The sequence below is a fragment of the Streptomyces kronopolitis genome (assembly GCF_050953795.1).
GTDB classification, from domain to species: Bacteria; Actinomycetota; Actinomycetes; order Streptomycetales; family Streptomycetaceae; genus Streptomyces; species Streptomyces kronopolitis_A.
Window position 1 is genome coordinate 57,672 of the sequence record NZ_CP191850.1, and the last position, 230,686, is coordinate 288,357.

Consider the following 230,686-nt stretch of genomic DNA (forward strand, 5'->3'; position numbering starts at 1 on the left):
CAGCGCCTGGTACGACGGGTGGTCAGCGTGCGGGGCGGTGCCCGCATGCGGACCGTCATCGCGCCGCGGATGAACTACGGCCGCGACGCGCACCGGGCCGCACCGCAGCCGCACGGTGTGCGTTTCACCAGTGCGGCGCTCACCCTCTCCGTGCAGGCCAGCGCGACGCTGCGGGTCGAGGGCCGGGACGCGGTCGGCGAGTTCGACCTGGCCGAGGGGCAGTCGGTGCTCTTCGTGCTGGAGTCCGCGGAGACGGCCGGGGGCGATCCCTCGGCCGATCTGGTGGACGCGCAGGCGGCGGAGGAGCTGTTCCGGTCCACCGTGGGGTTCTGGCGTCGGTGGCTGTCCCAGTGCACCTACACGGGGCGCTGGCGCGAGCGGGTCCACCGGTCGGCGCTGACCCTGAAGCTGCTCACCCACGAGCCCACGGGCGCCATCGTGGCGGCGCCCACGCTCGGCCTGCCCGAACAGCTCGGGGGCGAACGCAACTGGGACTACCGCTACGTGTGGATCCGCGACGCGGCCTTCTCGCTGCACGCGCTGCTGCGCCTCGGCTTCACCCGCGAGGCTCAGGCCTTCATCGGCTGGCTGACGGACTGTCTGCGCGGCGCCCAGGACGGTGACCACGGCCCCTTGCGGGTGCTGTACTCGATAGACGGCCGCGCCGACCTGCCCGAGCACGTCCTCGACCACTGGGAGGGCTACCGCGGATCCGCCCCGGTGCGGGTCGGCAACGGCGCGGCCGGCCAGCTCCAGCTGGACATCTACGGCGAACTCTTCGACTCGGTCTATCTCTTCGACAAGTACGGTGCGGGCATCTCCCACGAGAGTTGGACGGACCTGTGCGCGATCCTGGACTGGCTCCTGGAGCACTGGGACGCCCCGGACGCGGGGATATGGGAGACCCGGGCCGGGCAGCAGCGCCACACCTACTCGCGGCTGATGTGCTGGGTGGCCGTCGAGCGCATGATCAGAATCGCCCGGCGGCGGGGGCTGCCCGGTGACCTCGGGCGCTGGATGTCCGTACGCGATGCGATGTACCACCAAATCATGGACCGTGGCTGGAGCGAGCAGGAGCAGACGTTCGTGCAGCGGCTCAGTGACGAGGCGGGGCAGCCGCCGGAGAGCATCCTGGACGCCTCGCTGCTGGTGATGCCGATGGTCAAGTTCCTGTCGCCGGACGATCCGCGGTTCCGCTCCACGGTGCGGGCGATCGGCGCGAATCTCGTCACGGACAGTCTGGTGTTCCGCTATGACCCGAAGCAGTCGCCCGACGGCCTGGACGGCACCGAGGGGACCTTCTCCATCTGCTCGTTCTGGTGGGTGGAGGCGCTGGCCCGCACCGGTCAGGTTGAGGAGGCGCGGCTGGCGCTGGAGAAGATGTTCACCTACGCCAACCACCTCGGGCTGTACGCGGAGCAGATCGGGACGACGGGTGAGCACCTGGGCAACTTCCCGCAGGCGCTCACCCATCTCGCGTTGATCAGCGCGGCCACGAGCCTGGACGGGTTCATGGGCTGAGGCGCCCCGCGCCCGCCGGGCGGGGCACCCCGGCGGGCGGGCACCCCGGCGGGCGGGCACCCCGGCGGGCCGGCCTACACGCCGTCCGCCTGCCGGCGCCGTTCCACCACGTCGTCCAGCCGCTGCCGGGCCCGCACGGCGCGTGCCCGGTCGGCGGTGGACGCGTCCGTGACATCGAGGAACATCTGGTCGAGCTGCGGAAAGCGGGTGCGGAGTTCCTTCTTCGTCCGCACCAGCGCCTCTTCGACCAGTTCGCTGTCGAGCCCGGCCACCAGGTCGATGCGCGCCGCCAGCATCACCGATTCCGGCCCGAGTTGCATGGTCATGGCCGTGGTGACGGTGTCGATCTCCGGCCGGTCGTGCAGGAAGGTGATGACCTGCTGCTGGAGTTCGGGGGCTGCGGCCTCGCCGATCAGCTGGGCCCGGGCGCTCTTGCCGAGCATGAAGGCGACGTGCACCAGCAGGGCGCCGATCAGCAGCGAGGCCCAGGCCTCGTAGGCGCCGTTGCCGGTGGCCATGTGGAGTGCCATGCCGGCGAGGGCGAGCAGGACGCCGAGGCATGCGGTGCTGTCCTCCGCCAGGACGGTGCGCAGGGCCGGGTCCTCGGTGTTCTTGATCTCGCCCAGCATGCTGCGGTGGTGGGCCCTGGCCTGCGTCCGCACCTGGGACAGGGCCCGGATCAGCGACGTTCCCTCGGCGAGCATCGCGACGGCCAGGACGATGAGGCCGATGAGGTATCCCTGGTGGGATTCCGCCTCTTGGGCGTGGAAGGCCTCGATGCCCTGGAAGAAGGAGAAGCAGCCGCCCGTCACGAAGATGCCGACGGCCGCGAGCAGGGACCAGAAGAAGCGCTCCTTGCCGTAGCCGAAGGGGTGCAGATGGTCCGCGGGGCGTTCGCTGCGCTTCAGCGCGGCCAGCAGGAAGATCTCATTGAGGCTGTCCGCCACCGAGTGCGCCGCCTCGGAGAGCAGGGCGGGCGAGCCGGCCACCGCTCCCCCGACGGTTTTGGCGACCGCGATCCCGAGGTTGGCCGCGAGGGCGACCCACACGGTCTTTTTGGTCTCCCCGTCGCGCCCGCCGGGCGTCGGTTCGGACGGCTCCCGTGCCGCGTCCTCGCTCATCTGTGGCCTTTCTCCTCCCCGGCCGGAACTCCGGCCCCCAGCACGGATGCCCCTCGTTGCCTGCGCCATTCCTCCTGCGTGGCGGGCATCCGCGGTCCGGCGAGTGGGTGGCGCCGGTCGTCCGTCCGCGGCGTCCGGTGCCGCTCCTGCGTCCGGCGGGGTGGTGCGCCGGGGCACGACAGCGCGCCTGCTCCGGCCACCGGACGGCGGCCGGGGACAGTGCCTTGGTGCAACCCGGCCGAACCGAAACGGAAGAGAGCCATGGCTGAATTCCTGACCGACGTCGAAACCCTCAGAGAACGGGCCCGCCGCGAGATCGAGAAGGGGCCGGTCACCGATGCCTACGGGGCCGACCTGGAGCGCGTCCTGCAGGTGCTGAACGAGGCGCTGGCCACCGAGATCGTGTGCACGCTGCGCTACCGGCGGCACTACTACACGGCGTCCGGACTCTACTCGGAGCCGGTCGCGGCCGAGTTCCTGGAGCACGCCGCGGAGGAGCAGCAGCACGCCGACAAGGTGGCGCAGCGCATCGTCCAGCTCGGCGGGGAGCCCGACTTCAACCCGGACACGCTGACGCGGCGGGCGCATGCGGGGTACGACGCCAGCGCGGACCTGGTCGAGATGATCAAGGAGGATCTGATCGCCGAGCGGGTGGCGATCGCCTCGTACACGGAGATCGCGAAGTGGCTGGGTGACGGCGATCCGACGACCCGGCGGGTGTTCGAGGACCTGCTCGCCAAGGAGGAGGAGCACGCCGATGACCTGCGGGGGCTGCTGGAGCGGATGCCCCGGCACACGAAGGACTGAGGGGGCGGCGCGGGGTGCGGCGCCGCCCACGGCCGCGGGGCGCCGCCCCCCCCCGCAGCCGTGGCGGCTCCTACGGCCGGGGCGTCGCGCCGCCCGCGCGGGTCGCCCCGCCGCCGGTCAGCGGTTCCAGCTGAGCACGAGGACGGCCAGGTCGTCGGTGTGCCGGCCGGCGTCGAGGGAGCGGGCGGTGCCGGTGAGGTGGTCGATCAGGTCCGGTGGCGGCAGATGCCGGCCGGCCTCGATGATCCGGAGCAGGCCATCGGTGCCCAGGCGGTGGCGGCCGCTGCCGATGGTGTGGCCCTCGACCAGCCCGTCGGTGTGCATGAGCAGGGTGGCGCGCGGGGGCAGGGTGCAGTGGGTGGGGTGCCAGGAGTCGTGGCCGGGGAGCATGCCCAGGGCGATGCCGTGGCGGGCCTCGACGGGACGGGCGGCTCCGGTGGGTGGGATCAGCAGCGGTTCGTCGTGGCCGGCGAGGGTCACCGTGGCGCGGTGATGTGGGGGGTCGAGGGTGAGGATCGCGCAGGTCGCGAACATCTCCGGGGTGCTGCGCTCGGCGACCAGCACCTGCTCCATGATCCCCAGCAGCTCGGTGTCGCGGTGTCCGCCGAGGATGAGGGAGCGCCAGGTGATGCGCAGGCAGACGCCGAGCGCGGCGGCGTCCGGGCCGTGTCCGCTGACGTCCCCTATGACGGCGTGCAGCAGTCCGTCCGGGGTCTGGACGATGTCCAGGAAGTCGCCGCCGAGCAGGGCGTTCTTGCGGCCGGGCAGGTAGCAGGTGCTGGTGAGCACGTCGGTGGAGCGCAACAGCGGGGCGGGCAGCAGGCCGCGTTCCAGGCGGGCGTTCTCCTGGGCGCGCAGTTCGTTCTCCCGCAGCCGCGCGGTGGCGCGTTCGGTGTTCTTGCGGTGCAGGGCGTAGCGGATGGCGCGTTCGAGGAGTTCGGGGGTGACGCGGCCCTTGGGCAGGTAGTCCTGGGCGCCCGCGGCGACGGCTTCGATACCGGCGCGGGTCTCGTCGAGGCCGGTGAGGACGATGACGGCCGCGTCGGGGCACAGGCTCTGCATGCTCTGGACGGCGGCGGTTCCCGAGGCGTCCGGGAGGTGGAGGTCGAGCAGGACGCAGTCCGGGGTGCGGCCGGCCAGGTAGCCGCGTGCCTCGCCGAAGGTCTGCACCCAGGTGAGACTGACGGTCAGTGCGGTGTCCTGGAGGTACTCCTCCACCAGCAGGGCGTCGCCGGCGTCGTCCTCGACCAGGAGGACGACGCCGGCGCCGTCCGCGTTCTGCGTCGGGATGGCGGGGAGCGGCGCGGCGGCGGGTGTGGTCATGGCGCGGTCACTTCCCTCTGGAGGGTGGGCTCGGTGGTTTCCGGGGCCGGGATCACGGGGGCGTGCTCGGCCAGGGTGAAGGTGATGCGGGTACCGGGAGTGTGGTCGTGGTCGACGGCGATGGTGCCGCCGTGGTACTCGACGACCTTCTTGCACAGGGCCAGGCCGATGCCGGTGCCCGGGTAGGTCTCCCGGGTGTGGAGGCGCTGGAAGATGACGAAGATCTTGTCGCTGTAGGCGGGGTCGATGCCGATGCCGTTGTCGTCGACCGCGAAGTGCCAGGAGCCGTCCGAGCGGCGGGCCGAGAGGTGGATGGCGGGGGGCCGGTCGGGTGAGCGGAACTTGAGGGCGTTGCTCAGGAGGTTCTGCAGCAGCATCCCGAGCTGCGTGGTGTCGCCGGGGACCGTGGGCAGCGGGTCGTGGGTGACGGTGGCGGCCGACTCCTCGATGGCGATGCTCAGGGACTCGTGTACCTGGCCGAAGAGCTGCTCCAGGTCGACGTCGGTGTGCTCGGCGTGCACCCGTCCGACCCGGGAGAAGGCGAGCAGGTCGTTGATGAGTGCCTGCATGCGGTTGGCGCCGTCCACCGCGAAGGCGATGTACTGCTGGGCCCGGTCGTCGAGTTGGGTCGCGTTGCGGCGCTGGAGCAGTTGGCAGAAGCTGGCCACCTTGCGCAGCGGTTCCTGGAGGTCATGCGAGGCGACGTAGGCGAACTGTTCCAGTTCGCTGTTGGAGCGCTGCAACTCGGTTGCCTGGGCGTCCAGTTGTGCCCGGGCCTCGTCGCTGAAGGCCAGCTCGTCGACGAGGCGCCGGCGCATGCCCTCGATGTCGGAGGCGAGGGCGCGCAGGTCGGCCGGTCCGCTGCCCTGCACCGGCCTGCGGAAGTCGCCGCGGGCCGCGGCACGGACGTCGGCGGACAGCTTGCCGAGCGGTGCGGTCACACCGCGCCGCAGGCCGAGCACGGCGAGCACCAGCATCACGAACACCACGGCGGCGAGGCCCGTGAAGATCCAGTTCTGGAGCACCGCCACATCGTGCAGTTCGGCCCGTGCCTGGGCGCGTTCGTGCTCCAGATGACGCTGCTGGGTCCCGAGCGCGGCGCGGACGGCGTCGAAGCTTTGCAGCCCGGCCCCCGCGTCCCGGAGAGCGAGGCGGACGGGGCCGCCGCTCGGGGCGGCGGCGACGGGCCGGGCGAACTCCCGCTGCCAGACCTCGGTGCGGTCCAGGACGCGCGCGAGGTCCTGCGCGGCCGGCCCGTCGTGCCCGAGGAGGGTGCGCAGGCGGCCGGTGGTGGCCTGCTGCTGGGTGAGCCCGTCGTGGTACGGGTCCAGGAACTGCCGCCGGCCGGTGAGCCCGTAGCCGCGGATGCCGGTCTCCTGGTTGACCAGCGCGTTCTCCAGGCCGGCCGCGGCGATCAGGGCCGGGCTGGAGCGGTCGACGAGTCGGCCGGTGGCGTCCGTGGCACGCGCGTGGACCCAGGCGCCTCCGCCGCCGAGGAGCACCAGCGCCACCATCACCACGGCCACGCTGACGTTCAGCGCACGGCGGGTGGTCCACCGCGAGCCCGCGCGGGCCGGCCGCCGCGGCGGACCGGCGGCGGCCGCGTGGCCGGGCTCGTCGGTCTGCCCGGGGCCTTCACCGTGCGGGAGTTGCTGACTCATCACGCCTGCTCTCTGCGCTCCCGCCCCGAATGAGGCGAAGATGTGTGGGCACAAGCAGCCATAGAGTACAGAGCGTCGACAACAAAGGTTGTCGAGATGGCAAGAGCCGCCGTAGGGTCGCGCCATGGACCGCGAGCAGCTCCCCGTCCCCGCTGAACACGAACGGATGACAGAGCTCGCCGAACGGGCGGTGCATCAGCTCGCGGACGAGCTCGCCCGGCACGGCCTCCACCCCGCTCCCGGGGCGGAGCACGACGACGCAACCGCGGAGCCCGGACCGTCGGCGGACGGCAATCCGGCCCTGGCCCGGCTGCACGCCCTCGCCTGCCTGGACCGTGCCGTCGGCCGCTGCGCCCGGCAACTGGCGCAGGAGGCCGCCGAGAACGGCGCCAACTACCCCCAGCTGGGGCAGGCGTGGGGCATCAGCCGCCAGGGCGCCCGGCGCCGCTGGCCCGGTCTGGTCTTCACCTCCCGCCCCGCTTCACGCCCTCTTCCCACCCCCGATCACGGGAGCTCCACCATGAACGCGTTGACGTCCGACCGCCCCTACAGCGTCCTGCTCGTGGAGGACGACCCCGCCGACGCCATGCTCATCGAGGACGCGCTGGTCGAACGCGGCATGGCCCGTTCCCTCAACCAGGCCGTGGACGGGGTGGCCGCGCTGGAGTACCTGCGGGATCCGGCCAATGAACGCCCCGACCTGATCGTGCTCGACCTCAACATGCCGCGCATGAACGGCCGGGAACTCCTCGCCGTGCTCAAGGACGACACCGACCTGGGCAGCATCCCCGTCGTCGTGCTGACGACCTCGGCGGCTCCCGACGACATCAACGATGCCTATCGGCAGCACGCCAACGCCTATGTGACCAAGCCCGTCAACCTCGACGACTTCGTCCGCGCCGTGCACAGCATCGATGCCTTTTTCCTCGACACCGCCGCGAAGATCACCCGGCCCTGACGCCCGGGAGGGCCCCCTGGCATCCCGCCGACGGGCCCTCCCCTGCTCCCCGTAGGGGCTCAGGCGCGGCGGACCCGGGCGGCGAGAAAGTGCCCGATGAGGACGTAGACGACGGCCGGCAGCCCGAAGTTCAGTACGGTCCGCAGCCAGGCCGTGTCCATGGTGAACAGGTCGTGGGACCATCCGGCCAGCCAGAGGGACGCGTCGTGCACCGCGCTGACCAGGTCGTTGGCGCGATTGGCGCCGAGCAGCGCGAAGAGGATCCACAGCCCCAGAATCACCGCGGTGCAGTCCGCGATGACCACGATCACCTTCGCGGCCCCGTTGCTTCTGTCATGTATGCGTCTGGACATGCCCCACAGGTTGCCGCTTTCGGCCGGTCGAAACCCGTCCCCTCCCCCGGCGGCGTCCGGGCGATGTCCCCCCAGGGGCTCGTCCGGGTACCTCTCAGGTCGCACACCGGGTCGCATACCGGGTCGCTCGGCGGGCGCGCGCCACTTCGCGGCCTTCACCGCGATCGCGTTCATCGGCGCGACGGTCCTGGTCAACCGGCGCGACGCCTGAGCGCCCCGGCCGGTGCGCCCGCCGCACGGCCGGCCCGCGCCGGAACACACGAAGGGGCCGGGGGCCGTCACGGACGTGACGGCCCCCGGCCCTCCGGCAGACCGGCCGCAACCGGCCGGCACCGCACTTAACCGAAGAACTCAAGGAAACAAGGGCATCCCCAGCGGCCCGGTCGGCGCACCCGCGGCCGGACGAGCGGGGTCAGGGCGTCGTCGACGCGGCATCACCTCCCGGTGCGGTCCGTCGTGTCACGCCAGCGCCTGTCGCAGGGCGTTCCAGCAAAGCAGTGCGCATTTGATCCGCGCCGGGTGCCGGGCGACGTCGCGGAACGCCGCGGCGTCCCCCAGATGGGACGGCCAGGCTCCGGACTCCGGCACCGGCGCCCGCAGCAGCGTGACGATCTCCGTGTGCAGCTCCTCGGCCTCACCGGCGGTACGGCCGAGGACCAGGTCGGTCATCACCGAAACGGACGCCTGGCTGATCGAGCAGCCCTGCACCTGGTACGAGAGGTCCGCGAGGGTCGCCCGCGCCCCTTCTCCTTCCCGGCGTACGCGCAGGGTCAGTTCGTCCCCGCAGGTGGGATTGAACCGGTGGATCTCGGCGTCGTACGGCTCCCGGAGGCCGCTGTGGTGCGGGGCCCGGTAGTGGGCAAGGATGATCTCCTGGTGTTCTGCCGTCAGGCGCACGCCGCGCTCCCCCCGTCCCGCTCCGGTCCCGGCGCCGTGGCACCGAACATCGCCTGTGCCTCCCGGATCCCCGCGGCCAGCGGCTCGATGTCCGCGAGCGTGTTGTAGAGGTAGAAGCTGGCGCGCACGCTGGCCGGCACGCCCAGCCGCCGGTGGAGGGGCCAGGCACAGTGGTGCCCGACCCGGACCGCCACACCGTGGGCGTCCAGGACCTGGCTGACATCGTGCGGATGCACCCCGTCGACGACGAAGGACACGGCACTGCCACGATCGTCGCCGGTGGTCGGGCCGAGGATCCGTACCCCGTCGATCGCGGACAGGGTGCCGAGCGCCGCCTCGGTCAGCAGCCGCTCGTGCGCGGTGATGCGCGGCATGCCGACGGAAGTCAGATAGCGCACGGCCGCGGCCAGTCCGACCGCTTGGGAGACCATGGGCACGCCGGCCTCGAACCGCTGGGGCGGCGGGGCGAAGGTCGACTCCGTCATCCTGACGACCTCGATCATCGAACCGCCGGTGAGGAAGGGCGGCATGACCTCCAGGAGTGCGCGCCGTCCGTAGAGGACGCCCACGCCGGAGGGGCCGAGCATCTTGTGGCCGCTGAAGACCGCGAAGTCCACTCCGCAGGCGTGGAAGTCGACCGCGGCGTGCGGCACGGACTGGCAGGCGTCCAGCAGGGTGAGCGCGCCGACCTCGGCCGCTCGGTCCACGATCTGCCGGACCGGGTTGACGGTGCCGAGCACGTTGGACTGATGGGCGAAGGCCACCAGCCGGGCGCGCGGCGTGATCACCTCGTCCAGCCGCGAGAGATCGAGCCGCCCTTCGTCGGTCACCCCGAGCCAGCGCAGAGTGGCGCCGGTGCGCCGGCACAGCTCCTGCCAGGGCACGAGGTTGGCGTGGTGCTCCATCTCGGTGACCACGATCTCGTCGCCGGGGCCGAGGCGGAAACGCGCGGCCGCGCCCCCGGAGGTGGCGGCGTTGCTCAGGGCGTAGGCGACGAGGTTGACGCCTTCGGTGGCGTTCTTGGTGAAGACCACCTCTCCGGGGTGGACGCCGATGAAGGCCGCGAGCTGCTCACGGGCCTGTTCGTAGGCCTCGGTGGCCTCTTCGGCCAGCTGGTGCGCTCCCCGGTGCACCGCGGCGTTCGAGGTCTCGGCGAAGGCCCGTTCCGCGTCGAGGACCTGCACGGGCTTCTGGGACGTCGCACCGGAATCCAGATAGACGAGCCGCTGTCCGCCGCCGACCGTGCGGCGCAGGATCGGGAAGTCGGCGCGGAAATGTACGGGGTCGAGGGCGTGGGTCATGGCGGTCACCGCGGGGCGCCGGTGGCGGGGTCGGGGGTGACGGCGCCGGGCGCGAGGTCGGTGAGCACCTTGTGGGTGGTCTGCAGGCACAGTCCGCGGGCGCAGACGGTCACCGAGTCGCTGTCCGCCTCGTCCGCGCGGTCGAGGAACTTGGGGTTGAAGCTCTCGATGCGCTTGGTGCGGACGCCCTCGGCGTAGTCCTCGGGTGAGGTCCAGCAGAGGTCCTTGTACGACGCAGTGTGTTCCGGGATGACCGCGGGATCGTCGAGTTCGAGGATCGCGCCGAACATCAACAGGGGTTCGAAGAGCGGCTCGGGGTTCTCGGGGTCGTCGGTGGGCCGGTCGGCGACATAGCTGAAGCCGGCCCCCACCATGGAGAACCGGCAGCTGCCCAGGGGCTTTTCGCGGGAGGCGGCCTCCATGGCGGACTCGCCGCCGAGCTTGCGGGCGAGCAGGTCTCCCGCCAAAAACGGGAGCGCGGAGGACGGGTCGGGTATCACGCCGCGTGCCGCGGTCTCGGGTAACCGGAGCACGGTCCGCAGGTCGTCGGCGCGCAGTTCCGTCAGATGGACGGGCACCGTCTCGGCGGCCGACGCGGTGAGGTCCTCTGCGTAACATCGCGCGAATTCCAGGGGCAGCATGCTGGTGGGCGTGCTGATGACATTCGGGTGGGTCGGGTTACTGTCGGCGCGACGCGTACCTGTCAATACGCTGCGGCCCTTCTTCGTGTGCGTCATAACCGTCATCTGAAACACCGGCTGCCACAGCGTTCCCGGCGCCAGGCATTCCGCCAGGGTCGCCGGACCGCGTGAACGAAAACCAGTCAACTTTCCGTCGAGTTCGGACTCCGCATAGAACTTCGCCATGGGCTTTCCTCTTGTTGACGGGGTGTTGCGTGCAGAAGGAATCTAGGACCGGGCCGGAGCGCCGGTCAACGCTCGCTTTGAGACAGCCGCGGCAGGTCAGACGCGCCTCGCAGGCACACGGCCGAGCCGCCCACTGGCCTGAACCAACGGGCCCCGGCACCACCGGTGTTACGTTCCGCAGAGGCTCCCCCTGGCGCAACGGCGGAAACAACAAGAGAACGGACATACGGCATGGAAAACAACCTTCGCGAAGTATTCGACTTCATTTCTTTCACCGCCCGACTACGAGACGTTGAACGGCACAACAATGCCACGCCCAATCGAAAGGAGAGCGTGGCCGAACACTCCTGGCATCTGGCGCTCATCAGCTGGATCCTGCATCGCGAGTTCGAGCGGGAGAGCGGCCGGAAGCTCGACCTGGAAAAGATGCTCAAGATGTGCCTGATGCACGACCTCGTGGAAATCGAGGCGGGCGACCCCTCGGCCTGGAGTGCCCGGAACGGCGACGAGAAGGCCCGCATCGAGGAGGAGGTCGCCCAGCGCCGCTTCGCCTCCCTGCCCGACGGCCTCGGCACCGAGTTCCTGAGCCTCTGGCACGAGCACGAGGAGGCTGCCACCCCCGAAGCCCGCCTCGTCCGTGGCGTGGACCGCCTCAACCCGGCCCTCATGCGCCTGCTGACCGGCCAGGGGTGGCAGGACGTGGGCGCGGACGCGGCCGCCCTCGACCGCCTGCAACTGCCGCGCGTCCAGGTGAGCGACACCCTCACCGCCCTCTACGAGGAGGTCCGGGACGCAGCGGTGGCCCGGGACCTGCTCGCCCCCGCACCCTGATACCGACGCCCCACCCCGCCCGGCAGGGGGCGGGGCAATTGCAGACGGGCCGGCCCGGCGCTTTCCAGGGACCGGTGCCGGCAAAGCAACCGGTCCCACGCCGACCGGCTCCGCCTCGCGACGGCACGGAAGACCACCCACCGATGGTCCGCCCCGCAATGGCATCAGCACGGAGAAACGCACTGGGATCACGCCGACGCCATGGTCTCCTTGAGCCGGTCGATCTGCACATCGGAGTTCACCTGATCAGGAGCCCGTACACCATGCGAGAGCAGTCACGACGCCAAGCCCCGCGGCCGAGTTCGGGCCCGCTGCCGGTACGGAGATACCCGGTCAGCCGGTCGGCGGCCGCATCATCTTCCTGAACGGCACATCGAGTTCCGGTAAGTCCAGCATTGCGAAGGAACTACTCCGCCTCCTCGGTGAGACGTACTTCCACATGCCCGTCGATGCCTTCCACGCCATGCGGTCCGGCCCGGAGCTTCCCCCGACGAAATCGCCGCCATGCTCAGACGCACATGGAGCGGATATCACCGTGCGGTGGCCGGAATGGCCGAGGCGGGCAACAACGTCATCGTGGACCACCTGTTCAGCGAACCGTGGCGCCTTCACGACTGCCTCGCTCTGTTCCGCCCCGAGGATGTCGTCCTCGTCGGCGTCCGCTGTCCGTTGGCGGAGCTGGAACGACGGGAGCGAGCCCGCGGGGACCGTCCGCCGGGGCTCGCCGCCCGTCAGTTCCACCGTGTGCATGCGCACGGCGTCTACGACATCGAGTGCGACACCGGGAGTACCAGCGCGCTCGACTGCGCTCGGCAGATCACGGAGTTTCTCGGCCGGCGGCAGTCCCCCACCGCGTTCGCGCAGATGAAGGCGAGGCTTTCCGTGCTGCCCGCGGAGGGGTGAGGGGAGGGCGGTTCGGCACCGGCCGGGGGCATCCCGGCCGGTGCCGGCTAGAGCAGCCCGGCGATGCTGGGCGGGGCGAAGACGTGCCGGGCGCGGTGTTCCAGCACGAGGACGACGGGCATCTCCCGCGTCATGTCGGACTTGCACCTGTCGCAGCCCTGGTCCATCGCGGGGACCTCCGCGGTGTGCTGGGTGGCGATATGGCGGGCGAGGTGAATCTGCGAGGAAACCACGGTGTCGAAGGGGTCACAGTCCACCCCCGGTTCGCTCTCCGCCCGGGCGGCGTCCACCACTTCGGGAGCCTGTTTCATCGCCTTGTAGAGATCGGTGCACTCCTGGCAACTCCACATCCAAGGCGGAGGTAGTGGCCACTTCTCAGCGTGATCCGCGGGGTCCGAGTCCCTGGCATCCATGCGCAGCAGCGTAGCCACATCCGGGCAGCGCCGACAGCGGACCGGTCGAATCCCTCACGGCGTTCGCGTTCTTGTGACTGTCATTCCCGGCGGGGGGTCCGTGGGAGGGTGCGCGGGACGCTTGTGTGCGTGTGGGCAAGGCCAGTTGGCCCGGCGGTATGTTCCGCCGGGCCACTGGTCTTGTACGTCCTCGGAGCGGTCCGGGCGTCGTCTTACAATCCCTGTGAGGCGAGCCTGCCGCGTCTCCGGGAGGCTGCTCGGCTCCTCATCGGCTCACCCCCACGCCCCACCCCCTCGAAGGAACACACCCCACCGTGAAGAAGAGTGCGATAGCCGCCGGATCCCTCCTCGGCGTCCTCGTCATCGCCGGCGCCTATCAAGGGTTCGCCGTGGCCAGTGACCCGCTGACGCTCGCCGAGTACCGGAAGATCAGAGCAGGCAGCACCGAGAAGCTCCTCCGCACCTACGCCAGCACCTGCCAGCAGGACGGCGAAACCGAACCCGGCGGCCGCTACCCCGTGACCTGGACGTGCTACGGCGCCGACGGGAGCAGCAACGCGGTGTTCTTCTACTCCGAGGGAGTCCTGTTCAGCAAGGCGGAGACCGGGCTCACCTAGGGGATGTCGTAGGTGCCGCCGGGAGTGCCTCGACATCGAGGCACTCCCGGACCGTCACTCCCATGCGCGCTCCGCGATCCCTCGCCGAGTCGTCGTCGAGTCGTCGTCGAGCGGCATGGCCGAGTGGGTTCCCTGTTACTGCGCCATCGCCGGGCGAGGGCCCTGGGCACACGTTTCGGCGGACCTGAGCCATCCGGCGAGGTCCGCGCGGGCGCGGGAGACACGGGAGCGGACGGTGCCGACCGGGCAGCCGACGACGGCCGCGGCGTCGGCGTAGGGCAGGCCGACCAGTTGGGTGAGGACGAAGGCCTCCCGGCGTTCGCGGTCGAGGGTGTCGAGGAGTTCGCCGAGGGCCAGGCCGTCGTCGAAGCCGGGCAGGCCGCTCGGCTGGCGGTGTTCCGCCACCGCCTGCCAGTCGTTGACGTCGGCGATGCGGGGGCGGGCCGCGGCGGAGCGGTAGCGGTCGATCACCACCCGGCGGGCGATGGACAACAGCCAGGTCCGCGCGCAGGAACGGCCGGCGAACTTCGGCAGGCCGGTGAGGGCACGCAGAAAGGTCTCCTGCGCCAGGTCGTCGGCCGCGTGGGTGTCCCCGCTCAGGTGGGCCACGAACCGCCATATGTCCCGGTGGGTGGCGCGGACGAAGCGTTCGACGGCGTCGGGGTTGCCGTTCCTGGCGGCCAGGGCCAGGCCGGTCACCTGCTCGTCGTGCACGGCGGTCCGCTTGTAGGGGGACGGCCCGGTCGGGGCAGCAATCATGCGAGACATCCTTCGGAGGCTGCGGGACCGCATCAGGGCATGGCGGAGCGGAGCCCTGGGGTCCCTGTCGGTGTGCGGCGCACTCCGGTGGCCCGCGCCGAGGCCGGGGGCGACGGCTGGCGTGCGGGGCGGACGCGGTGGGGTCGCGTCGTACGGGCACGCCGTGGGCGGGTCGGAGGGCCGGCGGGCAGGGGCCGGCATGTCGCGGGCGGGGCAGGCCGGGAAGGCGGCCGTGCGGGTGTGCCGGCGCTTCACACGTCACCGGTCGCCGGGTCAACGCGGCTGTGGAGTCAAGGGGGTTGGGGGTTCCACGGAGCGGCGCGCGGCGGGGTGGTGGCGTGCGGTCAGCAGCAGACCGGGAGCGCGGGTGGGCCTCTGCGGGAGACGACGTGGTGCAGGAGGGTGCCGCTGGGGCCCAGGGCGGGCGCGTCGGTGGTGGCCCGGCGAGCGGGCGGCTTCCGGCCGGTGCGGGCCGGGGTCCACAGGACCAGCAGCAAGGGGGCGAAGAGCGCCGCGGCGAAGCTGCGGGCGAGTTGGAACGCGGCTGCTTCGCCGCGCCAGAGCCACAGCCCGCAGAGGACCGCGGCCAGCGTATGGGCGAGCAGCATGCCGAGGGAGCCGTGGACGGACGGCGTCATGTCCAGGTGCGCCGGGTGGGTCAGGGCCCCGGCCGCCGTGGGGTCGACGTGTCCCGCGCCCGGCACGGTGACCGAGCCGGGCATGGTGACCATGCCGGGCATCGTCGCCCTCCCGGCCGTCTCCGCCATCTCGGTCATCCCGCGCACGGCGTCGAGGCCCTGGGCACCCGGGACGTGGTGGGAGAGGCCGGATTGCGACAGGTCGAAGAGTGCGTGCAGGCCGAGTTGGGCGAGGACCGTGATTCCGGTGAGGAGGGAACCGCCGCGTTCGCGTCCGGTCAGCCACCATCCGACCGGGCCCGTCGCGCCGAACGCGGCGAGCACGGCCCACCACGGCAGCGGTGCCGCGGCCATCAGCGCGTGCCCGAGGGCCGTTGTCGTCACGCAGACGGCCGCGAATGCCGCGGCGCGTACGGCGCGTGGGAACGGCCCGGTTGTCATGGCGGCCATGGTGCCATTCCGGCCTGTTGTCCGGGCAGGGTTGCTCACGTGCGTACAACATCTGTCGCAGCGGCTCGACAGACCGGATCTCCGTCCTGACCTGCGCCGAGGCTCCCTGGGCGGGGTGCGCGTCTGATATCGGCCGGATCTGCTCGCTTCCGGCCGGGGCGTTGCGGCTGGGTCCGGTGTGGTGCGTGTACAAGCCGCGGGTGCGGCAAGGCCGGTCGGTGAACCGGTGAGGGAAGGGGAGTTGGCGGGCCGAGGACGGCGGCGCTCGCCTCGTCGGGGAACTGGCCGCCCGGCCCGTACGACTGACTGGGCCGGGTCCCGTGGTGGGGCCGGAGGGTCGGGAGGCGTGTGGTGCAGGTGCGGCGGAACAGGGAGTGGGCGGACGTCGGGCCGGGAGGAGGCATGACCGAACCGACGGGCGCGGGCCGCGGCCCCAGTTCCGGCCCCGGCCTGACGGTGTTGTTGACGTCCGCGATGGCCTTCTCCATGGTGCAGCTGTTTCTGATCGGCGCGCTCGGGCCGCGGCTGGTCGGCGAGTTGGGCATCTCCCGTACGGTGCTGGGTCTGACCACGACGGCGGGGTTCGGTACGGCGGCGCTGCTGTCGCCGGTGGCGGGGCGTCTGGTGGACCGGGTCGGGCCGCGGCGGTGTCTGGTCGCGCTGTTGCTGCTCGCCGCGGTGTCGCTGGCGCTGATCGGGGCCGCTCCGGGGGCCGTGGTGCTGCTCGCGGCGGTGGCGCTGGGCGGGCTGGCGCAGGCGCTGGCCAATCCGGCGACCAACAAGGTGATCCTGGCGGCTTTTCCGGCCGAACGGCGCGGGGCGGTCACCGGGCTCAAGCAGTCGGGTGTCCAGGTCGGTGCCTTCGTGGCGGGGCTGCCGTTGTCGCTGCTGGCCGCGGGGGTGGGCTGGCGCGGTGCGGTGTGGACGGCGGCCGGTGCGGCGGCGCTGGCCTCGGGGTGGGCGGCGCTCGTCCTGCCGCCGGATCCGCCGCGGGCCGGCGACGGCCCGCGCCCCGCGTCGCTCACCCGTGGCGCGGTCGGGCGGCTGGCGGGGTTCTCGATGCTGCTCGGGTGCGGCATCGCGTCCGTCAACACCTATCTGGCGCTGTTCGGTGCACAGCGGCTGGGCCTGGCGCCGACGGCGGCCGCCGCGTTGGTGGCGGTCCTGGGGGTGGCGGGCATCGTGGGCCGGGTGGGGTGGTCGCGCACCGCGGGACGGCCGGGGCGGGCGGGGGCACTGCCCGGTCTGCTGGCCGCCGGGGCGGTGGGTGCGGCACTGCTGCTGGGGCTTGCGCTGGTGCTGCCGTTGCTGGTGTGGCCGGGCGCGGTCGCGGTCGGGGCGTTCGCGGTGTCGGCGAACGCGGTGTCGATGGTGCTGGTGTTGCAGAGCGCGCCGCCGGGGCGTGCGGGGCAGGACTCGGCGCTGGTGTCGGCGGGGTTCTTCGCCGGGTTCGCGGTCGGTCCGCCGCTGTTCGGTGCGCTGGTGTCGGCGTGTGGGTACGGGCCGGGCTGGCTGCTGGTGGCGGCGGAGTTCGCGGCGGCCGCGGCGGTGGCCGTACCGCTGAGGTCGCGCTGTCAGGGGGAGGCGTGATGGGGGCGGCGGGCGCCGCGCGGGGTGAAGCCGACTGGGCCGGGCGGGCGTTGGCGGCCGTACTGGAGCGGGTGGCCGTGACGGCGCACGAGGTCGGGGCGCGCTTCCCGCTGTACGCGGATCCTCGTTCCGGGGTGTGGAAGACGACGGCGCGGGGTTCGTGGACGGGCGGCTGCTGGGCCGGGCTGTTGTGGTTGCGGGCGCTGTCCTCGGGTGCCCCCAAGGACCGGGCGGCGGCGGCACGCTGTACCGGGCGGCTCGGTCACTGGGCCGAACAGGACACCGCCACCCGCGGGTTGGTGCTCTGGTACGGCACGGCAGCGGCCGCCGGGCCGGGCGGCGACGAGGCGGCGGCCGCGCTGCGGGACCGGGCGGCGCGGGCCTGCCTCGCCGCGTACGAGCCGGAATGGGGCGTGGTGCCGTGGGGTGGCGCGTTCGGGGGGCCGCGACTGCTGGCCCGAGCGGACGGGGTGCCGGGGCTGGTGCCGCTGCTGGCCGGGGCGCCGGGTGGTGGCCGGGAGGCCGCCCACGGGCATCTGACCCGGCATCTGGCGCTGTGTCTGGCCGAGGATCCGCCCCGTCCGGCCTGGCAGGCGCTGCCGGACGGGACCTGGGCGGCATACGCCGAGCCCGCGCCCGGCTGGAGCCGTACGGCGGGGTGGCTGTTGCTGGGGATCGCGGACGGGCTCTCGCACGTCCCGGCGAGCGGGCTGTGGGAGGCGGCCGGGCGGCTGGTGGCGCTGCGTACGGCGCCCGGTGCGGCGCTCGTCCCGCCGGCCCAGGACGGCCCGCCGGGTGCGGGGCCGTCGCCGGGGCCGCCGGACACCTCCGCCGCCGCGATCGAGGCGGTGGCGGCGCTGAAGCTGGCCGCGCTCGCCCGGGCGGCGGACCGCGGGGCCGAGGCCGGGCGGCTGGCGGACCGGGGCCGGCGGATCCTGCACCGGCTGACCGTGGCGCACCTGTCCCCCTCGGGCGCGCTGCGCGACGGCTGCTACGACGCCTCCCGCGCTCTCGCCACGAGCCACGAGCTGGTCTGGGGCGACTTCTTCTTCGCGTGGGGGCTGGCGCTGCTCACCGGGCTGGTGGCGCCGGACACGATGTGACGGCGGGGTCCGCCGGGTGGTCGCGCAGCACCCGGCGGGCCACCGCGGCGATGTGCAGCTCGTCGGGGCCGTCCAGCAGCCGGGCCGTGCGGCCGGTGCGGAAGAGCGCGGGCAGTGCGGTGTCCGGCCCGAGGCCGGCCGCGCCGTGTACCTGAATCGCGGCGTCGGTGACCTGTTGCAGCATCCGGGCCGCGGCGACCTTGGCGAGTCCGGTCTCCAGCCGGGCGGAGCCGCCCGCCGCCAGTTCGGCCACCGCCTCGTGGACCAGCGGCCGGGTGGTGCGGAGGGCCAGCAGGGAGTCGAACACCAGCTGCTGGACGAGTTGGCGGTCGGCCAGCGGGCCGGAGCGCTGGGTGCGGGTGCGGGCCCGGGCGCACATCAGGCCGAAGGCCCGCTCGGCCTGTCCCAGCCAGCGCAGACAGCGCAGGGTGCGGCCCAGGCCCAGTCGCTCCCCGGCGATCCGCAGGGCCTGGCCGCGGGCGCCGATCAGATGGTCCCCCGGGACGGTGACGCCGTCGAGGGCGATCTCCCACTGGCCGCCCGCGCCGAGGACCGGCAGTTCGCGCAGCACCCGGAAGCCGGGCGCGGTGGTGGGCACCAGCAGCAGGGACAGCTCCTCGTCGCCGTCCGTGCCGCCGGTGCGGGCCAGTACGGTGACCAGGTCGGCGTCGCCGGCGCCCGAGATGAACCACTTGCGGCCGTGCAGGGTCCAGGTGCCGTCGGGGCCGGCCTCGGCGCGGGTCGCGGTCTGCGCGGGGTCGGTGCCGGGGGTTTCGGGTTCGGTCATCGCGTAACAGGTGCGCAGGTCACCGGACACGAGGCGCCGCACAAGTCCTTTGCGGACCGGGTCACTTGCGTGGCGGGCGAGCATCAGCACGTCGAGCAGCGGCGCCGAGCCGAGAGCGGCGGGGCCGTGGTCGCTGGCGCCCTCGGCCTCGGCGAGGTGTGCGTAGTGGTCCAACGGCATGCCCTGGCCACCGAATTCGGCGGGGAGCGGCAGCGCCCACAATCCGGCTGCCTTCGCCTCCTGTTGGAGGGTGCGCAGCGCTCTGCGGGCGTCCGGGCCGCCGCCGTCGAGGACCGCCTCGCAGGGCATCACCCGTTCCCTGACGAACCGTTCGACCCGGTCGCGCAGCGGGATCAGCTCGGACGGGCAGTGCGGCGGCCCGGATGCGGCGCGCGGGGGCCGGTCCTCCTGCGCGGGGGCCTTCGTGCGCGTCGTGCCCTGCTCGGAATTCATGGGGTTCACGGCTTTCCTCCGCATTCACCGGGAACTCGGTGAACCGACAGTCCGACTTACTGGCCGTGGAGTTGGTCGGCCCGAGGAGTCGTCCGGTTCCCGCCCGTCCACATCCGTCCGTCCCCGTCCGTTCAGGTCCGTGCGAGACGTGCGGCGCGCTGCCGCCGCCGGAGAGGAATGCCGTGGGACACCCCACTGTCATCGGTGCGATGCGACCGCTGGAGGAGGTGGACCTCCACGTCTCGGGACCGGCCGCGCTGACCGCGCCGTCGCTGCGCACGCTGCGGGCGCTCGGCGCCGGCGTCGAGGCGGCACCGGACGCCGGGAACGCACCTCCGCCGTCCGGCCCCGCGCGCTTCACGGCCACCGGCCGGCTGGGCCGGGTCACCGCGCACTCCTATTGGGCCGATGTGCTGCCGGCTGCGGACGCCGCCGACGAGGCGACCGTGCAGGCCGCCACCGGGATGATGCATGTGCACGGAAGGCGCGACGGGGCTCCGCGGGGGCTCGCCGTGGACTACGCCGCCACCTGTGCGTCGGTGCTCTCGGTGCAGGGGCTGCTGGCCGGGCTGCTGGGCCGGGCCCGTGGGGTCGGCGGCGCCGTGGAGCTGTGCACCGGGGTTGACCGGGCCGCGCTGCTGACGCTGTCCCAGTACCTCGCCGCGGCGAACGCCCCGGAGGCGGAGGCCGTGCCCGCGGCTCCCGGCGGCCCGCCGTTCACCGCGTCCTGCGGCACGGTCTTCGAGCTGGAGGCACTGGAGCCGGGCCCCTGGGCACGGTTCTGGCGGGCGCTGGGCGCACCCGAGGACGCGATACGCAGCGGCTGGCGCCCCTTCCAGTTCCGTTACGCCACCGCCCGCGCGCCGCTGCCCGAAGCGCTGCAGGAGACCGCGCGGGCCGTCTCCTGGGCGCGGGTGCGGCAGGCCGCCGGCGATGCGGGCGCCGAGGTGTGTGCTCTGCATCCGCCGGCGCACCCTGCGTCGTGGGCCGGCGGGCCGTGGACCGTCACGCCGCGCGACCAGCCGGGCGGCGCGCCGGTCCGCCGCACCCCTCCCCCGGCGGCACTCCCCCTCGCCGGTCTGACGGTGCTGGAGGCCGGCCGCCGGGTCCAGGCGCCGCTCGCCGCTCATCTGCTCGGTGTGCTCGGCGCCGATGTGCTGCGTATCGAGCCGCCGGGTGGGGATCCGCTGCGCGGCATGCCGCCCTGCTGTACGGATGTCTCGGCCCGCTGGCTCGCCCTCAACCGGGGCAAACGGGCCGTGGAGATCGACATCAAGTCCCGTGCCGGGCAGGAGGAGTTGCGGGAGCTGGCCGCCGGTGCGTCGGTGTTCCTGCACAACTGGGCGCCGGGCAAGGCGGAGCAGTTCGGGCTGGACGCCGAGCGCCTCGCGGCGGTCAACCCGGGGCTGGTGTACGCCTACACCAGTGGGTGGGCGGACCGTCCGCCGCCCGGCGCCCCGATGGGCACCGACTTCATGGTGCAGGCCCGGACCGGTGTCGGGGAGGTGGCCCGCCCCGAGGGCGAGCCGCCCGCGCCCTCGCTGATGACCCTGCTCGATGTGCTCGGCGGACTGCTCGGCGCGGGGGCGGTGCTGGCCGGTCTGCTGTTGCGCGAGCGCACCAGCTGCGGAGTGCGGGTGGAGTCCTCGCTGCTGGGCGCCGCGGAGCTGCTCACCGGGCCGGCCCTGGACCGTGCCGCGGCCGGCGGAACGCTGCGCCGTCCGGCCGGTTTCCGCCGTCCGCTGCCGGCCGCCGACGGCTGGCTCGCCCCGTCCGATGACGCCGCCCGCGCCGCTGCCGCCACTCTCCCCGGGCTGCGGGACGTGTCCGCGCAGCAGGCGGTGGCCGCCCTGCGTGCGCGGGGCCTCGCGGCCACCACCGTCACCACCGATCTGGCCGCGCTGCCGTCCGACCCGCGGGTGGCCGCGGCCCTGACCCGCGACGCCCACGGCTCCCTGGCCGTCCCTTCGCCCTGGAGGTTCCTGTGACACCCCGGTTCCACGACCTCGTCCCGGCTGCGCTGCGCCGCACCTGGGCCGCCGAAGGACACTGCCCCGACCTGGATCTTTACAGCCTGTTCCGGGCCCGGCGGATCGCCCGCCCCGACGACATCGCCGTGATCGACGCCCGAGGCGGGATCAGTTACGCGGACCTCGACCGCCGGGCACGCGGTCTGGCCGCGGGACTGGCCCGCACCGGCATCGGCCCGGGCGACACGGTGGGCGTCCAACTCCCCCACAGCAGAGAGGCGGTGGCGGCCGATCTGGCCCTGGCCGCCCTGGGCGCCGTCGTCCTGCCGTTCCCCGTCGGGCGCGGCGGGCGGGAGGCGGCGTCGCTGCTCGGCCGCTCCGGTGCGCGGGCCGTGCTCGCGGCCACCACGCACCGCGGCGTCGCGCACGCATCGGAGCTGGCCGCGCTCGGCCGCCGGTCCGTTGCCGACGCCGAACTCCCGGCGCTGCAGACGGTGATCGCGGCCGGCCCAGGGCCCGTACCCGAGGGTTGTCTGTCGCTGGCGGAGCTGCTGGACACCGAGGCGGACGGCTTCCGTCCGGCGCGTCCCGACCCGGACGCGGCCGCCCGCATCCTGGTGTCCTCCGGCTCCGAGGCCGAGCCCAAGATGGTGGCGTACTCCCACAACGCGCTCGCGGGCGGCCGCGGCAACTCGCTGGCCTCGCTGCTGCGGGCGGACACTCCCCCGCGCTGCCTGTTCCTGGTGCCGCTGGCCTCGGCCTTCGGCAGCAGCGGTACGGCGGTGACCCTCGCCCGGCACGGCGGCTGCCTGGTCCTCCTCGACCACTTCACCCCGGACGCGGCGCTGGAGGCGATCCGCGTCCACCGGCCCAGCCATGTGATGGCCGTGCCCACCATGGTGCGGATGATGCTCGACCGGCCGGCGGTGGAACACGAACGGCCCGCCGCCCCCACCGCGTTGGTGCTCGGCGGTTCCGCCCTCGACGCGGCCACCCGCGAGGAGGCCCGGCGGGCCTTCGGCTGCGCCGTCGTCAACCTCTACGGTTCCGCCGACGGCGTCCACTGCCACGGCGGTCTGGCCGGTCCCGGCGGGCCGGAGACCGGTCCGGGGATCGTGGTGGGCCGGCCCGACCCCGGTGTCTGCGAGATCCGGATCGCTCCCCTCCAGGGCGGCGCGGCGGGCGAGGCGGGAGAGATCCTCGCCCGTGGCCCGATGACCCCGTTGTGCTACGTCGGCGCGCCCGAGCTGAACATGCGCTACCGCACGGCCGACGGCTGGGTCCGCACCGGGGATCTCGGGCGCTTCACCGCGGACGGCAGCCTGCGGGTGGTCGGCCGCCTCAAGGACATCGTGATCCGCGGCGGCGCGAACGTCAGCCCCGCCGAGGTCGAGGGCGCGCTCTCCGGCCACCCGGACGTGCGGGACGTGCTGTGCGTCGGCGTCCCGGATCCGTTGATGGGGGAACGTCTCGCGGCCTGCGTCGTACCCCGTCCCGGCCGGACGCCGGCGCTGGAGAGCCTGTGCGCGCACCTGGACGGGCGCGGGCTGGAGCCCCGGAAGCACCCGGAGCATCTGCTGCTGCTCACCGGCGACCTGCCGCTCACCCCGGCCGGCAAGCCCGACCGTGCGGCGCTGCGGGCCCGCGCCGCCGAGGCGTTCCCCGCCGACGGCCCCGGGCCGGCCGACACCGCCCGGGTCGGGTGAAGCAGGGAGGAACGCGAGGGGGCAGGACCGCGCCGGGCGGTCCTGCCCCCTTCACCTTTCGGCCCCTCAGCCGCGCGCGAACGCCTTCTCCATCTGCGTGGCGGCCTTGCGGTACACGCCCAGCAGGTCGAGGTCCTTGCCCGGGTAGTTGGCGATGTCCAACTGCTCGGCGCCCGAGCCGGGCAGCACGGTGCCGGTGGACATGTTCTCGTTCTCCAGCACGTACGCGGGCTTCTTGGCCGTCAGGGAGGACAGCTGGTCGGGGGTGACCGCCTCCGGTCCGTACGTGCCGACCACCCGCGCGCCGGCCAGTTCGGCCGCCCACGTGGTGAACTTCTGCGCCGCCACCACGGGCGGTTTCCCGCCGGGCCGGCTCGCCTTCACCTGCCGGCTCAGGGAGTTCCACCGTGCGGTGAAGGTGTCGTTCCAGGTGGCGGCGGCCTTCTCGGTGCCGAACTTCCTGCCCAGCTTGGTGACCTCGCCCTTCGTCGTGTCGGGCGCGTTGTCCAGGGTGAGTTCGACCAGTTTCGCGTGGGAGCCGGCGGCCTCCTTGATGCGTCCCGCGAACGGCTCGAAGGAGGCGTACAGGACGTAGTCGGCGTCGGCGACCGCCGCCAGGTCGGACGGCTTGAGGTCGTAGTCGGGCGCGTGCCGGACCGACGGCGGGACGAGGGACCTGACGTTCTTCGCCCCGGCGGCCTTGGCCAGCGCCGCCTCCCAGCTGGAGGTGGCGACGACGACGGGTCCGGACGCCCCCTTCGCGGACGACGCGTCCTTGTCGGAGCCGGTGCCGCAGCCGGTCAGGCCGGTCAGCAGGAGCAGCCCCGCACTCAGTGCGGTGAGGGGGCGGACGACGTGGCGGGCAGGCGCCATGAGCGGGTTCTCCGTTCGGGGAAGAGGTGGGCGACGAGAGCGACGGCCCCCGCGGCGAGGACGAGTACCGGGCCGGGCGGCAGGTCCCAGGCCAGTGACAGCAGGAATCCGAGGACGTTGACGACGACGCCGATGCCGACCGCCCACACCGTGATCGACACCAGTGAGCGGCCCAGGCGGCGGGCGGCGAGCGCCGGGAGCAGGGTCAGGGCGTCGACCAGGAGCGCGCCGGTCAGCCGGATGGCACCGGCCACCGCGACGGCCACCAGGACCAGCAGCAGCACGGTCAGCCGCTGCACCGCCACCCCGGAGCACTGCGCCAGTTCGCGGTCGTGCAGCAGCAGGGCCAGGTCACGGCGGCGCCAGACGAAGAGCGCGGGGACGGCCACCGCCAGTGCGCCCAGTACGGCGAGATCGGCCGGGCGCACGGCCAGGATCGAGCCCCACAGCAGCGCGAAGGCACCGTTGGCGTTGACCCCGGACAGCGCGAGCAGCAACAGCGCGGCGGCGATGGCCAGGCTCATCAGCAGCCCCATCGCCCCCGACAGCCCCTCGGCGGTCCGCGCCAGCGGTGCCACTCCCGCGCCGGCCAGCGCGCAGGCCACCAGCGCGCACAGCATCGGGTCGAGTCCCAGCAGCTGCCCCACGGCGATGCCCAGCAGCGCGACGTGCATCATGGCGAAGCGCACCGGCATGATGTCGAGGCCGACGATCACCACGCCGACGATCGGCAGGCCGAAGGCCGCGAGCAGCAGTCCGCCGCCGGCCCGCTGCACCGGGACCAGTTGCCACAGCTCGGCGATCTGCGCGAGGGCGCTCATGACACCTCCCGCAGACGTCCGGCGGCCATCTCCCAGGTGCGGTCGCAGCGCGCGGCCATCGCCCGGTCGTGGGTGACCACCAGCAGCGTCACCGGCAGCGTGGTGAGGACCTCGGCGGCCTCCTCCTGCCCCGCGAAGTCCAGCGCGGCGGTCGGCTCGTCGGCGAGCAGCACCCCGGCCCCGGCGGCGACACAGCCCACCGCGCGCGCCAGGTGCATGCGCTGCAACTGGCCGCCGGACAGGCTGCTCAGCGGCCGGTCCGCCATCATCCCGACGCCCAGCCGCCCGGCCGCCTCCGCGGCCTCGGCCGGTGCCCCGCTGCTCGCCAGCAGCTCACCGGCGAGGAGCGGGAACCGTCCGGCCGCCGGGCGCTGCGGAATCCAGGCGCAGGCCCGCCGGCGCCATGCCCACTCGGCGGCGGTGCGGCTGCCCCGCCCGCCGACCAGGATCTGTCCGTCGACCCGCCGGTGCAGCCCGAGCACGGCGCGCAACAGGGTGGTCTTCCCGGAGCCGTTGGTGCCGGTCAGCGCGACCCGTTCACCGGCCGCCACATCGAGATCGACGCCGTGCACGGCTTCCAGGCGGCCGTGCCGGCACACCACGCCGCGCAGCCGCACCTCCAGTCCGGTCTGCTCGCTCCCGTGCCGCGCCACAGCGGGCCCCGGCCTCTTCTCGCTCCATTCCACAGCCCACTAGTCGGACCGCGGGGCTGCCGGGTTCCCGCCGCCGGGGAGCCGTCCCGGGGAGCCCGGACCGGTGAGGCGGGGACGCGACGCGGGCACGTGGTCCGGGGGCTCGGTCCGGGGACGTGGTGCGGGGATGTGGTGCGGGACACCCCGTGGCCGGCGCTCCGGCCACGCTCCGCGGCGGGTCCCCGGACACCGCCGCGACGACCTTCACAGCTCCCCGCCCCGCAGCCCGCCGCGGCGCCCCGAACCCCTCCCGACCAGGTGATTCGCCCCACGCCGAGGCTCGGCGGGCCCCCTCTGCCCTGGATGGCCACACCGCGTTCACCCCTGCGTTCCGCCGGGATTTGCTCCGGGCCGGGGGCGGTGTGCAACAGTGGGCCGTCCCGATCGGCCGGGCGCGCGCGTGCGCAGCCGCTGCCGGGATCCCCACACTTCAGAACAGACGGTTCCGGCCGCGTCCTGCGCGCGTCCGGGCCAAGCCCCTCCCCTACGGCCATCCCCAGAGAGCGATGCAGGCAACGACTCTTGTTCCCCCGACCGCGGACCTGTTCACCCAGGGCCTGGAACTCAGGACCGGTGCCGCCCTGCTGCGTTTCGGCGCCGCGCGGCAGCACCCGTCCGACCGGATCAGCTGGACCGGCCACGGCGCCGTCGCCTGGCTCGACGGTGGCCGCGGACACATGTGGAGCGTCGGCGAACCGGACGCCGCCGCCGGGCTCGTGCTGCGCGCCGCGCTGGGCCGTCCCGACCAGGTACGGGAGTTCACCGGCCCGCGCGGCACCGAGGCCCTGGCCCGCCGGCTGCTGCCGGTGACCGATGTCGTCGAGTGGGTCTTCCGCTGGACGCTGGAGGAACCGCCGGTGCAGCGGGCCGAGGAGCGGGTGATCGTCCTCGACGAGTCCCACCACGACGAGCTGCTGGCCTTCCTCAACGTGCACAGCCCGGCCCACTCCACCGGTCCGGGTTCCTCCGACGTCAGCGTGTGGGCGGGCATCCGTGATCCGGCAGGACGGCTGGTGGCCTGCGGTGCCATGAGCAGTCTGCGGGACAGCGGCGCGCCGCTGATGGCGTCCGTCGCGACCGACGCCTCCCAGCGCGGCCAGGGCCTGGGCGCCGCCCTGACCTCCTGGCTGACCCGCTACGCGGTGCGCCGCTACGGGTACTGCACGCTGTGGCAGCTCGCCGACAACGCCCCCGCCGAGCGGCTCTACACCCGCCTCGGCTACCGCAACGAGGACCCCTGCGTGTCCGCGCGGCTCGCCGCGTCCTGACCGTACGGGCCGGCCTGCCACCCTCGACTCCCGCCTGCGCCATGTCCCGTGCGCACGGCGGGAGTTGACGTTCCCAGCTTGATCGACAACGGCGCGGCGACGGTACGATGCCGTGGACGAGGGCGCCGTCGCACCACGGTCACCGCCCCTACCCGGCGCAGCCGGCCGCGACCGGCCCCGCAGGTGACGAAGGGGAGGGCACAGTGGTGGCTGCGGAGGAGTTCGACTACATCGTGGTCGGGGCGGGGTCGGCGGGCTGCGTGCTGGCCGCGCGGCTGTCCGAGGACGCGGACCGCACGGTCCTGCTGCTGGAGACCGGGCCCGCGCAGACCGTGGCGGACCTCGCCACACCGCCCGCGTGGCCGGCGCTGCTCGGCAGCGAGGTCGACCACGCCTACACCACCGTGCCCCAGCACGGCACCGGCGGACTGTCCCACGCCTACCCGCGGGGCCGCACGCTGGGCGGATGCAGCGCGACCAACGCGATGGTGTTCCTGCGCGGACACCGCAACGACTTCGACCGCTGGGCCGCCGCCGGGTGCACGGGATGGGACTTCGACGCGCTCCTGCCCTACTTCCGGCGGATGGAGACGGTCACCGGAGGAGACCCCGGGTTCCGTGGCGACAGCGGCCCGATGCGCCCCGCTCCCGCGCCGCCGGAGCTGGCGAACCCGCTCTCCGAGGTCTTCGTCGACGCGGCCGTCGCGGCGGGCCACCCGGCCACCGACGACTTCAACGGCCGCCACCAGGAAGGCGCGGGCCGGCACGATCTGAGCATCGCCGACGGCAGGCGGCAGAGCACCGCGGACGCCTATCTGCACCCGGTCCGCGGCCGGCGGCCGAATCTGACCGTCTCGACCGGCTCCCGCGCACACCGGCTGCTGTTCGACGGCGCGCGGTGCACGGGAGTGGAATTCCGCCGGGGAACCGGGACGGTCACCGCGCACGCCCGTGCCGAGGTGATCGTCAGCGCCGGCTCCGTCGACACCCCGCGGCTGCTCCTGCTGTCGGGCATCGGCCCCGCCGACGAGCTGCGCCGCACCGGCGTCGAGGTCCGCCACGACCTGCCCGGCGTGGGACGCAATCTGCACGACCACCCGCTGTGCCCGCTCGTCCACGAGGCGAGCCGCCCGATTCCCGCCGGACGCACCAATCTCTCCGAGACGTCACTGCTCTGGCGCAGCGACACCGCCCTCTCCGGTCCGGACATGCAGCTGATGTTCATTCACATCCCCTACCACCCGCCGACGATGCGGGCCCCGGCGAACAGCTTCACCCTCGGACTGGCCACCGTGCCGCAGAGCCGGGGCTCGGTGCGCCTGGCCACCACCGCCCCGGACACCCCGCCGCTGATCGACCCGAACTACCTCGGCACGGAGTCGGACGTGCGGCGCATGCTGCACGGCATCGAGGTGGCGCGGGAGATCGCGGCGGCGCCGCCGTTCCGGGAGTGGCGCACGCGTGAGGTCCTGCCCGGCGACGGCGTCACGGAGGAGGCGGAGCTGCGGGCGTACCTGGCGCGTGCCACCGGCACGTACTTCCACCCCGTGGGCACCTGCGCGATGGGCACCGGCGCGGAGGCGGTGGTCGCTCCGGACCTGACCGTGCACGGGCTGACGGGCCTGCGGGTGGCGGACGCGTCGGTGATGCCCACGATCGTCTCGGTCAACACGAACCCCGCGACGATCATGATCGCGGAGAAGGCCGCCGACCTCATCCGCCAGTCGGCATAGACCGGCGCCGGCGCGTCCGTTCAGTTCTCCGAGATCTCGGACAGCCGGAAGGGCCCCGCCGCGCCGGGCCCGAACATCACGGGCAGGCTGCGCCCCATCGGCACGACGACGACCGGCTCCTCGCGGTATTCCCGGAGAAATCTCTCCAGGGGCTCCCAGATCAGGCTGCGGTATCCGGACTCGGACTTCTGGCGTTCGAAGGAGAGGGTCAGCGCGGACTCCATGACGGAGACGCTCACGGCATCCACTTCCAGCCACTCTCCGCCGATCCAGGCTTCGAGTCTCACGTGCGACATGACGCAAGGGTGCCTTGTCCGACAGGCCGCTGGCAATCAGGGCCGGCCGGACCCGCCCGCCCGTACCTCAGATACCGGGCGACGACAGCCGGGTGTAGGTCTGCGGGGCACTGGTGCCGCCGGGGCCGACCACGGTGACATCCACCGGTCCGGCGGCTCCCGCGGGGACATCGGCCACGAGGTGGGTGTCGGAGACGAGAGTGAAGCCCACCGGCTGGCTGCCGAGGAACACCTTGGTGGCCTGGGAGAAGTTGCTGCCGGTGAGGGTGACCGTGCTGCCGCCGGAGGTGGACCCCTGCGTCGGTGCCAACGAAATGATGACCGGAGGTGTGAGGTAGGTGTAGGTCACCGGATTGCTGGTGCCGCCGACGGTGGTGACGGTCACCTGAACGGGCCCGGCGACTCCCGCGGGGGCCACGGCGGTGACCTCGGAATCCGAGACCACCGTGAACGACGTGGCGGCGGTGCTCCCGAAGCGGACCGCCGTGGCCTCGACGAGGGAGCTGCCGACGAGGGTGACGGTGTTGCCGCCGGCCAGCGGCCCCGAGAGCGGCTGCACCGCCGTGAGAACGGGCGCGTTGACGAAGAAGTAGGAGTTCGGAAGCGTGCTGGACCCTCCCGGCGCGGTCACGGTGATGCCCACCACCCCCGCCACCGAGGGCGGAGCCACGGCCGTGATCTGAGTCGGGGAGACAACGGTGAAGGACGCCGCCGGGGTGGTACCGAACGCGACCGCGGTGGTTCCGGTGAGATTGATGCCGGTGAGCGTGACGGTGTTCCCGCCCGAAGTGGGCCCCTGGTTGGGGCTCACGGCGGTCAGACCGGGCGCCAGCACGTAGGTGTAGGAGATCCCGTTGCTGGTGCCGCCGGGCGTCGTCACCGTCACCTGCACCGTGCCGGTCCCCGCCGGAGCAACCGCGGTGATGAGCGTGGCCGAAACCACGGTGAACGAACTCGCCGCGGTACTGCCGAAACGCACCGCACTCGCATTCGTCAGCCCGGACCCCGTCAGCGTGACGACCGTCCCACCCGCCGACGAACCCGACGTCGGACTCACCGACGACAACACCGGAGCAACCACCGACGTGTACGTGAAGGGCACCCCGTTGCTGGTACCGCCGGGAGTCGTCACCGTCACCTGCACCGTGCCGGTCCCCGCCGGAGCAACCGCGGTGATGAGCGTGGCCGAAACGACAGTGAACGAACTCGCCGCCGTACTGCCGAAACGCACCGCACTCGCATTGCTCAGCCCCGAACCCGTCAGCGTCACCGCAGTCCCACCCGCCGCAGACCCTGAGTTCGGACTCACCGACGACAACACGGGAGCGGACACCGACGTGTACGCGAAGGCCACCCCGTTGCTGGTACCGCCAGCGGTCGTCACCGTCACCTGCACCGTACCGGTCCCCGCCGGAGCAACCGCAGTGATGACGGTGTCCGAGACCACGGTGAACGAACTCGCCGCCGTACTGCCGAAACGCACCGCACTCGCATTGCTCAGCCCCGAACCCGTCAGCGTCACCGCAGTCCCACCCGCCGCAGACCCTGAGTTCGGACTCACCGACGACAACACGGGAGCGGACACCGAGATGTAGGTGAACGGCACGCCGTTGCTGGTGCCGCCGGGGGTCGTCACCGTGACCTGGGCGGTGCCGGAGCCTGCCGGTGCGGTGGCGGTGATCTGGGTCGAGGACACCACGGTGAACGTCGCCGACACCGAGCCGAAGCGCACCGCCGTCGCGCCCGTCAGGCCCGTCCCGGACAGGGTCACCACCGTTCCGCCCGCCGCGGGGCCGGTGTTGGGGCTCACCGACGACAGCACGGGAGTCGGCACCGCGGTGTAGGTGTAGGGCAGGGCGTTGCTGGTACCCCCAGGAGTCACCACCGTCACCTGCGCGGTGCCGGAACCCGCCGGCGCCGTCGCGGCGATCTGCGTCGACGACACCACCGTGAACAAGGCCGACACCGAGCCGAACCGCACCGCCGTGGCACCCGTGAAGCCCGTCCCCGACAGCGTCACCACCGTCCCGCCGGCCGCCGGACCCGTGTTCGGGCTCAGTGCGCTGAGCACGGGCGCGGGGGTGGCGGTGTAGCCGAAGGTGACGAACTGGTTGCTGGTGCCGGCCGGGGTGGTGACGGTGACCTGCACGGTGCCGGTGCCCGGCGGGGAGACGACGGTGATCTGGGTGTCGGAGACGACGGTGACCGCGGTGCCCTGCGTGGCGCCGAAGCGCACGGCGGTGGCGCCGGTGAATCCGGTGCCGTTCACCGTCACGACGGTTCCGCCCCCGGTGGCACCCGAGGTGGGTGACACCGAGAGGACCGCGGGCGGGGCAGCGGCCAGCGACCGCGGGGCGGAGTCGGACGGCAGGTTCTCTGAGGGTTTCACAGCCATGGTCCTTCGAGGGCGGGCGCCCAGCCGGGCACTGGGATGAGCGCGCCGGACGAGGCGCGTCAAGGAAGATGTGCTGTGCCCGGGCAGAGCACAAGACGCCCTGCCCGGGCGGTCAGCGGACCGGACGGGAGATCAGATCCCCGGCCCGTCCACATAAGTGAACGCGTCGGTGTCGGTCGCGGTACCACCAGTGGTGGTCACCGCGACATCGACGGGCCCGGACGTGCCACCCGGCGCGGGCGGGCTGACCACCGAAAGATTGGTGTCACTGATCACCGAGAAAGGCGCGGCCGCGCCGTCGAAGGTGACGGACTGGGTCGTGTTGAGGTTGGTGCCGGTGAGGGTCACCACCGTGCCGCCGCTGACCCCACCCGAATCGGGGTTGAGGGTGCCGATGGTGGGCCCGTCGACATAGGTGTAGCTCAGTCCGTTGTTCGTCCCGCCGGCGGTGGTGACGCTGACACTCACCGGCCCGGGGCCCACGCCGGCCGGTACGTCGACGGTCAACTGCCCGTCATTGACCACGATCGGGGTCGCGGTGGCGCTCCCGAAGTGCACCGCGGTGGCCGTGGTTAGCCCGGTGCCGTTGATGGTGACGGTGTTGCCGCCTGCGGTAACGCCCGTGATGGGGCTGAGGTTCGACTTGAACGGCGGGCCGATGTAGTAGAACGAAAGCGGGTTGCTGGTGCCGGCAGCGGTGGTCACCGTAACCGGAACCGTGCCGGTGCCGGACGGGGAGGTCACGGAGACCGAGGTGGGGGTGTTGGCCGTGATGGTGCCTGTCTTGGAACCGAAGTGCACGGATGTCGCGTTGGCGAGGTTCGTGCCGGTAATGGTGACCGCGGTCCCGCCCGCGGTCGATCCCTGACTCGGGTTGATGGCCATGGCATTGCCTCCTTGATGGGTGTGTGGAGCGATGTGTGAAGGGAGTGACGAACCGCGGCCGGGAGGCCGCGGGTGCGGCAGGCTGTGTGTGGATCGCCTGACGGGCACGGGCCGATGGTTCGGCCGGTCCCTCAGACGCAGCCGCCGACGCTTCCGGTCGGAGCGCAGTTGTCCGGGGTGTTGTCCCGCACGTAGGTGAGGTAGTCGGTCAACAGCACGCTGCCGGAGTTGAGGTAGATCCCGCCGCCGGTGGTCGGGACCGAGTTGTGGTGCACGTGGGTGTTGGACAGGACCATGACGCCGTTGTCGTTGTAGAGGCCGCCCCCGGCGACGGCGGTGTTGCCGGTGACGTCACTGAGGCTCAGGGAGACCGTGCCGCCCAGGTTGGAGATGCCGCCTCCCGGATAGGGGGACACGGCACTGCCGCCGCGGACGGTGATCCCCTGCGCGGTCAACTGCCCTCTCGTTCCGGGCACGTTGGCGGATCCCTCGACCTGAAGGACACGGAACTGCGGAGCGCCCGGGTCACGCTCGATGACGTTGCCGATGCCGTTCATCGTGATGGGGGTGGTGATGGCCGGCAGCCCCACCGGCCCCCTGGCGCTCGGGTAGTGAGCGCTGGTGATCCGGTAGGTGCAGAAGGGGAACAGCGCCAAGGTGTCCCCGCCTTTGGCGTTCGCCGCCGTGATCGCGTTCACCAGAGCGGACTCGCTGCACAGCACGGAGGTCGGGGCCTGCGCGTGGGCCGGGGCCGGCGCCAGGGCCGGTCCCGCGGCAAGAACACAGACACCGAGAAGGGATCGCAGAGTACGGACAATTGGCATGTACGCCCCCGGAATGAGATGGCGTGAACCGCCGGGCACCCCGATGCCGCGAACCGCACGGGTCGAGGAGGCACCTCCCCACGCGAAGCGTGCATGTGACGGTGTCAGGGCCGCACCGTTGCCCGCACTCAAGTAGTCATCGAGGGCAGGCAAGTTGCCGCTCCCCGGAGAGGAACGGGCGGCCCACCGGATTGGATGAGGCCAGTAATCCATCGGCGTTCACGCACCAGCAAGAGTCCTGACGGCACGTCACCCGATCGGCAGAGCGCGCATCGGCCGCCTTCCCGCACACAGCGGCGCTCCCGGCTCCCCCGTGACATCCCGTGCGCGGCACCACCGACTGTCGGCCCCTGAGCAGCTGGGCCGTACGGGTGAAATCGGCTCGACCCCCTGTTGCCCGGGTGTCCGGCAATGGGTCAATCGTGCCAGCCGCGCGACGGGCCGCCCATTCCTTTGCCCGGGCAAGGATCAGTCATGCCGTCCGATCCCCGACGGGCCCCGCCCCCTGCGCCCCGCTTCCCTGTACGTGGTGGTCGCGGGCTCGGGCGTGCTCTCGCAGGAGGCCTCCCATGCGCCATCTCTCCAGGCTGTCTTCGCGGTCCGCCACCCGGGCCGGCGGCGTCCCGGCCGCCCGTACGGAAGCGGGTTCGCCGGCGGGGGGCGGCAGGAGACCCGGCGGGCAGCTGCCCTCGCTGACCGGCCTGCGTTTCACCGCCGCGGCCGGGGTCGTCTTCACGCACTGCGCCCTGCTGACCAGCCCCCGACTCGCCAGGACGCTGGGGCCCGAGGTCTGGGTGGGTGCGAGCGCGGTCTCGCTGTTCTTCATCCTCAGCGGATACGTCCTGACCCATTCGGCCCGCCCGACGGACACCGCACGGTCCTTCTGGCGCCGGCGGGCCGCCAAGATCCTGCCCAATCACGTACTGACCTGGTGTGTGGTCGTGGGCGCCCTGGCGCTCGCCGGGACCGCCGCCACCACCGGCGGTCCGGGGCTGGTGGCCCACTTCGCCGGCCTCTTCCTGGTGAACACCTGGGTGCCCAGCCAGCGTTTCCTCTCCGCGGGCAATCCCGTCTCCTGGTCGCTGGCCGCCCAGGCGTTCTTCTACCTGCTCTTCCCGCTGCTGCTGCCGTGGATCAGGCGGCTGTCGCGGCGAGGTCTGCTGATCGGTGCTGTGTCGGCCATCGCCCTCGTCTGGGCCTGGCCGGTGTTCTGCGCCCTGGTCCTCAACCCCGAGGGGCGGTTCTTCCCCGGCTACTGGTTCCTCTACATGCTCCCGGTCACGCGACTGCCGGAGTTCGTGCTCGGGATGATCGTGGCCCGGATCGCCGCCGAGGGCATCCGGCTTCCGCGCGTCGGTGTGCTGCCGGCCGCGCTGGGCGTCATCAGCGCCATCATCGTGAACAGTTCGTTCCTGCCGCACGAGTTCATGTACGCGGCCTCGACCGTGGCGCCGCTGGCCGTGCTGGTCCATGCCACCGCCGAGCTGGATCTGCGCGGCGGAACCTCACTGCTGCGCACCGCGCCCCTGGTGTTCCTCGGGGAGATCTCCTACGCCATGTACCTGGTCCACCTCATGGTGCTGGGGCTGATGTACGTGGGGCTGACACATGTGGGCTGGAGCGCTCTCGCGGCGATCCTGACCGCCCTTCCGGTGATCTTCCTGCTCTCCTGGCTGGTGTACGCGGGGGTGGAACGCCCGTGCATGCGCCGCTTCGCCACTCCCCGCACCCACCGCCGTGACCGTCACCGGCCGGTGGCGGCCCCGTAACGAATGCCGGTCCCGTCGTCCGGCCGGCCGGAGGGGGACCGCCGTCAACCACCGCCCTCGCGTGTCGCCCGCGCCTCCACCGCCCGCGGCACGCTTCCCCCGCAGGACGACAGTTGAAAGAGGCTCCCGATGAAGTCGCGAAGCGAGCAAGTCGCCGCCCACCGGCCGCATTACCAGGACGAGCTGGCGCACGGGCTGGCACGGTTCTTCGAGCCACCGCGCCGTACCTGCCCCTGGTGCGCCTCCCCCCGTCTGCGCGAGCGCCTGCGCACCACCAATCACCCCCAGCGCAAGCCGGGCAGCTTCGTGCTCGACACCTGCCACAACTGCGGCCACGTCTTCCAGAACCCCCGACTGAGCGCGGAGGGCCTGGACTTCTACTACCGCGACTGTTACGACGGCCTCGGGGAGGCCACGATGGCGCGGATGGCGTCCTCCCCCCTGGCCGTCAAGCTCTACCGGACCCGCGCCCGCGCGATGCTCCCCTACGGCCGCCCCGGACGCTGGCTGGACGTCGGCACCGGCCACGGTCACTTCTGCGCCGAGGCCCGGCGCCTGCACCCGGGCACCGAGTTCCACGGCCTGGACTGGGGCGAGGGCGTCGAGCTGGCCGCCCGCAACGGCCGTATCGCGCGGGCCTTCCGGGGTTCGTTCCCGGGGCTGGCCGGTCAGCTCGCCGGCCAGTACGACGTGGTGAGCATGTACCACTACCTGGAGCACACCCTGGCGCCACGGCACGAACTGACCGCCGCCCGGACGGTGCTGCGGACCGGCGGTCACCTCCTGGTCGAGGTGCCCGACCCGCAGTCCGCCGCCGCCCGGCTGCTGGGCCGCTGGTGGGGTCCCTGGCTGCAGCCCCAGCACCTGCACCTCCTGCCGCTGGACAACCTCCGTGGCGAACTGACCGCGCAGGGCTTCACCGTCGTGGCCGTCGACCGCAAGGAACCGCACATCCCCACCGATCTGACCTCCGCGGCGGTCAACGTGCTCAACTCCGTGCTGCCGGGCGAGGATCTGCCGTGGCTGCCGAGGAAGCCCGGCCCGCTCGGCCGGGGTATCCGCGCGCTGGCCCTGCTGGCCGCCACGCCCGCACTGCTCGTCCTGCTCGGGGTGGACCTGCTGCTGGCGCCGCTGACCCGGCGCACCCGGCTGTCCAACGCCTACCGGGTGATCGCCCGGCGGGACTGACCACACATGACCGGAGTGCGGGGAAGGTGCGGAGTGCGCGGGAAGCGCACATCAGTCCGCCCGGGTGACGCGGTGCGCACTCGCCCTCCCCGCCTCTCACGAGACGGGACACTTCCGACCATGCACATCCTGATCGCCACCGCAGGCTCACACGGGGACGTCGCTCCCTACACCGGCCTCGGGAGCAGACTCCAGGAAGCCGGCCACACGGTGGTGATGGCCACGCACTCCCGCTCGGCCGTCCATGTCCGCCGCAGTGGGCTGGGATTCCATCCCCTGCCGCTCGACCGGTACGCCACCGTGGGCGGCGGACCCGGGACGAGCGACGGACAGGGCGGCAGCGGTCACGGGGCGATGCCCTCCAAGACCGAACAGCTCAAGCTGGCCAGGGAGTTGGCGCCCAAGATGGCCGACGCGCTGGTCGAGGCCTGTACCTCCGGCGCCGATGTCGTGCTGTTCTCCAGCAGCCTGGCGCCGTTGGGAGTGGTGGCGGCGGAGGGGCTGCGCCTGCCCAGCGCCGGGGTCTTCCTGCAACCCCTGGCCCCCACCCGGGAGTTCCCGCCGGTCATCTTCGACCTGCCGTCGCTGGGAGCGTTCGGCAACCGGGCCGCGGGACGTTGCGCCCTGTCCCTGCTGGACCGGGCGTTCGCTCCCGGCATCAAGCACCTCCAGCGGCAGTTGAGTGTGACGCCCGGCGCGCTGGCCCGGCGCAAGGCGACCTGGCCGGTGCACCACGGGTTCAGCCCGGTGGTCGTCCCCCGGCCCCTGGACTGGCGGCCGGGGATGGAGGTGGCGGGCTACTGGTGGCCGTGGGAGGCCCCGGACTGGACCCCGGACCCCCCGCTGGCGGACTTCCTCGACGCCGGTCCGCCGCCGGTCTATGTGGGCTTCGGCAGCATGGCCCTCGGCGACCCGGAGCGCTACGGACGCCTGGTGGGCCGGGCCCTGCGGCTCGCCGGGGTGCGCGGCGTGGTGCAGACGGCGTGGGCGGGGCTGTCGGTCGACGGCGATGACGTATTGACCGTGGGCGAGATCCCGCACGCGCGGCTGTTCCCGCGGATGGCGGCCGTCGTCCACCACGCGGGCGCGGGCACCACGGCGGCCGGCATGCGCGCGGGGGTACCGGCGGTCCCGGTGCCGTTGATGCTGGACCAGTCGTTCTGGGCGTCGCGCCTGACCGCGCTCGGGGTCAGCCCCGGACGGATCCCGTTCCGGCAGCTGTCCGCGGAGCGGCTCGCCGCGGCTCTCCGCAAGGCCGTGGAGGAGCCCCGCTACCGCCATCGCGCCCGGCAGCTCGCGGCGCTGCTCGACGCCGAGGACGGCGCCGGCCGGGTCCTGAACGCGGTGGAACGGCTGGCGGAGCGGGGCGGCGGCGCACGCTGAGGCGCCGCCCGGCTACCCCTGCGCCGCGGCCGGCCCGGGCCGGCCGGCGCCCCGCAGCTCCCGCCACTGCGGCGCCAGCACCGACCAGACCTCCATGTCGTGGCGCACGCCCCGGTAGAGATGGCTCTCGCGCAGCACACCGTCGCGGACCATGCCGAGCCGCTTGGCGACGTTGATGCTGGCGGTGTTGGCGGAGGCCGCGACCCACTCCACGCGGTGGATGCCGCGCTCGTCCACCGCCCAGTCGATCAGCAGCCGCATCGCGCGGGTGACCAGGCCGCGTCCGGCGGCCCCCTCCTCCAGCCAGCAGCCGGCCTCGCAGGTGCCCGACGCGGCGTCGAAGGTCCGGAACAGCACGCCCCCGACGAGCTCCCGGTCCTGCCAGATGCCGTACAGGCGGCCACTGTCGGTTGCCGCCTTGTCGGCGTACGACCGCAGGTACGCCGTGGCGGACGGGAGGTCGGTGGCGACGTCGGGCATCGCGATGTACCGGCCGATGTAGGCACGGCTCCGGTCGATGTGCGCGAGGAATTCCCCGGCGTGCCGGGGCTCCAGCGGCCGCAGCTCGGCACCGTCGTCACCCAGCGGTATCGCAAACACCTGAAGTCTCCCGCGTTACGCCCGTAGGCCGTTGTCCCTGGATTCCGTGCGGCACGGATCGTTCCTGCTCACCGCCGTGCGCACCGGCCGGAATCGTCCCACAGGCCCGGACGGGTACGTTCCGCGGCCTCCTGGCCCCTGTCGCCGGGGGCAGCGGTGGGTATCCGACCCGGACGGCCGGGCGCGGTCAGCCGCCCTCGGGCAGGGCGGGCGGTGGTACGCGCAGCACGCCGTAGACCGACCAGACCACCGAGACCAGCGGGACGGCGACCACCGCCCCGGCCACCCCCGCCGCGACGCTGCCGCAGATGACGGAGAGCGCGACCACCATCGGATGCAGCCGCACGGCCCGGCTCATGACCAGCGGGTGCAGCACATGGCCTTCGAGCTGCCCGATGACCACGATCAGCAGCACCACGACGATGGCCACCAGCGGGCCCCGGGTGGCCAGCGCCACCACGGCGGCGACGGCCAGCGCGACGGGCGAGCCCACCAGCGGGACGAAGGCGGCGAAGAACTCCAGGACGGCCAGCGGCACGGCGAGCGGGACCCGCAGCGCGAACAGGGCCACGCCCACCAGCACCGCGTTGGTCGCGGCCACCACCACGATCCCGCGGGTGTAGCCGGTGAAGGTGACCCACGCGGCGCGCCCCGCCAGCCGTACGGGGCGGCGGGTGCGGATCGGCAGCTGGCCGCCGAACCACGTCCACATCCGGTCGCCCGAGTACAGGAAGAAGACCGAGCAGAAGACCGCCAGCACCCCGACCGTCAGCACCGCCACCAGCCGGCCGACCCCGCTGAGCGCCGTGTTGATCAAGGTGGCCCGGTGGCTCGTCACGAACCGCGACACCTGCGCCTGGACGTCCGCGAGCGTCCCCGGCCGCAGATGGAAGGGCGGGCCTTCGAGCCACCGTCCGATCCGGTCCACTCCGCCGTCGAACTCCCGGCGCAGCCCCTCCCACTCACCGGCGACGTTCGCCCCGATCAGGCTCAGGACGGCGAACAGGAGCAGGACGGCCAGCAGCAGGCCGACGACGACGGCCGCCCAGCGCGGCATCCAGCGGTGCAGCAGGGTGACCAGCGGCTCCAGCAGAGCCGTGACCACCAGGGCCAGGAACACCGCCAGGGTCACGAGATGGAACCGTCCCAGCGCGGCGAAGATCAGGTAGACCGCGACGCCGACGACGATCAGGCGCCAGCCGTAGGCGGCCGCCAGGCGCAGCGTCGGGGAGATCCCCACCGCTTCCCGCGAGCCGGCACCCGAGACCCCGGCGGGCGCTCGCCGGCCGCCCGCCGCCCGCAAACCGCGGGCCGTACGGGGCGCGCCGGTCCCGCGCCGCCCCGCCCTGGTGCGGCGGGCGGAGGAGCGTGCGGGCTCGCTGCCGGATGGGTGCTGCACCTGGTCGCCACCACCTCCCACCCCGCTGCCGGGGACCGGACGGGGGACGACTGCCCGCGGGAGGCAGGCGTCCGCACTCCGCGCGTACACCAGACGGGTATCACCTCGCGGCGGCTTTCGAACGTGTGCGGGCGCGCATTCCCCCGAAGGCAGGCGGCAGGGGCGGCCGCCGGGCGGGGCGGAGGCGCGAGGCGGCGCGGGGACGGCGGAATTTTCTTCCGGCCGGTCGCGTCCTGCTGTCGATCCGGGGCGCAGCCGTTCGTATAGAGGGTGAGAGGCCGGCAAGGCGCCGGCACCGAGAACGGCCGAGGAGCACACCATGACGCAGTACCTGCTCAGCATCTACCAGCCCGACGGGCCCGCGCCGTCCCCGGAATTCCTGGAGCCGATCATGCGGGACGTGGTGGCCGTGAACGACGAGCTGCGGGCGGCCGGCGCCTGGGTCTTCGCCGGGGGCCTGCACCCGCCGAGCACGGCGACGGTCGTGCGGCAGAAGGAGGACGAGGTGCTGATGACGGACGGTCCGTTCGTCGAGGGCAAGGAGCACATCGGCGGATTCACCGTCATCGAGGCGCCCGACCTCGACGCCGCGCTCGAATGGGGGCGCAAGCTCGCCCGCGCCACCACCCTCCCCATCGAGGTCAGGCCGTTGCAGTACGGGTCCTGCGGGTGACATCCGGCGGGCCGGCGGTGACCGCGGCGGACGTGGGGCGGGTGTTCCGCGCGGAGTACGGCCGTGCGGTCGCCGTCCTGGTCCGCGCCTTCGGCGACATCGACCTCGCCGAGGAGGCGGTCCAGGACGCCTTCGCCACGGCGCTCGAACGATGGCCGTCCGCCGGGCTGCCGCCGAGCCCGGCGGGCTGGCTCCTCACCACGGCCCGCAACCGGGCCATCGACCGGCTACGCCGGGAGCGGTCCCGCGAGGACCGGCAGGCGCAGGCCGCCGTGCTGCACGCCGGCGGGGAGCCGGCCGAGGAGGGACCCGTGCGTGACGACCGGCTCCGTCTGATCTTCACCTGCTGCCATCCGTCGCTCGCTCCCGCCGCGCGGGTCGCCCTGACGCTGCGGCTCCTGGGCGGGCTGACCACGGCGGAGATCGCCCGTGCCTTCCTGGTGGCCGAGCCCACCATGGCGCAGCGGCTGGTCCGGGCCAAGGGCAAGATCCGCGACGCGGGGATTCCCTACCGGATTCCGAACGAGACCGATCTGCCGGACCGTCTGCGGGCCGTTCTGGCCGTGGTGTACCTCATCTTCAACGAGGGGTACGCGGCCAGCTCGGGTGCGGCGCTGGTGCGCGCGGATCTCTGCCGGGAGGCGATCCGCCTCGGACGGCTCCTGGCCGACCTGATGCCCGACGAGCCCGAGGCGCTGGGCCTGCTCGCGCTGATGCTGCTGACCGAGTCACGGCGGGCCGCCCGCACCGGGCCGCAGGGTGAGCTGGTGCTGCTGGCCGACCAGGACCGCGACCGCTGGGACCGGGCTCTCGTCGACGAAGGGCAGGAACTGGTCCGGCGGTGCCTGCGGCGCAACCGCCCCGGGCCCTATCAGCTCCAGGCGGCCATCAACGCCGTGCACAGTGACGCGCCGACCGCGGCGGCCACCGACTGGGGCCAGATCCTCCGGCTCTACGACCAGCTGCTGGCGCTGTCCCCCGGCCCGGTCGTCGCCCTGCACCGCGCGGTCGCGGTCGCGGAGGTCGAGGGGCCGGCGGCGGCGCTCGACCGTGTCGAAGGCCTGGGACTCGACCGCTATCACCTCTTCCACGCCGTCCGCGCCGATCTGCTGCGGCGGCTGGGCCGTACCGCCGAGGCGGCCGAGGCCTACGGGCGGGCGCTCGACCACACCGACAACGAGGCCGAGCGCCGGTTCCTGCGGCAGCGTCGGGACGATCTCCCTCCGGCGCGCGGGGATTGACCCGTCTCGCGTGAAGCCCTCCGCTCAGCTCAGTGCGCGTCCGCGGGTCTCCGGCAGTGCCGGCACACGCAGCGGCGAGAGCACCGCCATGGCGCTGACGTACCAGCCGACCGACGCGGAGCCGAACGCCGGCCGGAGCCGGGTGGCGAGCAGCGGAGCGAGGGCGCCGCCGGCGCTGAGGTCTGTGCCGATGATTCTGCTGGTGCCTGTGCTGATGTCGCGTCACTCGTCATCGGCGCACCGTCACGTCGGGTGCCGGGGCCGGTCGAGAGCGGGCGGGACCCGTCCCGGCTGCTGAGATCGCGTCAGGTGCGGCCGGTGCGCGGGCACCCCGGCGCCCGGGGGCGCAGGAACGGGCCGTGGCGCTCTTGCAGGACGGGCAGCTGATGGCCACTGTGGACGGGCACGGCCCTCGGTCGTCGGCGCGTTCCGCAACACCTCTGGAGTGAGCGTGACTTCTTTCGTTCTGCCGCATGCCCTGCACGGCACGGGGGCGCACAAGGTCATCGCCGTGCACGGCTGGTTCAGCGACCGGTCGGCCTTCGACCCGGTCCTGCCGGATCTCGACCGGGAGGCGTTCCAGTACGCCGTGGTCGATCTGCGGGGCTACGGCGAGGCGAAGGGCGCGGACGGCGCGTACACCACCGGCGAGGGGGCGGGCGATGTGCTGGCGCTGGCCGACCGGCTGGGCTGGGAGCGGTTCTCGGTGATCGGGCACTCCATGGGTGCCAGCGTCGCCCAACGGGTGCTGGCCGCGGCCCCGCACCGGATGCGGCGGCTGGTCGGCATCTCCCCCGTCCCGGCCTCCGGGCTGCCCCTGCCGCCGGAGCAGTGGGACCTGTTCTCCTCCGCCGTCCACGTTCCGCGCAACCGCAGGGCCATCATCGACCTCACCTCCGGCGGGCGCCGTCCGGATGCCTGGCTGGACCGGATGGTGCGGCACTCGGTGGCGTGCAGCGCTCCCGCGGCGTTCCGGGCCTGGCTGGATTCGTGGTCCGGGGAGGGGTTCGCCGCCGAGGTCGAGGGTTCGGCGGTGCCGGCGCTGGCGGTGACCGGGTCCCTGGATCCGGCGCTGACCGCCGAACTGACGCGCCGGACCTGGATGCGGTGGTACGCCCACAGTGAGCTGATCGAGCTGGCCTCGGCCGGGCACTATGCGATGGACGAGACGCCGCTGGAGCTGATCCGGGCCGTGGAGGACTTCCTGCGGGCCGACGGCGACGGCCCGCGGGCGCGATGACGGCGCCCGCGGCGGGGGCCGCGGTACCGCAGGTGCCGGACGTCTTCGACCCGCGCGGCTATGCGGACGGTCTGCCGCACGCGGCGTACCGGCTGCTGCGCGACCGGCACCCGGTGGCCTGGCAGGAGGAGCACGAAGTGCTCGGGTGGCCCGCCGGGCCCGGCTTCTGGGCGGTGACCCGCCACGAGGACGTCGTTCGGGTCCTGAAGGACGCCCGCACCTTCTCGTCCGGTCTGGGCGCCACCCAGATCCGGGACCCGGACCCGGCGGATCTGCCGTTCATCCGGCGCATGATGCTCAATCAGGATCCCCCGGACCACGGTCGGCTGCGGCGTGCGGTGAGCCGGGCGTTCACCCGGGGCCGGGTCGAGCGGTTCGCGGCGGTGGTGCGCGAGCGGGCCCGTGCGCTGCTGGCCGCGGCGGTCGACACGGCGCGCGCCGGGGACGGGGTGTGCGACCTCGTCGGTGCCGTCACCGATGACTACGCGCTGCTCAACCTCGCCGATCTGCTGGGGGTGCCGGCCGACGAGCGGGGGCTGCTGCTGGACTGGACCCGGCGCGTCATCGGCTACCAGGACCCGGACGAGGCGGCCCCTGCCCAGGCCGGTCCGGACGGGCGGCCCGCCGACCCCCGCTCCCCCGCGATGCTGGGGGACATGTTCGCCTTCGCGCGGGAACTGGCCGCCCACAAGCGGCGGCATCCGGCCGACGACGTGATGACCACGCTGGCCACGGACGGGGAACTGGCCGTGCCCGAGCTGGAGATGTTCTTCTTCCTGCTGACCGTCGCGGGCAATGACACCGTCCGCAGCGCGGCTCCCGGCGGGCTGCTGGCCCTGGCCGGGCACCCGGAGGCGTACCGCGGGCTGCGCACCGGGGCCCTGGGGATGCCGGCGGCGGTGGAGGAGCTGCTGCGGTGGCATCCGCCGGTGCTCAGCTTCCGCCGGACCGCGGCGTACGACACCGAGGTGGCGGGGCGCGCCGTGCGCGCCGGGGACAAGGTGGTGGTCTTTCACGGTGCGGCGAACTTCGACGAGCGGGTCTTCACCGCCCCGCACCGGCTGGACCTGAGCCGCTCCCCCAATCCGCATGTCTCCTTCGGCGACGGCCCGCACGTCTGCCTGGGCGCGCACCTCGCCCGCCTGCAGCTGCGGGTCCTGTACGAGGAGACCTGCCGTCTGGTGCCCGCGCTGGCGGTGGCGGGGCCGCCGCGGCGGCTGGTGTCGAACTTCATCCACGGGCTGAAGTCGCTGCCGTTGCGGATCGTGGACGTGGCACCGGCGTAGGGGGCAGTGCCCGGGCGCGCGGGTGCGCTACCGGTGCGGGTGGGGGCCGTCCGAGGACGGCTGCGGGGCGGGTCCGGGCACCTGCAGCAGTCCGGCGGTGAGGGCGTGCCGGGGTGCGGTGCGCAGCCGGGCGGCCGGGCCCTGTTCGACGACCCGGCCGGCGTCGAGCACGGCGAGGGTGGTGGCGAGGGCGGCGGTGTCGCGTTCGTGGGTGATGAGGACAAGGCACAGGTCCGGGTCGGCGCGCAGCAGACCTTCCAGGAGGGTGAGCAGGCTGCGCCGGGTGACGGGGTCCAGGCCGGAGGTGATCTCGTCGCAGATCAGGACCCGGGGGCGGGCCAGCAGCGCGCGGGCCAGGGCGGCGCGTTGCAGCTCGCCACCGGACAGCTGGTCCGGGGTGCGGCATACGAGGTCGTCGGTGAGGCCGAGGGAGCGCAGGGTGCGGACGGCTTCGGCCGTGGCCTCGGCGCGGGGGATGCGGCGCAGTCGGACGGCGCCGCGGGACACCTGGTCGAGGATCGCGCGGTGGGCGTCGAAGGAGGCGCGGGCGTCCTGGAAGACGTACTGGACCGCGGCGAGTTGGGCGCGGGTGCGATCGCGCAGGCTGCGCGGCAGGGCGGTGCCGTCGAGCCGGAGCTGTCCGTCGTGGGTCCGGTGGAGTCCGGCCAGGCAGCGGCCGAGGGTGGTCTTGCCGCTGCCGGAGCGGCCCACGACGGCCAGGCAGCCGGGGGTGAGCCGGAGTTCGGGGACATGCAGGACGCGGGTCGTGCCGTGGCGGGCGGACAGGCCCCGCACGTGCAGGGTCGGGTCCGGGGCGGGAAGGGCAGGGAAGATGTCGGCTGCGGCGGGGGCGAACGGGGTGTGGAGGGCGCGGGTGCGGGGGTGCTGCGGGGCGTGTCGGAGCAGCTCGGGCGGGCCGGATTCGACGAGGCGTCCGGCGTGCAGGACATGGACCTCGTCGGCCAGCGTGCGGACGAGGTCCAGGTCGTGGCTCAGCAGCAGGACGGCGATGCCCTGCCGGGCCACGGCGGCCAGTTGGCCGGCGATCTCCCGTTTCGTCAGCGCGTCCTGACCGGTGGTCGGTTCGTCCGCGACGATCGTCGTGGCACCGGCCAACAGGGCCTGGGCGAGGACCACCCGCTGCTGCTGGCCGCCGGAGAGCTGGTGGGGATAGCGGCGCAACAGGGCTGCGCCGTCGGGCAGTTGGGCGCGGTCGAGTGCGTGCAGCACCCGCCGGCGGACGGCGGCGCGGCGGTCGCGGCGCGGCAGGTGAGGTACCTGGGCGCGGGCGAGGTCCCGGAGGAGCGCGGCCACCGGCCGGGCGGGGTTGAGGGCGGTGGCGGGGTGCTGGGGGACGTAGCCGACGGGGGTGTCGGGGACGGAGACCTCGCCGGTGACCGTGGCGCCGGGCGGGTACGCGTGGAGCAGTGCGCGTCCGGTGGTGGTCTTGCCGCTGCCGGAGGCGCCGATGAGTGCGGTGATCCGGCCGGGTGCCAGCCGCAGGCTCACCCCGTCGACGAGGGCGCGGCCGCCGACCTCGACCCGCAGATCCCGGATGCGGGCGGTCTCGTGGGCGGTGTGCACGGTCACGGCTTGTCCTTCTCGTGGTGTCTCGGGGCGGCGGAGGTGGCGTCGGCGGGCGGGTGTGCGGGGGCGGGCGGTTGCTTCCGGCCCGGTCCGGGGCGGGGCGGGCGCCCGGTGAGGGCGGCGTCGCAGAGCAGGTTGGTGCCCATGGTCAGCGCGACGATCAGCAGGGCGGGCAGGGCGACGGCCCAGGGCTGCACGAACATGCCGGTGCGGTTGCGGTCGACCATCACCGCCCAGTCGGCGGCGTCCGGTGCGGCGCCGACGCCGAGGAAGGCGGCCGTGGCGACCAGGTAGAGCACCCCGGTCAGCCGCATCCCGGCGTCGGCCGCCAGGGTGCGCAGTGCCGCGCGGCCCACGCAGTCCAGGGCCGTGCGTGCCCAGGATTCCCCCTGCATGCGCAGCGCCTCGACCACGGGACGGGAGGCCGCCTCGGCGGCGGCGGCCCGGACGGCCCGGGTGGCATCGGGGACGGTGACCAGGGCCACCAGCAGCGTGATGCCCGCGGCGCCGGGCCGGACGACCGCCGCCACCAGCAGGACGAGCAGCAGCGACGGCACCGCGAGCAGCACGTCCAGCGGCCGCGTCAACAGCTCGTCCAGCCACCGGCGGTGGGTCAGCGCGCCGCACAGGCCCAGCGGCAGAGCCACCGCGTAGGCCAGCGCCGTCGCCGCGAGCGCGGCCAGGACCACCGGGCGGCCGCCGAGCAGCACCTGCCGCCAGACGTCCCGGCCGACGAAGTCGGTGCCGACGCCGTGCCCGCCGCCGGTGGTGAACGAGGCGGCGCGCGGTCCGGGCTCCCCCGCGAACAGCGGGCCGAGCAGGGCCAGCAGCAGGGGTACGGCGAGGAGGAGCAGGGCAAGGGCCCAGCGCCGCCGCCTCACGCCGCCACCCCGGCCCGTGGTGTGCAGCGGTGCATGACGGTGTCCGCGGCGAGGTTGAGGACGATGCCGGTGACGGCGAACACGACCGCCAGTCCTTGCAGGACGGGGACATCGCGCTCCGCCACGGCGTTCACCAGGACGGTGCCCAGTCCGGGGATCACGAAGAGGGCCTCCACGACGATGACTCCGCACAGCAGCCAGTCGACGGTGCGGGCGAGCTGCTGGGCGGCGGGGGCCAGGGCGTTGGGCAGGGCGTGGGCGTAGCGGAGGCGGGCGCCGGGGATGCCGTAGCGGCGGGCGTGGGCGATGTGGGGTGCGGCCAGCGCGTCGATCATCCCGGCGCGCACCAGGCGGGCCAGGGAGCACACGGGGCGGGAGAGCAGCACCAGCACGGGGAGCACCAGCACCGCGGGGTGGGCCGTCAGCTCGTCGCCGTGACCGACGGCGGTCGGCGGCAGCCACCCGAGCTGGAGGGCGACGACCGTCACCAGCAGCACCCCGAGGGCGAATTCCGGTATGGCGTAGACGGCCAGGGTCACGCCGCTGATGAGGCGGTCCGTGAGCCGTCCTTCGTGCCGGGCGGCCAGGACGCCGAGGCCGCCGGCGAGGGGGACGAGCAGCAGCAGGGTGAGGGTGGCCAGCAGCAGGGTCGGGCCGAAGCCGTCGGCGAGGTAGGAGCTGACCGGGCGGCCGGAGACCAAGGAGCTGCCGAGGTCGCCGTGCAGCAGCCCGGCCGCCCACTCCCCGAGGCGTACGACGGCCGGCCGGTCCAGGTGCATGGTCTCGCGCAGGGCCGCGATCCGTGCGGGGTCGGGCTGGTCGCCGGCGAGCGCCACCGCGGCGTCGCCGGGCAGCGCCTCGGTCAGGGCGAAGACGAGCAGCACGACGGCGACGGTCTGTCCGGCGCCGAGCAGCAGCCGCCGGACCAGCCAGGGCCGCAGACCGGTCATGCGAGCCACACCTTGTCGAAGCGGGCCCAGTCGAGGGTGTTGGCGGGGGCCCGGCGGTCCACGCCGTGCACGGTGCGGGCGGTGCCCAGGATCCAGTCGGCGAAGCCCCAGACCAGGAAGCCGCCCTCGGCGTGCAGGCGGCGCTGCATCCGCGCGTAGACGGCGGCCCGGTCCTCGGTGTTCCGGGTGGACTGGGCCTGCCGGTAGAGCGCGTCGAAGTCCTTGTGCCGCCACTGGGTGGCGTTGGTGGTGGAGGCGCTCAGCAGCCGCTGGGAGAAGTGCGATTCGAGGGGCATCGCGCCGGAGCGGTAGCAGCACAGGGTCCCGGAGTCGAGGGTGTCCTGCCAGTAGCTGTCCTTGCTGCCCATCGCCACCTTCACCCGCACTCCGGCCCGGGCCGCCTGGTCGCGGAAGACGGCGGCGGACTCGGTGAATCCGGCGGCGACGGCCGAGGTGTCCAGGGTGACGCGCAGTCCGTCGGCGCCCGCCCGCTTGAGCAGGTGCCGGGCCCGGTCGGGGTCGGAGCGGCGCTGCGGCAGGCCGTCCGCGTAGTACTCATAGCCCTTGCCGAACAGGTCGTTGCCGATCTCGCCGGCGCCGGAGAGCGCTCCGGCGACCAGTTCCTCGCGGTCGGCGAGCAGGAAGAAGGCCTCGCGTACCCGCCGGTCGTCGAACGGCGGACGGTCGGTCTTCATGGCGAAGGACTGCATCGTGCTGTTGCGCAGCCGGACGATCTCGATCTGCCCCCTGCCCTCGTGGGCGCGGGCGGTCGTCGGGGTGAGTTCGTGGGCGTATTCGACCTGGCCGCCGAGGAGGGCGTTGAGCCGCGCGGACTCCTCGTTGGCGACGAGGAACTCCAGTTGCTCCAGGTGGGCCGGGCCGTCCCAGTAGTCCTCGTGGCGCTTGAAGACGGCGGACCGGCCGGGGGTGAAGGACACGAAGCGGAAGGGGCCGCTGCCGACGGGTGCGGTGAAGTCCTTGGTGCCGTCGGGGACGACGTAGGTGCCGAAAGCGGCGAGCAGGTTGGGGAATTCGGCGGTGGGGCGCTTGAGGACGAATTCGACGGTCCGCTCGTCGACGGCCCGGCTGGCGGTGAGGTCGAGGGGCTCCAGCGAGGCCTTGGCGCGGAAGGCCTGCCGGGGATCGGCGATGCGCCGGTAGCTGTAGAGCACGTCCCGGGCGGTGACCGGCTTGCCGTGGTGGAAGGCCGCCTTGCGCAGGCGCACCGTCCAGCGGTCGAGTCCGGCGTTCGGCTCCCAGGACGCGGCGAGCCGGGGCCGGGCGGAGAGGTCGGCGCCGAAGTCGGCGAGCTTGTCGAACAGGGCCTTGGCGCGGGCGACATCGGCGAACAGGTTGGCCCGGTGCGGGTCGAGGGTCTCGTCGGCGCCGCCGCCGGCGAAGGCGGCGCGCAGGGTGCCGCCGCGCCGGGGCCGGCCGCCCGCGGCGTCACCGGAGGCGGCGGGGCCGGTGCATCCGGGGAGGGCGAGCGCGCCGAGGCCGGTGGCGGCCCCGGCGGCGAGGAAGCCGCGGCGGCGCAGACCGGGGAAGCGGGAGTCGGGAACGGGGCCGTCGTGCATGGCGGTGTCCTTGGTGTGGGCGGGCGGACGCGGGGACGGGGTCAGTCGGTGGGGGTCAGCCGGTGGGGGTCAGCCGGGCGACGAGGTGCAGCCGGTCACCGTCGGCGGAGGTGCCCGGGGCGGTGCCCTCCTGCCAGGCGGGCTCCGTGCGCGGGCCGGGTCCGTCGTGCAGTTCGAGGACCTGGAAGCCGTGTGCGGTGAGGGCGCGGCGCAGTTCCTGCGGGAAGAGCAACCGCCAGGCGGAGGCCTGCTCGTGGGGCGGGGAGCCGTCGTCGGCGCTCCAGCGGCGGGTGCGGCGCAGGAGCTGAGCCGTGCGGTCGAGGGACAGGGTGGTGGTGGAGGTGTAGGCGGTGCCCTGCCAGGTGAAGTCGTGGACGGCCGGGGTGTCGAGCAGTTCCGTGCGGCCGAGGAAGAAGGCGCCGTTGCGCATTTCGGCGACGAGCAGCCCGCCGGGCGCCAGGCCGCGCCGGCAGGAGGCGAGGAGGCCGTCGAGTTCGGTGTCGGTGTGGCAGTAGAGCAGGGCGCTGTCCAGGCAGACGACGGCGTCGAAGGGCGCCCCGGGCAGGTCGAAACCGCGCAGGTCGGCCCGCACGTACTCCGGGCCGGGGTGGTGGGTGCGGGCGTACGTCAGCATCGCGGTGGAGAGGTCGGCGCCGACCACCCGGCGGCCGGCCCGGTGCAGTCGGGCGGCGTCGCGGCCGGTGCCGCAGCCGAGGTCCAGGACGCGGCGGCCCCCGCGGTGGCGGCGCAGGCAGTCCTCGGCCCAGCGGCCGGCGAGCCGTTCGGCGTCGGGAAAGCGCGCCTCGTACAGCTCCGGGTTGTCGGTGAGCAGGTTGGCGGTGTGCGCGGGGGCCTTGCCGGGGCCCGTCGCCCCGTCCGGCGCGGGCGGCTCGGGCCCCGGCTCCGGCCCCGGCTCCGGCTCCCCCGTCGTCCGTCCCGGCAGGGCGCGCAGCCGGTGCAGCCAGCCGACGCCGGCCGCGGAGAGCAGCCCGAAGACCAGACAGCACGCCCACGGCAGCCATGGCGTCCGGGTCCCCGCGCCGGTGTCCATGGCCCAGCCGACGACGGTGTTGCCCGCCGCCGCGGCGATCCCGGAGACGACGTAGAACACCCCGAAGTAGGTGCCGGTCAGGCCGGTGCGGCCGAAGGCCGGGATCAGCTCCATCACGAACGGCTGGGCGATCATGACACCCAGGTAGAGCAGCAGCGCGCCGGCCAGTACCGGAAGGGCTCGCAGCACGGTGGCTCCCGCGCTGCCGGGCGGCGCCTCCAGCCCGGCCACGGCCATCGGCGGGACGAAGGCCAGGCCCATCAGCCCCAGCCCGGCGGCGATCCACCGCGTCCGCTCGCCGCGTTCCTTGAGCGCGCGGGTCAGGCGCATCTGGAGTGCGAGGTTGGCGAGGGTGCCGACGAGGAAGACCAGGCCGGCCGCGCCGTCCCAGCCGGTGGCCCGCCGCGCGCCGTCGGGCAGCAGCAGGTACAGCTGGTTCTGCAGGGTGAACATGCCGACCATGGCCAGCGCGAAGGCCAGGAAGGCGCGGTTGCCGAGGACTTCGCGCCAGTCGGCGAGCACCCCGCCCGCCGCCGGGGGCACCTCGCAGGGCGGCAGCACCAGGGCCTGGGCGAGGGTCAGCAGGGCGAAGAGCGCGGCCGCGGTCAGCGCGGCGATGCGGAAGTCGACGAGCAGCAGGGCGCTGCCGAGCAGCGGGCCGACCAGGGCGCCGGTGGTGGCGAACACGTTGAAGAGGGCGAAGGCCTCGGCCTGCCGGCTGCCCGCGCGCTGGGCGAGGTAGGCGCGCACGGCGGGGTTGAACAGGGCGCCGGCCAGCCCGCTGAGGACGGACGCGGCGAGCAGCACGGCCAGGCCGTCGCCGAGCGCGAACAGCCCGAAGCCGACGGTCCGCAGCGCGCAGCCGGCGATGATGACGCCGCGGGCGCCCAGCCGGTCGGCCGCCGAGCCGCCGATGAGGAACAGTCCCTGCTGGCTGAGGTTGCGGACGCCGAGGACGATGCCGACGAGTGCGGCGGACATCCCCAGGTCCTCTCCCAGGTGTACCGCGAGGTAGGGAATGAGCAGGTAGAAGCCGGTGTTGACGCCGAACTGGTTGATCAGCAGCAGCCGGACGGCGAGCGGAAAGCGGCGCAGCTCGTGCCAGGCGTTCACCGCGGTGCCTCCGCTTCGTGGTGCACGGGTGCCCGGTGCGGGCGGGGGCGGCGGACCGGGCGGACACCGAGGCCCGGCAGCCGGCCGGCGCGTACGGTGCCGTCCGTGCCGCCGATGCCGGTCCACGGGTCGTGGGCGAGCAGCAGATGGCCGTCGAGATCGGCCCAACGGGCCCGGTCGGCGAGGTGGACGGCGGGCGCGAGGCCGAGGGAACTGGCGGTCAGGCAGCCGAGCATCAGCGCGGTGCCGCTGCCGGCGAGCAGCTCGGCGATGCGCAACGCCGCGGTGACGCCGCCGCACTTGGCGAGCTTGACGTTGATGCCGTGCACCCGTCCGGCCAGCCGCCGGGCGTCCTCCTCGCCGGCCGCGTCCTCGTCGGCGATGACGGGCAGCGGTGAGCGGGCGGCGAGCGAGGCCAGCGCCTCGGGGTCGCCCGGGGCGAGCGGCTGCTCGACGGCCTCGACCCCGAGGCCCGCGTAACGGGGCAGCAGGGCATCGGCCTGGGCGGGGGTCCAGGCGCCGTTGGGGTCGAGCAGCAGCCGGGCGTGCGGGGCGGCGTTGCGGATCGCCAGGACCCGGTCGAGGTCGTCCTCGGGGTCGGGCAGGCCGACCTTGACCTTGAGGACGGTGAACCCCTGGCGGGCCAGCCGGGCGGCCTGTTCGGCCCCCGCGCGGGGTGCGCCGATGCCGAGGGTGCGGGCGGTGGTGGCGCTGGGCGCGGCGAGGGTGCCGAGCAGCTGGTGCAGGGGGCGGCCGGCGCGCTTGCCGACGAGGTCGAGCAGGGCGGACTCCACGGCCGCGGTCACCGCCGGCGGGGTGCCGGGCGCGGGCAGTGCACCGGCCCGCAGGGCGTCGAGCGCGGTCTCGGGGGTGCGGAAGCGGGCGAGGACGTCGGCGGCGTCGGCCAGCAGCCGGCGGATGGTGCCGGCGTCCAGGCCGTAGTAGGCACTGCTGACGGCCTCGCCGTAGCCGCGGTGTCCGCGGTGCTCGACGGCGAGCCAGACGGCGTCGCGGGCGGCCATCGTGGCGCGGGAGATCCGCAGGGGCTGGGCGAGGGCGAGTCGTACGGTGCGGTGGCGGACCTTCACGGGGTGTCTTTCCGGGGGGTTCGGCGGGCGGGAGGGTGCGGGGCGGCGGTGGGTTGGGGCGGCGGGCGCCGGCCGGCGGGGGCGGGCGGGCCGTCGGCCGGGGCGAGCGGGTCGGTGACGGTGCGGCAGCGGGTCCAGCCGGTCGCCTCGGCGGCCCGCGGGTGCGGGATCTCGACGGGGCGGGTGGCGGCGCGGTCGAGGTCCAGGCCGTGGGCGGTGGTGAAGTCGTCGTCGAAGACGCTGTGGAGGTAGCGCTGCGGGCCGTCGGGGAAGACCGTGGCGACCACGGCTCCGGGGTGGACGCGGGCGGCCCAGGCGGCGACGAGGGCGGCCGCTCCGGTGCTCCAGCCGCCGCTGACGAAGTTGCCGGCGGCCAGCCGGCGGCAGGCGTCGGCGGATTCGGCGGGGCCGACCCAGTGCACCTCGTCGAACGAGTCATAGGCGACGTTGCGCGGGTGGATGCTGCTGCCGAGACCGCGCATCAGCCGGCTCCTGGCGGGCTGGCCGAAGATGGTCGAGCCGGTGGCGTCCACGCCGATCAGCCGCAGGCGCGGCCAGTGCCTTCGCAGCGGGCCGATGACGCCCGCGCTGTGGCCGCCGGTGCCGACGCTGCACACCAGGATGTCGAGGTGCTCCAGTGCGGCGGCCAGCTCGGCGGCGAGGGAGGCGTAACCGGCCACGTTGTCGGGGTTGTTGTACTGGTCGGGCCAGTATGCGCCGGGCAGCTCGGTCAGCAGCCGGCGCAGCCGCGCCAGCCGGGCCGCCTGCCAGCCGCCCTCGGCCGCCGGCCGGTCGACGAGTTCTAGGCGGACGCCGTAGGTCCGCAGCAGGCGCCGCATCGACGGCTCCAGCTCGGTGTCGCCGACCAGCACGACGGGGTGGCCCAGCGCCTGGCCGGCGAAGGCCAGCCCGATGCCGAGGGTGCCGGAGGTGGACTCCACCACGGGGGCGCCGGGCGGTAGTTCACCGCGTTCCCGGGCGCCGAGCAGCATGGCCACCGCGGCGCGTGCCTTCATGCCGCCCGCGCCGAGCCCTTCGAGCTTGGCCCAGAAGCCGGGGTGGGGGCAGGGCAGGCCGGTGGTGACGCGGGCGAGCGGGGTGCGGCCGAGCAGGCCGAGCAGTTCCCGGTTGCCGGTGGGCAGGAGGGCCGTGGTCACCGGGCGGCTCCGGGTGCCCGGTGACGGTAGCGGTGGATGCTGCCGGGCCCGCCGTCGAGCCAGAAGAACGGGTAGGGCTCGGCGCATACGGCGCTGACCCCGGAGCCGAGGAAGCGCGGCAGCACCGCGCTCCCGGTCTGCGCGAACATCACCAGCGGCGTGCCGTGCCGCAGTGCCGCTTCCCGCAGCGGCTCGAAGCTGCCGTTGCCCAGGGTCATCCCGGAGGCGAGGACCGCGTCGCAGTGCGCCAGCTCGGCGAGCGCCTCGGTGCGGACGGTCTCGCCCCACTCCGTGGTGCCCCCCTTGAGGTCGCAGGGCACGTACGAGTGGCCGCGGGTGCGCAGCGCCTCCAGCAGCGAGTTGACCACTCCGACCACCAGCACCCGGGCGCCGGGCGGGGCGTCGAGCAGTCCGGTGACGGCCCGGGCCCGGGCCCGCGACCTGCGCAGGGAGGACCCGGCCGGCAGCGACCAGGGCCGCGCGCCGTTGGCGGGGGTGTGCGGCAGCGCCTGCGCGAGATACGCGTCCAGGGCGGCGACCCGCACCGGGCGCAGCGGGTGTGCCAGGAGGCCGGCGATGTCGGCGCCCACGCAGTCCTCGACGGCGGCGTCCGGCAGCGCGCCGGGCTCGACGGCACAGGAGCCGACCGCCGCGCCCAGCCGCAGGCTGAGCACCTCGTTGCGGTAGCCGCCGGCGCGGCCTTCGTGGCGTACGGCCTGGCGGGTGCTGAAGGCCACGGCGACGTGCCGGGTGCGCGGGTCGGGGCCGAACTCCCCGTCGAGGACGCGGGCCACCAGGTCGTCGTACGAGGCGGCCGGGGCCGGGGTGGTGCGGGCGGGGGTGCGGGTGAGGGCCGGGGTCATCGGGTCACCACCCGCGGGCGCAGTCCGGACAGCAGGGCCTCGACCCGCCGTCGGGCGCCCGGTCCGTCGGCGTCGCCGGCCATGACGTGTCCCAGGTACGCGTTGTTGCTGCCGGCCTCCCTGACGGTGTGGCCGGGCTCGGCGAGGTGGAGTTCGAGCAGGTCCGGCGCCTGCCGTACGGCGTCGTCGCCGTCGATCCCCTCCAGCACGCCCGCGGTGGGCGGTACGAGGAAGCCGATCGCGGCGCTGGACAGCCCGGTGTCCCGGGTCCGCAGGTCGGGCCGCCGGCCCAGGGCCAGGTCCACCGCGGCGGCGGCGAGGTCGATGCCGCCGACGTGGCGCACGAGTTCGGTGATGCGGTTGCCTGCGGGCCGCGGGTTGACCTCGACCAGCCGCGGCCCGTCGGGCGTCAGCTTGATCTCGGTGTGGGCCACGACGCCGTCGAGACCGAGCGCCGCGAGCGCCCGGCAGGCGGTCTCCCCGGCCGCTGCCGCGTCCTCGGCGCAGAGCGCGGCGGGGAACATGTGGCCGGTCTCGATGAAGGCCGGCGCGCCGCCGACGCTCTTGTCGGTCACCCCGACGACCTGGGTGCGGCCCTCGAACGTCACGGTCTCGACGCTCACTTCGGGACCGTGCAGCAGCTCTTCGAGGAGGAGGACGGGGGTCCGGCGCTGGCCACGCGCGTTGACGGGGAAGTCCTCCAGCGCGCGGCAGGCGCGGACCAGCTCGGCTTCGTCGTCGATGCGCCGGACGAACATGCCGGCGCACAGGTCGACGGGCTTGAGCACCAGCGGGTATCCGATCGAGGCCGCCGCGGCGGCGGCCTCGGAGCGGTCCGCGCAGCGGGCGAAGCGCGGGCCGGGCAGCCCGGCGGCGGCGAGGAGTTGCCGGGTGGTGTCCTTGCGGCAGGCGTGCTCGACCGCGCCGGGCGGGGGCCCGGGCAGGTGCAGGCGGTCCGCTATCCGCGCGGCCGTCGGGAGGTAGTAGTCGCAGGACGTGAGCACCCCGTCGAAGCCGAGGGCGGGGTGCAGGCGCTCGACGTACGGCAGCAGGGTGTCGGGGTCGTTGGTGTCGGCGGTCAGTACGTGGCGGGCGCCGAGCAGCGGGTGGGCGGTGCCCTCGGGCGCGGTGCGCAGGTAGTGGTGCAGGTCGCGGGTGAGGAAGGTGAACTCGTGTCCGGCCTCCCGGATCGCGCGCGGGAGCAGTCTGCTCATCGCGCCGACCCAGCTTTCGACCATCAGCAGATGAGCCACGGTGTCCCTTCGTCGCGGGTGGTGTGCGGGCGTGGTGGTGGCGATAGCCCGGGGGGCGGAGCCCGGGTGGGGTCCGACGGGCTTGACCGAGCCACACTGTAAACGATAATCATTTTCAACACCACTCCCCATCACACTCACCCCTCCGCCCCCTTCCGCCCTCCGAATGCGAGATCCGTGATGCCCTCCCCGCGCCGCACCGGCCTGCTCTGCGCCCTCGCGGTCACCGCCGCCGTCCTCCCCGCCACCCCCGCGCGTGCCACGCCCCCGGTCCCCGCCCTCCGCTTCGGCGCCTGCCCGGACTCCGTCCCCGCCCCGCCGGCCCCCGACCGCGTCGAATGCGCCCGGCTGCACGTCCCGTTGGACCGCGGCCACCCGGACGGCAAGCAGCTCCGGCTCGCGATATCCCGCGTCCGCGCCTCGGGACCGGCCGCCGAACGGCGCGGCGTCCTGCTGGTCAACCCCGGCGGGCCCGGCGGGGCGGGCCTGTCCTACGCCGTGACCAAGCGCGCCAAACTGCCCGAGCGGGTGCGCCGTTCGTACGACGTGATCGGATTCGACCCCCGCGGCACGGGCACGAGTGCGCCCGCCGACTGCGGGGCGATGGGCGGCCTCTTCGACGGCCCGGGGCCGGATCCCGTGCCGGTGGGGCGGAGGGCCGAGCGGGCCGCGCTCGACGGGCTGCGGCGGACCGCGGACGACTGCGCCCGGGGCGTCAAGGACGCCCTGCCGCATCTGTCGACCACGGAGACCGCCCGCGACATGGACGCGATCCGGGCGGCGCTCGGCGAGCGCCGGATCGGCTTCCTCGGCGTCTCCTACGGCAGCTACCTCGGGGCCGCCTACGCCGCCCGGTTCCCCCACCGGGTCGGCCGGATGGTGCTGGACAGCGTCGTCGGCCCCTGGGAGTGGTACGACTTCGATCTCCGCCAGTCCCGGGCGATGGTGCGCCAGCGGGCGGTGTTCTTCGCATGGACCGCCCGCGCGGCGGACCGCTTCGGGCTCGGCGCCGACCCGGCCACGGTCCGGGCCGCGTACCTGCGGGTGCGTGCCGGCCTCGCGCGCCGCCCCGTGGACGGCTTCGGCCCGGCGGAGTTCGACCGCGCCGTGTACCGGGCGCTGGGCCGCACCGAACGCTGGGCGGGGCTCGCCGAGGGCCTGCGCGCCTGGCTGCGCGACGGCAGCGTGGGGCCGCTGCGCCCGGCGGAGCCCTTCGACGGCGCCGCGTCACGCACGTACGAAGCCGCCAACCGCACCGTCAAGTGCGCGGACGGCCCCGCGCCCGCGCCCTCCCGTGTCCTGGCCGACCTGCGGCGGATGCGGCGGCTCGCCCCGCGGCCGGTGCTCACCGGGATGGAGGCCTCGGTGTGCGCCTACTGGCACCACCGCCCCGCCCACCGCACCCCGCTCGGCGGCCCCCAGGCCCCGCCGGTCCTGCTGATCGCCTCCGCGCACGACCCCGTCACGCCCCTCGCCGGCGCCCGGGCGCTCCAGCGTCGGTTGCCCGGTGCCCGCCTGGTCACCCTGCACGACGACTACTCCCACGGGGTGTTCGCCAGCCGGGGCAACCACTGCGTGGACGAGACGGCCGCGGCGTATCTGGTCGACGGCCACGTGCCGCGCGCCGATGTGCACTGCACGGGTCCCGGACTCCCGACGCCCTGACCGCCGCACGTCAGGCGGCCCCGGACCACCGCCTGACGTGCCACGCACCGATCACCGAGCCGGCCGGCACAGGCACCTGCGGCCGGCGCCGGCCACGGACCGAGGGCCCGTCACCTGCGCCAGAACAGATGGTGCGTCACCCCGCTCGGATTGGGCACGACATCGAGGTGGAACCGGTCGAGCAGCTCATCGGGGGACTCCCACAGGCGCAGCCCGGACCCGAGCTCCACCGGCGAGACGGCCACGTGCAGGGTGTCGACGAGGTCGGCCTCCAGGAACTCCCGGATGGTGCCGACTCCACCGCCGAGCCGGACGTCCTTGCCCTGCGCCGCGTCCCGCGCCTGCGCCAGGACGGCCGCCGGGTCGCCGGCGACGAAGTGGAACGTGGTGTCGGAGAGCGTGAACGACGGACGCCGGTGGTGGGTCATCACGAACACCGGGGTGTGGAACGGGGGCTCGTCACCCCACCAGCCCTGCCACTCGTGGTCCCTCCAGGGGCCGCGCTGGGGCCCGAACTTGTTGCGTCCCATGATCTCGGCGCCGATGTTGCGTGTGTAGTCCCGCGTGAGGTAGTCGTCCAGGCCCCGGCTCCCGCCGGAGTCGGTGCGCAGGGGCCAACTCGCCGTGGCACCGGCCCAGGCGAACAGCCTCCCGGGATCGACGTGGCCGAAGGGCCGCTCAAGGGTCTGGTCCTCGCCGGCACCGATGCCGTCACGGGACACACTGAAGTTCTGGACTCTCAGCAGCTGGGCCACGGGTTCCTCCTGTGAGGGCGACATCAGTGGTGAGACTACTCAAGGCGGACACCTTCGCCGCCGCGCCGCGGGAGAGGTGAAGTGGTCCGTCACCTCCGGAAGGTGCGCCGGTAGGCGGTGGGAGTGGTGTCCAGTACGCGCCGGAAGTGCAGTCGCAGGTTGGCGGCTGTGCCGAGTCCGCACTCACGTGCCACGCGGTCCACCGGGTGGTCGGTGGACTCCAGGAGTTCTCGTGCCCGGCCCACCCGGGCGTCGAGCAACCACTGCAACGGGGTCGTGCCGGTCTCCTCGGTGAACCGGCGCATGAGGGTGCGCTGGGAAAGGCCCGCGTGCCGGGCGAGTTGGCGCAGAGTGACCTGCTCGCCGAGGCGTTGCAGAGCCCACTCGCGCGTGTCGGACAGTGACGCGTCACCGGCCACCGCGACGGGGGCGGGCACGTATTGAGCCTGCCCGCCTTCGCGGTGCGGGGCGGCGACCAGGCCGCGGGCGATCCGGTTGGCCACCGCCGCGCCGAGATCCCGGCGCACGAGGTGCAGACACAGGTCGATGCCGCAGCACACCCCGGCCGAGGTGAGGACGTCACCCTCGTCCACGTAGAGCACCTCGCGATCCACCGACACGGCGGGGAAGTCGCGTGCGAGCTCCTCGATGTAGTGCCAGTGGGTGGTGGCACGCAGGCCGTCCAGTACACCTGCCGCGGCCAGCGTGAACGCTCCCGTACAGATCGACACCATCCGCTTGCCCTGCTCGTGCGCCTCGGCCAGTGCGGCGAGCAGGGCTTCCGGCTGTCGGCGAGGCGGTTCGGACCCCGGCACGATCACCGTGTCGGCGGCGTGCAGCTGTTCCAACCCCCCGTCGGCGTCCACCGCGAAGCCCCCGGTGGTGTGCACCTTCGCGCCGAAAGTGCACACGGTCGTCTCGTACGGGGTCTCGGGCCGGGCGGAGAAGATCTGCGCCGGGATCGCCAGGTCAAGGGGCATGACCCCGTCCAGGGCCAGGATCGCGATCCGATGAGGCGTCATGGCAATATCCTAATGACAGTGGGTAATTTTGCCTATCGCCAGTTCAGAGTGGTCCTCAGCATGCTGAGGACATGACCGCATCTCACCTTGAGACGGCCCCTGACAAGGGGGCTGCCGACCTGCTCACGCTGCCCGGCACACCGCTGACCGAGGCCGTGGTGGAGCTGATCCGCACGGTGGAGACACCGTCGGTTTTCCACCACAGCATCCGCAGTTACCTGTTCGCCCGGCTGGTGGCCGGCCGCCTCGGCCTGTCCGCGGGCCGCGACTACCACGACGACCTGCTGTTCTCCGCATGCGCGATGCACGACCTCGGTGTCGCGGCGGACGGCCCGCACCGTCAGCGATTCGAGGTCGAAGGCGCCGATCGCGCCGCCGCATTCCTCGTCGCACGCGGGGTGTCCGCATCGGACGCCGATCAGGTGTGGCGGGCGATCGCTCTGCACACCTCGCCGGGCATCGCGGAGCGCAGCGGCACGCTGTGCGCGCTCGTCCGCGCAGGCATCGCGCTCGACTTCGGCGGCCCGATGGGAGGCGACCACGCCGAGGCTCTCACCGGCGAACAGGCCGCGGCCGTGCACGCCGAGTACCCGCGACTGGACATGATCCGTTCGCTCACCGACGCGATCGTCGCGCAGGCCGCCAAGGGCCCCAACAACGCTCCCCGTTACTCGGCACCCGGTGAGTTCCTCCGTGAACGCGAGACCTTCGGCCGGACCCGGATGGAGCACTCCTTCCGCTCCTCCCGCTGGGGCAACTGACCCTCCCCGCCCCACAGCCCTGTCACCACCAATCCGTCACCACGAATCCGTCACCACGAAAGGGAGACACCGCAATGACCCGCCACACCGTCGAGATCCCCGAGGACTCCGAAGTCTTCGGAACAACCGTCAACGCCTTCGCGAACTTCGGCTACTCCGCCGCCGTGCGCGCGCACGGGCACCTGTTCATCGCCGGCACCATCGGCCGCCGGGCCGACGGCACCATCCCCGACGGCATCGAGGAACAGACCGAGATCGCTCTCGGGCGCATCGCGGAGATCCTCCGGCTGGAAGGCCTCGATCTGTCCGCGCTCGTCGAGGTGACCAGCTACCACGTCGACATCCACCAGCACCTGCCCGGCTTTTCGCGGGCCAAGGCGCGCCTGGTCGACGCTCCCTACCCGGCCTGGTCACTGATCGGCGTCAGCGCACTGGCCAGCCCCGGACTGCTGGTCGAAATCCGCGCCACCGCCGCCTACCCCGACGCATCCTGACGGGCCACCGCTCCTGGGCCCGCGGGCCGGGTCCAGGAGCGGGTCATGACCAGCGCCGCTGTCCGGGCGTTCGCGAGCCGCCGCGGACTCACCCCCCGCCGCGCCCGATGAGCAGATGCCGCGGGCCGCGCAGTACCGGGCTGCGGCGGTACTCGGGCGGATCCTCGATCAGGTGGGGCGCATCGAGGTGCTGGAGGAGTTCGTGCAGGGCGATCTGCGTCTCCAGACGGGCCAGTGGCGCGCCGAAGCAGCTGTGCACCCCGCTGCCGAATCCGAGGTGCTGGTTGTCCTCGCGCGCCGGGTCGAAGCGGTCGGCGTCCGCGAACCGCTGGGGGTCACGGTTGCCGGCGGCCAGCATCAGGATGAGGGGCGAGCCCTGGGGAATCGTGTGACCCGCGACCTCGATGTCGGCCAGCGGGGTGCGCTGCGGAAGCATCTGGACGGGCGGCTCGTAGCGCAGCAACTCCTCCACCGCCAGGGGCATCAGCCCGGGTTCCCTGCGCAGGCGCTCCAGCGCGTCGGGGTGGCGCAGCAGGGTGAGCATGCCGTTGGTGATCAGGTTCACGGTCGTCTCGTGGCCGGCGATGAGCAGCAGGACGCCGGTGGCCATGGTCTCCAGCGGGGTGAGCTGCCCCTCGGGGCCCGCGTCGTTGACGAAGGCGGAGAGCATGTCGCCGGAGGGGTGGCCGCGGCGCCGCTCGGCGAGGTCGCCCAGGTACAGCGCCATGGCCTTGCGTGCCTCGGTGCCGGCGCGCTGCCGCTCCTCGGGGTCCTCGTCCGGGGTGGGGTCGAACCCGGCGACGATCGCGTCCGACCAGGCGCGAAAGCGCGGCTCGTCCTCGTGCGGTACGCCCAGCAGCCGGCAGATCACGGTGACGGGCAGCGGATAGGCGAAGTCGTCGACGACATCGAACCGTTCCCTGTCCTTGAGCCCGGAGAGCAGGTCCCGCACGATGCGGGTGATCTCCTCGTGCATGCCGTCGATCCGGCCGGGGGTGTGGGGCGGGCCGAAGGACCGCATCGCCAGGCCGCGCAGCCGGTGGTGTTCGGGGTCGTCGAGTCCGATGAAGGACGGCGGCACCCCCTCCTCGTCCGTGCCCGCGGTCCCGTCCGGCACGGTGCGGTGGCGCCGGTCCGAGGAGATCCGCGGGTCGTGCAGCAGCGCCGCGATCTCGTGGTACGTCCCGACCAGGTAGCTGCCGTCGTCCTGGCGCGCCACGCCGTGCTCGCGGAGTTCGGCGTAGAGCGGATAGGGGTCGGCGCGGTTCGCGTAGTCGGTGATCCGCTGGAACAGGGTGTCCGCAGCCATGCTCGGGAACTCCTCGTCGCTAGGGAGTGGCGGTGGTCTCAGCGGGCCGGCTGCACCACGGTCAGGCGCCGGTCCGGCAGATGACCGGTCAGGGCCACCGTCGGACCGTGCGAGAGCAGCTTGGGGTCCGGCACGTCGGAGGGGACGGGTACCGGGGACTCCCTCCGGTCGGCGGCGCCCGGCGCGGGCGGGAAGGGCGCCGCCGTCTCGATCAGGTGCCGGTAGTAGTCCAGCGACCGGGCCTGGTTCACGCTCACCGCGGCGGTGACCCGTCCCCGGTAGCCGTAGACGGCGACCAGCCGGGCGTCCTTGAGCGACCCCTGCGCGATGACCACCTGGTCGGAGAACGTGGGGACCCCGACGGACTTGATGTTGAGGCCGAACTGGCTGGACCAGAAGGCCGGCACGGTCAGGTGCGGGCGTCTGCGCGGCCCGGGGCTGACCATGTTGTGGGCCGCCACCTCCGCCTGCGCCACGGCGTTGCCCCAGTGCTCCAGGGACAGCAGCTGGTACTCGAAGAGCGGGTGCGGGAAGCGGGCCACATCACCGGCGGCGAAGATGTCGTCGGTGACGATGCCGTACATGTCGAACGCGCGGCACCCCGCGTCACAGGTCACGCCCCTGGGGCCGGCGGCGAGCCCCGAGTCGGCGAGCCACTCGGTGTTGCGGACCGCGCCGAGGGCGATCACGGCGATGTCGGCGTCGATCCGCGTCCCGTCGGAGAACCGCGCGCCGGTGAGCCGGCCGTCGCCCTCCAGGGCGGTGACCGTCACCCCACAGCGCAGGTCGACCCCGTGCGCCCGCTGCAACTTCGCCGCCAGCTCGCCCAGTGTCCCGCCGAGCGCGCCGACCAGGGGCGCCGGCCCGCGCTCCGCGACCGTCACCTCCAGTCCGCGCTCCCGGCAGGCGGAGGCGATCTCCGAGCCGGTGAAGCCGGCGCCGATGACGAGCACCCGGCGCGGTCCGGCGTCCAGGCGCGCCGCGAGTGCGGCCGCGTCGCCGCTGGTGCGCAGGGTGAACACCCCGTCCAAGGCGGCCTCGTCCGGGTGGGGCCAGGGCCGGGCACGGGTTCCGGTGGCGATCAGCAGCCGGTCGAAGGGGACGTCCGTACCGTCGTCGAGGAGCACCCGCTTACCGATCGGGTCGAGCCCGCCGGCACGCACCCCGAGTCTCCAGTCCGCGTCGAGCCGGCGGCGCAGCGGCAGCCCGGTCCGGTCCGCGGTCACCTTCCCGAGCAGGACCTGTTTGGACAACGGCGGCCTGTCGTACGGGGGATGCGGTTCGTCGCCGATCAGGGTGAGCGAGCCGGTGAACCCCTCGGCGCGCAGCGTCTCGGCCGCCCGCAGCCCGGCGAGCGAGGCCCCGACGACGACGATCCGCCCGTCCCGTGGTTCACCGCGCACCGGCGCCCGCCTCCTCGCCCACGAGGATCGCCTGCACCGGACAGGCGGCCACCGCCCGCCGCACCCGTTCCCGCTGCTCCTCCGGAACGACCGGGGTGTACAACAGACTCTCCTCGCCGTGCATCGTGAACACGCCGGGAGCGAGGAACGCGCACTGCGCATAGCCCTGACACCGATTGAGATCGACGACGATATGCATCCCGAGCCGCTCCTCCCGCTGCCGGTGCCGCGTCATACCCGTCGTCCCTGTCTATCGCCGCTGCCGGTGCGACGCAGTGAGCGCTGGGCCATTCGGGGGGTTGCGCAGGGTGGTGACCGGCGGATGCGGCCCGAGAGCCCGGGCGGCCGTTCCTCTCCCCCGCACCGACACCCCCACCCGTACGGCACGGGCACGGGCGCAGGCACGCGCGGAAAGTGGGACGCCGACGCGCACACCCACACCACCGCCGACGCGCACACTGACGCCGGTAAGCCGGCACCCATGTAGGGGGCCTCTGTCCACGCGGAACACCACCCCTCACCGACCGCCGAGCAAAAGCCTCAAAGGAGTGAATAACGGATGGAGTTCAGACCCGGGCGGCAGCCGTCACGAGCCCCGGCCACCTCTCGGATGGCTCATTACCGACTCTTTTCTTCCTCGCGCGGACAAACCGAAGAAGAGCCCAACTCCCCATGAAGGAGGGAACGTTCGGCGGCCACCATACCCCCATGCGGCACGCGTCCCAGGACAAGGACAAGAGACCTTGGGTTAATTGCTGAGAGAGATGAGTAACATCCAGCCAACCGCAGATCAATCAGGCGAGAGAGAGCAGGCTGTTGTCATGTCAGACTCGGAGTTCACTACGCAGGTGGCCGCCAAGCTGGAACGCGTCACACAACAGATCGGCGAACTGCAGGAACTGAAGGCGAAGCTGGAGGACATCCAGCTGCACCTCGACACCCAGGCACCGGAGGAACCCGCCGTACCGCAGCCCGCGGAGGCCGAGAAGGCCGCGGCAGCTCCGGTGACCGTGCCCGCGGCGCGCCGGCCGGCTCCCGCCGCGCCGAAGGCCAAGCCCGCGAAGAAGGCGGCCGAGCGGGCGGCGAAGAAGCCTGCGAAGAAGGCGCCGGCCAAGGCGGCCCGGAGCGCCAAGAAGCCCCCGGCCAAGGTGGCGGGCGGCAGCAAGAAGACCCGCAAGGCCACGACGGCCCGGGTCAAGGCGCGGCAGAAGAACGCCACGCGCGCCGACCGCGTGCTCGCACTGCTCGACGAGCAGCCGCGCACGGTGGCGGAGATGACGAAGCTGCTGACGCAGGAGCACCCGGAGCACACCGCACCGGAGACCGCCGTGCGCAACACCCTGGAGACCTCGCTCGTCTCCCGGGGGCTGGCCCACCGCAGCAAGCAGGGCCGGAGCGTGTTCTACTCGCGTCCCGCCGCCGGGTCCGCGACCGCGGCGAAGGCGAACGACACCGAGCGGGCCGCCGAGAAAGCCGCGCCCGCCTCGGTCTGACCCACCCTCGCTCCCGTCTGCGGCACCGTCGCCCGCGGCCCTCTCCGGCCGCCCGCGGCAGGCGGACGGGAAGCGGCAGCCGACCGTCCGAGTCACCGGCGCAGGGCTCGGACCGGCCGACCGATGTCCGGGGCGTGCGGGCCCCGGCAATCGCGTGGACGAGCGGGGTGCACAGGGGTGGCACACTGCGGGGTACGGCTCGGCGGCGCGGCGCCGGAAGCGCGGTGTCCCACGGGGTGCGGGGCGGTCCGGGAAGCGGGTCCGGGGCATGGTGTGACGACGGCGATCAGACCGCCGCGGCCGGGCTTCCGGCCTCGTCGGCGGGGGTACCTCCGGAGGCCTCCGAGGCAGTATCTTGACGAACCGGCCTCGACCGATCTTGACTGCCAGGGTCCCTCCCCGTCGGGCCCCACCACGGGTATCGCCCCTCTCACCGAAGGTCACGCACATGACGGTTGACGCCATCGCCGCTCCGGCTGCCACCGCCGCCACCGAAGTCGGGCAGTTCTTGCTCGGCGATTCCTTTGCCTGTCTCGCCGGCCGGTCGGCCTGGCGGCAGGGGGGCATCACGCACCGCCATTACACCTGGTTCGGGGATGACACGGCGGCCGAGCAGATGGCGGCCGATCTCCAGGCGTATGTGGCGGCGGTGGACTGGGCCGCCAAGCCCTTCACCAGCTTCGTGGCCACCTTCTCGGGACCCTTGCAGCTGGCGGAGACGGAGTTCGAGCAGCTGCTGTGGCAGCACCTCCAGGCGGTGCACGACCATGACAGCCGGCTGCACACCTGGGCGGAGGGCTACGACCCCGACCCGTCGTCGGGCGCCTTCGCCTACAGCGTCGCCGGGCACCCGTTCTTCGTGATCGGGCTGCACGAGACCCACCGCCGCATCGGGCGCCGTCCGCCCTTCCCGATGCTGGCCTTCAACTCGCACGACCAGTTCAACCGGATCAAGGCCGCCGGCCTGTGGGACCGGCTGCAGGAGAAGATACGCAAGCAGGACATCGAGCTCCAGGGCGACATCAACCCCAACCTCCTGGAGTACGAGAAGCTCTCCGAGGCCCGCCGCTACTCGGGCCGTCCCAAGCCTGCCGACTGGGCGTGTCCGTTCTCCGCCCGGGTCTGAGCGACGGCTCCGGCCGACGCGCGCGGCCGGGCCGGATCGGCCCGGACCGCCGGCCACCGCCGCGCGCCGGTGGCCGTGCCGTCCGTCAGGCGCTCGCCGCCCGCAGCACGCCGTGGCGGGCGAGCTGACGGTCGTGGAGGCGGCTGAGCAGCAGGAGCGAGACGATCGCCCCGAAGAGGGCGCAGGCCATGTCCCACTGGGTGTCCCAGCGGTCCCCCTGCGTCGCGAGGTAGGCATCGGCCGCGGCCCCGCGCACCAGCGCCGCCCACCACTCGATCAGCTCGAAGAACGCGCTGAACGCCAGGCAGGCGCAGACGGTCAGCGGTGCCAGCCAGGAGCTGTTGCGCAAGGGCGAGGTGCGGACCAGGATCTCGCGGACCAGGATGGCCGGCACGAAGCCCTGGGCCAGATGCCCGATGCGGTCGTACGGGTTGCGGGAGAGACCGAGGACCTCCTCCAGCCAGTGGCCGAGCGGCACCTCGGAGTAGGTGTAGTAGCCGCCGACGATCAGGATCAGCGCGTGCACGGCCAGCAGGCAGCACAGCAGCGGGCTGAGCGGGAAGCGCCGCCGGAGCGCGACCAGCAGCGGCAGGCCGACGATCACCCAGCAGGTCTCCATCAGCCAGGTGGGACGGTCGTGCGGGCTGAGGCCCGACAGGGCCAGGGCGAGGAGCACGGCCGCGGCCAGCACCGGCGGGAACATGCGGGGAACGGTCAGGGCCTTCATGAGTCAGCCTCGAAACGTGGGGGGCGGTTCGGCGCGGCCGGGCCCGGGAATGGGCGGGCAGGCCCGGTCCCCACGTACGGCGCACGCGAAGGCCGGCAGCCGTCGCGCAGCGCTCCGTACGGGACCGGACCCGCTCCGCCGCGCACTCATGCGTTTCAGCGTCCGGCGTGCCGCGGACGGTGTCATGAGTACCGCTACTCAGTTCCGTGAGGGGGCGTGTGAAGGTACGGGGCGCGGCGGTGGCCGTCCGGCAATTCCGTCTTTCCCGGCCTTCGTGATCATCCCGGCCGTCCCCCGTCGGGGCATCGGCCGCCGGCCGCGGCGCTCAGTCGCTACGCGCGGCTCAGGTGAGGGAGCGCCGGTCGCCGGCGCACAGCGCCCAGATGATGACGATGTCGATGGCCAGGAGGGTGAGGGCCCAGAGCGGGTAGTGCGGAATCCAGAGGAAATTCGCCACCGCGCCGAGGCCCGCCAGGATCACCCCGACGATGCGGGCCCAGGTCGCCCCCTTGAAGAGCGAGAGGCCGGCCAGCAGGATGACGATTCCCAGGATCAGATGGGCCCATCCCCAGCCGATGACATCGAAGCTGAAGACATAGTGCCGGGTCGTGAAGAAAATCCGGTCGTTGGCGATGGCGGAAATGCCCGCGAGAATCGTCATGGCGCCGCCGAATACCAGCAGCACCGCGGCGAACATCGTCCATCTGGTGACGGCTTTTCTTTTGCTCATGGCCCGCCTCGTCGAGGAAGAGTAGCTGTGGACCGGCCACCTGCCCGGTGCGCTGAGAACCCTTCCAAGGTTCCACGGGTAGGGACACGGCGCATCTCATCGGACGGGTCGGGCCAGGCTCCGCGCCGCCACGGGCACGGAGCGGACACGGCCCCCGCGACCGGCCTCCGGGGGAATGGCGATATGCGGCACCCGGCCGTCCGGGGGAATCACCCCTGTGCCGCGAGAACCGTTTTCCCGCTGCGCCGGGGCCGCCCCGGAAGGCCTTTCCCCTTTCCGTTGTCGTTCCCTTGTGTTTCCCTTGCGCCACCGAAGTGCGGCCGACTGCGCGGGGCGGTGCAATGGAGACCGTGGGCCGCGGCTGCCGGCCCGGTGCGCCCGCGCCGTGCGCCGGGGCGGACGGTGCGCGCCGACGAGTGAGCGAGGCCGGAGAGTGAGCGAGGTGTCCCCGTGAGTGATCAGGACTACGAGCAGGAGAGGCAGGACGGCGGCTTCGATGCCGGGTCGTCCGCCACGGACCCCGGCGACGACATGAGCGCCAAGATCGCGCAGCTCAAGAAGCTGACCGAGCTCAAGACGCAGGGAGTGCTCACCGACGCCGAATTCGAGGCGGAGAAGCGGAAGCTCCTGGAGTCCTGACCGCCTGAGCCCGGCGCCCCCCGCGACCGCTTCCCCGGCGTTCGGGCCCGCCGTCGCCGTTCTCACCTCGCCCCGTCAGCCCGACCCGTCACAACGGCCGGAAACACTGGCTTGACTATCCCGGTCCTGCCAGTGACGTGCACATGGCGCATATACGATCGGATGTCCCCCCTACGGGAAGGCCATCCCCCATGAACAAGACCACCGGTCGCAGAACCAGCTGGCTCCTGCTGCTCGCCCTGGGCAGCCTGGCGGCGTTAAGCGTGCCGACCGCGAGTGCGGCCACGCGCATACCCCACACCACCGCGGACACCGGACGCGCACGCGGGTGCGTCATGGTGTACTTCGACCTCGGCGAGACGCTGGTGCACACGGCCAAGGACGAGAGCGTGCGCTGGATGCCGGGAGCCGCGGAGCATCTGCGGGCACTGCGGGCCCGGCACATTCCGGTCGGCCTGATCACCAACGTGCCGTCCTCCTGGGGCGCGACGGACGCGGAGCGTGCGGCGAAGCTGAAGGAAGTGATCGACAAGGACTGGGCCGACAAGCGCCCGTTCGCCTGGTCCGACTTCGGGGACCGGATCTTCACCCCGCGCACCGAGGCGGAGCGCAAGCCCGCGCCCGCCCTGTGGGAACGCGCCAAAAAGGCCGCGGGTCCCTGCCGGGTGGTCTATCAGGCCGAGACCAAGGACGAGGTACAGGCCGCCGGAGCACTCGGCTACGTCACGTACCTGGCGACCCGGCCCCACTGGCCCGCGTACCTGCCGGTGCCGCTGATCGCCGCACTGGCCCGGCTCCCCTACCCCAACACGGCCGCTGCCCGGCTGAGTTGAGCACCGCGGCCCACCGCACGTACGGGTGCGGTGGGCCGCGCGGCGGGCACGCGGGTGCCGGGCGGTCAGGCGTCTCCCGCCACCCCGCGGGTCGCCACCGGCCTCATTCCAGCTGGGTCGCTCCCCGGCAGATCAGACACACGATGCGGCGGGCCATCTCCGGCATGGTCGTCTTGCCGACACCGTGCACCTGCACCACGGTCTGCGGTGCGGAGAAGGCGTGCTCCTGGCACAGCGCGGCGCCGCAGTTGCGGCAGATCGCCACCGCGGCGGTGCCTCGGTCCGGCACGCAGTCGTAGCAGTTCATGCGCATTCCGATCTCGTGGGGAAGGCCGGCGCGGCCTCAGCGGCAATGTACGTCGCGCCGCGGGACGGAGCCGGAAGCACGGTGCCGGGTCGGGGCGGACTCACCTGGCCGCGCCACGACGACGGCCCCCGGAGCGGGGCACCACGCCGCGGCTGCCCCCGAGCGGGAGCGCTCGGGGGCAGCCGGAGACGGAAGCGGAATCAGGACGAGGTGGGCCGGTGCGCCGTCAGTCGACCGGCTCGTGCGGGATCGGCTGGTCGGGGTGGACCCCCGGGGCCTTGGTCTCGCCGACCCGCCCGGTACCGGCCTGGTCGGTGTCGGGGATCGTCTCGTCGGGACCGTCGGACTCGTGCTCCGACAGCTCGGGGTCCCACGGGTCGGGGACCGGGCTGTCGGCATCGGCCTGCTGACTCGGCAGGTCGTGGGGCAGCGGGGCGTTGTCGTCGCCGGTCGTGTCGTTACGGGCCATCAGTGGGCGTGCCTCCTCGCCGGTGGGATCGGGTGTCCAGGCCCGGTACCCGGCTTCCGCCACCTCATGCCCGGCACAGGAGTTGTAGCGAAGATCGTCTTCTGGACGGAGGCGAACGGCGGGAGCCGATACCTTGCGGTGGCAACCGGAGCCGGGCTGCCGATCAGCGCCCGGCTCTCCTCATCACCGTGAGAAGGAAAGCTCTTGGCTCCTCACCGCCTCCGCCGCCTCATACCGGCGTCCGTCGCCCTGACGACCGTGTGCGCGGCCTTACCGACCACGTCGGCATACGCGGCGGACACCCCGCCCACCCCTCATCTGGACTCCATCGAGCGCTCGCTGCGCGAGACCTCGCCCGGCCTTGAGGGTTCGGTGTGGCAGCGCACCAACGGCAACCGGCTGGACGCCCCCGGGGACGACCCCGCCGGCTGGCTGCTGCAGACCCCCGGCTGCTGGGGCGACCCCGCCTGCAAGGACCGCGCGGGGTCCCGTCGGCTGCTCGACAAGATGACCCGCAACATCGCCGACGCGAAACGCACGGTGGACATCTCCTCGCTGGCGCCCTTCCCCAACGGCGGTTTCGAGGACGCCATCGTCGCCGGACTCAAGGCATCCGTCGCGGCGGGGCACTCGCCCCGGGTACGCATCCTGGTCGGGGCCGCACCGCTCTATCACCTCAATGTGATCCCCTCCCGCTACCGCGACGAACTGCTCGGCAAGCTCGGCTCGGCAGCGGGGAAGGTCACGCTGAACGTCGCGTCGATGACCACGTCCAAGACGTCCTTCTCCTGGAACCACTCCAAGCTCCTCGTGGTCGACGGGACGACGGCCGTCACGGGCGGCATCAACGGCTGGAAGGACGACTACCTCGACACCGCCCACCCGGTGTCGGATGTGGACATGGCGCTCACCGGGCCGGCCGCCCGCTCCGCGGGGAAGTACCTCGACACGCTGTGGGGCTGGACCTGCCAGAACTCGTCCAACCCGGCCAAGGTCTGGCTCGCCACCTCGAACGGCGCGTCCTGCATGCCGTCGCTGGAGAAGGAGGAGGACTCGACTCCGGCCGCACCGGCCGGCGACGTACCGGTCCTCGCGGTGGGCGGGCTCGGCGTGGGCATCAAGGAATCCGACCCCTCCTCGGGGTACCACCCGGAGCTGCCCACGGCCCCGGACACCAAGTGCACCGTGGGGCTGCACGACAACACCAACGCCGATCGCGACTACGACACGGTCAACCCCGAGGAGACCGCCCTGCGTTCGCTCATCGCGAGTGCGCGCAGCCACGTCGAGATCTCGCAGCAGGACATGAACGCGACCTGCCCGCCGCTGCCGCGCTATGACATCCGGACCTACGACACGCTCGCGGCGAAGCTGGCCGCGGGGGTGAAGGTCCGCATCGTGGTCAGCGACCCCGCCAACCGCGGTGCCGTCGGCAGCGGCGGCTACTCGCAGATCAAGTCCCTGGACGAGATCAGCGACACCCTCCGCAAGCGCCTGGTGGCCCGCACGGGCGACAACGAGAAGGCGTCGCGGGCGATGTGCAGCAACCTCCAGCTCGCCTCGTTCCGCAGCTCGGACAATCCCACCTGGGCCGACGGCAAGCCGTACGCGCTGCACCACAAGCTGGTGTCGGTGGACGACTCGGCGTTCTACATCGGATCGAAGAACCTCTACCCGGCGTGGCTGCAGGACTTCGGCTACATCGTGGAGAGCCCGACCGCGGCGAAGCAGCTCAAGACCGAGCTGCTCGACCCGGAGTGGAAGTACTCGCAGGGTGCGGCGTCGACCCCGGCCGGCTGCTCCGGCAACGGGGCGGGCTGACCTCACGGGTTCCGGGGCAGGAGCGGCCGCACCCGCTCCTGCCCGCGGTGCGCGCGGCGCGGAGGCGAGCAGTGTGGCACGCACCGAAGGAAACGCCCGCAGAAGCGGCAGCGAGGGCGAATTGCAGGCAGTTCCGACATCACGCCACCCCCACAAGCGCCGCCGATACCGACCCGATTTCACACTGCCGTGACATCCCTCATAGCGCGCCCACACCCTTACTAAGCCGCATAGTAAGACAGCCCCCGGCGACATAAGAGACTTGTCCACCTTGGGTCATTCATATCCCTCACCCGCCGCGGCGGCATGCGACCCGCCCGCCCTTCCCTTCCTCTATCCCGCACATAAGGAATTCTGACGGGGCAACAGCGGATATCGGTGGCGCCGGTAGCTGAATCAGCATGCGCACGAACCTGTGACAAGGGCCGCGCGGTACTACGAAGCACGATAGTAGCCAGCCTTTGTTGCCTTGTGTTCACGGCTTCCCAAGAATGCGAACCGCACGGCGTCCTTGCAGTTCAGACGCGGGATTGCAGGGAGCTCGCCCGCGTCACGAAGGGCGCTCCGCAATTACCGAGTGAGGTCACGCATGACGAAACATCGCAGAACGCGGCGCTACCGGAAGGCAGCCGTCGCCGCATTCGCCATCGGCGCCGTGGCTGTGCCCTCCGCGGCCATGGCCTGTATCCACGAGCCCGGGCAGGCGAGCGGCGGGCACCAGGGTCATGGACAGAATGCGTCCTATCGCCACCACCACTGGTCGGGAAAGAGCGACTGGACCGGAAAGCCGGCCGCGGCTGCCCCCAAGGCGGCCGCCGCCTCCCCCGGCACCGCGAAGGCCGCCGCGCCCGCCTCCGGGGACACCGCCCAGGTCGTGAAGCTCGTCAATGACGAGCGCAGCAAGGCCGGATGCGCGCCGCTGACCGTGAACGCCAAGCTGACCAAGGCCGCTCAGGACCACAGCAAGGACATGGCCGGCCACAAGGACATGTCCCACACCGGCTCCGACGGCTCGTCCCCCGGCGACCGGATCACCCGCGCCGGCTACAGCTGGGGCGCCTACGGCGAGAACGTCGCCTACGGCTACAGCTCCCCCGCGAGCGTGATGAAGGGCTGGATGAACAGCCCCGGCCACAAGCGCAACATCCTCGACTGCTCCTTCAAGGAGATCGGCGTCGGCCACGCGCAGCCCGGCGACTACTGGACGCAGGACTTCGGCACGGCCCGATAGGGGGCACGGGATCCGGCCGGCACTGCCCCGGCCGGCCCGGTTCCCGCCGAGCGGCCGCCCGCCGCACCCGCACGGTGCACCCGCACGTCTCGCGCCCCACGGTGCACACAGGCCCCCGACCGATCCGGCCGGGGGCCTTCGCCGTGCGCGCGGCGCGGACCGGCCCGGACCGGGCCCTAGAGCAGATCCGTGGCCGAGTCCGCGAGGCGGCGGCGGGCTGCGCGGGCGGCTGGCAGGGCCGAGGCCGTCGCGGCGATGAGCACGGCGACGGCGACGACCAGCAGCAGTACGGCGACCGCCGGGCGCTGGGCGATGCCGGTCCCCCAGCCGCTGGCGCTCCCCTGGAGGTTGATGAGCCACTGGGAGGCGAGGACGCCCAGTCCCGTACCGGCCAGCGCGGCGGCCAGGGTGACGAAAGCCGTGGCCGAGACGATCACGGCGGTGATCTGGCGGGGCGTCAGCCCGACCGCCCGCAGGGCGAGCAGATCGCGGCTGCGGTCGCGGACGCCGGCACCGACCGTGGTCGCCAGTTCCGCCAGGCCGATCAGGGTCAGTACGGCGATCAGACCGACGGCGACGGCGCGGACCACCGACAGCTGGTCGGCGGGGTTGGGGGTCTGCCGCACCTCCAGCCGGCCGGCGGAGGCCTTGGTCAGGGCGCTTTGCACGGTGGCGGGGTCGGCTCCGTGGTGCAGGACCAGGTGGTAGAAGTCCGGGCGGGACGCCGGTGCCCCGGGTGTGCCGGTGCCGCTCGCGCCGTCGCGCAGGGTGTCCAGGGAGGTCGAGACGACCCGGCCGCCGTCCGCGGTCTCGATGGTGCGGCCGACGATGTGCAGCACATACGGGTGGCCGGCCACGGTCATCCGCACCCAGTCGCCGACACGGGCGTCCAGCAGGTCCAGCAGCCCCTGGCCGGCGACCGCTTCGTCGGGGCCGTGGGCCGCGCGCCCCTCCACGACGGCGAAGGGGTAGGGCCGGGCATCCGTCCCCACTCCCCGCAGGGTGATCGTCCCGGTCTGTCCCGGTACCAGGGCCTGGACCTCGGAGCCGGGGTAGGAGGTCAACTCCGGTCGTGCGTCGAGGAGTTGGTGCAGCTCCCGGTCGCCGAGGGCGTCGGTGCGGGCGGTGAGGGCCGCGGGCAGGCCGACGTGCTCGGGGTGCGAGGAGAAGCGGTCCAGGGTGGTCCAGGCGCCCAGTGCCACGGTGATGAGCAGCAGCGGGACGGCCAGCCGTGCCACGGCCGCCGAGGAGCGCAGCGGATGGTGGAAGGCGCCGCGCCAGCCGAGCACCAGGGCCGGCGGGACGCGCAGGCCGAGCGCCCGCCGGGTGAGGCCGGGGCCGCGGGCGCCGGTGGCCGCGGCGGCGCGGGCGACGGGCACCGGCGGCACCCGTCCGGCGCGCCAGGCGGCCAGGCAGGTCGCCGAGCCGATGAAGACCACCACTCCGCCGGAGATCACCAGGGTCAGCCAGGCGTGCCCGGGCAGCTGCCGCCACACGGCCATCGCCTCCCCGATCCGGCCGGGCGCGAGACCGCCGAGGAACTGGGTGACCAGCGCTCCGAGGGCGACGCCGAGCAGCGCGAAGAGGAGGTGCAGGGCGAGGAACATCCGGACCACCTGGCCGGGGGTGAACCCGATGGCCTTGAGGATCGAGATGTCCCGGAGGTGCCCGCGGATCCGGGTGCTGATCGCGCCGCCCACGGCCAGGGCGGCGGCGAGCAGCGCGCCCAGTCCGAATCCGCCGAGCAGCCGGCCGAGCAGCTGGTTGTCGCCCTCGGCCTCGGCCCTGGCCTGCCGCCAGGTGGAGACATCGGTGATCTGCTCGGCGCCGAGCCGGGTGACGGCCCGCTGGACCACGTAATCGGTGTCCGCGGGGTCGGCCAGCCGCAGGCCGATGGTGCGCCCGCGCTGGTCCTGGCCCGCCGTCGAGGCGGCGAGGGTCCCAGGGAGCACCCAGCCCACGCCCGGGGACTCGCCCGCCCGGAAGCCGACCTCGGCGGTGTCGGCGACGCCCACCACGCGCAGACGTGCCGGGAATCCGCTCAGCACGAGGGAGTCCCCGGGCTTGGCCCACATCGCGCGGGCCACCGAGCTGTCCAGGACGATGGCCTTGGCGGTGCCGGCGTCGGCCGCCGGGTCGAGCCAGCGGCCGGCCACGATCCGGGGCGCCGCGGTGGCGGGCCTGCGGTCGGTGCCGCGCAGTTCCAGGGTCGCCTTGGCGCCGCCGGGCTGAAGGCCGGCGGTGGTGCGGACGGTGCGGAAGGGGCCGGAGGTGGCGCGGACCTCGTCCAGCCCGGCGAGCGATCCGGCCGGGGCGTCGGCCCGGGTGTGGATCCAGACGTGGGCGCCGGAGGACTGGGTGAAGACCCGCTGCCAGGGGTCGGTGGCGTAGGCGAACAGGGCGGTGGCCAGCAGCAGCGAGATGGTGATGCCGGCGGTGGCCAGCACGATGAGCCCCGCCGCGGGGCGGTGTGCGCGCAGATGCGCCTGGGTCCAGCGGGCCGCCGCTCGCACGCCGGTCAGCCCCTGAGCTTGAGGACGTCGGCGACCCCGGCCCCGGGGCGTGGCCGGCCGCCGCCGAGGTGCGCGTCGTCGGCCACCCGGCCGTCGAAGAAGCTGATCACGCGGTCCGCCGCGCTGGCCATCCGGGCGTCATGGGTGACCAGCAGGATGGTCTGTCCGCGCTGGTGGAAGCGGGCGAGCAGCCGCAGCACCTCCCTGGTGCCCTTGCTGTCGAGGCTGCCGGCGGGTTCGTCGGCGAGCAGCAGGCTGGGGGTGTTGACCAGGGCGCGGGCCAGGGCGACGCGCTGCTGTTCGCCGCCGGACAGCTCGCCGGGCGTGCTGTTCTCCTTGCCGGTCAGGCCCAGCTCGTCGAGCAGCTCGCGGCGGGCGGCCCGGGCCTGCCGGGGCGACCGGCCGGCCAGCAGGGCCGGGAGCTCGACGTTGTCGGCGACGGAGAGGTTGGAGACCAGGTTGAAGAACTGGAAGACGATCCCGATGTGGTTGCGGCGCAGTTCGGCCCAGCGGGCCTCGCGGTAGCCGTCGACCTGCCGTCCGTCGAGCCACAGGGAGCCGCTGTCGGGGCGGTCCAGGCCGCCGAGGAGGTGGAGGAGGGTGGATTTGCCGGCGCCCGAGGGGCCGGTGACGGCGACGAATTCGCCGCGTTCGACGGTCAGGTCGACGCCCCGGACGGCGTGGACGGGCGCGGCGCCCTCCGGCCGGTAGGTCTTGACCAGGCCGGCTGCCCGGACTATCGGGCCGGACGGCTCGTCCCGGTTCATTCCCACTCCTCTTGACAGCGCTCCAGCCAGTCGAGATCCGCCTGGAGATGCAGCATCGCGCCCTCTATCAGCAGCTGCGCGACCCGGTTGTCCCGGTCCTCGCCGGCGGCGAGCTTCGAGAGGTCACGCATGGTGTTGAGGTAGTGGCGGCGCTGCTTGTTGATCAGGTCGATGCGGTGGGCGGTCCCGGTGTGGGGGGCCAGGGCGAGCTTCATGAAGAACTCGTCCCGTACCCGTGGTTCGGCGGTGGACTCCTCGAACCAGGCGTCGACCGTCTCGTGTCCCGCCGCGGTGATCCGGTAGATGCGCTTGTTCGGGCGGTCCGACTGCTCGACGTCCTCTCCCTCGATCAGGCCCGCCTTCTCCAGCCTGCCGAGAGTGACGTAGATCTGGCCGACATTTGGCTGAGGGTATGCCGCGCCCAGGAGGTTCTCAAGGGCTTGCTTGAGTTCATAGCCGTGGGCGGGCCCGCCGACCAGCAGAGCCAGGAGTGGCAGCCGCACGCTCTCCCTCTCCCTCCCCGCCCTACTTGCCTGTCATCTGGGCTCGTCCGGCTGTGAGCCGGGTCGCTTTGGCATCTTCCTGCGGCATCTAGTATCCCGCATGGCTAACAGGTATACATGGGGCGGGCTGTCGGCTCGTGTCCCGTCGACGCCCGGTGTGAGGAGGAGCCCATGCGGTGGAAGCATGCCGCGGGACGGGCCCTGCTGGTCTGCTGTCTGTTGTTCGCGGGCAGTGCCGGGGCCCGGGCCGGTGAGCCGGGTGACGGCTCGGACGGGCGCGGCCCCCTCACCCTGGTGACGGGCGGCGACCTCACCGGTTATCTGCGGGGCGTCCTCCGCGGCTGGAACGACCGGCACCCGCACGAGAAGGTGACCCTGGTCGAACTGCCGGACGCGGCCGACGAGGTGCGCGCCCAGATGGTCACCGAGCTGCGCTCGCGCAGTGACCGCTTCGACGTGCTCAACATCGACGTGGCCTGGACGTCGGAGTTCGCGGCCGCGGGCTGGATCAAGCCGGTGGACGGCACCCGGTTCCCGGTGAAGCACTTCCTTCCTCCCGTGGTGGACACCGCCACCTTCCGCGGCCGGCTCTACGCGGTCCCGTACGTGACCAACGCGGGGCTGCTCTACTACCGCAAGGACGTGCTGGACCGTGCGGGTGCGCGGCCGCCGCGCACCTGGGCCGAGTTGGCACATCTGGCGAAGACGGTCGCGCCCGCGTACGGGCTGGACGGCTATGCGGGGCAGTTCCTGCCGTACGAGGGGCTGACCGCCAATGTCACCGAGGCCGTCCAGTCGGCGGGCGGCACGGTGCTCGCGGGTGAGGGCTCGCGGGTGACGGTGGACTCCCCCGCGGCCCGCCGGGGTCTGTCGTTCCTGCTGGACGGGGTGCGCGAGGGCTGGATTCCGCGACGGGCGCTGTCCTTCAAGGAAGAGGAGTCCCGCGAGGCCTTCCAGGACGGCGGGCTGTTGTTCCTGCGGAACTGGCCGTACGCGTACGCGCTGGGCAACGCCCCGTCCTCGAAGGTGGCGGGGAAGTTCGGCGCGGTGCCGCTGCCGGGCCCGAACGGGCCGGGCTCCAGCGTGCTGGGCGGCTCCAATCTGGCGGTCAACGCGCACTCCCGGCATCAGAAGACGGCCGCCGACCTGATCTCGTATCTGACGTCCGAGCCCGTCCAGCGCCGGGTGCTCACCAAGGGCGCGCTGCCGCCGGTGTGGGCCGGTCTGTACACGGACCCGGCGCTGGTGCGGCGCTTCCCGTATCTGCCGACGCTCCAGCGCGCGGTGCTGGCCGCCAAACCGCGGCTGAAGAGCCCGCAGTACGACCAGGTGAGCCTGGCGGTGCAGGCCGTCATGCACGACGCGATGCTGCACCGCCGGAGCACCCCGGCCACCGTCGCGCGGCTGACGCGCGAGCTGGGCGCCCTCGTCCACCGCGGCTGACCTCATCTCGTCGCCTTCGGACACAGCCACCTCGCCTGTACTTACTTGTTAGGTACAGCCTGCCGTTCCAATCTCCCATAAATCGGGGCATCTCGCAGCGAGTTTCGACCATTTCGTTGACATCGAAAAGTCATCCCTACTTAACATGCATGCATAACAGCGATCGCAGCCGCACGGCATGCCCAGGCAAGAACGGGATCACGGCAGATGCTCATAGCCACGGCAGGGAACGGCACCTCGGCCGACTCCGCGCCCTCCCCCTCGCTCCCCGGTCCGGCTCCCGCCGCGCCCTCGGCCGTCCCCGCGACCGGGTCCGGGGACGCCGCCCGGCACTGGTGGCGCGACGCGGTGATCTACCAGGTCTACGTCCGCAGCTTCCTCGACACCACCGGCGACGGGATCGGCGACCTGGCCGGCGTGCGCACCGGCCTGCCGTACCTCAAGAAGCTCGGGGTGGACGGCATCTGGCTCAGCCCCTTCTACCCCTCGCCGCAGCACGACCACGGCTATGACGTCGCCGACTACCGCGATGTCGACCCCGTCTACGGCGACCTCGCCGAGTTCGACCACCTGGTGGCCGACGCCCACCGGCTGGGTCTGAAGGTCCTCCTGGACATCGTCCCCAACCACTGCTCCAGCGAGCACCCGTGGTTCCGCGCCGCACTGCAGGACGGCCCCGGCAGCGCGGCGCGGTCGCTGTTCCACTTCGCCGACGGGCGCGGAGCGGACGGGGAGCTGCCGCCCAACAACTGGCGGGCGATGTTCGGCGGCCCCGCCTGGTCCCGCGTCGAGGAAGCCGGGGCGCGGGAGGGCCAGTGGTACCTCCACATGTTCACGCCCGAGCAGCCCGATCTGAACTGGCGCGACCCGGCCGTGGCCGCCGACTTCGAGGGCGTGCTGCGCTTCTGGCTGGACCGCGGCGTCGACGGCTTCCGGATCGATGTGGCGGCCGGGCTGTTCAAGCACCCCGAGCTGCCCGACTCCCCCGACCCGGCGGCCGACGAGCGCACCCGCGACTCGGTCAACCCGCTGGCCTGGAACCAGCCCGAGGTGCACCGGGTGTGGCGCGAGTGGCGCGCGCTGTGCGAGGAGTACACCGCCCGCGACGGCCGCGACCGGCTGCTGGTCGGCGAGGTCTCCGTACGGACACCGGCCGAACAGGCCGCGTACGTCCGGCCCGACGAACTCCACCAGGCGTTCTTCTTCCACCTGCTGACCGCGCGCTGGGACGTCGCCACCTTCCGCCGGGTGATCAGCGAGGCGCTCACCGACATCGCCGGGACCGGCTCCACGGTCACCTGGGTGCTCAACAACCACGACCAGGTCCGGACCGTCACCCGCTACGCGACCGACCCCGGCCACACCACCGGGGACCTGGGCAGCGGGCTGGGTCCGGCGCGTGCCAGGGCCGCCGCCCTGCTGATGCTGGCGCTGCCCGGCGCGGCGTATGTCTACCAGGGCGAGGAGCTGGGCCTGCCGGAGGTCGTCGACCTGCCGGACGAGGCCCTCACCGACCCGATCTTCCACCGCACGGGCAGCCGGGAGCACATCCGCGACGGATGCCGGGTGCCGCTGCCGTGGTCGGGCCTGGCCTCACCGTTCGGCTTCACCAGCGGTACGGACGCGGCCCGGCCCTGGCTGCCGCAGCCCGCCTGGTTCGCCGAGCACGCCACCGACCGGGCGCTGGCCGACACCCGCTCGTTCTGGCACCTCTACCGCGAGGGGCTGCAACTGCGCCGCAGCCTCCCCCAGCTCGGCGAGGGCACCCTGCGCTGGCTGGACTCCCCGCCGCAGGTGCTGGCGTTCGTCCGCGGCGACGGCCTGGTCTGCGCCGTCAACTTCGGCACCGAACCGGTCGCCGCCCCCGCACCGGGACTCCCCCTGCTCGCGAGCGGCGACTGCCCCGCGGGCACGCTCCCCGGGTCCACCACCGCCTGGTGGATGCACGCCCCCGAAGCCCCCTAGCCCCACGCCGCACCGCCCCCGTCCTCCGCAGTCCTCCCGAAGGGAACACCCACCATGAGACGACCCGCAGTACGACACACCCGTGCCGCCCTCTCCGGCGCGGCCGTGCTCGGCCTGGCCCTCTCCGCGACCGCGTGCGGCGGCGGAGCGTCCGCCGGGGGCGGCAAGCAGGAACTCAGCGGCCAGAACGTGACCGTGGCCGGTGTCTGGACCGGCGTGGAGCAGCAGAACTTCAAGAAGGTCCTGGACGCGTTCTCCCGGAAGACCGGCGCGAAGGTCAGCTTCTCCTCCACCGGCGACAACGTCTCCACGGTCATCGGCAGCCAGGTCGAGGGCGGCAACGCCCCGGACGTGGTGATGGTCCCGCAGGTCGGCGTGCTCCAGCAGTTCGCCAAGAAGGGCTGGCTGACCCCCCTGTCCCCGGCGGTCGCCGCCGCAGCCAAGAAGAACTACGCGCAGGTGTGGAAGGACTACGGCACGGTCGGCAAGACCTACTACGGCCTGTACTTCAAGGCTTCGCACAAGTCGACGGTCTGGTACAGCCCGGAGGCCTACGCGCAGGCCGGGGTCAAGCCCGCGAAGACCTACGACGAGATGCTGAAGTCGGGCCGTACGCTCTCCGACTCGGGGGTGCCCGCCTTCGCCGTCGCGGGCGAGGCCGGCTGGCCGCTCACCGACTGGTTCGAGAACATCTACCTCTCCCAGGCCGGCCAGGACAAGTACGACAAGCTCGCCGCCCACAAGATCCCGTGGACGGACCCCAGCGTGGTCAAGGCGCTGACCGCGCTGGGCAAGCTGTTCGGTGACAAGAACCTGGTGGCCGGCGGCGGTTCGGGTGCACTGCGCACCGACTTCCCCGAGTCCGTCCAGCAGGTCTTCGGCCCGGACCCGAAGGCCGCCTCGGTCTACGAGGGTGACTTCGTCAGCGCCCTGGTCACCGACGAGCTCCACAAGCAGGTCGGCAAGGACGCCAAGTTCTACCCCTTCCCCGCGGTCGACGGGGGCAAGGCGCCGGTGGTCAGCGGCGGTGACGCCGCCGTGGTGCTCAAGGCCGGCAAGAACAAGAAGGCCGCCATGGAACTGGTGAAGTACCTGGCCGGCCCCGAGGCGGCCGGTGTCTGGGCCAAGGCCGGCGGCTACATCTCGCCCAACAAGAAGGTCCCGGCGAGCGCGTACCACGACGAGGTCACCCGCAAGGCCGCCCGGTCCCTGACCGACGCCGGGAACTCCGTGCGCTTCGACATGTCCGACCAGGCACCCGCGGCCTTCGGCGGCACCCAGGGAGCCGGCGAGTGGAAGCTGCTGCAGGACTTCCTGCGCGACCCCGCCGACCCCGCGGCCACCGCCCGCAAGCTTGAGGCCGCCGCGGCCAAGGCATACGGAAAGTAAGGACCGAGGGCCCGATCGATGCCTGTCACCTCTCCCGCGGTGCCGCCCGCCCCGGCGCGCGGCACCGCGTCCCTCCCCCCGCGCGGCACACCCGGCAGCCCCCGTGCCGCCGCGCGGCAGGCCGTCCGGCGCCGCCGGCGGATCGCCGCGCTCTTCCTGCTCCCGGCGCTCGTGCTGCTGGGCGCCCTCGTCGCGTACCCCATCGTGTTCTCGGTCGTCCGCAGCATGTACGACGCCTCCGGTGACACCTTCGTCGGGGCCGGCAACTACACCGCGATGTTCCAGGACCCGGCCACGCTGCGAGCCATCCGCAACAGTGCGATCTGGGTCGTCTTCGCCCCCGCGCTGCTGACCGGACTCGGCCTGGTGCTCGCCGTGCTGACCGAGAAGATCCGCTGGAAGACGGCGTTCAAGCTGCTGATGTTCATGCCGATGGCGATCTCCTTCCTCGCCGCGGGCATCATCTTCCGGCTCACCTACGAGCAGGATCCGCAGCGCGGCGTGCTCAACGCGGTCACCGTCGGCGTCCACGACCGGTTCCAGGGGGAGTCCGCCTCCCTCCCGACCGCCAAGCCACGCCTCGGCGACAAGCAGCTCACCAAGGGGCACGACGGCTCCTACCGCACGGCGCACCGCACGAGCCCGGGGCACACCGTCGACCTCGGCCTGGTCGGCATCGCTCCCAAGGACATGCCGCGACAGGCACGCCCCGCCGCACCGGCCGCCAAGTCCCCTGCTGCCAAGGGCGAGTTGCGCGGGGTGGTCTACTTCGACTTCACCCCCGGCGGGCACGGCACGCCCGGCACGGTGGACCGCGGTGAGCGCGGGCTGCCGAAGCTCTCCGTCGAGGCCCTCGACGCCCACGGCAAGGTGGCGGCCACGGCCACCACCGGCCCGGACGGCTCCTACCGGCTGCCGCACCTGGCCCCGGGGGCCTACGCGGTCCAGCTCCCCGCCAAGGACTTCGCCGCACCCTACGGGGGCGTCTCCTGGCTCGGCCCGGCGCTCATCACCCCCGCCATCATCGGCGCCTACATGTGGATCTGGACCGGCTTCGCCCTCGTCCTGATCGGTGCGGGGCTCTCCTCGATGCCGCGGGACGTGGTCGAAGCCGCCCGGATGGACGGCGCGGGCGAGTGGCAGGTCTTCCGCCGGATCACGGTGCCGCTGCTGGGACCCGTCCTGGGGGTGGTGTTCGTGACGATGGTGATCAACGTGATGAAGGTCTTCGACCTCGTCTACATCATCGCCCCCGGCCCCGTACAGCAGGACGCCAACGTCCTGGCCCTGCAGATGTGGCTGGTCTCCTTCGGCGGCGGCAACAACCAGGGACTCGGCAGCGCCCTCGGCGTCCTGCTGCTCCTGCTGGTGCTGCCGGCCATGGCCCTCAACATCCGACGCTTCCGCAGGAGCCAGTCATGACCACCGCTCAGGGAACCGCCGCGCCCCGCAAGCGGGCGGCCGCCCGGCCCGCGAGGTGGCTCAGCCGCGGTGTGATCCAGCTGTTCCTGCTGGTCATCGGTCTGATCTGGCTCACGCCCGCCGCCGGGCTCTTCCTGTCGTCCCTCCGGACGGAGGAGGCCAACGCCGGCAGCGGCTGGTGGACCGCGTTCACCTCGCCCGGGCAGCTCTCGCTGGACAACTACACGGCGCTGCTGAAGGACTCGGGCATCGTCCAGGCGTTCTGGAACACCGTGCTGATCTCGGTGCCCACCACCCTGGCCGTCGTGGTGATCGCCGCACTGGCCGGGTACGCCTTCGCCTGGATGGACTTCCCCGGCCGGGACTGGATCTTCCTGGTCGTGGTCGCGATGCTGGTGGTGCCGGTGCAGATCGGTCTGCTGCCGGTGGCCAAGCTGTTCGGCGCGCTCGGACTGTTCGGCTCCATCCCCGGCGTCGTGCTGTTCCACACCGCCTACGGACTGCCGTTCGCCATCTTCCTGCTGCGCAACTACTTCGCGGAGATCCCCAAGGAGATGCTGGAGGCCGCCCGGATGGACGGCGGCGGGGAGTGGCGCATCTTCTCGCAGTTGGTCCTGCCGCTGGGCCGCCCCGCGATCGCCAGCCTGGCCATCTTCCAGTTCCTGTGGGTGTGGAACGACATGCTGGTCGCCCTGCTCTTCGCCGACAACGCCTCACAGCCGCTGACGGTGGCCCTCCAGTCGCAGATGCGGCAGTTCGGCAGCAACATCGGGGTGCTGGCGCCCGGTGCCTTCCTGTCCCTGATCGTGCCGCTGATCGTGTTCTTCGCCTTCCAGCGGCACTTCGTCCAGGGCATCATGGCCGGTTCGGTCAAGTAGCGGGCCCGGCCGCCGTTCCGTACGGGGCAGCCCCGACGCCACGCTCGGACGGCGTCGGGGAAGCACCCGGCCGGAGCCGTAACTCGCTCGCCCCGCGGCCGGGAGCCGGTTACGTTGGCGCGATGTCCGAACTGCGTACCGAACGGCTGACACTGCGGGAGTGGCGGGCGAGCGACCTCGGGCCCTGGGCGGCGATGAACGCCGATCCCGAGGTCCGGGCCCACTTCCCCGAGGTGCTCAGCCGCGAGCGGAGCGAAGCCTCCGCCGCCCGCTTCCAGACCGATCTCGCACGGCGCGGCTGGGGGTGGTGGGCCGTCGAGGTGCGCGCGACCGGGGAGTTCATCGGCTTCACCGGGCTCGATCCGGTGGACGACGGCATGCCGTTCACGGGGGTGGAGGCCGGCTGGCGGCTGACCCGTGCGGCCTGGGGGCACGGCTACGCCACCGAGGCCGGCCGCGCCGTGCTGGACTTCGGCTTCGACACCCTCCGGCTGCCGCAGATCCTGGCCGTGACCACCGCCGCCAACCTCCGCTCCCGGGCGGTGATGGGCCGGCTGGGGATGACCCGCGATCCGGCCGAGGACTTCGACGATCCCGAGGTCGGCGACGGCCCGCGGCGGCCGTGTGTGGTGTACCGGGTCTCCGACGCGGCCCACCGGCGCAACGCCCGCATGACGAACGGGAGTTGAGGAGTCGTTGAGGGGCGCCGCAGGGTGTCGTGCGGCGCCCCTCGGCCCGCGCTCACCGGCCGGACGCCGCGGCCTCCGGTGCCGACAGCTCGGCCAGCGCCGCGGGCAACGGCTCCGTGTGGAGCACGCCCAGCCGCTGGGTCGCCCGGGTGAGCGCGACGTACAGGTCGCTGGCGCCGAACTCCGCCGGTTCCACCACGAGCACGGTGTCGAACTCCAGCCCCTTGGCCTGTCGCGGGTCGAGCACCACCACCGGGCGGGTCAGGTCCGGGGAGGCCCCGGCGGAGGCGTCCGGGAGGGCCGCGGCCAGGGCTTCGCGGCGGGCGGGCGGGGCGATCACCGCGAGCCGCCCCGCCCCGGACGCCTCCCGTGCGACGGTCTCGGCCACCGCCCCGGCCAGGTCGTCGGTGCGCCGCGCCCAGGGACGGACGCCGGTGGACCGGATCGAGCGCGGCGGCGTGAAGGAGGGGTCGGCGGCCCGGGGCACCCGCGCCGCGAGCTCCATGATCTCGGTCGGCGTACGGTAGTTGACGCCGAGCCGGACATGGTGCCAGCGGTCGCCGGCGTAGGGCGCGAGGATCGACTCCCAGCCGCCGCAGCCCCCCGGTTCGGCAGTCTGCGCCGGGTCTCCGACCAGGGTCATCGAGCGCATCGGGCAGCGGCGCATCAGCAGCCGCCAGGCCATCTCGGACAGTTCCTGCGCCTCGTCGACGATGAGGTGTCCGAAGGCCCAGGTGCGGTCCGCCGCGGCGCGTTCGGCGGCGGTGCGGTGGTCGGCCTCCTCCTGCCGGTCGGCGAGCCGCTCGGCGTCCACCAGGTCGTGCGCGGCCAGCACCTCCGAGTCCTCGTCGTCGCGGTCCTCGAACTCCTGGGTGCGCGAGCCGTAGGAGAGGTCGAGCACGCCCTGGGCGTAGGCGATCTGCTCCTGACGCCGTGCCTCGGCGGCGGCGCGGGCGGCCGCGTCGTCCTCGCCGAGGAGTTCGGCGGCCTCGTCCAGCAGGGGGACGTCCGCGGGGGTCCAGCCGCCCGAGGTGCGCCGGATCGCCTCGGCGTCGGCGTCGGAGAGGTGGACGGGCTCGGCGAGGAAGTCGGCGACCAGCTGCTGCGGGGTGAGGGTGGGCCACAGCTCCTCGATGGCGCCGTGCACGTCGGAGCTGAGGGCGATGGCCTTGCCGAGCTGGGCGATGTCGTCGGGGCCCAGGAGGTTCGGCCCGCCGTAGGGGTCCGCGCCGAGGCGTTCGGTGAGCTGCGCGGTGAGCGCGTCGATGACGTGGAAGGCGAAGTGCGGGCGGGCGAGGTTGTGCGGCAGGCCCGAGGCGCGGGCGTGCCGGCGTGCGGCGCGCGCGAGGTCCGCGTCCAGGTGGAGTTCGCCGTCGTCGTGGTCGATGACGAGCGCGGGGTCGGGCAGGGTCTGGCGGTCCCGTACGAAGTGCGCGAGGGCGTCCGCCATCGCCGCGCGGCCCTTGATCTCCGCGGCCTCGGCGGTGTCGGTGCCGGTCGCGGTCACGCCCGGGAAGAGTTCGGCGGGCGTGGCGAGCAGCACGCCCGTCTCGCCCAGTGCGGGCAGCACCTCGCCGATGTAGCTGAGGAAGGCCGGGTTCGGCCCGACGATGAGCACGGCGCGGCGGGCGAGTTGCTCGCGGTGCGCGTAGAGGAGGTAGGCCGCGCGGTGCAGGGCGACGACGGTCTTGCCGGTGCCGGGCCCGCCCTCCACGACGAGGATGCCGTCGTGCGGGGCGCGGATGATGGCGTCCTGCTCCGCCTGGATGGTCTGCACGATGTCGTGCATCCGCCCGGTGCGCGCCGCGTCGAGGGCGGCCAGCAGCACGGCGTCCGCGTCGCTGCCCTCGTGCCCGGTGCGGACGGCGTCGGCGAGGTCCAGGATCTCGTCGTGCAGGGCGGTGACGGTCCGGCCCTCGGTGGTGAGGTGGCGCCGGCGGCGCAGGCCCATGGGGGTGTGCCCGGTGGCGAGGTAGAACGGCCGGGCGACGTCGGCGCGCCAGTCGATGACCAGCGGAGTGCGCTCCGCGTCGTCGCGCCGGATGCCGATGCGGCCGATGTGGTGGTCCCGCCCGTCGCGGAAGAGCAGCCGGCCGAAGCAGAGGCCGTGCTCACCGGCGTCGAACGCGGCCAGCAGTCCGGACTGTTCGGCCACCAGGACATCGCGCTCCAGGCGTGCCTGGGCGTTGTTCCCTTCCCGCGGCAGGGTTTCGGTGACCGTCGCCGCCGCCCCGGTCCGCATTTCCGCGAGGCGTGCATGGAGCAGGTCGATGAATTCCTGCTCGTGCCGCAATTCCTCGTTTGACAATTCAGCTCCGCTCGGATATGGTTCGGAATGAAGTTGGGCTCATGTCTTGAATTCAGAACAGACACAGAAGCCCTCAATATACGCAGAGAAATACCCCGGCTGTCAATGCAGTCCGGGGCATTTCTCTTTGCGCGTCCGAGCGGTGCGCCACGGGGACCGGGCAGGTCACCAGGTGTGGGCGACGTCCACGATCAGCTGGTGGCCGGACTGGAGCACCCGGAAGGGAAGCTTGGCGCGGACGCCCAGGCCGATCTGGGTCTGCCCTTCGAAGCTCGCTCCGAACTTGGTGTCCGTGAACGTTTTGTATCCGCTGAGGTCCACCCCCGGCAGCGACTTGCCGGCGGACCCGGCATAGGTCTGCCGACCGGTCGCCGGGTCATAACTGGGCGCGGACACATAGATCTGCAAAATGGCGCCACCCTTGACCGGTATCCGCGCGCCCGAGCCGTCCTGGTGGAACGCGTCGACATAGCCGACGTGGTAGCCGAGCTTTCCGGCGGCGGCACCGGTGTCGAACACCATGCGGTCGTAGCACGCGTGCCGGCCGGTCCTGATGCCGGTGAGCGGCGCGGCGTCCGCGTCCGTGACGGACTTGTCGCCGCTGCCCCAGACGGCCGAACAGGCCGCGGGCGGCGCGGCGTTGCCCACCGGACCGGTCGCGGCTTCGGCCGCACCGGCCGTGCCCGCCACCCCGGCGCCCGCCAGCACGAGTGCGGCCGCCACTGTCCTCCACCGTCGCATGTCCTACCTCCAGAGAAGATCCGAGCACAACGTCGTGCGGTAGGACGGGCGCGGCGGTGGCGGGGTTGTACGCCGGCCGGCATGTGGCCGAAGAAGGGCCGAGGTGTCGTGAAACGGCGGGTGTGGGCGGGGCGCCCGGAACGTGTGGGCCGGGCGGGCGGTCAGACGTCGACCACGTCCACGGAGGCGCCTCTACGCCGCAGTTCGGCCAGCTCCCCGGCCGGTGTCCCGCGGTCCGTGACGATACGGTCGTAGTGGCCGATGTCGCCGTAGGCGTGCGTGGCGGCCTTGCCGAACTTGGTGTGGTCCACCAGCAGCAGTGACCGCTGCGCGCAGTCCAGCATGGCTTCCTTGATCTCGGCGTAGTCGCGGATCGGGTGGAAGAGCCGGCCGCCGAGCACCGACACCGCCGACATCACGGTGAGATCGGCATGGATGCGGCCGAGGGCGCGCAACACCTCGGGGCCGACGCAGGAGCCGAACTCCCCGCGGTAGCGGCCGCCGAGCAGCGTGACATCGGCGCCGGGCGTGTCGTCGAACAGGCGCGCCACGCCGAGGGAGTTGGTGATCACGGTGACCGCCTCGGTCCGGGCGATGCGGGCCGCGAGCGGGAAGACCGTGGTCGAGTCGTCCAGCACCAGGGTGCTGCCGGGCCGCACCTCGTCGGCGACGGCGGCGCACAGCGCCTCCTTCACCGGGAGGTTCACCCCGAGCCGGAAGCGGGTGGCGGTCTCCATGGTGAGGGTCGGGAAGGGTGCGGCCCGCCCGCGTTCCTTGCGCAGCAGCCGGCGTTCGGCGAGCTGGTCCAGATCGCGGTGCATGGTCGCGAGGCTGACCCCGAAGCGTCTGGCGAGTTCGTCGATGCGCACGTCTCCGTGCTCGACGACATGGGCCAGTACGTCCTGCCGTCGCCGGTCGACCTCGGCCAGCGACGACCGTGTGGAAGCCATCGGGCCGCCCCTTCCCGGTCGGACAGCGGCAGCGCGCCTACCGCTGGGGGTGAATCACGGCCTTGACGGCACCGGTGTCGCGGGTGGCGACGGTCAGTGCGCTCTCGGCCTCGGCAAGACCGTAGCCGTGGGAGACCAGGGAGTCGAGCCGGACCGCGCCCGACTGCACCAGGGCGATCGCGGTGGGCCAGGTGTGGGCGTAGCGGAAGGTGCCGGTCACCTCCAGTTCGTGGTGCTGCACCCGGCTGACCGGCAGGGGGACCTCGTCACCGCCCATGCCGATGAGCACCACCCGGCCGGCCCGGCCGACGGTGCGGATCGCCTCGCCGCTGACGGCGGGGACGCCGGAGCACTCCAGCAGGACGGTGGGGGTGAACTCCGCCTGGTGCAGCGGGGTGTGGGAGACGTCGAGGGCGGTGGCGCCGGTGGCCCGGGCGAGGGCGAGCCGGTGCGGGAGGACATCGGTGACCAGCACCTCCCGTGCGCCGAAGGCCTGTGCCGTCTGGGCGGCGACCAGGCCGATCGGCCCCGCGCCGGTGATCAGTACCCGGTCGCCGGGGGCCACGCGGGCCTTGCGGCAGGCCCAGACCGCCACGGACAGCGGTTCCAGCAGGGCGGCCTCCTCGATGCTGAGGGAGTCGGGGACCTCGTGGGCGAAGTCCTGGTGCACGGCGAGGTATTCGCAGAAGGCGCCGTCGATCGGCGGGGTGGCGAGGAAGCGCATGTCGGGGCACAGGTTGTAGCGGCCGGCGCGGCACTCGGCGCAGCTGCCGCAGGGGGTCCCGGGCTCGATGGAGACGCGTCGGCCGATCCGTTCCGCCCCGACTCCGGGGCCGGCGGCGACCACCGTGCCGGCCGCCTCGTGTCCGAGGACGAGCGGTGCGCGGACGACGAAGTCGCCGATGCGGCCGTGCCGGTAGTAGTGCACGTCCGAGCCGCAGGTGCCGACCGCCTCGACGCGTACCAGTACCTCCCCGGGGCCGGGGGCCGGGACGGGGCGTTCCTCAAGGCGCAGCTGCTCGGGTCCGTGCAGGACGGCGGCGCGCATGGCGGTGGGAATCGCGGAGGTGACGGTCATGGCGGGCTCACGGCTCCCTAGGGGTGTGGAGAGGGGAGGGGGTGTCGCGGGTCCGGTGCCGGGGCCGGCGGGCCGGCTGCGTTCACTCCCGGTTTCCGCACGCTACCTCTTCTTTTTCTATCAGTGAACCCTTGACTTCGCACAAAATGCGAGAAGACTTGCGCGGGCTTCCCGTATACCGAGCGGGGTCTCGCTCCGTCCCCCACCAACGCCCGCCCCCTCTCCCGCGCCCGACTCCCCCCTGGAGGGCCCATGAGCAGCTCCGCCCGCACCCCGTCCGCACCCACCCCGGCCGCCGGCGCGCCGGAGCCGGGCCGCCTCAGCTCGCTGCCCGCACGCCTGGGCATACCGTCGGCCCTGACCTGGGGTTTCGTGGGAGTGCTGCTGTTCATGACCGGCGACGGCGTGGAGACCGGCTTCTTCTCGAAGTACCTGGCCGACCAGGGCATGGGCAAGGCCGACGCGGCGGTGGTCATCGCCGTCTACGGCATCACCGTCGCCATCGGCGCATGGCTCTCGGGCGCGCTGTCGGACCTGTGGGGGCCGCGGCGGGTGATGATGGCCGGCTTCGCCATCTGGCTCGTCTTCCAGGTGCTCCTGCTGACCGTGGCGCTGCCGGCCATGAACTATCCGTTGCTGCTGCTCGTCTACGGGCTGCGCGGCTTCGGCTACCCCTTGTTCGCCTACGGCTTCCTGGTGTGGGTCACCGCGGCGACCGAGCCGCGGCGGATGGGAACCGCGGTCGGCTGGTACTGGTTCGCCTTCACCGGCGGGCTGCCGACCCTGGGCTCGCTGGTGGCCAGCGCCACGATCCCCGCGGTCGGCTCGTACCGCACCCTGTGGTGCGCGCTCGGGCTGGTGACGATCGGTGGGCTGCTGGCCCTGCTGCTGGTGCGCGAACCCACCGGGCGGTCCCCGCTCGCCCCGCACGGCGAGCGTCCGCTGGCGACCCTGGCGGGCAGCGTGTCGATCATGCGGCGGCGGCCGCGGGTCGCCGTCGGCGCCGCGGTGCGCGTCTTCAGCACCGGCTCCCAGTTCGGCTTCCTGGTCTGCATGCCGTTCTTCTTCACCGAGACGGTCGGCTTCAGCACCTCGGGCTGGCTGCGGCTGCTCAGCGTGATGTTCGCCGCGAACATCTTCGCCAACCTCTTCTTCGGCGCCGTCGGCGACCGGCTCGGCTGGCAGCGCACCATGACCTGGTTCGGCGCCGTGGCCTGCGCGGTGACCTGCCTCGGGCTGTACTACGTCCCCGTCGCGGCCGGTCCGCACTTCCTCCCCGCCGCGGTGGCCGCCGCCCTGTACGGCATCGCCCTCGCCGGCTACGTACCGATCTCCGCGCTGGTGCCGGCGCTGGCACCGCGCCACAAGGGCCAGGCCATGTCGGCCCTGAACCTGGGCGCCGGGGCCAGCACCTTCGCCGGACCGGCCATCGTCGCCCTCGCCCTCGGACCGATCGGGGTCGCGGGCATCGTGTGGATCTTCGCCCTCCTCCACCTGGCCACCGCGGTCGCCATCCGGTTCCTGGTTCCCGACCCGGAGTTCACCGCACCGGCGGACGAGCAGGCAAAGGCGCCGGCCGCCGCTCCGGAGACCGGTGGCGCGGTCCTCCCGGCGGGCCGGCCCTGACCCGCGGCTGCCGCCCGGAGGCGGGCCCCGGCGCGGGCGAACGTACGTCCCCCCCCCGCCCCGGGTGTCGCTCAGGCGCGGCCGGACGCCTGCGCCGCGGCGCGCTCCCGGGCGGCCGCGGCCCGCGCCGGGTCGCCGAACCGCTCCTCCAGCCGCGCCTTGGCGGACCAGTTGTACGGGCACAGCGGGCGCAGCCGGCTCCGTTCGCTGAGCAGGGTCCGGGCCAGCTCGGTGCGGCCCGCGCGCAGGGCGGCCTCGACGAGGGTGCGCTGGATGGCGTCGCGCTGGGCGTGGCTGCCGCCGAACTCGTGCAGCCGGTGGCGGACGGGCAGCAGCAGATCGACGGCCCGGGCGGGCTCCCGCCGCCCGTAGGCGATCAGGGCACGGCACACGGGCAGACCGATCACGGCCGTCATGGCCCGGTTGTCGACGGTCGGCTCCCCCACGAGCCAGTCCTCCCGCTCCTGGACCAGGCGCTCGGCGCGGGAGACCCGGCCCGCCCCCACATAGGCCATGACCGCGTGGGCGTCGTTGAAGGCGTAATGGGGACCGTCGTCGCGGCGCTCCCAGGCGTCCGCGAGGCGGGCCCACCGTGCGCTCTGTTCCCCCTCGGCCAGATACAGGCGCCACAACAGGGCCGCGGCGTCGAGGAGTTCCATCGCCACCCCTGCCGAACCCTCGTGGTGGAGGGCTGCGTCGTAGATCTCCAGCACCCGGTCGGTGTCGCCGGACTCCAGGGCGTAGAGGGCGTAGTGCCACCAGTTGTGGACGGTGAGCAGGCTGCCGCTCGCCCAGTCCTCCTTGCGGGCGTCGAGAAAACGGATGCCGTCCGTGAAGCGTCCCCGCATCTCGTAGGTGTGCACCACGCCGTGGATGCCCCATACGTCGCCGGGATGCCGGTCGAGGGCCGCCAGACCGACCTCCTCGGCGTGTGCGTAGTGGCCGGACTCCTCCAGGCCGAACGCGTACATGCCCAGCAGCGGGCCCTGGTGCGGATCGTCGTGCGGCCAGGCGTCCAGTGCGCCGCCGATGCGGTCGCGCAGGCGCTGGGCGTCCCCGGTGAGGAAGTCGTGCTGGTGTCCGGCGAAGAGCGCCAGCGCATCGCGCGGGAAGGCGATGCCGATCTCACCGAGGATGTTGCCGGCACCGTGCAGGTCGCCGTCCAGCCATGCCGTCGCGGCGGCGAGGTGCATCCGCTCCCGGGGAGTGAGGTCCTCGGTGTCCAGACCGGAACGGAAGCGGCCCAAGCCCTCCCGGGCCACCGCCGCGTCCTTCTCCTCGGTCCCCAACACGCCCAGATACGCGGCCAGCACCTGCCCCATCACCGACCGCGGCGCGGCGTCCAGCACCGACCGTGCCGACTCCGCGACCCGGGGCCGGAAGAACAGCAGGTCGTCCAGGGCCTGTTCGTAAGGGGCCACCGCCTCGGGGCCGGTGTGGCTCATCGGGTGTCCGTGTCGGTCCGCTGTCATCCTGACTCCTGCGGGTGGGGTACGGGGGGTCCATCGGGGGTGCCGGCCGGTGCACCCCGTCGCATGTGCCGCTGGATCCCTATCGTTACCCACTCGGCGGCGGGAAAGACGGAGCCGCCGCGCCGCTGACGCCTCCCGGGGGTGTTTCGCTCCGCGCCCCGGCGGAAACACCCGCTTCATCTGCGATGACCGCACGGGAAACACGCCCTGCCTACTGTCCCGGCCATGAACTTTGGACCGGATTCGGTGACAGCCCCCGACCGCAGCCGGCGGCCCCCGCAGGCCGCGGCACCCGCCGACAGAGCCGTCAACGAAACCCTGGAGGACTACACCCTCCGGTTCGCGCCGCGCAGTTACCGCCGCTGGACACCGATGGTGGTGGCGACCACCGCGCTCGGCGGCATCGCGTACCTGGCCGACTTCTCGATCGGGGCCGGCATCGGCCTGACCCACGGCACCGCGAACGCGCTGACCGCGATCCTGGTCGCCGCCGTGGTCATCTTCGTCACCGGCTTCCCGCTCGCCTACTACGGGGCGCGCTACAACATCGATCTGGACCTGATCACCCGGGGCTCCGGCTTCGGCTATTACGGGTCGGTCCTGACCAGCGTCATCTTCGCCAGCTTCACCTTCATCTTCTTCGCCCTCGAAGGCTCGATCATGGCGCAGGGCCTGAAGCTGGGTCTCGGCCTGCCCTTGTGGCTGGGGTATGCGGTCTCGACCTGCATGGTGATCCCGCTGGTCATCTACGGCATGAAGGCACTGAGCAAGCTTCAGGTCTGGACGACGCCCCTGTGGTTGCTGCTGATGGTCGGGCCACTGCTGTATCTCGTCCTCACCGACCCCGGCACGGTGCACACGTTCCTGTCGTATACGGGCTCCCGCGGCGGCAGCGGCATCAACGCCGCCTCGGTGCTGCTGGGTGCGGGCGTCTGTCTGTCCCTGATCGCGCAGATCGGCGAACAGGTCGACTATCTGCGCTTCATGCCGCCCAGGACGGAGCGGAACCGGCGCGCCTGGTGGACCGCGGTGGTGCTGGCGGGGCCCGGGTGGGTGGTGTTCGGCGCGCTCAAGCAGGCCATCGGTGTCTTCCTCGCCGTCTACCTGATCGCCGCCGCGGGCCCGGACGCGGCCACCGAGCCGATCCACCAGTTCACCGGCGCCTTCGCGGCCATGATGCCCTCCTGGCTGGTCATCCCGCTGGCCGTGGTCCTGGTGGTGATCAGCCAGATCAAGATCAACGTGACCAACGCCTATTCGGGCTCGCTGGCCTGGACGAACTCGTTCACCCGGGTCACCAGGCGCTATCCGGGCCGCATGGTGTTCGTCCTCGCCAACCTGGCCTGTGCGCTGGTGCTGATGGAGGCGGACATGTTCCGCTTCCTCAACGCCGTCCTCGGCTTCTACTCCAACTGCGCCATCGCCTGGATCGTGACCGTCGCCACCGACATCATGGTGAACAAGTACCTGCTCAAACTCTCCCCGCGGGTCCCCGAGTTCCGCCGCGGCATGCTCCATGCGATCAACCCCGTCGGCGTGGTGTCCTTCACCGCCGCTTCGGGCCTGTCGATCGCCCTGTACTTCCATGCGCTGGGGGACGCGCTCCAGCCGTACTCACCCGTCGCGGCCGGACTGATCGCCTTCGTGCTGACCCCGCTGATGGCCGTCTTGACCAAGGGCCGCTTCTACCTGCGGCGCACCACGGACGGGGTCGACACCCCGCTGCTGGACGCGGACGGCAACCCCAGTGCGGTCACGTTCACCTGCCATGTGTGCCGCCAGGAGTTCGAGCGCCCCGACCTCACTGCCTGCCTCCGCCATGACGAGGTCGTCTGCTCCCTGTGCCTGAGCACCGACCGGAGCGGCACCCATGTGCTGCCCGCGGCACCGGCCTGACACCGGGACGGCGTCCGGCCCCACCGGGGCAGCGGCGGCGGGACGGGCCGGACGAACTCCGTCCGCCACCGCGCCCGTTGTCCCCGACCGTGTCCGCCCGGGCCGTCAACACGGTCGCCCCTCTCACCTAAAAGTCTGCTCCTCGGGCGTGTCGTCCGTGGACCGGGAGCCGGCGGGGAACGACAGCCTTGTCAGGGCGGCACACAGCCGTGGCGCCGGTGCCTCCAGGGGCCCGGCGCCAGGGGCCGCCTCTCCTCCACCAGTAGGGAGACGGATCGATGGCTCAGCGGATCAAGAGCGTCCTCGTCACTGCGGGCGCCTGCGGCCTCGTCCTCGGCGGTGCCGGTCTGGCCACCGCCGACAGCGGCGCCGCGGGGACGACCTCCGACTCACCGGGCATCGTGTCCGGCAACACCATCCAGATCCCTCTCCACATCCCCGTCAACCTCTGCAACAACACCATCAGCGTCATCGGGGCTCTCAACCCCGCTTTCGGTACGCCCTGCTTCGGCGGCTGACACCCGGCGGACAGGTGTCGGCCGGGGCCTTCGCCGGCCTCGGCACCGTGCCGTCCGAAGAGAACCCGGCCCCCGGTGACGCCACCGGGGGCCAGGTCATGCCGGGGGCCGCGCGGAACGGCCCGCCTCTATGCTGAGGACGATGTTCGCACCCCAGGGCCCCACACTCCGTGAACTCGCCGTCCAGGCGCTGTCCTCCGTCGAGCGGGGATACGACCTGCTCGCCCCGAAGTTCGACCGCACGCCGTTCCGGACCCCCCAGGCGGTGCTCGCCCCGGTGACCCGGGCGCTGCGCGCGCTCGGCCCGTTCGACAGCGGTCTCGACCTGTGCTGCGGTACCGGCGCCGGGATGGACGTACTCCGTCAGGTCTGCCGCGAGCGGGTCACCGGCGTCGACCTCAGCGCGGGCATGCTCGCCGCCGGCCGGGAGCGTACGGGGACGGCGACGACCGCACCGCGCGTCGAGTGGGTGCGGGCCGATGCCCTGGCCCTGCCCTTCGGACCGGACTTCGACCTCGCGGTGAGCTTCGGTGCGTTCGGGCACTTCCTGCCCCGGGAGCGGCCGCAGCTGTTCGCGCAGGTCCACTCCGTACTGCGCCCCGGCGGCCGGTTCGTCTTCCCGATCGTGGCGCCCGCCCGGCCGGGGTCACGGGCCTACTGGACGCTGCTGGCCTTCGACGCCGCGATGCGGGTCCGCAACGCCCTGTGGCACCCGAGCTTCGTCATGTACTACCGGACGTTCCGGCTCACCGAGGTACGTGCGGAACTGGCCCGGGCCGGGTTCACCGTGGAGTTGCACGCGCTGCCGGAGCTCGGCCGGCGCCCGGACGGCAGCCCGCGGTGCCGGCTGGTGGTGGCCACCCGCACCCCGTGACCGCGCCGGAGCGCCGCCCGTGCGTGGGGCCCGGCCGGGGCCGTACGGTCACCAGCGCACCGCGGTGAAGTCCACGGGCTGCGGCCTCAGCTGCGCGGTACGGGCCGCCAGCCCGGCGAGGCGGCGGGCCATGTCGGCCGCGGGGAGGCGCTTGCGGTCGCCGTGGCCGGGCAGCACCCACTCGAAGCGCAGCCGAGGGGCCGTCCGGGCCAGGGAGGCGGCCAGTTCCACGATCGAGTACCAGGTGACGGAGGCGGCGACTTCGAGGTCCCCGGTGCCGCGCGACCAGTAGAAGCTGTCCCCGCTGAAGCAGTACCGCTCATCGGCGAGGTAGAGCACGCTGCCGCGGGTATGGCCGGGGAGCGGGAACGCCATGACGCCCGGGCCGATCTCGATGGGGTCGGTGCCCCGCAGGACGCGGTCCGCGTCCGGTGCGGCGTCGAGGTCTCCCTCGTGGATCCACAGCCGGGCGCCGAACCGGTCGGCGTAGCGGCGGCCGTGGGCGGCGTGGTCCCGGTGGGTGAGCAGGACATCGGTGACCGGGCCCGACGACTCGTACCGGGTGGCCAGTTCTTCGCTCCAGCGGGGCGTGTCGATCATCATCGTGGTGCCGGCGCCACGGCGCAGCAGGAAGGCGTTGGCGCCGGCGGTCCGGCGGGAGTTGTGTCCGCACAGCAGGACGGTGTCGTCCAGGGCGAGGGGAAAGGGGTCGAGGTCGGGGGTGAGGGGTCGCGCTCCGTGATGGATGGACCGGGTGTGGCAGGCGAAGGCGGCCGCCGCCAGCTGCCGGACCTCCGCGTCGTTGTGCGGCTGCCGGGTCACTTCCGCGCGCCCGTTGCTCTCGGTGATCACGTCGGGGGCGAGCTGCCGGGCGACATCGCAGTTGGTGCAGCGCGCGTCGACGTACCAGCCCTCGCCGGTCTCCTCGTCCGGTGCGGTGTCGGGTAACAGGTCGTTCGTCATGGCGGGTCCTCCCGGTCGGTCGGCAGATTGGGGTGGGCGCCCGTGGTGTGCCGTCTTCAGGAGTACCCCGCCGTGGTCAGAAAGCGGAAGACCGGCCGGATCTTGCGCTTCGGGGACGGAACGTCTCTCTCGGCCGCTCGATCGGGCCGGGGCACAGGGGGCTCACCGGGGCCCGGCCCCGCCGATTTCGTACGGCGGGGCCGGGTCCCGGACGGTTCAGGCGGCCGCCCGGAGCGCGGCGGAGAGCCGGTGGAGGGTCGCCCGCATGGCGGCGCGATTGCGTGCGGCACGCCGGGCGGCCGGCGTGCCGGTGAAGACCAGCCCGAGCAGTTCGGCGACCCGGCCGCGCACTCCGCCGCGGCGGTGATCGACCCAGTACTCGGTGACCAGGGTCCCCTCCTCCGCCGGGGTCAGGCGGTAGCCCCAGCGCGCCACCGGCAGGCCGAAGGTGGTGACATCGAAGGCGAACTCCCGCTCCGGGTCGGCGACGACGATCCGGCACGTGGTGAACCAGATCCAGCAGGCCTTGCGGTTGAAGCCGACGAAGCGCGCGCCGCGCGGCCACACGCCGATGACCTCCGGGCTCCACTCCGTCATCCGCCGGACGTCCGCCAGGGCCGCGTAGACGGTCCGCGGCGGGTGGGGGATCTCCAGGGACTGCTGCACGCTCCACTCCCGGGCGCTCACCGCAGGCCTCCCGGCGCCGCTGCGGCGGTGGTCCGCGATGCCACGGCGACCGCCGCGGCATCACGGACCAGCGCGGCGAGGGCCCCGGTGTCGGCGAGGCCGGTGAGGTGTCCGCACCGGGGCAGCAGGAGCAGCCGGCCGTTGCGACAGGCCGCGAGGAACTGCCGTTCGTCGCGGCGGAAATGGTCGCGTTCGCCGTTGACCAGCCAGACCGGGCCCGGATACGCGGAGAGCGAGGCGAGAATGTCCGTCTCGCACACGGCGGTGAGGACGCTCGACGCGTTCCCGGAGCTGAGCCCCCCGGCGACCAGGGCCTCCCCCGCCGGTCCGGGGAGTGCGCGACGGAAGGCGAAGGCGCTGAGCCGGTCGGCCCCTCGGGGGTGTCGGGCCGCCAGCCGGCCCGCTCCCCGGTAGGCGGCGGCGAACAGACCGCTCGGCCGGGTGGAGCAGCCCATCGCGACGAGGCCGAGGACCCGTTCGGGGTGCGCCGCGGCGGTCGCCGTGGCGACGAAGCCGCCCAGGGACAGCCCCACCAGCAGCGCCCGGCCGCCCAATTGGTCGATCGCGTCGACGACCGCCGCCACCGCGCCGGCCATGCTGAAGGGTTCACCACGCCGGCTGCCGTGCCCGGGCAGGTCGGGCGCGGCGGTGGGATGGTCTTTTCCGATGGCTTGCATCACGGGTCGCCACATCGTGCCGCTCACGCGCAGACCGTGCACGAAGACGATGGGCAGCCCGGCTTCAGAGGACTCCATGGCCGGCACGCTACCCGAAATGCAACGCAACGTTGCGTTGTTTTCGATGCTAGCCTCGGTCCCATGAGCGAGGAGCGGCAGGGAAGTACGCGGCGGAGCAGCGGCCCACGGAAGGCGCAGGAGATCTTCGACGCCACCCTGGAGCTGCTCGCGGAGAAGGGCTACGAGGGCCTGACGATCGAGGGCGCCGCCCAGCGTTCCGGCGTCAACAAGACGACGATCTACCGCTGGTGGCCGTCCAAGGGGGCCCTGCTGGGCGCCGCACTCCTCGGCGCCCGCCGGCTCGACCTCGCGCCGCCCGACACCGGAAGCCTCCAAGGAGACCTGGAGGCTCTGCTGCACACGATCACCACGCTCCTCACCACACCCCCGGCCTCCGGGATCGCGGTCTCCGTCCTGGGCGCCGCGACGCACAGCGCCGAACTCGCCGCCCATGTGAAGGACTTCTTCGCCGACCGGATGGCCCGCGAAGCCCCCCTCTTCACCCGGGCCGTGGCACGCGGCGAACTCGCGGCGGACACCGACCCGGTGCTCCTGGTGGACCTGCTGGCCGGAGCCGCCTGGGTCCGCGTCGTACTTCGCCAGCTCCCGCCGGAGAGGGACTTCGTGACGCGCGCCGTACGCACGGTCCTGGACGGCGCGCGCGGCACCGCCCGAACGCGACCCTAACCGGCTTCCGGTGCGGCAGGGGCGAAGTCGTACACGGCCCAGTCGGCGATCGGGCGGTATCCGATGCGCTGGTAGAGGGCGTTGCTGGTGGGGTTGGCCGGGTCCGCGTACAGCACGACATCGGTGGCGCCCGCGGCCAGCGCGGCCCGGCTCACCTCGACCGTCACGGCGCCCGCGTAGCCGCGGCCCCGGAGGTGAGCCGGGGTGTGGACCGGGTCCACCCGGACCATGCCGCCGACCATCGACGTCGAGCCCGCCATCGAGACCGGAGTGCCGTCCGGGGTCTCCCAGAAGGTGAAGCGCTTGTCGGCGAAGCGCGTGCCGGCCCAGGAATCGGCGTCCACGATGACGGCTTCCCCGACGTCCGCGGCGAACTCGCGGACCCAGCGCATGAGGTGCTCATGGTCCCGTCCGCCCACGAGCCGGGCCCGGCCCCCCGGGTGGGGCGCGGGCGGGGTGAGGGTGCCGAGGCGGTACAGGCGGAGCCGGTCGCGCAGGGTGGGGGTGGCGCCGGTACGCCGCCGCCAGGCCTCGGCGAAGGCGGTGGCGGTCGCGTGGTCCGCACTGACGTAGGGGAGGGCGAGCCCGAGGGCGGCCAGTTGGCCGGCGAGGGCGTCGGCGGGCTCGGGGGTGAGGCGGGTGAGGCTCAGGCCGCGGATGAGACAGAAGGCGGCATGCACCTGCCGGGGAAGTCACCTCCCGGACCGGAGGGGCTCGAAACCGCCTCCTGCGGCGCCATCCGACGGCCCGCCGAACTCCACCCGGCTGACCTGAGGTTACCTCCGGTACGACGCCATAACGCAGCCGTTCGATCATCAACTACAACTTTGCCAAGTATTGGTGTAGTTGACGCAGATTTCACTCCAGGCTCAGAGACAACAGCGGCGAACTCCCCCTATGTACGGGCTCGTCGCTTCCACAAGGCTGGGCGAGAGGCAAACAGCAAGATGACGTACAACAGAGTGACCCGTCGCGGAGGCCGGCTGATGGCGCTGACCGCGGCGTCACTGGGCCTGGTCGCGGCGATGGCCGGGCCGGCCGTCGCGGACGACGGTCCCACCCGCGAGCAGCTCAAGGCGGACTGCGCGTCCGGCGCGGGCAAGTGCAGCTTCAACGAGCCGGTGCTCGGCAAGGCGTTCCTCGGCGACTTCCGTCAGGTCTCCAACTCGCTCTACAACTGCAGCACCTCGGATGCCACGCAGTCGATGGGCTGGTCGGACACCGTGGGCTCCACGGACTCCGCCGGTGTCTCCGTCACGGCCGGCGGAAACATCGCCGGTCTGATCGACCTGAGCGTCACCGCGACCTACAGCCACACCTGGTCCAGCTCGCACACCGAGAACAGCTCCCTGAACATGACGGTCAAGCCCGGCGAGGTGGGCTGGATATCCCGTGCACAGGTGATGCAGACCGTCTCCGGCACCTGGCAGACGCACTACGACAGCCCCAAGTGGGACCACTACTACTGGTTCGTGCCGGACAAGGTCACCGGCCCCGCGCCCAACGGGACGGACGGCCGCAGCAACGCCGTGACCGTCAAGACCCGCAAGATGACGGCCACGGAGAAGAAGTCCTGCGCGTCGGGCGTGAAGAAGGGGCTCGCCTTCGTGGTGAAGCACTGACCACGAGCGAGGGAAGCGGCTGAACGGGCGCGCGGCGACGTGCGTCCGGCAGGGGCGGTGTGAGCGCTCCACCGGCCGCGGTGCCTCCCGGCTCCCCGTGGGCCGGGAGGCACTCCCCGTACGGAACGAGCCGCTGCCGCCCCCTCTCCCCCGGTCACGCGCGCCCCTCCGGATCCTCGCGGTCGGGCGCGGTGCGCAGGTCGGCGTCGGAGAGCGCCTCCAGTTCGCCGTGGGTGTCCAGCCAGTACAGCAGGACCACGGCCGGGCAGACGAGCAGTACGGCCACGAGGGTGACCAGACCGAGCCAGCGCAAACTGCTGGCGCCCGCGGCGGCGTCGGCGACGGTCAGCGAGGTGGGGATGAGATACGGGCGCTGGGCGGCGCCCCAGGCGAGGACGGCCGCCGCGACCACGCCGACGGCGGTGACCCGGGACCAGGCACCGGACCGCCACAGCAGGAGCAGCCCGGTGGCGAGGGAGCAGACTCCGGCCAGGATGACGAGGCCGAGGCCGAGGCCGTGGGTGAGTCCGTGCCAGACGTGCGGGGCGTCGGTCCGGGTGACGGTCAGCATGATCGCCGCGAGGACGGCGAGCGCGACCAGACTGCCCAGGGCCCGCCGCCGGAAGTAGCCGACCAGGTCCGGGGCTTCGAAGCGGACGGCGTCGCGCGCCAGGAAGACCGCGCCGAGGAAGGCGGTCGACACGATGGCGATCAGCCCGAAGAGGACGGATGTCGGGTTGGCCCAGGCATGGGCCGAGGCCTCCGTACCGGGGACCGCCCGCCCGGAGGCGATCCCGCCGACCGCCGCGCCGAAGAAGAACGGGGTGAGCAGCGAGGAGACCGCGAAGACGGCGCCGTAGAGGCGTCGCCCGGCGAGCCGGCGAAGGGGCTTGCGCAGGGCGAAGCCGGCGCCGCGGAGCACCAGACCGATGACGGCCAGGGCCAGCGGCAGCCACATCGCGGAGAACACCGTCTGGAAGAAGACCGGGAAGCCGGTCCACATGAGGACCAGGACGAAGACGAGCCAGACGTTGTTGACCTCCCATACGGGAGCCATGGCGTGGTCGATCAGCCAGCGGGGACGCCGCCCGCGCGTGGCGCCGCCGGCGGTCAGGTCCCAGAACCCGGCGCCGTAGTCCGTGCCCCCGGCGCAGGCGTAGGCGGCGACGGCCAGCAGCAGCACCACGGCGAGGACCGCGGGCATCATCGCCGCCCGCCCCCGTCCTGCCCTGATCCGGTGTCACCGGGAGGCGCGGGATCGTCGGGAGACGGCGCGTCATCGGTGGCCGCAGGACCGGCGGGGACGCGGGAGCGGGGCCCGTAGGGGGTGTCGGTCTCCGGCTCCCGACCCCGGTCCGCCGCCTGCCCGTCGGCGAGCCGCCAGCCCGCGCGCATCTTGAGCAGCACGGTGAGCAGCGATCCGAAGATGAACAGATACACCACGACCACCAGGCCCAGCATGATCCACAGGCTGGTGGACCGGGTCGCCGTCACCGCCTCGCCGACCCGCATGTGCCCGTAGACGATCCAGGGCTGGCGCCCCACCTCGGCGGTGATCCATCCGCATTCGACGGTGACGACGGAGGCGACGCCCGCGCAGGCCGCGGCGCGGAAGAACCACGGGGAGGCGGGCAGCCGGTGCCGCCGCAGCCGGCACCAGCCGTACCAGAGCGCGAGCAGGATCAGCAGGGAGCCGATGACGACCATGAGGTCGAAGGCCCAGTGGGCGATGGTCGCCTGGGTGGCCGTCGGCCGGTCGCTCGCGGGAACGGAGGTCAGTCCGCTCACCTTGGTGTCGGTGGTGAACCCCGCCAGGATGGAGTCGAATTGGGGGATCTTGATGCCGCCGGTGACGCTGCCGTCCGGGTGCAGCCGGCCGAAGATGTACTCCGGTACGCGGGTGTCGGTCCGCCAGACGATCTCCGTCGCGGCGAACTTCACCGGCTGCTTGTGGAAGACCGACCGGGCGAGGGAGTCCCCCAGCAGGAACTGCACGGGCGTGAACACCGCGGCGAGGGTGAAGGGCACGGTGAAGCCGAGCCGGTGGTAGCGGTCGCGGCGGCCGCGCAGCCAGCCCACCGCGTAGACCCCGGCGACGGTGTATCCGGCGGTGATCAGCATCGCCACGACGAAGTGCCAGAACTGCGGTCCGAACATCGGGGTGAAGATCGCCGCCCAGACCTGGACGTGCACGGGCCTGCCCTGGGCGTCGAGGGTGAACCCCTGGGGAGTGTTCATCCACGAGTTGGCCGCCAGGATGCCGAACGCGCCGAGCAGGGCGGCGGCCGGCAGCGGCAGCCCGAGCAGGAAGTGGGTGCGGGGTTTCAGCCGGCGCCAGCCGTAGAGGTAGATGGCGATCAGTACCGCTTCGAGGAAGAAGGCCCATGCCTCGACCCCGAATCCGATGCCGAAGACGCCGCCCCACTTGCCCATCAGGCCTGGCCAGAGCAGCCCGAACTCGAAGGACAGCACGGTGCCGGTGACCACGCCGACGGCGAACTGCACGGCCATGACCGCAGACCAGCGCCGGGCGAGGAGCAGGGCGACGGGGTCGTTGCGGCGCAGTCCGCGGCGGTGCATCACCAGGGTGATCAGCGGCAGCGCCACTCCGAACGGCACCAGGATGATGTGGCAGGCCAGGGTGAAGGCCATCAGCTCCCTGGCCGGGAGCAGTTGAGCCGGAGCGTCCGCCAGCAGTGGGACCATGGTGTGTGCGTGCCTCCGTGCCGTTGCTGCCCGGGACGCCGGGTAGCGCGGGCCACGCACCTCGGGGCCATTGCCTTGCGACGGCGACTACGGCGAATCGGCCGGTCGCGCCCGGCTCGTCACAGCATCACCGCCGGGCACGGGAGCGCACGTACCGATGGCCCGCGTTGCGCCGTTGGGCCGAGCATCTTCCCCCGGGCGGCGGAGCCGCGCTGCCGGGCGGCGGGTGGCCCGGCGCAGGTGCGGTGCTCGGCACGGTGGAGGGCCGGCGGCCGTCCCGGGTGCGCCTCAGAGGGAGACCGCCGCGTAGTTCTCCGTGTAGCTGTCGCCCTCGGCCCCGTAGTAGGTGCAGGTGCGCGCGTGGAGATCGACGTCGTACCAGAGCACACCGGCCTGCCAGCAGCCCCGGACGAACTCGGGGAACTCGGTCTCGCCGGCCTGGTCGGCGCGCAGCGCGTCGATCAGCGCGGCACGGTCGAACGGCGGGGCCTCGACCGGGCCGGTGCACAGCGGCTCCTCCTGGACCACGACGGGTCCGGAGGCGGTGAGGTAGAGCATGGCGTTCGACGGGACGGCCATCCGGCAGCGGCTGATGCCGGCCTGGCGCAGCACTTCGGCGAGGTAGGGGAAGCCGCCGACCTTCGGCCGTACGGCGGTCGCCCGCTCCAGGGCCGCCCGCAGGGTGGTCAGGGCAGCGCTCATGGCGATCTCCGCAGGCTCGGGGGGTGCGTGCGCGGCGGGTGGGGACCTCGCCGCATGACAATAGATTTCCATACTGGCATCATATTGTCAAGTGTTCGCTCGGCGAGGTGACCCACTGGTTGCGGGCGGGTGCGCGCCGCGGCCGCACGCACACCGGTCCGGGGGCGGCAATCCCTGCTTGCCGCCCCCGGACCGGTGGGACCGTTACGCCTGCCGCGCCTCAGCCCGTCACGGCGCTACGCCGTCTCGTGCGCGTGGGTTCCGTTGATCTTCTCGATCGCCTGCCGGGCCTGCTCCTGGGGGGAGCGGGTGGGCAGGGGCGACACCGTCGTGGAGGTCATGGCGGGCTGGGCCCGCTCCTGGGCGACCGTCTTCGCATGGTTGGGCTGGGCGGCCGGCGGACGTATCCGCAGCCGCTGGCCGGCGGCCTCGTCCAGGGTCACCGGGCGCTTCCACCGGGCCGCGAGCCGGGCGGCGTCCTGACCGAGCGCGGCGACGTCCTCCCACTGCAGGCGAACCACCAAGGAGAGCTCGGCGTCTCCGTCCGGCAGGGCCTGGATCGGCGGGATACCGGGGTGAGTCATGGTGTCCTCCTCGCATCGTGGATCAGCGCCTGTGGGGCACGGACACCGAAAGATACGGAGTCACACCCGGCGCCGTTCAATACCTGTCACGAGAAGGCAAAAGCGGGCGAGGACTCGCCCGCTTCACGTATCCGTACTCCGGTGACCGTTCAGCTGGGCCACCAGCCCTTACCGGCCGGCGGTCGGCCCTTCGAGTCGACCGCCGGGCTCATGAGTCGGCTACCGGGCCCTGACGAGCCGGACGGTCACTGCCCCCGCGGCGCCGACGGTCCCGAGGGTCCCGACGGCACGTAATGGTTGATCAGATTCGCGTCGTGCCGGGGCTGCGTGCGATGCGACTCGGGGTGATCGTGCCGCGTTCCCCCACCCCACAACGACCTCTTCAACAGGTATGCCAGGCGCGCCACTTGCTGCTTCATCGGAGCCTCCTTCTGGATCATCTCGGTCCTCCGGCACGCACCGTGCCGCGGACCACAGCCGAGTCTGTTCGGGTTCCCGTGGATGACCTTGGACAAACGGGAGGGCGCGAAACTCTTCGTCGAGGTGGATGGGGGTGGACAGGGGTGGCGGTGCCTCGCGCGGCCGGTCCGGTACCCCGCGCGGAGGACTCTGCCCGTCCCGCCCCCGACCTCCCCCGCCGGCCGGCTCCCGCGTTCCGCACAGCTACATGGGTGCGTCGTGCGGCCCGCATTGAGGTACGCGGGCGCGTCGTACGGCCCGCGCCGAGGCCGGCCGCTCACCCTGGATCACTCCGGCCCCGACGAGAGAGACCCTCCGTGACGCAGATGCCTCCGCCCTCCTCACCGCACCCCACCGGCCACCACGCCCCCGGCCCCGACTCCCCCGTCCCTGACGACGCCGGCCCGGCACAGCTCCACCGGGGGCTGCGGCCCCGCCATGTCCAGATGATCGCCATCGGCGGAACGATCGGGGTCGGGCTGTTCCTGGGCTCCGCCACGGCGATCCACAAGGCCGGGCCGGGGCTGCTGCTCAGCTACGCGGTCGCCGGAATCGTCATCTTCTTCGTGATGCGCGCCCTGGGTGAGCTGCTCGTGTACCGGCCGGTGTCCGGATCGTTCGCCACCTACGCCGAGGAGTTCATCGGCGACTGGGCCGGGTTCGCCACCGGCTGGAGCTACTGGCTGATGTGGGTGGTCACCGGCACCGCGGAGCTGACCGCTGCCGGGATCTACCTCCGTTACTGGTGGCCCGGGGTACCCCAGTGGCTACCAGGTCTGATCGCCCTGGCGGTGCTCGGTGTGGCCAATCTGCTGGCGGTCCGGCTGTTCGGGGAGTTCGAGTTCTGGTTCGCGCTCATCAAGGTGCTGACCATCGTCGTGCTGCTGCTCGTGGCGGCGGCCGTCCTCCTCTTCGGTTTCGGCCCGCTGGGGAAGACCGCCGCGCTGAGCAACCTCTGGACGCACGGCGGCTTCTTCCCGCACGGCATCGCCGGCCCGCTGCTCGCGATGCAGGTGGTCGTGTTCGCCTTCGTCGGGGTCGAGCTGCTCGGGGTGGCCGCCGGGGAGAGCAAGGACCCGGAGAAGACCCTGCCCAGCGCCGTGCGCCGGGTGGTCTGGCGGATCGCGCTGTTCTACCTCGGCGCCCTCACCGCGGTCATGGCGCTGGTCCCGTGGAACCAACTGAACCCGGATGTCAGCCCGTTCGTCCTGGTCTTCGCGAAGGTCGGGATTCCCGCGGCGGCCGGAGTGGTGAACATGGTGGTGCTCACCGCGGCGCTGTCCTCCTGCAACAGCGGGGTGTTCTCCACCGGCCGGATGCTCTTCACCCTGTCCCAAGACCGGCACGCGCCGGCCGTCTTCGGGAAGGTCAGCCGCCAGGGCGTACCCGCCGCGGGCATCGTCGCGTCCATGGCCGTCATGCTGCTGGGGGTGGCCGCGAACTACTTCGTGCCGAAGGAGGCGTTCGTGTACGTCACCAGTGTCGCGACCGTCGCCGCGGTCTTCACCTGGGGTGTCATCGCCTGGGCTCATCTGCGCTACCGGGCCGCGGTCCGCGCCGGACGGCTGCGGCAGGTCGCCTTCCGGATGCCGCTGGCCCCCGCGTCGAACTACTTCGTCCTCGCCTTCCTCGGCCTCGTTCTGGTCCTGCTCGGCTTCGACTCCGAGAGCAGGATCGCCCTGTACGTGGCTCCCATCTGGGCGGCGATCCTGCTGGCCGGCTTCCGCTTGTCCCGCCACGACTGACGCGACGGCACGAGGCCGGCTGCACACCCACCACGGCGAACTACCCACCTCCACTGAGCCACTTGGGCACCATCCGTTGCTCCGTGCCCCCGGAGCCTCTACGTTGAGCGCGCCTGCATTCGGCTTCGACCCGCCGCCCGTGCGGCGGGACCCGGGAGGAACCCCCATGCGCACCCACACCTCCAGACGCACTCCCCTACGCGGCGCGGCATCCGTCGGCGTCCTCGCGATGGCGGTGGCCGCCACCACGGTCACGGGAGCCGCCACGGCCACCGCCCGGAGCACCACGGCGGCAGCGGCGCCGCACGGTCAACGGACCCAGCAGGTCGAGTACTTCACCGGAGGGCCCTCCGCACACCCCCTCCATACCGCGGTCCCCGTCGCCGAGCCCCTCTCCCCCTCCGAGCGGACCGCGATCGCCGCCGACGGTGACGTCACCTCGATCGTGCAGAACGGCCCGGTCGGCAGCAAGCTCGACGTCGTCTTCATCGGCGACGGCTACACCGCGGCCCAGCAGGAGGACTTCCACGCGGACGTCCGCGCCAAGTGGGCCAAGATGAGCGCCGTCGAGCCCTACGCCTCCTACACCGGCCTGTTCAACGTCTGGGCCGTCGACGCCGTCTCCCACGACTCGGGTGTCTCCGGGGACCCGACGCAGGACGTGGTGCGGGACACCACCCTGAACTCCGCGTTCTTCTGCGACGGCACCGAGCGGCTGCTGTGCGTGGACACCAACAAGGTCGAGTCCTACGCCGCCAAGGCTCCGGCGGCCGACCTCGTCGTGGTGCTCTCGAACTCCACCAAGTACGGCGGCGCGGGCTACAACGACATCATCTCGCAGGTCGGCTACGACGGGATCGCCACCGCCTCCTCCGACAACGACCGGTCCGACCAGATCGCGGTGCACGAGACCGGTCACTCGCTCGGCAAGCTCGCCGACGAGTACGACGAGGGAGAGTCCGGGACCTACTCGGGCCCCGAGCCCGCCCAGGCCAATCTCAGCACGCTGTCCGCCGACCAGATGACCGCCCAGCAGCAGAAGTGGTACCGCTGGATGGGCCAGGAGTCACCGGACGGCGGCACGGTCGGCGCGTTCGAGGGCGGCGGCTACTACCCGCACGGGCTCAACCGCCCCACCGAGGACTCGATCATGCGGTCGCTCGGCCGGCAGTTCAACCTGCCCGGCCGCGAGGCGATGATCGCGGGCTTCTACCGCTGCGCGAGCGTGCTGAGCAGCCCGATCACCACCGACCGGGCAGTGCCGCGGGGCGCGCGCATCCGCATCGCCGTGCCCGCCTCCGCGCGGGTGAGGTGGTACGTCGACGGCCACGAGCGCCGCTCCGCACGCGGCCGGCACACCGTGGTCCCCCGAGCCCTCGGAGTACCTGCCGACGGCCGCACCCACCGGGTCACCGCCCGGGCCGCCGACCGCACGGACGCGGTCCGCGACCCCGCGATACGCAAGCTGATGTCGCGTTCGCTGACCTGGCGGGTCTCCACCTACTAGTGGACTGCCGCAGCCGGAGCCGGGCAGGCCCTGAGCCTGCCCGGCGCGGGATGCCTTCACGTCTCGGCGCGGCGGAACTCACGGTTTGTGGGTGACCCAGAGCAGTTCCGCCGGCCAGCGGTGTGCCCAGTCGGGTGGGTCGGTCTCGTTGTAGCCGTTGGGTGTTCCGGGTTCGGGCCGCGGCTCGATGAGGTCGTCGATGATGAGACCCGCGGCGCAAGACACGTGCGGCCTGCGGGACGGCCAGGTGCGGGGGCGCCCAGCTGAGCCCGCCGAAGTCGCAGAACACCAGGTCGAAGCTGTCGGCGGCGAAGGGGAGTCGTTCGGCGGCGCCTTGCACCAGCGGGTAGCGGGCCGCTCCCATCGCGCGGGCCGCTGCGGCGAGTTGAGCTTCGGACAGGTCGAGCCCGACCACGGTTGCGCCCTCGGCGGCGAGCGCCCTGGACCACTGGCCGGCGCCGCAGCCGAGTTCGAGGACGCGCTTGCCGGTGACGTCGCCGAGGGCGTGCAGGGCGCGTCGGGGAGGGAGTACATGCCCCACAGCCGGGGCGCCGCGCCGATTTGCGGGTCGTGTTTGTACTGGTAGGCGCTGCTGATCCGGTTCCAGAGCCACCGGTTGGCGGAGATGCTGTCCACGTGCCGACTCCAGCACCGCCCGCCGGGGCGGTCAACACGATGACGGCACTGGCCGGCCCTCGCCGCGATCCGGCCCTGGCTCGGCCCATGATCAGCCGGACGAGCCCTGGCCCCGGGGAGTGCGCACTGCCTGCGAGAGCGCGCTCATGGTGATGTCGATGACCGTGTGGAGCTGCTTCCGACTCGCCCCGGCCCTGCTCATCACGGCCAGCGACTGGTTGACCGCCGCGATGTGAACGGCGAAGTTGTCGGCGTCGCCGTCGGACAGCTTCGCGGCGCTCAAGGCGGTCCGCAGCCGCGCACGCTGAAAGCCCAGAGCTTCGATCGCGCGCGTGGCGATGTGGGGGCTCAGTACCGGTGTCGCCATCGCGGTTTGGGCAACCAGGCATCCGTCCGGCAGGTCGGGGTCGGCGATGCGCTCCAGTGTGACGTCGAAGAACGCCCGCACTGCCCGCAGCGGCTCTTCGGACTCACCGGAAAGGGCCTGTTCGTACCTGTCTCCATACCGCTTGGCGTAGCGGTCCAGGCAACGCGAATAAAGCGCGTCTTTGTCGCCGAGTGAGGAGTAGATGGAGCTGCGGTTCAGTCCGGTCGCCCTGGAGAGGTCGTCGAGAGAGGTGTCGGCGTATCCGGCTCGCCAGAACTGGACCATCGCCGCATCGAGCGCCATGTTTACATCGAACTGCTTCTTCCCGGCCATCGCGCACGCACCTCGTTCTTGAGCTTCAGCCAAGCCGTTGTGGCCCTGTCCATCATATCTTGAACTGCTTGGTTCAAGATGCGTTAGGCTTGACGCATGACTGACGCTGCCATCGCCGCGAATCGCTCTTCGGGCCGGAACCCGATCTCCGCGTTGCCGCTCCACGATCTCGCGGGATTCACTCACCGCTGGGTCGACGCGGAAGGCATCAGACTCCACGCCGTGGAAGGCGGTAAGCCGAGCGGCCCCACCGTCGTCCTGCTCGCCGGATTCCCGCAGACCTGGTGGGCTTGGCGTGGAGTGGCGCCCGGCCTTGCCGAGCGATTCCGCGTGATCGCGATCGACCTACCGGGTCAGGGCCACTCCGACCGCCCCCGAAGCGGCTACGACACGCACACCGTCGCTTCGCGCATCCAGGCCGCGGTGACTGCGCTCAACGTGCCGAAGTACTGGCTCGTCGCCCACGACATCGGGGCCTGGGTCGCCTTCTCGCTGGCCCTGAAGTACGAAGAGCGCCTGCACGGTGTCGCTCTGCTCGACGCCGGCATTCCCGGCATCAGCCTCCCGGACGCCATCCCCACCGATCCCGACCGGGCCTGGAAGACCTGGCACTTCGCGTTCCACCTGGTGCCGGACCTGCCCGAGACACTGCTCGCCGGTCGCGAGCGTGACTACATCGACTGGTTCCTGAAGGCCAAAGCGCTGTCCCCGACCACGTTCGACAGTGCCGAGATCGACCACTACGCCGCCGCTGTCGCCGCAGAGGGCGGTCTCCGGGCAGCCCTCTCCTACTACCGCGACGCCGCGGAATCAGCGCGCAAGAATCATGACACCCTTGGGCGCCGGCACTTGACCGTCCCGGTCCTGGGAATCTCCAGCTCCCACGGCTCGATCCCCGACATGGCCGCTTCCCTCAGCCCCTGGGCACACAACGTGACCGGTACCGTCATCCCGCACTCCGGACACTTCATTCCTGACGAGCAGCCCGCCGCGGTTGTGGACGCGTTGACCGCGTTCCTCGCTCACGAGCGTGTCGGGTAGCTCGCTCCTCACCATCGTCAGACCCTCGGGCGGCCCCCACAGGTTGCCGACGAATCACCATCGAACTCTCCGCGCCCAGCCGGCAATCCCACTGCGCCACGGCCATCCCACAAGTGGCCGCGACCGTCTACCGGGCCGTTCGCCCGGATCGCCTGGCCGTCACTCCGAGCGAGCGCGCCACTGACGCATACGCGTGCTGGTCGCAGCCCTCAACGGATGGCTGCGACCAGCACTTTCACAGCAGGTATTCAGGTCCCGTTCCTCGATCTGGAGGTTTCGGCGATCCTCGCGGGCCGCCTCGGTGGTTCCGGCCGGGAGGGAGGGGACGGGGGCTCGTTCCTAGTACGACAGGTCCTTCTGGTCCGTGATCAGGCGACCGGCGATGTGCAGATTTCCGTCGGAGTCGAGCACCGCGATGATCTTCTTCGTGGAGCCGTGATGGGTCGTGAAGTAGATCTTGTCGGCCTCCTGGGAGGAGGAGTAGTTCGTGTTCACCGACAGTTCGATGCTCACCGGCGAGCTGATCAGCACGTCCTTCTTGGGTGAGCCGGGATAGACCTGGTTGTCCCGGAGCCTGACGCGGCCATGGGTGTCACCCTCGGACCAGTCCGTCGCCAGTCCGAGATCGATTTCCGCCATGAGGCTTCCTCTCCAGTCCGGCGGGCCGTCCCCTTCCTGCCCGGCTTCGACCGTGTCGCTCCACGCGTGAAGCCCGACAGGACGTGCCCGCTCTCCAGTGAAAGAACCGCGTGGGACGGGTGACATGTGGCATCACCTGAGCCGAGCCAGAACCTACATAACTCGGGCACCCAAGGACACCGAACCCAGCGAATATGACTGATATTTACGAAGTTGGCGTGATAGTTCCACAGTGATCCGCTGATCAGCTGTCAACTCACCCCGTGTGGCGGGCTGGTGAGTGCCCACGTACACGACCCGCGTGGCAGCCACAGGTCGAGCAGGGCGCCTGCGGGCTCCCCCTGGTCGGCGTCGTGCTGTTTGTTCGTCAACGGTGGACAGCGGCGTGGAGTGTTCGCCACCCGGATGAGCCGGGGGGAGAGCCGTGAGTCGTTCGCCGGGGGGGCCTCCGGCCGTGGTCAGAGCCGGACCACCATCCGTTGTCAGTGGTGCCTGGCAGACTCGGCTCCCTCACGATCCGGCACTATCAGGCACGATCAGGAGGGCAGATCATGACCGGACAGGACTCTCCCCGCCATTTCGCACCGCGGTGGGAGGGCGACACCCGCGAACCCGTGCCCGCGGTGGGCGGCGAGCGCGAGACGCTGGGCGCGGTCCTGGACTGGCATCGGGAGACCTTCGCGCTCAAGTGCGCCGGACTGCCGGCGGCACTCCTCTCCCGGCGGGCGATACCGCCGTCCGGCCTGTCCCTGCACGGGCTGGTGCGGCATCTCGCGGGCGTGGAGCGATGGTGGTTCCGCATCCAGTTCGCCGGTGAGGACCTCCCCTTGCTGCACTACTCCGACGAGGATCCCGACCAGGACTTCGGCGTCCTCGACGGCGAGGTGGACGAAGCCTTCGCCGTCTGGCGGGCGGAGTGTGCGCACTCCCGGCGGATCACGGCGCAGGCCCGGTCACTGGAGGAGACGGGGATCCGCAGACGGACCGGTGAGCCGGTCTCGTTGCGCCGCATTCTGATCGACATGATCGCCGAATACGCGCGGCACAACGGCCATGCGGATCTGCTGCGTGAGCGGCTCGACGGGGCAACGGGGGTGTGAGCGGGGCGTCCGGCAAGCGGTCCGGGCGCGGGCCGGCGGTCAGAGCGGCGCGGCGAGGTCCTGGGTCCACCACGGTCCGCCCGCGCCCTGGACGACCCCGACGCCCACGGCCGTGAACTTGCAGTCGAGCAGGTTGTCGCGGTGCATGGGGTCGCCCATCCAGTCGTTCACCACGGCGGCGGCGGTGCGCGGGCCGCGGTGGAGGTTCTCGCCCCAGCTGCTCCAGCGGAACCCGGCGGCGGTGATCCGGGCGTCGGGGCCGGTGCCGTCCGGGGTGTTGTGCTCGTAGTAGTCGCGGGCGGCCATGTCGGCGGAGTGCCGCTGCGCCGCGGTGTGGAGTCTGCGGTCGATGCGCAGCGGCCGGCAACCGGCCCGGGCGCGGCGGGCGTTGACCAGGGCGGTGACCTGCTCCTCCAGGTCGGGCGGGGTGGCCGACGGGGTGGGGGTGTGCGAGGTCGGGGTGGGGGACGGGGAAGGGGAGTGTGACGGCTTGGGGGTGGGGGTCGGCGTGGGGCTCGGGGACGGGCCGTGGGTGACCACGGTCCGTACCGCCTGCGGCGTGGCCTTCCGCGTGTCCTGGGGTGTGCTGCCCGACCACCACACGGCGGCGAGGACGGCCGCGGCGAGGGTGGCGGTGCCCGTGACGGCCGTGCCCTTGGTGATCCGGCGCGGGCCCGCCGCCCGGGTGGGCAGCGGGTGCTGCGTGCCCGCTGCGCCGGACCCGTGGGGCGGGGGGGCCGCGGTCTGCGCCGTCGCGGCGGTGGGGGCCGACAGGACAGAAGGCGGGGTGAGATGGGCGGGCAGCGGCAGCATGGCGAGGCCGGCCAGCAGGCCCTCGGCGGGCAGCAGGTCGTTCCAGTGCCCGGAGCAGCTGGCGCACTGGCGGGCGTGACGGGCTATTCGCTTGCGCCACAGGGCGCAGGGCTCCTGATCCCAGGTGGCCGTCAGTTCGGTCAGGTCGGGGCAGGGCGGGTCGGCCGAGAGGGCGCGGACCACGACGCGTCCGGCCTCCAGCTGCTGCTTCATGCGCTGCACGCGGACGGCCGCGTGGCGGGAGTCGATCCCGACGGCGGCGACCAGTTCGGGTCTGCTGATCTCGCCGGCGGCCTCCAGCCACCACAGGGAGAGCAGCGAGCGGTCGCCCTCGTCCAGCCACCGGGTGGCCGCGGCCACCTCACGGCGCTGGCCGGAGAGCCCCAGGCGCAGAATCGTGAGGTCCACGAAGTCGGCGGAGCGGTCGGCTCGTTCCGGCGCCTGGTCGAGGCCGATGGCGGGTGCCTGCCGGCTGGTGTTCCAGCGCCGGCGGACCTGGTTCATGGCGATGGCCACCAGCCAGGAGCGGAACGACGCCGGCTCCCGCAGATCCGTGAGCGACTCCAGGACGCGCAGCATGGTCTCCTGCACCACGTCGTCCACGTCCGCATGGCCGTCCAGTGCCCGGCCCACGACGTTGTAGATCAGCGGCAGGTATGCGGCGACCAGCTGCTCGCGGGCCTGTTCGTCGCCGGCCTGGGCGGCCTCGACGGCCGCCGTCCCGTTTTCCTGCTTCACGCCTTTTCGTTCCTGTTCATCCGTGCGTACCCATGGCCCCCGCACTCAGGTGACCCGGTGGGCGCACCCCGACAACACAAAAACCTACGTGGATCCGGAAATCCGTGCGCAGCCACCCACCCCCGCGGCGGCACCCCTCCCGCCGGTCACGGGGCACCCCGCGCGGACTTCCCGGAAAAAGTTTTCACCGTTTCCGTTATCGGGGCCGGCGCCCCCGCTCTCCCTTGTGTCGGACCACAGGGACGACGGATCTCAGCGGCCCACCGGCCCGGGGATCCGGCCGACCCGGCGGCCCGGCGCACCCCGACCCCCACAGGAAACGGAACCATGAACAACGACCACCGTCAGACGGACCCGCACGACCTCACCGCGACCGGGGAGGGCCACCGGGCGAAGGAGCCCGCCGGGCACCGGCGTTCCGACGCCCCGGGTGCCGGCCGTCCGGGCGGGCGGCACGGACGCCGCAGCGGGTTGCACCGCGGCGGCGCCCACCCCCGGCGCAACACCACCCTGGTGGCCGTGGCATCCGTGCTCGTCGTGGGCGGATCCTGTGTGCTGCTGATACGGCCCGGCTCCGGAGCCGACCAGGCGCTCGCCGCCAACCAGTCCGCGCCGGAGGCGCCCACGACGGCCGCCACCCCGTCCACGGCGCCGAGCCCCTCGCACTCCCCCAAGGCCCACAAGCCCTCCGCCAAGCCGTCGAAGGCCGCACGGCACACCAAGCAGCACAAGGCTCCCCGGTCGCACCCGACCCGCTCAAGCCACGAGCCGAGCACGTCGTCCACCACGCCCCGGGTCGAGTCCGCCCCGGGGACCGGCACGCCCGGCGGCGCGCAGACCGCCACCGGGACCGCCGCGCGCTTCGCGCAGAAGATCGTGCAGCTGGTCAACGCGCAGCGGGCCCAGCACGGCTGCGGTCCACTGAAGGTCGACTCCCATCTGACGACCGCCGCCCAGAAGCACTCCGACGACATGGCCGCCCGCAACTACTACGAGCACAACACCCCCGAGGGCGTCGACCCCGGTACCCGGATGACCAACGCCGGCTTCCCGTGGAGCAGTTGGGCCGAGAACATCTTCAAGAGCCCGAAGGACCCGGCCACCGCGATGGACGGCTGGATGAAGAGCCCGGGCCACCGGGACAACATCCTCAATTGCTCCTACAAGTCCACCGGGGTGGGCGTGAACCTCAGCGCCAACGGGCCGTGGTGGACACAGGACTTCGCCACCCACTCCTGACACGCCGCTGCTGACCCGCCATCACTGACCTACCATCGCGTGCCACCCGGCGGTCCGGAGCCGATCCGGGCCGCCGGGTCCGCGGCGCCGGACGCGTCAGCCGCCCGCTGCGGCAAAGGTACGGCCGAGGAAGCCGTCCAGGCCGCGGCGGGCGGCGTCGCCGTGCGGGCCGTCGAAGATCTCGGCGGCGTGCAGGGTGCCGGGCAGGACCGTGACCTCGGCCGCGGGGAAGCCGCCGGCGACCTCGCGCAGCCGCTTCTCGTCGGAGAGCGGGTCGTCGGCGGTCCCCAGCAGCAGCAGTTCACCGTCGTAGGACGAGCCGCTGCCCGAGGAGTAGCCGCCCAGCGAGGCGAGCGGGCTGATGCCCGCGACGCCGGACGGGCGCTCGGCGCGGTCCGCCAGCATGCCCAGCATGACGGTGCCGCCCATGCAACCGCCCACCCAGGCCACGTCGATGGCGCCACGCGTGCGCAGCAGGCGGGTCGCGTCGGCGACGGTCCGGCGACGGTCCGGCCCCCAGTCGAAGGTGACGACGTGGTAGCCGGCGGCGGCGAGCCGCTTGGCCTCGGCCGCCCATTCGCAGGCGTCGCCCCAGGAGATGGGGGCGAAGACCACGCCGCGCGGGCCGGTGCCCAGGGTGACCAGACGGCCCTTGCCCGGGGCGCCGGGCAGTCGGTAGGCGCCGGCCTGCCGGACGCCGTCGAAGCACGAGGGCAGTCGGTCGGGGGCGGCGGTGAACTCTGGCATGGCGGCGGTTCCTTCCTCGGTGGAGCGGCGGTTTTCCGCCATCGCGCTCCCCTGTGCGGCCGTGTCCGGGGCGCGGCCGGTACAGGCAGAGGCACAGGTCAGGGCCAGGGCCAGGGTTGCCGCCATGGCCAGGGCACGCCTCGACTCACGTAGGGACATGAGAGAAGCATAGAGAGAAAGCATTACGAAAAGCTATATTAAAAGGTAGCTGGAAAGCTTTTCACGGTGTCCACATCGGGTACTCACACGGTCCCCCCAGGTCAGAACCTGCCTGTGCGGACAGTGAGATATCTTTGTACTGAGCAATCGGGCAGAGGGAAGGCGGCTCACCATGGAGCCTGACCACGTAGACGAGATCATCTCCGCCTGGGGACACGAGCTGCCCGAAATCGCCGGTCTCCCGCTGGAACTGGCCAAACGGACCGCTCTCCTGGTCTCGGCCTTCGACATCGCCGCCGGCGCCGAGTTGGAGAAGCTGGGCCTGACCCAGGCCGAGTACGGCGTGCTCGCCACCCTCCGGCGCATCGGCGCCCCGTACCGCCTCAAGCCGACCGACCTGACGCACGCCCTGCTGCTGTCCTCCGGCGGCACCAGCAACGTCATCAAGCGTCTGGTGGCGGCCGGCCATGTCACCCGCGCGGCGGCCGAGGACGACGCACGCAGCAGCTGGGTGCAGCTGACGCCGGGCGGGGTGCAGATCGCCGAGGCGGCGGTGCGCGCCACCACCGCCGTGCACGCCCGGCTCGTCGACCGGATCCCGGAACACACCGCGAAGGCGCTCAGCGAACAACTGCGCATCGCGCTCGCCGCCATCGAGGAGGGCGTGCTGATCCGCCGCTGACGCGAGACGTCAGCGGCGGACGGTTCAGCGGATGGCGAGCCGCCGGCGCAGGTCGTCCGCCTGTGCCAGCAGCCGGGGCAGTCCGGGGTGGTTCAGCACTCCCCCGCGCTTGACGGTCCGCCCGGCGACCAGGACCGTGTCGACGTCGGCGCGGTCCATCGACGACACCACGGCCGCGATCGCGTCGTGCGCCGGCGCCACACCGGGCCGGTCGGTCCGCAGCACCAGCAGATCGGCCTGCTTGCCCGGGGTGAGGGAGCCGATCCGGTCCGCCATGCCGAGCGCCTCCGCGCCACCGAGGATGGCGAACTCCAGCACGTCGCGTGCCGTGAGCAACGGCGCCCCTGGGCCCGCGTGGCCGTGCAGCGTGGCGAAGCGGCCGATCTGGAAGGCCGCCCGCATCTGCGTGAACATATCGCTCGGCGCGGCCACTTCGACGTCCACGCTGAGGCTGGGCCGCAGACCGGCGGCCGACGCCGCGGCGAACGGCGGCAGGCCGTGTCCCATCATCATCTCGATGGCCGGCGCGACCGACAGCGCGCCACCGCTGTCGTGGATGAGGCCCATTTCGCCCGGCTCCATGCCGGTGCCGTGGATGAACACCGTGCCGGGTCGCAGCACCCCGAGCCGGCGCAGCCGGGAGACCGGGCGGCCGCCGCGGATGTGCAGGGCGGTCGGCACGTCGAGTTCCCGGGCCAGCGCCCAGCCGCGCCGGGTGCTCTCGTCGCTGCCGGCCTCGGCGTTGAGCGCCATCGTCACCAGGCCGTCCTTGCGGTGCAGCCGCTTACGGACCCGCCGGGCGTCGTCCGGCGTGCCGTGTCCGTAGGCGAAGACGGCGCGCAGTCCGGACGAGGTGAGCGCGTCGAGCAGGGCGTCGGTGTGTTCCCCGGTGGGCTTGTCGACGTTGGAGATGTCCTGGACGGTGGTCACCCCCGCGTCCAGGGCGCCCAGGGCGCTCAGCAGATTGCCGAGGTGCAGTTCGTCGGCGGTGAGCCGCGGTCCCAGGGTGTTGAGCACGACGGCGAAATACTGGTCGAGGGTCTGGTCGGCGCCGCTGCCGCGCAGCGCCGCCTGCCACATGTGCCGGTGGGTGTCGACGAAGCCGGGGAGCACCAGACAGCCGCGCGCGTCGATCCGTTCGCTCACCTCCGCCACGTCGAGGTCCGGGCGGACGGCGGTGATCCGGTCGTCCTCGACGAGGATGTCGGCGCGGGGCAGTTCACCGGTGGCCGGGTCCATGGTGAGGACCCGACCACCGGTGATCAGCGTACGAGCTGTGGTCACGCGGCTCCCCACCCCTGCGGCGGGTCGAGGCGGCCCATCTGCAGGTTCCAGTACTCGGTGTTGCGCCGGCAGCGGCCGTCCGGGGCGAAGAGCAGGACGTTGCTCTCCAGGAACGTCACCCAGTGGTCGCCGTCGGGGTTGATGGCGGGGGCCCGCAGGGTGACCCAGAGTTCGACGGCGGCACGGTTGCCGGTGACGACGGGGGTGCCGTGACGGCCGGTCATGTCGCTCTGGCCGGAGGTGATGTCGCGCCAGTAGCGCCCGATGGCGTCGCGGCCGCGGAAGGTCTGCGCGGCCACGCCCGGCACCGCCTCGTACACGGCGTCGGGGGTGAACAGCCGGACCGCGGCGGCGTCGTTCTTGGTCCGCCAGGCCTCCAGGTAGGCGTCAGTCCAGCAGGAGACGTCGGCGGCGGTCAGCCGGCCGGACGGCTCGGCGGCCTGTGCGGCCGAGGTCACCGCCGCCAGGGGCAGTGCGGCCATGCCGGCCCGGAGCAGGGTGCGGCGGTGGGTGCGGGAGTTCACAGGTGTTCGGTGCCCTTTCCGTGGGGAGACGGTGGCGCTGAGACCGGCGGGTGCGGTGCGCCGGCCCGGGAGCAGTGTCCCGTTTACTGGAGGCGGAGGGAGAGTTCGACACCGTCTCCGAGCGGAAGCTGCTGGGAGAGGTAGCCGTTGCCGGCGGCGCGGACGTGGTCGGTGAACTCGGCCGGCAGCATCGGCAGGTTGTCGGAGACGATCATGGTGCCGGCCCGCAGGGCGGGTTCGAGCACCTTGAGCACGGGGAGGTACAGCTCCTTCCAGCCGTCGAGCAGCAGCAGATCGATGCCCCCGGGGAGGTCGGCGAGCTGTTCGCGGGCGTCGCCGATCCTGATCTCGGTCCAGGCATCGAGTCCCGCGCGCTCCAGGTGCTCGTGAGCGCGGCCCGCCTTGCCGGGGTGCAGCTCCGAGCCGATGATGCGGCCGTGCCCGTTGTCGCGCAGCGCGGCCGCGGCGTAGATCGTCGAGGCGCCGAAGGAAGTACCGAACTCCACCACGAGGGACGGACGCATGCCCCGTACGAGCTGGTAGAGGAAGGTGCCGACCTGTGGGTGCACCGGCAGCGCGGCCTGGGCGCACAGCTCGGCGGCCTCCTGGGCGGTCGGCGGCTGCGGCCAGTCGGCCGTGGTGGCGTAGGCGCGTTCCATCACGGCCCGGTCGCTCTTCTCGGCCGTCCGGGCGATCTCGGTCAGGACGGCTGTCACACGGGGGTCGTCGAGTCCGGCGGGTGCGGCGGTCATGCCTGTGCCCTTCCTTCCCGGGCGGCGGTCAGCAGCGCCGGGGCGAGGTAGCTCTGGGCGTTGTAGACGGTCCGGTCGGTGTCGAGGATCTCGCGCCGGCCGTGCATCACCCGGGTGTTGTCGATCAGCGCCACATCGCCGTCCTGCCAGTCGAGTTCCTCGGTCAGGGTGGCGGTGAGGCGGCGGAACTCGGCGAGCAGTTCCTCGGGTATCTCGGTGCCGTCGGCGAAGGTGATCCGCGGGGCCTCGTAGTTGTACGAGGGGCCGAAGACGCTGTTGGCCCAGGCGAGCCGGCTGCCGAACAGGGTGGGATGGGCGGCGCCGGTGCGGTAGGCGTAGTGGATCGAGCCGTCGTCGCTGAGCTGGAGGGTGGTGGACACATTGCCGCCCACCAGCTCCTTCATGTCGTCGAAGGTGACGCGGTCGGGGTCCTTACGACCGTCGGACTGGTGGCAGACGAACGCCTTCCACTTGGGCTCCTCCACCCGGCGGCTGTACATGATGTCCTTGATGCCGAAGACCGCGTGGGCGGTGTCGCTCGCGGCGTCCCAGACGCGGTAGCCGTCGCAGACGGTGGTCTGCGAGCCGCTGGCCGCGGCCTTCTCGCACAGGAACCAGGTGAGGTCGGGGCCGAAGGGGCTGTTGCCGTTCTCCAGATGGAGGCCGACGGCTCCGGTGCCCGCGTCCACCTTCTGGGCGACCTCGCCGCCGTGGAAGGTGCGTGCCGGGTCGAGGGTGATCCGGCTGGAGTGCGCCTTCACGAACGAGGTGAAAGCCTCCAGGTCGGTGTCGAAGCCCCGGAAGAGCAGGAATCCGGCGTCGGCGAGCAGCCCGGTGACCCATGCGGGGTCCAGCGCACCGAGCGACCGGTCCCCGGTGGGCAGGACGAGCCGTCCGGTGGCGGCACCGTAGGGCCGGACGTCAGCGTTGGTGGTCATGCGTCTGCTCCTTGGTGGTCGAACAGCGTGCCGTTGGACAGGGCGGTGCGCAGGGCGTCCCGCACGGGCCGCCCGGTGACGGTGAAGAACCTGCGGTAGAGGCGCTCGTCGGCGACGGTGAGGTGCGGTACGGCGACCTGCTCCACCTCCGACAGCTTCGCCGCGCCGAACTCCCGGACGGCCGCCTCGGCCGCGGCGAGGTCGGTGGACTCCGCCACGAGGAAGAGGCCGTGGAGCGCGTCGAGCCCGTCTCCGAACACCGCGACCGCGCGGACGAAGGGCAGTTGGGCGTACTGCGCCTCGACCCACTCGGGTGCCACATTGCGTCCGGCCGCGGTGATGATGACGTTCTTCTTGCGTCCGGTGATGCTGATGAAGCCGTCCTCGTCGATCCGGGCCAGGTCGCCGGTCCGCAGCCAGCCCTCGTCGTCGAAGAGCAGGCTGGAGGGATCGTCGCGGGTGTAGCCGGCGAACAACGAGGTGCTCCGGATGAGGAGTTCACCGTCGTCGGCGATCCGCACCCGGACGTGCGGCAGCGGCCGGCCGACGGTTCCGGGGCGGCGCGCGGCCGGGGTGTTCCAGCTGACCACGGAGCTGTTCTCGGACAGCCCGTACCCCTCGTGGACCGGCAGGCCGTGGTCCTCCAGCCGGCGCAGCAGCTCGGGGTGGACGGGCGCCCCGCCGCAGCACAGCAGCGGCGCTTCGTCGCTGCCGAACAGGGCCCGGGCGACCGCCTGTCCGCTCTGCTCGGCCTCGTCCGCGGCGGTGGCGAAGGCGTCGACCAGCGCGGGCGTGGCGACCAGCGCGGTCGGCCGGGCCGCGGCCACGTACGGCAGCACATCGGCGGCCGCCGCGGCGGCGGTGCCGACCAGGGCCTTACCGGGCGGCGTCAGGACGAGCGTGCCGCCGTCGAGCAGGACCATGTACAGCCCGGTGACCTGCTCGATGAGCAGGCTGAACGGAACGACGGACAGATAGCGGGAGAAGGCCCCGCGGGGCATCACCGACCGCAGTGAGTCCAGCAGTTCGTTCAGCGCCCCCGCCCGGATCCGGACCCCCTTGGGGCGGGAGGTGGTGCCGGAGGTGTGGATGACCTTGCATTCCCGGTCCGCGCCGCCGGCCCCGGCCGCGCGCAGCACCAGCGGCGCGGACGGCACGGGCCCGTCGGTGGACAGCGGCAGCACCGTGCAGTGCGGGGGCAGGACCCGGTCCCTGCCCCACTCGGTGAGGCGCTCCTGCCCGGCTTCGTCGACCACGCACAGGTCGGTCTCCTCCAGCAGACCGGCGGCCTGTTCGGCGGAGAAGGCGAGCGGGACCGGCACCTCGACGGCGTGCGCGGCGATCAGGGCGAGGTCGGCGACCACGAAGGCGGGGGTGTTGCCGCAGACCACGCCGACTCGTGGCGGCCGGCCGTCCCCGGGGCCGATCCGATCGGCGAGGTCCGCGACCCGGCGCGTCACTTCCCGGTAGGTCAGTGTGCGCGCCGGAGCACCGTCGTCCCCCAGCACCTCGATGAGTGGCCGCTCCGACTCGCCGAAGCCGGCCAGGCTCTGTTCAATGCCCAGCATGGCCGGCCACCTCCATGGCGCTGATGCTCAGTTGGAGATCGGTGACGGAGTAGCGCCCGGTGGCGTCGGAGAAGAGCCGGTCCAGGGCGTTCAGGGCGATGACACCGACCTGGGGTTCGTGGTCGTAGTACGAGCCCCAGCGCGCCGCCTCCTCGGGAGACAGCCGGCGGGGGTCGGCGGGGCCGAACGGCACGAAGCAGATGCCGGTCCGGCCCAGCGTCGTGATCAGGCTCCTGGTCACGGTGCACAGGATGTACTCCATGCCCAGGCACCAGGCGATGATCGGGGTGGCTCTGATCAGTTCGCGGCCGACCGAGGAGCGGCGGGTGGCCAGCGCCCCCACTTCCACCACCCGCCTGCGGTCCACCGTGACCCCGAGCCGGGCCAGCGCGGCTTCCTCGACACCGGTGTCGAGGTACCGCTCGGAGAACAGTTCCTGGTCGCTGCCGAAGGTGAGCCCCGCGCAGGCCAGTGGCGCCGCGGGTTCCTCCGTCCCGCCGCAGGCCGGGCGGGCGACGATGAACGAGTCGGGCCGGGGCGCCACATCGGCGCCGTATGCCTGGGCGTACACCTCGCGCGCGAGGTCCGCGGCGTCCAGCCATGAGCTGGTGGACCGGTGTGCCAGATCGATCTGCACGGTGCTCCCCCTTCCCCGGCTGCCGGCTCTACTTGGTGCCGACGACCAGGGAGACGGAAGAGGGCAGCGCGATGCGCTCGACGCCCGACAGACCTGCGTCGTTCAGCCAGCCGGAGATCTCCGGCAGGCTGTAGGTGCGGTCGCCGGAGCAGGCGTACATCGCCAGGGAGAAGGCGGCGTTGTGCGCGTCGAGCTGCTCCCCGCGGACGTCTTCGAGGACCACGATCCGCCCGCCGGGCCGCAGCGCCCTGGCGGCCCGTGCGATCAGGTCGCGGTTCTCCTCGTCGGTGTGGTTGTGCACGATCTCGAAGAGGAAGACGACGTCGTAGCCGGTGCCGAGGTCGCCGCTGAGGAAGCTGCCGCGCTGCAGGCTGATCCGGTCGGCGAGGCCCGCCTTCTCGATCGCGGTGCCGGTGTCGGCGAGCGCCTCGGGCAGGTCGACGATGGTCGCGGACAGCTCGGGGTGGCGCTCGCACATGGCCATGGAGTGCAGCCCGTGCGAACCTCCCAGGTCCAGCAGGCGCCGGGCCCCTTCGGGTACCGGTACGGCGTCGACGATGGACCGCACGGTCAGCCGGGACTTGATCCGCATGTAGGCGGAGAAGTCCCGCCCGGCCTCAGGCTTGTCGGCCCAGCGCTCCCACAGGGACTGGGCGGGTTTGCCGTCGCGTACGGCCTGCGGCAGATCCCACATGACGTGGGTGAGTTCGTACGCCCACAGCAGCGCCGGGGTGAAGTCGTACTCGGCGTCCTTGCCGAGCCAGCGTTCGGCGAGCGGGCCGTTGCGGTAGCGCCCGTCCTCCAGGGCGAGCCAGCCCAGGACGGCGACGACGTCGGCCACCGCGCGGGTGCCGTCCGTGCTCGCGCCGATCGACGCGGCGAGTTCGTCGAGGGTCTTGGGGCCTTCCGCCAGGGCCGTGAAGATGCCGAGCTTGGCGGCGGAGGTGAGCGCCGCGTAGTGGATGGTGGATCCGATCACCTCGTCGATCGGATTACCGGTCAGCTCGGCGTCGGTGGTGGTGTGGAACATGGCTGAGCTCCTCGGGATGGCAGGGGAGAGCCGCGCAGACGGTACGCGGCGGGGCAGGTGCCCGCGGGGACCGCGGGCCCGGGAAGTGGTGGACCGCCGTTCGGGGACGCACGCCGTGCCGGCCGGGGCCGGCGGAAGGGTGCGCCCCGGGGCGGGCCGGCTCCGGCCGCGCCGGGAAGACGCAGCGGAGGGTGTTCCGCGCCGTGGTGCCTGGTGCCGTGGTGCTTCACCCGGTGGGACGGGCCCGTCGGGTGAGGTTCAGCTGATGGTGTGCGCGCCGGTGAACGGCGCCGGGCCGCGCTCCGGGAGGTCACGGAAAAGCGGCCCCCGGGCGTCGTGGCGCATGAGGCCTCACGCCTCCGTCGCGGCCGGCGAGGCGGCAGGCAGGGGAGGTCCGGGGGAGACCGGGTGGCAAGGACAGGAGGGGGCCGCTGTGACGGCGGCGGCGAGATGACGGTGCCCCGCACGCGGGGAGCGGCGGGCACGGACCGGGGGCACCCGGGTCCGGCCGGCGGGGAACGCGCGGGCCCACGCCCGCTCCCGCGGCGTGCGGCCGACCGGCAGCCGCGTGGGCGGGCCGTCAACGGCCCTCTCCCGCACGGCGGTTGCCGTGTCACGTACCCGGTGCACCGGCGCGCCGCTGCGGACCTCCGTGGTGGAGTTGTCCGCAGGGCGCACCGGCCTCTGACGGCTGTTCATCGGGCCCCCCTCCCGTCGCAGCTGCCTCGATAAGGTCCGCGGTCGGTCAGCCGGCCACCTCGTCGAACTCGACGGCCGCGCGGCCGGCCCGGTGGATGTGCGCCGTCTCGGCGATCCGGCGGCCGAGCGCCTCGGCGGTGCGCAGGTCGCTGGCGCAGGGGGTGACATCGGCCCCCTCGTCGTTGTTCGACTGGGACATGGCACCGAGCCAGCTGCCGAGCCGGTTGAGGTCCTCGGGGCTTCCGGTGGAGGTGTTCCAGCCGCCGTACTCCGCGAGGCCGACCCAGACCATGCCGTGCTGGGCGGCGAACAGCGCGATGTCGATCAGCGCGTTGAGCTTGTCACCGGCCATGTTGCCGCTGTTGGTGAAGCCGCCGGCGATCTTGTTCTTCCAGCGCATGTTGTCGCCCCAGACCGCACTGGTGGCTTCGACGAAGGCACGGAAGACGGCGCTGCTGCCACCCATGTAGGTCGGCGTGCCGAAGATCAGCGCATCGGACTCCTGCAGCACCTCCCACAGTTCGTCGTTCAGTTCGGCAAGGGAGACCAGGCGTACCTGGGTGTCGGGAACCTTCTCGGCGCCGGCCGCCACGGCCGCCGCCTGCTTTGCGGTGTGGCCGTATCCGCTGTGGTACGCCACCGCAACCTTGATCTGCATACTTCTCCCCCACCCGGGACGATCCAGTGTTTTAGCTTTCACTAAAGCTGTCCAGAAAGCTTTAGACGCTGGTTACGCTATCCACCCACACACTTCCAAGGCAAGCGTCTCCGGCGAACACCCCGAAAAGAACCGGCAAACCGGCAAGTCGGCACAGTTCGCACCGCCGCCCCCGGCCGCCGGGCGCCCGCCCGCACGTCCACCGGGCCGCACGACCGCCGTGACCAGCGCGGCGACACCTCGACATGGAGAACGCACCGGGCGCCGGGGCACGCTCTCCGGAAGCCACCCTTCCGAGCGGCACGGCCGACCGCGTTCACCGAACGTGATGAAGTGACGCGTCGTCAAATACCTTTTGAGTCAATGCACTTCGCCAGGCAGCGAAGGGGGCCGCATCGCCGGCCGCGCCCATACCGGCGGCCTCGGCGAGGCCCGGGCCGCCCGCCCAACGGGGCGCAACTCCCCATGTGACCCACCTCACACAACAAGGTGTCATACGGAGAAGGGCCCGCATCCGTGTGCAGGGTGTCGGGCCCGCAGGGGGCCCGGAACCACGGGGAAGGAAATCACGTGCGAAACAGGCGAATTCTCACCACCGCACTCGCTGCCGCCACCCTCACGGTCCTCGGACTGGGAGGTGCCGCGCAGGCCCATGCGGCCCCCGCCGCGCCGGTGGCCCGGGCGCAGCACCTCGTCGCGCCGATGGACGGTCCGCCCGGAACCGTGTGGACCGGCAAGAAGTTCTGGACCCTCGGCGGGTGCCAGGCCGCCGGCACCGACCTGGTCAGCAGCGGCAAGTGGGCCGACCCGTTCTGCGATGGCGGGGGTCTCCAGTGGGACCTGTGGGCCCGTCCGCTGTAAACCGCCGAGACCTCCCGGCAGCGCGCGCCTCGTGGCCGCACTCCGGTAGTCGACCGGTACGGCCCCGGAGACCGGCCACCCCCGTACGTCCCCGAACGTGCGGGGGTGGCCGCCGCTCCCGGACCGGACGTTCAGCCCTCCGGGCCCCGCAGGGCTCCGGCCGTCCGGCCCGTGAGCCGGCGCAGCAGCACGCGGAGGGTGTTGGCGTGCTCGTATCCGACCGTGCGGGCGACGGCCTCCAGGGACAGATCGGTGGTCCGCAGCAGATGCGCCGCCTGCTCCACCCGGAGGTCCTGGACGAAGCGCACCGGGGAGATGCCCAAGGTGCGCCGCACGGTGCGCTGGAGGGTGCGTTCGCTGACGCCCAGCTCGTGGGCGGCCGCGCTGATGCTGATCGGTCCGGACAGCCGCCCGCGGACCCAGCCCTCGAAGGCGGAGACCAGTGGATCGCTCCGGGCGAGGGCGCCGGGGATGGTGTACGCCGACTGCGAGGGCCGTTCGTCGACCACGAGGTAACGGGCCACCAGGTCCGCCAACGCGGGGCTGGTCCTCCGGACGACGGCGAGTGCGAGGTCGACATGGCCGAAGGCGGCGCCGGCCGTGGTGACGCCGTCCGAGGTGATCACCATGCGGGTCTGATCGACCTCGACCGCGGGGTAGCGGGTACGGAAGACCGGGGCCAGCCACCAGCTCGTGGTGGCCCGCCGTCCGTCCAGCACCCCGGACTCCGCGAGCAGGAAGGTGCCGGTGCACGCCGAGGCGACGGGGGTGCCCCGCTCGCGTGCGGTCGCCACCAGACGCCGCACCGGGGCCGACGCGGCGCCCGAGACATGGGCGAGGAGGGACTCCGGGCGCCGCTCGGCGAGGGCCGGCACGACGAGCAGGTCCGCCGCGGCGGCCGTGTCCGCCGGAGCGGTCTGCACGAGGTGCCCGGCCGCGGTGCGCACCGACCGCCGGAAGCCGTGTGTGGTGACCCGCCAGGCGGGCGGCGGCTGGGCCAGTTCCCCGCGCATCGCGTTGGCGCCGTCGAGGACGTCGAGGATCGCCGCGAGCCCGGAGTCGAAGACTCCGTCGTAGGCCAGCACCGCCACATCCATGTCGGGAACGCTATCAGAGGAGTCGTTTACGACACTGTCGGGCGGCGGTGCGCAGCCCTACGTTCGGTGGGTGCCCTGCTCGGGGCACCCACCGGCCCCGGACATCGGGCGCACGGCCCGCCGGCGCTCCCGCTCCGCCCACCGGGCATGCGGCCACACGAACGGAAGAGAACGACAGATGACACGGTCCACCGACACCGTCGGGACGCGCTCGCGCACCCACCACTGGGCTGCCCCCACCTCCTTCGCGGACGCGGGCCGCCGTTCCGGCCTGGAACTGCTGCGGCTCGCCCTCGACGGCACGCTGCCGCCGGCCCCGATCTGCGGGACGCTCGGGTTCCGGCTGGTGGCCGTCGAGGAGGGCCGGGCCGTGTTCGAGGGGGAGCCCGGTGAGCATCTCCTCAATCCGATGGGCAGTGTGCACGGCGGCTTCCTCGCCACCCTGCTCGACTCGGCCCTCGGCAGCGCAGTCATGACGACGCTGCCGTCGGGACGCGCGTACACCACGGTCCAGCTCGGGGTGCATCTGGTGCGCCCCGTCTTCGCCCACGGCCCCCTGCTGCGCTGCGAGGGCAACGTCGTGCACGCGGGCCGTACCACCGCGACCGCCGAGGCCCGGGTGGTCGGGGCGGCCGACGGCAAGGTCTACGCCCACGCGACCACGACCTGCGCGGTGTTCGCGCTGCCGGACGCGGCGAACGGCGCGAGGATGACGGCATGACGCACACGACGGTCGTCAACCTCAAGGGCCACCGCGACGATCCGGAGTACGCCGACGTGGTCTACGTCGGGCGGGCGATGCACCGGGGCGGCTGGCACCTCAAGGCTTCACCGCTGGCCAGCCCCTTCCGCCCGGGCCCGGACGGGACACGCGCGGAGGTGCTGGCGAAGTACCGCGACCATCTGCTGGCGCGCCCCGATCTGCTCGCTCTCCTGCCCGGGCTGCGCGGCCGCCGGCTCGGCTGCTGGTGCCTCCCGGAGCCCTGCCACGCGCAGGTGATCGCGGAGATCGCCGACGCGAGGGAGTGAGCCCGGCGGACAACCGGGCGGGGCCGTGCCGTGGTGTTCCCCGCGGCACGGCCCCGGCCGGCTGGTCAGTAGTAGCGGGCCATCAGTTCCGTCGCCCACTGCGGCTGGCGGAGTTCGCCGCGGGGGCCGAACTCGTCGAGGTAGGGCTTGATGTCGAGGACCGGGGTGGCGTCCACCGCGTCCAGGCCGAGGACGTGGATGTCCAGGCCGTCGACCTTCACCAGCGTGCAGCGCGAGACGCCCAGCCGGTTGGGACGGTCCTTGCCGCGCTGCGCGAAGATGCCGACCAGCGGCCAGTCGGGGTTGCCGCGCGGGTGCCGGGCGCCGGTCTCGATCGCGTCCTCGGATACCCGGTCGAAGTGGAAGACGACCTCCAGGTGGGAGAAGTCCGCCAGCCCGGCCAGCGACTCCGCACCGTAGGCCGCACCGTCCAGCCGGATCACGGCGGGCACCTCGCCCCACTGGTCGTCGGTCAGTTCACCCCGTGGGCTCACCACCCGGCCGATGGGACGCAGGGTGATCTCATCGGGCCGAGAGTGTGCGGTCCGGTCCATTCATGCCTCCAAAGGGTCACTGATAATGGCCCAGTCTGCCCCGGCGGCGCCGGAGGGATCAGGTGAATCCCACTGCGGGGGTGGCCTGTTGGGGGCCCGCGGCAACGGCGGGGATGTGCGCGAGGGCGGCGCTGGACACGCGGTACCGGCCGTTCGGCACCTCGGCGGCGGTGACGTGGACGGTCAGCGGGCCCGCCCATTCGTAGTCCCGCTCGATGGCGTGCCGGGCCAGCACATCGGTCAGCTGCCGTCCCACCTCTCCCCCGCGTGCGGCGAACTCGTCATGCACTTCCGGTGCGAGTTCGACGGTGTAGTCGTTGGGTACCAGCACCCGATGCCTGCTGCACACGACGGCGTGCTCGTCGCACTCCTGCCGCAGGTCATCGAAGAGCTGGACCGGGTCGGTGTGGAAGATCCTGGCCAGCAGCGCGCTCTCGCAGTCCTCCACGGCACGTTCCAAACGCCTCAGCATTCCCATGACGGTCGCCTGCCCGATGGATGCCATGGACATGCAAGGAAGTCGCTCCGCGATCACGCCGGGGCCGGGCGGCGGAAAGCGTCGGCGCGGCGGCCGACCGTTTGGCCCACGGGACCACACGGGACCACAACCGCCTTGGCCGCCGCGCGGCGGGCCGCCACAATGGGCGGGTGCCGATCATGACATTCCCGGAAGCCGATGTCCCGCCCGCGCTGCACGGTCAGGTCTCGGCGCTCCGGGACGAGGCCTGGCCCCCGGATTCCGCGTCGGCGCCCGGCACGTTCGTCCACGACCCGGCGCTGCGGCCGGTGTCGATGCTGCTCGTCGAGGGTTCCTCGGTGCTCGCCGCGCTCGACATCCTCCGCAAGGACCTCGTCCACGACGGACGGCGGTTCCGCGCCGGCGGGCTGAGCACGGTGGTGACCCGACGGGCCGCGCGCGGCCAGGGCCACGGCCACCGCCTGGTGACGGCCGCCCGTGCGGAGATGGTCGCCATGGGTCTGGACGTCGGTCTGTTCACCTGTGACCGGCCGCTGTTGCCCTTCTACGAGCGCGCGGGCTGGCAGCGGCTTCCCGGTGCGGTGCTGATCGGCGGTACGCCGCCGGACCCGTTCCCCAGCGACCGGCCCGGCTTCGACAAGGTCACCCTGGCCCGCTTCTTCTCGCCCCTCGCCCGGCGGCACCGCTCCTCCTTCGCGCACTCCCGTATCGAGGTGTACCCGGGCGAGATCGACCGACTCTGGTGAGAGGGTCCGCACTCCGGAGGAACCCGGCGTTCACACACCGCGAAATGTGGCTAAGTAACCCAGGAGCGGATTCTCTCGGGGCGCGGCCGCCCCCACGACATTGCTGCGGAGGATTGATGGTCTGCCCCGGGGAGTTCCGCGAGACGGCAGGCGGCCTGCCCGGCTCCCGCGCGCAGCGTGCGCGGCCTCCCCGGCCCGCCCGGCGGCCCGGCTGCCCCTTCTGTCTGATCGTGGGCGGCCGGGCACCCGCCACGGTGCTGCGCGAGTGGCCGGAGACCCTCGCCATCCGGCCGCACCACGGCGGGGTCACCGCCGGACATGCGCTGGTCATCCCCCGGGTGCACGTGGCCGATGTGGCGGAGGACCCGGTGGTGTCCGCGACCACCATGCTGCGCGCCGCCGAACTCGCGGCGGAGGCCGGCGACTGCAACGTGATCACCTCCCGCGGCACCTCGGCCACCCAGACGGTCCGCCATCTCCATCTCCATCTCGTCCCGCGCACCGACGGCGACGGTCTGCTGCTGCCGTGGACCGCCGCACCCGCCCGGAGGTGACCGCGCGGCCCCGTCGCACGGTCAGGCGAGGAAGACGACCGTCATGGTGTCGAGGGCGACCAGGACCCCGTAGGAGAGCAGCATCGTCCTGGACAGTGCGACCTCCCGCCAGGGCACGGGGCCGCCGTACTGCTCGGCGTCCATGGTGAAGGGCGGCAGCTGCGCGCGGCCGGCGACCTTCTCGTAGAGGGTGCGGAACCTGCGTTCCTGGCGGAGGTAGTAGCTGTCGAGCAGCCAGAAGCCCGCTGCCAGCGCGACGGCGACCGCGGCCGTCTTCCAGCTCGGCCCGCGGGTCGCGACCGCGATGAACGCACCGCTGACGGTCATCGCCCAGCTCTTGACCAGGAACGAGGTGTTGGCATGCCGGGCGATCACCGTCTGCAGGAACTCCAGGTGCTTCACTTCATCGGGACGGAAGGCGGGCTGCGCGGTCATGGCGCCGTGGCCTCGTCCTCGGGCGGCCGCCGCCCGTCCACCGCGTCGGCGCCGCGCGGTTCGTCCGGAGGGGTCGGCGCGGCCGGGGCATCCGCATCGGGCTCCCCGTCCGGCCGCGGCGCCTCGCCGTGCCGCGCCTCGTCCGCTTCCCGCACCGGCGCGTCACGGAACTGGGTACCGAGGTCGTCGGCGAGGGCGGTGAGGCGGTCCTCCAGCGGCTCGGGGGCGTAGCGGGTGAGCAACGCGAGGGCGTGATCGAGGAGTTCGAGGCGGGCCCGGGGAGGGGTGGGGTGCGCGGGCCCGCCCTCCCCGTTCGCCGGACGGTCGCCGGTGTCGTTGCGTACCGGACGCGGGTGGGGCCAGGCGGGTGTGGTCAGCGGCAGGTCGAAGCTGCCGGCCAGGCCGGTGCGGGCACGCTCCTCGACGATGCGGATGCAGGCCTCGTCGAGCGTGCGGCGGGCGTCGGTGGCCGCGGTCTCGACGGCGGACCGCAGCCGCCACCAGGTCTCGGTGTGCCCCACCAGGCTGCGCCGTGCGTCGGCCATCAGCGCCCGGCCGCGCTTCTCGGCGGCGACCACCGACTGCCGGGCCTCCCGATCACTGTCGGCGCAGGGGTTGTGAGCGAGGATCTTGACCACGATCGCGGCGGTGCTGAGCACCAGGGTGAGGATGACGACGGCGCTCTGGTCCGGCGCCAGGTCCACGTGCTCGCGTACCGCGTCGGCCGCGCGCATCCGGGCCCAGATCCCGACCATCGACAGGATGACCGCGGTGAAGAGGACCGGTCCGGCCGCGTTCGGCCAGGGCAGTTCGCCGGGCGTGCGCCGCTCCGTGCGCGGACTCGTGGGCCAGATCGCCTCGCGCAGCGCGGTGACCGGCCCCCGGCGGGTCCGCTCCGGAGTCCTCGCGGTCCGGGTGCGCCGCCGGAAGACGGACTCGGCGAGCAGGCTGCCGGCGGCCAGCAGGCACACGGCGATCCCGAACCCGGGCAAGTACGCGAGGTAGTAGGGGACTTGTCCCGATGCCAGCCCGAAGAAGCGCTGCATCAGGGTCCCGATGAACATCGTGTCGAACGCCACCCCGGCGATCAGCGTGGGCCACAGCAGCCGTCGCCAGAGCACCGGTGGCCGGCGGAGGCTTTCGGGCCCGTCGTCGGCGTGGCGGGCGCGCAGTTCCGTGACGCGTTCCTGGGCCCACCGGGACGAGCGGGCGAGGGCGAACCGCTCGGCCGCTTCGAGGGTGTTCCGGGTCTCCTGGAAGGTGCGGGCGAGGGCCGTTGCCGCGTGGCCCAGGCCCGGTTGTGCGGCGGTCAGCGCGCTGTTGGCGTCGGTGAAGGCGCGCATCAGGGCGGCCTGTTCCCGGTTGTCCGTCTGGTCCGCCGGCCGGGAGACCGGCCGCTGCTCGATGTCCAGGCGGACGAACGCGGGCTCGCTGCCGGGGCAGTCGACGGCCGACTGGTAGCGGGCGGCGGACCCGGTGCGGTGCGTTCCGTTGGTGGTGTTCATCGCGGGGCCCCGCCTCACTTTCTGCTGATGTCGATGTCGACGCGCCGGTCACACTGGAGCCGCTGCGCCGCGGACAACTTGCTCCCCGCGGCGCGGTGGGGCGTGGCGCACCCCTTCGGCAGGCCCCGGCCGTACGCCGTCACCCGCGTCAGGCCGAGGCCGGTCAGGACCTTGCGCACCGCGTCCGCCCGGTCCTGCGACAGCCGGTGGTTGTTGTCGGGGCGGCCGCGCGGGTCGACGTAGCCGTACACGGCGACCCGGCTGCCGGGGGTGGTGCGGGCGCTCACCGCGACATCGCTGAGCAGCGGCAGGGCCGTGCGCCGTACGGTCGAGGAGTTGCTGTCGAAGAGCGCCGCGCCCGGCAGTCGGTAGGTCTCGGGGCGGTCGTCGGCGTAGCGGATGACCGGGTCCCGGGGCGGCTGCTTTCGCGGCCGCGGATGGTCCGCGGTGCCGATGACCGTCGGCGGGACGGTGCAGGACGAGCCGGCGGCCGCTGCGCCGGCCCCGCAGAGCGTGCGCCACAGGGTGCCGAGCCAGGTGCGCTGGGCCGGCGTCGGAGCGGGCTGGTCGGTGGCCGGCTGGCCCACGCCGGCCAGGGTGAGGTGCACGCCCCTGATGAGGGCCGGTGTCTCGTCCCGGGCGGCGCAGACGCGGGCGATGGCGTCGATCTCCCGCCTGTCCCGGAAGGCGGCCGCCCGCAGGTCGGCGCAGCCCGTGGTGGACAGGCCGTCGGTCAGCACCAGCAGGCTGTGCCGGCCGGAAGCGGCGTCCAGGGCGGCGGCTCCCGCGGTGAGGGCCGCGAGCACGTTGCTGCCGCTGCCGTGCGGCGCGGCGCGCTGGGCCTTCTCGACGAAGCCGCTGAGGCACTCGGCCGCCTGCTGCTTGCGGGTCTTCTGGTTGACGGCGTTGTCGTTGCCGGTGACCCAGTCGGCGGAGCGGTCCTTGGCCGTCCAGGTGATCTGTGCGGAGTCGCCGCTGAAGGTGCCCACCGAGACGGTGTCCTTGCGGCGGACCACCGCCGCCAGCAGCCGGCCGATCCCGCCGGCGTAGTCGCGTCCGGCGGTGGTGCCGCGTACGGAGGCGGAGCCGTCGACGAGGATCACCGTGTGGCCGGCGTCGGCGCTCAGGGGTTCGGTCATCCAGCCGCAGGCGTCCGCGGGTGCCGCGGCGGTGCCGCAGGTGCTGGTCAGACCGGCCGTCAGCAGCAGTGTCAGGGCGCCGGCCAGCAGGGGCGCTCCCCCGCGGCGCCCGAGTGGCCGGTGGTGCCCGCGGCTGCGGTCCGCGGCGGTGCCGGTGGTGTTCACGGTGCCAGCTCCTCGACCTCGGTCACGGTGTCCACCCAGGAGAAGGGGCTGAGTCCCATCTGCCGGCAGAACTCGCTGAGCGCCTTGTCGTAGGCGTTGGCGTACTCGAAGAGGCCCACCTGCTCGTGGTGCTTGGCCGCGGCGGTGAGCACCTCGGCGAGCGCCTCGGCCCCGTTGCGGCGGGTGTTCTTGAGCGCGTGCATGACCTGGCGGAAGTCGTCGTCGGCCAGCGCGGCCGCGAAGGGCACCAGCAGCCGCCGCTCGGCCGGTCCCAGGGGGCCGAGGAGTTCGAGTGCGCTGATCACCTCCAGCCAGCGCTCGGTGAGGGTCTGCACCTGGTCCGCCTTGAGCGTGCCGAGGCGGTGTTCCTCCTTGAGCCGTATCTCGGCGAGGTGGAAGGGCAGGACGTGTTCGCGCAGGGCCGGGTCGATCCGCATCCGCACCGAGGGCCGGCAGCGGATCAGGCCCTTCTCGTCCTGGTAGCACCAGCCGCCGCGCAGCTCCTTGTTGACGGTCTTCTCCGCGGCCACCGGGTCGGCGGGGTCGCAGGTCCGGGTGAGGGACCAGGCGCGGCGCAGCAGTTTGCCGCGGGCCGCCTCCTCGTGGACCGCCGCGCGTTCGCGCAGCACGTCCAGCGTCATCTCCCGGCTGCTCCAGCGGAAGTGCGGGACAACTTCGAAGGTGAACACGTCGCCGCGGGCCGCCACCCACAGCGGCTCCTCGGCCGGCGGGAGTTCGACCCCCACCTCGGCCCGGTCCGCCTGGCCGCCGGTGGCGGTACCGGTGTCCTCCGGGGCGTCAGCGGCGGATTCGGGACCGTGGTCGGTGCGGACACCGTCCCGCCCGGTGACCCGGCGCCACCAGTCGCGCAGTCTGGTGCGCAGTCGCTTGCGTTCCGTCATGGTCCTTCTCCTGTTCGTACGGGCGTCGTCAGGACGCGCTGGAGGTGGCGAGGGCGCCCTGGGCCAGCCGCTGCCGGAGCCCGCGGACGGTGCCGGAATCGGGGTGCCGGCCGGCCCACATGCCGAGGTAGAAGCCGGCGCGCAGGGACAGCGGCCGAGCACAGATGCGGGGCACCAGGGCGTCGAGGAAGGCGGCCAGTTCCTTGTCCGCGTCCCCGGCCAGCAGCCAGCGCCGCAGCAGGTCCCAGGCGCGGGTCGAGCTGTGCTGCCCCATCAGGGCGTGGCGCCAGAGGCGGACCAGGGCGTCGGCCCGGTCCGGGTCGGTCATGGCGGCGTCGGCCAGGACGGGCCGGTCCCGGCGGTCCGGGCCGGCGCCGTAGCGGCTGAGGATCAGCAGGGTGCGGATGGCGTGCCGGGTCAGATGGTCGTTGTCCGAGGCGATCCAGTCGTCCAGGGCGTCGGCGACCGGGCCCGGGGCGGCGGTGAGGTGGAGCCAGGCCATGGAGAACGCCACCGAGCTGCTGAGCGCCAGCTCGGGCCGGGTGCCCAGTTCGCGCAGCGCCCAGAGGGTGTCGGGGATGTCCTGCGCACCGACCAGGGTCCCGTACGCCCGGGCCGCGCTGTCCTGGAACTGCCACCGGGGACTGCTCAGCCAGCCCCGGATCTGGCCCCGCACCCGCGGCACCAGCCGGGGGTCGTGGGCCGCCATCTCCAGGGCCAGAGCGGCGCACTGGCGGTAGGGCGCGGACTTCACCCCGGCCCAGGTGCGGATCAGGTCCCGGTAGACGCTGTCGAAGTCGTGGCTGAGCAGGATCCCGGCGATCTGGGCTGCCCGTACCCGGATGCGTTCCAGGGGCCCGGCGACCAGTGCCGTCAGCCACTCCAGCAGGGGGTGGCGCAGGCTGTCGTAGTCGTGCCAGACGACCTCGATGACGGCGTGCATCAGCTCCTCGTCCACGAGCCGGGCGCAGCGGGGGTTGTCCTCGGCGCGCCGGCCGGACACCGGGTCCACGGTCTCCGCGGCGGCGCGCATCTCCGGCGGGATCAGCTGGTCCAGCTCCCGCTCGAAGACGTGGTTGGCGGGCGCCAGTTCGCGGGTCTCGTAGCGCGGCAGCACGGACGCGCTGAGCAGCTGGCCGGCCTCGAAGACATCGGCCAGCGGCAGGCCGTGGAAGAAGGCGTAGGCGATGCGGAACGCCTGGCGGTGCGGGTCGAGGACCGGGCCCTGCGCGGTCTCGGTGGGGACCCGCAGCAGGGTCTTGGCCAGCCGGCGCAGCCTGTCGCGCCACTGGCCGATGACCTCGGCGAGGCTGGTGTCCTCGCAGTGCACGCTCTGGGCCAGCACCTCAGCGAACTCCACGACGCCGCTGACCGACACCGCCCCGTCGAGGGTGCGCTGCACCTGCGGTGACTCCAGCATCCGGGCGGTGAACGCGGCGGTGTGCCCGGTGTTGCACTCCGGGTCGGTGCACACGCCGGGATGCCCGGCGAGCAGCCGACGCAGATGAACGGCGAGGACCTCGGCGAGGGGCGGGCGGCGGTGGACGAAGGCATGGGGCCGCAGCTGGTCCGGGTCCACCCGCGCCAGGTCGCCGAGGACGACGACGAACGCACGCCGGGTGCGGGCGAGGTGTCCGAGCGTCTCCAGCGTCGACAGCTTCACCTCCCGGTCGTCGAGGTCGATCACGAAGCCGTCAGGGGTGAGCAGTTCGTCCGCGCGCCGGCAGACCTCCTGAAGGAGGCCCGGGGCCTCGCTGTGCAGCAGGTGGATGCGGTCGTCGGGGCAGCAGCCGGCGAGCAGCGTCAGGGCCGTGGACAGCCGGCCGCTGCCCGGCTTCCCGGCGAGCAGCAGGACACGCTGTGCCGCGAGCCGGGCGGCCATCTGGGTCTGCTGGTCGACGTCCAGACGGCAGTCCAGCTGCTGCGCGACCGTCAGCGGGGGGACGCCCAGCGTCTGGACCTCGACCTGGGCCTCCCCGCCGAGGGACAGCTGCTCGGCGTAGAAGGCGGAACCGCCGTGGGCGACCGCGCTGCGGTTGAGCCGGCTCAGGGAGATCTGCTGCCGGGCTTCCTGGTAGCGGGAGAAGGAGCCGCCCTCGTCGGTCTCCCGGCGGGGGGCCGCGCGTTCCGGCTCCTGGGGCGGGACGCGCCCGGCGGCGTTCGCGGCGGGCGCGTCCTCGGCCCGGGCGGCAGCGGGAGACTGCGGGCCGTCGGAGGCCGCGGCCGGTCCCGGCTCCGCCGGTGCGTCGGCGCCCGGTGCCGGTTCGTCCGCGGCCTCGGACGGAGTCTCCCTGCCCGGCACGTCCTGCGGGGCGGCGGCCTCCGCACCGAGCTGTTCGGTGTCGCTCATGACGTTCCTCCGTTCTTTCCGCCGCCGTTTTCGTGGTAGGTGGCGTCGCCGTTGTGCGAGACGGCGCTGTTGCGGTAGGTGGTGGCTCCGCCGCTCCCGAGGTTGACGGCGGCCCCGTCGCCGAAGGTGAACCCGCTCAGCCGGGGGCCACCGGAGGCGGGCGTCTCCGGCGCAGGAGCCGGTTCCGGCGTCGGCTCCGGGCTCGTGTCCCGGCTCACCGGTACGTGCCTGCGCAGTACGTCGGTGATGACGGGGAGGTCGAGGTGCGCGTACGGCACCCGCAGGTGTGTGCACTGCCGCTCCGTCAGTTCCGCGATGTCCACGGGGAGTTCCTCCTTCCCGGGGAGGGCGGCGCCGTCGATCAGCACGGGCAGGACGGTCCGGCGCCACTTGAGCGCGGCCGCGATCTCGTCGTGGACGTAGTCGCCCGGTACGTCGATCCGGCGGCGGCCGGTCTCGTCGCACTGCGACAGCCAGTTCCGGCCGATGAGCACGAGCAGGACCGAGCAGCTCTCCAGGGCGCGCCACAGGTGCGGCGGAAAGTGTTCACCCGGTGCCGTGCGGCGGCGGTCCCGGAACACATTCTCCGACCCGAATACGCCTTTCAATTGTTCGTCGAGCAGGACGGCCGCGGTGGCGCCGTCGCCGGTCCGGTAGTTGATGAAAACGCCGGCCATGATGTTCTGCCTTTCCTCACGGGTACGGAGTGGATTGCGGCAGCCGCGGCAGGGCAGGGCCCGGCAATGCTGTCGCGCCACAGGGGGATGAAGCCGAGATTCACAGGGGTTTCCGGCGTGGTCAACGCGTTGCCCCCGGCCTTTTGGGCGGGCAACGGAACACCACGGGTACGCGGCGGTGCGATTCTTCGGCGGCCGCGCGTGGGGCGGGACTCGCCGGTGAAAAGGTCAGCCCGGAGTTCCGGGGCCGATCCGGTGGGTGCGCAGACCGATCGCGAGCTGCGGAAGGGTCCGGCGCACGGTGGGATTCTTTGGCCAACGATTGAGGACGCGGGTCAGCCGCAGAAGATCGGCGCGGATCGTCGCCGAGTCGATGAGAGCCACATGAGCGGCGACCAATTCGGCGATCGTGCAGGCCTGTTCGATTTCCCCGACGTGCGCCAGCGCGAGCGCCAGCCGGGCACCGTAGCGGGCTCTGGCCCGACGGGATTCCGCGGGAATGGCGTCCAGTCCGTCCCCGAGCAGGGTGACGGCCTCCGCCGGAGAGCCGAGGTCGTGCAGGCACCAGCCGGCGACGAACGCGGTCAGGTCGGGCAGATGAATGCTGCCGAGGACCGGGTCCGTGTCGTCCGGGTCCGTCGCGCCGGACGTCAGCTCCGCGCCGCGGTCCAGCGCCCGGCGGCAGGCCTCGCGGTCCCCGGCGAGGGCCTGCCCCTGTGCCTCGCGCTGGGCGGCCAGGCCGCGGATCCGTGCGCTGCGGGCCTGCTGACCGGCGAGCCGCGCCAGCTGGACGGTGGCCGTCGAGTCGCCTGTGTACAGGGCGAGTTCGGCCCGGCGGACCAGTGCGTAGGCGGCGAGTTCGTCGTCACCGCCGTCCGCGGCCAGTTGCACGGCCTGTTCGGTCCACCACAGCGAGGCCGCGTCGCTGCCCGCCTCCTGGGCCATCCACCCGGTGTACTCGGCGAACCGGGAGGCGAGCCGGAGCACCGTGCCACGGTGTGCGGGCCGGGCCTGGTGCGCCATGCCCCGCAGCGCGCTGGTGACTGCGATGCAGGGTTGCGCGACCACCGCCGGACCGAAGAGCTGGCCCAGCCTGCGGAACTCGTCAAACACCTGACGGAAGTAGGGCAATGCCGCATTCGTCTCCGCGCTTTCGAGGAGCGGAGGCGCGAGGGACCAGCTCACAATGGCGGTGGGCCCGGCCCCGCCGCCGAGTGACGCGGGGTCGAATGCCACGAAGTCGCTCTCCCCGCCGGCTTGCATGCGCAGGGTCCAGGGCGTACCGACATCCACTTCGGGGAGGGGCGCCTTCTCGGCACCGCACTCGGGTGCGGAAATCAGGCGGCCGAGTTCTCCGCCGGCATTCAGCGCACTGTCGCATAACTGAGCAAGATCGTGACTGGGCATCTTGACGCCGCGCTCGATCTTGCTCAAGTGCCCTTTGGAAAAGCAAATCAGAGTCGCCAGTTTCCCCAGGGAAAGCCCCGCTTCGGTCCTTCGCCGGCGTAACTCCGCCCCGAATCCCACAGGATTGCTCTGCACCCCGCCCGCCCCCTCGTCGCTCGCGACCGGTGAAGGGAGTGTGCCACGCATCAGTCCAACTTTCACATACCCTTCACGAATTGCTTTGCTATCGGTTTCATCACGCTCCGCTTCCTGCCGGGAAATAATCTTCCCCGGCAGCTCCCACAGGAAGGGCCCCTGCACGGCGGGCCACTTCAACGCCGCGGCCCGTTCCGCAACGACGCCGGCCCGGGAGCCCGTGAAGGGGCGAGCCACAGCGCTCCCGGGAGCGACAGACCATCGCGTCACCTCCAACTACCGTTCTCCACCAGCCTGTTCACGGCGATTCTGCCGCCGGCTCGCCGCACCGAAGGGCCCTGGCGCAGGCGACGGCCGAATACCACCGCCCGCCGCCCTCACGTTTATCGCTCGTTGATCACCGGCGCCTTTGCTGAACGGAGCGGTACTCGACCGAGGGCGCGGTGCTCGCGTCCGCCGGCCGACGACGACCGGCGCGACCACGCGGTACTCGGGCAGACGTGCCCGAGCCGCGGGGGAACGCGTGCGCCGCCGCTGTCCGCTGACCAGGACACAGAGGAATCCGCAAGGGGGAGAACGCAGATGAGGCACCGCAACGACAAGCTGAGGTCGCTGCTCGCGGGGGCGAGCGCCGGACTCACCCTCGGCCTGCTCGGAACCGTCCCCGCACAGGCCGCGTCCGAGCGGCACGTCCCCGGCCACTCGCACCCGTGCAAGGACGCCGCGGTGTCCTGGTACGCGCACCACGACCCCAGCGGCACCCCGGCGCTCAAGGACAGCGAGCCCGCCCCGCAGCGCCTCGGCATCACCTGGCCCGGCGAGCCGGACACGCGTGGCTGAGGGCCAACGAGGTGAACACGGCTCGACTGGAGACAGGAAAGGCACCGGGCCACGCGGGAGGGGAGGTCTGATGGTGCGCGATCCGATCTGACGGCCGGTCCGGCATCGATCTGCCCTGATGCTGCCGAAAGGCCCTCCCGCCTCCGTACCGGCACCACCCCCGAGGAGCAGGAACGACGATGGCATCCGATCCGACAATCGCCCAGGTGACCATGACCCTGGCCGCCTTCGCGGCCTCCGGGGCCACACCGCGGCCGTCCGGGGAAACCCTGCAGCAGCAGACCACGCGCATCATCAGCGGCATCGACGCGCAGCTGCGCGATCCCAGCCTTGCGACGCAGGACGCGTGGGAGCTGGTCTGGCTCGCCCTGAGCGAGGCCAACGCCAATATGGCCTTCCTCGTTCAGAGCACCAACGGCTCGAACGAGTTCGCCGTGGTCGCCCGCGGAACGGACGCCGATTGGACCGACATCCTCGAGGACCTCGACGTCGGCACGGTCGTCCCGTTCCCCCAAAGCGGATCGCCGACGACCGTCAAAGTCTCCAAGGGAGCGATGAACGCGTTCCAACGGGTGATCAACGCCCGCTCGATCGCCTCTCCCTCCCCGAACGCCACGCTCGCTCAGGCGCTCTCCGTCGCGCTCAAGGCGGCGCCCGCCTCGCCGCAGCCCACCGTCTATCTGACCGGGCACAGCCTGGGCGGTTGCATCGCCTCGATGCTCGCGCCGTACCTGCAGGCACAGACCTGGCCGAAGCAGCCGAAGTTCGCGGTGCTGACCTATGCCGCTCCCACCGCCGGCGTGCAGAGCTTCGTCGACTACTTCGACTCCGTGCCGTGGGTCATCGACGAGCGCCAGAACAACGCCTACGACCTGGTGCCGCACGCGTGGGCCGATCTCGACACCACGGCCGGCTGGTACCCGAGCCCGGGACCGCAGGCGACCGAAGAAGTGAAGCTGCTCATCGACACGATCGCCAAGCGCACCAACGGCAACGTCTACGTCCAGCCCGGCTCGCTCTGCCTGATGAACACCGGATACACCAGCTTTGCCGAGAAGCTGGTCAACAAGACCACCCAGGACTTCCTCGGCCAGGTCGCCCACCAGCACGCCAACTCCACCTACCTGGAGCTGGTGGGGGCGCCCGACACCCCGTCCGGGCCGGTGGTGACCGACCTGGACCCCACCTTCGGCGCGGCAGGCGACAGGGTGACCATCAACGGCACGGGTTTCAGTCAGGACAGCATGGTCGACTTCGGCCAGTTCGCCTGCACCGACCGCACCGTGGACCCCTCCGGCAACGAGATCACCGCTCAGGTCCCCGCCGGATCGGGTGTCGTCCACGTCCGCGTCACCAACACCCTCGGCACCTCCCCGGCCATCGCCATGAGCCAGTTCGCCTATGGCGGACCCGCGCCCGTGGTGGTCAGTTCGGTCAGCCCGGTCAGCGGCAAGGCCGGCACCCCGGTCACCATCAACGGCTCGGGCTTCGCCCAGGGCGCCACCGTGCACTTCAAGGACAAGGCATCCGACTCGGTCACGTTCGTCTCCACCGGCCGGCTCATCGCGACAGCGCCCGGTCTGCTCGACGTCCAGCAGACGGTGAACATCACCGTGACGGTCGGCAAGGGCACCTCTCCGACCAGCCCGGACGACGAGTTCACCTACACCGGCCGGTAGCGTCCCCACGCCCCGTTCCGGGGCCCTTCGAGCAGCCCGGGCGCCGGGGCGTGGCGTACCCGGGTCCGTGCTCGTCGCAGGACCGTTCGCCCTGCGGCGGGCCCGGCCGAAACGGAGCCGCGCGGCACGCCGAGCAGTGGCCGGGGCTGAGTGACCATCCGTCAGTACCGTGAGCAACCGACTCCCGCACCGCGCCCTCCCTCCGCTCCCCGAACCGAGGGAAACCCTCCAAAAGCACCCCCGCATTACTGTGCCCGCCGAGCCGGTCCACCAGGGCTGCCGGGTCGCAGACTTACCGGACGCGGTCCCTGCTCCGGTGGCGGCCGCCGCTTCTCCCACGACGACCCGAAGGACGTGTGTCATGAGCGAACGTGTCATCACCCCGCGCAGCCGCGGCTTTCTCTTCCTCGACTCGCACCCGGCCGGCTGCGCGCGCCTGGTGGAGGAGATGTGGCGGGCCGTCCCCGCCCCCGAGCGTGTCCCGGACACCGCTCCGGTGGCGCTCGTCGTGGGCTCCTCGGCCGGTTACGGGCTGGCCGCGACGATCGCCGGCCTTGCCCGGGCGGGGATCCGCGGCATCGGCGTCAGCTTCGAGAAGGCCCCCACCGAGCGGCGTACCGCCACCGCCGGCTGGTACCGCACCGCCGCCCTCGCGGAACTCGCCCTCCGGAACGGTCAGGAGATGGTCTTCCTCAACGGCGACGCCTTCTCCGACGCGATGAAGGACCAGGTCGCCGACCTCCTCCGGGAGCGCTTCGGCCGCCTGGACCACCTGGTCTACTCGGTGGCCGCACCGCGCCGCACCGACCCGGACACCGGCGCCGCCCACACCTCCGTCCTCAAGCCCATCGGCGAGGCGTACCGCACCAAGACCCTCGTCTTCGACGGGGAGGGAACGCCGGAGGTCAAGGTGGTGGAGACCGCGCCGGCCGAGGGCGACGACGTCGAGCAGACGGTCGCGGTGATGGGCGGCGCGGACTGGGAGCGGTGGGTCGACCACCTCGCCGACCGCGGTCTGCTCGCCGACGGTTTCACCACCGCCGCCCTGTCCTACATCGGATCCCCGCTGACGGACGGCATCTACCGGCAGGGCACCATCGGCGCCGCCAAGTCCCACCTGGAGGCGACCGCCCGTACGCTCGACGAGCGCCTGAACAAGCTGGTCGGCGGCCGCGCGGTGACCTCCGTCAACGGCGCCGCGGTCACCCAGTCCTCCACCGCCATCCCGGGCATCGCACTCTATGTGGGGCTGCTGCGCGGCGCCCTCGGCGAGGCCATGGTCCCGCCGATCGCCCAACTGGCCGATCTGTGGGACCGGCTCACGGGCGTGCAGCCGCTCGATGTCGACGAGGACGGGCGGGTGCGGCTCGATTCCTGGGAACTCAACAGCGCGGTCCAGGCCGCCGTCACCGAGCGCTGGGAGACGGCCACCACCGAGACCATCACCCGTCTCGCCGACCTCGATTGGTTCCACGCCGAGGTCCAGCGGCTCTACGGCTTCGCGGTGCCCGGCGTCGACTACAGCGCCCCGACGAACACCCGGATCCCCTGGCCGGACACCACTTCCTGAACTCCCGGGGCTGACGGCACTTCCGCGGCGGAGTTCCCGGTGACAGCGTGCTCGGGCACTGTGTGGGAATGCCATCGGCCGGCTTGTCGGGTGAGGGGTTATCTGCGCTGAGTAACTGAGCGATACGGCCGGGCGGTTGACCCTCCCGGGTTTCGCTCGACTTCGCCACCGGCCAGTTCGCGGCTCGGTCATCCCGCGATTCGGACGATCCTCGAATTGACTGGTCCGTGATTCGACCGGTCCACGATTCGATCAGTCCGCGGTCGATTTTCTCGTCCTCGTCAAGGAATTCGGACGACCGGCCGTCGCCGTCCCCCGTGCGGGTTTCGCGCCCTTGTGAAACCCGGCCGACGAAGATCTCCCGGACAGCGGAACACGGGAGGGAAGAGACCGGAGGGACGAGGCGGAAAGCAGGCGCCGGGGCGAGCCCATATCCGATTGGCCATCGGGGGGCCGGCTCCCGCATGCGGGGCCGAGGACGACCCGGGCGCTCCGTCGAAGGGGCCGAAATCGTCGCCCGTCCGGCCGGCCGATCAGCCGGCGAATGGTCCGGTCAGTCCCGGCGGCGGCCGCGTCGGACGGCGGTGCTGGAGGGCCGCGGCGCGGCGTCGGCGGACCCGCCGGACCCCGTCCGCCCTTCCTGGCGGGCGATGGTCGCCGTCACGGTCTTCCCGCTCGGCCCCCGGCTGACCTCGACGGTCGTCGCGATGCGGCAGACCATCGACCAGCCGAATCCGCCGCCTTCCCCGGAGACGTCGGGGGTACGGGGACGGGGCAGCACAGGGCTGGTATCCCCCACGGACACCATGATCGTCTCCGGATCCGCGAGCAGCCGCAGCGTGCAGCTCTTGCCGCCCGCGTGCCGCACCGCGTTGGTGACCAGCTCGGAGACGACCAGGATCACGGCCTCCCGCGCATCCCGTTCCACGGAGGGCTCCAGGCGCGCCAGGTACGTGCCCACGAGGTGCCGCGCGGGGCCGACGGCTTCGGAATGGCAGTCCAGTTGAAGCTCCAGCACCGGCGACGCGGTGACCGTACGCGGAGCCTCGGCGGTGCTCATGATAAAGCTCACCTCGTATCGCGTCGAGTTTCCTTCAGGCCGGAAAGCGTGCCCTCTTCCCGGGGTATCAACCACATATCTTTGATGTCGGACGAAATGGCGCGCTCGTCGCGTAGGTTCGCAAAGATCAGTTCGAACCCGCTCTCGTCCGGGCGGACAAGGACAGCCACGGCGCCACGGAACGCCCCGAGGGGGCGGAAGCCGTACGGCACCTCAGCTCACCGTGACGACCCCGAGACCTTCCTCCCGAATCCTTCCTGGTGAAGCAGGCGCCGAATGGGCGGGCGCCAGAGGCAGCACCGGAAGAAGGGAGCCACTGTCATCATCCTCCGTACATTCGCGTGCCCGATCCCACCCTCAGCAATCGGGAAATCCCCTAGTTTGCTTCACGGGGCGTCGGGTATGAGCGGCGGAATTCCGGCCGCTCCACGACCCGGGAAAGTCTTCCGCACGCCGCCCCGCCGCCCCCGGAGGCGCACCGTACCCAGTCGGACGACCTCCGCAAAGGCGGGATGCGGGCGGCGACGGAAACGGCCTCGGACCGTTCACACCAGGACTGCCGACTCGACGAAAAGCATCGGTGGACAAACCACCACGAGGTTCACCAATCGCCATTTCGGACAATGGGGACTCCGTCGCCTTCCGGTCGGCCCCGCCCCCTCCCCCGGGCCGACACCACCCGCAGCCCCACGAAGACCATCGTCGTTACCGCCAGGTACCCGAGGACCAGGACCGCGATGTGGTCCGCTCCGGCCCGCGCCGACCAGCCCGCGCCACGTACCGCGCCCTCGAAGACGACGCGATTGACGCTCAGGAAGACCAGATGCGTGCCGATCGCCGTCCACAACGGCGCGGGGCCAGGAGCCGTCCGCGCGGCCAGCAGCGTCAGCCCGAAGACGCAGAGCAGGACCGCGTAGCCGACGGGGTCCAGGCCCCCGGGAGCGAAGCCCACCGGCGGGGCGGCCACGCCCACGGCCCGGGACACCCCTGCCTGCACCACCGTGGACGCCCCCGGCACCAGCAGGAACACCGCCGTCGTGCCGAGGGCCGAGAGCAGCCCGCCGAACCGGTCGCGCAACGATACCCAGGCGTGGCCCCGCAGCGTCACCTCTTCCGGCAGCGCCTCCAGGAGCAGCGCCACCAGGGCGTTGCCGGCCAGAAACGACGTAAGGGCGGCAAGGTCGGGCGCGGACCAGTGCAGCCATCCGAGCGCGGTCCCGGCGCCGAGGACGGCGACGGCACAGGACAGGGTGACGGCCACGCCGCGCAAGAACGCGCGCGGCGCCGCGGCCGGCGGGCCGAGCCCCAGTGGACGCCCCGCGGGCCGTCCGGCCCTCCACCACAGCGCCACGGGGACGGCCAGCGCGCTCACCACCACGGCGGACAGCAGCTGCCGCGCGTACCCCTCGGCGCCGAGCATGCGGGCGAGCGGCCCGCCCAGGGCGTTCCCCGTTCCCAGCGCGCCCGCCATCACCGCACCGCCGAGCAGCGCCCTCCCCAACGCCCGCGCCGCCGATACCCGCGCCGCCGCTTCCGTCACCACGCCCGAGCCCGCCGCCATCCGCACTCCCCGAGGCCGTCGAGGCCTCTGTACGCCTCCGTCCTCGGCCATGAAAGCCGCACTCCGGCGTCCGGGGAACGGGCGGCTCGGGAAACCGTCCCGCAGCACGATCTCCGGCGCCCACGCACTACATCGTTCGGTCCACCGGCCGTCCATCCCCGGTCAGAGCGGGTCCGGCCGTACGGGCGGGCAGCAGGAGCCGCAGCGGCAGATAGACCGCGACGGAGACCAGGAAGGCAACGTAGTAGGCGACATCGGCACCGTGCAGGGCGGCCGCGACCGGACCGACGAACAGGGTGGTGTCCATGAACGGCACCGCCGCGGCGAAGGCGGCCACGAAGGCGACACCGGCGGGCCACCACGGCTGCGGGCGGGCGAATTCGGCCGCGACGTCGATCGGCGCGCCCTGCCGGTCGCGGGCCCGCAGTCGCGCGTCGACCAGCACGATGCCCACGAATCCGGGGATCCAGTAGCCCACGAACAGCAGCAGGTTCTGGAAGCGCACCGTGGTGTCCGCGTCGTGCAGCCACAGCACCAGCAGGAAGCCGAGTACGGCCGCGGCCGCCGCGGCGAGCGGCCGGGGCACCCGGATGCCGGCCGTCTGGAGTGCCAGCGAGCCGCTGTAGTCGTTCATGGCGTTGCTGCACACCGCCGCGGCCGCGATGGCCAGCAGACCGAAGGCGCCGAGCGCGCCGCCGCCCAGCAGCTTGTGCACCCCGCCGGCGGTCTGGTCGGTGAACAGCGCCGCGCCCCACAGGCCGAGCGCCTGCACCCAGGCGAAGGACAGCACCATGCCGAGCAGGGAGTACCAGAACATCCGGGGCGCGGATGTCGTACGCGGCAGATAGCGGCTGAAGTCCGAGGCGTAGGGGGCCCACGAGATGGCCAGGCTCAGCGCGATGGTGCTGGTCAGGACGAAGGCGCCGAGGCGGTCGGCGCCGTGCGCGGATCCGTGCAGGGGAAGCGGCACACCGGACAGCAGCTTGGCGCCGAGGACCAGGAAGGCGGCGCCCAGCACGAACGTCATCACCGTTTGGAGGCGGTGCAGCGCTTCGTAGCCGAAGACGCCGACCGCGCCCTGGAGCAGCAGGATCACCAGCGCACCGAGCCAGAACGGCCAGCCGAGCAGCTGGGCCAGCGCCTCACCGCCGAAGAGGCCGATCAGCGCGTCCCAGGCGACGGAGGAGAGCCACTGCATGACGCCGGGCAGCGCCACGCCCCGCCCGAAGGCCAGCCGCGACAGCGGCAGCTGTCCGGTCCCGGTCCGGCTGCCCCAGGTGCCGAGGTACGCGGCCGGCACCGCGCCGATGAGCGTGCCGAGGACCATGGCGGTGAACGCCGTCCAGAAGTCCAGCCCCAGGGTCACGCCGACCGTGCCGGAGAACACACCGGTCATGGTCAGGTTGGGCGCGAACCATACGGTGAAAAGGCGGGCAGGCTTTCCGTACCGGTTGTTTTCGGGCACCGGCTCGATCCCGTGCCGCTCGACCGCCAGGTCGCCGGCCCGGGCGGGCATCCGCCCGGCGAAGGCGGATTCTTCGAAGGTCATGACTCTCCAGGCGTCAACAGATGCGCCCTACGGTAAGCGGGCCGCCCGTCGCGCCCGGCAGGGCCCCCTGCCACGGCAGCGCCCGGGCCCGGACCGGTCAGGGGTGCCGGGCTTCTCCGCGCGCGGTCGGATCCGGCCTCGGCGCGTACGCGTGGCGGCGAGATCACCGTCGACGGCGGCGGGCGCGACCGAGGCACCGGAGGGCGGGGCGGACGGGCTGTTCTCTCGGCCCCCGACGGGACGGGGCCGGCGTGCGGGGAGCCTGAAGCGGCTCCGTCAGCCCAGGGCGCGATCCAGGTTGAAGGCGGCGCTGATGAGGGCCAGGTGGGTAAAGGCCTGGGGGAAGTTGCCGATCTGCTCGCCGGTGTGGCCGATCTCCTCGGCGAACAGCCCGAGGTGGTTGCCGTAGGTGAGCATCTTCTCGAAGGCGAGGCGGGCCTCGTCGACCCGGCCGGCGCGGGAGAGCGCTTCGACGTACCAGAACGAGCAGATGGAGAACGTGCCCTCCTCGCCCCGCAGACCGTCCGGGCTGTTGCTCGGGTCATAGCGGTAGACCAGCGAGTCGGAGACCAGTTCCTCGCCCAGGGCGTCGAGGGTGGAGAGCCATTTCGGGTCCGTGGGAGAGATGAACTTGGCCAGCGGCATCATCAGCACCGACGCGTCGAGCACATCGTCGCCCTCGTGCTGCACGAATGCCTTCCGCTCGGGCGACCAGCCCCGCTCCATGATGCGCCGGTAGATCGCGTCACGGGCCTGCGACCAGCGGAGCATGTCCGCCGGCAGACCCCGGTGGGTGGCGAGCCGGATCGCCCGTTCGATGGCGACCCAGCACATCAGCTGCGAGTAGAGGAAGTTCTGGATTTTGCCCCGGGTCTCCCAGATGCCTTCGTCCGGCTGGTCCCAGTTGTCACAGACCCAGTCGACGAGCGTGCCGATGGTGTCCCAGTGGTCGCTGGACAGCGGCTCTCCCCACTTGTCGTAGAGATAGAGGGAGTCGATGAGGGCACCGTAGATGTCCAGTTGGAGCTGCTTGACGGCGTTGTTGCCGATCCGCACGGGTGCCGAGCCCAAGTGGCCCTCCAGATGGTGGAGTTCGACCTCGGGCAGTTCGCTGCGGCCGTCGATGCCGTACATGATCTGCAAGGGGGTCCCGGGCCCGCCGCGGGGGCAGATGTTCTCGGACAGGAAGTGCACAAAGGACTTGGCCTCGTCCGTGAAGCCCAGCCTGAGCAGCGCGTAGATGCAGAACGCGGAGTCCCGGACCCACGCGTAGCGGTAGTCCCAGTTGCGCTCGCCGCCGACCTGTTCGGGCAGGCTGGTCGTGGGGGCGGCCACGATGGCACCGGTCGGCGCGTAGGTGAGGAGTTTGAGGGTGAGTGCGGAGCGGTGCACCATCTCCCGCCAGCGCCCCCGGTAGCGGGACTTCGACAGCCAGCCGCGCCAGTAGTGCACCGTCGCGTTGAACAGTTCCTCCGCCTCCATGACCGGGCAGGCCCGCAGCTCCACGCCATTGCCGACCCGGTCGAGGGCGAACACCGCGGTGTCCCCCTCGCTCAGCGTGAACGAGGAAATGGCGTCCGGGCCGTCGATCTCGACCGGAACGCTGGACGTCAGCGCGAGGGAGAGCCCCGGCGACTCGAATACGGTATGTCCGTCTCGGCCGTGCACGGTGTGCGTACTGCGCCCGTAGTCGAAGCGGGGCGCCACCCGGGCGCTGAACGGCAGTGAGCCGCGGACACACAGCACCCGCCGGATCAACCGGTGCCGGTCCGCCTCACCGGAGTCGTCGACGATCGGCATGAAGTCCTGGACCTCACCCACACCGTTGTCCGCGAAGAAGCGGGTGATCAGGATGTTGGTGTCCGGGAAGTAGAACTGCTTGGTCCGGGCGGGCACGTCCGGCGCCAGCTCGAAGGCCCCACCGCGGTCGGCGTCCAGGATCGCGGCGAAGACGCTGGGGGCGTCGAAGCGAGTGCAGCAGTACCAGTCGATGGTGCCGTTGGTGCCGACCAGCGCGGCGGTCCGCATATCGCCGATCAGCCCGTGTTCGGCGATGGGCGTATACCGCAGCGCATCGGCCCTGCTGGGGCGGAGACTCACACCGGCGGTCATCTGACCTCCCCGGCACTGAGGAGCGGAAACAGTGGATTCAGGTTACCTCCGGGTGGTTGCGGGCGGCGAGCGAGCGACTGCCGGGCGGATGCGGAGACCCCCGGTGTGCGGGGATCCGGGTCGGTCAGGGAAGAGACGGGGTGTGGATACGGTGAGTCACGGGCCGTCGCGGAGGGCATCCACTTCATGTCGCCCGGCCGCGCTCACCCGTGTCGCCGCGCCAGCAGACTCCCCAGGTCGGTGCGCCGGTGCAGTACGGAGCGCCCCGCTCGGACCGTGGCGATCAGGCCCGCCCCGCGCAGCGCGGCGGCGTGCGCGGAAGCCGTGGCGTTGCTGACGGCCAGGCGCCGGGCGAGCCCGCTGGTGGTGTGTTCCTCGGCGAGCAGGAACAACATCGCGGCACGGGTACGTCCGAGCACCGCGGCGAGCGCCTGGTCCGCGCCGGACGCCCCGTCCGCCGGGAGCGGCAGTCCGGGGCCGGCCGGGCAGGTCACGGTCAGCGGGCGGCCGGGCAGATCGGAGAGGAGGGGATGGCCGGTCCAGTGGAAGGTGGGCATCAACAACACGCCGCGCCCGCCCAGCGTGATGTCCTGAACGACAGGTGTCGCCAACTGCCATACCTCACCGCGCAGTTGACTACCAGGCGCAAAGGCGGTGAGCGCGACGCCGACGCCGTGCTCCGCCACGGTCAGCGCGTGGCGGGTGAACTCCGCCCGGTGCAGGTCCTGCACCAGGGTCCACACCGGTCGCAGCGCCGTCTCGAATGCCGCGTGCTGTGCGCGCCGCAGCGGTTCCCACGCCGCGACCTCGCCCGTGTGCAGCGCACGGATCCACGCCGGAGCCGGGAGGGCTGCGCGGCATAGGCACGCTGCAGCTCACTGCGGACCAGTTCCGGGCGGGTGTCCCGCATGACCTCCCACCCCTCCGCCAGGGTGTCGCTGAAGACGTCGAGGAAGAGGGGCGCCACCGCTCCCGGGACCAGGTCCTTCAGCGGCAGGACGGCGCCCGGCAGGGAGCGGAGCAACCGTCGCCGCCAGCGACCGAAGAGCACCTCGTCGTCCGGCCGGGTCATCGTCATCAGCGCCGCGTTCAGCTCCTGCAACGGCGCCGGCCGGGGCGCGAAACGGACCCGCGCGAAGTCGGCCGCCGTGAAATGGATCCGGATCACTACTCCCCCTCGTGGCACCGCGCCATCGTTCAGGGCAGGGCCGAAACGATGGCTCCCGCTCCCCCACCGATGCCAGCCTCCAGGTCACCCCCTTCTCGCATTCATTCAGGGGACCGACGCACGGCACAAGGGCCGACGGCACGGACACCACGGGAGAACCATGTTCCACGGAACGGCAACCGGCGATGAACCCACCTACAGACAAGGGCAGTTGAGGAGCACCATGACGCCGAGCCCGGTAGCGCGGGACGCTGCCGTGGTGAGCCGACGAGCCCTCACCACGAGCGCCGCGGCGGCCGCTCTGCTGCTCGTCAGCGGCTTGGCACGGGGGCAGTCCGCGACGGCGAAGTCCACCGCACCCGGCACGGACGACATCACCCTGCGGCTGCCGGCGCCGACCGGGCCGCACCCCCTCGGCGTCACCTCGCTGTATCTCGGACTGGGCGGCCACCCGCACCCATGCCCACACCGATGCGCCCGCCCGGCCCGTGCGACGCCCGGTGCTGCTGTACAGCCCCGGAGGGGGCGACCCGCGCACCCTGGGCACCGGACTCGCCGAGGAACTGGCGAGCCGCGGCTACGTCGTGGTGACCATCGACCATCCCGGCGACGGCAGCGAGGTCGAGTTCCCCCGCGGGAGGGCGGGGCGCCAGCAGGTCCGCACCACGGTGTTCAGGGGAAATCCGCGGACGGACCCGAAGCTGTTTCGCACCGTGGTCGCCACCCGGCTCGCGGACATCCGCTTCGTACTGGACCAGCTCGCACTGCTGGCCGCGGGCCGGAATCCGGACGCGCTGGGGCGCCCGTTGCCCGAGGGCCTCGGTCGCGCCCTGGATCCGCGGCGGGTCGGCATCTACGGTCACTCGGTCGGCGGCACCACCGCGGCGCAGGCGATGTACGAGGACCGGCGCATCGGCGCGGCGGTCAACCTCGAAGGCTTCCTCGATGACGCGCCGGAGCGGCCCGGCCGGCCAGGGCAACTCCTCCCCGTCGCCCGCTACGGAGTGGACCGGCCGCTGCTCCTGCTGGGTACCGACGGCTTCCCCGAACGGCCCGCGCTGGAACCCTCCTGGTCGGCCGTGCTCGCCCACCGGCGAGGGCACACCCGCAGACGGCGGCTCGCGCACGCCACGCACGGGGTGTTCACCGACTACGCCGCCTTCGCACCTCAGCTGCAGGCCGCCGGACTGATGACGGCAGCCGGACGGAACTCGCTGGTCGGCGCGATCGATCCGGCGGTATCGGTGCCCCTGGTCCGCGGCGAGGTGCACTCGTTCTTCGCCCGCCAGCTGCCCGCGCGGTGACTGCGGGCCATCGCCGGGCGATGGGTGATGGGCAGGCACTGTCGTCGCCGGTCGACCACATGACAGTTCGTCACCCGCAATCCCGCACCGCACCGCCTCGCACCGGTATGAATTCCGGCCCCGCCTCTCGCCAGGTGCCCGCCCACCGTAGGACCATGGCACGCCGCCTCGCGCGCACGCCTCCCGTTCCGTACGCCGTGCCCTCTGGAGGACCCGGACCATGAACAGACCACTCGCTGTACGTGGCCGCTTCGCCCCGCTGCTCATGACTGTGCTGCTCACCGCTCTGCTGCTCGGGTTGTCGCTCACTGGGCCGCCCGAGACGCCGGCGCACGCGGCGGATCCGCCGGACGGTCCGACGCCCACGGCTGCCGCCGCCGACACCTACTGGACGCCCCAGCGGATGCGGGAGGCGCAGCCGGCGGTCGTCACCCGGACCGCGGGGGCCGCGCACCCGGCCGCGGACCCGCCCCCACCGAGCCACCCCTTCGACGGCCTCCCCCAGGTGGGGACCTTCTTCTGGACGGACGGGAGCAACACCGGCCGGTTCTGCGGCGGGACGGTCGTCCGCAGCCCGCACCACGACCTCGTGGTCAGTGCCGCACACTGTCTGCGCTCGCCCGACCCGAAGCGCCGGCTGTCGTTCGTGCCGCAGTACCACGACGGGCTGAAGCCGCACGGGATCTACCCCGTCGACCGCATCTACCTCGACCAGCGGTACTACGACCTCGGCACGAGCGGCGGGGCCCGCTGGGACTATTCCGTCGTACGGCTCCGCGCGCGCGAGGACGGGGCCGAGGTGGAGGACGTCACCGGCGGCTTCGCCCTCCTCCCGTATCCGGGGTACGACCACCGCAACGTGCGCCTCATCGGCTATCCCGGTAACAGCGACACCACCCACCCCAAACCGCTGGACTGCGCCTCTTCCACCCACCGGTACACCAGTACGGACCCGGCCGCCCCCGGCGACTTCCTGGAAATTGCCTGCGCCGGCTACATCGGCGGCACCTCCGGCGGCCCTTTCCTGGTAAGGGACTTCAGCGGATACGCCCTGATCGGCGTCATCGGTGGCTACCACACCGGTGGTGACTTCCCGGATGTCTCCTACAGTTCGTACTTCACCGTCGACACCCTGGCGCTCTATGTCCACGCGGTCCACGGCGATCCGCCTGCCACGCCCCACCAAGAGCGTCAGCCGAAGTAATCACCTGCGGAAGCCGCCCGAATCGATCCCGCTGCTCGAAATGCCGCACGGCCGTGAGACGGATGGCCTGGAATTTCGGGTAACGGGGCACGGCGGGACGGGATGCCGGGGTGAACCGACCAACACGGGGTCGGGAGCGAGATATCCAGGTATGACGACGGCTCCTGTTAATGTCAGCCATGGCGGAAAGCCGGTTTCCCTCAGTCCGCGGTGGAAGGTGACGCCCGTTGGTGCCATCGTTTCTCTTGTCCGTACTGAATCGCCTCTTCGGTAATGAGGCGTGGCGCCGGCTTCATGCACAGGCGGCGCTCTGGGTGACGCTGGTCATGACCGCGGTGCTGCTCGGGGGTGCCGCTCTGGTCGTGGTCGCCGAATCCGGTGCGCCGCACGCCAATATCACGTCCTTTCCCAAGGGATTGTGGTGGGCGATCGAGACGGCGACGACCGTGGGCTACGGGGATTTCTACCCCGTCACGCTGTGGGGCCGCATCATCGCTTCCCTTCTCATGCTCAGCGCCATTACGGCTTTCGGCGTCATCACGGCCGCCCTGGCGACCTGGTTCGTCGGCCGCGCGGAGCAGGATCTGGCCCGCCTGGGCAAGACCGTGGGAAGCCACGCGCGGGAGGACGCGGAGGCGCTCCGCACGGAGCTGCACACCCTGCACGCGCGCTTCGACCACGTCGAGAACCTGATCCGGGACAAGGGCCCGCAATCCACCGCCTGAACGCCCCTCGCAGCACCCGGCAAGCACGGCCGCGGCCGCCTCTTCCCACCCCTCCGGTATCCGGCCGCAATTCCCGCTGCCTCTCCCTCCCTCGCGGAACTGGCCCCGAGGGACGCGGGGTTACACTCGCCTGCGGTCTGCGGGCGGGTTTCCGCAGCCCACGGAATACGAGGACGGTCCCGAAACATCCATGGACGGGTGCCAGGACATCTTCCGAGTCGACGGCAGTGGGGGCGAGGGTGGAAACGGTGCAGCGGTTGAGGGACCCGTGGTTCGGGCGAATATCCTCGGACCGGACGTTGTCGGACTGTGGCACCGCGCTCGGAAAACACCTCCCCGGCCCACGGGCAATGGGCTGGACCGTGACCGCGGTGTTTTTTGCTGTGTACACCCTGGTGTCGCTGCTCCGGAACGATCGCATGCTCAACGCCGGGTACGACCTGGGGATATTCGAGCAGGCCATCCGCGCCTATGCGCACGGCCAGGCACCGGTCGTGGAACTCAAGGGCCCGGGATTCAATCTTCTCGGGGATCACTTCCATCCCATCCTGGTGCTCGTCGCCCCGCTGTACCGCCTCTTCCCCGGCTCGGTCACGCTGCTGGTGGTGCAGGCCGCTCTGATGGCACTGGCCTGCTATCCGCTGACCCGCTGGGCGCACCGGGCCGTCGGGCCGGTCACCGGTCTGGTCGTGGGCTGCGGACTGGGGGCCTCCTGGGGCCTCGTCACGGGAGTCACCAAGGACTTCCACGAGATCTGCTTCGCGGTACCGCTGCTCGCCTTCAGCGTGACCGCGCTCGGACACCGGCGCTGGTGGGCCGCGGCGGCCTGGGCGCTGCCGCTGCTGCTGGTGAAGGAGGACCTCGGGCTGACGCTCGCCGCCATCGGTTCCTCTATCGCCTGGCAGGGGCTGCGCGAGCGGCGCCGGCAGGAGGCGCCGCGGCGGAACTCCGCGCTTCTGCTCGGCCTCGCCGTCGGCTGTCTCGGCGCGGCGGGGACGGCGCTGGAGGTTCTGGTCCTGCTGCCCGCCATGAACCCCCGGGGCGGTTTCGACTACTGGCAGCAGATGCCGGGCGCGGCCTCGACGGCCTCCAGCGCCGTAGGGGTCGCCTCGCCGGCGCTCACTCTTCTCTGGCCGCCCATGAAGTGGCTGCTGCTGTTCATGCTCGCCGCGCCGACCGCCTTCTTCGGCCTGCGCTCGCCCCTGACGCTGCTGTGCGTACCCACCCTGGCCTGGCGTCTACTGGCCGGCAACGAGCACTACTGGCAGCCGAATTTCCACTACAACGCGATCCTGATGCCGCTGGTGTTCGCCGGCTTCGTCGATGTGCTGGCCCGGCGGACGGACCTGGTGCCGCCTGCCCGGCGCCGCCGGCTCCTCGCCTTCTCCGCCGCCTTCACCGCGGTCACCGCGGCCGTGTATCCGCTCCACGACCTGGTGCTCCCCTCGGCCTGGCGCACCCCGGCCCATGTCCGCACGGCGGAGCGGCTGCTGGCGCGCATACCCGACGGGGACACCGTCGCCTCGTCGAACCGGCTGGCGCCGATGCTGACCGGGCGCGCCACCGTCAGCCTCGTCTGCTTCGGCACCGGCCCCGATCCCGCGTCGCCGACCGCCCTGCCGGCCGATCCGCCGCGCTGGGTGGTGTCGGACCGTCATGATCCGACCGTCAAGACCCCCTGCCCGGTGGCACAGACCCAGCGGATGCTGCGGCTCTACCGCGCGCACGGCTACGTCCGGGTGGCGGAGGAGGACGGGATCACCCTGCTGCGGCGGCGGTAGCGGCACGGGGCCGCGTCCTGCCTCAGCGACGCCGCGGCTCTCCCGCGCGCCCGGAAGCAGGTCGGGCCGGCGAACGGCTGTCCGGGACCACCCCGCCACCTTAAGCTGGGGAGCGTGATCAATTCCGCCGATGTCCGTCGTATCGCCCTCTCCCTGCCCGAAACGGTGGAGAAGGTGGCCTGGGAAATGCCCACGTTCCGGGTCGCCGGGAAGATGTTCGTCACCGTCCCCGACGACGAGACCTCGTTCGCCGTGCGGTGCCCCATTCATGAGCGGCAGGAATTGATCGCGGCGGAACCGGAAAAATTCTGGGTGCCGCCTCATGAGGCCGGTTCCCATTGGGTGCGGGTTCGGCTGTCCGCGCTGGAAGACCTGGACGAACTGCGGGACATCCTCGTGGACTCATGGCAGCAAGCGGCGCCGACGCGGCTCTTGGACACCTTCCCCGGAAATGACTAGGCCGCAGCCGCCCTTGGATGGAGAGCTGCATCACTCGCGACGTCGGAGATCGCTCCAGTCGAGTGCCTGGGACGCGGTGAGCTGCGAATGCTCCGCGGCCGCACGGGCTTCGGCGAGGATATCGCCGTGCTCCTCGACGAGTTCTTCGTAGATGGGGGTGTGGCTGGCGGTGTGCGTGGAGGTCGTCATCTCGATCCCATTCCCTTGTGATTCGACTGCGGCTCAGTAGGTTCTTGCCGCCCTGGGAACTAGGGAGCACCACGGTGAATACTTGGTGCGCAAAGGGAGGTTTTCCCCACGTGCGCCGCTCCCCCGTGCGGCGCTGGACATCGTGTCATGACCGTGGCGAGCACGCAAAGATCGGCTCAGCCCCTGAGACCTTTGACCATTGCACGGATTAGGCGGGTAATGCCTGTATAGCGCCGGGGTGAAGGCGACGGATCCGGGTGCGGCCGCTGACACAAGTGAAACAGATAACAGTTTCCGGCGGAGGACTCGGAAGAACTCGCTCCTCCGGAGAATCCGGAGCAACCTCTCGCCGGCGCGCGGCGATCGAACCGTGCGGGCCGATCCGCCCTCGTCCGCGTACGTGTGCCCGCCCGCACCCCGGCCTCCGGAAGGGGCGAGAACTCTCCCCCGCCGGGGCGTCGTCGGTGAAGATGAGCCCATGCCGAGGACAGGCCCGCCACCGGGCGCTGCCCTGCTACTTGTCGAGACAGCAACGGAGGGGGCCCCGTGGGCGAGGCGCTGTACGTGAGGTTTCAGGCGATCCGGCGCAGTCCCCGGGGGCACTTCCCCGGCGTCTTCGCCCTCGCCAACGGCCTGGCACGGGAAGGCAGGCTGAGCGAGGAGCAGTACCGCTTCTGGCGCGCCGGGAACGACTGGTACGACGCCCACTACCCCGACCCCTCCGCTACGGACCCCACCGTCTACGACCACGAGCTGAACCCCGGAGCGGTGGCCTGGTTCAAGACCTCCGCCGTGCGGCTCATCGAGCGGGTGGACGGCTACTTGGAGCTGCTGGCCGCGCACGGCGTGGGCTGTGTGCGGGTGGAGTCCGCCGACCCCGGAAGGATCATTTACGAGGACGCCGAGCAGGTCGTCGTCGTGCCGTGGCAGCACGAGAGCCCCCGACCCCGGGACGTGGCCGGGCAGCCGGACGCCACCTGAGCCGCTCCCCCACTCCCCTTCGGGCCGTCAGGCCTGCAGGCGGTCAGGCAGTCAGGCGTTCAGTGCGCGATGCCGTCGATCAGCTCGCGGGCGCCCTGGCGCAGCAGCGCGACGGCGACGGACGTGCCGAGCGTCTCCGGGGTGAGCGGGCCGGCCCATTCGTGGGCGTTGAGGACCGTCTTGCCGTCCGGGGTGAAGACACAGGCGCGCAGGGACAGTTCGCCGCGGCGGTCGGTCCTGGCGTAGCCGGCGATCGGGCTGTTGCAGTGGCCCTGCAGGACGTGCAGGAGCATGCGTTCGGCGGTGGTCTCCTGGAACGTCCGGGGGTGGCCCAGACCGCTGACGGCCTCGATGGTCTCGCTGTCGCCCTCGCGGCACTGGAGGGCGAGGACACCGGCGCCGATGGGCGGGCACATCTCGTCCACGGTCAGGATCTGGCTGATCACGTCCGTGCGGCCGATGCGCTCGAGGCCGGAGACGGCCAGCAGCAGGGCGTCGGCCTCCCCGGCCGCGAGCTTTTCCATACGACGGTTGGCATTACCACGCATCGGCACACACTGCAGGTGCGGATGGGAGGCCGCGAGCTGCGCGATCCGGCGGACCGAGGAGGTACCGATCCGGGTGCCGTCGGGCAGCTCGTCCAGGGTGAGCCCGCCGGGGTGGATCAGCGCGTCACGGACGTCATCGCGCTCCAGGAACGCGGCGAACGTCGTACCGGCCGGCAGCGGGCGGTCACCCGGGATGTCCTTGACGCAGTGCACCGCGAGGTCCGCCTCGCCGGCCAGCAGGGCGGCGTCGACCTCCTTGGTGAACGCCCCCTTCCCCTCGACCTGGGAGAGCGCGCCCATCCAGCGGTCGCCGGTCGTCTTGACCGGGACGACCTCCGTGGCGATGCCGGGGTGCAGCGTGCCGAGTTCGACACGGACGCGCTCCACCTGGGCCAGGGCCATGGGCGAGTCGCGCGAGACGATACGGATCAGTTCAGGGGCGGACATGCGCCCACGATAGACCGTCAGCACCGCGCCACGGCCACCAACGGGCGCGGCTCCACCGCCCTTCGAGGCAGCCACCGCCCAGCGGCGACCCGCCCGGCCCCGGCCACCGGTCCGTCCCGCGGCAGCGGGGGCTCCTCCGGTCACCGCCGCATGCCCCGCGGGCATGGCGAGGCCCAGGCCGACGACGAGGTCGGCCTGGGCTTGTCGCGCGGTGCCCGGGTGATCTCCGGAGTACGAAGGAAACCGCTCAGGCGCGTCTGTACGAGGACAGGTGCGCGAACACCACGATGTTGTCGACGTAGTCCCTGACCTTCCGGTCGTAGGCGCCGCCACAGGTGATCACCCGCAGCTGCGCGGTGGGCGCGTCGGCGTAGACCCGGTCGTTGGGGAAGTTCGACTTGCTGAACGTCTCCACGGAGTCGACCTTGAACGTCGCGATGACACCGTCCTCGCGAGTGATGTTGATCAGGGCGCCCGGCTTGAGGGATTCGAGCTGCAGGAACACCGCCGGTCCGGTCTTGGTGTCCACGTGACCGGCGATGATCGCGGACCCGCGCTCACCGGGCGACGCGCCGTCCTTGTACCAGCCGACGAGGTTCCGGTCTCCCGCAGGCGGCGCGTTGAGCTGGCCGGTCGGTCCGAGTGTCAGCTCGGTGAAGGGCGCGTCGACGGCGATGTTCGGGATCGATACCCGCTTCGGCACGGAACGGGGCAGGGCCAGGTCGGGGACCGACGTGGCGGCCGTACGACCGCCCGGGGTGGCGGAGGAGGCCACGGCAGGGCGGGTCAGCGGCTTGGGGTCTGCCGAGGTGTCCACGGAGTTGTAGACGAGGAGGGAGCCCAGCAGGAATGCTCCCGCAGACCACAGCAGGCCGCGGCCCACAGGGCGGGACGCGGAGGCGGTCCGGGGTGGACGGGAATTCGGCTGGGGCGACTGCGGGGCGGTCATGTGACAGTGCCTTTCATGAACGGGGCGACGGCTAGGGGGTGTCGTTCTGGATCATGGTGGGTCGGGGAGCGGGATCTGGTGCGCGCGCTCGACCGAAGCCGAGAGCTGGGGAAGGCCGACGGCAACGCCACGAGGGCGCGTGCCGGGGCCCGCGAGCCCGCCATGGTCCGAACGACACCCCCTGGGTGACGCAGTGGCGGTAACGAAAGCGCCGCGGCCACCGTCCACGAGGAGCGGTGGCCGCGACAGCAGAGCGGCCTCCGTGAGGAGGAGCCGGATCAGGCCGCAGAGGCGCCCGAGGCGTTACGGCGACGCAGCATGAACGCGCCGGCGCCGAGACCGCCCAGCATCAGCACGGAGCCGGCAGCCATACCGCCACCGGTCGCCATGCCGCCACCGCCGGTGTGGATGCCACCGTGCGGCCTCTGGCGGTCACCGTAGCCGCCGTCACGGTCGCCGTACCCACCACGACCACCGTCACGGTCGCCGTAGCCACCACGGCCGTGGTCACGGTCGCCGCCGCGGCCGTGGCCGCCGTCACGGCCGCCGTCACGACCGCCACGGCCGCCGTCACGACCGCCGTCACGCCCGCCACGGCCGTGGTCGTCGCCGTAGCCGCTGCCCTGGTCCCAGTCATTCACGACAGCCTTGGCGAGGGCGCCACCACCGGTGTGCACACCACCGCTGGGCATCCGCCCGTCACGGCAGTCGTCCCAGTGGCCACGGCCGTAGCCGCCGTAGCCGCCGCGGCCGTCACGGTCGCCACCGCGGCCCCGGTCGCGGTCGCCACCGCGGTCACGGTCACCGCGTCCACCGCGGCCGTCACGGTCGCCGCCACGGTCACGGTCACCGCGTCCACCGCGGCCGTCACGGTCGCCGCCACGGCCGTGGTCACGGCAGTGGTCACGGTTGCGGTCACGGTCGCCGCCACGGCCGTGGTCACGGTCACGGCCGTTCCGGTCGTGGTCGTTGCTGGCGGAGGTGGTACCACTGTTCGCGGCACTGTCCTCCGAGATCATTGCGTTCGCAGCAGGGGCAGAGATGGCGAGCACCGCCGTGATGGCGGCCGAAGCGAACAAGGTGCGAGCAGTGCGCATGGGAACATGTTCCTTTCGGCGCGACTGCGAAGGCTGACTCTTTGTCGGCTCATCGGATCGCAGTGGCGACGTGATCACCGTCAGCCGGATCGCGGCCCCGCACCACCGGAGAACCTCGCATTCGAGGTACGCCCTGGGCTCTTCGGGTGGCCCGAGGCGGCTGATTCACCCGTTGGACGGCGCGCGTCGTCGGCGTGTCGCGTAACGGGTGGGCTAAAGGGCCTCGACGGCCCGTCAGAGCGGGGATTTTCCGGGCCGAACGCAGGGCGGGAGCCACTGCGAGCAGGGTCTCCGGCAGGGCGTCGACGGTCTCCGGAGGGGCCGATGCTCCTGGAGGCCGGGCGGACCGGGCATCGCCCCCGGGCAACCTGACGTTCCCCGGGTGCACCGCCACGAGGAGACCCGGACCTGAGCCCGGCACACCTACGCCTTCGCCCTTGGGCGCGTCCATGCCCCCGCCCACCGGCAGGGCTGCGGCCAAGTCATACATGACAGGCCGGGCAGCCCCCACGCCGCGACCCCAGTCGCCGACAACTGCACTGTGCTGAAATGGAATTGCAGAGTTTGTTGACGTAACCCCCTTCCGCGACCGTGCGGTTCGCGTGGCGGCGCGCGGCCGGTCACCTCTCACGGTTCACCGGATGGGCGGCCCGCCTCCCCCGCCCTCTGACGCGAGGACGGGCACCTCCACATGCTCGCCGGGCACGCGAAGCAATGCCTGGAGCGCCTACCCGGGGCCGGCACCCGACGCCCCGCCCCTCGGACATCAAGGGCGGAGCGTTTCTCACTCGGATTGAGGAATTCATTCGCCCGAGGGGGTCCTCCGACCGGCGGTCATATGTTCCACGTGAAACATGCACCGCCCACCGCGGGCCGGCTCACGTGTCGCTGTCGCGGAGGGCCTTTTCGACGATCGCTTCCAGCCGGGAGTGGTGGGCCCCTCGCCAGTAGACGCGACCGCATGCGGTGCACTGGGCGAAGACGTCATACGTCCGCTCGGTACCGTGCTCCAGCTGCTCACGGACCGATTCCTTGTCGGCGTCGGTCAGCCGGCCGTTGCATGCGGTGCAGCGGGTCCAGGGCGCGAGCTGGGGCGCGAACCGGCCCAGTACGTCCTGAAGTTGTTCGTCGGGCTGGTCGCTGTAGAGGAACGCGCCGGCCCAGATCTCCCGGCGTCGCAGCAGCCCCCGGTCCCGGGAGAGCAGTACGCGCCGCTCCTGTGCCGAGAGCGCCGCCAGCGCGGGGTCGCCGGGGTCCTCGTTCGTATAAGCCGCGTCGACCCCGAGCAGTCGCAGCCTGCGCGCCAGGGTGCCGAGGTGTACGTCGAGCAGAAACCGCAGCGGCGCACCCGGGACGCGCTGGGGCCGCTCGACGGCGGACACCTCGACGCTCTCGCCCGCCCGCGGGACATGGGAGACGGGAACCTCAGCTCCGTTCACGGCGAGCCGCCCGACCTCGGTGAGCGGGACGCCCAGCGACTCGACGACATGCCCCAGCGTCGAGGAACCGTCGGTCAGCACCGGCGTGCCGGCGGCGGAGTGCGCCGAAGAAAGGAAAAGGTGCAGCTCAGGGGCGAAGACGAAGGGGATCTCAGGACCGTTCACGCCGCCCAGCATGTCATCGGCCGGACCGCGCCAGCCAGCGCATTCCCCTGGGCCGCAAACCCCTTGCCGCCGGCTACCGCTGCGACCGGCAGGTCGCCGATGTCGAGGCACTGCGCCACCACCTGGGCCTGGACCGCGTCGATGCCCTCGCCCACTCCGCGGCCGGCGATCTCGCCCTCCTCCACGCGGCCCGACACCCCGCGCGCACCCGGACGTTGACCCTGGTCACGGCCCGGGCCCGCGCCCTCGGCATCGACTACACCCATGAGCACCGCCCGGACCGTCGGCGCGTTCCTCGACCGTCCCGTTCAGCCCCGGCTGCTGCCGGCCCGGGCGAGCGCACCGATGAGGCTGCGGAGGGTCTCGCCCAGGCGTCAGCGCGCAGGGGTGCGTCTCCTTCAGACGGCGCACTTTCGGCGCACTTTCGGGTGAATGGCTCGCGGGGCGCGAGGCGGGGAGGGCGGGCTGTCGAGCCCAAGGGGTGAGACGGCGCGCGGGGGTCCGCGGCGCATCAGGTGTGCAGCAGCGGGCCTTGGACCGGCTGTACGGAAAGGTCGCAGCACGGCCACCACGTGGGGCTAACGCCCTTGCACGGGTTGGTAGTTGAAGTGGGGCCCGGTGCCTCATCCCCCTTCAGCGCCCCCGTCCAGCCCCACCCCTGTCAGCGCTCCAGCCCCGTCCAGCGACAGTCCGGACCGTCCTCCGCCCCGTGCCATAGTGCCCGCATGAAGACGATCGGGCTGCTCGGAGGCATGAGCTGGGAGTCGACGGCGGAGTACTACCGGCTGCTCAACGAAATGACGCGGGAGCGTCTGGGCGGCCTGCACTCCTCGCGCTGCGTGCTCTACTCCATGGACTTCGCGGAGATCGAACGGCTCCAGGCCGACGGGCACTGGGAGCAGGCCGCCGAGGCGCTGGCCGAAGCCGCCAGAGCGCTGGAGGCAGCCGGCGCCGACATACTGCTGATCTGCACGAACACCATGCACAAGGTCGCCGACCCGGTGGCCGCGGCCGTCACCGTCCCGCTGCTGCATCTCGCCGACACCACGGCGGAGGCCGTCCGCGACGGCGGTCTGCGACGCGTCGGGCTGCTGGGCACCGCGTTCACGATGGAGCAGGACTTCTACCGCGGCCGGCTGGCGAGCCACGGGCTGGAGGTGCTGGTCCCGGACGACGCCGGACGACGCATCGTCCACCGCACGATCTACGACGAGCTGTGTCAGGGCATCGTCCGTGAGGAGTCCCGGCAGTCGTTCATGGCCGTCATCAGGGATCTCGTCGCCGCCGGGGCCGAGGGCATCGTGCTGGGCTGCACCGAGATCGAGCTGCTCATCAAGGCGGAGCACAGCTCGGTGCCGGTATTCCCCACCACCCGGCTGCATGCCGAGGCCGCCGTCACCCGCGCGCTCGCCGGCACCGCGTGATCCCGCGGGCCCGAAGAGTCCGAAAGATCCGGCATTCCGCACCCTTTCCGACTTGAACACTGCGGAATCGCCAACTGACCACCGGTTTCGGGTGCTTGGGTCAGGAGCAGGTTTGAAGCCACGCCAGGTACGCTGACGTGGTGTCGAATACCGAGTTAGAGCGACTGGCCAGGATCCGGATGCACATCACCGGAGAGACGCTGGAACGCGCCATGGCCGTACTCGAAGGACACACCGCACCCCCCGAACCCCATACCGGGCCCGACACGGGGACCGACACCACAGCAGACCGCGACACCGAAGAGGCCATCCCGCCTGCGGATTCCGCAGAAGCAGGCCGGGCCGGTGACGGCAGCGAGCATGCACCCCGGCGGGACGAGAAGCGGACGCCCCAGCGTCGAGGTCATCTCCGCGGCCTCTGAGCGCGCCCCGATAAGCACGTCCCGGCGCGACGACATGCAGCCGGGTGCCGCCACACGAAGAGCCACCACTCCCCACCGAGGGTCACGGCCCGCCCCCGGCCCCGAACATACCGCTGCCGACCCTCCACGCTCGGTGAACGGTCGACGGGCAGCGCCCGGCCGCGGGAGAAGGCCCGCAGGTCAGCGGCTCACGGGGTGAGGGGCCGCGCCAGCATGGGCGTCTTGAGCATTTGATGCCCGCCGCTGGCCAGCATGCGCACCTCGCCGCGGTCGCTGATCTCTGCGCGTACGATCCCCGATTCATCCTCGTAGACCGGATATCCGCCGGCTCCCGCCCGCTCGGTACGCCGGACGATCACCACGTCGTCCTCCACAGCGGGCGCTTGAAATACCAGCTCATAGCTTTCCGGGTAATCCATCGTGGCCTCCCGAATACGTTCGGCAGGTGCTGGGGGCGGCGCTCCCCACGCCGCTGGACATGCGCCGCTGCACCTCGGCCCTTCCATCCTCACTCACTCCCGCCCGCCGCGCCTCGCAGAGCCACGGAGAGCAAGCCGTGTCCTCGCCGCGGCGGCTCCGGAGGTGCGCCCCGCCCCCGCGCGCTGTCACGGGAGCGGGGCGGATCCGAGAAGCGCCAGCAGCTCGGATAGTGACGAGAGCCACGCTACGGGGCACCACTGACAACGGCCGACCGGCAGACGGCCGGACAGCGGGGCAGCACCCGTCGGCATGTGCCGAGCGAACGGAGTGATCGTGACCGGGAACCCTCGGTTTTCCTTGGCGACGGTGGTCCTGGACTGCCCGGACGCCCACGCGCTCGCGGACTTCTACCGGCGGCTGCTCGGCTGGGAGGTGACCTGTAGCGAGCCGGACTGGGTGCTCGTCAGGAACCCGGAGGGCGGCACCGGGCTCTCGTTTCAGTCCGAGCCCGGATATCGGCCCCCGGTGTGGCCGGAAGAGCCCGGGGAACAGCAGAAGATGCTGCACCTCGACATCCGGGTCGATGATCTCGACGCGGCCGAGGCGTATGCGATCGCGGCGGGGGCGTCGCGCGCCGGGCCCCGGCCCCAGGACGATGTCCGGGTCCTGCTCGACCCGGCGGGACACCCGTTGTGCCTCTTCCTCCATTGAGGGGCATGGGAGGGCAGGGAGTTGAAGGCGTGAGCCCGCCGACGCCAGGACCCCCCGCCCCGCGCCTCCGCCGGCCTCTTCGATGATCGCGGAGCGTGTGGGAATGGACACATGCAGCCAGCGAGAGCGGATCTGGGGCCCGACGGTCCCTGCTGGTCAGGAAGTTGAGGGGGCGTGAGGACAGCGGCGCGGACCGTGTCTGCGGGCGGCGGGCGGGTGTGCGTGGAGTCGCGTTGTCACTGTCTGCCCCTAGCATGGCTCATATGTCCCCAACTCCTTCTGCCCACACTGACGTCCCCGTTCCCGCCGCTGAGGCGAACGAATCGATTCGGCGATTCGTCCGCGCCCGGCGCGGATTGGCGTGGTCGGCACAGGACATGGCGGAGTATGCGGTGCTGCTGGAGATCTGGACGCTCGCGGTGCGCGCGGAACTGACGCAGGTCGTCGAGGCCGCGTAGCCCTGACGGCCGGCGCGGCGGCCCGTGCGAGCCGGACCGGTGACCGGCGCCGTCCCCTCGGCAATCTCCGTTCGGGTGACGGGCCGGCTGAGGCGCCGCGTTAGCCGAGCGTTAGTGGAGCGGCAGCCACCGGAGCCAAGCTGAGTACGTTCCGCGCACCGAAGCGGAACGAACGCCGACGACCATCGGCGCAGCCCATGCCGAAGCCACCGCGGCGACGGCTCCGCGATTCCACCGGAAGCGGAGCCGCAGCGTGCACACAAAGGGGATTCTCATGTCCTGGCACAAGGACCCCGAGACCGACGTCGACTCCACCGGCACCGCCATGCCCGCCGCAGCCGGCCTCGGCACCGGCTCGACCCCCGCGCTCCGCCGTGGACGCACGCTCGTCGCCGCGTCGCTGATCGCCGTCGCCGCGTTCTCGCTGACCGCCTGCGGCACCGGCCAGAGCGCCCCCAAGCCGAGCACCAAGGTCTCGACGAGCCCCAACCCCTCGGACGCGTCCAGGGAGGCGGCGTCCCTAGGCGATACCGCGGCCAAGGAGGACGCTGCGATGGGCCGGAAGACCCGGGAGCCCGCGAAGGGCGCCGGGGAGCGCACCAAGTCGAGCGGCGGCAAGGCCGACGGCGGCAGCTCCTCGTCCGGCGCGACCAAGGGTGCCGACACGAGCTCTGATGCGGGGTCCAGCGCTGCGGCCGGTTCCGGATCGGCGCCTCGGAGCAAGGGCGTGAACGGCACCTGGACCGGCGTCCTCGCGTACCTGGCCCCCGGCAAGCTGACCGTGACGCCGGACTCCGGAACCGAGCAGGCCTTCTACGTCGGCTCGGGAACCACGGCCCTTGGCGCGGCCACGATCTGCGCGTCGAACGACAACGTCACCATCGACAGCGGCGGCTACGGCACCTCCCCGTGCACCACGGCGCAGCTGGAAGCGGCGGCCAAGATGGGCTCCGTCGAGGTCCGGGCCACCGTCGAGGACGGCGTCGCGACGAGGATCGCCGAGCACTACCACCCCTGAGCACCGGACGGGCACGACGTGCCGACGAACCGGCCGGCGCCCTGGTGCCGGCCCCCTCCGGATACCCGCACCACGACGTCCGATTTCCGCCAGCCGAGGAGCGCAGGCACCCGCAGACTCGAAGCGTGAGAGCACCACACGCACGCACACGCGCACCGCTCGCTGCCGCTGGTCCGCCGATGACCTCGCCCCTCCTCCCTCCGGCGGAGGCAGCCGCATACGGCCCGCTCCCCTCCCCCGCCCCGCACACCGACGCCGAACTCGCCGCCCTGCTGGACCTCACGACCTCCTCCCGGACCCGCATCTCCACCGTGGTGGTCGGGCACAGCCGGGACGCCGCATCGCGTGCGGCCGCCGCGGCCTTCATCGAGGGGTGGCAGGCGCACGGCCGGCCGCCGGTCCTGGCAGTGGTCGACTGGCCGGAGTCCGCCGCCTCCTGGCTCCGGGCTGCCGGCCGCTTCACCTCCGGGGATCCCGATGCCTGGGTGGTGGCCGCCGCCCCGCTGGGCTGGGCACAGATGAGCCGCCGGCTGCGCCACAGCACCGGCTGGAACCCGGCCCGAACCTACGGCTTCGCGGCGCTCGGCGACTCGCGCGTCCCCGCCCTCGCGGGCCCCGGAACGCTCCAGGGCCTGCGCGGCGCCGACGCGGAAGGCGGCATCTGGTCGATCGACCGCGGCTGGGTCGTCCATCTGTGACCGCCACCGGCCCCTCGGGTGCCGAGGCCTTCTCGTGGCACGCTGTAAGCAGTCAGCGAGGAGGCAGGAGCACATGAGCAGCCCACTTCCCGGCTTCGAGAACATCGGGGACCCCGGGGGCACCGACGGCGCTGACAGCACCGGGCCTCGTCAGCCCGCCGCCGCCGACCCGAGCGGCGCCGCCGATGCTGCCCGCCGAGAAATCGCGCCCGGCGCCGTCCACGTCCCCGGCTGGCTCCCCCTGGCGCAGCAGCGCGAGCTCGTCACGGCCTGCCGGGGCTGGGCTCGGGGTCCGGCTCCGATCCGTCACACCAAGCTCCCGCGCGGCGGCGTGATGTCCGTCCAGACCGTGTGCATCGGCTGGCACTGGCAGCCGTACGCCTACACCCGCACCGCCGACGATGTGAACGGCGCGCGGGTGGCCGCCTTCCCCCACTGGATGGTCGAGTTGGGCCGTCGCGCACTCGCCGCGGCCTACCAGGACGCCACCGCCGGTGACGGCTACACACCGGACACCGCGCTGATCAACTTCTATGACGGCCAGGCCAAACTCGGCATGCACCAGGACAAGGAAGAGCGCTCCCCCGCGCCGGTCGTCTCCCTCAGCATCGGCGACACCTGCGTCTTCCGGTTCGGCAACACCGAGACGCGCACCAAGCCGTACACCGACGTCGAGCTGGCCTCCGGCGACCTCTTCGTCTTCGGCGGCCCGTCCCGCTTCGCGTACCACGGGGTGACCAAGGTCCGGCCGGGCACCGGCGACCCGGCATGCGGCCTGACCAGCGGACGCCTCAACATCACGATGCGGGTGACCGGGCTCGACGGGTAGCAGCGTGCGCCCTGGTGCGGTGGAGCGGACCGGCCGCCACCACCCCGGTGGCACCCACCGAAAGCGCCCTCCGCCCTCCGAGCGGCAGACACAGCCCGGAGACCACCGGAGACCACCGAAGACCACTGGACATCGCCGGACATCGCCGGGCGCAGGCGGCACACTGGACTCATGTGCCGCAGTATTAAAACGCTCCGCCCGCCCACCACCCCCGAGGTCACCGACGAGGACATCCGGGCGGCGGCCTTGCAGTACGTCCGCAAGGTCTCCGGCTTCCGTGCCCCCGCCGCCCACAACCGCGAGGTCTTCGACCAGGCCGTCGACGCCGTGACGGCCGCGACCCAAGAGCTCCTCGACGGCCTCCAGATCCGCGGCTCCGCCGGCGCCCGCCGCGGTCCACAGGCGGAGGCTCATTAGGGCCGACCCGGCATCGTCACCGGTCGAGCCACGTTTCTGAGCAGCGCCTGAACCGTCAGGTGATCGCTCGGGTACTGTCCGTGGGCGGAGTGCGCGTGTGACCGTGCCCGCGTCGACAGCGCACGCCAGTGGAGGTCACGTCCCGATCCGCGCCACATCCCCCGGCACCGCAGCCGACTGAGCCGACGGATCAACCGGCTTGCATCCTCCCGGGAGTTGGTCAGCGGACGGGGGTCTGCCCTCCGACCACCGGCGCCACCCGCCGGACTCCCCGCTTTCTCGTCCCCCTCCCTACCGGTCCCCCGCCGGCCCGCTCCAGTCCGCATGCCGGATGCGGGAGATCTCGCGCACCTCACCGACCGTGGCCCACTCGTCCTTCCCCAGCCGGGACAGCGGCTTCAGCCGGGAGATCTCGGGGTGCCCGTCGACCAGCACGTCCTGGGACACCGCCGCATGCACCACGCGCCCGAACACCACGGTGCCGTCGCCGATCCGCAGCGTGCTGTGCACCTCGCACTCCAGCGCCACCGGCGAGGCCGCCACCCGCGGCGGCTTGACCCGCAGACTCGGCTCGGTAGCGATCCCGGCCGCCTCGAACTCGCTCACCCCGTGGGGAAAGTCGGTCCCCGTGTCGTTGACCTGCTCGAAGAGCCCCTCCGGCGCCAGGTTCACGACGAACTGCCCGGTCGCCTCGACGTTGCGGAGGGTGTCCTTGCGTCCGACGGAGCTGAACTGCACCACGGGCGGCGCGACGCTGGCGATCGTGAAGAAGGAGTGCGGCGCGAGGTTGTGCGTCCCGTCCGCCGACGTGGTGGACACCCAGGCGATCGGCCGCGGCACCACGGTGGCGGTGAGCAGCCGGTAGAAGTCGTTGCGGGACATGGCAGCGGGATCGAAGTCAGTGCGCATGGTGATCAGTATCCAGGTGCGCGGCCGCGGACCGTACTGCGGATCCACGGCACCGCCAAACCCCTGAGCTCGGCGGAAGGTGCCCGGTAGCGGAGCCACCGAGCACCAGGAGCAGATCCCGTGCCTCCAGCAGCCCGCACCGTCTGGGAGGACTTCGAGGTCCCCGTCCATGCCCGCGGCGGACAGGTCACCCTCAACCTCCACGACCACCTGGCGGCCTACGCCCCCAAGCGCCCTGGCGCCTATCTGCGCATCTCCTCCGACCGCTTCGCCCGAGGACACGGGTGACGACCACGACCTGCGGAGGGAAGGTGTCCCGCCACCGCCGGTCAGTCTGCTGATGTAGCTACTGATGCCGCTCCGTGCCGGTCGCCTTCACGGCGGGTCACATTACGTCGCGATGACCGATGCCCGTCCGAAGCATGCTGCCTAGTGTCGTGTAAGTCCTGGCAGTAACGAATCGAAGGCGGGGCCCGGTGCGTCGGCTCACGTATTTCATCGGCTACAGCATCGACGGCTTCATCGCCGGCCCAGAAGGGCAATACGACGCCTCCTGCTTCGATGGCGACCTCAAGGCCGGGTTCTCGCCGAGTACCCGGAAACCATCCCGGCCCACGTCCATGGATTGCTGGGCATCACCGGCACGGCGAACGGGAGATTCGACACGGTCCTCATGGGGCGCGGCGCCTACGGGTCCGTGCTGCGCAGCGACGCCATCGGTCACTATCCCCATCTCCGGCAGTACGTGTTCTCCTCGTCCCTTACGCGGCCCCGTCCTGAGAGGTCGAAGTCGTAGCCGCCGACCCGGTGGAATTCGACCGCGGGCCGAAGCAGCAGCCGGGCATATCCATCTGGCTGAGCGGCTGCGCCGTTCTGGCAGGGCAATTGCTGCGAGAGGTGGATGAGTTGATCGTCATCCGCTACCCAGTGGTGTTCGGAGATGGCATTCCTCTGTTCCGCACCGCATTCGACCCCGCCGGCTTCACCCTGACCGGTTCCCGGGTCCTCACCACCGGCGCGACCCTCACCACGTACACCAAGCAGTAGGAGAACATGTGTTGTTCCGACCCACGACCGGGGCCGATACCCGGCGCGTCGTCGAGGTGGTCGTCGCTGAGCCCGTCGGCTGGATAGGCGCAGACCGCTACCTGGCCGAGAAGGCGCAGGGAATGTACCGCCCGGAGTGGACCTGGATCGCCGAAGACCGCGGGCGCGTATGGGCCCGAGCCCTGTGGTGGGGGAAGTCGGACAGTGCTCACCCCGTAGCCCTGGACTGCCTGCACGTCGACCCCGCACTTGGCAACCGTGCGGAAGTGGCGGCCGGGCTACTGGCTGCAGGGCTGCAGGCATTCGCCGCTCAGGGCGCGCCCAAGCCTCCGCAGTACAACCTGACGCTGTCCGTCGACTGGCGTCGCGATCCAGCCGCAGCGGCAGCCGTGGGCTGGCGGCGTCACGCCGCGAAGGCAGCCGGGCTCATCCACGAAGTGGAACGGCTGCGCCTGGAGTGGACACCCGACGTCGGCCTCCCCCCGGCCGGGGGCCGGTTGTCCTTCGCTCCGGCTTCGGACGAGGAGTTCCTGCAGCTGATGCGGCGGATAGCCGTCGGCAGCCTGGACGACGAAACCCGAAAGAACATCGCGGCCAAGGGCGCCGAAGCCACCGCCAGGGACGAGATGGACTTCTACCTCGGCTGCCCGGGCCGGCGCGAATGGTGGCGCGCGGCATACAGCCCGGACGGGCAGGTCGTGGGTCTCGCCATACCCTCCGCGACACCGTACGCCCGCAATGTCGGCTACCTCGGCGTCGTACCCGAGTTCCGCGGCCGCGGGTACGTGGACGACCTTCTCTCCGAGATCACCCGCATCCACGCGCGTACGAACGCCCAGCTGATCACCGCCACCACGGACACCGGCAACACACCCATGGCTGCGGCCTTCACCCGAGCCGGCTACCGGACGAAGGAGATACGGATGATCTATTCGGCGATGGTGGTGTGAGGACCGAGGGGCACACCCACTCCCGACCGGCGCGCCCGCACGCAGACGCCTCGGGCCGCGCCCGCAGGCAGACGCCTCGGGCCTGATCCTCGCCTTGGCCATCACCGGCCTTGTGGCCGAAGAGCACTCCGCAAGGCCGCCGGAAAGGTCCTCACGCCGGCGTCGGGGCCCCTTGGGCGTGCGCCTCTTCCCGATTCACCGCCCCACCGATAAAGGACGTTACGTTGTCTCCTGATCCGACCACCGTGCACCCTCTGCCCGCACACGACCGCGTGGTGTTCCTCAGCCCCCTGGTAACCTCACCGAAGATCGTCGTAGGCGAGTACACCTATTACGACGACCCCGACAGTGCGACAGACTTTGAGCACCGCAACGTGCTCTACGCCTATGGGCCGGAGCGCCTGGTCATCGGCAAGTACTGTGCCATCGCCGCGGGCACGAGGTTTCTGATGGCCGGCGCCGAGCATCCGACGATGGGCGCCTCCACGTTCCCCTTCACCATGTTCGGCGGCCGGTGGGCCGAACAGACCCTGGACATCGTCACCGCCATGCCGAGCCGCGGTGACACCGTCGTCGGCAACGACGTCTGGTTCGGCCACCAGGTGACGGTGATGCCCGGGGTGCGAATCGGAGACGGCGCCATCATCGCGGCCGGCGCGGTGGTCACCACCGATGTCGCCCCCTACACGATTGTGGGCGGCAATCCGGCCCGGCCCATCCGGCAACGCTTCGCCGAGGTAGACATCCAGCGCCTCCTGCGCGCCGCATGGTGGGACTGGCCCGCCGACCTGGTCACCGAGCACGCCCGCACGATCATGGCCGGGACCCCGGCCCAGGTCGAGAGCATCGCCAACGGGCTTAGCCAGCAGAGCAGTTGACGCACGCCCGCTCGAAGCAACGTCCTGCCGGGGCGAGACCCAGGGCCCATGAGTGTTCAGCGCATGTGCTCCGTGAGAAGCAGAGAGAAGTCTGATGCCAGTGCCGGCCGAGGAGTTGACGGTGACCGAACGGGGCAGCGGTCCGTACCCGCTCGTCGCGGGCCCGGACGGCGCCTTGTGGTTCACCGAACACCGCGGCGCCCTGCGTAACAGCAAGTACAGGATCCACGACAAATGAAATGAGACACACATGAAATACGCACTCGTGATATTCGAGACGGAGGAGTCGCGCCGTCGGATCCAGGCCCATCGGGACGCCCACCGAGGAGCATACGAAGCCTGGATCGGCCGGATCGCAGCGGAGGGCAAACTGATCAGCGGTGATGCGCTCGACACCGAGCGCATCACCCCGGTCACCGTACGCAAGGCCGCTGATGGAGCGCCCACGGTGACCGAAGGTCCTGTGCATGCCGGCGAAGAGACTCTCGGCGGCTGGTTCGTCGTCGATGTGGCCGACCGCGAGGAAGCGGTAGAACTGGCCAAGGGGCTCGGCACCCCCGAAACCGTCGAAGTCTGGCCACTGCTCGAAACCGCCTGAGCCGCCGCAGCACCGAAATACGTGAACGGAGTGGATGACTCGATGCGCACACCGAGGCCGGATGCCGATGGGTGGTCTGCGTAGCCGAAGCCCGGTCAAAGGCTGTACAAGGCTGGTGCGGACATCGCCGCAGTGCTCGCAATTTCTCCCACGCCGCCATCGCCGCGGTCTTTCCCCGCACGTACAGTGGTGATCATGACGCCGGGCTGTTGCCGGGGTCGGTGACCGGGGGGAACGGGCTATGCAGGGGCGTGGAGAAGAGCGGCGGCACATCGCACGGATACTCGCCGACGCCCACCGCGGAGCAGGCAGCGCCCAGCTACTGCACGGCGAAGCCGGCATCGGCAAGACCACCCTCCTGGAACACGCGGCCGCCCACGCAGAGGGCATGCGCGTGCTGCGGGTCGAGGGCATCGAGTCGGAGACGGAGATTGCCTTCGGCGGGCTCCATCAGCTCTTCCTGCCGGTGCTGGATCTGCTCGACCGCCTGCCGGGACCCCAGGCCGGGGCCCTGCGGGCGGTCTTCGGCTTGAGCGACGAAACCGTACGGGACCGGCTCACGCTCGGGCTCGCCACGCTGTCGCTGCTCTCCGAGGCAGCCGCGGAATGGCCCTTGCTGTGCCTGGTCGACGATCTGCAATGGCTCGACCAACCGTCCGTGGACGCACTGTCCTTCGCCGCCCGCCGGTTGCAGACCGAAGGCATCGCCATGCTCTTCGCCACCCGTGACGCCTCCCCGGGCAGTGGAGCCAAGGCACTGCCTCGCCTGCACGTCACCGGCGTCGACCGGGAATCGGCCGCCATGCTGCTGCCCGGACTTGCGCCTCCGGTCGCGGAGCGGATCATCGCCCAGGCGGAAGGCAACCCGCTGGCGCTGCAGGAGCTGGCTGCCGCACTGACCCCGGCGCAGCGGGCCGGACAGCTGGGGCCACTGGCGCTGCCCGATGCGCAGTCGACGCTGCCCAGCCGGCTGCAGGACGCGTTCGCCGAGCAGATACGCCGTCTCCCTGAAGGCACCCAGCGCATGCTCACGGTGGCCGCCGCCGACGACACCGGGGACCTCTCCACGGTGCTGGGGGCCGCAGGCCGGCTCGGTGGGGGGACCAGGGATCTGGAGCCCGCCGAGCGCGCCGGGCTCATCTTCGTCTCCGCGCAGAGGCTGCGTTTCCGCCACCCCCTCATCCGGTTCGCCGCCTACCAGCAGGCCCCGCTCGCCTGGCGACTCGCGGTGCACCAGGCGCTGGTGACGGTCCTGGACGGTTCCCGGCACGCACACCGTCGCGCCTGGCACCTGGCAGCCGCCGCGACCGGACCGGACGAGCAGATCGCCGCGGAGTTGGAGCGAGTCGCCGAATGGGCGGGCAGCAGACAGGCGATGGCATCCGCGTCCGCCGCGCACGAGCGGGCCGCCCACCTCACCGCCGACACGCAAAGACGCGCCCGCCGCCTGATCAACGCCGCTCAGAAGGCGAGCGAGGCCGGTCAGGACGAACGCTGCCGCGCGCTCACCGATCAGGTTCCGCTGCCGCTGCGGGACCCGGGCATGGCAGCGGACTTCGCCCGCGTACGCGCCGTGGTCGAACTGGGCTACGGCAGTCCCGGCCGAGCCGCCCACATCCTGACCGAATGCGCGGACTCGGTCTCCGCCGACCGCCCCGACAAGCTCGCCCCGCTGTTGACGGACGCGCTCCATGCGGCCTACTGCGCGGGCGACGCAGACCTCCTCACCGAGATCGGCGCCCGCACTCCCCACCTGCCCCTCATGGCCGTGCCCGCCCAACTGTTCACCGATGACATCCCCAGGGCACGCCAGACGCTGGACGCTCTCATGCCGGCCGGCCGGCTCACCGGCAACGGGCTCATGCACCAGCTGATGACCGGGATCTACTGCCAACTGATCGCCCATCACGAAGCCGCGCACGAGGTGGCCACCGCCACGGTCGCCCACTGCCGCGAGCAGGGCGTCGGCGGATGGCTGCCCACCGCACTGCACCTGTGCGCCCAGGCCGAGCTGGCACTCGGTCGGCACGGCGACGCACAAGCACACGCCACCGAAGCGCTCCGGCTGGCCGACTACTACGCTCTGGACCACCGGGCCGCCCACCTACGCGCCCTGTTGGCGGTGCTCGCAGCCGTCCGGGGCGAGGAGGAACCGGCCCGGGAACTGGCCTCCTTGGCACTGGGCTACACGCGGCCCCGCGATGTCGGACGGGGCACGGCGGACGCGCTGTGGGCGCTGGGACTGCTCGACCTCGGCCTCGGCCGCGCTCAGGCCGCACTGGAACACCTGGAGGCGGCGCGACGGGCTGCGGGCCACCCCCTCCTGGCGCGACACCTGCTGCCCGATGTGATCGAGGCCGCCGTTCGCGCCGGACACCCGGAGCGGGCGAAGGAACCCGCAACGCAGCTCATGGCATGGGCGGCCGACCTCCAGCAGTCCCACTTCGCCGCACAGGCCCACCGCTGTGCGGCCCTGACCAGCCCTGACGCGCAGGCCGAGCAGCACTACGTTGCGGCCCTGACCCTTCATGCCGGTGGTGGTGACTTCGACCGGGCCCGCACCGAACTGCTCTACGGCGAGTGGCTGCGCCGCTCGCGCCGCAAGCTCGACGCCCGTGAGCACCTGCGCACCGCAATGAAGCTCTTCATCAAACTGGACACCCAGCCATGGGCCCGCCGGGCGTGCACAGAACTGCAGGCGGCCGGCGAGACCCCTGACGTGACCGAGCCCGCCCGCTCACCCATCGGCCGCCTGAGCTCGCAGGAACGCGAGGTCGTGCGGCTTGCGGCCACCGGGGCCACCAACCGTGAAATCGCCACGCAACTGTTCCTGAGCCCCCGCACCGTCGGGCACCACCTCTACCGCGCGTTCCCCAAGCTCGGCATCAGCTCACGCACAGAGCTCGCCGATCTGCTCGCCTCCTGACGCCCCACTCGCGACGCGCAATATCACTCACGTGCAGCGCCTGACACCTCTCAGTGGTTCACCGTTGCCACCGGAATTTCGCGAGCCCCGCGCCCAGGAACTCAAGCCATTCATGCACGGCCGGACCCCTACGTTGTTCGAGTCGCGGAATGCACCGGCCGGCCCATATCTCCCGGGCAACGGCCGGTCCTCCTACAAAGCGGTCGCGGTCAGCCAGACCGGCCACCTTCGCGATGCCGTGCGGCTAACTGCCGCACGGAGGCGAAGAGAGCCGGTTCTCGAGCGGCGGTGAAGGCCCCGGAGAAGCCGTCGCAATGCGAAGGCGAGGCTTCTGCGGGATCCTGGGGTCCTGGGGGCGCGCCCGGAAATGGTGACACATGACACCGCACCCAGCGAGGAGGGCGGGCTGTGACGAGCGAGTCTGATACGGGCGGCGGGAGCCGTGGCCAGGCCGGGGCGGCTCCGCTCTCGGCGGTCGAGTTGCGCGTCAACGATCAGGTGCGGCGGCTGGAGCTGGATCCGCGGACCTCGCTGCTCGACGCGTTGCGTGAGCATCTGCGGCTGAGCGGCACCAAAAAGGGGTGCGACCATGGCCAGTGCGGCGCCTGCACCGTGCTTGTCAACGGCCGGCGGATCAATTCCTGTCTGACGCTGGCCGTCATGCACGAAGGCGACGAGGTGGTGACGATCGAGGGTCTGGGCGAACCCGATGATCTGCATCCCATGCAGCGCGCCTTTGTCGAGTGTGATGGCTTCCAGTGTGGTTACTGCACTCCGGGCCAGATCTGTTCCGCCGTCGGCATGCTGGCGGAGGTGCGGGCGGGTTCGCCCAGTCACGCCACCGCTGAAGTCGACTCGTCGCGGATCGCGTTGACCGATGAGGAGATCCGCGAGCGGATGAGCGGCAACATCTGCCGGTGCGCCGCCTATCCGAACATCGTCGCGGCCATCCGCGGCATCGCGGAGGAAGGCACCGTATGAGGCCCTTCACCTACGAGCGGCCGACGGACGCACGGGCCGCCGTGTCCGCGGTGTCCAGAAGCGGCGCCAAGTTCATCAGCGGCGGCACCAATCTGCTCGACCTGATGAAGCTCGACATCGAGCATCCCAGTCATCTGATCGACATCAGCAGGCTTCCGATGCGGGACATCGAGGAGCTGCCGGACGGCGGGCTGCGCATCGGCGCCCAGGCGGTGAATTCCGACGTGGCCGCAGATGACCGGGTACGCACCCGCTATCCGGTGCTGTCGCAGGCGCTGGTGTCCGGCGCCTCGGGCCAGTTGCGCAACAAGGCGTCCACCGGGGGAAACCTGTTGCAGCGCACTCGCTGCCCCTACTTCTACGACACGGCTGCCGGCTGCAACAAGCGGGATCCCGGATCCGGCTGCTCGGCGATCGGCGGGTTCAATCGGATCCACGCGGTCCTCGGCGCCAGCGAGGCCTGCATCGCCACGCACCCCTCGGACATGGCCGTCGCGATGACCGCCCTGGAGGCGGAGATCGAGCTGCTCGACACCGAGGGATCGGTACGCCGCGTCGTCATCACGGACTTCTTCCGGCTGCCCGGAGACACCCCGCACCTGGAGACCGTACTGCGGCCCGGCGAGTTGATCACGGGCGTGATCCTGCCCCCTCCCCCGCCGGGCCGGCAGCTCTACCGCAAGGTGCGCGACCGGGCGTCCTACGAGTTCGCGCTGGTGTCCGTGGCGGCGGTCGTCTCGACCGAGCGAGGAATGATCAGCGAAGCGCGGGTTGCGTTCGGTGGTGTGGCGCACAAGCCGTGGCGGTCCTTCGAGGCGGAGGCCGCCCTGATCAGCCGCCCTGCCGAGATGGCCACCTATCGCGACGCCGCCCGGGCCGCGATGCGCGACGCCGTGGGCCAGGGGCACAACGACTTCAAGATCGAGCTGGCTCGGCGCACGCTGTGCCGCACGCTGGCACAAGCGGCCCGGTCGAGCTGAGGAGGCGGGATGATCGGGCAGCCTGTGAACCGCGTCGACGGGCCGTTGAAGGTCTGCGGCAGGGCCACCTACGCCTACGAGTTCTGGGACGCCGGCCAGCCACTCTACGGTTGCATCGTCGGCGCGACGATCGGCAAGGGTCGCATCACCCGCATCCATACCGAGAGTGCCGAACGTGCCCTGGGTGTACGAATGGTGATGACGCATCAGAATGCTCCGGTGCAAGGTGTCCGTGATGAGTCGGTCCAGTTCGAGTATTGGCGCGCCCAGCCGGTGCTGACCGGCCCGGACATTCACTATCACGGCGAGCCGGTGGCACTCGTCGTCGCCGCGACCTTCGAGCAGGCCCGAGCGGCGGCCGATCTCCTCGAGGTGGAGTACGCCGTCGGCCGGGGACGTTTCGCCTTCGCCGCGGACGACGACGAGGCGTACGTCCCCAAAGTGGTCAACGCCGGGCTCCCCACCGATACCGCGGTGGGTGATTTCGAGGCCGGATACCGTGCCGCCGCTGTACGGGTCGACCAGAGCTACACCACGCCGTACGAGTTCTCGATGCCGATGGAACCGCACGCGTGCCTGGTGGAACCGCGCGGCGAGGACCTGGTCGTCCACGTCAGCTCACAGATCGTCGATGCGGCACAGACCTCGGTCGCCGCCACACTGCGGATGGACCCTGAGCGGATTCACATCGTCACCCCGTTCGTCGGCGGGGGCTTCGGCTCCAAGCTGGGCATCCACGCCGAGACGATCCTGGCGGCGCTGGCCGCCCGCGTGCTGGGCCAACCCGTCAAGGTCGCGCTGACCCGGCAGCAGATCTTCCAACTCGTCGGTATGCGCCCCACATCGAGCCAGCGGGTTCGGCTGGCAGCGGGGCGCGACGGAACACTGACGGCGATCGCTCATGACGTCACCATGCACACCAACCCCGACCTGGAGTTCGCCGAGCAGACGGCCGCCACCACCCGCAGCCTCTACGCCGCGCCCCACAGATTGACCAGCCACCGGCTCACACCGCTCGATCTGCCGCGCGGGTCGGATGTCCGCGCGCCGGGCGAGGCGCCGGGCCTGCTGGCGGTCGAGTCAGCGATGGATGAGCTGGCCCACGCGCTCGGGATGGACCCGATCGAGGTGCGGATCCGCAACGAGCCCACCGTCGACCCCGAGCGGGATGTGCCGTACAGCGACCGCCACCTGGTCGACTGCCTGCGTGACGGCGCGCGCCGGTTCGGCTGGGAGCACCGGCCGGCCACGCCCGCGAGTCTGCGCGAGGGACGATGGCTGGTCGGCTACGGCATGTCTGCCGCCATCCGCGGGCACTTCCAAGGGCCGACAGCGGTGCAGGTGCGGCTGGAGGCGGACGGCACCGGCGTCGTCCGGACGGACATGACCGACATCGGCACGGGCACGTACACCATCCTGACCCAGGTCGTGGCGGACGGACTCGGACTGCCGGCCGACCGGGTACGGGTGGAGCTCGGGCGCTCCGGGCTGCCCTCCAGCTGGGGATCCGGTGGCTCGTGGGGCGCCGCCAACTCCTGCGCCGCGGCGGCTCGGGCGTGCGCGGCGCTGCGGGAGAAGGTGCTGGTCGTGGCATGCGGCGACGCGCACTCTCCGCTGCACGGCCTGGACCCGGCCGGTGCCCGTTTCGGCGACGGCAGCGTACGCATCGGTGGCGCGGAAGGCGCGTCCCAGACACTGAGCGACATCGTGGCCCGCAACCATCCCGAGGGCATGGAGGCGCAGGGCGAGATCCGCTTCATGGGCGACGATCCGAACTACGCGGACTACTCGATCCACACCTACGGCGCCCACTTCGCCGAGGTCGGGGTCGACGCCGACACCGCCGAGATCCGACTGCGGCGGATGCTGGGGGTGTTCTCCGTGGGGCGCGTGCTCAATCCGAAGACAGCGCGTTCACAGTTGATCGGCGGCATGATCTGGGGCGCCGGCGCGGCCCTCGAGGAGGAGGCCGTGGTCGACCCGCGATCCGGCGCCTTCGTCAACCGGGACCTCGCGCAATATCTGGTCCCCGTCCATGCCGACGTCCCCGACGTCGACGCCGTCATACTCGACGGATACGACGACAAGGCCAACCTCCTGGGCGCGAAGGGCGTCGGTGAGCTGGGCATCTGCGGGGCCGGCGCGGCGGTGGCGAACGCGGTGTTCAACGCCACGGGCCGGCGCGTGCGCGACTTCCCCATCACGATCGAGAAGCTGTTGCCCGGCTTGCCGGTCGTGGACGCCTGACTCTGTAGCCGCACCCCCTGCCTCTCAGCACAGGTCGACCATGCAGTCACTGAGTTGACGCGTTCGGCACCGCGCAGGGTGCCCCCTGCCCATCGCGGGACTGGCACAGTTCACGCTCAACCCCGTGGACCTGGCCCTGCTCGCCCCGGGTGTCCGCCCGTGCGCTCGCCTCGCTCGCGCGTGCAGCACCGTCCAGCTCATTGAGCTGCTCCTCGCACGTGCCTGGGCCACCGCCCTGACAGGTTCAGATCGCCCGCTGTCACAGCGCCGGCCACCCCAGGACGTCACCCGGGTGGCGCGAACCGGGCTGGTCACCGCCCTCGGCGTCGGGGCGGTCATCGGAGCGGTGAGGTACTCCGTCGCGTCCCTCGCACTGACCTCGCTGGGAGCGGCCGGCACGTCCACGGGCCGGGGACCGCCGACCGCCGACTGGTGGCGTTCTCCGTTCCGTTCGCCGCCGTGTCCTTCACCCTCCAGGCCGCCTGCGTCGGCATCGGCGCCACTCGCGCCACGATGTACACCGCCAACTCGTCAACGTGGTGAATCTGCCGCTCAGCCTGCTCCTGATCTTCCACGCCGGTCTTGGTGTCACCAAGACCGCCCTGTCCACCCTCGCGGCCACAACGGCCGGAACCGGATGCCTGGGACTGCTGTTCGTGCCAATGGCGCTGATCACCGCCAACGTCAACCATCTCTCGCCGCATGCGGTCACCTGCTTCGACCGACGGCCCGTGGTCATCGCCGGGCTGTTGATCGTCGCGCTGGGCCGTGGCGTGCTGCTCCCCATCGACCCCGGCACGCTCCTGTGGGCGACCGCCCTGCTGACGAGGGAGCCGCTGGGCACCGGCGGCTCCCTCGTCATGCCGGCGCTGACCTCGCTGATGTTCGACAGCGTCGCCGCGGAGCGGGCCGGCACGGTGGCAGCGCTGCTCGTCCGGCCGGTGTAGGGCTCATCCCCGCGGGCGGCAGCCGGTAGAAGCCGTTGCGGGACATGGCAGCGGGATCGAAGTCAGTGCGCATGGGGGCGCCGTACTGAGGGATCAGTACGGCGCCCCGCCGGTCCGGCCGTCGGCGGCTCAGGCAGGGGTTGCGCTCAGCTGCTCGGCCACGAGGTCGGCCAGCGCCTGCGGTGTCGGGCACTCGTAGAGGAGGTCCGCGGGCCACTCCAAGCCGGTCAAGCCGGTCAGGTGGTCGCGCAGTTCGAGCGCGGTGACCGAGGTCAGGCCCATGTCGAAGAACTCTCCCTCGGCGTCGATCTCGGACGCGGACTCGTACCCGAGCACGGCGGCCGCCAGGCTCCGCACACCGCCGAGCACGGCCTCCGGCCACTCCTCTCGGGGGAGTCCCGCGAGGGTGGCCCGGAGGTCGGAGTCCTGGGGCCGCGGACCGTCGGGCCGCGGCTCGGACTCGTGCTCCGACTCGGGCCCGGGCTCCGGCTCGGACTCGTGCTCCCGCTCGGGCCCGGGCTCCGGCGTGAGGTCCGTCGCCTCTTCCGTCACCTCTTCCCTCGCCTCCTCGGGATTCGTGGCCGGCGCGGTCCGCGTCACGTGCGCGGGGTCCAGGAGGCGTACGGCCGTCTCCTCGGTGGACAGGGCCCGCCACAGCCCGCTCACCGCGGCCCTCGGGTCGAGGTCGGGGTGGACCGCCACGGCGAGCGAGGCGCCCGCTTCCCGCACGGTCTCGCCCACGGACACGACGGCCACCAACGGCGCCGCCACGTCCTCGAAGCCGCTGCCGGACCGGACGATCGCCGCCGCGAGCCGTACGGGCCCCTCCGCGTCCCCGAACTCCAGCGCGCCGGCCGGGCGGTCGGCGCCGCCGGCCACCAGGCAGCGCGCCCCGGACGCGAGCACGGCGTCGACGGTCGCCGCGGTGAGCGCGTCCGCCGGGCCGGCCACCAGGACGTCCCCCTCGGGACGCCACACGCCGGTGCGGTCCAGCGGTTCGTAGGTGCGCACGAACAGCCCGTCCGGCTCGATCCGCGTCTCCCGGTAGCCCTCGGCCACGGCCGCGCACAGGCGGCTGCGCGCGGGCGCGTCGAGCTCCTTCGGGAGGGTCACGGCGTGGTCGCAGGCGGGCACCACGCCGCCGCCTTCGACGAGGGCCCACCGGGGCACCCCCGCCCCGGCGGCCGGTTCGGTGCCGGGCAGGGCCAGCACGAGGTCCGGGCGCTCGGTACCGCCCGAGCGGACCCGGGCTCCGTGCCGGACCAGGGCGCCCGCGACCCCGTCGGCCAGTTCCTCGTCGCCCGTGGAGGGGGCGAGCAGCAGGACGTCGTGGGCGAGTTCGGGGGCGGGACCGTCCGGCACCCGTGTCCACCGCGCCCCCTGGAGGACCGGCGCCGCCGCCCCGGAGCGCAGCCGGCAGAGGGCGTCGAGGACCTGGGCCGGTGTCTCGTCGCCCCGCAGGTCCAGCAGGTCGAGGGCGGCGCCGAGGTCGGCGCTCTCGACGGCCGACCAGAGCGGATCGAGCGCGGGCCCGTTCTCCTCCGCCTCAGCTGCGGAGACGGGCGCGGGCGCGGCCTGTGCCACGTCGGCCGGCTCGGGCCAGTGACGGCGGTCCTGGAAGGCGTACTTCGGAAGCCGCACCCGGGTGGCAGGACGACCGGCGTGGACGGCCGGCCAGTCGGCCTCCACTCCGTGGGTGTGCAGGAGCCCCAGAGCCTCGACGGCGGTGCGGACGTCGTCGCGGTCGCGGCGCAGCAGCGAGACGGGCCGCACCGGGAGGCCGGGCAGGCACGACTCGACGGCCGGTGCCAGGACGGTGTCGGGTCCCAGTTCCAGGAAGGCCGTGGCCCCGTTGTCGTGGGCCTCGCGGACGGCGTCGAAGAAGCGTACGGAGCCGCGCAGTTGGTCCACCCAGTAGTCGGGGGTGTCCATCGCGTGGGCGGTGCGGACGGTGGAGACGACCGGGATGGCGGGCCGTCCGAAGCGGACCTCGGCGGCGGCGGTCCGGAACTCGGCGAGCGCCGGATCCACGCGGGGCGAGTGGAAGGCGACGTCCACGCGCAGCCGGCGCGTACGGTGCCCGCGCTCCGACAGTTCCCTGGCCGCGGACAGGACCTCCTCCTCGTCCCCGGACAGGACGACCGACCGGGGGCCGTTGACGGCGGCGATGCCCACGCGGTCGGCGCGGCCCTCCAGGACGGCGAGGACGTCCTCCTCCGTCGCCCGTACGGCCACCATGGCTCCGCCGGCCGGCAGTTGTCCGAGGACCCGGCCGCGGGCGGCGACGAGGGCGGCGGCGTCGGCGAGGGGTACCAGGCCCGAGACACAGGCCGCCGAGAGCTCGCCGATGGAGTGCCCGATCAGGGAGTCGGGGGTGACGCCCCAGCTCGACAGCAGCCGGAACTGGGCCACTTGGAGGGCGAAGAGGGCCGGTTGGGTGTACTCGGTGCGGTCCAGCAGGTCGTCCCGTGCGAAGACCGCTTCACGCAGCGGGGTGTCGAGCCGGAAGTGCGCGGACACCTCGTCGAAGGCCTGCGCGTACACCGGGAAGGTCTCGTACAGGCCCCTTCCCATCGCGGGGAGTTGGCTGCCCTGCCCGGTGAAGAGCAGGGCGAGCCGCTGCCCGGTGGCGAGGGCCCGGCGCAGGCCGTCGGCCGTTCCGCCGGACGCCAGAGCCGTGAGGGCGGCGCGCCTGCGCGGTGCGTCGGCGCCGCTCACCACGGCCCGGTGGCGGTGTGCGGCCCGGGTGGTGGACAGGGCCCGCGCCACGGCGGGGAGGTCGGAGGTGTCCGACTCCAGCAGTCGGCGGGCCTGGCCGCGCAGGGCCTGCTCTGAGCGTGCCGACAGCAGCCAGGGGACTCCGTCCAGGGCGGGCAGCGGCTCCGGGGGCTCTTCGGGGCTCGGTGCCTGCTCGATCAGGACGTGCACGTTGGTGCCGCTGATGCCGAAGGAGGAGACTCCCATGCGCCGCGGCCCGGTCCCCTCGGGCCACGGCTGCGCCCGGCCGAGCAGCGCGATGTCGCCGGCGGTCCAGTCCACGTGCGGGGAGGGCTCGTCGATGTGCAGGCTCCGGGGCAGCAGGCCGTGGCGGAGGGACAGCACCGCCTTGATCACTCCCGCGATGCCGGCGGCTGCCTGGACGTGTCCCACGTTGGACTTGAGCGAGCCGAGCAGCAGCGGGGCCGGCCGGTCCTGGCCGTAGACCGCGAGCAGCGCCTGCGCCTCGATGGGGTCGCCGAGGGCCGTGCCGGTGCCGTGCGCCTCGACGGCGGCGACATCGGCGGGGTGCAGGCCGGCGGCGGCGAGCGCCGCGCGCATCACCTTCTCCTGGGCCGCGCCGTTGGGGGCGGTGAGGCCGTTGCTGGCGCCGTCGGAGTTGAGGGCGCTGCCGCGCAGTACGGCCAGCACCTCGTGGCCCAGGTCGCGGGCCCGGGAGAGGCGCTCGACGAGCACCACTCCGGCGCCCTCGCCGAGTGCGGTGCCGTCGGCCGCGGCGGCGAAGGGCTTGCAGCGTCCGTCGGCGGCCAGTCCGCGCTGGCGGCTGAACTCGACGAAGGGCACCGGTGTGGAGAGCACGGTGACTCCGCCGGCGAGCGCAAGGTCGCACTCCCCCGCCCGTACCGCCTGCGCGGCGAGGTGCAGGGCGGTCAGCGAGGAGGAGCAGGCCGTGTCGACGGTGACGGTCGGGCCTTCCAGGCCGTAGGTGTAGGCGACCCGTCCGGACAGGACGCCACCGCCGACGCCGGGGGCGAGGAAGCCCTCGGCGGCGGCGTTCTCCAGGAGGCGGCCGTAGTCCTGGTACATGGCACCCACGAACACGCCGGTGCGGCTACCGCGCAGCGAGGCCGGGTCGATGCCGGCGTCCTCGCAGGCCTCCCAGACGGTTTCCAGCAGGATCCGCTGCTGCGGGTCCATGGCGACGGCCTCGCGGGGCGCGATCCCGAAGAAGGCGGCGTCGAACGCGGTCGCGTCGGCCATGAAGCCGCCGTGCCGGGTGTAGGTGGTGCCGGGGGCGGCCGGGTCGGGGTCGTAGAGGCGCTCCAGGGGCCAGCCCCGGTCGTCGGGGAACGGGCCGATGCCGTCGCGTTCGTGGACCAGCATCTCCCAGAGGTCGTCGGGTGTGCGGACGCCGCCGGGGAGCCGGCAGCCGAGGCCGACGAGGACGACGGGGTCGTCCTCGTCGGCGGCCGCGGCGCGGACCGCGGGAGCGGCCGCCGGGGTCGTGCCCGCGAGGAGTTCGTCCAGGTGGCGGGCGACCGCCGTCGGATGGGGGTGGCTGAACACGAGGGTGGCCGGGAGGCGCAGGCCCGTGCTTTTGGCGAGGCGGTTGCGCAGTTCGACGGCGGCGAGCGAGCCGAAGCCGGCTTCCTTGAAGGCCCGGCCGGGGTCGACCGCCTCCGGCGAGGCATGTCCGAGGACGGCGGCGGTGTGTCCGACGACCAGGTCGAGCAGGGTGCGCAGGCGCTCGGGGCCGGTCTTCCCGGCGAGGCGGGCGGCCAGTTCGGAGACGGCGGCGCCGCCACCGGGGGCGGCGGCGCGGCGTGCGGGTTTCCCGGACAGGTCGCGCAGCGGCGCGGGGACGTCCGCTCCCTGGGCCCGCAGGGCGCCGGGGTCGAGCCGGATCGGGGCGAGCACCGGCTCGTCCGAGGCCAGGGCGGTGTCCAGGGCGGCGAGGGCGTCCGCGGTCGGCAGCGGCCGGAAGCCCGAGCGGCCCAGGCGGTCCCGGTCGACGCCGTCGGTCATGCCGCTGGTGGCGTCCCACAGGCCCCAGGCCAGGGAGATCCCCGGCAGGCCCGCGGCGTGGCGGCGTCGGGCCAGGGCGTCGAGACCGGCGTTGGCGGCGGCGTAGTTGGCCTGGCCGAGGCCGCCGAGGATGCCCACGGCCGAGGAGAACAGCACCAGGCGTGCCTGGGGCAGCATTTCGTGGAGGTGGAGCGCGGCGTCGAGCTTCGCTCCGAGCACGCGGTCGAGGCGCTCGGGGGTCAGGCCGGTCACCAGGCCGTCGTCGAGGACGCCCGCGGCGTGGACGACGGTCGTGAAGGAATCTCCGCCGGCCAGGGCCGCGAGATCGGCACGGTCGGTGACGTCGCAGGCGACGGCACGGACCTGTGCCCCGGCCGCGGCCAGCTCCTCCAGGAGGGCGGCCATGCCGGGGGCGTCGGCGCCGCGTCGGGCGGCCAGCACCAGGTCGAGCACGCCGTGTGCGTGGACGAGGTGCCGGGCAACGAGCTGACCCAGGGTGCCGGAGGCGCCGGTCACCAGGGTCCTGCCGAGCGTGCCGGTCCCCGCCGGAGCGGGGAGGGCGCGTACCAGCCGGGTCACGGTCGCTGTGCCGGACGCCAGCGTGAGCTGGGGCTCGTCCGCGGCGAGGGCGGCGGGGATCGCGGCGAGGGTGGTCGGGTCGAGATCGGCCAGGTCCAGCACCCGGAAGCTGCCGGGGTGTTCGAGCTGGGCGGACCGTACGAGACCCGCGACGGCGGCTTCCGCCACGTCGTGGTGGACCCGGCGGGTGACGAGGACGAGCGTGGAATCCGTACGGCTCTCGTCCGCCAGCCAGTCCTGGACGAGGGTGAGCGCACCGCGCACGGCCTCGCCGGGCTCGCCTGCCGGAGCCGGCACCAGGACGTGGGGCGCGGGGTCCTGGGTGGGCTGCTTCCCCAGTTGCCGGGCGAGTTCCGGGTCCGGTACGGCGTAGTCCTCGTGCGCGCCGCCGGGCAGGGCCCGGGTCACCCGGTCGGGGCGCAGCAGATCGCCCCGGTCGGGGCGGCCGAGAGCGCCCGCCGAAAGCTCGCGAAGCACGAGGGAGTCGACCGAGGCGACGGGTGCCCCGGTGGTGTCGGTGAGGGTGAGGCGGACGGCGTCGGGGCCCGCGGCGGACAGGGTCACGCGCACGGTGTCGGCGCCTGCGGCGTGGAGGCGCAGGCCCTGCCATTCGAAGGGCAGCGCCGGGCGGCGGCCCCCTCCTGTGGTGAGGAACCCGCCGAGGGCGACGGGGTGCAGGCACGCGTCGAGCAGGGCCGGGTGGAGCGTGAACGCGCCGGCCTGGTCGGCGTCGGGCAGTGCGACCTCGGCGTGGAGGTCCCCGTCGCGTCCCCGCCACAGTGCCCGCAGGCCGCGGAAGGCCGGGCCGTAGGTCAGGCCGGCGTCCTCCAGGGTCGCGTAGAGGGCTTCGACGTCCTGGGGTTCGGCGCCGGCCGGCGGCCACGCGGTGGCGGCGGCCACCGGTTCGGCGGCGTCGGGCAGCAGCACGCCGGTGGCGTGCGTGGTCCATAGCCCCGCCCCGGTGAGGGTGTGCAGGATCAGTCCGCGCGAGCCGTCCTCGGCCGGGGCCGTGAGGTCCACGCGCAGCCGGATGTCGCCCTCGTCGGGGAGGACGACCGGGGTGAGCAGGGTGAGCTGGTCGACGGCGGCGCAGCCGGCCTCGTCCGCCGCCCGGGAGGCGAGCTCCGCGAGGGCGGCGCCCGGCAGGACCACCTGACCTTCGACGGTGTGGTCGGCGAGCCAGGGCTGGGCGGCCAGGCCGAGCCGGCCGGTGAGCACCAGGCCCTCGGCGGCGGGCAGGGCGGCGCGCAGGATGGGGTGGTCGACCTCGTCGAGGCCCAGGGCGCCCGCGCCGCCGGTGCCGGGGCCGGGACTCAGCCAGTACGGCTCCGTGCGGAAGGTGGTGGTGGGCAGGTCGATCCGGCGGGCTTCGGGCCAGAGCGCGGACCAGTCGGGGCGTACGCCCTTCACGTACAACTGGGCGACGGCGTGCAGCAGTTGCTCGGGGCCGCCCTCGTTGCGGCGCAGGGTGTGGACGACGGCGGTGTCGGTGCCGAGCGCGTCGACGGTCTCCTGTGCGGCGGTCGTGACCACCGGGTGGGGGCTGACCTCCAGCAGGGTGGTGCAGTCGCGCCGGACGAGGGCGGTGACGGTCTCGTCGAAGCGGACGGTCTCGCGCAGGTTGCGGTACCAGTAGTCGGCGTCGAAGGCGTCGGCGGCCTCGATCCAGCGGCCTTCCACGGAGGAGAAGAAGGGGATTTCGGGGGCGAGCGGGCGGACGGGGGCGAGGGCCTCCAGGATCTGCGCGCGGACGCCTTCCACGTGCGCGCTGTGCGAGGCGTAGTCCACGTCGACGCGCCGGGTGCGTACGCCGTCCTCCTCGCAGGCGGCGAGGAGTTCGTCGAGGGCGTCGGTGTCGCCGGAGACGACCACGGAGGCCGCGCCGTTGACGGCGGCCAGCGACAGCCTGCCGTCCCAGCGCCGGAGCCGCTCGCGTGCCTCGTCGGCGGACAGCGCGAGGGACATCATGCCGCCGCGGCCCGAGAGGGTGGTCAGGGCCCGGCTGCGCAGGGCGACGACGCGGGCGGCGTCCTGGAGGGTGAGGGCGCCGGCCACGCAGGCGGCGGCGATCTCGCCCTGGCTGTGTCCGCCGACAGCGGCCGGGTGGACGCCGAGGGAGCGCCACACCTCGGCGAGGGCGACCATCACGGCGAACAGCGCGGGCTGGACGACGTCGACCCGGTCCAGGTCCTGTTCGCCGCGCAGAACGGCGGTCAGCTCGAAGTCCACGTAGGGGGCCAGGGCGCTCTCGCACCGGGCTATCCGTTCCCGGAACACCGCGTTGGTGTCCAGCAGGCGCACGGCCATGTCCCGCCACTGCGAACCCTGGCCGGGGAAGAGGAAGGCCACGCCGCCGCTCGGCCCGGTGGTCCCTTCGACGACGGCGGGCGAGGGCCGGCCGGCGGCCAGGTCGTCCAGTGCGGCGAGGAGTTCGGCCCGGTCGCCGCCGAGGGCGACCGCACGGTGCTCATGGGCGGCGCGGGTGGTGGCCAGGGAGAGGGCCACGTCCTCGGGGCGCGGTTCCTGCGGGTGCGTGGTCAGGAAGGCGGTGAGGGTGGCGGCTTGGGCGCGCAGTGCGGCGTCGGAGCGGGCGGACACGGTCCAGGCCAGGGGGCCGGGCCCGGCGGGCGGCGGCACGGGGGTCTCGTCACTTTCGGCGCTCTCGGCGCGCTCAGCGCTCTCTGCGCTCGCCAGGGCTGCCGGCCGCTCGGCGTCGGGCCGTACGGCGGTCCCGTCGTCCACCGGCGGCGGGGGTTCCTCCAGGATCACGTGGGCGTTGGTGCCGCTGACCCCGAAGGAGGACACGGCGGCCCGGCGGGGTTCCGTACCGGCGGGCCAGGGTGCGTCCTCGGCGAGGAGTTCCACGCCGCCCGCCGACCAGTCCACGTACGGGGTCGGGGCGTCGAGGTGCAGGGTCCGGGGCAGTACCCCGTGCCGCATGGCCATGACCATCTTGACGATCCCGGCGATGCCCGCGGCGGCCTGGGTGTGCCCGATGTTGGACTTGACCGATCCCAGGCGCAGCGCCTGGGTGCGCTCCCTGCCGTAGGCGGCGAGCACGGCCTGGGCCTCCACCGGGTCGCCCAGGGGGGTGCCGGTGCCGTGTGCCTCCACCGCGTCGACCTGCTGGGGGGTCAGTCCGGCGTCGACGAGGGCCTCGCGGATGACGCGCTGCTGGGCGGGGCCGTTGGGTGCGGTGAGGCCGTTGCTGGCACCGTCGGAGTTGACGGCGGTGCCCCGGACCACGGCGAGTACGCGGCGGCCGGCGGCCAGGGCGGTCGCGAGGCGTTCGACGACGATGACGCCGGCGCCCTCGGACCAGGCGGTGCCGTCCGCCCCGGCGGCGAACGGCTTGCAGCGGCCGTCGGGGGCCAGGCCGCGCTGGCGGCTGAACTCCACGAAGGCGGCGGGGGTGGCCATCACCGTGGCCCCTCCCACGAGGGCCATGTCGCACTCGCCCCGGCGCAGGGAGCGGACGGCCAGGTGGAGGGCGACGAGCGACGAGGAGCAGGCGGTGTCCACCATGAGGGCGGGGCCGCGCAGGCCCAGTTGGTAGGCGACGCGGCCGGAGACGACGCTGCCGGCGCCCTGGGCGCCCGGGTAGTCGTGGTGCATGACGCCGGTGAACACGCCGGTGCGGCTGTCGCGCAGCGAGCTCGGGTCCAGGCCGGCGCGCTCGACGGCCTCCCACGACGTCTGGAGGATCAGCCGCTGCTGCGGGTCGGTGTGGAGTGCCTCCTTGGGCGAGATCCCGAAGAATCCCGCGTCGAACCGGGCGGCGCCGTGCAGGAATCCGCCCTCGCGGACGGTGGTCGTGCCCGGGTGATCGGGGTCCGGGTGGTGGAGTGTGTCCAGGTCCCAGCCGCGATCGCCGGGGAACGGGGTGATCGCGTCCCGTCCCTCGGCGACGAGCGACCACAGGTCGTCGGGGGACTCGACGCCGCCCGGGTAGTGGCAGGCCATGCCGACGATGGCGATCGGCCCGGCGGATCGCTCCTCCACCTCGCGCAGCTGCTGCCGCGTCGACTGCAGTTCCGCGGTCACCCGGCGCAGGTAGTCGCGGAGCTTGTCCTCGTTGGTCATCGGGAGCGTTCCTCCAGTCCCGGCAGCGGGCTGCCGAGCTCGGCGTCGATCAGGGCGAAGACCTCGTCGTCGGTCGCCGAGGCGAAGGCGGTGACGGGTGCTGTCGCGGTGTGCGGTGTCAGGTGGTCGAGCAGGCCGCGGACGCGTTCCGCGGTGCGGTCGCGGGACACGTCGTCGGTGGCCGCCGCCGTGAGGGCGGCGGCCAGGCGGTCGAAGGCCGCGAACAGGGTCGGCAGGTCGGTCGCCTCGGACTCGCCGGTGAACCGCTCGTCGAGGTGGGTGACCAGATCGGCCGGGGTGGGGTGGTCGAAGACGAGCGTGGCCTCCAGCGACAGACCGACGGCCGTGCCCAGCCGGTTGCGGAACTCGATGGAGCTCAGCGAGTCGAAGCCGAGTTCCTGGAAGGACCGGTCGGATTCGATCGTGCCGGCGTCCGCGTAGCCGAGGACGGCCGCGGCCTGTCCCCGGACCAGCGCCGACAGCCTGGCGCGCCGCTCGTCGGGACCGAGGCGGCCCAGACCCGGGTCGGCGGCGGGGGCTGCCGCCGTGGTGCGCACCAGGCTGCGCAGCACGTGCGGTACGACGGCGACCGGACCGCGCCCGAGCCGCAGGGCGGTGACCGCCGGGTGCGGTCCGGCGAGGGCCGCGTCGAGCAGTGCGAGGGCCGCCCCGGTGGGAAGCGGTTCGATGCCGCCGCGGGCCAGGCGGTCCCGGTCGGCGGCCATGCCGTCGTCGAGCGCCCACGGCCCCCAGGCCACGGACACGGCCCGGCGGCCGGCTGCGGCGCGCTCCCGGGCGAGGGCATCGAGGAAGGCGTTGGCGGCTGCGTAGTTGCCCTGCCCGGGGCCGCCCAGTACGCCCGCCACGGAGGAGAACAGCACCAGTTCGGCCTCGGGCAGCAGGTCGGCCAGGTGGGCGGCGCCTTCGGTCTTGGGGCGCAGCACCCGCTCCAGGCGGTCCGCGTCGAGGGCGGTGACCACTCCGTCGTCCAGTACGCCCGCGGCGTGCACGGCCATGGTCACCCGGCGGCCGGCCAGCAGGGTCTGCAGGGCGGCGCGATCGGCCACGTCACAGGCGGCCGCCTCGACCCGGGCGTCCAGCCCGGCCAGCCCGGCCGGGACCCGGCCGCTGCGGCTGACCAGCAGCAGGTCGCGTACGCCGTGCCGCTCGACGAGGTGGCGGACCACCGGTCCGGCGAGGGCGCCGCTCGCACCGGTCACCAGGACGGTGCCGGCCGGGCGCGGTGCGGGCGCCGGCACCGCGGCCGGTGCGCGGACCAGCCGGGCTCCGAGCACCCGGCCGTCGAGCAGGCGCAGGTGCGGTTCGTCGGAACCGAGCGCGCGGTGCAGCGGCGCGAGGTCCTCGGCGTCCACGAGGCCGAAGCGGCCCGGGTGTTCGGACTGGGCGGAGCGCACCAGTCCCCAGACCGCGGCCGTGGCCGGGCCGGGGGCGGTGGTGACGAGGACCAGCCGCGCGGATGCGAACCGGCGGTCGGCGAGCCACTGCTGGAGCCGGCCGAGCACCTCGGTGGTCAGGGCGCGGGCGACCGCGGCCCCCTCGGCGGCGCCGGACGGGGCGGCCGGGACGGGCAGGACCACCACCGGCGGCACGTCCGTCAGGGCATCGAGGTCCGCGGCCCGCACCATCTGTGCTCCGGAGGCCGCCAGGGCGGCGCCGATCCCCTCCGGGTCCGGGCCGACGACCGCGTAGCGGGCCCCCGGTGACGGCTCGGGGGTCTCCACGGGCAGCCACTCCACGTGGTGGAGCGGCTCGGCCGGGGCGTCCGCCCGGCGCAGCACGACCGAGTCGACGGAGGCCACGGGCGCGCCCGCGTGGTCCGTGAGGAGGAGCCCGACCGCGTCGGCCCGGTGGTGGACCAGCCGTACCCGGGCGGCGGTCGCTCCCGGGGCGTGGACGCGTACACCGGACCAGGCGAACGGCAGGTAGGGGCTGTCCCCGTCGAGGGCCGAGGTGAGGGCCACGGTGTGCAGGGCGGCGTCGAGGAGTACGGGGTGCAGCGCGTGCGCCCCGGGGCCCCCGTCGGCGACACCGTCGGGTACGGCGACGTCCGCGAAGGCGGCGTCGGCGCCGCGCCAGGCGCGGCGCAGGCCACGGAAGGCGGGTCCGTAGCCGGTGAGCGTCTCGTAGAGGCGGGTGACGTCGAGTTCCTCGGCGCCGGCGGGCAGGGCCGGGGACGCCGGGGGCTCCTCGCGTGCGGGAGCGAGGACGCCGGTGACGTGGCTCGTCCAGTCGCCGTCCCCGGTGCGGGCGTGGATCCGGAAGGCCCGCGTGCCGTCGGGCTCGGCGAGGTCCGCGACGAGGCGCAGGTCGGCCTCGCCCGATGCCAGTGGTGTGTGGGTGACGAGTTCGGCGATCCGCGGGCAGTGCAGCCGGGCTCCCGCCCGCAGGGCCAGGTCGATGAAGTACGTCCCGGGTACCAGGACGACGCCGTCCACGGTGTGGTCGGCCAGCCAGGGCCGCTCCGCCGTGGAGAGCCGCTCACTGAACACGTGTCCGTCCGGCAGTTCGACCTCTTCGGCCGTGCCCGGCGAGCTCCCGGACGGGGTGCGGGTGGTGGTGACCCAGTGCCGCTCGCGGGCGAAGGGGTAGCCGGGCAGCGAGAGCCGTCGCGGCCGGTCGGGCGCGGGCAGGCTGATCGCGGCGCCCTCGACCCAGCCCCGGGCCAGCTCGCGCAGGTCGTCGCCGTGGACCGGTGCGGCGGAACGGCGCCTTCGTCCGCGGTACCGGCCCGTGCCGGTGCGCAGCGCGTCGGCGAACCCGGCCGTCGTCGTGGCGACGACGGCGAGCCGCTCGTCGAGGTGGTCGCGTCCGGACCAGAGCGTGAAGGCGAGCGCCGCCGGGTCCACGCCGCCGCCGGTAGTGGTGAGGCGGCGCGTCAGCTCGGCCGGGGTCGTCCCCCCGTCGACGTGGAGCCGGACGCCGTACTCCTCCTCGATGCGGCGGGCGAGGCGGGTCAGGCGCGGGTAGTCGAGGCCGAGTTCCGCGAAGGGTTCAGCGGGATCGACGGGGAAGCCCACGACCTCGGTGAGGATCCGGTCGAGGGCTTCGGGGCCCGCGCCCCGGCCGGCCCGGTCGAGGTGGGAGAGCATCCGCGCCACGGTCTCGTCGAGCCGGGTGGCATCCTTCGCCGAGAGCACGAAGAGCTGCGGACGGCCGTCTTCCGGGGCCTGCGGGCCGCGCGCGAGCGGGTGTTCGGCCAGCACCACGTGGGCGTTGGCGCCGCCCGCGCCGAAGGAACTGATCGCCGCGGTGCGCGGAGCGTCCGCGGGCGGGTTCCAGGGTTCCAGGGTGCGCTGCACGCGGAACCGCGAATCCGTCCAGTCCACCGCCGGGTTGAGCGGCTCGGCGTGCAGCGAGGGCACCAGTGCGCGGTGACGCATCTGGAGGACGACCTTGGTGAGGGCGGCGATGCCCGCCGCCGATTCCAGGTGGCCGATGTTCGACTTCACGGAGCCGACGGGCCAGGGCCCCCGGCCCGCGCCGACGGCGTCGAAGGCCCGCTCCAGGGCGGTGATCTCGATCGGGTCGCCCAGGCCGGTGCCGGTGCCGTGGGCCTCCAGGTAGCCGAGGTCGGCGGGGTCCACTCCCGCCGCGGTGAGCGAGTCGCGGACGAGGGCGGCCTGCGAGGCCGGGTCGGGCACGGAGAACCCACCGGTGTGTCCACCGTGGTTGAGGGCCGTACCGCGGATGACGGCGTGTATGTGGTCTCCGTCGCGCAGCGCGTCGCGCAGCGGCCGCAGCAGCACCACGCCGACGCCCTCGCCGGGCACATAGCCGTCGCCACCCTCGCCGAACGCCCGGCAGCGGCCGTCGGTGGAGAGGAAGGACGACTGGCTGAGCAGCAGGTACTTGTTGGGGTGGACGTGCAGATTGACGCCTCCCGCGAGGGCGGCCTCGCACTCGCCCCGCCGGATCGCCTCGACGGCCAGGTGCAGCGCCGTCAGCGAGGAGGAGCACATGGTGTCGAGCGCGATGCTCGGCCCCTTGAGGTCGAGGAAGTAGGAGACGCGGTTGGCGATCGAGGCGCTGAACGACGAGGGCACCAGCCCCGGTTCCGCCCGGACGCCGTGCAGTTGGTACTGGTTGTACATCACGCCGGCGAACACGCCGACGGAGCGGCCCCGCCAGGCGGAGGGGGCGTGTCCCGCCTCCTCGAAGGCGTGCCAGGACTCCTGGAGGAACAGCCGCTCCTGCGGGTCGAGGACGGCGGCCTCGTTGGGCGAGATGTGGAAGAACGCGGCGTCGAACTCGTCGATGCCGTCGACGAATCCGCCCCAGCGGCCGTACGAGCGTCCTGGGACGCCCTTGGCGTCGCTGTGGATCGCGCGGTGGTCCCAGCGGTCGGCGGGCACCTCGGTGATGCCGTCCCGGCCGGCCTTGAGGTTCTCCCAGAACTCGTCGACCGTGCCGGCACCCGGGTAGCGGCCGCTGATGCCCACGACGGCGATCGCGTCGTCCTCTTCACCGGTGCCGTCGCAGGCCGCCGGCAGGGGGGTCGCGGGGGCGGTGACGGCGGAGTCGGCCGCCTCCGGAACGGTGGGAGCCCCGGCCGTGGGGGCCGCGGTGGCAGGGGTGAACCGTTCGGTGATCTCGGCCGCCGAGCCCACGAGCGCCACCAGGTGCGGCCGGCCGCTGCCGGCGGCCCGCAGCATGATGTCCACCGCGGTCGGGGTGTCCATGGCCCGCAGGCCCATCCGGCGCAGCGCGCGGTCGTCGAGCGGCATGCCTCCGTCCGACCAGCCGGGCCACCCGATCGACACGACCCCCGGCTTGCCCTCGGCGAACCGGTCGAGGAAGGCGTTGGCGCAGGCGTAGTCGGCCTGGCCCTGGTTCCCCCAGGCGGCGGCCGTGGACGAGCAGAGCACGAGGAAGTCCAGCCCCAGGTCCCGGGTGGCCTCGTACAGCAGGCGGCTGCCGGTGACCTTGGGCGCCAGCACGGCACGGACGTCCGCGGCGCTCTTGCCCGCGATCAGCCCGTCGCGCAGCACACCTGCCGCGTGCACCACCCCGTCCAGCGCGCCGAACCGGGAGAGCGCCAGGTCGACCACGCTGCGCACGTCCTCGGCGCGGGAGACGTCCGCGCCGACCACCTGCACCTCGGCTCCGAGGGCGGTGAGTTCGGCGCTCAGCTCGGCGGTCCGCGCGCTGTCGCCCGCCGTCCGTCCGCAGAGCACGAGCCGGGCCCGCACGGTGCGCGCCAGGTGCCGGGCGAGGGACAGGCCCACTCCGCCGAGCCCGCCCGTGATCAGGTACACGCCCCGTTCGCGCAGCCGGGCCGGCCGGTCCGGGGCCGGGGCGGGCAGGATCTCGCGCACCAGGCGCCTGCCCGCCTCGTAGCGCACCTCCCCATCCGGTACGCCCGCGGCGAGTTCGGCCAGGGCATCGGTGCGCTCCGGCGAGCAGACCACCGCGGCGCGTACGCCGGGCTGCTCACGGTGGAGCGTGCTCAGCAGACCCGAGACCGCCGCGGCCGCCGCGCCCAGGGGCAGGTGGCAGACGATCCGTACGGGGCCGCGCCGGTTGCGCAGCAGGGCGGCCGCGAAGCCGGTCAGGGCGACGGCCTCGCCCTCGATGTCCTGCGGATCGGCGGGCGTCCAGAGCACGTCGCCGGCGTCGTGCGCGGTGAGCAGGGCCGCCCCGTCGCGCCCGGTCCGCGCGTCGACGGTCAGAACGGAGGCCGGAGCCGGTGCCGGCGGCAGCGGTGCGTCACGCCAGCGCGGCTCGAACCAGACCACCTCGGCGGGCACTTCCTCGCGTACGTCCTGCTCCTGCGGCGCCCCGGCGGCCTCGCGGGCCCCGCCCTCGGGCAGTTCGTACGCGCCCAGGTACGCGACGAGGGTCTCGAAGGAGCTGTGCTCGAACAGCAGGGTGGGCGAGAAGTCGGTGCCGTACGCGCGCTCCAGGTCGGCGGCGATGCCCAGCAGCGCCGTCGAGTCCAGGCCCAGCTCGTAGAAGCCCGCCTCCTCGTCGAACCCGTCGCGGCCGAGCCGTTCGGCGAGCAGGCCGCGCACCAGGCTCGCCGTGGTCTCCCCGTCGGGTACCGCGCCGGCCGGCGCGGTACCCGAGGCCTCCGCCGCGCGCGCGGAGCCGTCCAGCCGGGTGATGGCGTCCTCCTCCCGGACGCGCTTCGAGGTGAGGCCTCGCAGCCACAGCAGGACGCCGCCGTCGGCGTCGAAGAAACGCAGGTCACAGGTGGTCAGGTCGCCGTCCGGGCCGGTGGCGCGGGGCGGGGTGGCGTGCACCAGGGTGCGGTCCCCGACCGGCCCCCGGGCCCGGAAGGAGTCGAGGAGCATCGGGATGTAGGGCCGGGCCGCCTCGCCGGCCCCGGCCGTGGCGAACTGGGTCGGCAGCAGGGTCGAGGAGTCCAGCGCGGCCGGGTGCAGGTGGAAGTACTCCGCGTACGCGGCGGCCTCCGGGCCCAGCGACAGGTCCGCGAGCAGCTCGTGCTCGCCGACGTGCAGGGTGCCCCGGGCACGCATGAACTCCCCGTGCTCGATGCCGGTCCGGCGGACGAGCGCGTACAAGTCGGCCATGTCGGCCTCGCGGGGCATGCCCGCGCGCAGGGCGGTCAGGTCGACGGCCTCGGCCGGGAAGGGCACGTCCAGGTGGAGCCGGCAGTCGAGGACCGGTTCGGTCTGGCCCGTGGGGCGGCGGGTTCCGGTGACGGAGACCCGGTAGCCGTCCGCGTCCGCGGTGAACGCCACCCGCAGTTCGGTGTCGAAGTCCGGGCCGGCGGCCACGGGGTTGCGGAACAGCACGCGGCGCAGCTCCACGCGGGAGGTGTCGACGCCACGGGCCCGCAGGATCCGGTAGATCATGTCGAGGAACGACACTCCGGGCAGGATGCGCGTGCCGTGCACGCGGTGGTCACGCAGCACCGGATCGGTACCGCGCACCACCACGGAGCAGGTCAGGCCGTCCAACAGGGTCATTACTTTCCTTCCGGCACGGCGGAGAAATCGAGCTCGAAGAACGGCGCGGGGGCCGGTGCGGGGGCCGGTGCGGGCGTGCCCGCGGGCGGTGGTACCGGCTGTGCGGGGGCGTCCGCGGGCGCGTCGAACCAGAAGCGCCGCCGCCGGTAGCGGGGCGGGTCCAGCGGTCCGCGCGCGGGGACGTGGGCTTCGGGTGCCTGGCGCACCACCATGTGGGCGTTGGTGCCGCCGAACCCGAAGGAGCTGACGGCGGCCCGGCGCGTACCGTCGCGGCCCGTGAAACCGCGCGGCTCCCGTACGGGGAACAGCGGCGACTCCTCGAAGCGGAAACGGCGGTTGAGGGTCGCGCAGTGCAGCGTCGGCGGCAGCTGCGCGTGGTGGACCGACAGCAGGACCTTGATCAGTCCGGCCATGCCGGCCGCACTGAGGGTGTGTCCGATGTTGGTCTTGACGCTGCCGACGCCGCAGAAGCCGACCTCGTCGGTACGGGCGCGGAAGGCCTCGGTGAGCGCCTTCAGTTCCATCGGGTCACCGATCATGGTGCCGGTGCCGTGGGCCTCCACGTAGCCCAACCGGTCCGGGGAGACACCGGCGTCGGCCAGGGCCGCCTCGATCACCTCGCGCTGTGCGCGCGGGTTCGGCGTCGTGATCCCCATGGTGCGGCCGTCGTTGTTGACGGCGCTGCCCTCGATCACCGCGTAGATCCGGTCGCCCTCGCGCACGGCGTCGGACAGCCGTTTGAGCAGCAGTGTGCCGGCGCCCTCGCCGAGGACGATGCCGTCGGCCCGCTCGTCGAAGGTGTGGCAGCGCCCCGTGGGCGACAGGGCGCCCGCCCCGCTCATCCCGACGAAGGGCACCTCGTCGAGCAGGATGTCGACCCCGGTCGCGAAGGCCAGGTCGCACTCCCCGGTCCGCAGGCCGGCGGCAGCCATGTGCACGGCGACGAGCGCGCTGGAGCAGGCCGTGTCGACGACGACGGACGGTCCTCGCAGGTCGAGGTGGTGGGACAGCTGCGCGGCGATGAAGTTCTGCGCCATTCCGCTGATCGAGTGCGGACCGGCCGCTGCGACGTGCGCACCGTAGTTCGCCGCACGGGCGCCCGCGAAGACGCCCACGCGCCGGCCCGCGACCTCCTTGGGGGTGAGCCCGGCGTCGGCCAGGCACTCCACGCCGGTCTCCAGGACCTGCCGGACCAGGGGGTCGACGTGTGCGGCCCCGGCCGGGTCGATCCGGAAGTACTCCGGGTCGAAGTCCTCGATGGCGTCGAGGAAGCCGCCCCACTTGCTGACGGTGGTGCCGGGCTGCGGGTCGGGCCGCCAGAAGCGGTGCTTGTCCCAGCGGGAGGGCGGCACCTCCGTGACGGAGTCCGTCGCGGACATCAGGTTCCGCCAGAACGTCTCCTGGTCGGGGGCGCCGGGGAAGTGGGCGGCGATACCGATGACGGCGATGTCCGCACGCCGCGCGGCCGCTCCCGCGACGGGAGCGCCGGATACGACGGCGTCGGGTGAGACCGGGGCCGGGTCCGGTGCGGTGGCCTCGGCAGGGAGGGGCGGGACGGCGGGTGCGAGGTCCGGGGCGGCGTCCTGCGCAGGGGTCGCGGGGTCCGGCACCAGGTCGCGCAGGGCCTCCGCGAGTTGGGCCACGGTCGGGTTCTCCAGGATGGTCGAAGGCTCCGCGACGACGCCGAGCTCCCGCTCCAGCGCGGCGAGGATCTGGGCGATCATGATCGAGTCCACCCCCAGGTCGGCGAAGTCCTCGTCCCCTCCGATCGCAGCGGGTTCCAGCCGGAGCGTCGAGGCGAGCACCCCGGTCACCCGGCGGACGAGTCCGTCCGCGGCCGGTACCCCACGCGGGGCGGCCGACGGAGCCGGCGCGGGCGCCGCCGCGTCCGGTCGGCCCGCCCGGCCCGGCGCGGGCACCTCCAACAGCCGTGCGGCATCGAAGCGTCCGGCATCCACGACGCAGGGCAGCACGACCGGGTCGGGGCCGCTCATCGCACGGTCCAGCAGGTCCAGTCCCGCTTCCGGGGCCAGGGTGCGCAGGCCGAGGTCCCGGTAGGCCGGGGTGTCGACCTCGGGCATGCCGGCCGCGCGCCAGCTCGGCCACTGCAGCGACCGGACGACGGGGGCGGCGTCACCGCCGGTGGCGGTGCGGTACTCGGCGACGCGGTCCAGCACGGAGTTGGCCAGCGCGTAGTCGCTGAGGCCCACGGCCAGCGCGGGCACGCCGCCCGCGACGGACGAGTACAGCACGACGAAGCGCAACGGGTCGCCGGCGCAGCCGTCCAGGACGGCCTGGAGCCCCGTGGTCTTCGGTTCCAGGACCCGCTGCACGTCCTCGGTGCGCTTGCCGATGAAGGCCGGATCGCGCATGACGCCGAGTCCGGCGCAGTGCACGATGCCGACGATCGGGCCCATCTCGCGCCGGGCACGGTCGAGCACCTCGGCGATCCCGTCCAGCGGGCCGGTCTCGAACGCGACCCGGACCCCGGGGCGTTCCAGGGCCGCGAGGTCGCGCAGCCTGGCCACGAGGGCCGGGTCGGTGCCGGGGTCCGCGAGGAGCGCGGGCCACTCGGTCCGGGCGGGCAGCGCGCTACGGCCGAGGAGCACGAGCCGGTCGGCGCCGCGTTCGACGAGCCGGGCCGCGAGCAGCCGGCCCAGCGCGCCCGTCCCTCCGGTGATCACGACGGTCTTGCCGGCCAGGTCCGCGGACCAGTCGGCGCAGGCGGGCGCGGCGTCGGCGGGGCGCAGTACCGGCCGGTGCCGTACGCCCGCGCGTACGCAGGCCTCGGTTACCGGGTCGGTCGCCGCGAGTTCGGCGGCGGCCGCCGCACGCAGCGCGTCCGGCTCCAGGGTGTCGAGGTCGAGGGTGCGGGCGGACAGGCCGCGGTACTCGGCGGTGAGCATCCGGACGAGGCCCGCGTAGGCCGCGCCGCGCAGCGTGGGCCGCTCGGTCCGGAAGGTGGCGAGTCCCCGGGTCAGATGGAGGTAGGTGAAGCCGCGGGTGCGGTTTTCGGTGACCAGCTCGCGCAGGAGCGCGATCCGCGCCCAGTCGGGCTCCGGCACGGTGAGCGGCGTGTCCGACAGGTCGGCCAGGTCGATCACGGCCGTCGCGCGGCCGGCCGCTTCCGCGATCCGCCGGGCGGCGTCCTCGTCACCGTCGTCCATGCGGACCACCGTGGCGGCGGGTCCGAAGGCCTTCGTGGCGAGCGGCTCGTTCTCGGCGCGGGCCAGCACCAGGATCCCCGCGGGCAGTTCGGCGGGGGGCAGCGGGGCGGCCTCCCATCGCTTGACCAGGAGCAGTGCGGAGTCCTGCGGGACGGACGTGCCCGCGGTGGCGGCCGGCGCCGTGAGCCAGTGCCGTTCGTGGGCGAACGGGTAGGTCGGCATGGACGCCGGCTGCGGCCGGTCGGTGCGCAGCGCGGCCCAGTCGATGTCGGCGCCGTCCTGCCAGAGCCGTGCGAGCCGGTCGAGCCGTCCCTCCCGGACCAGCCGGGCGAGGTACTCGGCGCCCTCGGGTTCGGACAGCCAGGCATGGTCGGCGTCCGTACCGCCGGGGGCGTGCTCGGTCGCGAGGTGGCCGGCCAGCTGCTCGCGCAGGTCGCGGGTGGAGCGGGCGACCACCGCGAGCCGGGCGGCCATGGGGACGCGGCCGACCTGGGAGGTGTACGCGAGCGAGGCGAGCGACGCCGCGGGCGCGTCCTTACCGCCGGCGCCGATGCCGGCGCTGCCGTGGTCCGCGTCCGTATCCGTGTCCGTGTCCGTGTCCGTGTCCGCGTCGAGGAATTCCACCATCGCGGCGGCGTACCGGCGCAGGGCGGCTTCGTCCCTGCCCGACAGCAGGAACACCTCCTCGGCGTCGTCCCGCAGCGGGGCCGGGGGCGTGCCGGCGGGCGCCTCCTCCAGGACCACGTGCGCGTTGACTCCGCCGAAGCCGAAGGAGCTGACGCCCGCGCGCAGCGGCAGGGGCGCGCCGTCGGCGTCCGTGGGCGCCCACGGGGTCGTCTCCCCTACGGGCCGGAACGGCGTACCGGTGAGGTCGATCAGCGGGTTGAGCGTCTGGAGGTGCAGTGTCTTCGGCAGCGTGCGGTGCCGCATCGCCAGCACCACCTTGATGACTCCGGCGACGCCCGCGGCGGGCTCCAGGTGTCCGATGTTGCTCTTCACGGTGCCGATGCCGCAGGGCGTGGCGGGGCCGTCGGCCAGGGTCCGGTGGGCCCGGGTGAGGCCGTCGATCTCCACCGGGTCGCCGAGGGCGGTGCCGGTGCCGTGGAGTTCGCTGTAGGACACCGTCCCGACCGGCACCCCCGCGTCCTGGTAGGCCTCGACCAACAGGGCGGCCTGGGCCAGCGGGTTGGGGGCGGTCAGCGACGAGGCGTGCCCGCCGTGGCCGACCGCGCTGCCACGGATCACCGCGTGCACCCGGTCGCCGTCGGCGAGGGCGCGGGAGAGCGGCTTGAGGACGAGGACGCCCACGCCCTCCCCCTTGACGTACCCGTCGGCCGTGGCGTCCAGGGCCTTGCAGCGGCCGTCCGGGGAGAGCACTCCGAGCTGGTTGCCGGCCACCACGGTCTGCGGCGTGAGCACCAGGCTCACGCCGCCTGCGACGGCGAGTTCGCTCTCCCCCGCGCGCAGGGCCCGGACGGCGCGGTGCAGCGCCACCAGGGAGCTGGAGCAGGCGGTGTCGATGCTCTCGCTCTGGCCCTTGAGGTCCAGCAGGTACGAGATGCGGTTGGCCAGCATGGTCCGCGCGAGCCCGGTGCCCGCGCAGGGGTTGACCTGCCCGCCGCGCAGGACCATCGACTCGTAGTCGTTGAACTGGACGCCGGCGAAGACGGAGACGCGGCGGCCGGCGAGCCGGTCGGCCCGGCAGCCCGCGTCCTCCAGGGCGGCCCAGGTGTGTTCGAGGAACAGCCGGTGCTGCGGGTCCATGACCTCCGCCTCGGCGGGCGAGATCTTGAAGAACCGTGCGTCGAACCGGTCGACGTCGCTCAGGAATCCGCCCCAGCGGGCGGTGCCGCCGAAGCGCCGGGACACCTCCTGCCAGTCCCAGCGGTCGGCGGGTGTCTCGGTGATGAGGTCCGCACCGTCTCTGAGGTGCCGCCAGAACTCCGCCAGGTCCGGCGAACCCGGGAACCGTCCGGACATGCCGACGATCGCGACGGCGTCCTCCCGGGCGGGCTCGGTGGAAGGAGCGGTGGAGAGGGTGGGAGTGGAGGCGGTGGTGACAGTCGTGACGGTGGTGGTGGCGGGCCCGGCGGCCGGTTCCGCGCCCGCGGTGGCGGGCGTCCGCGACGGTTGCGCCAGGGAGGGGTGTTCCGCGAGCAGGTGCCGGGCGAGCCTGTCGACCGTGTTCTCACCGAACAGGGTCGTCGTCGGCACCGAGACGCCGTAGCGCTCCTCCAGTGCCACGGAGAGGGACTGGAGCCCGAAGGAGTCCAGTCCGTACTCCCCGAAGCCGGCCTCCGGATCGAGCGTCTTCGGCGCCAGGCCCAGCAGTTCGGCGACGAGCTCCCGCAGCCGCTCGGTCAGCTCGCCCGCGTGCACGGGAGCGGCGGGAGCGGGCGCCGGGGCGGCAGGGCGGGCGCGGTGCCCGTGCTCCCGGATCCGCATCGCGGCGACCCGCTCGCGCATCCGCTCGGGCGCTCCGGGCAGTACGGCGACCTGGGCGCGCCCCAGCCGCAGGACGAGGTCGAGCAGCCGTTCCCCCTCCTCGGCCTCCAGGTAGCGAAAGCCCGTCTCGGCGAGGTAGCGGCGCTCGTCCTCGGCCGCCACGTGCATGCCTCCGGCACGCCACAGGGGCCAGTCGACCGAGACCGTGTGCCCGCTGCGGCGGCCCGCGGTGCGCAGGGCCGCGCGCTCCTCGGCGAAACCGTCGAGGTAGCGGGCGCCGACGGCGTAGTCGACCAGACCGTAGTCGCCGAGCTGCCCGGCCAGCGAGGAGTACAGGACGAACAGGTCCAGCGGTTCGTCACGGGTCACCTCGTCGAGCACCCGGGTGCCCTCGAAGCGGGCCCGCAGGTGGGAGCGGAACTCCGCGAGGTCCTTTCCGGGCAGCGGAGTGCGCGAGGCGGTCGCCGCCAGGTGGAAGACCCCGTGCAGCGCGCCCCACTTCTGCTTGACGTCCGCCACGACGCGGGTCATGGCGGCCTCGTCCTCCACGGCCGCCTGGAAGTAGGCGACCTCGCCGAGAGCGCGCAGGCCGGCGAGCTCCCCGGCCCGGTCCGCGGCACAGGAGCGTCCGGTGAGCGCGACCCGGGCGCCGCGCGCCAGCAGGGTACGGGCGAGCAGCAGTCCGAGGCCGCCCGTGCCGCCGGTCACCAGGTGCACGGCGCCCGGACGCAGCGGGGACTCCGTGACGGGGCTCGGGTCGGCCTCCGTGAGCACGCGTACGGTGCGGCCGGCCGCGGAGAGGCGGACGGCTGCCGAGGAGAGCCGCTCGGCGGCCACCTCGGCGAGCAGGGCGGAGGGTTCGACCGGGCCGGCGACGCGTACGACACCGAAGGCGGTGCCGGGCAGGGCGGCGCGCAGCGAGGTGTCGAACCCTCCCCAGGCCTCCGCCATGGCGCCCTCCGGCACCAGGACCTGGATCCGCGCGGCGGCCCGGGAGGCCGTCATGGCGCGTACCAGCAGGAAGGCCGACTCGATGCCCAGGTCCGGGCGTTCGGGGTGGAGCAGCGGCCACTGGTGCACGATCCGGTCCGCTCCGGCGGCGAGCAGCCGGGCGTAGTCATCGGCCTCGCCCGGGCGGATCGTGACGGTGGAGCCCTCGTCGGCGTACGCGGATCCGGCCCGTACGGTCACGGCACCGGGGACCGGCAGGTCGCCGAAGACCAGCACCCGGCCCGGGTGCGGGGCGGCGGGCGGCACGGGCACGGCCTCCCATGCGGCCGTGAAGAGGCTGACGGGTGCCTCGCCGGCGGGACCGGCGGCCGTCGCAGGGGCGGTGGCCGTCCCGGGGACGGTGGCCGGCGCCGCCGGAGTTCCGTCGGTGAACCAGTAGCGGTCGGCGGCGAAGGGGTACGACGGCAGCGAACGCAGCTTCGGCGCCCGCTCCCACCGGGTGGACCAGTCGACCGTCGCGCCGCGCACCCACGCGGCAGCGGTCTCCTCGTCGCCCCGCCCGTCGAACGGCGCACGGTCGGCGTGCCGTTCCACGCGCCCCCGGTGGATGCCGGCGAGGTCCCCGGCGAGGTAGCGGCGCAGGGTATCCGCCGCGTGCTCGCCCGAGTCCGCGACGAATGCCAGGCGTTCGGCGTGTTCGGTGCGGCCGGACTGGAGGGTGTGGGCGGTGCCGGCGAGGTCGTGCCGCCAGCCGTCCCGGGTCTCGACGAGGGAGTGGGCGGCGGCCCGCAGCCGCTCCGGGTCGCGGGCGGAGAGGGCGAACACGACCGGGCGGCCGGCGGGCGCCGGTTCGTCGGCCGGGTACTCCTCCAGCACGACGTGGGCGTTGACCCCGCCGTAGCCGAAGGAGCTGACCCCGGCGCGGCGCGGGACACCGGGCGCCACGGGCTTCCAGTCACGTGCCTCGACCGCGATCTCGCAGGCCGTGCCCGCCAGCGCCAGGTGGGGGTTGAGTTCCGGGCCGTGCGGGTCCCCGGTGATCCGTCCGTGCCGCATGGACAACAGGACGCGCAGCACGGCGGCGATGCCCGCCGCCGGCTCCAGGTGGCCGATGGTGTTCTTCAGGGCCCCCAGGGCACAGTGCGGAGCGGCCGGGGCGGAGTGGCCCCAGTCGCGGTAGAGCTCGGCGAAGGCCTGGCGCAGGCCGTTGGTCTCGGCGGGGTCGCCGATGACCGTGCCGGTGCCGTGGGTCTCGACGTACCCGATGGTCGCCGGGTCCACGCCCGCCTGGCGGTGCGCCTTCACGATCACCTCGGCCTGGCCGCGCGGGTTGGGCGCGGTCAGCGAGTTGGAGCGGCCGCCGTGGTTGACGGCGGTGCCGCGCAGGACGGCGAGCACCGGGTTGCCGTCGGCGCGGGCCCGGCTGAGCCGCTTGAGCACCACGGCTCCGACGCCCTCGCCGCGCACGTATCCCGCGGCTTCCTTGTCGAAGGCCCGGCCCACACCGTCGGGGCTGAGCATGCCCGCCCGTTCGAGGGAGGCGAAGGTGAGCGGGGAGAGCATGAGGCTGACGCCGCCCGCGATGACCGTGTCGCAGTGTCCGAGGCGCAGGGCCTCCGCCGCGCGGTGCAGGGCCACCAGCGAGCTGGAGCAGGCGGTGTCCACGGGTTCGCTGGGGCCGCGCAGGTCGAGGTGGTACGAGATGCGGTTGGCCAGCATGGAGGGGGTCAGGCCGGTCGAGGAGTAGGCGTCGGTGGCCGTGTCCGAGCGCTGCACGAGCTCGGCGTACTCGGACGAGCCGACGCCGACGAACAGCCCGGTGTCGGTGCCGGCGAGGCGGGTCGGGTCGATACCCGCGTCCTCCAGCGCCGCCCACACCGTGCGCAGCAGCAGCCGCTGGCGGGGGTCCATCCAGCGGGCCTCGCGGGGCGAGATGCCGAAGAACAGCGGGTCGAAGCGGTCGATGTCCGGCATGAAGCCGCCCCGGGTGATCCGGGTCCGGTCGGGGTGCAGGGCCGGGTCCCCGTAGTGGGCGCTGCTGTCCCAGCGGTCGGCGGGCACGTCGGAGAAGAGGTCGCCGCCCGTCTGGAGGGCGGCCCAGAACTCGTCGAGGTTCCGTGCGCCGGGCAGGGTGCCCGCCATGCCGACGATCACGACGGGGTCGTCCTCGGCCGGCAGGTCCCGCGACGCGGGGCCGGCCGGCAGGGGCGCGGCGGCGTCCGGGTGCTCGTCCTCCAGCCACGCGGCGAGCGCGGCGGGGGTCGGGGTGGCGAGCAGCTGGTCGGGGCCGACGGGCACGCCGAAGGCGTTGGAGACCTCGTCGGCGAGCCGGATGAGGCCGAGGGAGTCCAGGCCGTGCTCGTGGAAGGAGTCCGCCGGGTCGAGGTCGGCGGTGCCGTATCCGGTGACCGTGCCCAGCAGGGCCAGTACGACGTCCCGGAACCGGGCGCCGCGGGTGGGAGCGTCCGCGGTCCCCGATGCCGTCGGGGCCGTCGGGGCGGCGAGGGCGGCCGGGGTGACGGCGTCGATCCAGCAGCGGGTGCGCGCGAAGGGGTATCCGGGCAGGGACAGGACCGGTACCGGGCCGGGCCGACCGGCCTCCCAGTCGAAGACCTCGCCCGCGGCCCAGCGGCGGGCCGTGTCGTGCGGATCCGCAGCGGAGGGCACGACCGCGGCCCCGGGCTCGGCGGTCACGACGCCGGTGTGGCCGCCGGGCCGCCCGGCGAGGAACGCGTCGAGCGCCTCGGTGAGTTCGCCCGCCGACCGTGCGACGACGACGAACCGGTGGGCCATGGCCTCACGGCCGGTCTGCAGGGTGCGGGCGAGCCGGACGAGGTCGACGCCGGCACCGCCCGCGGCGCGGCCGGCGAGTTCGCGCAGGGTCGTGCCGCCGTGCACGGAGCCCGCCCCGACCGCGTCGCCGAGGCCGATCAGGCGCACCATCACGGCCGGGTCCAGGCCCAGTTCGTCGAGGGGTTCGTCCACCGCCGTGTCGGGGACGCCGGCCGCGGCCGCGATGTCCCGGGGATCGGCGCCGGTGCCCGTCGCACCCAGCCAGGTCCGGATGCCCGCGACGACGCGGCGCAGGCCCTCCGCGTCCCGCGCGGAGAACGGGAAGACGTCCGGTCCCGCCGCGGCGTCGCGCCGCGGGTCCGGTGTCCGGTGCTCCTCGACCACGAGGTGGGCGTTGGAGCCGCCCGCGCCGAAGGCGCTGACGCCCGCGCGCAGGGGCCCGGAGCCCTTCCAGGGGGCGAGTTCGCGCTGCACCCGGAAGGGCACGCCGTTCCAGTCGACGGCCGGGTTGAGGGCGTCCGCGTGCAGGGAGGGCGCCAGTTCGCGGGCCTTCATCTGGAGCAGGACCTTCGTGAGAGCCGCGATGCCCGCCGCCGACTCCAGGTGGCCGACGGAGGACTTGACCGAGCCGAGCGCGACCGAGCCGGCCGGCAGGTCGCCGAAGGCCCGCACGAGTCCGGCGACTTCGGCCGGATCGCCCAGCTGGGTCCCGGTGCCGTGCGCCTCGACGTACGAGATCCCGTCGGCCGGCACTCCGGCCGTCCGCAGGGCCTGGGCGATGACCTCGCCCTGGGCGCCGGGGCTGGGCACGGCGAACCCGCCCGTCTTCCCACCGTGGTTGACGGAGCTGGCGAGGATCACGCCGAGGATGCGGTCCCCGTCGCGCTCGGCCGCCGCCAGTGGCTTGAGCAGGACGGCGCCGACGCCCTCGCCGGGCACCATGCCGTCGCCGTCCGCCGCGAAGCTGCGGCACCGCCCGCTCTCGCCGGTGAACCCGCCGGCCGCCAGCTGGCGGTACTTGCGCGGGTGCGGGGCGAGGTTGACGCCGCCGGCGAGCGCGTAGTCCGCCTGACCGGCCGCCAGGGCCTCGCAGGCGAGGTGGATGGCGGTGAGGGAGGAGGAGCACATGGTGTCGACGGCCAGGCTCGGCCCGTGGAAGTCGAAGAAGTACGAGACGCGGTTGGCGATGGACGCGTAGCCCATGCCGCCGGCGAGGCCCTGCTCGTCCTCGAACAGCTGGTAGTGCCCGTACATCACGCCCACGTACACGCCGACGCGGCTGTCCCGGAGGCGGGCCCGGGTGTAGCCGGCGTCCTCCATGGCGTGCCAGGAGGTCTGGAGGAACAGCCGTTCCTGGGGGTCGGTCAGCTCGGCTTCCCGCAGGGACATCTGGAAGAAGCGCGGGTCGAACTCGTCGATCCCGTCCAGGAATCCGCCCCAGCGGCTCACCGGCCGGCCGCCCGCGTCGGCGGGGGCCCGGTGGTCCCAGCGGTCGGCGGGCACCTGGCTCACACAGTCCCGGCCGGAGCGCAGGTTCTCCCAGAAGGCGTCGAGGTCCTCGGCCCGGGGGTAGCGGCCGGCGACGCCGACGATCGCGACGCGGTGGTCGGTGGCCCGCACGGACTGCGCGGGACGGGCCGCCGGACGCACGCCGGCGGCGGGCTCGTGGAGGGCCGGGACGGCGGCCGGCGCCGGGGCGGGCTCGGCGGCGGGCGCGGGAAGGAGCGCACGCACCCGCTCGGCGTGCCGCTCGACGAGGTAGTCGGCGACCTCGCGGACGGTCGGGTACTCGAACAGCAGGGTCACCGGCAGCTCGCCCATGCCCTCGGCGAGGACGTCCACGATGAGGGGGACCGTCAGCGAGTCGACGCCGAAGTTCTCGTACGTCTCGTCCAGCCAGAGCCGATCGCGCGGTACCTGGAGGATCTGCACGAAGGCGTCCTTCACGTACTCCCGCGCGGCCTCCAGCAGCGCGTCGCCCTCCGTGCCGGACGGCCCGGCCGAGGGGAGCGGGGGTTCCGCGGCGGGTGCCGGCGCGGCGGGCACCGCGGGGGCGGGAGGCGTACGGCCCGGTGCCGTCTCCGCAACCACCACGTGCTGGCTCAGCCCCTCGTCGGCCGGCACGGCCCGGCTGCGCGGGAAGCCGGCGAGGGCGAGGGCCCTGCGCCATCCGGGCGCGGAGAGCAACGGGGAGCCGGGCAGGCGCAGTTCGGCGTCCTCGTGCAGCCACCAGCCGTCGAGCAGGCCGAAGGTGAGGGTGGCGGTGAGGACGTTGCTGCTGGCCTCGTTGAGGACCAGCCGTCCACCGGGCTTGAGCAGCCGGGTCACGGCGCGCAGGGTGGCGAGCAGGTCGGCGGTCGCGTGCAGCACGTTGGCCGCCACGACCAGGTCGGCGCTGCCCGGGGTGAAGCCCTGGGTCTCGGGGTCCGCGGAGATGTCGAGCCGCTGGAAGCGGACGTACGGGTGCTCCTCGGCGAACCGCTGCTCCCCGTGCCGCAGGAAGGCGCGGGAGATGTCCGTGTAGACGTACGTCACGTCCGTGCCCGAGGCGGCGAGGGCGGGCAGGACGCTCGCGGTGGTGCCGCCGGTGCCCGCGCCGATCTCGATGACGGTGAGCGGGCCCTCGTGGCGGGACAGCAGGTCCTGGACGGCGCCGACGACGAGTTCGTTGGCGCGGTCGACGACCGGACTGCCCCGGTAGGCGCCCTCGACCAGGGCGCTGGAGCCGCCCGGGAACATCACGTCGGTGGCGCGGACGGTGCCGCGCAGCACGCCGAAGAGGTTCTGCAGGCAGGGCCGCAGCAGCCGGTCGAACCGGTTGAGCGCGGGCTTGCGCGCGCACAGCTCGACCAGGTCTGCCTCGGGGTCCTCGGCGGCCTCGCGTCCGGCGGGGACGAGTGCGCCGCCCCGGTCGTCGAGGAAGCCGCCCTCGGTCAGCTGGCGCAGGAGCTCGGCGAAGAGCCTGCGCTGCCCGGGGACGACGGCCAGCCGTTCGGCGAGGGCGGCGGGCTGCCAGCTCTCGGCGTCGCCGAGGAAGACCCCTTCGCGGCGGAAGAGCGTCCACAGCCAGTCGCACATGACCTCGGTCAGGCGGGCGTCGTCGGCCTCGGTGAGCAGCCGGGCGACCGGGGGGAGCTGGGCCAGCGACGGCACCAGGGCCACGTCGTCGGTGGGCGTCCCCGTGTCGGACGGCGTTCCCGTGTCGGACGGCGTGGTGTCCGGGCCGGCCGGTTGCCCGGCGGCCGCGCGCGGCTGGGCGCCGACCGCGGCGAGTGCGGCCGCGTCGGCCTTGACCACGACGACCTGGCGGTCCTCGCGTCCGAGCACGGCGTGCACGGCGGCCATCCCCTCCTCCGGGGTGATCGAGTGGATTCCGGTGGCGGCGAGCCGCTCGCGGTAGCGCTCGTCGGCGACGATGCCGACGGTCCCCCAGTAGCCCCAGTTGATGACGGCCACCCGGGCGGCGAGCATCCGGTCGAGGTGGTGGGCGAAGGAGTCCTCGAAAGTGGATCCGGCCGCGTAGTTGCTCTGGCCGGCGCTGCCGGACAGGGCCACCGCCGAGGAGAAGAACAGGACGAAGTCCAGGCCGTCCACACCGCGCAGGGCGGCGTGCAGGGCGACCGAGGTGTGCGCCTTGGCGTCGAGGACGGAGCGGAAGGTCTCCTCGGTCATCGTGGCGACGGTCTGGTCGCGCAGGACGATCGTGGCGTGGAAGATGCCGTGCAGGGCGCCGTGGGCGCTCCTGGTCCACTCGACGGCCTCCCGCAGCGCGGCGGGGTCGGTCGCGTCGGCCCTGCGGTAGGAGACGAGGGTGCCGTCCGGGTCGATGGCACGCAGCCGTGCGCGGCGCTCGGCGTCGAGTTCGCTGCGGCCGAGGAGGACGACCTTCGCCCGGTAGCCGCGCACCAGCCATTCGGTGAGTTCCAGGCCGATGCCCCCGGCCCCGCCGAGGATCAGGTAGGTGCCGTCCCGGCGGATCCGCTCCTGCGGGGGCGTGACGTCGACCGGGACGAGCCGGCGGTGGAGGAGAGCGCCGCCGCGCAGTGCGTAGGGGCCGCCGGCAGGGGCGTCGAGCACGTCTGCGGAGGGTGTGTCGGCGGAGGAACGGTCCACGACGGCGACCTGCCAGCGGGGGTGTTCCTGGGCCAGCGACAGGGCCAGGCCGTGCAGGCCGGCCGCGTACGGGTTGGCCACGGGTTCGCCCGCCGTGGTGAGGGCGTCCTCGGTGACCACGGTGAGGCGCACGGCCGAGCGGGTCCGCTGGAGGACCTTGGCGAGCCGGAACAGGGCGAGCACACCGTGTTCCTGGGCCGCTTCGAGCGCGGCGGTGTCGTCGGTCCCGCCCGCGGCACGGGGCGCGAGCAGGATCACGTGGTCGGGTCGGCCGGTGGCGGTGGTGACGCGGTCGTGGTCGAGTTCGACGACGGCGCCGCCGAGGCGGGCGCGCAGGGTGGCCGCCAGCGGCGCCGCGTCAGGTCCGTGCACGAGCCAGGTGGTGGCCCCGCCGGGGAGCGGCTGCGGAGACCGGCCGGGCAGTTCGGTCCAGCGCGGTGCGAACATCAACTCGTCCGCGGCGGCGGCCGCCCCGGCGGAGACGGCCGCCGCGGCGGGGGCTCCGGCCGGCCGGGCCGCCGGGGCGACACCGGGCGCGGGCCGCAGCGACAGGTCGCGCAGTCGCACGTGGACGTTCCCCTCGGAGTCGGTCAGGGTGAGGTCGTAGCGGTCGGTGCCCACGGTGCGGACGTGGGCGTACCCGAGGTCCGCCACCGGGGCGTGGATCTCTGCGGCGGTGAGGGCGTACGGCACCATCGCGGGGCCGTTGTCCCGGTCCCGGAGGACGGCGAAGGCGTGCAGGGCGCCGTCGACCACCGAGGGGTGGAGGGCGGAGCCGGCGAAGCGGGCGGCCTCGGCCGGGATCCGCAGGCGTACGAGCGCCTCGCCGTCGCCCGCGGCGATCGATTCGACGGCCCGCAGGGCGGGGCCGTAGAACAGCCCCGCCGCCGCGAGGTCGGCGTAGAGGGCGCCACCCTCGTGGTGGCTGCCGAGGCGGGCGCGTACGGCGGCGATGTCCAGGCTCTCCCCTGCGGGCTCCGACAGGGGCTCCACCCGGCCCTCGGCGAGGAGTTCGCCGGTCTCGTCGCGCAGGTCGAAGCGCGTGCCGGTGTCGCCGCGGCGCAGTCGTGTCCGTGCCGTGCGCGCGGCGCCGGCCACGACGAAGGGCCGCAGCCAGCGGACGTGCGTCAGCCGCAGCCGCTCCCCCGCCCCGGCCGCCTCGGCGGCGGCTCGTGCCATCTCCAGGACGGCGGCGGCGGGCAGCAGGCGGGTCTCGCCGAGCCGGTGGCCGCCGATGTACGGGTGTTCGGGGTCGAAGGCGGTCCGGTAGGTCAGGCCGTCCAGGCTCTCGGCCGGGTCGATCGCGTCGAGCAGCGGGTGCACCGGCCCCGCCGCGGTCCGCCCCGCGGCCGGCGCGGCCGGTACGGGCGGCGACCAGATGGCATCGGTGAGCCAGCAGCGGAGTTCCTCGAAGGGGTAGCCCGGCAGCGGCACGCGGCTGCCGTTGCCCGCCGGCCAGGTGACCGGGGCTCCGGCGGCCCAGGCCGCGCCGATCGACGCCGGGTCGCTGCCGGTGGGGGCGGCGGCGCGGGAGGCGGCGCGGCCGCGGGCATGGCCGGTCCAGACTCCCGCCGGGTCCTCCCCGCGCAGCCGGGCCACCAGCTCGGGGACGCTGGAGGCCAGGACGACCATGCGGTCCGCCCATTCCTCGCGCCCGTGCTGGAGGGTGAACGCCACGTCCACGAGCCGGGGTGACGATCCGTCGGCGAGGCCGCGCTCCAGGGCGTCCGCCAGTTCGGCGGCGAGCACGGGGAGCCGTTCGGGCACCCGGGTGGAGAGCGGGAACAGGTACGGGCCGGGCTCCTGTCCGGCGGCCGGCGGGGCGGCGTACTCCTCCACGACGACATGGGCGTTGGCCCCGCCCGCGCCGAAGGAGCTGAGGCCCGCGCGCCGGGGGGCGCCGTCGGGCCGGGGCCACGGGGCGAGGTCGCGCTGCACGTGCAGCGGGGTCGAGTCGAAGTCGATGTTCGGGTTGAGCGGGTCCGCGTGCAGCGAGGGCACGAGCCGGCCGTGCCGCATCTGGAGCAGCACCTTGCACAACCCGGCCATGCCGGAGGCCGATTCGAGGTGGCCGACGTTGGACTTGACCGAGCCGATCGGAAGGCTGCCCGGGGGCAGCCCGGCCTCGGCCAGCGCGCGGGCGAGTCCGCGGATCTCGACGGGGTCGCCGAGGGCGGTGCCGGTGCCGTGCGCCTCCAGGTAGCCGAGGGTGGCCGGGTCCACGCCCGCCTCGCCGAGCGCCTGTGCGACGAGGTTGCCCTGGGCGACGGGGTTGGGCACGGTGAAGCCGTTGGTGCGGCCGCCGTGGTTGACGCTGGTCCCGAGGATGACGCCGTGGATGTGGTCGCCGTCCCGGACCGCGTCCGCGAGCGGCCGCAGCAGCACCGCGCCGACGCCCTCGCCGGGGACGTAGCCGTCGCCGTCCGCGCCGAAGCTGCGGCAGCGGCCGTCGCTGGAGGTGAAGCTGCCCTGGCCGAGGAAGCGGTACTTGTACGGGTGGACGTGCAGGTTGACCCCGCCCGCGACGGCCATGTCGGTGTCCCCGGCGCGCAGGTCGCGCACGGCCAGGTGGAGGGCCGTCAGCGAGGAGGAGCACATGGTGTCCACGCCCAGGCTGGGGCCTGTGAGGCCGAGGGTGTAGGAGACGCGGTTGGCGATGGAGGCGTGCGAGGAGGCGCCGATCCGGCCGTCCTCGGCCTCGTGCAGCTGGTAGAGCCCGTACATCGCGCCGACGTACACGCCGACGCGGTGGGAGCTCAGGTCCGCGCGGGTGCGTCCGGCGTTCTCCATGGTGTGCCAGGCGGTCTGGAGGAAGAGCCGTTCCTGGGGGTCGACGATCTCCGCCTCGCGGGGCGAGACGCCGAAGAAGAGCGGGTCGAACATGTCGACGCCGCGCAGGAAGCTGCCCCAGCGGCTGTAGCGGGCCGCCCGGTCGGCGGGGGTGGCCTGGTCGTAGTCCCGCCAGTCCCAACGGTCCGCCGGGATCTCGGTGATCAGGTCCCGGCCCGCCTGGAGGTGGTCCCAGAACTGGTCGAGGGTGTCCGATGCGGCGAAGCGGGCGGCGACCCCGACGATGGCGATCGGCACGGGGCCCGAGGGGGCCGGGGCGGGAGCCGCGGCGGCGGCCGCGAGCACGGCCGGGGCGGCGGCCACCGGCTCCGCGGGCCCTGCCGCCCGGGTTTCCGTCTCGGGCTCCGTCAACGGCTCGGCCACGGGCGCCAGTTCCGCGAGGCGGGAGCCGTGGTGCTCGGTGAACCAGCCGGCGAGGGAGCGCAGGTCCTGGTACTCGAAGAACAGGGTCTTCGGCAGGGATCCGAAGTGGTCCTCCAGGCGGCGGGTCAAGTCCATGATCAGCAGCGAGTCGATGCCGAAGCGCTCGAACGGCGCGTCGGCCTCCATCTCCTCGGCCGGGTACGCGAAGACCTCGGCGAGCACGCCGCGCAGGAACTCCTCGGCCGCGTCCGGGGCCGGCGCCGCCGGCTCCGCGGAAGGGTTCGACGGGGCGGAGGGGGCGGAGGGGGCGGAGGGGGCGGACGGAACGGCGCGCGGGGCGGGGACGGAGGGGGCCGACGGGGCCGAGGGCGCCGGCGCGTCCAGCACCTCGCGCAGGCGCGCCAGGTTGCCGTGCGCCACCAGGACGTGGTCGCCCTCGTGGCCCAGGGCCCGGTCGAAGGCCTCCAGTCCGGCGTCGGTGGGCATGGCCACCAGCCCGACCTGGCGGGCCATCCGGGCGGCCGCGGCCTCGTCGGCGTCGACGCGGATGCCCCCGTCGGCCCACAGCGACCACAGCACGGAGAGGCTGCGGCCCGGCCGGCCGCGGCCCCGGCGCCAGGCCGTGAACGCGTCCAGGAAGCGGTTCGCGTACGCGTAGTCGGTCTGGCCGGGGCTTCCCGCGGCCCCCGACATCGAGGAGAAGGCGATGAAGAAGTCCAGCGGGTCGCCGGCGGTGGCCCGGTCCAGCTCGATGGTGCCGCGGACCTTGGGGCCGAGCACGGCCGCGCTCTGCTGATCGGTCTTGCCGATCAGCAGAGCGTCCCGGGTGGTACCGGCGAGGTGCAGGACGCCGTGGAGCGGCCCGAAGGAGCCGTGGATCCGCTCGACGAGGTCCCCGGCGGCGCCGGGGGCGCCCAGGTCGGCGGGTATGTAGTGGACGTCCAGGCCGGCGGAGCGCAGCTCCGTGAGGTCGGCCTGCACCGAACGGCCCGTCAGGACGTAGCGGGCGTCGCCTCCCAGATGCGCGACGAGCCGGCGGCCGAGGGCGCCCGCGCCGCCGGTGACCAGCACGGTGCCGCGCGGGGTGAGCGGTGCCGGGGCGGGGCTGACGGGCTCCCAGCGCGGCACCTGCCGGCCGGCGGCCGTGTACCGGACGCGGAAGGCGTGGGCGGCGCGGGCCTCGGACTCGACGGTGGCGGCGAGGCCGGCCGTGCCCGCGTCGACCACGGAGACCAGGAACTGCGGGTCCTCGTTGGCGAGGGCCCGGGCGAACCCGTCCAGGGCCTCGGCCCGCGCGTCCCCGATCCCGCCGGACGTGCGGAACACGTGCAGGACGCGCACCGGGTGGCGGGTCGGCTGGGCCGCCCAGGACCGGTACAGCCCGGTGAGGGCGGGCAGCGGGTCGCCGTCCGCGGTGTGGACGAGGAGGAGTTCCTCATCGCGGGGGAAGACGGAGTCCCCGGTGGCGCGTTCGGCTCCGGGGTAGCTCTCCTCGCCGAGCAGGAGGGTGCGCACGGTCCGGCCGCCGGCCGGCGCGGGGGCGTCCTGCCAGCGCTGTACGAGCAGGTGGGCGCCGATGGTGCCGTCCAGGCGGGCGGCGCCGTCGACGGGGCGGGTGACGACGGCGCGCAGCCGCAGGCGGACCTGGCCCTCGTCATCGGCGAGGACGATGTCGTGGCCGGCCGGGGTCCGCACGGCGTGCACATGGCCCTGTTCGGGCAGCGGCCCGAAGATCTCGACCGCGTCCAGGGCGAAGGGCAGTTCCCGGGCGCGCGGGGCCGAGGGGTCCTCGTCGGTCCACAGGCAGGCCTGGAGCATCGCGTCCAGGAGGGAGGGGTGGAGGGCGAAGTCGGAGAAGGGGAGGTCCGCCGACGCGGGCACGGCCACGCACGCGAGGACCTCGCCCGGCGCGGACCGCACCGAGCGCAGCCCCTGGAGGCTGGGCCCGTAGCCGCCGCCGAGCGCGCCGAAGACCTCGTAGCACTCCTCGGCGGTGGCCGTACGGGGCAGCCGGGCGCGGATCGCGTCCAGGTCGAGGCGCGGTGCCTCGGGACCGGCGCCGAAGCACAGGGTGCCGGTGGAGCAGAGCGCGCCCTCGGCGCTGCCGTCGGTGAGCCGGACCTCGTAGGAGACCCCGTCGGCGGTGGGCGCGAGGTGCAGGCGCACCCGGGCCGGCTCGTCCTCGACGAGCACGGGGCGGGCCCACAGCACGTTGACGATGCCGGTGGCGCGGCCGTGGCCCGCCTGTTCGGCCGCGGCCACCGCGAACTCCAGGGCCGCCACGGCGGGCAGGATCCGGACCCGGCCCAGGGCGTGGTCGCGCAGGTAGAACTCCTCCCCGGTCAGCAGCCGTTCGCCGGGGCCGTCGGCCAGGCCGGCGGGCGGCTCGATCCAGTAGCGGCGGGTCCGCAGGGGCGGCAGGGGCAGGGAGAGCCGGGCCGGGCGGTCGCCGGACGGCTCGGGCAGGACGACGTCCTGCCCGGTGACCCACAGGCGGGCGGCCTCGGCCGGATCGTCGGTGACCACGGGCCCGGCGGCGCCGCCGGAGGCCGCGGCGGCGCCGGCCGTCGCGGTGCCGGTCACGAGGCGTTCGCCGTCGCGCAGGCGCGCGGCCAGTTCGGCGACGCTCCCGACGACCAGGGCGACGCGCTCGCGCAGGGGTTCCCGGCCGACGCGCAGGGTGTGCGCGACGGCGGCCAGGGAGGCCGACGGGTGCGCGTCCAGCCAGGCGCACAGCTCGGCCCGGTAGCGGTCGAGCTGTTCGGGGCCGTCGGCGGACAGCAGGACCAGTCGGGCGGTCCTGCCCTCGGTGGTGTCGCTCATCAACGCTGTCCCGCCTCTTCGACTACCACGTGCACGTTGCTGCCTCCCATACCGAACGAGCTGACACCGACCCGGGCCGGTGTCCCCTCGCGTGTTTCCCATGTCTGTGCTGCGGCCTGGATCCGGAACGGACTGCCGTCGAGGTCGAGCATCGGATTCGGCGTCCGCAGGTCCACCAGGCCGGGGAGCGTGCGGTGACGCATCGCCAGCAGGACCTTCACGACGCCGGCGACGCCCGCCGCGGCCTCCAGGTGCCCGATGTTCGTCTTGACCGACCCGAGGCCGGTGCGTCCCGGAACCACCGGGATCCCCCAGTCGGCGTACAGGCGGCCGAACGCCTCCTTGAGGGCGTCGATCTCGATCGGGTCGCCGAGCGGGGTCCCCGTGCCGTGCGCCTCGATGTAGTCGATCGTGTCGGGCGCGACCCCGGCCGACCGGTGTGCGGCGAGCACGACGTCGCGCTGCGCCTGCGGGTTGGGGACGGTGAGCGAGTGGGTGTGCCCACCGTGGTTCTCCGCCGAGCCGATCAGCACGCCGTGCACCGGGTCTCCGTCCGCCAGGGCCCGGTCGAGCAGTTTGAGGGCGAGGAGCACCACGCCCTCGCCCCTGCCATAGCCGTCGGCACGCTCGTCGAAGGTCTTGCAGCGGCCGTCGGGGCTGAGCATCCCGGCCCGCCGCAGGCCGGTGAACCCGTGCGGGGACAGCAGGAGGTTGGCCCCGCCGGCCAGGGCCGTGTCGCAGTCCCCCTGCTGGAGCGCGCGGGCCGCGCGGTGCACGGCGACGAGCGAGCTGGAGCAGGCCGTGTCGAAGACGGCGCTGGGGCCGTGCAGATCGAACACGTAGGAGATGCGGTTGGCGGCGATCGAGGGGACGTTGCCGATCAGGAAGTGGTCGCCCATCTCCGGCGAGCCCGGTCCGAGCAGGCTCAGGTAGTCCGTGCCGCTGAGTCCGACGAACACCCCCGTGCGGCTGCCGGCGAGCGCGCTCGGAACCTGGCCCGAGTCGAGCACGGCCTCGTGCGCGGCGTGCAGCAGCAGGCGCTGCTGGGGGTCCATCTGCGCCGCTTCCCGGGGGGAGATGCGAAAGAGCGCCGCGTCGAAGGCGTCCACGTCCTCGACGAAGGAGCCGCGCAGGCCCTGCGGGAACACCCGTGCGGAGAAGCCCCGTTCCATGGGGTACGGCCGGGTGAGGTCGCGTCCGGCGGCGAGGTGCTGCCAGAACTCCTCCAGGCCCGAGGCGGAGGGCAGCCGTCCGCCGATGCCCACGACGGCCACCGGCGCGAAGCCGTGCGGCGCGGCGGGCGCCGCGACCATCGGCTCGGACCCGGTCCGAGTGGTGGGCCCGCGGTCCGTCTCGGTGAACGCCTCGGGGTGGTCCGCGCTCAGGTGGGCGGCCAGCGAGGTGAGGTCCGGGTGGGCGTAGAAGACGGTCGGGCGCACCGTGACGCCGAACCGCTCGCGCAGCGCCACCGCGAGGCGGGTGAAGCCGATCGAGTCGAAGCCCACCTCGCCCAGCGGCCGGTCGAGGGGGATCTCCTCGGCAGGCAGTCCGGCGACGGCCGCCGCGCTCCGGCGCAGCCGTTCCGCGAGGTCCGCGGGGCCGGCCGGCCCGGGCCGGAGGGCGACTTCCTCTTGCGGTGCGGCGGAGCGGTCCTGGTGTCCGAAGCGGCGTACGAGTTCCTCCAGGGGCAGGCGCGTCAGCGGGCCGGTGTCCACCTTGGCGTTGGGGGTCAGGGGGAAGCGCGCCAGCGCGACCGTGCGGGAGGGGACCATGTACGCGGGCAGCCAGGCCCGGATCCGCCCGACCGCGGCCGCTGCGGCCTCCGGGCCGGCCTGGACGAAGGCCACCAGACGCGGCTGCCCGGGCAGGTCCTCACGTACGGCCACCCGGACGTCGCCGATGCCGTCGCCGGTGCCCGCCGCTCCGGCGCGCCGGACGGCGGCCTCGATCTCGCCGAGTTCGATGCGGTGGCCGCGCAGCTTGACCTGACGGTCGGCGCGCCCGAGCAGCACCATGTCCCCGTCCGCCGACCAGCGGGCGAGGTCGCCGGTGCGGTAGAGCCGTTCGCCGGTCGCCGGATCGCGCACGAAGCGCTCGGCGGTCAGCTCCGGCTTGCCCCGGTAGCCGCGGGCGACGCCGTCGCCGCCGATGAGCAGTTCACCGACCGCGCCGAAGGGCACCGGGGCGCCGTCGGGACCGGCGGTGCGGAAGGTGGTGTTGGCGAGCGGGGTGCCCACGGTGACCGGTCCGCCCCGCCGGATGCGCTGGGCGGAGGACCAGATGGTCGTCTCGGTCGGCCCGTACATGTTCCACAGCTCGTCGCACCGGTCCAGCAGCCGGTCCGCGAGTTCGGCGGAGAGGGCCTCGCCGCCGCACAGCAGCCTGCGCACGCGTCCGGTCCAGCCGGCGTGCAGCAGCATCTCCCAGGTGGCCGGGGTGGCCTGGACGACCGTCGCGCCGGCTTCGCCGATGAGGTCGGCCAGCGCGAACCCGTCCCGCACCACGTCCTCGGGCGCGAGGTGCACGGTGGCGCCCCGGGTCAGCGGGAGCAGCAGCTCCAGACCCGAGATGTCGAACCCGGCGGTGGTCACCGCCAGCAGGGTGTCGTCCTCGGCGCAGCCGGGCCGCTCGGCGGTCGCGGCCAGCAGGTTGACGAGGTTGCCGTGGCAGACCTCGACGCCCTTGGGCTCGCCCGTGGATCCGGAGGTGTAGAGGACGTACGCGAGGTCGTCGTCGCGGCGGGCGACCGGGGCGACGGTCTGCGCCTCGGACTCCAGGCCGGTCAGGGGGACGCGCACGCCCGGTGCGTCCGCGGGCAGCCGGTCGGCCAGCTGCGGATCGACGATCACGGCGGTGGGTGCCGCGTCGGCGGTGATGTGGGCGAGCCGGGCCGCCGGGAAGTCCGGGTCGAGGGGGACGTAGGCGGCTCCCGCGCTCTGCACGGCGAGGAGGGCCACGATCAGCGCGGCCCGGCGAGCGACGAGGACGCCCACCACGTCGCCGGGGCGTACCCCGTGCTCGGTGAGGATCCGGGTGAGGGCGTGCACCTGCCCGGCGAGTTCGCCGTAGGTCAGCGAGCCCGTCGCGTCGACGACGGCGGTGCGCCCGGGGTCGCGCCGGGCGCGGGCGAGCACCAGGGCGGCGGCGGTGACGTCGCGCGGCCGTTCGGCGCTGGTGTGGTGGGACCGCTCGACCGTGCGGCGTTCGGCGGGGGTGGCGGGAGCGAGGTCCCCGAGGCGTACGGAGGGATCGGCCGTCACCGTGTCCAGCAGCAGCCGGTAGTGCTCGGCCAGCCGCTCGACGGTGGACCGGTCGAAGCGCTCCGGGTCGTACTTGAGGTAGAGGAGCACGCCGGTGTCGCGCACGACCACCTCGGCGACGAGGTCACTCTCGCCCTCCTGGGTCAGGTCGAGCGCGTCGCGGAAGACGGTCTGCCCGGCCGCCATGTCCTGGTCGCCGCCGACTCCCTGCTGCAGGTAGAAGCCGATGTCGAAGCCGGCCGCGGTGCCGGTCGTGCGGCGCAGGTCGTCGACGACGGAGGCGAAGGGGTACGCGCTGTGCTCCTCGGCCTCCGCCATCCGGGCTCCGACGGCGGCCGTGAGCGCGCCGAAACTGTGGTCGGGGTCGCAGTCCACGCGCAGGACCACCGGGTTGATCAGGTAGCCGACGGTGCGGTCGAAGCGCTGCGCGGGACGGCCGTCGGTCGGCACCATCACGCTGAGGTCGCGGTGTCCCGAGTGGCGGTGCAGCAGGGCGAGGAAGGCACCGAGCACGACGCTGAAGGGCGTCAGCCCGCCTGCACGGGCGGTCTCCTGGACCGCCGCCCAGGTGGCGTGCGGGAGCCGCAACTGCACCATCTCGCCGCGGGTGTGCGCGCCGGATCCGGTGCGCCGGCGGTCGGCGAGCGCGTCCAGGACCGGCGCCGTGGAGGCACCGGTCAGCCGATCGAGCCACCAGCGCCGGTGTTCCTCCGTCTCCGGGGCGGCGAGCATGGTCCGCTGCCACTCCACGAACTCGGCGTAGGGCGCGGCGGGTTCGACCGGCGGCAGCTCACGGCCCCGGGCGAGCGCGTCGTGGCAGGCGACGATGTCGCGCAGCAGCAGATGGCTGGAGACGCCGTCGGTGATCAGGTGGTGGAAGACCAGGAGCAGCAGGGTGGCGCCGCCGGGGGCGGCGACGAGCCACATCCGGTACAGCGGGTCCTGCTCCAGGTCGAACGGGCGGCGGACCAGGTTGCGCACGCGGGCGGCGAACTCCCCGTCGGTCACGTGGCCGAGGTCCAGCCGGGTCACCTCCGGGGCGCGGCCGGTGACCTCCTGGACGGGCCCCGAGGCGTCCAGGCGTACGGAGATCCCCAGTTCCGGGTGCCTGCGCACCATCGCGGCCAGCGCCTCGACGAGCCGGTCCTCCTGCACATCCGGCCCGAGCCACAGGCCCAGCGGCAGGTTGTAGGAGACGGTCCGCGGATCCTCGGCGTGCAGGGCCCACAGTGCGGCCTGCCCGCGGCTGAGCGGGTAGGGCCCGGTGGGCGCCTTCGGGGCGGCGGCCGCGGGCGCGGCCGGGGCGGGTGCGGCGGCCGGAGCGGTCGCGTCGACCAGGCCCCGCACCAGCAGCTCGGCCACGTCGTCGGACAGCTTGCCGGAGGCGATCGCCGCCAGCAGTTCACGCAGGTCGGTGCTCATCGGCCCGCCCCTCCCTCAAGTACGGCCAGCGCGTCGTCCACGCGGACGGTTCCGTCGCGCAGCCCGGCCAGCAGAGCGGCCACCCGGTCCACAGGTGCGACGGCGGGAGCCGGATCGGGCTCCCGGTCCCGGTCCTGGTCCTGCTTCTGCGTCTGCGTCTGTTCCTGGGGCACGGGCAGTGGCCCGTACGCCTCGAAAACGGCCCGGGCCACCGCCCGTACCGTCTGGCCCACCCCGAACATCCGGGTCGGCACCTCCACCTGGTAGTCCGCGCCGAGGCGGCGGCTCAGTCGGCGCAGGCCCAGCGAGTCCACTCCCGCGTCCGACAACGCCCGGTCCAGGGGCAGGCGTTCGGGCCGCATGCCCAGGTGGGCCGCGAGGAGCCCACGCACGTGCGTACGGACGGCGCCCTCGGCGTCGTCCCCGGCCGGCGCCCCGGCGTCGTCTCCCGCCGGCGCCCCGGCCTCGGACGGCTGCGCTGCGGCAGGCGTCGTCACAGGGGCGGCGGTCTCCACGGGGACGGCGGTCTCCACGGCGGCGGGTGTCCGCGGCACGGCCGGGGCCGGGGTTTCAACAGCCGCCTCGGCCCCGGTGTCGGTGACCAGTCCCGCCTCGGCCGCCTGGACGGCGTCGAAGCGGGCTCCGGGCGTGAGCCAGTAGCTCTCCCGGGCGAAGGGATAGGTCGGTGCGGGCACCCGCCGGGGCGCCGTTCCCGGCCACAGCTCCGCCCAGTCGATCGGGGCGCCCCCGACCCACAGCCGGGCGACCTTGTCCAGTCGGCCGGCGTCCACCACGGCCCGCAGGTACCGGCCGCCCTCGGGACCGTCCAGCAGCAGGGCGGTGGTGGCGTCCTTGCCGTCCCCCGCGAAGACGCCCGGAACCGGTCCGCCGGCCTGCCACGCCTCCAGGGCGGCCGCCAGCGCACGCGGCGAGTCGGCGACGACCGCGAGCCGCTCGCAGAAGGCTTCCCGGCCGGTGCTCAGGGTATGGGCCAGGGCGGCCGGGTCCACGTCCTCGTGGTCCGCGGCCCAACGGGCCAGGTGCGCCGCGTAGTCGCGCAGCCGCTCCGGGGTCTTCGCCGACAGGACGAACAGCCGCTCCCCCGCCGTCGGGAGGTCCGGCGTCTCCCGGTACTCCTCCACCACCAGGTGCGCGTTGACCCCGCCCAGGCCGAAGGAGCTCACGCCCGCTCTCAGCGGCGCCTCGGCCCCGTCGGCCGTGCGGACCCGGTGCCAGGCCTCGTTCCCGGACGGCAGGCGCAGCGGGCCGCCGTCGAGACGCAGGTGCGGGTTGAGCTTCTCCAGGTGGACGTTGCCGGGGATCGACCCGTGGCGCATCGCCAGCAGCGCCTTGATCAGGCCCGTGACGCCGGCGGCCGCCTCCAGGTGGCCGGTGTTGGTCTTCACCGCGCCCAGCACCACGTGCGGCTGCCCGGGGGCGGCGCCGTGGTCCGCGTACAGCTCCGCGAAGGCCGACTTGAGGCCCTCGACCTCGACGGGGTCGCCGAGTTCGGTGCCGGTGCCGTGGGTCTCGACGTAGCCGACGGTCCGCGGGTCCACACCGGCGCGCCGGTGCGCCTTGACGATGCAGGCGGCCTGCGCGTCCGGGTTCGGGGCGGTCAGCGAGTTGGTGCGGCCGCCGTGGTTGACGGCGCTGCCGCGCAGGACGGCGTGGATGACGTCGCCGTCGGCGATCGCCGCGTCGAGCCGCTTGAGCACCACCACGCCCACGCCCTCGGCACGGACGATGCCGTTGGCGCGCGCGTCGAAGGTACGGCAGCGGCCGTCCGGGCTCAGCATGTCGGCCTGGCTCATGTCCACGAACAGCGTCGGCGAGGCGATGACGTTCACTCCGCCCGCCAGCGCGACCTCGCAGTCACCGCCGCGGATCGCCTCGGCCGCCCGGTGGACGGCGACGAGCGAGGAGGAGCAGGCGGTGTCGATGGTCTCGCTGGGGCCGTGCAGGTCCAGCAGGTACGAGACCCGGTTGGACATGATCGCGTGGGCTCTGCCCACCGTGCTGTAGCCGTCGAGCGGGACGCCGAGGGCGTGTTGGAGCTCGAAGTAGTCGTAGGTGCTGCTGCCGATGAAGACGCCCGTGTCGGTGCCGGCGAGCGCGGAGGGCCGGATGCCGGCGTTCTCGATCGCGCTCCAGGACGCCTCCAGTACCAGTCGGTGCTGCGGGTCCATCGCGACGGCCTCGTGGGGGGAGATGCCGAAGAACTGCGGGTCGAACAGGTCGACCCGGGGCAGGAACCCTCCCCACTTCGCCGTCGTGCGGAACTCGCCGGGCGTGGGCTCCCCGAACAGGCGGCGCCAGTCCCAGCGGTCGGCCGGGATCTCGTCGACGAGGTCGTCACCCGCCGTCAGGTGCTCCCAGAACGCGTCCAGGTCGTCCGATCCGGGGAGCATGCCGGCCATGCCGACGAGGGCGACGCCGACGGGCTCGCCGGTGCCGGGCGCCGGCGCGGCGGACCGGACGGAGGCGGCCGGGGAGGCCTCGGCGGCGACGGACCGCGCGCGGGCCGGTGCGGGGGCGCGGGCCGGTTCGACCGCCGGGTTTTCGTCGTGTGCCGTGGCCCGGTCGGGTGCCGAGGCCGGGCCGGATGCCGTGGCCACGGGCAGGGCTTCCGCCCTCAAGTGCGCCTCGAAAGCCGCTCCGTGGTGCCGGAGGATCTTGTCGATCAGGTCGTCGGCGGTGGCCACTCCGAAGAACGTGGCCGGGGTCAGGTCGAGGTCCCAGCGGGCGTTCATCCGGGAGCTCAGCCGCGTGTACGTGATCGAGTCGAAGCCGAAGCGGCTGAGCAGGTCGTCCGGCGCGAGTTCCTGGGGCCGGATGCCGGCCACCTCGCACAGGACGGCGAGTATCTCGTCGGCCGCCGAGGCACGCCAGGAGGCCCCTGCCCCGGACGTGGCCCCGGACGTGGCCTCGGACGTGGCCTCGGACGTGGCCTCGGTCGCGGGCTGTTGCCGTGCGTCCGCGCCGGCCGCCGCGACACCGATCCGGCCGAGGAACTCGTCCGTGCCCGAGACCACTGCCACCTGAACCTCCTGTCGGCCGAGCACCCGGCTCAGCGCTTCGAATCCCGCCTCCGGCGAAAGCGGGTGGACCCCCGCCGCGGCCAGCCGGCCCCGGTGGCGCTCGGTGAGGGCGGAACCCGACCAGGCCCCCCAGTTCACGACGTGGACGGGGTAGGGCAGCCGCGCGGCGAGCGCGCGGCCGATGGCGTCCTGGGCGGTGCACCCGGCCGCGTAGGCCGCCTGGCCGGGGTTGCCGAGGAAGGACTGCACCGAGGAGAACAGCGCCAGGAAGTCCGGCCGCCGGCCGCCCAGCGCCTCGGCGAGGGCCTCGGTGGTGCGGCTCTTCGCCGCCATGCCCCGCAGGAACCACTCCTCGTCCATGGCCGCCAGCGAACGGTCGCTCGGCACGGTCACCGAATGCAGGACCCCGTGGACGACGCCCACCCGGTCGAGCACGGCGCGCAGCTCGCCCGGTTGCGAGGCGTCCGCACGGTGGACCTCCACGCGGGTGCCCGAGGGGTCGAGGGCCTTGATCCGGGCCGCCCGGTCCTCGTCCGGCGCGGAGCGCCCGACGAGGACGAGGCGGGCGCGGTGACGCCGTACGAGCTGCTCGGCGATGTCCAGGCCGACGTCACCGGTCCCGCCGACGATCACGTACGTTCCGCCCTCGCGCAGGACGGACGCGGCCCCGGCCGTCGCGTCGACGGGTTCGAGGATCTCCCGGTACCAGCGTCCGGCGTGCAGCGCGTAGTCGCCGGGGGCGGCCACGGGGACCGCCGTCGGGTCCTGGTGGCCGATGTCGACGGTGGCCACCCGCCAGCGCTCGCACTCGCTGCGCACCGAGCGGGCGAAGCCCAGTGCGGCGGCCGACCCCGGGTCGGTCGCGGCGCGGGTCACGACCGTCAGGGCGAGTGCGCCGCCCGCTCCGGGGCGCGCCTGAAGGTGCTGGACGGTCCGGAAGAGGTCGAGGACCCCGCGCTCGCCCTCGATCACGGCGTGGACCGCGACGGGGGTGGGCAGGGACTCCAGCGGCGCCGCGCCGATCCGGTGGACCCCGTCCCCCGGCAGCTCGGCGGGGCCGAGCACCCAGACCGGGCCGCTGACCGGTCCGCGCAGGGCCACGTCGGCGATCGGCTGCCAACGCGGGGCGTAGACACCCGCCCGGGCCGGGTCCGTGCTCTTCGGGTCCCTGCTCGCCGGGGCCGTGCTCGCCGGGGCCGGGGCCGTGGCCTCTGCCGACGGGGCACTTGCCGCCGGGGCGACCCAGCACCGGCGGCGTTCGAACGGGTAGGTGGGCAGCGGGATCGAGACCCCGCTCGCCGGCCAGTCGACGGCGTCCCCGGCCACCCAGCGATCGGCGTCCGTCCCGCCGGCGGGCCGGGCCAGCGCCGGGTGGTCGGTGCCGTCGGCGGCGGCCTTCAGGGCGGCGATCAGCGTGGAGCGGTCGGCGGCGGTGACCGCGAGCCGCTCGGCCATGGCGTCGCGGCCGTGCTGGAGGGTGTGGGCCACGTCGGCCAGTTCCGCTGTCCGGTCCGCCCGTTCGACGGCCTCGCGCAGCGCGACCGCGTACCGTCGCAGGGCCTGCGGGGTGCGGGCCGAGAGCGGGAACACCCAGGGGCCGTGCGGCCGTTGCACCTCGGGTGCGGCTCCCGCCTCCTCCAGGACGACGTGGGCGTTGACGCCTCCGTAGCCGAAGGAGCTGACGCCCGCGCGACGCGGCCCGGCGGCCGGCAGCGGCCAGTCCCGCGCCGAACGGAGCAGCTGGAAGGGGCTGCCGTCCAACCGCAGGTGCGGGTTTTGTTCCCGCAGTCCGGCCAGCGGCGGCTGCACACCGTGCTCCATCGCGAGGAGCACCTTGAGCACTCCGGCGGCACCGGCCGCGGATTCCAGGTGGCCGATGTTGGCCTTGACCGCTCCGATGCCGCAGTACGGCTCGGCCGGCGGGGGCGTGCCCCGCCGTTTCAGCAGTTCGTCGAAGGCCAGCCGCAGGCCATTGATCTCCACCGGGTCGCCGAGCTCCGTGCCGGTGCCGTGCGTCTCCAGGTAGCCCAGGGTGGCCGGGTCGGTTCCGGCGCGCTCGTGGGCCCGCACGATCATCGCTGCCTGGGCGGCCGGGTTGGGTGCGGTCAGGGACCGGGCCCGGCCCCCGTGGTTGACGGCGCTGCCGCGCAGCCAGGCGCGGACCCGGCGGCCCCGGGTCCGCTCGGCGCGGGCGAGCACCACGAAGCCGTAGCCCTCGCCGCGTACGAAGCCGTCCGCGCGGGCGTCGAAGGTCCGGCACCGTCCGGTCGGGCTCAGCATGCCCGTGCTGCTGAGCAGGGTGTGGTTGTGCGGGGACAGCACCAGGTTGATCCCGCCGGCCACGGCGATGTCGCACTCGCCCGAGCGGAGTGACTCGGCGGCCCGGTGGATGGCGACCAGGGAGCTGGAGCAGCCGGTGTTGACCGGTTCGCTCGGGCCGTGCAGGTCGAGGTGGTAGGAGACCCGGTTGACGAGGATGGAGTGCGCGGTGGCGGTGGCCGCGTGCGCGTCGACGGGCAGGCCGGAGGCCTTGCGGATCTCGTCGTAGTCGCTCGATCCCGCGCCGACGAACAGTCCGACGTCGCCGCCCGCGAGGCTTCCGGGTGCCAGGCCGGCGTCCTCCAGTGCCGTCCAGACCCCTTCCAGCACCAGCCGCTGCTGGGGGTCCATGCCCTCGGCCTCGTGCGGGGAGATGCCGAAGAAGAGGGGGTCGAAGCGGTCGACGTCGTGGATGAAGCCGCCGCGGCTCGCGTGCACGCCCTCCGGGAGGGCGTGGCGGTCCCAGCGGTCGGCGGGGACGTCAGTGACCAGGTCGTCCCCTTCCACCAGGTGCTCCCAGAACGCGTCGAGGTCGGCGCTGGCGGGCATCCGTCCGCTCATTCCGATGACGGCGATCGCCTCCGGGTCGACGGGACGCGCGGTCCGGGTGGTGGCGGGCCGGTCCTCCGGGGCCGGCGCGACGGGCGGCGTCGCGGTGGGATGTGCCGTGCGGTGGTCGCGCGCGAGACGGTCGGCGAGGGCCCGCAGGGTGGGGGTCTCGTAGAAGAGCGCGGGCGTCACGTCCAGGTCGAAGGCCCCGTTGAGCCGGCTGGCGAGGAGGTTGTAACTGACCGAGTCGAAGCCGTAGTCACCGATCTGCCGGTCGAGGTCGAGGTCGCCGACGGGGATGCCGGAGGCGTCCGAGGTCAGGTCGAGCAGCGTGTCCGTGAAGGCGGCCATGGCGGCCCCGGTGGCCTGTGTGGTTGCCGTGGCCTGCGTGGTTGCCGTCGCCCGCGGGGCGGCGGGTGCGGTGACGCCGGCCGCCGCCCTCGCCACCAGGACGTGCTGGAAGTTGCGGGTGGTCCGGGCGGGGTCCGGCGAGGCCGTCACCGCCTCGTACCCGGCCCCGCCGAGCACTCCGGTCCACCCGGGAACGTCCAGCAGCGGCGAGCCGGGCAGGCGCAGGCCGGTGTCACCGTGTGCCCACCAGCCGTCGAACAGCCCGTAGGTGAGCGTGCCGGACAGGGTGACCGTCGTCAGCTCGTTGAGGAGCAGTTCGCCGCCGGTGCGCAGGACCCTTCGCAGGTGGCGCAGGGCACGGCCGACGTCCGAGGTGGCGTGCAGGACGTTCGCGCCGACCACGAGGTCGAAGCCGCCCTCGTCGAAGCCCTGGCCGACGGGGTCGGTGTCCAGGTCGAGGCGCTTGAACCGCAGGAAGGGGTACCGGGCGCCGAACTCCTGCCGGCCGTGGGCGAGGAAGGTCACCGACAGGTCGGTGTACCAGTACTCGAGCCGGTCGCCGTACGGTGCGAGGGCGCGCAGGAGTCCGGCGGAGGTACCGCCGGTGCCGGAACCCACCTCCAGGATGCGGACGGTGGCGTCGGCGGGCAGACCTGCGAGGCGTTCCTCGACGTGGGCGACGAGGCGGCGGGTGAGCAGGTCGTTGTAGAGGTCGCTGATGGGGTTTCCGCGGTACACGCCTTCCATGAGCGAGGTGCCGGAGGACGGGAACAGCAGGTCGGTGGCGAGGAGTTCGCCCCGCAGCAGCTCCGGGTAACGCTCCAGGCACAGCGCCAGCAGCCGTACGAAGACGGCGGACTCGGGGTGCGCGGCGGCGAGGTCGGCGAGCTGTCCGAGGTGCCCGCCGACGCGGGCGGCGGCCAGGGCGTCCGGGGCCGGGCGCAGGCGTCCGGCGGCTGACGTGAGCAGGCCGTCGCCCACGAGCGCGTCGAGCACGGTGCGCAGCAGGCGTTCGTACCGGGGGGTGACGCCCACCCGGCGCAGGACCTCGTCCGCGTCGGGGTCGGGTCCGTTCCAGGTGCCCAGGTCGTCGAGCAGGGCGAGCAGGGCCCCGCCCGCGATGCGGGTCATCTGTCGGTCGAGCGCGTGGAAGTCCTCCACGACGCGCAGGTCGGCGGCGTGTGAACGCCCGCTGGTGGACGTCACGTCGGTGCTCTCCGTTTTCGTGTTCACTGCCATGCGCGCGCGCAGGGCCTCGGTGCCGGGCACGACGACGCTCTGGGGCGCCGGCCCCCGGAGCGTCTCGACGAGGGCGGCGAAGCCCGCCCGGGGGGTGATGGATCGGAAGCCGGCCGCGGTCAGGCGGTCCCGGTGGGTGTCGTCGGCCACCGCCCCGACGGTGCCCCAAAAGCCCCAGTCGACGGCGCGCACCGGGTAGGGCAGGCGAGCGTCGAGCGCGTGGGCGTAGGCGTCGAGGAAGGTGGAGCCGGCGGCGTAGTTGGCCAGGCCGGGGTCGCCGAGGAAGGACTGGGCGGAGGAGAAGAACACCAGGAAGTCCGGGTTGCGTCCGCGCAGGGCGTCGACGAGGGTCGCGGCGACGCCGGACTTGGCCGCCAGGCTCTGTGCGAGGTCGGTGTCCGTGAGGTCGCGTACCAGCCGGTCGCGCCGTACCAGTGCCGCGTGGATGACGCCGTGCACCGGGCCGGCCCCGTCGAGGACGGCCGCCAGCCGGCCGGGGTCGGTGGCATCGGCGCGGGCGTAGCGGATCCGGTCCCCGAGGTCGGCGTCGGCGAGCGCGCTGCGGCCGACGAGCACCACGTGGGCGTCCCAGTCCTCGACGAGCCGGCGGGCGAGGGCCAGGCCGATGCCCCGGGCGCCTCCGACGATCACGTAGGTGCCGCCGCGGCGCAGCGGGACGGGCCCGTCGGCGGCCGGGGCGGGCCGCAGGACCTGGGCGTGGCGGACGGTTTTGGTGTACGCGACGCGCGTTCCGCGGGGTGCGGGCGCCAGGAGGGCGGCGGACTCGTGGGCGGGGTCGAGGTCGACGCAGGCGACGGACCAGCCACGGTGCTCGTGCTCCATGACCCGGGCGAAGCCGGTGATCCCGGCGGCGTAGGGGTCGGTGACAAGGCGGCCGGGCGGGGCGGCGGCGCCGGCGGTGACGATCACCCAGTCGAGGGTGCGCTCACGGGACCAGGCCCGGGCGTACGGGGCGAGGGCCTTGACGCCCGCGTCCTCGGCGCGCGTGACCCGCTGGGCCTCGTCCGGGGTGGTGTCGGCGGTGTCGGTGGGCCCGGTCAGGACGTAGACCAGTCGGGGTGTCACCCGGATCGGGGTGCCCAGTTCGGCGAGGACGGCGCCCTCGTGACGGGCGGCCAGCTCGCGGGCCAGGCCCGCGCGGGCGGGGGCGTGGAGCACCACGACCGGACCGTCCGGCGCCGGCGGCGCGGTGGGCGTCGGGACGGCCTCCCAGCCGGGTACGTCCAGCGGGAGCGGCTCGACGCGGGGCTCGGCAGCGGCCCCGGCGGTCGCGGGGGCGGCCTGCTGCGGGGCCGGTACGTCGACCCAGCACCGCACGCGGGCGAAGGGGTACTGCGGCAGCTCCACCTTGCGCGGCTGCCGGTCGCGGTGCAGGGCCCGCCAGTCGGGTGCGGCGCCCTCCGCCCAACTGTGCGCCCACGCGGACGGGTCGGCCGGGAGCGGGTCCGCCCCCAGGCCGTGCGCGGGGCGCTGCCCGGTGACGGTGCCCCGGTGGAGGCCCGGCGCCGGCGAGCCGGCGAGGAAGGCGCGGAGGGCGGTGCGGAGTTCGGCCGTGTCGGAGGCGACCACGGCGAGCCGTTCCTCCAGGGCTTCCCGGCCGAGCTGCGTCGTGTACGCGATGTCGGCCAGCGCGGCCTCCGGTCCGGCGCCCGCCGAGACGGCCTCGGCGAGGGCGGCGAGGGTGGAACGGGCGTCGACGTGCGGGGCCCGCCCCGGGAACCGGTCGGCGAGGACCCGCGCGAGCCGGCGCAGGTCGGCGACGTCCAGGCCGAGTTCGTCGAACTCGGCCTCCGGGTCGGCGCCGGCGAGGCCGGCCGCTTCGGTCACTGCGGCCAGCGCGTCGAGCGGGGCGCCCGCCGTCGGCTCCAGGTACCGCTCGGCGAGCTCGCGCAGCGCCTGCGGGGTGCGTGCGGAGAGCAGTACCACCTGCGGTCCGGCGGTGGCGGGGCCCTCGGCGGGCGGCGTCTGCTGCGGGAACTCCTCGACGATGACATGGGCGTTGGACCCGCCCGCGCCGAACGCGCTGAGGCCGGCGCGGCGCGGGCCGCCCGCAGCTCCGGCGGGCCACGGCTCGCTCCCGCGCTGGACGCGCAGGCCCGTGGAGTCCCAGTCGATGCTCGTGTTGGCCGGGTCGGCGTGCAGGGAGGGGACCAGGGTGCGGTGGCGCAGCTGGAGGAGGATCTTGGTCAGTCCGGCGATGCCCGCGGCCGACTCCAGGTGTCCGATGCCGGACTTCACCGATCCGAGCCGGCTCCGCGCTTCGCCGTAGGCCTGGGAGAGGGACGTGATCTCGATGGGGTCGCCGAGGGAGGTGCCCGTGCCGTGCGCCTCGATGTAGCCGACGGAGGCGGGGTCCACGTCCGCCCTGGCCAGGGCCCGGCGCACCACGTCGGCCTGCGCCGCGGGGTTCGGGACGAAGAACCCCCCGGCGCGCCCGCCGTGGTTGACGGCGCTGCCCTTGATCACCGCGAGGACCCGGTCGCCGTCCGCCAGGGCGCGGGCGAGCGGCTTGAGCACGACGACCCCGACGCCCTCGCCGGGTACGTAGCCGTCGCCGTCGGCGCCGAAGGCGCGGCACCGGCCGTCGGAGGAGACGAAGCCGACCTGGCTCAGGTGCAGGTACTTGTACGGGTGGACGATCAGGTTCACCCCGCCCGCCAGCGCCAGCTCACTGTCCCCGGACCGCAGGCTCTCGCAGGCGAGGTGCAGCGCCGTCAGGGACGAGGAGCACATGGTGTCCAGGGCCAGGCTGGGGCCGCGCAGGTCGAGGAAGGCGGAGACGCGGTTGGCCACGGCGGAGGAGAAGGACGTCGGCAGGACGGGCAGCCGGTCCTCGGCGCCCAGCCCGAGCATCTGGTACTGGTTGAACATCACTCCGGCGAAGACGCCGACCATGCGGCCGGCCACGTCGGCGCGGGTGAGCCCGGCGGACTCCAGGGCGTGCCACGAGGTCTGGAGGAACAGGCGCTCCTGCGGGTCCATCCCC

Annotated in this window: 171 protein-coding genes and 3 pseudogenes (2 of these 174 only partly in view); 78 read left to right on the forward strand and 96 right to left on the reverse strand. The window is 73.0% G+C overall.

Annotated features, from left to right (window positions below):
* A protein-coding gene (locus ACQP17_RS00270) for a glycoside hydrolase family 15 protein (protein WP_433854322.1) crosses the window boundary here: on the forward strand, positions 1–1,521 show its 3' portion. It extends 378 nt beyond the left edge of the window; only the last 1,521 of its 1,899 coding nucleotides appear in the window; its start codon lies beyond the left edge, outside the window; its stop codon occupies positions 1,519–1,521.
* Positions 1,522–1,595: 74 nt separating this feature from the next.
* Here ACQP17_RS00270 and ACQP17_RS00275 read toward each other — a convergent pair whose 3' ends face one another.
* Positions 1,596–2,642: a cation diffusion facilitator family transporter gene (locus ACQP17_RS00275; protein ID WP_433854323.1), complete on the reverse strand. Its 1,047-nt coding sequence runs from the start codon at positions 2,640–2,642 to the stop codon at positions 1,596–1,598.
* Between the two features lie 261 nt (positions 2,643–2,903).
* On the opposite strand from ACQP17_RS00275, the gene ACQP17_RS00280 reads away from it, so the two are divergent.
* Positions 2,904–3,449 carry a ferritin-like domain-containing protein gene (locus tag ACQP17_RS00280; protein WP_433854324.1) on the forward strand — a complete coding sequence of 182 codons (546 nt, stop codon included), beginning with the start codon at positions 2,904–2,906 and terminating at the stop codon, positions 3,447–3,449.
* Positions 3,450–3,566: 117 nt separating this feature from the next.
* Here the strand turns inward: ACQP17_RS00280 and ACQP17_RS00285 are convergent, their stop codons facing one another.
* Positions 3,567–4,772: a PP2C family protein-serine/threonine phosphatase gene (locus ACQP17_RS00285; RefSeq protein WP_433854325.1), complete on the reverse strand. Its 1,206-nt coding sequence runs from the start codon at positions 4,770–4,772 to the stop codon at positions 3,567–3,569.
* On the reverse strand, positions 4,769–6,433 hold the full coding sequence (locus ACQP17_RS00290) for a sensor histidine kinase (protein WP_433854326.1): 1,665 nt from the start codon (positions 6,431–6,433) through the stop codon (positions 4,769–4,771). The genes ACQP17_RS00285 and ACQP17_RS00290 overlap by 4 nt, the downstream gene beginning before the upstream one ends.
* Before the next feature lie 124 nt (positions 6,434–6,557).
* Between ACQP17_RS00290 and ACQP17_RS00295 the strand changes: the two genes are divergently transcribed.
* Complete coding sequence (locus tag ACQP17_RS00295; RefSeq protein ID WP_433854327.1) at positions 6,558–7,391, forward strand: response regulator; 834 nt, start codon at positions 6,558–6,560, stop codon at positions 7,389–7,391.
* Positions 7,392–7,450: 59 nt separating this feature from the next.
* Here ACQP17_RS00295 and ACQP17_RS00300 read toward each other — a convergent pair whose 3' ends face one another.
* From ACQP17_RS00300 to ACQP17_RS00315, 4 genes are all read right to left on the reverse strand, one after another.
* Positions 7,451–7,744: a hypothetical protein gene (locus ACQP17_RS00300; protein WP_364878572.1), complete on the reverse strand. Its 294-nt coding sequence runs from the start codon at positions 7,742–7,744 to the stop codon at positions 7,451–7,453.
* Between the two features lie 459 nt (positions 7,745–8,203).
* Positions 8,204–8,641 carry a Fe-S cluster assembly sulfur transfer protein SufU gene (gene sufU / locus ACQP17_RS00305; protein ID WP_433854328.1) on the reverse strand — a complete coding sequence of 146 codons (438 nt, stop codon included), beginning with the start codon at positions 8,639–8,641 and terminating at the stop codon, positions 8,204–8,206.
* Positions 8,632–9,942: a cysteine desulfurase gene (locus ACQP17_RS00310; RefSeq protein ID WP_433854329.1), complete on the reverse strand. Its 1,311-nt coding sequence runs from the start codon at positions 9,940–9,942 to the stop codon at positions 8,632–8,634. Before ACQP17_RS00310 ends, sufU begins: the two co-directional genes overlap by 10 nt.
* A 5-nt stretch (positions 9,943–9,947) precedes the next feature.
* A complete protein-coding gene (locus tag ACQP17_RS00315) occupies positions 9,948–10,679 on the reverse strand; it encodes a hypothetical protein (protein WP_433854330.1) in 732 nt (243 codons plus the stop codon).
* A gap of 360 nt (positions 10,680–11,039) precedes the next feature.
* Between ACQP17_RS00315 and ACQP17_RS00320 the strand changes: the two genes are divergently transcribed.
* Positions 11,040–11,639 (forward strand): HD domain-containing protein, encoded by a 600-nt coding sequence (locus ACQP17_RS00320; RefSeq protein ID WP_433854331.1) that lies wholly within the window; start codon positions 11,040–11,042, stop codon positions 11,637–11,639.
* A gap of 394 nt (positions 11,640–12,033) precedes the next feature.
* Positions 12,034–12,542 (forward strand): annotated as a pseudogene (locus ACQP17_RS00325) (chloramphenicol phosphotransferase CPT family protein).
* Positions 12,543–12,589: 47 nt separating this feature from the next.
* Here ACQP17_RS00325 and ACQP17_RS00330 read toward each other — a convergent pair.
* Positions 12,590–12,955, reverse strand: coding sequence for a hypothetical protein (locus ACQP17_RS00330; RefSeq protein ID WP_364878588.1), 366 nt, complete (start codon positions 12,953–12,955; stop codon positions 12,590–12,592).
* 314 nt (positions 12,956–13,269) lie between these two features.
* Between ACQP17_RS00330 and ACQP17_RS00335 the strand changes: the two genes are divergently transcribed.
* Complete coding sequence (locus ACQP17_RS00335; RefSeq protein WP_433854332.1) at positions 13,270–13,572, forward strand: hypothetical protein; 303 nt, start codon at positions 13,270–13,272, stop codon at positions 13,570–13,572.
* 135 nt (positions 13,573–13,707) lie between these two features.
* On the opposite strand, the gene ACQP17_RS00340 is transcribed toward ACQP17_RS00335, so the two are convergent.
* Together ACQP17_RS00340 and ACQP17_RS00345 are read right to left on the reverse strand one after the other, a co-directional pair.
* Positions 13,708–14,331 (reverse strand): sigma-70 family RNA polymerase sigma factor, encoded by a 624-nt coding sequence (locus ACQP17_RS00340; protein ID WP_433854333.1) that lies wholly within the window; start codon positions 14,329–14,331, stop codon positions 13,708–13,710.
* Between the two features lie 344 nt (positions 14,332–14,675).
* Positions 14,676–15,410, reverse strand: coding sequence for a hypothetical protein (locus tag ACQP17_RS00345; RefSeq protein WP_433854334.1), 735 nt, complete (start codon positions 15,408–15,410; stop codon positions 14,676–14,678).
* A gap of 411 nt (positions 15,411–15,821) precedes the next feature.
* Here ACQP17_RS00345 and ACQP17_RS00350 point away from each other — a divergent pair, with 411 nt between their 5' ends.
* Positions 15,822–17,009 carry an MFS transporter gene (locus ACQP17_RS00350; protein ID WP_433854335.1) on the forward strand — a complete coding sequence of 396 codons (1,188 nt, stop codon included), beginning with the start codon at positions 15,822–15,824 and terminating at the stop codon, positions 17,007–17,009.
* Positions 17,009–18,112, forward strand: coding sequence for a sugar ABC transporter permease (locus ACQP17_RS00355; protein WP_433854336.1), 1,104 nt, complete (start codon positions 17,009–17,011; stop codon positions 18,110–18,112). The genes ACQP17_RS00350 and ACQP17_RS00355 overlap by 1 nt, the downstream gene beginning before the upstream one ends.
* Here the strand turns inward: ACQP17_RS00355 and ACQP17_RS00360 are convergent.
* Entirely contained in the window at positions 18,081–19,352 is a 1,272-nt protein-coding gene (locus ACQP17_RS00360; protein ID WP_433854337.1) for an acyl-CoA dehydrogenase family protein, read from the reverse strand. The genes ACQP17_RS00355 and ACQP17_RS00360 overlap by 32 nt on opposite strands.
* 209 nt (positions 19,353–19,561) lie before the next feature.
* On the opposite strand from ACQP17_RS00360, the gene ACQP17_RS00365 reads away from it, so the two are divergent.
* Positions 19,562–21,340, forward strand: a complete 1,779-nt coding sequence (locus ACQP17_RS00365) for a CoA transferase (protein ID WP_433859798.1) — start codon at positions 19,562–19,564, stop codon at positions 21,338–21,340.
* Positions 21,337–23,028: a class I adenylate-forming enzyme family protein gene (locus tag ACQP17_RS00370; protein WP_433854338.1), complete on the forward strand. Its 1,692-nt coding sequence runs from the start codon at positions 21,337–21,339 to the stop codon at positions 23,026–23,028. The genes ACQP17_RS00365 and ACQP17_RS00370 overlap by 4 nt, the downstream gene beginning before the upstream one ends.
* A 66-nt stretch (positions 23,029–23,094) precedes the next feature.
* Here ACQP17_RS00370 and ACQP17_RS00375 read toward each other — a convergent pair whose 3' ends face one another.
* The 3 genes from ACQP17_RS00375 to ACQP17_RS00385 are packed head-to-tail and all read right to left on the reverse strand — an operon-like array spanning position 23,095 to position 25,375.
* Positions 23,095–23,901, reverse strand: coding sequence for an ABC transporter substrate-binding protein (locus ACQP17_RS00375; RefSeq protein WP_433854339.1), 807 nt, complete (start codon positions 23,899–23,901; stop codon positions 23,095–23,097).
* Positions 23,859–24,722, reverse strand: a complete 864-nt coding sequence (locus ACQP17_RS00380; RefSeq protein ID WP_433854340.1) for a metal ABC transporter permease — start codon at positions 24,720–24,722, stop codon at positions 23,859–23,861. Before ACQP17_RS00380 ends, ACQP17_RS00375 begins: the two co-directional genes overlap by 43 nt.
* Positions 24,719–25,375 carry an ATP-binding cassette domain-containing protein gene (locus ACQP17_RS00385; RefSeq protein ID WP_433854341.1) on the reverse strand — a complete coding sequence of 219 codons (657 nt, stop codon included), beginning with the start codon at positions 25,373–25,375 and terminating at the stop codon, positions 24,719–24,721. The genes ACQP17_RS00380 and ACQP17_RS00385 overlap by 4 nt, the downstream gene beginning before the upstream one ends.
* A gap of 545 nt (positions 25,376–25,920) precedes the next feature.
* Between ACQP17_RS00385 and ACQP17_RS00390 the strand changes: the two genes are divergently transcribed.
* Positions 25,921–26,682, forward strand: coding sequence for a GNAT family N-acetyltransferase (locus ACQP17_RS00390; RefSeq protein ID WP_433854342.1), 762 nt, complete (start codon positions 25,921–25,923; stop codon positions 26,680–26,682).
* A 206-nt stretch (positions 26,683–26,888) separates the two neighbouring features.
* The gene (locus ACQP17_RS00395) at positions 26,889–28,415 is read left to right on the forward strand and encodes a GMC family oxidoreductase (RefSeq protein WP_433854343.1); all 1,527 of its coding nucleotides are present in this window, start codon (positions 26,889–26,891) and stop codon (positions 28,413–28,415) included.
* Positions 28,416–28,435: 20 nt separating this feature from the next.
* On the opposite strand, the gene ACQP17_RS00400 is transcribed toward ACQP17_RS00395, so the two are convergent.
* The 4 genes from ACQP17_RS00400 to ACQP17_RS00415 form a co-directional block, all read right to left on the reverse strand.
* Positions 28,436–28,711: a hypothetical protein gene (locus ACQP17_RS00400; RefSeq protein ID WP_433854344.1), complete on the reverse strand. Its 276-nt coding sequence runs from the start codon at positions 28,709–28,711 to the stop codon at positions 28,436–28,438.
* Between the two features lie 67 nt (positions 28,712–28,778).
* Positions 28,779–31,100: a beta strand repeat-containing protein gene (locus tag ACQP17_RS00405; RefSeq protein ID WP_433854345.1), complete on the reverse strand. Its 2,322-nt coding sequence runs from the start codon at positions 31,098–31,100 to the stop codon at positions 28,779–28,781.
* A 138-nt stretch (positions 31,101–31,238) separates the two neighbouring features.
* Positions 31,239–31,991, reverse strand: coding sequence for an IPT/TIG domain-containing protein (locus tag ACQP17_RS00410; protein WP_433854346.1), 753 nt, complete (start codon positions 31,989–31,991; stop codon positions 31,239–31,241).
* Between the two features lie 131 nt (positions 31,992–32,122).
* The gene (locus ACQP17_RS00415) at positions 32,123–32,689 is read right to left on the reverse strand and encodes a hypothetical protein (protein ID WP_433854347.1); all 567 of its coding nucleotides are present in this window, start codon (positions 32,687–32,689) and stop codon (positions 32,123–32,125) included.
* 695 nt (positions 32,690–33,384) lie between these two features.
* Here ACQP17_RS00415 and ACQP17_RS00420 point away from each other — a divergent pair.
* From ACQP17_RS00420 to ACQP17_RS00430, 3 genes are all read left to right on the forward strand, one after another.
* Positions 33,385–34,584: an acyltransferase family protein gene (locus ACQP17_RS00420; protein WP_433854348.1), complete on the forward strand. Its 1,200-nt coding sequence runs from the start codon at positions 33,385–33,387 to the stop codon at positions 34,582–34,584.
* 129 nt (positions 34,585–34,713) lie between these two features.
* Complete coding sequence (locus ACQP17_RS00425) at positions 34,714–35,772, forward strand: class I SAM-dependent methyltransferase (RefSeq protein WP_433854349.1); 1,059 nt, start codon at positions 34,714–34,716, stop codon at positions 35,770–35,772.
* Positions 35,773–35,892: 120 nt separating this feature from the next.
* Positions 35,893–37,155: a glycosyltransferase gene (locus ACQP17_RS00430; protein ID WP_433854350.1), complete on the forward strand. Its 1,263-nt coding sequence runs from the start codon at positions 35,893–35,895 to the stop codon at positions 37,153–37,155.
* A gap of 12 nt (positions 37,156–37,167) precedes the next feature.
* Here the strand turns inward: ACQP17_RS00430 and ACQP17_RS00435 are convergent, their stop codons facing one another.
* The gene (locus ACQP17_RS00435) at positions 37,168–37,755 is read right to left on the reverse strand and encodes a GNAT family N-acetyltransferase (protein WP_433854351.1); all 588 of its coding nucleotides are present in this window, start codon (positions 37,753–37,755) and stop codon (positions 37,168–37,170) included.
* A 187-nt stretch (positions 37,756–37,942) separates the two neighbouring features.
* Entirely contained in the window at positions 37,943–39,154 is a 1,212-nt protein-coding gene (locus ACQP17_RS00440; RefSeq protein ID WP_433854352.1) for an AI-2E family transporter, read from the reverse strand.
* Positions 39,155–39,473: 319 nt separating this feature from the next.
* Between ACQP17_RS00440 and ACQP17_RS00445 the strand changes: the two genes are divergently transcribed.
* The 4 genes from ACQP17_RS00445 to ACQP17_RS00460 all read left to right on the forward strand — a co-directional run bounded on the left by ACQP17_RS00445 (position 39,474) and on the right by ACQP17_RS00460 (position 43,594).
* The gene (locus ACQP17_RS00445; RefSeq protein WP_433854353.1) at positions 39,474–39,827 is read left to right on the forward strand and encodes a YciI family protein; all 354 of its coding nucleotides are present in this window, start codon (positions 39,474–39,476) and stop codon (positions 39,825–39,827) included.
* Positions 39,824–41,068 (forward strand): RNA polymerase sigma factor, encoded by a 1,245-nt coding sequence (locus tag ACQP17_RS00450; protein WP_433854354.1) that lies wholly within the window; start codon positions 39,824–39,826, stop codon positions 41,066–41,068. The genes ACQP17_RS00445 and ACQP17_RS00450 overlap by 4 nt, the downstream gene beginning before the upstream one ends.
* 451 nt (positions 41,069–41,519) lie before the next feature.
* Complete coding sequence (locus ACQP17_RS00455; RefSeq protein ID WP_433854355.1) at positions 41,520–42,308, forward strand: alpha/beta fold hydrolase; 789 nt, start codon at positions 41,520–41,522, stop codon at positions 42,306–42,308.
* Positions 42,305–43,594: a cytochrome P450 gene (locus ACQP17_RS00460; RefSeq protein WP_433854356.1), complete on the forward strand. Its 1,290-nt coding sequence runs from the start codon at positions 42,305–42,307 to the stop codon at positions 43,592–43,594. Before ACQP17_RS00455 ends, ACQP17_RS00460 begins: the two co-directional genes overlap by 4 nt.
* 27 nt (positions 43,595–43,621) lie before the next feature.
* On the opposite strand, the gene ACQP17_RS00465 is transcribed toward ACQP17_RS00460, so the two are convergent.
* From ACQP17_RS00465 to ACQP17_RS00510, 10 genes and pseudogenes are all read right to left on the reverse strand, one after another.
* A complete protein-coding gene (locus ACQP17_RS00465; RefSeq protein WP_433854357.1) occupies positions 43,622–45,184 on the reverse strand; it encodes an ABC transporter ATP-binding protein in 1,563 nt (520 codons plus the stop codon).
* Positions 45,181–46,062 carry an ABC transporter permease subunit gene (locus ACQP17_RS00470; RefSeq protein WP_433854358.1) on the reverse strand — a complete coding sequence of 294 codons (882 nt, stop codon included), beginning with the start codon at positions 46,060–46,062 and terminating at the stop codon, positions 45,181–45,183. Before ACQP17_RS00470 ends, ACQP17_RS00465 begins: the two co-directional genes overlap by 4 nt.
* Positions 46,059–47,012, reverse strand: coding sequence for an ABC transporter permease (locus tag ACQP17_RS00475; protein ID WP_433854359.1), 954 nt, complete (start codon positions 47,010–47,012; stop codon positions 46,059–46,061). The genes ACQP17_RS00470 and ACQP17_RS00475 overlap by 4 nt, the downstream gene beginning before the upstream one ends.
* Complete coding sequence (locus ACQP17_RS00480) at positions 47,009–48,589, reverse strand: ABC transporter substrate-binding protein (RefSeq protein ID WP_433854360.1); 1,581 nt, start codon at positions 48,587–48,589, stop codon at positions 47,009–47,011. Before ACQP17_RS00480 ends, ACQP17_RS00475 begins: the two co-directional genes overlap by 4 nt.
* A gap of 55 nt (positions 48,590–48,644) precedes the next feature.
* On the reverse strand, positions 48,645–49,421 hold the full coding sequence (locus ACQP17_RS00485; RefSeq protein ID WP_433859799.1) for a class I SAM-dependent DNA methyltransferase: 777 nt from the start codon (positions 49,419–49,421) through the stop codon (positions 48,645–48,647).
* A gap of 96 nt (positions 49,422–49,517) precedes the next feature.
* Positions 49,518–50,753: pseudogene (locus tag ACQP17_RS00490) on the reverse strand (MFS transporter); the annotation flags it as partial.
* Positions 50,750–51,841, reverse strand: coding sequence for a dipeptide epimerase (locus ACQP17_RS00495; RefSeq protein WP_433854361.1), 1,092 nt, complete (start codon positions 51,839–51,841; stop codon positions 50,750–50,752). The pseudogene ACQP17_RS00490 and the gene ACQP17_RS00495, both read right to left, overlap by 4 nt.
* Positions 51,838–52,998 (reverse strand): PLP-dependent cysteine synthase family protein, encoded by a 1,161-nt coding sequence (locus ACQP17_RS00500; RefSeq protein WP_433854362.1) that lies wholly within the window; start codon positions 52,996–52,998, stop codon positions 51,838–51,840. Before ACQP17_RS00500 ends, ACQP17_RS00495 begins: the two co-directional genes overlap by 4 nt.
* Positions 52,995–53,861: a Rossmann-like domain-containing protein gene (locus tag ACQP17_RS00505; RefSeq protein ID WP_433854363.1), complete on the reverse strand. Its 867-nt coding sequence runs from the start codon at positions 53,859–53,861 to the stop codon at positions 52,995–52,997. Before ACQP17_RS00505 ends, ACQP17_RS00500 begins: the two co-directional genes overlap by 4 nt.
* Positions 53,858–55,114, reverse strand: coding sequence for an ATP-grasp domain-containing protein (locus ACQP17_RS00510; protein WP_433854364.1), 1,257 nt, complete (start codon positions 55,112–55,114; stop codon positions 53,858–53,860). Before ACQP17_RS00510 ends, ACQP17_RS00505 begins: the two co-directional genes overlap by 4 nt.
* Before the next feature lie 180 nt (positions 55,115–55,294).
* On the opposite strand from ACQP17_RS00510, the gene ACQP17_RS00515 reads away from it, so the two are divergent.
* On the forward strand, positions 55,295–56,779 hold the full coding sequence (locus tag ACQP17_RS00515) for an alpha/beta hydrolase (RefSeq protein WP_433854365.1): 1,485 nt from the start codon (positions 55,295–55,297) through the stop codon (positions 56,777–56,779).
* Positions 56,780–56,889: 110 nt separating this feature from the next.
* On the opposite strand, the gene ACQP17_RS00520 is transcribed toward ACQP17_RS00515, so the two are convergent.
* Positions 56,890–57,534 carry a dihydrofolate reductase family protein gene (locus ACQP17_RS00520; RefSeq protein ID WP_433854366.1) on the reverse strand — a complete coding sequence of 215 codons (645 nt, stop codon included), beginning with the start codon at positions 57,532–57,534 and terminating at the stop codon, positions 56,890–56,892.
* Positions 57,535–57,623: 89 nt separating this feature from the next.
* Positions 57,624–58,556, reverse strand: coding sequence for a GlxA family transcriptional regulator (locus ACQP17_RS00525; protein WP_433854367.1), 933 nt, complete (start codon positions 58,554–58,556; stop codon positions 57,624–57,626).
* A 71-nt stretch (positions 58,557–58,627) separates the two neighbouring features.
* Between ACQP17_RS00525 and ACQP17_RS00530 the strand changes: the two genes are divergently transcribed.
* Positions 58,628–59,317, forward strand: coding sequence for an HD domain-containing protein (locus tag ACQP17_RS00530; RefSeq protein ID WP_433854368.1), 690 nt, complete (start codon positions 58,628–58,630; stop codon positions 59,315–59,317).
* Between the two features lie 74 nt (positions 59,318–59,391).
* Entirely contained in the window at positions 59,392–59,811 is a 420-nt protein-coding gene (locus ACQP17_RS00535; RefSeq protein WP_433854369.1) for a Rid family hydrolase, read from the forward strand.
* 88 nt (positions 59,812–59,899) lie between these two features.
* Here ACQP17_RS00535 and ACQP17_RS00540 read toward each other — a convergent pair whose 3' ends face one another.
* Genes ACQP17_RS00540 through ACQP17_RS00550 form a run of 3 tightly spaced genes read right to left on the reverse strand, consistent with a single transcriptional unit; the run spans position 59,900 to position 62,722 of the window.
* Positions 59,900–61,120 (reverse strand): cytochrome P450, encoded by a 1,221-nt coding sequence (locus ACQP17_RS00540; protein ID WP_433854370.1) that lies wholly within the window; start codon positions 61,118–61,120, stop codon positions 59,900–59,902.
* A gap of 38 nt (positions 61,121–61,158) precedes the next feature.
* Positions 61,159–62,523 (reverse strand): NAD(P)/FAD-dependent oxidoreductase, encoded by a 1,365-nt coding sequence (locus ACQP17_RS00545; protein WP_433854371.1) that lies wholly within the window; start codon positions 62,521–62,523, stop codon positions 61,159–61,161.
* Entirely contained in the window at positions 62,513–62,722 is a 210-nt protein-coding gene (locus ACQP17_RS00550) for a ferredoxin (protein ID WP_433859800.1), read from the reverse strand. Before ACQP17_RS00550 ends, ACQP17_RS00545 begins: the two co-directional genes overlap by 11 nt.
* Before the next feature lie 622 nt (positions 62,723–63,344).
* On the opposite strand from ACQP17_RS00550, the gene ACQP17_RS00555 reads away from it, so the two are divergent.
* Entirely contained in the window at positions 63,345–64,016 is a 672-nt protein-coding gene (locus ACQP17_RS00555) for a hypothetical protein (protein ID WP_433854372.1), read from the forward strand.
* A gap of 448 nt (positions 64,017–64,464) precedes the next feature.
* The gene (gene gntA / locus ACQP17_RS00560; RefSeq protein ID WP_433854373.1) at positions 64,465–65,142 is read left to right on the forward strand and encodes a guanitoxin biosynthesis heme-dependent pre-guanitoxin N-hydroxylase GntA; all 678 of its coding nucleotides are present in this window, start codon (positions 64,465–64,467) and stop codon (positions 65,140–65,142) included.
* Between the two features lie 85 nt (positions 65,143–65,227).
* Here the strand turns inward: gntA and ACQP17_RS00565 are convergent, their stop codons facing one another.
* A complete protein-coding gene (locus ACQP17_RS00565) occupies positions 65,228–65,845 on the reverse strand; it encodes a DUF2238 domain-containing protein (RefSeq protein WP_433854374.1) in 618 nt (205 codons plus the stop codon).
* Between the two features lie 367 nt (positions 65,846–66,212).
* Positions 66,213–66,599: a DUF7144 family membrane protein gene (locus ACQP17_RS00570; protein ID WP_433854375.1), complete on the reverse strand. Its 387-nt coding sequence runs from the start codon at positions 66,597–66,599 to the stop codon at positions 66,213–66,215.
* 450 nt (positions 66,600–67,049) lie between these two features.
* Between ACQP17_RS00570 and ACQP17_RS00575 the strand changes: the two genes are divergently transcribed.
* Together ACQP17_RS00575 and ACQP17_RS00580 are read left to right on the forward strand one after the other, a co-directional pair.
* Positions 67,050–67,238, forward strand: coding sequence for an SHOCT domain-containing protein (locus tag ACQP17_RS00575; protein ID WP_433854376.1), 189 nt, complete (start codon positions 67,050–67,052; stop codon positions 67,236–67,238).
* Positions 67,239–67,429: 191 nt separating this feature from the next.
* Entirely contained in the window at positions 67,430–68,071 is a 642-nt protein-coding gene (locus ACQP17_RS00580) for an HAD family hydrolase (protein ID WP_433854377.1), read from the forward strand.
* Positions 68,072–68,174: 103 nt separating this feature from the next.
* On the opposite strand, the gene ACQP17_RS00585 is transcribed toward ACQP17_RS00580, so the two are convergent.
* On the reverse strand, positions 68,175–68,378 hold the full coding sequence (locus tag ACQP17_RS00585) for a DUF2180 family protein (protein ID WP_364878680.1): 204 nt from the start codon (positions 68,376–68,378) through the stop codon (positions 68,175–68,177).
* A gap of 226 nt (positions 68,379–68,604) precedes the next feature.
* The gene (locus ACQP17_RS00590) at positions 68,605–68,847 is read right to left on the reverse strand and encodes a hypothetical protein (protein WP_433854378.1); all 243 of its coding nucleotides are present in this window, start codon (positions 68,845–68,847) and stop codon (positions 68,605–68,607) included.
* Between the two features lie 204 nt (positions 68,848–69,051).
* Between ACQP17_RS00590 and ACQP17_RS00595 the strand changes: the two genes are divergently transcribed.
* On the forward strand, positions 69,052–70,668 hold the full coding sequence (locus ACQP17_RS00595) for a phospholipase D-like domain-containing protein (RefSeq protein WP_433854379.1): 1,617 nt from the start codon (positions 69,052–69,054) through the stop codon (positions 70,666–70,668).
* Between the two features lie 589 nt (positions 70,669–71,257).
* Positions 71,258–71,899, forward strand: a complete 642-nt coding sequence (locus ACQP17_RS00600; RefSeq protein WP_433854380.1) for a CAP domain-containing protein — start codon at positions 71,258–71,260, stop codon at positions 71,897–71,899.
* A 176-nt stretch (positions 71,900–72,075) separates the two neighbouring features.
* On the opposite strand, the gene ACQP17_RS00605 is transcribed toward ACQP17_RS00600, so the two are convergent.
* The 3 genes from ACQP17_RS00605 to ACQP17_RS00615 are packed head-to-tail and all read right to left on the reverse strand — an operon-like array spanning position 72,076 to position 75,682.
* Entirely contained in the window at positions 72,076–74,412 is a 2,337-nt protein-coding gene (locus ACQP17_RS00605) for an FtsX-like permease family protein (RefSeq protein ID WP_433854381.1), read from the reverse strand.
* Positions 74,413–74,417: 5 nt separating this feature from the next.
* Entirely contained in the window at positions 74,418–75,179 is a 762-nt protein-coding gene (locus ACQP17_RS00610; protein WP_433854382.1) for an ABC transporter ATP-binding protein, read from the reverse strand.
* Positions 75,176–75,682, reverse strand: coding sequence for a PadR family transcriptional regulator (locus tag ACQP17_RS00615; protein WP_364878692.1), 507 nt, complete (start codon positions 75,680–75,682; stop codon positions 75,176–75,178). The genes ACQP17_RS00610 and ACQP17_RS00615 overlap by 4 nt, the downstream gene beginning before the upstream one ends.
* Before the next feature lie 171 nt (positions 75,683–75,853).
* On the opposite strand from ACQP17_RS00615, the gene ACQP17_RS00620 reads away from it, so the two are divergent.
* From ACQP17_RS00620 to ACQP17_RS00645, 6 genes are all read left to right on the forward strand, one after another.
* Positions 75,854–77,125, forward strand: a complete 1,272-nt coding sequence (locus ACQP17_RS00620; protein WP_433854383.1) for an ABC transporter substrate-binding protein — start codon at positions 75,854–75,856, stop codon at positions 77,123–77,125.
* 207 nt (positions 77,126–77,332) lie between these two features.
* On the forward strand, positions 77,333–79,090 hold the full coding sequence (locus tag ACQP17_RS00625; RefSeq protein WP_433854384.1) for a glycoside hydrolase family 13 protein: 1,758 nt from the start codon (positions 77,333–77,335) through the stop codon (positions 79,088–79,090).
* 54 nt (positions 79,091–79,144) lie between these two features.
* Positions 79,145–80,479 carry an ABC transporter substrate-binding protein gene (locus tag ACQP17_RS00630; protein WP_433854385.1) on the forward strand — a complete coding sequence of 445 codons (1,335 nt, stop codon included), beginning with the start codon at positions 79,145–79,147 and terminating at the stop codon, positions 80,477–80,479.
* Between the two features lie 18 nt (positions 80,480–80,497).
* A complete protein-coding gene (locus tag ACQP17_RS00635) occupies positions 80,498–81,901 on the forward strand; it encodes an ABC transporter permease subunit (RefSeq protein WP_433854386.1) in 1,404 nt (467 codons plus the stop codon).
* Positions 81,898–82,779 carry a carbohydrate ABC transporter permease gene (locus ACQP17_RS00640; protein ID WP_433854387.1) on the forward strand — a complete coding sequence of 294 codons (882 nt, stop codon included), beginning with the start codon at positions 81,898–81,900 and terminating at the stop codon, positions 82,777–82,779. Before ACQP17_RS00635 ends, ACQP17_RS00640 begins: the two co-directional genes overlap by 4 nt.
* Before the next feature lie 122 nt (positions 82,780–82,901).
* Positions 82,902–83,468, forward strand: coding sequence for a GNAT family N-acetyltransferase (locus ACQP17_RS00645; protein ID WP_433854388.1), 567 nt, complete (start codon positions 82,902–82,904; stop codon positions 83,466–83,468).
* Positions 83,469–83,520: 52 nt separating this feature from the next.
* Here ACQP17_RS00645 and ACQP17_RS00650 read toward each other — a convergent pair whose 3' ends face one another.
* The 4 genes from ACQP17_RS00650 to ACQP17_RS00665 form a co-directional block, all read right to left on the reverse strand.
* Complete coding sequence (locus ACQP17_RS00650; RefSeq protein ID WP_433859801.1) at positions 83,521–85,761, reverse strand: HelD family protein; 2,241 nt, start codon at positions 85,759–85,761, stop codon at positions 83,521–83,523.
* A 180-nt stretch (positions 85,762–85,941) separates the two neighbouring features.
* The gene (locus ACQP17_RS00655) at positions 85,942–86,517 is read right to left on the reverse strand and encodes an AMIN-like domain-containing (lipo)protein (protein ID WP_433854389.1); all 576 of its coding nucleotides are present in this window, start codon (positions 86,515–86,517) and stop codon (positions 85,942–85,944) included.
* A gap of 161 nt (positions 86,518–86,678) precedes the next feature.
* Positions 86,679–87,467 (reverse strand): DeoR/GlpR family DNA-binding transcription regulator, encoded by a 789-nt coding sequence (locus ACQP17_RS00660; protein ID WP_433854390.1) that lies wholly within the window; start codon positions 87,465–87,467, stop codon positions 86,679–86,681.
* A gap of 37 nt (positions 87,468–87,504) precedes the next feature.
* On the reverse strand, positions 87,505–88,545 hold the full coding sequence (locus ACQP17_RS00665; RefSeq protein ID WP_433854391.1) for an NAD(P)-dependent alcohol dehydrogenase: 1,041 nt from the start codon (positions 88,543–88,545) through the stop codon (positions 87,505–87,507).
* A 252-nt stretch (positions 88,546–88,797) separates the two neighbouring features.
* On the opposite strand from ACQP17_RS00665, the gene ACQP17_RS00670 reads away from it, so the two are divergent.
* Positions 88,798–90,171, forward strand: a complete 1,374-nt coding sequence (locus ACQP17_RS00670) for an MFS transporter (RefSeq protein ID WP_433854392.1) — start codon at positions 88,798–88,800, stop codon at positions 90,169–90,171.
* A 71-nt stretch (positions 90,172–90,242) separates the two neighbouring features.
* Here the strand turns inward: ACQP17_RS00670 and ACQP17_RS00675 are convergent, their stop codons facing one another.
* On the reverse strand, positions 90,243–91,643 hold the full coding sequence (locus ACQP17_RS00675) for a tetratricopeptide repeat protein (protein ID WP_433854393.1): 1,401 nt from the start codon (positions 91,641–91,643) through the stop codon (positions 90,243–90,245).
* A 225-nt stretch (positions 91,644–91,868) separates the two neighbouring features.
* Here ACQP17_RS00675 and ACQP17_RS00680 point away from each other — a divergent pair, with 225 nt between their 5' ends.
* From ACQP17_RS00680 to ACQP17_RS00690, 3 genes are all read left to right on the forward strand, one after another.
* The gene (locus ACQP17_RS00680; RefSeq protein ID WP_433854394.1) at positions 91,869–93,539 is read left to right on the forward strand and encodes a purine-cytosine permease family protein; all 1,671 of its coding nucleotides are present in this window, start codon (positions 91,869–91,871) and stop codon (positions 93,537–93,539) included.
* 278 nt (positions 93,540–93,817) lie between these two features.
* On the forward strand, positions 93,818–94,057 hold the full coding sequence (locus ACQP17_RS00685) for a chaplin (RefSeq protein ID WP_433854395.1): 240 nt from the start codon (positions 93,818–93,820) through the stop codon (positions 94,055–94,057).
* Between the two features lie 142 nt (positions 94,058–94,199).
* Positions 94,200–94,931: a class I SAM-dependent methyltransferase gene (locus ACQP17_RS00690; protein WP_433854396.1), complete on the forward strand. Its 732-nt coding sequence runs from the start codon at positions 94,200–94,202 to the stop codon at positions 94,929–94,931.
* 48 nt (positions 94,932–94,979) lie between these two features.
* Here the strand turns inward: ACQP17_RS00690 and ACQP17_RS00695 are convergent, their stop codons facing one another.
* The 3 genes from ACQP17_RS00695 to ACQP17_RS00705 form a co-directional block, all read right to left on the reverse strand.
* Positions 94,980–95,894: a 4Fe-4S domain-containing protein gene (locus ACQP17_RS00695; protein ID WP_433854397.1), complete on the reverse strand. Its 915-nt coding sequence runs from the start codon at positions 95,892–95,894 to the stop codon at positions 94,980–94,982.
* Positions 95,895–96,110: 216 nt separating this feature from the next.
* Positions 96,111–96,581 (reverse strand): SRPBCC family protein, encoded by a 471-nt coding sequence (locus tag ACQP17_RS00700; RefSeq protein ID WP_433854398.1) that lies wholly within the window; start codon positions 96,579–96,581, stop codon positions 96,111–96,113.
* Positions 96,578–97,336, reverse strand: coding sequence for an alpha/beta fold hydrolase (locus ACQP17_RS00705; protein WP_433854399.1), 759 nt, complete (start codon positions 97,334–97,336; stop codon positions 96,578–96,580). The genes ACQP17_RS00700 and ACQP17_RS00705 overlap by 4 nt, the downstream gene beginning before the upstream one ends.
* Positions 97,337–97,399: 63 nt before the next feature.
* Between ACQP17_RS00705 and ACQP17_RS00710 the strand changes: the two genes are divergently transcribed.
* The gene (locus ACQP17_RS00710; RefSeq protein WP_433854400.1) at positions 97,400–98,005 is read left to right on the forward strand and encodes a TetR/AcrR family transcriptional regulator; all 606 of its coding nucleotides are present in this window, start codon (positions 97,400–97,402) and stop codon (positions 98,003–98,005) included.
* Here ACQP17_RS00710 and ACQP17_RS00715 read toward each other — a convergent pair.
* Positions 98,002–98,685 carry a GNAT family N-acetyltransferase gene (locus ACQP17_RS00715; protein ID WP_433854401.1) on the reverse strand — a complete coding sequence of 228 codons (684 nt, stop codon included), beginning with the start codon at positions 98,683–98,685 and terminating at the stop codon, positions 98,002–98,004. The genes ACQP17_RS00710 and ACQP17_RS00715 overlap by 4 nt on opposite strands.
* A gap of 282 nt (positions 98,686–98,967) precedes the next feature.
* Here ACQP17_RS00715 and ACQP17_RS00720 point away from each other — a divergent pair, with 282 nt between their 5' ends.
* On the forward strand, positions 98,968–99,627 hold the full coding sequence (locus tag ACQP17_RS00720; RefSeq protein ID WP_433854402.1) for a hypothetical protein: 660 nt from the start codon (positions 98,968–98,970) through the stop codon (positions 99,625–99,627).
* A 154-nt stretch (positions 99,628–99,781) separates the two neighbouring features.
* On the opposite strand, the gene ACQP17_RS00725 is transcribed toward ACQP17_RS00720, so the two are convergent.
* The 4 genes from ACQP17_RS00725 to ACQP17_RS00740 all read right to left on the reverse strand — a co-directional run bounded on the left by ACQP17_RS00725 (position 99,782) and on the right by ACQP17_RS00740 (position 103,619).
* The gene (locus ACQP17_RS00725) at positions 99,782–100,834 is read right to left on the reverse strand and encodes a cytochrome d ubiquinol oxidase subunit II (protein ID WP_433854403.1); all 1,053 of its coding nucleotides are present in this window, start codon (positions 100,832–100,834) and stop codon (positions 99,782–99,784) included.
* Positions 100,831–102,333, reverse strand: a complete 1,503-nt coding sequence (locus tag ACQP17_RS00730) for a cytochrome ubiquinol oxidase subunit I (protein ID WP_433854404.1) — start codon at positions 102,331–102,333, stop codon at positions 100,831–100,833. The genes ACQP17_RS00725 and ACQP17_RS00730 overlap by 4 nt, the downstream gene beginning before the upstream one ends.
* A 288-nt stretch (positions 102,334–102,621) precedes the next feature.
* Complete coding sequence (locus tag ACQP17_RS00735; protein WP_433854405.1) at positions 102,622–103,035, reverse strand: DUF1398 domain-containing protein; 414 nt, start codon at positions 103,033–103,035, stop codon at positions 102,622–102,624.
* Between the two features lie 236 nt (positions 103,036–103,271).
* Positions 103,272–103,619, reverse strand: a complete 348-nt coding sequence (locus ACQP17_RS00740) for a hypothetical protein (protein WP_433854406.1) — start codon at positions 103,617–103,619, stop codon at positions 103,272–103,274.
* A 785-nt stretch (positions 103,620–104,404) separates the two neighbouring features.
* Here ACQP17_RS00740 and ACQP17_RS00745 point away from each other — a divergent pair.
* Both ACQP17_RS00745 and ACQP17_RS00750 read left to right on the forward strand, forming a co-directional pair.
* Positions 104,405–105,823 carry an amino acid permease gene (locus tag ACQP17_RS00745; RefSeq protein ID WP_433859802.1) on the forward strand — a complete coding sequence of 473 codons (1,419 nt, stop codon included), beginning with the start codon at positions 104,405–104,407 and terminating at the stop codon, positions 105,821–105,823.
* A 166-nt stretch (positions 105,824–105,989) separates the two neighbouring features.
* Positions 105,990–107,330, forward strand: coding sequence for a M64 family metallopeptidase (locus tag ACQP17_RS00750; RefSeq protein WP_433854407.1), 1,341 nt, complete (start codon positions 105,990–105,992; stop codon positions 107,328–107,330).
* 78 nt (positions 107,331–107,408) lie between these two features.
* On the opposite strand, the pseudogene ACQP17_RS00755 reads toward ACQP17_RS00750, so the two are convergent.
* A pseudogene (locus tag ACQP17_RS00755) lies at positions 107,409–107,966 on the reverse strand (class I SAM-dependent methyltransferase).
* Positions 107,967–108,057: 91 nt separating this feature from the next.
* Positions 108,058–108,666: a TetR/AcrR family transcriptional regulator gene (locus ACQP17_RS00760; protein WP_433854408.1), complete on the reverse strand. Its 609-nt coding sequence runs from the start codon at positions 108,664–108,666 to the stop codon at positions 108,058–108,060.
* A gap of 96 nt (positions 108,667–108,762) precedes the next feature.
* Here ACQP17_RS00760 and ACQP17_RS00765 point away from each other — a divergent pair, with 96 nt between their 5' ends.
* The gene (locus ACQP17_RS00765) at positions 108,763–109,707 is read left to right on the forward strand and encodes an alpha/beta fold hydrolase (RefSeq protein ID WP_433854409.1); all 945 of its coding nucleotides are present in this window, start codon (positions 108,763–108,765) and stop codon (positions 109,705–109,707) included.
* A 339-nt stretch (positions 109,708–110,046) separates the two neighbouring features.
* Here ACQP17_RS00765 and ACQP17_RS00770 read toward each other — a convergent pair whose 3' ends face one another.
* Positions 110,047–110,346 carry a DUF6342 family protein gene (locus tag ACQP17_RS00770; protein WP_433854410.1) on the reverse strand — a complete coding sequence of 100 codons (300 nt, stop codon included), beginning with the start codon at positions 110,344–110,346 and terminating at the stop codon, positions 110,047–110,049.
* A gap of 551 nt (positions 110,347–110,897) precedes the next feature.
* On the opposite strand from ACQP17_RS00770, the gene ACQP17_RS00775 reads away from it, so the two are divergent.
* Positions 110,898–111,446 carry a DinB family protein gene (locus tag ACQP17_RS00775; protein ID WP_433854411.1) on the forward strand — a complete coding sequence of 183 codons (549 nt, stop codon included), beginning with the start codon at positions 110,898–110,900 and terminating at the stop codon, positions 111,444–111,446.
* A gap of 39 nt (positions 111,447–111,485) precedes the next feature.
* Here the strand turns inward: ACQP17_RS00775 and ACQP17_RS00780 are convergent, their stop codons facing one another.
* Positions 111,486–112,997: a sigma-70 family RNA polymerase sigma factor gene (locus ACQP17_RS00780; RefSeq protein ID WP_433854412.1), complete on the reverse strand. Its 1,512-nt coding sequence runs from the start codon at positions 112,995–112,997 to the stop codon at positions 111,486–111,488.
* Positions 112,998–113,324: 327 nt separating this feature from the next.
* Here ACQP17_RS00780 and ACQP17_RS00785 point away from each other — a divergent pair, with 327 nt between their 5' ends.
* A complete protein-coding gene (locus ACQP17_RS00785; protein ID WP_433854413.1) occupies positions 113,325–114,236 on the forward strand; it encodes a CAP domain-containing protein in 912 nt (303 codons plus the stop codon).
* A 96-nt stretch (positions 114,237–114,332) separates the two neighbouring features.
* Here the strand turns inward: ACQP17_RS00785 and ACQP17_RS00790 are convergent, their stop codons facing one another.
* Positions 114,333–114,983: an alpha/beta fold hydrolase gene (locus ACQP17_RS00790; RefSeq protein ID WP_433854414.1), complete on the reverse strand. Its 651-nt coding sequence runs from the start codon at positions 114,981–114,983 to the stop codon at positions 114,333–114,335.
* Between the two features lie 331 nt (positions 114,984–115,314).
* On the opposite strand from ACQP17_RS00790, the gene ACQP17_RS00795 reads away from it, so the two are divergent.
* Positions 115,315–115,824: a MarR family winged helix-turn-helix transcriptional regulator gene (locus ACQP17_RS00795; RefSeq protein ID WP_433854415.1), complete on the forward strand. Its 510-nt coding sequence runs from the start codon at positions 115,315–115,317 to the stop codon at positions 115,822–115,824.
* Between the two features lie 24 nt (positions 115,825–115,848).
* Here the strand turns inward: ACQP17_RS00795 and ACQP17_RS00800 are convergent, their stop codons facing one another.
* From ACQP17_RS00800 to ACQP17_RS00835, 8 genes are all read right to left on the reverse strand, one after another.
* Positions 115,849–117,108, reverse strand: a complete 1,260-nt coding sequence (locus ACQP17_RS00800; protein ID WP_433854416.1) for an amidohydrolase family protein — start codon at positions 117,106–117,108, stop codon at positions 115,849–115,851.
* A complete protein-coding gene (locus tag ACQP17_RS00805) occupies positions 117,105–117,632 on the reverse strand; it encodes a nuclear transport factor 2 family protein (protein WP_433854417.1) in 528 nt (175 codons plus the stop codon). Before ACQP17_RS00805 ends, ACQP17_RS00800 begins: the two co-directional genes overlap by 4 nt.
* Positions 117,633–117,715: 83 nt before the next feature.
* Entirely contained in the window at positions 117,716–118,384 is a 669-nt protein-coding gene (locus ACQP17_RS00810; protein WP_433854418.1) for an O-methyltransferase, read from the reverse strand.
* Positions 118,381–119,322 carry a TauD/TfdA family dioxygenase gene (locus tag ACQP17_RS00815; RefSeq protein ID WP_433854419.1) on the reverse strand — a complete coding sequence of 314 codons (942 nt, stop codon included), beginning with the start codon at positions 119,320–119,322 and terminating at the stop codon, positions 118,381–118,383. The genes ACQP17_RS00810 and ACQP17_RS00815 overlap by 4 nt, the downstream gene beginning before the upstream one ends.
* A complete protein-coding gene (locus tag ACQP17_RS00820; RefSeq protein WP_433854420.1) occupies positions 119,319–120,890 on the reverse strand; it encodes an AMP-binding protein in 1,572 nt (523 codons plus the stop codon). Before ACQP17_RS00820 ends, ACQP17_RS00815 begins: the two co-directional genes overlap by 4 nt.
* Positions 120,877–121,527 carry a thermostable hemolysin gene (locus tag ACQP17_RS00825; RefSeq protein WP_189098639.1) on the reverse strand — a complete coding sequence of 217 codons (651 nt, stop codon included), beginning with the start codon at positions 121,525–121,527 and terminating at the stop codon, positions 120,877–120,879. Before ACQP17_RS00825 ends, ACQP17_RS00820 begins: the two co-directional genes overlap by 14 nt.
* 28 nt (positions 121,528–121,555) lie before the next feature.
* Entirely contained in the window at positions 121,556–122,557 is a 1,002-nt protein-coding gene (locus ACQP17_RS00830) for a methyltransferase (RefSeq protein ID WP_433854421.1), read from the reverse strand.
* 745 nt (positions 122,558–123,302) lie between these two features.
* Entirely contained in the window at positions 123,303–123,914 is a 612-nt protein-coding gene (locus ACQP17_RS00835) for a flavodoxin family protein (RefSeq protein WP_249636046.1), read from the reverse strand.
* 570 nt (positions 123,915–124,484) lie between these two features.
* On the opposite strand from ACQP17_RS00835, the gene ACQP17_RS00840 reads away from it, so the two are divergent.
* Positions 124,485–124,775, forward strand: coding sequence for a hypothetical protein (locus ACQP17_RS00840; protein WP_433854422.1), 291 nt, complete (start codon positions 124,485–124,487; stop codon positions 124,773–124,775).
* A 131-nt stretch (positions 124,776–124,906) separates the two neighbouring features.
* Here the strand turns inward: ACQP17_RS00840 and ACQP17_RS00845 are convergent, their stop codons facing one another.
* Positions 124,907–125,872, reverse strand: coding sequence for a GlxA family transcriptional regulator (locus ACQP17_RS00845; RefSeq protein WP_433854423.1), 966 nt, complete (start codon positions 125,870–125,872; stop codon positions 124,907–124,909).
* A 178-nt stretch (positions 125,873–126,050) separates the two neighbouring features.
* Here ACQP17_RS00845 and ACQP17_RS00850 point away from each other — a divergent pair, with 178 nt between their 5' ends.
* Positions 126,051–126,593, forward strand: coding sequence for a PaaI family thioesterase (locus tag ACQP17_RS00850; RefSeq protein WP_433854424.1), 543 nt, complete (start codon positions 126,051–126,053; stop codon positions 126,591–126,593).
* The gene (locus ACQP17_RS00855; RefSeq protein WP_433854425.1) at positions 126,590–126,901 is read left to right on the forward strand and encodes a DUF4326 domain-containing protein; all 312 of its coding nucleotides are present in this window, start codon (positions 126,590–126,592) and stop codon (positions 126,899–126,901) included. The genes ACQP17_RS00850 and ACQP17_RS00855 overlap by 4 nt, the downstream gene beginning before the upstream one ends.
* A gap of 65 nt (positions 126,902–126,966) precedes the next feature.
* Here the strand turns inward: ACQP17_RS00855 and ACQP17_RS00860 are convergent, their stop codons facing one another.
* Both ACQP17_RS00860 and ACQP17_RS00865 read right to left on the reverse strand, forming a co-directional pair.
* Positions 126,967–127,455, reverse strand: coding sequence for an SAM-dependent methyltransferase (locus tag ACQP17_RS00860; protein ID WP_433854426.1), 489 nt, complete (start codon positions 127,453–127,455; stop codon positions 126,967–126,969).
* A 58-nt stretch (positions 127,456–127,513) separates the two neighbouring features.
* Complete coding sequence (locus ACQP17_RS00865; RefSeq protein WP_433859803.1) at positions 127,514–127,933, reverse strand: DUF3662 domain-containing protein; 420 nt, start codon at positions 127,931–127,933, stop codon at positions 127,514–127,516.
* Between the two features lie 179 nt (positions 127,934–128,112).
* Here ACQP17_RS00865 and ACQP17_RS00870 point away from each other — a divergent pair, with 179 nt between their 5' ends.
* Together ACQP17_RS00870 and ACQP17_RS00875 are read left to right on the forward strand one after the other, a co-directional pair.
* Positions 128,113–128,679, forward strand: a complete 567-nt coding sequence (locus tag ACQP17_RS00870; protein ID WP_433859804.1) for a GNAT family N-acetyltransferase — start codon at positions 128,113–128,115, stop codon at positions 128,677–128,679.
* 116 nt (positions 128,680–128,795) lie between these two features.
* Positions 128,796–129,233 (forward strand): HIT family protein, encoded by a 438-nt coding sequence (locus tag ACQP17_RS00875; RefSeq protein WP_433854427.1) that lies wholly within the window; start codon positions 128,796–128,798, stop codon positions 129,231–129,233.
* A 21-nt stretch (positions 129,234–129,254) separates the two neighbouring features.
* On the opposite strand, the gene ACQP17_RS00880 is transcribed toward ACQP17_RS00875, so the two are convergent.
* From ACQP17_RS00880 to ACQP17_RS00910, 7 genes are all read right to left on the reverse strand, one after another.
* Complete coding sequence (locus ACQP17_RS00880; protein WP_433854428.1) at positions 129,255–129,668, reverse strand: hypothetical protein; 414 nt, start codon at positions 129,666–129,668, stop codon at positions 129,255–129,257.
* Positions 129,665–131,173, reverse strand: a complete 1,509-nt coding sequence (locus ACQP17_RS00885; protein WP_433854429.1) for a hypothetical protein — start codon at positions 131,171–131,173, stop codon at positions 129,665–129,667. Before ACQP17_RS00885 ends, ACQP17_RS00880 begins: the two co-directional genes overlap by 4 nt.
* Positions 131,174–131,187: 14 nt before the next feature.
* Positions 131,188–132,477 carry an OmpA family protein gene (locus tag ACQP17_RS00890; RefSeq protein ID WP_433854430.1) on the reverse strand — a complete coding sequence of 430 codons (1,290 nt, stop codon included), beginning with the start codon at positions 132,475–132,477 and terminating at the stop codon, positions 131,188–131,190.
* Positions 132,474–133,379 carry a hypothetical protein gene (locus ACQP17_RS00895; protein ID WP_433854431.1) on the reverse strand — a complete coding sequence of 302 codons (906 nt, stop codon included), beginning with the start codon at positions 133,377–133,379 and terminating at the stop codon, positions 132,474–132,476. The genes ACQP17_RS00890 and ACQP17_RS00895 overlap by 4 nt, the downstream gene beginning before the upstream one ends.
* A 28-nt stretch (positions 133,380–133,407) precedes the next feature.
* Positions 133,408–135,729, reverse strand: coding sequence for a hypothetical protein (locus tag ACQP17_RS00900; protein WP_433854432.1), 2,322 nt, complete (start codon positions 135,727–135,729; stop codon positions 133,408–133,410).
* The gene (locus ACQP17_RS00905; protein WP_433854433.1) at positions 135,726–136,406 is read right to left on the reverse strand and encodes a toll/interleukin-1 receptor domain-containing protein; all 681 of its coding nucleotides are present in this window, start codon (positions 136,404–136,406) and stop codon (positions 135,726–135,728) included. The genes ACQP17_RS00900 and ACQP17_RS00905 overlap by 4 nt, the downstream gene beginning before the upstream one ends.
* Before the next feature lie 228 nt (positions 136,407–136,634).
* Complete coding sequence (locus ACQP17_RS00910; protein WP_433859805.1) at positions 136,635–137,999, reverse strand: helix-turn-helix domain-containing protein; 1,365 nt, start codon at positions 137,997–137,999, stop codon at positions 136,635–136,637.
* Between the two features lie 531 nt (positions 138,000–138,530).
* Here ACQP17_RS00910 and ACQP17_RS00915 point away from each other — a divergent pair.
* From ACQP17_RS00915 to fabV, 3 genes are all read left to right on the forward strand, one after another.
* Positions 138,531–138,788: a hypothetical protein gene (locus tag ACQP17_RS00915; protein WP_433854434.1), complete on the forward strand. Its 258-nt coding sequence runs from the start codon at positions 138,531–138,533 to the stop codon at positions 138,786–138,788.
* A 179-nt stretch (positions 138,789–138,967) separates the two neighbouring features.
* Positions 138,968–140,467 (forward strand): IPT/TIG domain-containing protein, encoded by a 1,500-nt coding sequence (locus tag ACQP17_RS00920; RefSeq protein ID WP_433854435.1) that lies wholly within the window; start codon positions 138,968–138,970, stop codon positions 140,465–140,467.
* Positions 140,468–140,828: 361 nt separating this feature from the next.
* Positions 140,829–142,037, forward strand: a complete 1,209-nt coding sequence (gene fabV / locus ACQP17_RS00925) for an enoyl-[acyl-carrier-protein] reductase FabV (RefSeq protein WP_433854436.1) — start codon at positions 140,829–140,831, stop codon at positions 142,035–142,037.
* Positions 142,038–142,590: 553 nt separating this feature from the next.
* On the opposite strand, the gene ACQP17_RS00930 is transcribed toward fabV, so the two are convergent.
* The 6 genes from ACQP17_RS00930 to ACQP17_RS00955 form a co-directional block, all read right to left on the reverse strand.
* On the reverse strand, positions 142,591–143,097 hold the full coding sequence (locus tag ACQP17_RS00930) for an ATP-binding protein (protein ID WP_433854437.1): 507 nt from the start codon (positions 143,095–143,097) through the stop codon (positions 142,591–142,593).
* Between the two features lie 8 nt (positions 143,098–143,105).
* Entirely contained in the window at positions 143,106–143,267 is a 162-nt protein-coding gene (locus ACQP17_RS00935) for a hypothetical protein (RefSeq protein WP_433854438.1), read from the reverse strand.
* Positions 143,268–143,698: 431 nt separating this feature from the next.
* Positions 143,699–144,658 (reverse strand): type II CAAX prenyl endopeptidase Rce1 family protein, encoded by a 960-nt coding sequence (locus ACQP17_RS00940; protein ID WP_433854439.1) that lies wholly within the window; start codon positions 144,656–144,658, stop codon positions 143,699–143,701.
* A 127-nt stretch (positions 144,659–144,785) separates the two neighbouring features.
* Positions 144,786–146,207, reverse strand: a complete 1,422-nt coding sequence (locus tag ACQP17_RS00945) for a purine-cytosine permease family protein (protein ID WP_433854440.1) — start codon at positions 146,205–146,207, stop codon at positions 144,786–144,788.
* A 276-nt stretch (positions 146,208–146,483) separates the two neighbouring features.
* Positions 146,484–148,319 (reverse strand): glycoside hydrolase family 15 protein, encoded by a 1,836-nt coding sequence (locus ACQP17_RS00950; RefSeq protein WP_433854441.1) that lies wholly within the window; start codon positions 148,317–148,319, stop codon positions 146,484–146,486.
* Between the two features lie 203 nt (positions 148,320–148,522).
* Positions 148,523–149,062 carry a winged helix-turn-helix domain-containing protein gene (locus ACQP17_RS00955; protein ID WP_433854442.1) on the reverse strand — a complete coding sequence of 180 codons (540 nt, stop codon included), beginning with the start codon at positions 149,060–149,062 and terminating at the stop codon, positions 148,523–148,525.
* A gap of 913 nt (positions 149,063–149,975) precedes the next feature.
* Here ACQP17_RS00955 and ACQP17_RS00960 point away from each other — a divergent pair.
* The 5 genes from ACQP17_RS00960 to ACQP17_RS00980 all read left to right on the forward strand — a co-directional run bounded on the left by ACQP17_RS00960 (position 149,976) and on the right by ACQP17_RS00980 (position 154,960).
* The gene (locus tag ACQP17_RS00960; RefSeq protein ID WP_433854443.1) at positions 149,976–150,791 is read left to right on the forward strand and encodes a hypothetical protein; all 816 of its coding nucleotides are present in this window, start codon (positions 149,976–149,978) and stop codon (positions 150,789–150,791) included.
* 220 nt (positions 150,792–151,011) lie between these two features.
* Positions 151,012–151,995, forward strand: coding sequence for a trypsin-like serine peptidase (locus tag ACQP17_RS00965; protein ID WP_433854444.1), 984 nt, complete (start codon positions 151,012–151,014; stop codon positions 151,993–151,995).
* Between the two features lie 227 nt (positions 151,996–152,222).
* Entirely contained in the window at positions 152,223–152,720 is a 498-nt protein-coding gene (locus ACQP17_RS00970) for a potassium channel family protein (protein ID WP_433854445.1), read from the forward strand.
* Between the two features lie 371 nt (positions 152,721–153,091).
* Positions 153,092–154,501 (forward strand): DUF2079 domain-containing protein, encoded by a 1,410-nt coding sequence (locus tag ACQP17_RS00975; protein WP_433854446.1) that lies wholly within the window; start codon positions 153,092–153,094, stop codon positions 154,499–154,501.
* Between the two features lie 114 nt (positions 154,502–154,615).
* Positions 154,616–154,960: an MmcQ/YjbR family DNA-binding protein gene (locus tag ACQP17_RS00980; protein WP_433854447.1), complete on the forward strand. Its 345-nt coding sequence runs from the start codon at positions 154,616–154,618 to the stop codon at positions 154,958–154,960.
* A gap of 30 nt (positions 154,961–154,990) precedes the next feature.
* On the opposite strand, the gene ACQP17_RS00985 is transcribed toward ACQP17_RS00980, so the two are convergent.
* Positions 154,991–155,149: a hypothetical protein gene (locus ACQP17_RS00985; RefSeq protein WP_364879610.1), complete on the reverse strand. Its 159-nt coding sequence runs from the start codon at positions 155,147–155,149 to the stop codon at positions 154,991–154,993.
* Positions 155,150–155,695: 546 nt separating this feature from the next.
* Here ACQP17_RS00985 and ACQP17_RS00990 point away from each other — a divergent pair.
* Positions 155,696–156,130, forward strand: a complete 435-nt coding sequence (locus ACQP17_RS00990) for a hypothetical protein (protein ID WP_433854448.1) — start codon at positions 155,696–155,698, stop codon at positions 156,128–156,130.
* 59 nt (positions 156,131–156,189) lie between these two features.
* On the opposite strand, the gene hemC is transcribed toward ACQP17_RS00990, so the two are convergent.
* From hemC to ACQP17_RS01010, 4 genes are all read right to left on the reverse strand, one after another.
* A complete protein-coding gene (gene hemC / locus ACQP17_RS00995) occupies positions 156,190–157,125 on the reverse strand; it encodes a hydroxymethylbilane synthase (protein ID WP_433854449.1) in 936 nt (311 codons plus the stop codon).
* A 247-nt stretch (positions 157,126–157,372) separates the two neighbouring features.
* Positions 157,373–158,074: a class F sortase gene (locus tag ACQP17_RS01000; protein ID WP_433854450.1), complete on the reverse strand. Its 702-nt coding sequence runs from the start codon at positions 158,072–158,074 to the stop codon at positions 157,373–157,375.
* Positions 158,075–158,352: 278 nt separating this feature from the next.
* Positions 158,353–159,171 (reverse strand): hypothetical protein, encoded by an 819-nt coding sequence (locus tag ACQP17_RS01005; RefSeq protein ID WP_433854451.1) that lies wholly within the window; start codon positions 159,169–159,171, stop codon positions 158,353–158,355.
* 878 nt (positions 159,172–160,049) lie between these two features.
* On the reverse strand, positions 160,050–160,775 hold the full coding sequence (locus tag ACQP17_RS01010; protein ID WP_433854452.1) for a Mut7-C RNAse domain-containing protein: 726 nt from the start codon (positions 160,773–160,775) through the stop codon (positions 160,050–160,052).
* Between the two features lie 47 nt (positions 160,776–160,822).
* Between ACQP17_RS01010 and ACQP17_RS01015 the strand changes: the two genes are divergently transcribed.
* Positions 160,823–161,260 (forward strand): alpha/beta fold hydrolase, encoded by a 438-nt coding sequence (locus tag ACQP17_RS01015; protein WP_433859806.1) that lies wholly within the window; start codon positions 160,823–160,825, stop codon positions 161,258–161,260.
* A 240-nt stretch (positions 161,261–161,500) separates the two neighbouring features.
* Entirely contained in the window at positions 161,501–162,199 is a 699-nt protein-coding gene (locus ACQP17_RS01020) for an aspartate/glutamate racemase family protein (RefSeq protein ID WP_433854453.1), read from the forward strand.
* Between the two features lie 610 nt (positions 162,200–162,809).
* Here ACQP17_RS01020 and ACQP17_RS01025 read toward each other — a convergent pair.
* A complete protein-coding gene (locus ACQP17_RS01025) occupies positions 162,810–163,040 on the reverse strand; it encodes a DUF6296 family protein (RefSeq protein ID WP_093481578.1) in 231 nt (76 codons plus the stop codon).
* Between the two features lie 334 nt (positions 163,041–163,374).
* Here ACQP17_RS01025 and ACQP17_RS01030 point away from each other — a divergent pair, with 334 nt between their 5' ends.
* The 5 genes from ACQP17_RS01030 (at position 163,375) to ACQP17_RS01050 (ending at position 167,172) form a co-directional block, all read left to right on the forward strand.
* On the forward strand, positions 163,375–163,752 hold the full coding sequence (locus ACQP17_RS01030) for a VOC family protein (RefSeq protein WP_433854454.1): 378 nt from the start codon (positions 163,375–163,377) through the stop codon (positions 163,750–163,752).
* A gap of 732 nt (positions 163,753–164,484) precedes the next feature.
* Entirely contained in the window at positions 164,485–165,228 is a 744-nt protein-coding gene (locus ACQP17_RS01035; protein ID WP_433854455.1) for a hypothetical protein, read from the forward strand.
* Between the two features lie 179 nt (positions 165,229–165,407).
* The gene (locus ACQP17_RS01040) at positions 165,408–165,926 is read left to right on the forward strand and encodes a hypothetical protein (RefSeq protein ID WP_433854456.1); all 519 of its coding nucleotides are present in this window, start codon (positions 165,408–165,410) and stop codon (positions 165,924–165,926) included.
* Between the two features lie 73 nt (positions 165,927–165,999).
* A complete protein-coding gene (locus ACQP17_RS01045) occupies positions 166,000–166,755 on the forward strand; it encodes an alpha-ketoglutarate-dependent dioxygenase AlkB family protein (protein ID WP_433854457.1) in 756 nt (251 codons plus the stop codon).
* A 171-nt stretch (positions 166,756–166,926) separates the two neighbouring features.
* Complete coding sequence (locus ACQP17_RS01050; RefSeq protein ID WP_364879634.1) at positions 166,927–167,172, forward strand: DUF2277 domain-containing protein; 246 nt, start codon at positions 166,927–166,929, stop codon at positions 167,170–167,172.
* A 291-nt stretch (positions 167,173–167,463) separates the two neighbouring features.
* Here ACQP17_RS01050 and ACQP17_RS01055 read toward each other — a convergent pair whose 3' ends face one another.
* On the reverse strand, positions 167,464–168,081 hold the full coding sequence (locus ACQP17_RS01055; protein ID WP_433854458.1) for a flavin reductase family protein: 618 nt from the start codon (positions 168,079–168,081) through the stop codon (positions 167,464–167,466).
* Positions 168,082–168,201: 120 nt separating this feature from the next.
* On the opposite strand from ACQP17_RS01055, the gene ACQP17_RS01060 reads away from it, so the two are divergent.
* The 11 genes from ACQP17_RS01060 (at position 168,202) to ACQP17_RS01110 (ending at position 179,635) form a co-directional block, all read left to right on the forward strand.
* A complete protein-coding gene (locus ACQP17_RS01060; RefSeq protein WP_433854459.1) occupies positions 168,202–168,369 on the forward strand; it encodes a hypothetical protein in 168 nt (55 codons plus the stop codon).
* Between the two features lie 519 nt (positions 168,370–168,888).
* Positions 168,889–169,128: a hypothetical protein gene (locus ACQP17_RS01065; protein WP_433854460.1), complete on the forward strand. Its 240-nt coding sequence runs from the start codon at positions 168,889–168,891 to the stop codon at positions 169,126–169,128.
* 8 nt (positions 169,129–169,136) lie between these two features.
* Entirely contained in the window at positions 169,137–170,078 is a 942-nt protein-coding gene (locus ACQP17_RS01070; protein WP_433854461.1) for a GNAT family N-acetyltransferase, read from the forward strand.
* Between the two features lie 224 nt (positions 170,079–170,302).
* A complete protein-coding gene (locus ACQP17_RS01075; protein ID WP_433854462.1) occupies positions 170,303–170,956 on the forward strand; it encodes a CatB-related O-acetyltransferase in 654 nt (217 codons plus the stop codon).
* 94 nt (positions 170,957–171,050) lie between these two features.
* Positions 171,051–171,194, forward strand: a complete 144-nt coding sequence (locus ACQP17_RS01080; protein ID WP_433854463.1) for a hypothetical protein — start codon at positions 171,051–171,053, stop codon at positions 171,192–171,194.
* A gap of 12 nt (positions 171,195–171,206) precedes the next feature.
* Positions 171,207–171,554, forward strand: coding sequence for a YciI family protein (locus tag ACQP17_RS01085; RefSeq protein ID WP_433854464.1), 348 nt, complete (start codon positions 171,207–171,209; stop codon positions 171,552–171,554).
* A 241-nt stretch (positions 171,555–171,795) separates the two neighbouring features.
* Positions 171,796–174,480 carry an ATP-binding protein gene (locus tag ACQP17_RS01090; RefSeq protein ID WP_433854465.1) on the forward strand — a complete coding sequence of 895 codons (2,685 nt, stop codon included), beginning with the start codon at positions 171,796–171,798 and terminating at the stop codon, positions 174,478–174,480.
* 408 nt (positions 174,481–174,888) lie between these two features.
* Positions 174,889–175,461 carry a 2Fe-2S iron-sulfur cluster-binding protein gene (locus ACQP17_RS01095; protein WP_433854466.1) on the forward strand — a complete coding sequence of 191 codons (573 nt, stop codon included), beginning with the start codon at positions 174,889–174,891 and terminating at the stop codon, positions 175,459–175,461.
* Positions 175,458–176,441, forward strand: coding sequence for an FAD binding domain-containing protein (locus ACQP17_RS01100; protein WP_433854467.1), 984 nt, complete (start codon positions 175,458–175,460; stop codon positions 176,439–176,441). Before ACQP17_RS01095 ends, ACQP17_RS01100 begins: the two co-directional genes overlap by 4 nt.
* 9 nt (positions 176,442–176,450) lie before the next feature.
* Complete coding sequence (locus tag ACQP17_RS01105; RefSeq protein WP_433854468.1) at positions 176,451–178,688, forward strand: molybdopterin cofactor-binding domain-containing protein; 2,238 nt, start codon at positions 176,451–176,453, stop codon at positions 178,686–178,688.
* 536 nt (positions 178,689–179,224) lie between these two features.
* A complete protein-coding gene (locus tag ACQP17_RS01110; RefSeq protein WP_433854469.1) occupies positions 179,225–179,635 on the forward strand; it encodes a hypothetical protein in 411 nt (136 codons plus the stop codon).
* 129 nt (positions 179,636–179,764) lie between these two features.
* Here ACQP17_RS01110 and ACQP17_RS01115 read toward each other — a convergent pair whose 3' ends face one another.
* The 5 genes in view from ACQP17_RS01115 to ACQP17_RS01135 are tightly spaced (each overlapping or abutting the next) and all read right to left on the reverse strand, a layout consistent with a single transcriptional unit that may run on beyond the window.
* On the reverse strand, positions 179,765–189,040 hold the full coding sequence (locus ACQP17_RS01115; RefSeq protein WP_433854470.1) for an SDR family NAD(P)-dependent oxidoreductase: 9,276 nt from the start codon (positions 189,038–189,040) through the stop codon (positions 179,765–179,767).
* Entirely contained in the window at positions 189,037–195,993 is a 6,957-nt protein-coding gene (locus ACQP17_RS01120; RefSeq protein WP_433854471.1) for an SDR family NAD(P)-dependent oxidoreductase, read from the reverse strand. Before ACQP17_RS01120 ends, ACQP17_RS01115 begins: the two co-directional genes overlap by 4 nt.
* Positions 195,993–215,498, reverse strand: coding sequence for an L-histidine N(alpha)-methyltransferase (locus ACQP17_RS01125; RefSeq protein ID WP_433854472.1), 19,506 nt, complete (start codon positions 215,496–215,498; stop codon positions 195,993–195,995). Before ACQP17_RS01125 ends, ACQP17_RS01120 begins: the two co-directional genes overlap by 1 nt.
* Entirely contained in the window at positions 215,498–220,180 is a 4,683-nt protein-coding gene (locus ACQP17_RS01130) for an amino acid adenylation domain-containing protein (protein WP_433854473.1), read from the reverse strand. The genes ACQP17_RS01125 and ACQP17_RS01130 overlap by 1 nt, the downstream gene beginning before the upstream one ends.
* Positions 220,177–230,686, reverse strand: the 3' portion of a protein-coding gene (locus ACQP17_RS01135) for an SDR family NAD(P)-dependent oxidoreductase (protein WP_433854474.1). Its footprint extends 2,834 nt past the window's final position; only the last 10,510 of its 13,344 coding nucleotides appear in the window; its start codon lies off the right edge, out of view — the gene reads right to left on this strand; the stop codon is at positions 220,177–220,179. Before ACQP17_RS01135 ends, ACQP17_RS01130 begins: the two co-directional genes overlap by 4 nt.

Excerpts from the sequence above, each read along its gene's own strand:
- ACQP17_RS00275 (WP_433854323.1), bottom strand. The coding sequence starts at position 2,642 with ATGAGCGAGGACGCGGCACGGGAGCCGTCCGAACCGACGCCCGGCGGG.
- ACQP17_RS00280 (WP_433854324.1), top strand. The coding sequence starts at position 2,904 with ATGGCTGAATTCCTGACCGACGTCGAAACCCTCAGAGAACGGGCCCGC.
- ACQP17_RS00285 (WP_433854325.1), bottom strand. The coding sequence starts at position 4,772 with ATGACCACACCCGCCGCCGCGCCGCTCCCCGCCATCCCGACGCAGAAC.
- ACQP17_RS00290 (WP_433854326.1), bottom strand. The coding sequence starts at position 6,433 with ATGAGTCAGCAACTCCCGCACGGTGAAGGCCCCGGGCAGACCGACGAG.
- ACQP17_RS00295 (WP_433854327.1), top strand. The coding sequence starts at position 6,558 with ATGGACCGCGAGCAGCTCCCCGTCCCCGCTGAACACGAACGGATGACA.
- ACQP17_RS00300 (WP_364878572.1), bottom strand. The coding sequence starts at position 7,744 with ATGTCCAGACGCATACATGACAGAAGCAACGGGGCCGCGAAGGTGATC.
- ACQP17_RS00310 (WP_433854329.1), bottom strand. The coding sequence starts at position 9,942 with ATGACCCACGCCCTCGACCCCGTACATTTCCGCGCCGACTTCCCGATC.
- ACQP17_RS00315 (WP_433854330.1), bottom strand. The coding sequence starts at position 10,679 with ATGACGCACACGAAGAAGGGCCGCAGCGTATTGACAGGTACGCGTCGC.
- ACQP17_RS00320 (WP_433854331.1), top strand. The coding sequence starts at position 11,040 with ATGGAAAACAACCTTCGCGAAGTATTCGACTTCATTTCTTTCACCGCC.
- ACQP17_RS00330 (WP_364878588.1), bottom strand. The coding sequence starts at position 12,955 with ATGGATGCCAGGGACTCGGACCCCGCGGATCACGCTGAGAAGTGGCCA.
- ACQP17_RS00340 (WP_433854333.1), bottom strand. The coding sequence starts at position 14,331 with ATGATTGCTGCCCCGACCGGGCCGTCCCCCTACAAGCGGACCGCCGTG.
- ACQP17_RS00345 (WP_433854334.1), bottom strand. The coding sequence starts at position 15,410 with ATGACAACCGGGCCGTTCCCACGCGCCGTACGCGCCGCGGCATTCGCG.
- ACQP17_RS00350 (WP_433854335.1), top strand. The coding sequence starts at position 15,822 with ATGACCGAACCGACGGGCGCGGGCCGCGGCCCCAGTTCCGGCCCCGGC.
- ACQP17_RS00355 (WP_433854336.1), top strand. The coding sequence starts at position 17,009 with ATGGGGGCGGCGGGCGCCGCGCGGGGTGAAGCCGACTGGGCCGGGCGG.
- ACQP17_RS00360 (WP_433854337.1), bottom strand. The coding sequence starts at position 19,352 with ATGAATTCCGAGCAGGGCACGACGCGCACGAAGGCCCCCGCGCAGGAG.
- ACQP17_RS00365 (WP_433859798.1), top strand. The coding sequence starts at position 19,562 with ATGCGACCGCTGGAGGAGGTGGACCTCCACGTCTCGGGACCGGCCGCG.
- ACQP17_RS00375 (WP_433854339.1), bottom strand. The coding sequence starts at position 23,901 with ATGGCGCCTGCCCGCCACGTCGTCCGCCCCCTCACCGCACTGAGTGCG.
- ACQP17_RS00380 (WP_433854340.1), bottom strand. The coding sequence starts at position 24,722 with ATGAGCGCCCTCGCGCAGATCGCCGAGCTGTGGCAACTGGTCCCGGTG.
- ACQP17_RS00390 (WP_433854342.1), top strand. The coding sequence starts at position 25,921 with ATGCAGGCAACGACTCTTGTTCCCCCGACCGCGGACCTGTTCACCCAG.
- ACQP17_RS00400 (WP_433854344.1), bottom strand. The coding sequence starts at position 28,711 with ATGTCGCACGTGAGACTCGAAGCCTGGATCGGCGGAGAGTGGCTGGAA.
- ACQP17_RS00410 (WP_433854346.1), bottom strand. The coding sequence starts at position 31,991 with ATGGCCATCAACCCGAGTCAGGGATCGACCGCGGGCGGGACCGCGGTC.
- ACQP17_RS00420 (WP_433854348.1), top strand. The coding sequence starts at position 33,385 with ATGCGCCATCTCTCCAGGCTGTCTTCGCGGTCCGCCACCCGGGCCGGC.
- ACQP17_RS00425 (WP_433854349.1), top strand. The coding sequence starts at position 34,714 with ATGAAGTCGCGAAGCGAGCAAGTCGCCGCCCACCGGCCGCATTACCAG.
- ACQP17_RS00430 (WP_433854350.1), top strand. The coding sequence starts at position 35,893 with ATGCACATCCTGATCGCCACCGCAGGCTCACACGGGGACGTCGCTCCC.
- ACQP17_RS00445 (WP_433854353.1), top strand. The coding sequence starts at position 39,474 with ATGACGCAGTACCTGCTCAGCATCTACCAGCCCGACGGGCCCGCGCCG.
- ACQP17_RS00460 (WP_433854356.1), top strand. The coding sequence starts at position 42,305 with ATGACGGCGCCCGCGGCGGGGGCCGCGGTACCGCAGGTGCCGGACGTC.
- ACQP17_RS00475 (WP_433854359.1), bottom strand. The coding sequence starts at position 47,012 with ATGACCGGTCTGCGGCCCTGGCTGGTCCGGCGGCTGCTGCTCGGCGCC.
- ACQP17_RS00480 (WP_433854360.1), bottom strand. The coding sequence starts at position 48,589 with ATGCACGACGGCCCCGTTCCCGACTCCCGCTTCCCCGGTCTGCGCCGC.
- ACQP17_RS00505 (WP_433854363.1), bottom strand. The coding sequence starts at position 53,861 with ATGACCCCGGCCCTCACCCGCACCCCCGCCCGCACCACCCCGGCCCCG.
- ACQP17_RS00515 (WP_433854365.1), top strand. The coding sequence starts at position 55,295 with ATGCCCTCCCCGCGCCGCACCGGCCTGCTCTGCGCCCTCGCGGTCACC.
- ACQP17_RS00525 (WP_433854367.1), bottom strand. The coding sequence starts at position 58,556 with ATGACGCCTCATCGGATCGCGATCCTGGCCCTGGACGGGGTCATGCCC.
- ACQP17_RS00530 (WP_433854368.1), top strand. The coding sequence starts at position 58,628 with ATGACCGCATCTCACCTTGAGACGGCCCCTGACAAGGGGGCTGCCGAC.
- ACQP17_RS00535 (WP_433854369.1), top strand. The coding sequence starts at position 59,392 with ATGACCCGCCACACCGTCGAGATCCCCGAGGACTCCGAAGTCTTCGGA.
- ACQP17_RS00540 (WP_433854370.1), bottom strand. The coding sequence starts at position 61,120 with ATGGCTGCGGACACCCTGTTCCAGCGGATCACCGACTACGCGAACCGC.
- ACQP17_RS00550 (WP_433859800.1), bottom strand. The coding sequence starts at position 62,722 with ATGCATATCGTCGTCGATCTCAATCGGTGTCAGGGCTATGCGCAGTGC.
- ACQP17_RS00555 (WP_433854372.1), top strand. The coding sequence starts at position 63,345 with ATGTCAGACTCGGAGTTCACTACGCAGGTGGCCGCCAAGCTGGAACGC.
- gntA (WP_433854373.1), top strand. The coding sequence starts at position 64,465 with ATGACGGTTGACGCCATCGCCGCTCCGGCTGCCACCGCCGCCACCGAA.
- ACQP17_RS00565 (WP_433854374.1), bottom strand. The coding sequence starts at position 65,845 with ATGTTCCCGCCGGTGCTGGCCGCGGCCGTGCTCCTCGCCCTGGCCCTG.
- ACQP17_RS00570 (WP_433854375.1), bottom strand. The coding sequence starts at position 66,599 with ATGAGCAAAAGAAAAGCCGTCACCAGATGGACGATGTTCGCCGCGGTG.
- ACQP17_RS00580 (WP_433854377.1), top strand. The coding sequence starts at position 67,430 with ATGAACAAGACCACCGGTCGCAGAACCAGCTGGCTCCTGCTGCTCGCC.
- ACQP17_RS00585 (WP_364878680.1), bottom strand. The coding sequence starts at position 68,378 with ATGAACTGCTACGACTGCGTGCCGGACCGAGGCACCGCCGCGGTGGCG.
- ACQP17_RS00590 (WP_433854378.1), bottom strand. The coding sequence starts at position 68,847 with ATGGCCCGTAACGACACGACCGGCGACGACAACGCCCCGCTGCCCCAC.
- ACQP17_RS00600 (WP_433854380.1), top strand. The coding sequence starts at position 71,258 with ATGACGAAACATCGCAGAACGCGGCGCTACCGGAAGGCAGCCGTCGCC.
- ACQP17_RS00610 (WP_433854382.1), bottom strand. The coding sequence starts at position 75,179 with ATGAACCGGGACGAGCCGTCCGGCCCGATAGTCCGGGCAGCCGGCCTG.
- ACQP17_RS00620 (WP_433854383.1), top strand. The coding sequence starts at position 75,854 with ATGCGGTGGAAGCATGCCGCGGGACGGGCCCTGCTGGTCTGCTGTCTG.
- ACQP17_RS00625 (WP_433854384.1), top strand. The coding sequence starts at position 77,333 with ATGCTCATAGCCACGGCAGGGAACGGCACCTCGGCCGACTCCGCGCCC.
- ACQP17_RS00630 (WP_433854385.1), top strand. The coding sequence starts at position 79,145 with ATGAGACGACCCGCAGTACGACACACCCGTGCCGCCCTCTCCGGCGCG.
- ACQP17_RS00635 (WP_433854386.1), top strand. The coding sequence starts at position 80,498 with ATGCCTGTCACCTCTCCCGCGGTGCCGCCCGCCCCGGCGCGCGGCACC.
- ACQP17_RS00640 (WP_433854387.1), top strand. The coding sequence starts at position 81,898 with ATGACCACCGCTCAGGGAACCGCCGCGCCCCGCAAGCGGGCGGCCGCC.
- ACQP17_RS00645 (WP_433854388.1), top strand. The coding sequence starts at position 82,902 with ATGTCCGAACTGCGTACCGAACGGCTGACACTGCGGGAGTGGCGGGCG.
- ACQP17_RS00655 (WP_433854389.1), bottom strand. The coding sequence starts at position 86,517 with ATGCGACGGTGGAGGACAGTGGCGGCCGCACTCGTGCTGGCGGGCGCC.
- ACQP17_RS00660 (WP_433854390.1), bottom strand. The coding sequence starts at position 87,467 with ATGGCTTCCACACGGTCGTCGCTGGCCGAGGTCGACCGGCGACGGCAG.
- ACQP17_RS00665 (WP_433854391.1), bottom strand. The coding sequence starts at position 88,545 with ATGACCGTCACCTCCGCGATTCCCACCGCCATGCGCGCCGCCGTCCTG.
- ACQP17_RS00670 (WP_433854392.1), top strand. The coding sequence starts at position 88,798 with ATGAGCAGCTCCGCCCGCACCCCGTCCGCACCCACCCCGGCCGCCGGC.
- ACQP17_RS00675 (WP_433854393.1), bottom strand. The coding sequence starts at position 91,643 with ATGACAGCGGACCGACACGGACACCCGATGAGCCACACCGGCCCCGAG.
- ACQP17_RS00680 (WP_433854394.1), top strand. The coding sequence starts at position 91,869 with ATGAACTTTGGACCGGATTCGGTGACAGCCCCCGACCGCAGCCGGCGG.
- ACQP17_RS00685 (WP_433854395.1), top strand. The coding sequence starts at position 93,818 with ATGGCTCAGCGGATCAAGAGCGTCCTCGTCACTGCGGGCGCCTGCGGC.
- ACQP17_RS00690 (WP_433854396.1), top strand. The coding sequence starts at position 94,200 with ATGTTCGCACCCCAGGGCCCCACACTCCGTGAACTCGCCGTCCAGGCG.
- ACQP17_RS00695 (WP_433854397.1), bottom strand. The coding sequence starts at position 95,894 with ATGACGAACGACCTGTTACCCGACACCGCACCGGACGAGGAGACCGGC.
- ACQP17_RS00705 (WP_433854399.1), bottom strand. The coding sequence starts at position 97,336 with ATGGAGTCCTCTGAAGCCGGGCTGCCCATCGTCTTCGTGCACGGTCTG.
- ACQP17_RS00710 (WP_433854400.1), top strand. The coding sequence starts at position 97,400 with ATGAGCGAGGAGCGGCAGGGAAGTACGCGGCGGAGCAGCGGCCCACGG.
- ACQP17_RS00725 (WP_433854403.1), bottom strand. The coding sequence starts at position 100,834 with ATGATGCCCGCGGTCCTCGCCGTGGTGCTGCTGCTGGCCGTCGCCGCC.
- ACQP17_RS00730 (WP_433854404.1), bottom strand. The coding sequence starts at position 102,333 with ATGGTCCCACTGCTGGCGGACGCTCCGGCTCAACTGCTCCCGGCCAGG.
- ACQP17_RS00735 (WP_433854405.1), bottom strand. The coding sequence starts at position 103,035 with ATGAGCGCTGCCCTGACCACCCTGCGGGCGGCCCTGGAGCGGGCGACC.
- ACQP17_RS00740 (WP_433854406.1), bottom strand. The coding sequence starts at position 103,619 with ATGACTCACCCCGGTATCCCGCCGATCCAGGCCCTGCCGGACGGAGAC.
- ACQP17_RS00745 (WP_433859802.1), top strand. The coding sequence starts at position 104,405 with ATGCCTCCGCCCTCCTCACCGCACCCCACCGGCCACCACGCCCCCGGC.
- ACQP17_RS00750 (WP_433854407.1), top strand. The coding sequence starts at position 105,990 with ATGCGCACCCACACCTCCAGACGCACTCCCCTACGCGGCGCGGCATCC.
- ACQP17_RS00760 (WP_433854408.1), bottom strand. The coding sequence starts at position 108,666 with ATGGCCGGGAAGAAGCAGTTCGATGTAAACATGGCGCTCGATGCGGCG.
- ACQP17_RS00765 (WP_433854409.1), top strand. The coding sequence starts at position 108,763 with ATGACTGACGCTGCCATCGCCGCGAATCGCTCTTCGGGCCGGAACCCG.
- ACQP17_RS00770 (WP_433854410.1), bottom strand. The coding sequence starts at position 110,346 with ATGGCGGAAATCGATCTCGGACTGGCGACGGACTGGTCCGAGGGTGAC.
- ACQP17_RS00775 (WP_433854411.1), top strand. The coding sequence starts at position 110,898 with ATGACCGGACAGGACTCTCCCCGCCATTTCGCACCGCGGTGGGAGGGC.
- ACQP17_RS00785 (WP_433854413.1), top strand. The coding sequence starts at position 113,325 with ATGAACAACGACCACCGTCAGACGGACCCGCACGACCTCACCGCGACC.
- ACQP17_RS00790 (WP_433854414.1), bottom strand. The coding sequence starts at position 114,983 with ATGCCAGAGTTCACCGCCGCCCCCGACCGACTGCCCTCGTGCTTCGAC.
- ACQP17_RS00795 (WP_433854415.1), top strand. The coding sequence starts at position 115,315 with ATGGAGCCTGACCACGTAGACGAGATCATCTCCGCCTGGGGACACGAG.
- ACQP17_RS00810 (WP_433854418.1), bottom strand. The coding sequence starts at position 118,384 with ATGACCGCCGCACCCGCCGGACTCGACGACCCCCGTGTGACAGCCGTC.
- ACQP17_RS00815 (WP_433854419.1), bottom strand. The coding sequence starts at position 119,322 with ATGACCACCAACGCTGACGTCCGGCCCTACGGTGCCGCCACCGGACGG.
- ACQP17_RS00820 (WP_433854420.1), bottom strand. The coding sequence starts at position 120,890 with ATGCTGGGCATTGAACAGAGCCTGGCCGGCTTCGGCGAGTCGGAGCGG.
- ACQP17_RS00830 (WP_433854421.1), bottom strand. The coding sequence starts at position 122,557 with ATGTTCCACACCACCACCGACGCCGAGCTGACCGGTAATCCGATCGAC.
- ACQP17_RS00835 (WP_249636046.1), bottom strand. The coding sequence starts at position 123,914 with ATGCAGATCAAGGTTGCGGTGGCGTACCACAGCGGATACGGCCACACC.
- ACQP17_RS00845 (WP_433854423.1), bottom strand. The coding sequence starts at position 125,872 with ATGGATGTGGCGGTGCTGGCCTACGACGGAGTCTTCGACTCCGGGCTC.
- ACQP17_RS00850 (WP_433854424.1), top strand. The coding sequence starts at position 126,051 with ATGACACGGTCCACCGACACCGTCGGGACGCGCTCGCGCACCCACCAC.
- ACQP17_RS00855 (WP_433854425.1), top strand. The coding sequence starts at position 126,590 with ATGACGCACACGACGGTCGTCAACCTCAAGGGCCACCGCGACGATCCG.
- ACQP17_RS00860 (WP_433854426.1), bottom strand. The coding sequence starts at position 127,455 with ATGGACCGGACCGCACACTCTCGGCCCGATGAGATCACCCTGCGTCCC.
- ACQP17_RS00865 (WP_433859803.1), bottom strand. The coding sequence starts at position 127,933 with ATGGGAATGCTGAGGCGTTTGGAACGTGCCGTGGAGGACTGCGAGAGC.
- ACQP17_RS00870 (WP_433859804.1), top strand. The coding sequence starts at position 128,113 with ATGACATTCCCGGAAGCCGATGTCCCGCCCGCGCTGCACGGTCAGGTC.
- ACQP17_RS00875 (WP_433854427.1), top strand. The coding sequence starts at position 128,796 with ATGGTCTGCCCCGGGGAGTTCCGCGAGACGGCAGGCGGCCTGCCCGGC.
- ACQP17_RS00880 (WP_433854428.1), bottom strand. The coding sequence starts at position 129,668 with ATGACCGCGCAGCCCGCCTTCCGTCCCGATGAAGTGAAGCACCTGGAG.
- ACQP17_RS00885 (WP_433854429.1), bottom strand. The coding sequence starts at position 131,173 with ATGAACACCACCAACGGAACGCACCGCACCGGGTCCGCCGCCCGCTAC.
- ACQP17_RS00895 (WP_433854431.1), bottom strand. The coding sequence starts at position 133,379 with ATGACGGAACGCAAGCGACTGCGCACCAGACTGCGCGACTGGTGGCGC.
- ACQP17_RS00900 (WP_433854432.1), bottom strand. The coding sequence starts at position 135,729 with ATGAGCGACACCGAACAGCTCGGTGCGGAGGCCGCCGCCCCGCAGGAC.
- ACQP17_RS00905 (WP_433854433.1), bottom strand. The coding sequence starts at position 136,406 with ATGGCCGGCGTTTTCATCAACTACCGGACCGGCGACGGCGCCACCGCG.
- ACQP17_RS00910 (WP_433859805.1), bottom strand. The coding sequence starts at position 137,999 with ATGCGTGGCACACTCCCTTCACCGGTCGCGAGCGACGAGGGGGCGGGC.
- ACQP17_RS00915 (WP_433854434.1), top strand. The coding sequence starts at position 138,531 with ATGAGGCACCGCAACGACAAGCTGAGGTCGCTGCTCGCGGGGGCGAGC.
- ACQP17_RS00920 (WP_433854435.1), top strand. The coding sequence starts at position 138,968 with ATGGCATCCGATCCGACAATCGCCCAGGTGACCATGACCCTGGCCGCC.
- fabV (WP_433854436.1), top strand. The coding sequence starts at position 140,829 with ATGAGCGAACGTGTCATCACCCCGCGCAGCCGCGGCTTTCTCTTCCTC.
- ACQP17_RS00930 (WP_433854437.1), bottom strand. The coding sequence starts at position 143,097 with ATGAGCACCGCCGAGGCTCCGCGTACGGTCACCGCGTCGCCGGTGCTG.
- ACQP17_RS00940 (WP_433854439.1), bottom strand. The coding sequence starts at position 144,658 with ATGGCGGCGGGCTCGGGCGTGGTGACGGAAGCGGCGGCGCGGGTATCG.
- ACQP17_RS00945 (WP_433854440.1), bottom strand. The coding sequence starts at position 146,207 with ATGACCTTCGAAGAATCCGCCTTCGCCGGGCGGATGCCCGCCCGGGCC.
- ACQP17_RS00950 (WP_433854441.1), bottom strand. The coding sequence starts at position 148,319 with ATGACCGCCGGTGTGAGTCTCCGCCCCAGCAGGGCCGATGCGCTGCGG.
- ACQP17_RS00965 (WP_433854444.1), top strand. The coding sequence starts at position 151,012 with ATGAACAGACCACTCGCTGTACGTGGCCGCTTCGCCCCGCTGCTCATG.
- ACQP17_RS00985 (WP_364879610.1), bottom strand. The coding sequence starts at position 155,149 with ATGACGACCTCCACGCACACCGCCAGCCACACCCCCATCTACGAAGAA.
- hemC (WP_433854449.1), bottom strand. The coding sequence starts at position 157,125 with ATGTCCGCCCCTGAACTGATCCGTATCGTCTCGCGCGACTCGCCCATG.
- ACQP17_RS01000 (WP_433854450.1), bottom strand. The coding sequence starts at position 158,074 with ATGACCGCCCCGCAGTCGCCCCAGCCGAATTCCCGTCCACCCCGGACC.
- ACQP17_RS01005 (WP_433854451.1), bottom strand. The coding sequence starts at position 159,171 with ATGCGCACTGCTCGCACCTTGTTCGCTTCGGCCGCCATCACGGCGGTG.
- ACQP17_RS01020 (WP_433854453.1), top strand. The coding sequence starts at position 161,501 with ATGAAGACGATCGGGCTGCTCGGAGGCATGAGCTGGGAGTCGACGGCG.
- ACQP17_RS01025 (WP_093481578.1), bottom strand. The coding sequence starts at position 163,040 with ATGGATTACCCGGAAAGCTATGAGCTGGTATTTCAAGCGCCCGCTGTG.
- ACQP17_RS01035 (WP_433854455.1), top strand. The coding sequence starts at position 164,485 with ATGTCCTGGCACAAGGACCCCGAGACCGACGTCGACTCCACCGGCACC.
- ACQP17_RS01040 (WP_433854456.1), top strand. The coding sequence starts at position 165,408 with ATGACCTCGCCCCTCCTCCCTCCGGCGGAGGCAGCCGCATACGGCCCG.
- ACQP17_RS01045 (WP_433854457.1), top strand. The coding sequence starts at position 166,000 with ATGAGCAGCCCACTTCCCGGCTTCGAGAACATCGGGGACCCCGGGGGC.
- ACQP17_RS01050 (WP_364879634.1), top strand. The coding sequence starts at position 166,927 with ATGTGCCGCAGTATTAAAACGCTCCGCCCGCCCACCACCCCCGAGGTC.
- ACQP17_RS01055 (WP_433854458.1), bottom strand. The coding sequence starts at position 168,081 with ATGCGCACTGACTTCGATCCCGCTGCCATGTCCCGCAACGACTTCTAC.
- ACQP17_RS01080 (WP_433854463.1), top strand. The coding sequence starts at position 171,051 with ATGCCAGTGCCGGCCGAGGAGTTGACGGTGACCGAACGGGGCAGCGGT.
- ACQP17_RS01085 (WP_433854464.1), top strand. The coding sequence starts at position 171,207 with ATGAAATACGCACTCGTGATATTCGAGACGGAGGAGTCGCGCCGTCGG.
- ACQP17_RS01090 (WP_433854465.1), top strand. The coding sequence starts at position 171,796 with ATGCAGGGGCGTGGAGAAGAGCGGCGGCACATCGCACGGATACTCGCC.
- ACQP17_RS01100 (WP_433854467.1), top strand. The coding sequence starts at position 175,458 with ATGAGGCCCTTCACCTACGAGCGGCCGACGGACGCACGGGCCGCCGTG.
- ACQP17_RS01105 (WP_433854468.1), top strand. The coding sequence starts at position 176,451 with ATGATCGGGCAGCCTGTGAACCGCGTCGACGGGCCGTTGAAGGTCTGC.
- ACQP17_RS01115 (WP_433854470.1), bottom strand. The coding sequence starts at position 189,040 with ATGACCAACGAGGACAAGCTCCGCGACTACCTGCGCCGGGTGACCGCG.
- ACQP17_RS01120 (WP_433854471.1), bottom strand. The coding sequence starts at position 195,993 with ATGACCCTGTTGGACGGCCTGACCTGCTCCGTGGTGGTGCGCGGTACC.
- ACQP17_RS01125 (WP_433854472.1), bottom strand. The coding sequence starts at position 215,498 with ATGAGCGACACCACCGAGGGCAGGACCGCCCGACTGGTCCTGCTGTCC.
- ACQP17_RS01130 (WP_433854473.1), bottom strand. The coding sequence starts at position 220,180 with ATGAGCACCGACCTGCGTGAACTGCTGGCGGCGATCGCCTCCGGCAAG.